Origin of the sequence: Hyunsoonleella sp. 2307UL5-6 (assembly GCF_047345485.1) — a bacterium.
Lineage (GTDB): Bacteria > Bacteroidota > Bacteroidia > Flavobacteriales > Flavobacteriaceae > Jejuia.
In genome coordinates this window covers 1-173,887 of record NZ_JBLFEN010000007.1, presented here as the reverse complement: position 1 = coordinate 173,887, position 173,887 = coordinate 1, and the positions used below count along the sequence as shown (strand labels likewise).

The window sequence follows — 173,887 nt, the reverse complement described above, 5'->3', positions numbered from 1 at the left end:
GCCGTGTATTACACTTGGAATTTTCATCTACACTATTACCAAACGGATTAGAATACAAAGAAAAAGAGCAAATATTCAATCAAAACTCATAATTAAACCCACAAAAAAAGCGCCCAAATAGACGCTTTATTTATATGTATTAGAATGAAGTTATTATCTATTCATATTCTTTATTTGATCCACAAAATCATCCAAGTCAGCACCATTTTTTACAAGTGTTAATGCTTTGTCGATAATGTATTTTACGTTTACGGCATGAAAACCAAGCCCCACAGCTAGTTTTTTCAAAAGTTCAATTTCAGAATCTCCAGTGATGGTGTCCACATGAATCATACGTACTAAATCGTACAAACGCTCTAAACGCTTGTCATAAGATACTGGCGGATTAATCGGATGCGAATTATAATCTTTTAAAATCTGTTTATAATCGTTTTCGCCAATTTCCAATCTACGTGCCAATCGGTCTAAAAAGGCCTTTTCGTCATCTGTAATCACTTCGTCAGCCATTGCCACACGCACTATTGCTGCAAAATGACTTTCATTACGCTTTTTAAAACCACTATCAAATAAATCTGAAAACGACATATTATATTTCTTTATTTAGTGCTGCAAACCTACATATTTTTTTTAAGAATTTAAACCCATTTTTATAAAATAAACGTAGATAATACTTCTAGTGATTTTGATTTTTTTATCGAAATTGTATCTAGAAGTTGGGCGCTTGCCTAACTGCGGTATAGCAAACTGGTTGCCGCAAGGGTCGGACTTTTATTTTTACGCCATTAATTTAAAAATGGTCTCGTTATAATCCTTAACTAATGTGTTACATCTGATTAATTATACTTGTTAATCAACCCAAAATCAAAAGGTGTCCATAAACAAGCCTTTAAATCAGAAGCTTTAAAGCCCGTATTTACCCAAGAATTACAAGTGTCTAAGCAAGAATAACTGCCATTAGCTTTATAAAAATTATCAAATGCAGTGTAGAATGTGTTTGGAAGTATATCGAATTTATTATCGTTATTTAATTTAAAAGTTTGGAATATGTAGGTGTTTAGTGCATTTAATTCACGCTCACTAAGTTTTACAAGAGTCCAATTATCATCTTTAGTTGTGTAACGCGTTACATGCATCAATGACGTACTTTTTAGAAACATGGCCGAAAACCCATTTTTTAAAGTTAAATCTCCCCAAGTTGGTGTGTTTATGTAAAAATTCTCATCACCCCAGCCAAAAGAAATGTAATTTTCATCTTCTAGAATATAGATGTTTTCTAAAGTTTTAGAACTAATATTATTTTTATGAATAACTATATCTAAATGTACACCATTAGTATGTAAATAAACCGATTTGATGTTTTTTGTTATTTCATCATTTTTATTTACAGTTATAGAAGAAAATATAAGTGAGATAATAATGTAGGCGATTAATGTTGATAATAGATATCCTAACCACTTTAAAATTCGTTTTATATTTTTCAAAACTTATAAACTTTGTGAGACTAATGTAAACAAAGATTTAATATCATTATACTTAAAATAAACCTAAACTGTATATTTGCACCTCAAAACAAAATTAGGTGAGTCAATCTATAATCTCTCAAACCTATTTACAGACTTTGCAAATGCAAAATCTGCAAAATACTATTGCTCAAACTGAAACTAAAACACATTTAAAGGGACTTGTAGGATCATCACTTTCCTTTGTGATTTCAAGTGTATTTAAAACAGCCGAAAAACCTTTTTTATTAGTTTTTAATGATAAAGAGGAAGCAGCACATTACCTTAATGATTTAGAACAATTATTAAGTGAAAAAGATGTGCTATTCTATCCTGGAAGTTATAGACGCCCTTATGATATTGAGGAGACCGATAATGCTAATGTATTATTGCGTGCCGAGGTTTTAAATCGTATAAATTCTCAAAAAAAACCAGCAATAATTGTTACATATCCTGATGCTTTGTTTGAGCAAGTAGTAACACGAAAAGAGCTAGAACGCAATACACTAAAAGTAGGTGTAAATGATAATTTGTCTATAGATTTTGTAAATGAAATATTGTTTGAATATAAATTTAAACGTGTAGATTTTGTAACCGAACCAGGAGAATTCTCCGTACGTGGTGGTATTGTAGATGTCTTTTCGTTTTCACATGATGAACCGTATCGGATTGAATTTTTTGGCGATGAGGTAGATTCAATCAGAACTTTTGATGTTGAAACTCAACTATCCGTAGCACAAATTAAAAAAATCAATATTATTCCTAATGTGGCGAATAAGTTGATGGAAGAAAAGCGACAAAGTTTCCTGAAATACATCGCTCAAAAAACTGTTGTTGGACTAAAAAACGCAGACTTACTTTTCTCTAGGATAGATGATTTTTATTCAAAAGCTGAAGATGCTTTTAAAGAACTTTCTGAAGATATAAAACATGCTAAACCGCATGAGTTATTTTGTAATTCGGAGGTATTGAAAAAACAGCTTCTAGAGTTTTCTATTATCGAATTTGGAACTTCTACTGTTTTTAAAAACAACGTCATTGCGAGTGGAACGAAGCAATCTGCTTCTTTAGGAGAGACGAACTCGTCGCACGCTTCTCTTAATGACGAGATAGTGTTTAACACCACGCCCCAACCCGCATTCAATAAACAATTTAACCTTTTAATTGAAGATTTAAACGCAAACCACGAAAAAGGATACACCAATTATATAGCTTGTGTAAGCGAACAGCAAGCCAAACGATTCCATGATATTTTTGACGATGCTAAGTTGGATGTTAAAGATTATCAAACGGTAATATTATCCTTGCATCAAGGATTTGTAGATCATGATAGTAAAATTGTGTGTTATACCGATCATCAAATTTTTGAGCGTTATCATAAATTTCAAATTAAAAGTGGTTATGCCAAAAAGCAAGCCATTACGTTAAAAGAATTGACCAACTTAGATATTGGTGATTATGTCACCCACATCGATCATGGTATAGGCCGTTTTGGCGGACTCCAAAAAATAGATGTAGAAGGCAAAAAACAAGAAGCCATAAAGCTGATTTACGGCGAGCGTGATGTGTTGTATTTAAGCATCCATTCGCTTCACAAAATCACCAAGTTTAATGGTAAAGATGGTAAACCGCCTAAGATTTATAAATTAGGCAGTAGTGCTTGGAAAACGCTAAAACAAAAAACAAAAGCGCGTGTAAAACATGTGGCTTTTAATTTGATAAAACTCTACGCTAAACGTAAAACTCAAAAAGGTTTTCAGTACAATCCAGATAGCTACATGCAGCACGAGTTGGAGGCTTCGTTTATTTATGAAGACACGCCCGACCAAAGTACCGCAACAGCTGATATTAAAGCCGATATGGAAAGTGAGCGCCCTATGGATAGACTTATTTGCGGCGATGTTGGTTTTGGTAAAACCGAAGTGGCAATACGAGCAGCTTTTAAAGCTGTAGATAATGGGAAACAAGTGGCTGTTTTAGTGCCGACAACTATTTTAGCATACCAGCATTCTAGAACGTTTAAACAACGTTTAAAAGATTTTCCTGTAGTGGTGGATTATGTGAACCGGTTTAGAACTGCCAAACAAAAACGTGAAACTTTAGAGGCTTTAGCCGAAGGAAAAGTAGATATTATTATTGGTACACACCAACTCGTAAATAAAAATGTGAAGTTTAAAGATTTAGGCCTACTTATTGTTGATGAGGAGCAGAAATTTGGTGTTGCTGTAAAAGAAAAATTGAAAACTTTAAAGGAAAATGTAGATGTATTAACCTTAACCGCTACGCCAATTCCAAGAACATTACAGTTTAGTTTAATGGCGGCTAGAGATTTGTCGGTTATTACAACACCACCACCAAATCGCTATCCCATAGAAAGTCATGTGATTCGTTTTAATGAAGAAACTATTCGCGATGCGGTGAGTTATGAAATTCAACGTGGCGGACAAATATTCTTCATTCATAACCGTATAGAAAATATTAAAGAAGTGGCGGGCATGTTGCAACGTTTGGTACCAGATGCTAAAATTGGTATTGGGCATGGGCAAATGGAAGGTAAAAAGTTAGAATCATTGATGCTTCAGTTTATGGATGGTGGTTTTGATGTTTTAGTAAGCACAACTATTGTGGAAAGTGGATTGGATGTCCCAAATGCCAATACTATTTTCATAAACAACGCCAATAATTTTGGATTGAGTGATTTGCATCAAATGCGAGGTCGTGTGGGACGAAGTAATAAAAAAGCGTTCTGTTATTTCATTACTCCAGAGTATTCTGCGATGACGGATGATGCAAGAAAGCGTATCACAGCCTTAGAGCAATTTACTGAATTAGGAAGCGGATTTAATATTGCGATGAAAGACTTAGAAATTCGTGGGGCAGGCGACTTATTAGGTGGAGAACAGAGTGGTTTTATAAATGAAATAGGGTTTGATACCTATCAGAAAATTCTAAATGAAGCCATAGATGAACTTAAAGAAAAAGAATTTAAAGATTTGTATGAAGACGAAGGTGAAGAGAAGGTTTACGTAAAAGATGTAACGATTGATACAGATTTTGAATTGTTATTTCCTGATAGTTACGTTAATAACATTGCAGAACGGTTAAATTTATATACGCAGCTTAATAATTTAAAAACTGAAGCAGAACTAGAAAAATTTAAACTAGAATTAATAGACCGTTTTGGCGAGTTACCAGCACAAGTGACCGATTTATTAAACAGTGTCCAAATAAAGTGGTTAGCCACCAAAATTGGTTTTGAAAAGGTCATTATGAAACAAAACAAACTTATTGGTTATTTTATTACAGATCAGCAAAGTAGTTTTTATCAAAGTCCTAACTTTACCAAAGTATTACAATTTGTACAAACGCATCCAAAGGTTTGCAAAATGAAAGAGAAACAAACCAGAAATGGCTTACGATTATTGCTTATTTTTGAAAATATAACATCAGTAAAACAAGCTTTAGAGGCTTTACAGCCTATTGTGGCGTAATTATTGTTTTATATTAAAATAGAATAAATACATTATCATCTTGAACGTGTTTCAGAACTTAAAACTTTAAAATGGATTTAAAATATTTACTTTTTTTACTTTTTTTAACCCCTGTTATCCTTTTTGGGCAACACAGCATAAAAGGTACATTTGCACCAGCCGGAGAATTTGAAATTGCATTGCTATACAAAGTAGATCCTACACATTCCAATTACGTAACAAACTCACCTATTGCTGCCGATGGTAGTTTCGAAATTAAATTAGATTCAACAGTAACTAAAGGCATGTATCGTATAACTTATGCGGTGCCTCAAGAGGAATATAATTTTGATATTATATACAACGGTGAAGAAGATATTGAGCTTAAATTTAATTCTGAAACAGGGGTTGAGTTTATAGCTTCTATGGAAAATAAGTTACTAGAATCTTATACAAATAGCATGTTGATGATAACTAATAGCATAGGTAATTATTTTCGAGATGGTAGTAAAACTAAAGATAGTTTAGCTTTAGCATCTATTTTTAAAACGCAAAAAGAAACTCAAAATGGATATGAAGAGGCTTCAAACGGTATGATAGCTTCACATTTTGTAAAAGCAAATAGACCTTATATTCCAGAAGATATTATTGACGTAAATACATATGTTGAAGGACTTAAAGCAAATTATTTTAATCACGTAGATTTTAATAATCCGATTTTACAACGTTCTAATTTTTTAACAGAGCGCATGTTGAATTACGTGTTTGGTATGTCGTCACAAAATGGTAATGAAGCCGAAGATTACAAAAGAAATATTGACGTTTTTAGTACAGCAATGCAAAATGCTCCAGATGAGATTAAAAAATCATTATTTACAGATTTATGGGAGCAAATGGTAGATTTAAAACTAGAATCTGTTGCTAACTTTATAGCAGAAAAATATTTGATGGATTTATCGGTTAAATTAAACGACCAGCAATTGCTACAGGCGCTAATATTACATCAAAATATTACTATTGGAAATAATGCACCTGATTTTTCTATCGAAATTACTAAAGATAAAGAAACCGTAAAGACCTTACTAAGTAAATTAGATATTGCAGAACACTATGTTGTAGCCTTTTGGAGTAGTAGTTGTTCGCATTGTTTAAAAGAAATTCCAGAGTTGCATGAATTTACCAAGACCTTTGAAGAAGGTAAGTTAAAAGTAATAGCTATAGGTTTGGAAGATGAGCCTTACGGATGGAAAACTTTAACGTATGATTTTCCTAACTTTTTTCACGTGTACGGTGAAGGTAAATGGGATAACGAAATAGGCAATAGCTACGGTGTAACCGCAACACCAACTTATTTTATTCTAGATAAGGATAAAAAGATTGCTCTAAAACCAGAAGATTTTGAGGAATTAAAACAGTTTTTTGAAACTTCAGATTCACAGCCTTCTATTGAAGATAAGCAATAGTATCTCTTGTTATTTCGAATTTATTTTGGGAGTAGTGGGATGCGAAACGCGCTAAACTTGCAGATAGCAACACGACATTTAAGGACTTTTTGAAAAGTAGGTTATTATGCTGTAGGAAGAATAACTGAATACTCTTTTAGCTAATAAATAGGATGCTTCGCTTCGCTTTTAATGGCATTAAAAATGATAAAACGCATTCTCTAAATGCTCGATATTATAACTGCCTTTTTCTTTAACTATGGCAATAATATCAAAACGAACTTCAACATCTAAATCATTTACGGTAACATATTCATCAACGGCTTTTACTAAACGTTGAATTTGTTTTGGTTTCACAAAATCTTGAGGGTCTCCAAAATCTGCTGTAGAGCGTGTTTTTACTTCAACTATGGCTAAAACATCACCTTTTTTAGCCATAATATCTACTTCAGCTTTATCAAAACGGTAATTACGCTCAATGATCTCGTAGCTGTTTTTCAGAAGAAAATCTACAGCTAGTTGTTCGCCTTTTTTACCGAGTTCGTTGTGTTGTGCCATAAATTAGAAGCTCAATGTTTATAGTGGTTCAAAAACTAAAACCACTTTATTAAAATCTGCTGCACTATTTATTACTGTTCTATATGCTTCGTAATTTTCAACGTCTATAATGTTTTCACGATAATGTTCATCAGCAGTTATTTTTAATAGATTACCATTTAACTCATAATAAGAATCGAATATTAAAATTTCTTCACCGTCTTTGGTAAACAGGTTTTTAATATTAATGTCATCAAGATTTGCAATTTTATAACCATCAGGAATTGTAACTGTTATGGTGCGGTAATAACTTCGTGTAAACTCATTTTCTACAGGTAAAACGCGCTCTTTTTCTTGGTACATTTCCATTTGTCGTCCTATAATTTCGCCTACTTTAAAAAGGTATTTTTTACCTGCTTTTTCAGTAAAGGCTTCAGATTCGAAATCTAGAGCAAATACAATTGGTTTTATTCCAAATAATTCAGAGTTTCCATTCAGAATTTCTTTACTATTAATGGTTACACTTTCATCCAAGCGTTTTGCAAAACTCTCAACTAACTCGTCTTGATTTTCTTGTTTTATAAGGTGCATTACAGGGTGGAAATACATCCCGTAATACCCAGACATGGCGCGTTCTAATTTTATCTTACAATTCTCAATATCATCAGCTTCAAAAGAAATATCTAGCACCATTTTATCAACAGTTTTTTCGGCGGCAATAGGTTTTATATATTTTATTTTACCTAATGCAGAAGTAAAATCGCCCACTTTAACCTCCTTAATAAAAAGACCATAATTATCAGTTAAATAGGCTGGTGGAAATCCGTAACGAGATTCTAATTCACCAGGCGACATGTAGGTTTTGTGCTTATTAAAATATATTAAAAAATCAGTTAGAAAGTTATTGGCTTCAAACTGTTTATCAAATTTTAACTCTTGCCTATCACTCGTTAACACTATTTCGTGTTTTATATCAAGGTATTTAAATAATGCTACATATAGTTTTAAAACTCCAGACTCGCTAGCAACTTTGTTTTTAATAACCTCTTCAAGATCTTTTAAATTCTCATTATTCCCTTCTGTAATAAAGATGTTACTTTTTATATAAAACTCTAGTTTTCTAATAAGAGCTTCTCCTTCAAGATTTTTCTTTCCTGTAGCTTCGGCTATAAACTTTTTAAGTTGCTTATTTGTTCTATCGCTTATTTCAGCATAATAAAAATTATGGATGTTTTGTGCCACTTTACTATATGAAGTAATGTCTTTAGTATTACTAGCAATATTACGATCTAACTTATAAATTACAGCGCTTTTTAGGGCATTGTAAGCAGAGACTTCTTCGTTTATAAGTCCTTTTACATTTTTCATACTTAATTGCCAATGTAATTTGTCTTCCATTATAGTGTCTAATATAACTTCGGGTGTGTTGTTGTATGTTTTAAACTCGAACACTAAATTTTTTGGAGCATATAAATCGAAATCCATTTGCTGTTTGTCGTAACTAGATTGCAAGATTAAACGATTACCACTATATCTGGGATAGCGTTTTACTACATAATAATATTCTATAAAGCTACCTTTGGTAACACCTTCAAACGCAAAATATTTGTAGTTTCTACCAGTTTCTTCATCTTTAGCAGTAAGTATTTTATCGTTTCCTAATTCGATAATTTCACCTGATTTTGTGATTACTCTAGCTTTGTTAACTTTTAATTCTGAAGTGTTATTGTAAGGTAAATACACTTTATTAAAACTTTCTATTTTATCGTCAGAGTTTAGCCAAAGTATTTTGTGTTCCATAAAGTATTCTACAAGGCCGTCATCTTCAAAATAAAATTCTGTAGCCATCTTGTCTTTTATGGCAATTATTGGGTCTTCTGTACCTTCTTCTATAGTATAATTAGGGGTTTTTTCCCAATCGTAATTTTTAAAGAATAAGTCTGTTTGAGCACTAGTTATTTGGCCAACACATAATAGTATTAAAAGTAGTTTTATCTTAAGCATATTAAATTATATTTTTTTGAGTACAATAACTTCCTTGTAAGCTTTATTAATTTTTTTGATGATAGTATTCAATTCTTTTTGCTCGTCTAAATTTAGGTTAATAAAATTTAGTGTCGCAGTATGCGAATAGGTAATAGTTTTTACGTTTTTTTTATAACTAATATCACTAGATACTAAAGTGTTAGAAATAGATATATTTTCAGGAATGTAGTCTACACTATATCCTTCGGGAATATTAAAAGTTGTGGTGTAACTAAAATGGTTTTTATACTCATATTCAATCTCATTTTCCCGGTCTTCATTCATTTTATAAGGCGCTAACTCTTTATTTAAATTAAGGTTTATATAAATTTCATCACCCAGTTTTTTAGCATATCCATTAATATTAAATGTATAATCTATAATAAGGTTTTTATCATAATCAAACTTATTTGTTTCTGTATAATCATCTACTATAAATTTATTATTTCCCTTTTGAAATTGCTTAATATAAAACGTTTTTGTTTTTTGTTTGGTAGTAGCATATTCCAAGATATTAAAGCAATCTAATTTTCTATATCCAGATATTTCTATTTTTGAAGTGCCTACAAGATTTTCACCGTTCAAGTTGATAAATGTTGTATCAATTACAGCATTTTTTTTAGCAGGAACAACAGGTACTTTTTTAATTACAAAACCAGTTTCTCCTTTAGAAATTAGAGCCTCTTTGCCTTGTATAAAAGGTGTAGGATATTCAATGGGGATAAAACGGCCAGTGGCGTCCAAAAAATAAGTATTGTCTTGTTTATCAGTGTAAGATAAAATCATATGATTATCTACAATAGGCGTAGGTACTTCAGCATAACTATAAGGTATTTTTCTGGTGCCAATCCAAGTAAGATCACCTTGTATTCCTGCAATATCAAGCATTTGATAAAGTATACTAGAATTATCTTTACAGTCCCCGTATTTTTTTTTAAAAACATCGTTAGCTTGTCTAGGTACAAAACCTCCCAAAGCATACTCAAATGCAATGTATTTTATGTTTTTTTGAGCCCAATAATATATAGCCTTTACCTTTTCAAAATCGTTAGAAGTATTTGCAGTAATCTCATTTACTACCGCAACAAGTGCTTCGTCAGGTGCATCTTTATTAATGTTTTTTACTAATGAATAATACCACTTGTACAAATCATCAACTTTGTTTGCCAAGGCAATCGTGTTGTTTTTTGTTTTGTATGATGTGATGATTGGTACAATATGAGGGAATATTTTTTTATAAGTTGGTGTATTAGATTCGTACTTAAATTTATCAATATTTTTTAATTCCCACGTGTATATTATATTATTTCGTTTCTCTTGTGTAGTAAACTTAATATCTAAATTATCTGTATTAAATTTTTTGAATTTTAAATTCACATTTTTATCAGTGATAATGGTGACTTTATTACTAACAATTGGAGAGAAATCTGCAAAATAAAAGGGACTTAGAAAGCGTGGATTTTTAACGTTTTCAGAATATTTTAAACGAGATTTGGCACCTTTTTGAAGGTTAGGAAAAATGAAATTTAAGGATTTGGAATCGTCATAGAATGACTGGTCTAACTCATCTTTTTCTGTAAATTCTTTAACTTCTATTTCTTTATATTTTCCGTCTGAAAAAATCAATGACGACGCCTCAACATTTTCTAATTCAAAAAAAGAAGAGAAATGTAACGATCGTTTAGAATTTCTACTTGCGCCTTCATCCAAATACAAATCTTCTTCAATAAACTCTTGAGTAACATTGATGTTTTCGTCGTTTAATTTAATGGTAATTTTTGTTTCTTTGTTTATAGTTACAGAATTTGCATTAGGGTATAAATTTTTAAAGCGTTTAAACTCCTCAGATTGCTGCCCAAAACATGTCATACTTAAACATATGATAATAAAAGATAATATTCGCATCTTTAAAAAGTTTTAGATTTATAAATATCACCATTAAAGTATAATTCTTCTTTGGTTAATTTTCCGTTAGTATCATAATATGTATTTGGGCCATTTAAATAATCGTTTAGATAATTTATTTCTTCTTTTAATGTGCCATTTTCATAATAATACTTAGTTATTCCTTGAAGTTCCCCATGCTCATAATTAAATTCATTTTTCTTATTTCCGTTAGCATAATATTTAATTAATGTGCCATTATATTTTCCATCTATAAATGTCATTTCTGTATCTATTTGTCCAGAATAAAAATACTCTTTATAGTCGTTTACAAGTGCTCCATTTTTATACTCCATTTCTCGGGATACGTTTCCATTATCAAAATAAGCTTTTATTTTGGCTGTTTCATTTTCTATAGCAATCATGGGTAATTCTTTAGAATTCGTATCTAAATAACTGTAACCAATTAGCCTATCATGGTTATAAAAACGAATGAGTTGTAATTTGCCAGATTGGTCATAAAATACTTTTCTTCCATGTACATCACCATAATCATATTCGGTAGTTTGTGATACTTCCCCATTGTCATGATACTCTGTTGAACTTCCTACAATTTTTCCGAATTCGTAGATTTCTTTTTCTTTTAGTTTACCATTTTTATGGTAATTTAAAATTTCGCCATGTAAATTCCCATCACGATAATTTTTAACATAACTTAATGTGCCATCAGGATAATACCATGTCCATTTTCCATTCATTTCACCATTATTGTAAGAGCCTTCTAGTAGGGTATTACCATAATAATCATAGCTTATATAATTTCCATGTTTTGTACCATTAACATATGTGGTTTCTAAATCGGTTTTGCCGTTATTAAACGTATAAACTACTTTAAAGTCATTAGTTTCAGGGCGATAATTTATAGTATCTTGTATATTACCATTATTATCAAAATAGACTTCAGAGTATAGTTTACCTTGTTTGTACATATATGTACGCTCAGGTTTTCCATTTACAGCAAATAATTCTTGAGTGCCATATAATTGGCCGTTATGGTAAAAATTATTTTCTTTCAATGTGCCATTAATATAGTAGTTTTTCCATGTGCCATGGGCTGCATTTTTTTTATACCAGCCTTGTTGTTTCATTTTACCATTTTTATGATACTGCACGTAATACCCATGTAACGAATCGTTTTTGTATTGAGATACAGATGCTACTTCACCGTTGTTATAGTAAGTTGTATAAGCCCCATTAATGTTATTATCACTGTAAATACCTTTACTAGTAAGTACACCATTACTTGAATAATATTCCCAAGGTCCTTCTTTTCCTCCTTTAATATCATAAAGACCATCTGAAAATTTTACACCTTGAGGCGAATATCCATTAAATTTAAATTTCCCACCCTTTTTTCTGGCCTCTTTTATAATCTTACCAGCTTTATCAAAGTATTTATATGCAATTATTTCGCCTTTTCTATATAAAAACTCAGTATGTAATTTACCATCGGTATCATAGTATTTATTTAAACCATCAAGAGATCCTTCATCATAATTTTCATCACTCTCTAATGTGCCATCTCTATAGTAAGTTTTAAAAGGGCCATTGTAAAAATTGTTAATACTGATACCTTCTTTCTTGATGTTGCCATTGGTGTGATACGTTTTGTAAGGGCCATTTAATTCACCATTTGCATAACTAATTTCAGAACCTACATTTTTATTAAATTGATATTTTTTTTCAATACCATGCCTTTTTCCATCTACAAAAGGTATTTCTGCATAAACATCACCATTTGCGTAATATTCTTTAGCCATATTTTCAACATCACCATTTTTATATGGAACATGCCATTCTAATAACGATTCTCCTACTTTAAAATAAGATTGGTATAAGCCATCTAATTGTCCTGCTTTAAAGTATTTTTTCTCGTACAAGCCACCTTTGTCGTTATATAATAGGTATTCGCCATCTAATTTTCCATTCTCATAATTCGTTATATATTTTGGTTTACCATTCTCAAAAAAGTATGTATTTTTTCCATTTAGTGTAGCGTTTTTATAAGTGGCTACTTCTTTTATTTTGCCATTAGTGTGATACGAGGTCCATGTACCATCACGTTCTCCATTATTGTTATATACACCTTCTGAAGCCAATTGACCAGTTTCATGGTATATAAGCCATTTCCCAACTGAGGTTTCACCATTCATTTTACCTATAGCTTGTGTGTAATTATCATAATAAAAACTATTTACCTCTTGGGTTTCTCCCTCAAAATCTAAAGTATTAGGGCTTAAAATATTACGCCATTTATCATAGAATTTTTTTAGAAATTCAATAATATTTTTCTCATTACTTTTTATAATTTTAGCATACTTTTCGTTTTCTATGGGGTAACAAAGTGTGTAGATGAAATTTTCAAAATGATTGTTTTCTGCAATCCATTTGTATAGTGTAACATATTTTTTATCCCAAAAGCCACCATTACCTTCAAAATTTGCTATCTGGTCCAGCATTGCATGATTTTGATTTGTTAAAGCTACTTCTATTTTATGCCCTGTTTTGTATTTTTTATTGAGTGCAATTTTGTTGTTTAAAATTAAATCTAACTCATCAAAAGCGTCATCGTCTAAAGAAATCTCTAAATCGGGATTTGCTTCATTTTCATTTTTACTAGATACTGTATTATTTAAAGATTGTAACGTATTAAATGCATTGTCTTCATCAATAATTAAAATTAAATAGATGTTAAAACACATTAATGCTTGTGTAATCCGCTCTTGTTTATAACAAATATTACCTAATTGTAAATGTGGTCTTGCATATGTAGGCTTAAGTATAATTGCAGTTTCATAGGCTTTAATAGCTTCTTTTGTCTTTAAAGCTTTTTCGTAAGCTATTCCTTTACTACACCATAACTCAGCATTTTTAGGATAGGTTTTTAATGCGGTATCGTATACGTTTAAAGCCTTATCATATTCTTCCATAAGTGTATATGTAAGTCCTTTATTAATATAGAATGAAACATCTAAATCGTTACAATCTCCTTTTAGTCCTTTATTTACTGTTTTTAGAGCTTCATCATATTTTTTTGAGTTTAATTGGTAATATGATTTGGATACTAAAACACGACAGTAGGAGGAGTCGTTTTTGCTGATTTTATTAAGTAATTCAATGTTTTTGGCATAGCCTTCAATGGAGGCTTCACGAGATAGTTGTTCGTAAGTTTCATCAAGGTCTATAAAAGGAATTTTTTCTTGAGCTGAGAATTTAAGGGCGCAAAAAATGAGCACCATAAGGGTAGTTAAATTTTTCATTAGGTTTGTTTAGACAAAACAAAGTACGAAAAATTGGCTATTTAACATAAGTCTTTATGCCGAAAAAGTTACCTTTTAGACGAACTACATGGTTGTAATGAGGAATGGAATAACTCCATATGTGATACACGTGTTAGTATTTACAATTTTATAGATATTTTTATTAGGATACTTGTTAGATCAATAAATAATATTACCCTCTAAACAAAAAGAAATCATCCTTCATGTCTTCAATTTGAGCATCTTCGTTAGTGATGATGTAATTGATAGCTTGCGAGGTAAAGTCTTCTCCTTTTTCAGTTAAAGAAACAATATTTTTATCCAATTGAATCATGTTGTTTTTTAATGCTAAATCTAAAACCGTTTTAGAGCGTAGGTTTTGCCAATTGATATGCTCGTTCAGGTGATTGACATGGCGTTCGCGCTCGTCTGTATGGTTTTTTAAATGTAGTAGAAAGGTTAATAATGACACTTCAGTTCGTTGTTGCTTTTCGCGATACATCACCGCTATTACGCCTTTATGCGGAGCAAATAGGTACACCATTAAAAACAATATACCCAACATGGTGGTTATGGATCCAGATATAGAAGCATCTAGCCCATGCGCTAGCCAATAGCCTGAAATGGCACTAAATATGCCAAACCCTATCGCGTAAGTCAGCATGCGTTTTAATTCGTTGGTTAACAAGTATGCCGTGGCAGCGGGTGCAATCATTAAAGCAACTACTAAAATGGCGCCAACAGCATCAAAAGCACCAACTGTGGTTATTGATGATACCGTCATTAAACCGTAATGGAGTATAACAGGAGAAAACCCTAAAGACGCTGCTAAACCTGCATCAAAAGTGCTTACTTTTAATTCTTTAAAAAAGGCAAATAAAAGTCCGATAGTAATAATTAAAATACTACCAATAATCCACAAGGATTTTGGACCTACATCAACTCCAGAAATAAGTAATCTATCAAAAGGAGCAAACGCCAATTCGCCAAGTAAAACAGCATCTACATCCAAATGCACGTCGTTGGCATTTTTGGCAATCATGATCACACCTATACTAAATAAAGCAGGAAACACTAAGCCGATGGCTGTGTCTTCTTTTACTAATCCTGTTTTTTGAATATATTCTACTAAAACTACGGTTAGAATTCCGGTTAAAGCAGCCAACAAAATAAGGAGTGGTGAGTTTAAATCTTGTGTGATAAAAAATCCAATCACAATGCCTGGTAAAATAGAATGACTTATGGCATCACTAATCATTGCCATTTTTCTGAGCACTAAAAATGTACCTGGAATGGCACAGGCTATGGCAACCAAACTCGCAATTAGTTGTATTTCAATTTGAGCGTTACTCATTGTTATCGGTTTGTTGGTTGTATAAGTTTGACGCGGTTTGAAACCCTTCTTCTGTTAAACTCCACATGCTACCCTCTAATTTTACATAGTTTTTTTGTACTAATTTTTGCAAGGTTATTTTGGTGTAGCCTTGAAAATTATTTAATATTTTAATAGCGTGTGGATGCGATATATTCTCGTGACTTTCAACAATGTTGTACATAAACGCCAAGGTTTTATGTAATTGTAAGTCGCGACGGTTTTTGATGAATCTAATTTGTTTGAATAATAAACCACGGCTAGGAGAGAAGATGAATGAGAATAACACGAAAATACTGGCTACAATAACGATAACAGGCCCTGTAGATAAATTGTTTTGGCTAGCACTGATTGCTGTTCCAAAAACCCCTGAGAAAGCACCGAAAATGGCTGCCAGAAATACCATAACACTTAGTCTGTTGGTCCATTGTCTTGCGGCGGCAGCGGGCGCCAATAACATGGCGCTCATTAAAACAACACCAACTGTTTGTAGTCCTAAAACAATGGCTAATACGATGAATGAGGTAATTAGAATATCAATAAATTTTGTATTGAAGCCCAATGTTTTGGTGTAATCAGCATCAAATAATAAGATTTTGAATTCTTTCCAAAATAATAGTAATACGAATAAACAAATGCCCGTAACTATAGTCATCAGCCAAACATCGCTTTCTAAGAGTGTTGCTGCTTGTCCGAATAGATACTTATCTAATCCCGCTTGATTTGCATTGGGTTGTTTTTGGATAAACGTGAGTAGCAGCATACCGAAACCAAAGAAAAGAGATAGAATTAGTCCTAAAGCCGTATCTGATTTTAAATGTGTTTTTTTTATGATACCTCTAATCCAAAATGTTCCTAAAAGACCACTTGCTAAAGCGCCTAAAAGTAGCGTATTACTATCTTTTGCACCAGTAAGTAAAAAGGCTATGGCTATACCTGGTAAGGCAGCATGCGAAATGGCATCGCCTAATAAACTTTGTTTACGGAGTACAGCGAAACTACCTAGCATACCAGTAACTGCGCCTAGAATAGCTGTGCCTAGTGTTATGGTTCTTAGCGTGTAGTCTGTGAAGACGAGTTTTATGTATTCTGTTATGTCCATAATTTTTGCTAAAGCAGGAATCTTGTTCTGTTTCGCAATTTTATTTTTTATTATGTTCATTTTGCCTTGATGCAAAACAAACCAAAAGATCAAGTTCAAGCCGAGGAATTTTTCATTCCGCTATAGCGGAATAAAAACCGATTTGAAAACTCCGCGTCGAACTATTGTTCTCCTGTTCTCGGAGCTTTTCTTCATCTATTCTGCGCCTTGACGATCAATTCTTTGAATTGATTCGGGACTTGATTTTCTGTTTGTATCATGTTTTTATCTCAATTTCCCTCTCTCTTTCATAGTTTTTAGATAATATACTGTAATTTCGAAATATTTTCTTCTTATTTTAAATCTTCAGGAGAAACGTTTTAAGTTTCCCCCTTTAGGGGCTAGGGGGCCTCTACTCTTGGATACTTACTTTATAATTTATACCATAGGTTTTTGTTAAGTTATCATCATTAAAAATATCCTTAACTGGTCCTGTGGCAATCTTTTTTACATTTAAAAAGGTGACCCAATCGAAATACTCCGGAACCGTTTGTAAATCGTGATGCACTACAATGACTGTTTTTCCTGCTTTTCGTAATTCTTTTAAAATGTTGATGATGGCTATTTCTGTTGTCGCATCTACACCTTGAAATGGTTCGTCCATAAAATAGATTGATGCGTTTTGTACCAATGCTCTGGCTAAAAAAATACGTTGTTGTTGGCCACCAGAAAGCTGACTTATTTGTCGGTTTTTAAATGGTAACATGCCTACTTTTTCTAAGGCTTCTAAAGCTGCTTTTTTTTCTTTTTGTCCTGGACGTTTTATCCAGCCTAAACTGCCGTAAGTCCCCATTTTTACAACGTCTAAGGCTGTGGTTGGAAAATCCCAGTCTACGCTTCCTTTTTGTGGCACGTAGGCTACAATTTGACGTTGTTTTTCATAGGGCTTGCCAAAAATTTCTACACTTCCGGCAATGGGTTTTAGAATGTCTAAAATAGATTTTATAAGGGTGGATTTTCCTGCGCCGTTTGGACCTACAATAGCCATGAGAACACCTTCTGGGATTTCTAAATCGATGTCCCAAAGCACGGGTTTGTAGTTGTATGCTACGGTTAGGTCGTCTACTTTTACGGCTATAGCACCTGCGGAAGCAGGTGTCTCTTTAGAATTTTTATTTGTTTTTTGTTCCATTACTATTTTATTTTTAAGTTCATTTTGCCTTGATGCAAAACGAACCAAAAAATCAAGTTCAAGTCGAGGAATTTTTTATCCCGATTTTTATCGGGATAAAAACCGATACGAAAACTCCGCGTCGAACTATCGTTCTCCTGTTCTCGGAGCTTTTCTTTATCTATTCTGCGCCTTGACGTTCAATTCTTCGAATTGATTTGGGTGTCGACTTTCTGCTAATTTTATTTTTTGCTATACATATTTTTTAACTTTCTAAACTCTAAACTCTAAACTCTAAACTCTAAACTCTAAACTCTAAACTTAAGCAAATTTTCTATGATTTGGAACTATAACCTGACCTTGGCTGATGATTTAGCCCTGATAGAAGCGGCATCCTTTTTTGATATTTCTTCAAAAAAGATATAGCGGATAGCAGGATTAGCTCCTAAAAAATTACTTTAATGCATTTACAATGGTATTTACATTATACTCAAACATGCCGATATAGGTACCTTCAACAGTGCCGGCATTACCAAGGGCATCCGAATATAGGGTTCCGCCAATAGTAACGTTATGCCCTTTTGATTTCACGGCTGCTTGCAACGCCTGAATAGTGCGTTTGGGTACCGAACTCTCTACAAAAATTGCTTTGACTTGATGCTCAATGATGAAGGCGGACAACTTTTGAACATCTTGAACACCAGCTTCGGTAGCTGTAGAAAGGCCTTGTAAACCTACAACCTGAAAATTAAAAGCTTTTCCAAAATAGTTGAACGCGTCATGCGCGGTAACCAAAATACGGTCTTCTTTTGGAAGTGTATTTATGGTGGTTTCTATCTGGCTTTTTAGGGTGTTGAGTTTGGCTATATAGGCTTTTCCGTTAGCTTCAAAATTGATTTTTTGTTTTGGAATTGCTTCTGAAAGTGTGTTTACAACGAAATTTGTGGCTTGCTTCCAGTATTCTATATCAAACCATATATGTGGATCGTAATTAGATGCGAAATATTCTGAGCCGATAAGCGTATTTTTGTCTATAGCATCTGAAATGGCAACGGTTTTTTTGTTTTTCATTTTTTCGAAAACTTCAACCAGTTTGCCTTCTAAGTGTAAACCGTTGTAAAATATAATATCGGCATTTGCTAGTTTGGTAACATCGCCTTCGCTGGCTTTGTAAAGGTGCGGATCTACACCACTACCCATTAAACCTTGCATATTGATATGCTCGCCACCAATATTTTTTACTAAATCTGTTATCATCGTGGTTGTGGTGACGATGTTTAATTTGCCGTTTTCTTTTTTCTCGTTTTTGCAGCTCAAAAAAAGTGTTATTGCTAAAAGTACTATAAACTGTTTTTTCATGCTTTCTAATTATTTTTTCTTACTCTATAACTAAATCCTAACCCTAATAATAAATCTTGTCCTTCGGTAATACTTGTGCCTACGTATGCATCTAACTGTAAATCGTTATTTACCAAATAGGTTATTCCTGCATCCCAAAAGTGATTGGCAGAATTATCTTCGGGTAAATCACCATAAACTTCGGCATACATTCCGAATTTTTCTGTAAAACTATAACCGTAAGCTACCGTATAAATAGCAGCAGCTTCTGGAGAGTCATCACCCCATTGCGCTCCAACATTATACCCCAAACTTGATTTTTCATTTAATGTGTGAGACAGTGATAGCCTAAAATCTACACCGGTATACTCTGGACGATAATCTGCTGAGGCACTAAATACGGGAAATACGTGACCAATAAGAGCTATTTCTGGCATGCAGCCATTTTCTTCTGCTATATCTAATTTCATACCAACCAGTAAAGGCGATAAGCCACTTGTCACGTTATTTAACTTATTGTTGTTTATTGTGGTAACACCCTCAACAAAATCCCAACCTAAGCGTAGTTCTAAATTATCTAATATGCCGTAACGAACAAGCATAGTATTGAATGTATAATCTTCGGATTTTACATTATTTGCTTCAAAAGATTCATATAATCCTCCAGTTTCAAATTGTAAAACACCTTTGCCTACGGTTGACGATGCTTCTGTAGCATCAGGTCTATCAGTAACTAAAGGGTCTAAGGTATCATTTTGAGCTACAGCTGAAAATGATATTAATAAAGTTGCAAAAATGAGTGTGTAATTAATTTTGTTCATTAACATAAATTATTGAGGTGAAATCTTCGTTTAAAAGAATGGTATTATTATTTACTAAAATTTGAGTCATTTTATTTTTACTGAATTGCTTTGATACCAAAACGGTGTTTCCGTATTTTAATCCGTGTTGCGCGCAGAAATCAAAAAACTCTTTATCATCACTCATTAATCTAGAGATGATATAAGTTTTACCCTCAATAGTATTTGAAAGTGGAATAGAATTATCTACAGTAGTGATTTCACCATTTGCATTAGGAATAGGGTCTCCGTGAGGATCAAATTTTGGATTGCCTAAAAATTCACTGATTTTGTCGGCTAGCAAATCCGATGTTTGGTGCTCTAATAATTCTGCTTCACGATGAATATCATGCAAAGATAAATCGAACAGTTTAAAAAGAAGCGCTTCCCAAAGACGGTGCTTGCGTATCACATTTAATGCCATTTTAGTGCCTTTATCCGTAAGTTTTAACTCCTGATATTTTTCATAATGTAGAAGGTCTTTTATAGCTAGTTTTTTGGCCATATCAGTTGCTGCAGCATTGGATATACCCAATTCTTTAGCGATATTACCCGGTTTGGTGTCGTTATGGTCTCGTTTTCCGTTTTTGTAAATCGCTTTTACAAAATTTTCAATAGCTACAGACATTTGTTTGCTTTAATTAATTTTTAAGTGAGCTTAAAATTTTTTCAAATGTAACTAAAAAAAATAAAAGTTGGCTTTTTATTATAAAAAAAGCCAACTTTTAATGTAGTTGTTTTGAACTAATAATACTTATTACTTGAGTTTAATAGCTTTTAAAATAAACTCTGGGAATTCAGTAATAGACGTTACGGACATATTTTTATAATAACACTCCGCAGCTTCAGATTGTATTTGTATCTGCCCTTCAATTAAAGGTGTATTGGTTTCAGGATTCATAGCATTTTCAACCACCATAACAATTTTACCGTTTACCACATGTACCGCATCATTACCAATTACGTACAATTCTAAATGATTCCAACTCCCATGAGGATTTTGCGGCTCTAACGCTGCGTGTATATACCCTTTTCCTTCAAAATAAGTGTTTAAATTAGGGTCGTATTTTTTAGGATCAGCATTGGCATCGCCTCTTATTTCAACCTTTGGCCCTTTAACTTTTGGTGTAGCCGTATTGCCATTTAAGGAAATAAAATCACCTAAATCTGTTTCCTGTACCTGGAATTCCAAACAGGTTTTCCAAGTATTCCAAAAACGACCATAATTACCATAACTATGGTATAAAATACCTGAATCCTTTCTTCTTTCTAGTCTTGGTTCCCATTTTTTATGTCCCCATCTAAAAAGGGTGCTAAAATGATAATTACCGTAGGTTTCTTTTGTGGTAATGCTTCCATAAACTTCACCAGAAATATTCAATATGGTTTCACCATTTATATTGGTTGTTGTAAAAATATTTTTAGGGTCATTATTTAGACCTAGCGGTGTACCTTTTCTAACGTTATCAGATTGATATGTGCCTTCTGGTAAGCCAACTACTGTGCTGTGGGGTACGCCGATATAGGTATTGAAGTTGGTTAAATTTGCATCTAATAATTTGGTGGTATTGCTTTGTGAGTATGTCGCAGTAATACTAGTTATAGCTATGACACTTAAAAATAGTCTTTTTTTCATTTTAATAAATATTAATAGTATTTTTCAAGTCTAGAGCAAATTAGCTATAAATTTTGGAATGCTACCATATTGGAGCAAAGGTTTTTAAATATGTAGTTTAATCACAACCACAACCATCATTACCACAAGCTTTTTTTGCTTCAGGTTTTTTCCAGAAGAATTTTTTAATTAAAAATAAAACCGCCAAGGCAACCGCAGTAAAGGCAAATATATTTTGGATGATGTGGTTCATAATACTTTAGTCGAATTTAAAGTGGTTTTATTTCAAAAACTGGAAGGCAATTAAAGCTACAATATAGGCAAAAAGCGTCATTATCACCAGTTGTAAGGTTGGCCATTTCCAGCTGTTTGTCTCCTTTTTAACAATGGCTAGTGTACTCATACATTGCATAGCGAAGGCATAAAATAATAATAGTGAAATACCCGATGCAAAATTAAATAACGGACCACCGAGAATTGGATTTACTTCTGCAGCCATTCGGTTTTTAATGGTAGCTTCATCGTCATTTCCAACACTGTAAATAGTAGCTAGTGTACCCACAAAAACTTCACGAGCAGCAAATGAGCTTACAATGGCTATGCCAATTTTCCAATCGTATCCTAAAGGTCTAATTACAGGCTCAATAGCATGACCAGCAATACCAATAAAAGAATGTTCTAGTTTATGCGATGCTATTTTTTGTTGTAACTCGTCTTCATTTAAATTTTGAGATGCATATTCAATAGAAATAATAGTTTCAGCATTATTAAACTGTTCTCCAGGGCCATAAGATGCTAAAAACCAAAGAATAATAGAAATGGCCAAAATAATTTTACCAGCACCAAATACAAAGGATTTTGTTTTTTCAATAACCGTTAAAGCCACATTTTTAAACATGGGGAGTTTGTAGTTAGGCATTTCAACAACAAAAAACGTTTTACTTTTAATTTTTAGAATTTTATTTAAAATAAAAGCGGAAACAATAGCCGTTCCAAAACCAATTAAATACAGTAGCATTAAGGTTAACGCTTGATAGCTTAACCCAAAAAATCGCCCTTCAGGAATGACTAAAGCAATAATAATAAGGTACACAGGTAAGCGTGCAGAACAGGTTGTAAAAGGTGTTACTAAAATAGTAATTAAACGTTCTTTCCAACTTTCAATATTACGTGTTGCCATAATAGCAGGAATAGCGCAAGCCGTACCAGAAATAAGTGGCACAACACTTTTGCCGCTCAAACCAAAACGCCTCATAATTCTGTCCATTAAAAATACTACGCGACTCATGTAACCACTTTCTTCAAGTACGGCTATAAATAAAAATAGAAATGCAATTTGCGGAATAAAAATAACAATACCACCCAAACCAGGAATAATACCTTCAGCAATTAAATTGGTAAAAGCACCTTGGGGTAAACTATTTTTTATCCATTCGCTTAAACTAGCAAATGCCCCATCAATAAAGTCCATGGGTACACTAGACCAATCATAAATAGCTTGAAAAATTGTTAATAGAATAAAACCAAAAATAAGATATCCCCAAACTTTATGCGTTAAAATTCTATCTAATTTAATGCGTAAATCTTTGGCCTGACTTAAATCTATAGTTTGCCCTTTAGCTAAGGCATTATTTATAAATTGATACCGTTTTATAGTTTCTTTTTGCTGTAAACGTTTTAGATCGCCTTTACTTTTGGTCTTAAAATCGGCAACCGCATCAAAATCATTTCTGTCTGTTTTTCCAAAATTAACATCTTGGGTAATTACTAACCAAAGTTTATATAATAATTGGTTAGGAAATGCCTTTTTTAAATTTCCAAAATACGTTGGGTCAATACTATTAGTATCTAAACAAGGCTTTACCGATACCTCTTTATAGTTTGCAATTAAGGTTTTTAGTGTATCGATACCCTTATTTTTTCGTGTACTTATAAGTGCAATTTTAGTATTAAGTTGCTCTTCTAAATAATCAATATTTAAAGAAATACCTTTGTAACGCATACGGTCTGCCATATTTATCACTAGTAGCGTCGGTATTTCTAAATCTTTAATTTGGGTGAATAATAAAAGGTTCCGTTTTAGGTTTTCAACATCGGTTACCACCACAGCAATATCAGGAAAATCCTTATCGTTTTTATTCAATAAAAGTTCAATAACGACATTTTCATCAAGCGAAGACGCATTTAAACTGTACGTTCCTGGTAAATCAATAATATGCGCCTTAACACCACGGGGTAATTTACAAATACCCTGTTTTTTTTCAACCGTAATACCGGGGTAATTGCCAACCTTTTGGTTTAAACCCGTTAAAGCATTAAAAACCGAAGTTTTTCCAGTATTAGGATTGCCAATTAAAGCAACGTTTATCTGTTTACTCATGTGCTACTTTTTCAATTAAAATAAGGGCAGCCGTTTCTTTTCTAATCGCTAGATGCGAGCCATTTATATTTAAATACATCGGGTCCTGGAAGGGTGCCACTTGCAAAAGTTCTACCGAGTTACCAGGTAAACACCCCATTTCAAGTAATTTTAAAGGAATTTCAACAGAGGAAACATCAGTAATAATGCCACGTTCTCCACGTTTTAAATGTGCTAAAGTGTCTTGCAAGCTTATTTAGATTGATTTTAAAGAAGCAAAAATACAGCAAACTTTATAAGTACAAAAGTTAAAGTGTAATTATTTGGGCGTTACCCACAAGGGGTCGGGCTTTACGTTACTAGTCCTCGCACCTCCTGCGTCGGGCTGTGGGCTATACACTGCAATCCCTAACGCGGGGCTTGCCAAGGTAGATTTTACTAAGTTAACTAGTTACTTAACTGCCTTAGCCTTTGTTTTAGCAACTTCGTTACGTTCAATTTTGTGTTCTGGTCTCGTCCATTTAGGCTTTTCACCCAAAGCTTCAAATTGAGAATCCTTAGCCTCAACCGATTGTGGTTGTGTTTTTTTAATAAATGGCTTTTGCGGATTTAAGCCTAAGAGTTTAAACATTTCCATATCCTCATTTACATCAGGATTTGGAGTAGTTAATAATTTATCGCCCGCAAAAATAGAGTTAGCACCCGCAAAAAAGCACATGGCTTGTCCTTCTCTACTCATTTGTGTTCTTCCAGCACTTAAACGAACTTGGGTTTCCGGCAACACAATACGCGTGGTAGCTACCATACGTACCATTTCCCATATAGACACTGGTGTTTGGTCTTCAAGAGGTGTGCCATCAACAGCGACTAATGCATTAATAGGTGTAGATTCTGGTTGCGGATTTAAAGTAGAAAGCGCTACCAGCATACCAGCTCTATCTTCTATTTTTTCTCCCATTCCAATAATACCACCACTACAAACAGTAACATTAGTTTTTCTCACATTATCAATAGTTTCTAGGCGATCTTCGAAACCACGAGTAGAAATCACTTCTTTATAATACTCTTCAGAAGAATCTAAATTATGATTGTAAGCATATAAGCCGGCTTCTGCTAAACGTTGTGCTTGGTTTTCGGTAAGCATGCCTAAAGTACAGCACACTTCCATATCTAGTTTATTAATGGTACGTACCATTTCTAAAACCTGATCAAACTCTTCGCCATCTTTTACATTTCGCCATGCAGCTCCCATACATACGCGAGAACTTCCAGTAGATTTTGCACGTAACGCTTGCGCTTTTACATGCTGAACGCTCATTAAATCATTACCTTCAATATCTGTGTGATAACGTGCTGCTTGCGGGCAATACCCACAATCTTCAGGACATCCTCCTGTTTTTATAGATAATAATGTAGAAACTTGAACTGTATTTGGATCGTGATTTACCCTATGTATTGTTGCCGCCTCGTAAAGCAACTCCATTAAAGGCTTATTATAAATATCAAGAATTTCCGCTTTTGTCCAGTTGTGTTTAGTCACGCTCATAAATCTATCAGTTAGTTGAAATCAAAAATAGTAATTAAAAGATAAAACTTTTAGTTTTTACTTAATAATATAGAAACTGCATTACCACCAAAACCAACAGCATTAATCATCACGTTTTTAATAGACTTTGGAGATTTTTGAGGTTTTAAATAAGGGATATCTATAAATTTCTGATATTGAATCATTAAAATTGCTAGTTCTAAACTTAAAACACCAGATGCACCAAATGTATGTCCAATTTTCCATTTATTGGATGTTACTGCTGGTAGCTTATCTTTAAATACGTTTTGGATGGCCTTATATTCTGATGTGTCACCTTTAATTGTGCCTGGTGCATGCATGACAATAACATCAATCTCATTAGGATTTAAGTTTTTTAAAGCCATAGCCATAGATTTTTGAAAGCACTGGGCGTCACTAGATATCGAGATGTTGTGTTTTAATATTTCGGTAGCATACCCATAACCCGTAATTGTTGCTATGGCATTAGTTTTTTTACCTTCTTCTAAACACACCATTGCAGCGCCTTCTCCTAAAAGCATGGTGTTTTTAGTCTTTTCAAAATCTAAAGCACGACAAGGATAGTCACCGTTTTCTTTAGAATAGATTTTTAAGGCTTGCATTTGTGCAATAGTAAACGGCGTTAATGGTGCTTCGCTACCACCAACTAAAAACTTACTGCACATACCAGAATTTATCCAAGCAATACCATTTAGTATGCTATGTAAAGCAGTAGAGCATGTTATGGAATGGCTAATTTCGGGACCTTGTGTTTGCAAATCGTGTGCTACCCACGAGGAAATATTTCCTAAAGTAGTAGTTGGCGAACTTAAGGTTTCGGCTTTATTGTGTTTTAAAAATGACTCATGATAGGTTTCAAACAAACGAGTAGCACCGCGAGATGAACCAATATTAATTCCGAAATTATCAGAGGCATTCCAACCTGCTTTTTTTATAGCTTGCCTAGAAGCGTATATAGCAAAAAGAACAGTGTCATCTAGCGTTTTGTATTTGTTGTCTGATTGTTTTAATAGCGCAATCTCATATTTGGCGTCTTCTGAAATTTGCGATACCAAAACTGATTTTCCAGAATATGTTTCCTCAGAAATACAAGGCGAGTTACTTTGATAGCTTTTCCATGTGGCGTCTAATGATGTTCCTAAAGGAGAAATGGACGCTATGGCTGTTATGGATATTGGTGTATTCATGTCGGTTTGTTGCATATAATCAACATGCACTATTTTAAAAGGCAAATTTAGGGCATTGTTGTACAATTTATGCCAATTGTTTCATGTTTTTACGGGTTTTGATTTGCGTTAGGGATTGAGGGATTTGTTGAAGCTCCCCGACGCAGGAGGGAGCGACTCCCGAAAGCCCGACCCCTTTTTTGGGGTAACGCCCTAAATAAAATGTAACGCATCTTGAATAGTTTGATACACTTTTTGCAATTCGGCTTTTGAAATCACATAAGGCACTTGTATATAAATGGTGTTTCCGAGCGGGCGTAAAAATACACCTCTGTCCATAAAAAACTTTAGGAGTTTATCGCGTAAATCGCCGTAACGTGCCATTTTAACGTTGAGGTCTATGGCAAAAATAACGCCTAAATGCCTTGTTGTTTCAACTTTGGGATGGTTCTTTATTTCTGTGTTAAACTTTGAATGCGATTGTTCTATCCACTTTATACTATCTTGAATTTTAGTAGAGGTGAGTAACTCAATACCAGCAATTGCGGTAGCACAGGCCACAGGATTTGCAGAGTAGGTGTGGCAATGGAAGAAGCCTTTTGCAACATCGTTACTTAAAAATGCATCATAAATTTCTTGTGTACAAGATGTAATAGCCATTGGCAGTAAACCTGCTGTGAGTGCCTTACTTAAGCACATAATATCGGGTTTAGTTTCCAAATAATCTGATGCAAAATTTTTGCCTGTTTTACCAAAACCTGTCATTACTTCATCAGCTATGGTGAGGATGTTATGCTGTTTGAAGAAATTCAGAATTGTATTTAAGCCTTTGGCATCATGGGTTTTCATGCCTGCCGCACCTTGAATTAGCGGTTCGTATATAAAACCAGCAATATTATGGTGTGACACTAAAAGTTTAAGTTGCTCTAATAGGGTTTTGGTATTGCTTCCGTTAGGCGTAGGAATGCGTTTTACATCGATTAAAAAATCTTCAAAAGGGTCGTTATACACAGAAAGCCCCGAAACACTCATGGCGCCAAAGGTATCGCCATGAAATCCGTTTTCAAAAGCAATAAATAACGACCGTTTTTCGCCATTATTAAAATAATATTGCAATGCCATTTTTATCCCAGCTTCTACGGCGGTAGAGCCATTATCATTAAAATAAATTTTGTTTTGGTTTTGGGGTAAAATTTTAATGAGTTCTTCAGAAAGTTTTATAACAGGTTCGTGTGTAAAATCGCTAAACATCACCTGGTCTAATTGCTGCATTTGTTTGTACGTGGCTTCAACAATATACTCGTTACAATGCCCGTACATACAGGTGTACCATGAGGCAATAGCATCAATATACTCGTTACCATCTTCATCAGTTAGTATACAGCCTTTTGCTTTTACAATAGCTAAACTGTCTGGGTTTAGTTGGTGCTGCTTTAGCGGATGCCACAAGTGTTTTTTATCTCTTTTTTGAAGACTCATAATTTGTCTTTAAACAGTTCTGCATATGCTTTTACCACATTTTTATCAAAATAGGGCTCTTCATCAATTCTTCCGAGTATGGGCACTTGCGTCATTTTTTTTATAATATCTTCAGTAGTGTTATGTTCGTCTCCGCTAAAGATAATGGACACATCAAATCCTTTATTTTTTAGTGCTTGCACCGTTAAAAGTGTGTGATTTATGCTTCCTAAATAATGTCTGGATACTACAATAACTTTATAATCTGGTTGTATGATATCAAAAATAGTTTCTGTATTATTTAAAGGCACTAATAAACCACCTGCACCTTCTATAACTAAATTATTCTTAGTTTTTGGTGGCTTTATCGTTTTAATATCTATTGTAATTCCATCAATTTCTGCTGCACCATGCGGACTCATAGGTGTTTTTAATGCATAGGCGTTGGGGTGAAATTTAGATTTAGAATTAGAGACTAAGCGCTCTACTTTTTTTGTGTCACAATTATCTAATTCTCCCGCTTGTACTGGTTTCCAATAATCGGCTTCTAAAGCTTCAGTGATAATTGCAGAAGCTACTGTTTTGCCAACATCGGTTGAAATGCCTGTGATGAAGTATGTTTTCATTTTAAATCAAATTCGGTTTTACAAGCTTCACATCTATATTTATGTCTTGTATAAAATGGAAGCGAAGAAAATAATACACCAAAAATAAACCAGAATAATGATTTAGCATCTTTTATTGTTGAAAATAACTCAATATGGTTTCCATGGCAATTGGGGCAACTTATTGTATTGCCATCATCGTCAATGGAGTATTTGTTTATTGATGCTAAAATATGTTGTGCTTTTAAAGCATCGGTTGATAGCACTTTTAGCTTTACGCCACCAATAGCGTTACTTACCAAAGGATCGGTATCTATAGTTAAATGATCACTTAAGAATACTTGAATCCCTTCGGCTTCTAAACGACCTTTTATAATTTGAGCTTCGGTTGAATATTGGTATCTAGCAATGGTTTTAAAAGTATCGCTCATAAATAGTGTTTAGTTTTTTTAAGCTATTGAAGCAAGTTCAACGTTAAGATGTTACAAAAGTAGCGAGTAACTTTAAGACTTCTGAGATTTCTTTTTTAGAATTATAGCTGTGTAAACAAAAGCGTAAACGTTCCTGACCACTTGGTACGGTTGGTGAAAGAATAGGCTTAACGTTAAACCCATGATGTTGAAGATTTTTAGAAATTGATTTTACATTAGCATTCCCAGAAATAATACAACACTGAATAGCAGAATGTGATTCAATAAATAAGTGCTCCAGTTTATGTGTTACTATTTCAGCTTTAAAATATCTGATATTTTCATGTAGCTTGCCAATGGCTGTACTGTGTTTTAATTCTTGATAAGCCGTATATATAGTTGCTAAACTATGTGGCGGTAACGCAGTAGTGTAAATAAAACTACGCGAAAAGTTTATTAAATACTGTTTTAAAATATCGCTACCTAAAATAGTAGCACCATGGCAACCTAAAGCTTTACCGAACGTGATAATACGTGCAAAAATAGCGTCTTCTAAATTTAAGTGTTGAATTAGGCCAACGCCTTTTTTTCCAAAAACACCAGTAGCATGGGCTTCATCTACAACTAAAAACGCATTGTGCTGTTTACTTACCTGTGCTATTTTTTCCAGATGAGGTGTATCGCCATCCATAGAGAATACAGATTCTGTAACAATATAAATGTTTGTTTCTTTTGAATTTCTATGGCGTTCATGTTCACATTTTTTTTCTAATGCGGCTACATCATTATGTTTAAACTTATATCCTTTTGCATGACTCATAGAAATGCCATCTCTTATGGATGCGTGTATATATTCATCATATAAAATAATATCACCACGTTGCGGAACCGATGAAAAGAAGCCAATATTAGCATCGTAACCCGAATTAAAAATTACAGCAGATGGACTATGATGAAACTCACATAGTTGTTGTTCTACCTCGTAATACAATTTATGGTTTCCAGAAAGTAATCTGGAGCCTGTTGCACCGTTTTGAGTAATATTATGGTCTTTTAAAAACTGATGTGCATTTTTGAAAATGATGTTTTTTTTAGAAAATCCTAAATAATCGTTTGATGAAAAATCGATTAAATTATTGGGAGACTTAAGCAAACGTAGCGCATTATTTGTTCTACGCTCATCAAGTTTGTCTTGTAATTTTTTTGGAAAATCTTTCATCTAAAACAAATATAAATAATGCTTCCGTTATTCTGGAGTTTAAAATAGTTTTAATTAATATTATTGTTTTTCGATAATTTTATTTATTTTTGTTATTGTTAAACAATAATTTTAGGCGTAATGACTAAAAACACACTTCTCAATATTGCAATACTGTTGTGTAAAATTTTTAAGATAGGGCTAGTTGTAATAGTAATAGCGCTAACAATATTTTTTGTTCATCTTCAAATAGATAAGAATTATTATAAGGGTAAAGAATTACAATTTAATACCAAACAATATAATTATTCTATATCATATAAATTGAAAAAAGATGACTTGATGGAAGATAAAGATGTTTACACAATAGATCATATAACGACAGGATCTCTTTATATTAATTATTTAAAATATATTGCTGTATTTGCGTTGGTTTTTATGGCTCTTAAAGAATTTCAGAGCGTAATGATGTCGGTAAAACGTGTTGAAACATTTGGGATGCAAAACGTAAAATCGTTTAGACGCATTGGGATGTATCTTTTGATTTATATCATACTAATTAGTTATTCCTCAATTAGCTTTGAGTTAGGAGGATTTAAAGGTTTCAGACTTTCTATTGGTCCATTTATTCTAGTTTTAGTAGCGTTTATAATGGCTGAAGTTTTTAAAGAAGGAGGTTTATTAAAACAAGAAAACGATTTAACGATATAACGAAATGAAAAAACTCGCTTACGTAACATCCAAAATACTGTTTTATACTATTGCCATTGTATTGCTATTTCTATTCGTATTTTCAATATTCGCTTTTTTAGAATATAAATTTGAACTAGATATACTTTTTGTAGATGTTATAGACAACAGAGGGAAAGTTCACGTACCTGTATTAGGGCTAAATATTAACGTACCTTTTAATTATGCTATTTTTATTATGTGGATTGTTATGGCATATTACATTATTTACTTTTATGCTTTTAAAGAATTTTTGAAAGTTTTTGTGAAAAAGGAGCTATTCGATAAAAGGAGTTTAAAACGATTACGTTTATTTCTAATACTAAATATGCTTCCGTTAGGTTATATTATAATATTTACTAGCTCTTTTTTGATAAAAGGAGTTTCAATTCGTTTTGGAGATGATTATTTTATTGTGTTTGCCCATTTGGTTATTGCTTTTTTAATTTATCTGTATTTAGATGTTTTGAAAAAAGGGAGATATATTAAAGAAGAAAACGATTTAACCATATAGTTATGCCAATAGTTGTAAATCTGGATGTTATGCTAACCAAACGCAACATGAAAAGTAAAGAACTTGCTGAAATTATTGGTATTACTACTGCTAATCTCTCTATTTTAAAATCTGGAAAAGCCAAAGCAGTTCGGTTTTCAACCTTAGAGGCTATTTGTAAAGCACTAAAGTGCCAACCCGCTGATATTTTAGAGTATGTTGAAGATTAAGTTGTATTTTTGAGTAACCGTTTGAATTTTATAATTTTTGCTATGAAATCATTTATCTTGTTTTTTGTTTTATTCACTTCCTTTATCAGTTTTGCTCAAGATAATCACATTGTAAAAACTGATGATGGTAGGCGAGTATTATTAAAAGCAGATTTTACTTGGGAGTATATTGATATTAAAGCAGCAAATGCAAAATCTAATATTAAAACGGTATCAACATCAAAAGAAAACACGAAATGTAGTTTGCCAAAAGATTATGTAGAACCTAAACTTAACGGTAAAATACAAGCACAATTAAAGAAGGGCAGAGCTACGATGAATCATGTAAAAAACAAAGTAGCTAAAGAATATAATTGTAATGTAGAAGATGTTGTGCTTTTATCAGTTTCAGAACAAAAAGCAAAAGGCGTATATACCTTTTGTGCAAATGGGCAAGAAGTTATTTATAAACGTATTGGTACAACAATTATAAAAAAGAAGACATTATTTTAGGCTAGATGTTTTTATATACCATTTCGCCTTTTTTCATAGAAGCTTCTTTATTTATCCATTTATAATTATTAGGAATAGTTGCATCTAGTATATCTATTTGTAATAATTCTGAAATTTCGTAACCAATTACAAAAGCTTCCTTAAAATCATATTTTTTATACAATTCCCAGTGTTGATTTCTGTTGTACCATAAATTTATCTCATATACTTTTTCACCATCTATGAGAGGTTGATGAAATATAGAAACATACTCATAATTATTAATAGCTTTCCATTGTCCAAACTTAATAGGTCCCACTTCAAACGTAGCACGAAATCTTGACTTTTTTACATCTATATAAACACTTTTGTTAAAGGAAAATCCAATACCTGCAACAACAAGATATACTACAGTATTAAAATTATATCCTATGTTTTTTAAGTTTTTATCTGTCCAGTTTGCATTATAAATTATATATACAAATAATGCTAGAGCTGTTGTAAAAAAAATAGAAGCAACAAAACGTTGCCAAAAAGGACGTTGATTTTCTGAAACAATTATATCTTTTTTCATGCACTAAATGTAAATAAATCTGTAATTTTATACTATGTATGCCTTAGTAGATTGTAACAACTTTTATGCGTCTTGCGAGCGGGTATTTAACCCCGTTTTGCAAACCAAGCCTATTGCTGTTTTAAGTAATAACGATGGTTGCGTTATTGCTAGAAGTGATGAAGCTAAAGCGTTAAACTTACCAATGGGAGCTCCTATTTTTAAATGGGATGGGTTTTGTAAAGCAAATGGTATTACCGTATTATCTTCCAACTATCCATTATATGGCGATATGAGTCATCGAGTTATGACAATTTTAGAGCAGTTTACACCAAATGTTGAGGTGTACAGTATAGACGAGGCTTTTTTAGAATTTAAAGGTTTTGAAAACTATAATTTTGAAGATTACGGCAATCAAATACGGCAGCGTATTTTAAAATGGACGGGCATACCCACCTGTGTAGGTATAGCACCAACAAAAGCATTAAGTAAAGTTGCTAATAAAATAGCGCGTAAATTTCCTAAGGAAACAAAAGGGGTTTACGTTATAGATTCTGAAGAAAAACGAGTTAAAGCCTTAAAATGGATTGCCATTGAGAATGTTTGGGGAATAGGGCGTGGGTTTCAAAAGAAATTAAATGCTAAAGGCTGTACAAAGGCGATAGATTTTGTAAACCTCCCTGACGCTTGGGTGCGTAAAAATTTTGGTTCTACAGGCTTTAAACTAAAAAAGGAGTTAGAGGGTATTGCGCAATTACAACTTGATGAGCCTACAACAAAAAAAGCTATAGCCACCACACGTAGTTTTGATTATAGTTATGATGATATACACTATATAAAGGAGCGTGTATCTACCTTTGCCACGCGTTGTGCCGAAAAATTACGCAAGCAAGGGTCTAGCTGTTATATGGTGTATGTAACCTTAGAAAGCGATAGGTATAAAAAGGATATGGCGCAGCATAAAGCGAGTAGAGTAGTAAATTTTCCGTATCCAACAGATTCTAATTTAATTATTAGTGGTGCTGCTGTTAATGCGGTAACGCAACTTTTTAAAACAGGTATTAAATACAAGCGTGCAGGTGTTATTGTAATGGGATTAGTACCTACAAATAATCAGCAATTGCAAATGTTTGATGCTGAAAACCCTAAACACAAACCCTTAATGAGCGCTATTGATAAATTAAATAAAAAGTATGCAACTCATAAAGTAAAATTAGGTAATCAAGATTTAAAGCGTACTTGGAAAATGCGCCAAGAACGATTATCACCAAAATACACTACTGATATTAATGATATTATTGTAGTAAAATAATATGGTCGTTTTAAGTTTTTGATGCGATAATAAATACGTAAAATTTGTATCGAGAAGCTTTTTTTAACGAAAATTTTGTAAGTTTTTTAATATATTATTATCAAGAAAACAGTTGAATATACATTCTGTAAAACGTTGTAAGTTAAAATACAAAATGACTTATAACTGTATTCTATTATCTTTGTGAATCAATAGCAACCCTTTACATGAAGCAATCTTTAGTAGTTTTAGTTCTCACGCTTTTTACAACATTTATATTTTCTCAAGAAATTACAAGTAAAGTTGTAGATTCTCTATACAAAGAAGATCAGATTTATATAGGAACAACATACAATGTATTGATAAATAGACCAGATGGTTTAAAGCAGAATAGTTTTTCGCTTGGGTTTCATTTGGGGTATATTAAAGATATGCCAATTAATAAGAGACGAAATAAAGCTATCGGTATAGGTTTAGGATATTCTACCAATTCATACATTCAAAATATGCTAATACAACAAGATAATTCAGGAACTTTTAATTATAGCATTATTGATGATACAACTATCAACTTCACTAAAAATAAATTTTCAGAACACGTAATAGAGTTACCTATAGAATACCGATGGAGAACCTCTACAGCAACAGATTATAAGTTTTGGCGCATATATGTAGGTGTAAAACTAGGCTATGTGTTTTCAAATAGAAGTAAATTTGAGGGCGATTTAGGCGAATTAAAGTATAGTAACAATCCTGGTTTTAATAATTTTCAATACGGTCTCACCCTAAGCACAGGTTATAACACGTGGAATGTATTTGTGCATTATGGTTTAAATTCAATTTTTGATGATACTGCTCAAATTAATGGAGAACCAATAGATATGAATGCTCTTAAAGTTGGCTTAATATTCTACATTCTTTAAAGCCATTTTGTAATCAAAATAAGTTGAGGAAAGAACCCAACAACAATACCCATAATTAATTCAGGATACGTATGTGCTTTTAAATGCAATCTTGATGTTGCTACAGCTCCAGTAATAATACACATTAGTGCCAACGTACCATTAATATTAATACTAAAATGAATACTAAGTGCAATAAAAAACATAAAAACACCAGAAATAGCAATCATATGTATGCTTGCTTTAAACTTAAAAAACGCTAATATTAAGCACGTTAAAGTAGAAATTAGAATACCCACAAAAAAGTAGTAGAGTTCTATATAAGGATCGGGCCTTAAAATTCTTTGAATGACTAAAATAACTACTACCGCATTTAAAATTAAAGGCATAATACGCTCTTTAGTGCTTTTTAAATCAATAGAGTTTACTTTACCTAATGTTTTTAATAAAAAATACAAAAGTATAGGTAGAATAATAGTAAGAATAGAAAGTGAAATAAGTTTTGCCCAAATAACTGTTTTATCAATAAACCGTGGTGTTTTAGCAAAATAAAAAACAACACCTGCAATGGGCATTATTAAGGGATGAAAAACACCCGAAATACTCTTTAAAATATGGTGCATTAAATTTTCTTTCTTAAACGAGCCACAGGAATATCCAATTGTTCTCTGTATTTAGCCACAGTTCGTCTAGCAATAGGGTATCCTTTTTCTTTTAAAATTTTAGCTAAACCTTCATCGGTAAGTGGTTTCTTTTTATTTTCTTCCTCAATAACAGTTTCTAATATTTTTTTAATTTCTCTAGTAGAAACATCTTCACCTTGATCATTTTTCATAGATTCAGAAAAGAATTCCTTTATCAATTTAGTGCCGTAAGGTGTATCAACATATTTGCTATTAGCAACCCGAGATACTGTAGAAACATCCATATCAATTTCATCGGCAATATCTTTAAGAATCATAGGTTTTAATTGGCGTTCATCACCAGTTAAAAAATAATCTTTTTGATAGTGCATAATAGAACTCATAGTTACAAAAAGCGTTTGCTGTCGCTGTTTTATAGCTTCAATAAACCATTTTGCAGCATCTAGTTTTTGCTTAATAAATAACACTGCATCTTTTTGAGATTTACTTTTATCTTTTGCATCCTTGTAACCCTTTAGCATATTATTATACTCTCTAGATACATGAAGCTCAGGTGCATTTCTACCATTAAGTGTTAATTCTAATTCACCATCAACAATTTTTATGGCAAAATCGGGTACTACATGCTCCACAATGCGGTTATTACCAGCGTAAGAACCACCAGGTTTAGGGTTTAAATGTTCAATTTCAGTAATAGCATCTTTTAGCTGCATTTCTGTAATATCAAACTTTTGCAACAGTTTCTTATAATGCTTTTTTGTAAATGCATCAAAAGCATTATCAATAATAGTAATGGCTAAATCAGTATCACTAGTTTTTTCTTTTCTATGTAATTGTATGCTTAAACATTCTTGTAAATTACGCGCACCAACACCAGCAGGATCTAACTGATGTACAATTTTTAAAACACTTTCAATTTTATCTTCAGTGGTATATACATTCTGTGTAAACGCCAAATCATCCATAATATCAGAAAGTAAACGCCTTATATAGCCACTTTCGTCAACACTTCCTACTAAAAACTCAGCAATATCACGTTCTTCATCATTAAGTCTATAGGTATTTAACTGATTTTTTAAGTGTTGTGTAAACGAGGTGCCAGCAGCATACGGAATAGATTTTTCATCATCATCACTACTGTAATTATTGGCATGCGTACGGTAATCAGGTATTTCATCATCACTTAAATACTCATCAACATTAATATCATCGGCATTTATAGAGTCACTATCATCAAACTCATCAGTACTATTTTCAAACTCCGCATCAAAATCAGCCTCTTTTTCCTCTTTACCACTGTCAAGCGCAGGGTTTTCCTCTAATTCCTGTTTAATTCGTTGCTCAAAAGCTTGCGTAGGCAACTGTATCAATTTCATTAATTGAATTTGCTGTGGCGATAGCTTTTGCGATAATTTAAACTGTAAATATTGCTTTAACATGGTTATTTGGTGTTAATCAAAGATAGAAAAAGCAATACGTAAACCAAAGGTCATGCCAAACAATTCTCATCAAAAAAAATCAAAACTATTGTTTTTTGGGCGCTTCCCTGTCGGGTCGGGCTTTTCGCTGCAAGTCCTCGCTTCGTACCTCGCTGTGGGCTTTTCACTGCAATCCCTAGCGCGGGTATACTTGCAAGTGTAAGTACACATTCAAAAAATTGTAATGTGTTTGCGTGGTTGTATTTTTAAAACTGTTTAGAGACGCTTAAAACTCTGCATTCTGTGGTGTTCTTGGGTAAGGAATCACATCTTTAATATTACCCATACCTGTAACAAACATAACCAAGCGTTCAAAACCAAGACCAAAGCCAGAGTGTACCGCTGTGCCATATTTACGTAAATCTAAATACCACCACAATTCATCTTCAGGAATATCTAATGCATCCATTTTTTCTTTTAGCACTTCTAAACGTTCCTCACGTTGAGAGCCGCCAACCATTTCGCCAATACCAGGAAACAAAATATCCATAGCACGAACTGTTTTGCCATCATCATTCAATCGCATATAAAATGCTTTGATATTGGCAGGGTAATCAAATAAAATCACAGGGCATTTAAAGTGTTTTTCAACTAAAAAACGTTCATGTTCACTTTGTAAATCACATCCCCATTCGGTAATTGGATATTTAAACTTTTTTTTCTTATTGGGCTTGCTATTTCTCAGTATATCAATAGCTTCTGTGTAGCTTACACGCTTAAAATTATTGTCTATTATAAACTTTAATTTTTCAATTAAAGCCATATCACTGCGTTCTGCTTGTGGTTTAGTTTTTTCTTCGTTAAGTAAACGCTGTTCTAAAAAATCCAGATCATCTTTATTATGCTCTAGTATATAGGATAGAACGTACTTTAAAAAATCTTCAGCTAAATCCATATTCCCTGGTAAGTCCATAAAGGCAACTTCGGGTTCAATCATCCAAAACTCAGATAAGTGCCTAGAGGTGTTAGAGTTTTCGGCTCTAAATGTAGGGCCAAAGGTATATACTTTTCCAAGCGACATAGCGTAGGTTTCTGCCTCTAGTTGGCCAGAAACGGTAAGATTAGTTTCCTTTCCGAAGAAATCTTTAGAATAATCAACATTGCCATTATCTTTTAAAGGTGGATTTTTTTCATCGAGTTTGGTTACCTTAAACATTTCTCCAGCACCTTCAGCATCGCTTCCTGTAATTATTGGCGTATGCATATAGTAAAAGCCATTATCATTAAAATATTTATGTATAGCAAATGACAATGTAGAGCGTAAACGCATTACCGCACTAAACGTATTGGTACGTGTGCGTAAATGCGCATTTTCACGTAAAAATTCAAAGGAGTGTTTTTTAGGTTGGATAGGAAATTCTTCAGCATCAGAATCGCCTAAAACCTCTAAATCGCTTACTAAAATTTCAACACTTTGTCCTTTTCCTTGGCTTTCAACCAACTCTCCTTTAATATGTAATGCAGCACCAGTAGTAATTCGCTTTAAAAGATCTTCATCAGTATTCTCAAAATCTACAACGCACTGAATATTCTTTATTGTCGATCCGTCATTTAAAGCAATAAATCGGTTAGCTCTAAAAGTTCTTACCCAACCTTTAATTTCTACTTCTGGTAACCTATTTTCTTGTTTTAATAATTGCGAGACAGAATACAGCTGCATATATAAGTGTTTTGGACAGTAAATATAATAGTTTACATGTTTAAAATTCAAATAATAAAATGTAAAAATTCAATAAATTTAGGATATTTCAGCTATTAAGGTTTTGAATTGTAATTAATGTTGTTTTTTGATACATTAGTTAAACATCATTATCATCTTCTTCTGGAATAATATTAATTGGTGGTTTTTTAAGCACTTGTTTATTAGCAATACTTCTTTCTAAGGATAATAATAAAGAAGGTAATAGCAATAAATTTGATAACATAGCAAATAATAATGTAGCCGATACTAAAGCACCTAAAGCAACTGTGCCTCCAAAATTTGAAATGGTAAATACAGAAAACCCAAAAAATAGTACAATAGAAGTATAAAACATACTTACACCTGTTTCTCTTAAAGCACCGTAAACTGATGGTTTTATTTTCCACTTATTGGCTTGTAATTCTTGACGGTATTTTGCTAGAAAATGTATAGTATCATCTACCGAAATACCAAATGCTATACTAAACACCAAAATGGTAGATGGTTTTATAGGTACACCAATATAGCCCATAACACCCGCTGTGACTAGAAGCGGTAATAAATTAGGGATGAGTGATACAATAATCATTCTAGCAGACCTAAACATATATGCCATAAATAACGAGATTAATAATATGGCTAAGGATAACGAAATAGCTAAGTTTTTTACTAAATATTTTGTGCCTTTTTGAAACACTAATGCTTTACCAGTCATGGTGACATCGTACCGTTCTTTAGGAAATACTTTATCAATTTTATCACCTAAATTTTCTTGAATACGCTCCATTTTATCTGTACCAATATCCTTCATAAATGTAGTGATACGGGCAAACTGACCTGTACTATCCACAAAGTTTTTAAGTAAATCTACATCTGATGTAGAGTTTTTAGCATACGATAAAATAAAACTGTTTTCTTGAGTTGTTGGTAATTGGTAATATTTTGGGTTACCGTTATAATAGGCTTGCTTAGAGTATTTAACTAAACCAACCACCGATATAGGTTTAGATAATTCTGGAGTTTCTTCAATATAGGCTTCAATATTATCCATACGTTTTAAGGTAGATAATTTCATAACACCTTTTTTACGTTTAGTATCCACCATTATTTCTACGGGAAGAATACCGTCGAATTCTTCTTCAAAAAAGCGAATATCGTTTACAAACTGAGAGTCTTGTGGCATATCTTCAATTAAGCTACCAGACACCTTAATTTGGTAAATTCCAATAATACTTACGGTTAATAATACAACAGAAATAGCATAAATAGCAATACGTTTTTTACGTACCATACGCTCCATCCAATTTACAAAACCACCTATCCATCGTTTATTTAAGTGCTCTAAATGGCGGTCTTTTGGAAATGGAAGAAATGTGTATATGATAGGAATAATAAGTAAACATAATATAAAAATAGCTAAAATACTTAGCGACGCCACAATACCAAATTCCTTTAAAAGTGTACTTTCAGTTAAAATAAATGTAGCAAAACCAGATGCTGTAGTAACATTTGTCATTAACGTAGCGTTACCAATTTTAGTAATAACACGCTGTAACGATTTTACTTTGTTACCATGTAATTTTACTTCGTGTTGGTATTTATTAATTAAAAAAATACAATTAGGAATTCCTATAACTATAATTAATGGAGGTATTAAAGCAGTAAGTACTGTGATTTCATAACGCAATAAACCAATAATTCCTAAAGTCCACATAACACCAATACACACTACTATTAGGGAGATAAACGTAGCTCTAAACGATCTAAAAAAGAAAAAGAAAATTAGTGAGGTTACAAGTAATGCGGCAATTACAAACTTCCCAATTTCGCCAATAATGTTTTCTGCATTTTTGGTTCGTATATAAGGCATTCCAGAGATGCGAATATCTAAACCGTAATTTTTTTCAAACTCGGTTATTTTTGGCTCTAAAATATTGAGTACAAACTCTTTTCTAGCAGAGGTGTTAACTAACGATTTTTTAAAATATAAAGCAGTACGTATGGTTTTCGTTTCACTATTAAATAAAAAATTATCGTAAAATGGATATTTATTAAAAAGTTCTTCTTGTAGTGTTTTAATTTCTAAAATACTCGCAATAGAATCTTTTAAAAAAGGCTCTAGTGCAAATTTTTCTTCTGCGGTATTTTTTACTAGTTTTTGTAAATCCTTTATAGAAATTACATCCTCAATAGCCTCATGATTCTTAAATACGGAACAAAATGAATTCCATGCATTTAATTTTTCAACGGTAAAAAGAGAGCTATCTTTTACACCGATAACTATTAAATTTCCTTCTTCACCAAATTTTTTTAAAAAGTTGTTATACGTAATATTTGCTTCATGGTCATCTGGTAATAAATTGGCTTCTGTATTACTAAAACGCATATAATCCCATTGGGTGCTAAAAAGGTAAGTAGCAATGATAATTCCTATTAAAATAAAAATTTTATTCCTAAGAATTAATCGTGCACTAACATCCCAAAAGTTCTTATTAAATAATTTAAACATGAGGTTTTGTAAAAGATGCGCAAAGGTAGAAAAAACAATGTATTAAGTGCTGTTAATCAACTATAATGTTAGGTTAAAAGTAAATTTAAAAGCAATGTTATCTTCAAAATTTGGCAGATGGTAACCACCGTAACGATAAGTAAAACTTAGGCCAAAACCAAAAAGTAGTTTGTTGATTTCAAAACCAGACTCTGTATAGCCTTTTCGTAAAGAACCAAATGAAATATTTTCATGACGTTCTGGGTTGTTAATATCACCTATGGCAAAACGAGAAATAAGTACCAACTGTGGTTTATAGCGCTGCGAAATATTAAACGGTTTTAAAAAGTGTTTTAGTTGAACTGTAGTGAATTTATCAGAGAAAAACTCATTAAAAAACATAGTTTCAAAACTTGTTATGCCAGCAACCGAAAAACGTTGTAAAATAGTTTCTTTATTAATGTTGTTTGGGTAGGCATGATACAAATGTGTTAAAGGCACATCACCTCTTGCTATACCTGAGACTAAAGTAAACTCTGATACATTTTTATTTTTGTGTAAATGCCGATGGATGGTTTTAAAATCCAATTTTGAAAAATTAAAATCACCTTTTAAAACGTCTTTTATACTTCTAGAATATTGTAATGTGAATTTTGGGTACCCCTCTTTTATGTTTTTATATACATTATCAGCTATTCTGAATTGGCTAAAGGGACTCCATTGCATTGATAAAGTTGCCGTAGTAAATTGAAACTTATTAAATTGTTCTCCATCTAAATTAAACACATAGTTATAGGTAGGTTCTACATTGCTTGAAGAAAATTGAGTTTCAGTAGATAATTTGGGGTGAAATTTATGCGCTATAGAAATGGCTTGCGTGATATGGCGATGAAACAAATCTATATTTAGTAGGCGAGGTTCGAAAAACTGAAAAAAACGTGTGTCAGTTAAGAATTTAGAACTTCCTGTTTCTTGTAAATCATCAGTATATGATAGGTTTAGCCACGTATTAGTGCTTTCGGATAATCGAACACTACCACCAATACTAAATTTATAAGCATCATCTCTAAATCCATAAACCGTGTAGCCGTTTATCTTATATTTTTCAGAAAAATTTTTATTTGTAACACCTCCAAGCCCCGTTCTTAAGCCTTCAAACTGATTGTATTTTACTAAGTATCTTAAATCAAAATCAAAATATTTAGTAGGGAAGTAACCGTTGCCTATTTGTTTTAAAAAAAAACTCTTTTTTACAGAATCTTGTTCAATTTTTAAAAAATTAATCGCTGAATTTTGAGCTTGCACCAAACTAATAGTTAAACAAAAAATGAGGGTGCAAAATTTAAACATTGGTTATAATAGAAAGCTATAGATTAAAGAAAAAAAGCGACTTTAGTGTCGCTCTTTATTTTATACAGTCATGATTTCTTTTTCTTTATTATCAAAAAGGTCATCGACATTTTTAACGAACTTATCCGTCATTTGTTGTATGTCAATCTCAGCATTCTTTTTTAAATCCTCTGATACATCATCATTCTTTTTTACATCGTTCATGGCGTCTTTACGAGCAGTTCTTATACTTACCTTAGCATCTTCAGATTCAGATTTAGCTTGTTTTGCTAAGTCTTTACGACGTTCTTCAGTTAATGGTGGTACATTAATAATAATAGTATCTCCATTGTTCATAGGGTTAAATCCTAAATTTGCGTAGGCAATACCACGTTCTATTTCCTGTAGCATATTTTTCTCCCAAGGCTGTACAGTTATTGTTCTACCATCGGGTGTGTTTACATTGGCAACTTGACTTAGAGGTGTTTGAGATCCATAATAATCTACCATAACACTTCCTAACATAGCAGGACTTGCTTTACCAGCTCTTATATTTGTAAATTGTTTTTTAAGATGTGCAATGGCATTATCCATAGCTTCTTTTGTTGTGTCTAATATAAATTGTATGTCTTCGTTCATTTTTTAAAAATTTTAATTAACCATAAAGATTCAAAAATTAAGCCATATTTAAATATTAACTTCTGTACCTATAGATTCCCCAGAAACTACTTTAAGTAAATTTCCAAGCGTATTCATATCAAATACAATAATAGGTAATTTGTTTTCCTGACTTAAGGTAAAAGCAGTTGTATCCATTACTTTTAATCCTTTTTTTAGCACATCATCAAAAGAAATAGAATCAAATTTAACAGCATTACTATCCTTTTCGGGATCTGCGTTATAAATACCATCTACACGAGTACCTTTTAAGATCACATCTGCTTCAATTTCGATAGCGCGTAATACCGCAGCAGAATCTGTAGTAAAATAGGGGTTTCCTGTACCACCACCAAAAATAACAACACGTCCTTTTTCCAAATGACGCATTGCTTTTCTTCTAATAAAAGGTTCTGCAACTTCATTTATTTTTATAGCAGTTTGAAGGCGCGTAGGGATATCTGCATCCTCAAGGGCACTTTGTAATGCTAAGCCATTAATAACGGTAGCTAGCATCCCCATGTGGTCTCCTTGTACACGATCCATACCGTTACTAGCACCAGCAACACCTCTAAAAATATTACCACCACCGATAACTATGGCTACTTGTACACCTTTACTGGTAATCGTTTTTATATCTTGAGCGTATTCAGCTAGTCGTTCTGGGTCTATACCATATTGGCGTGTACCCATTAAGGCTTCACCTGATAGTTTTAGGAGTATTCTTTTGTATTTCATTAGATAGTTTCTATTACTATTTTATTGTCTCATATTATTCGCCAAAACACATATAATCTTAAATCAAAACAATTGCTAAGGCTCATGTCTTTATGAATTTTGTGCTTTAACAAAACTAAACATTTTTTTTATACCTTAAATGCTATATTATTTAGATTTTAGGTATAACAATAAGCGATCAAAACAACAGTCATCTTATTTATTATATTTGTTATTAGTCAAATATTAACAATATTCTTATGAAAAAATCAATCTTAACTAAATTTTTAATTTTAACAGTAATACTATTTACATCGATTTCATGTGTAGAAACATGTGAAGGAGAATGTGATGTAAGATCAGACGGAACTTTAGATTGCCCATGTTAATTAGGTAAACTAAAAAACCCACCAGTTTAAAATGGTGGGTTTTAATATGCGATGCTAAACGGGTTATTATCCTAAAGTAACACGTTTAAAGCCAGTAATTTCAGTAGCACCGTAAGATGCCACATAGGCTTCAACAGTTTTCTTTTCGTCTTTAATAAAATTCTGATTTAATAAACACTGCTCTTGATCTAAAGTGGTATTATCAGAAATAAAACGTTGCATTTTACCTGGTAAAATTCTATCCCAGATTTGCTCAGGTTTACCTTCTGCTTTTAATTCAGCTTTGGCAGCTTCTTCAGCTTTTGCGATAACCTCTGGTGTTAATTGCGCTTGAGAAATGTATTGAGGTACATTTTTAAGTGTTTTACCTAAACGTTCTAACTCAATATTTTCTTTTTCGATTACAGCAATCCTCGCTTCGGTTTCAGATGCTACATAAGCAGGATCAAAATCTTTATAAGATAGTGTGGTTGCTCCCATAGATGCAATTTGCATTGCTACATCTTTACCTAAAGTTTCAATATTATCTACAACGCTAGAAAATCCTACTATAGCAGCAATTTTATTAATATGTACGTAAGATCCAACATAAGCAGCTTCTACTTTTTCAAAAGCTTTTATGTCTAACTTCTCACCAATAACACCTGTTTGCTCAACTAATTTATCAGCAACAGACATACCATCAAAATCGGCAGCTAAAAACTCATCTTTAGATGATGTTGTTATAGCAATATCTCCTAATTGACTTGCTAAAGCTAAAAAGTTTTCGTTTTTACCAACAAAGTCAGTTTCACACCCTAAAACTATAGCTACACCAACTGTATTGTCAGCATTTACTTTTGCTACAGCAGCACCTTCGCTAGATTCTCTATCTGCTCTTTTAGCTGCAACTTTTTGTCCTTTTTTGCGTAAAACTTCAATAGCTTTATCAAAATCGCCTTCAGCTTCAACTAAGGCTTTTTTGCAGTCCATCATACCTGCGCCTGTAGCTTGTCTTAATTTATTTACCTCTTGGGCTGTTACTTTTACCATAACTTAAAAATGTTTTTAAATTGAAAAAAGTCGTTTAATTTATTTCAACAAAGAAAGAACTAAACGACTTAATTATGTTTTAATACTATAATTTATTCTTCCTCTTCTTTTTTAGCAGGTGCTGCTTTTTTAGCTTCTGCTTTTGGGGCTTCTTTTGCAGCTGCTGCAGCTTCTTTTTCAGCCTTTCTTTCAGATAAACCTCCTGCTACCGCATCAGTAACATGGGTTAAAATCTTACTTATAGATTTAGAAGCATCATCATTTGCTGGTATTACATAATCCACTTGGCGCGGATCTGAATTTGTATCTACCATTGCAAAAATTGGAATATTTAATTTCTGAGCTTCTTTAATGGCGATATGTTCACGCTTAATATCTACAACAAAAAGTGCTCCTGGTAAACGTGTCATGTCGCTAATAGAACCTAAATTCTTTTCTAATTTAGCTCTTAAACGGTCTACTTGTAAACGCTCTTTTTTAGATAGTGTCATGAAAGTACCATCTTTCTTCATTCTATCAATCATAGCCATTTTTTTAACCGCTTTTCTAATAGTAACAAAGTTAGTTAGCATACCACCTGGCCATCTTTCTGTGATGTAAGGCATATTTACGCCGCCAGCTTTTTCAGCCACAATATCTTTTGCTTGTTTTTTTGTAGCAACAAATAAAATTTTACGTCCTGAAGCTGCAATTTTAGCAAGTGCTGCTCCAGCTTCGTCAATTTTAGCTGCTGTTTTGTAAAGGTTGATAATATGGATGCCGTTACGCTCCATATAAACATAAGGTGCCATGTTTGGATCCCACTTACGTGTAAGGTGACCAAAGTGTACACCTGCTTCTAGTAGTTCTTTTACTTCTACTGCCATTTTTGTAATAGTTTACGTTCTGTTGAATTAGCAATGTTCCGTTTGGCTTTTAGCAGATTACTATTAGCTTTTGGCTTCATTTAGATGCTAAACTACATCTTTTCGCAAATGCGAAATAGACAACAATAACTGGTTTTAATTTGCTGAACTTTTCAGCGATTTTAATAACATAAAATAATTCAGAATCTGGATTAAGAGATTCTGAATTAGATGTTTTTGAAGATTAACGTTTAGAGAACTGGAATTTCTTACGCGCTTTCTTCTGTCCGAATTTTTTACGCTCCACCATTCTTGGATCTCTAGTTAATAAACCTTCTGGCTTAAGGATACCTCTGTTTTCAGCATCAATTTCGCACATAGCGCGCGATAATGCTAAACGTACAGCTTCTGCTTGACCAGTGATACCACCGCCATATACATTTACTGTAATATCAAAGTTGCCGTCATTGTTAGTCAAAACCAAAGGTTGCTTTACTTTGTACTGTAAGGTACCTGTAGTAAAGTAATCGGTTAAGGCTTTTTTATTAATCGTAATGTTTCCTTTTCCTTCAGAAACATAGGCGCGAGCAACAGCCGTCTTTCTACGGCCAATTTTGTGAATTACATCCATTTATTTGAATTCATTTAAATTAATTGTTTTTGGTTTTTGAGCTTCGTGTTTGTGCTCTGAACCAACAACAACTGTTAGGTTACGGAATAAAACAGCACCTAATTTGTTTTTAGGTAGCATTCCTTTTACTGATTTTTCTACTATACGAGCAGGATTTTTTCCAAACAACTCGGTAGCAGTTAAACTTCTTTGACCTCCTGGATAACCAGTGTGACGAATGTAAGATTTGTCATTCCACTTGTTTCCAGATAAGTTGATTTTTTCTGAATTGATAACAATAACGTTATCGCCGCAATCAACGTGTGGTGTGAAGTTTGGCTTGTGCTTACCTCTTAAAAGTTTTGCAACTTTAGAAGACAAACGACCAAGCGTTTGATTTTCAGCATCAACAACAACCCACTGTTTATTTACAGTCGCTTTGTTGGCAGAAATCGTTTTGTAGCTTAATGTGTCCACACTTTTTTATTTTTCTGATTAAACATTTTGCTCTTAAAAAAGAGTTTGCAAATTTACGATTATATATTTGATTACCAAATAGTGTGGGGTATTATTTTAGACAATATATTTGATGTTTTTTTAATTTGAAATTGATGAATAAACACCCAATTAGTAATTGCTATAGAGCGCAAAAACTGATTGAGTATTTTTTTTAGTTTAAATCTATTGACATTCTAAACATCTGATAACAAGTCCTGAAATATTTCCAAGCATCCAAGTTGAATTATTAGCTGTATTAAATATACCTGATAGTTTTGAAGTTCCAGAATTAGTGTTTTCTTCATAATTGAAAATATCAAACGTGCCAGCACCACCTGTGAAAGTTGAGGAATTATCTACATATCTAATGGTAGCATAAAATGATTTTGATGTATCACCAAAAGGAAATTCATTTTCATTAACCACAGCTTTAAAGTCATCATCCTTATCAACTAGTGTAAGTGTTAATTCTCCGCTACCTCCTGCAGTTCCAGTAATGGTAATGGTTTTAGTATCACTAAAGCTATAAAGGTTTGTAACAGTGGCATTAACGTTTTCAACAATAAAACTTCTGCCGTCGGCAAATGTAAAGCTAACAGCGCCTTCAGTTTGTTGTTGTTCTTCTTCTGTGTCTTCTTTTTCAGTGCATGAGAAGGATACTAGTAATAGCAAAACGAATAGAGTTTTAAGTAATTTCATTTTTATTTTGTTTTAAGATTATATCTATACATAAAGAATTTCTTAAAACATCATCACAGTTCATTTAAATACTTAAAATTATCTTAGTTTTGAATAGTGTTTTACAGGCAATACATTATTAATGCTTAATTGGTATTGTAGATTGCTTTTAAAACTAGGAATTTAATAGTATACTTTAAATATTGATAATGGGTAAGTATAGTTGAGTTGCTACCAGTAACAGCTAATAGGAATTAAAATCGTTTTTTTATGAATTATTTTTTTCGTTGAAATTATCTTTAACAATTTTCAATAATTGTTCGCTTAATAATGGTTTATTTCTATAGTCAGATACTATATTCCAATCATCTGCTTTTGCTTTATCTTTCGGGTTTAACGATGTAGTAAGCATAACTAATAATAAATCGCTATGTTTAGATATATTGATTTTTTCGTACTCTTCTAAAAACTCCCAACCATTCATTATAGGCATGTTAATGTCTAAGAAAATAATATTGGGCTTTATATAATCTTCACTATCTGTATTTTTTAAATAGCCTAAGGCATCTAAAGCAGACGAAAATATTTTTACATGCTTTGTGCAATCTGCAAGTTTAGCATTTCTTTCATGTAAATAATTAGTAGCAAAATCGTCATCTATAAAAATAATTAAATCTAGTTTAGTTGTCATTATTAAGTCTTTTTTTTAAGGTTGTTTTAAATGTACTTCCACCATTTATGTTGGTGTTTATAATAATTTCTCCTTTATGTAATTGGGCTACACGCAAACAATGTGCTAATCCTATGCCTGTTCCCTCGAATTCTGATTTGTTATGAAGTCTTTGAAATATATCAAAAATACGTTTTTGGTGCTCTTTAGGAATTCCAATTCCATTATCTGAAACTGTTATTTCCCAAAACTTTTCCGTTTCTTTAGCGTCTACGTAAATATTGGGTGTTACATTTGGTTTAACAAATTTCATTGCATTAGATAATAAATTTTGAAATAATAACTTTAATGGTAAACTGTAGCCATTTATTTCTGGTAAGCTTCCAATAGTTATCTTAGCATTGCAGCTATCAATTTTATTTTTTAAATCTGATATACAGTCTGTTAATACGTTTTGTAAACTTACTTGTTCCAGTTCATAGTCTTTACCTAATCTAGAATAATCTAAAAGATCTCTTATTAATATATGCATTCTATCTGTAGAATCTTTTATAAAACGTAAACTATCTTGTCCAGTACTATCAAGTTTGTCGTAGTATTCCTGATATAGCAGGTTTGAAAAACTCGTTATCGTTCTTAAGGGTTCTTGTAAATCATGAGAAGCGACATACGCGAATTGCTCCAATTCATGATTGTTTTTCTCTAGTTGTTTTACATATTTTGATTGTAATATATTTTGAGCCTTTTTGCGTTCTGTAACATCAATTTTTATACTTAAATACTCATAAGGTTTTCCAGATTTTAGCATAAAAGGAATAACGGCTGTATTTACCCAAAATGATTTCCCATTTTTTTTGATGTTTTTAATATCTTTAACCCATATTTTACCAGAATTTATGGTATCCCACATGTCTTGAAAAAAAGTATCTGGATGATACCCAGAGTTTAAAATACTGATGTTTTTTCCTAGTATTTCCTCTTTAGTGAAGCCAGAAATTTCACAAAACTTTTCATTAACAAATTTAATATTGCCTTTTAGGTCTGTTGTAGATATAATTGCAATTTTATCTAAGCCTGTTTTAAATTGTTTTAATTCTTTATTATTTGATTGTAATTTATCTTCAAGTATTTTTCTACGCCTGTCAGATTTATTTATTTTTATTGAAATTGCTGTAAAGTATATTAAACTAAAAATGATGAACGATACGCAATATAGTACTACTCCAAAGCTAATTTTTACAATATCGTTGTTTACCAGATATAAAATTATAAAGCCTAAAATTATAGGTAGTAATACTACAACTGGTAGGCTAACCCATAAAAGGCGATTGCCTTCATAATTACTTGTAATGTATTTTACATAACCAATATCTGGTTGTTTTAACAAAACAGCTGTAGTTAATAAAAAGAATAAAATTGAAGTATGGATTGCCATTGACTCAAAAAAAGTTGTTTTATCAAAAGAATTTAAATTTAGTATATAAGAGATAATAGATACTGTAGATAAGAGTAATACTATAAAAAGTAGTATTTGACAAAAACTTATTATATTTTTTTTATTGGTTTGAAAGCCAAATATTGCTAAACCAAGACATAAAAAAGAACAACAAGTACCAACACCCATTCTTCCAGGAAATGTTATTGAATACGTATCGGATATAAAAAACGTATCAAGGTCAAAACGAAGCTCAGTAATATAGGATATTAATGTGTATACTGTTATAAATAAAAGCACCCCATTGGTTACTATGTTTAGTACAAATAAAAAATCATTCGATTTATGTATGCAGAATACAGCAATTGCAGATAAAAAAAATAGTAATGCAGAGTTAAACTTCATTGTTGCACTACTTGGAATAATTTCTAGAACAGGTTTAAGCTGTAAAAACCAACCTAGCATTACTGTTAAACTAGTAATTATTACCAAAATAATAATATTATTAATTATAGTATTTAGAATACTTTTTTTCATTGAAAGCCAATTATTTTAGTAAATATAATAGAGTTAATTAGCTGTATCTAAAGTAAGAATTATTTGTAAATAATGAAGGAAAAAGTAAAAATAATAAGGAGTTATTTTGTTTTTGCTCGACTTAACCTGTCGTTAATCGATTTACCTAATCCAGTATCTGGGAAAATTTCAACGATAATAATATCTAAATCACTATTATCTAATCGATGAAGAGCACCATATAGTTTTGATGTGGCTTCTGCTAAATCGCCCCTATTGGATAAAGTAATTTGGTGTTTTACAACATTACTTTGAGAATGTGAAGTAAATTCAATAATACCAATACGCATATTGGGGTATTTTTTTATGTCTTCTGAAATATTTGTAGATAAAACTGTACGTGTTATAGGCGCATAGTGTTTATCTAACATTCCTGGAGCTTCAGGATTATGCTCTTTTTTGTTTTTCACAGAAATTTCACCAATTACAGCCTTAATATCTTCAATGGCGATTGAGCCTAAGCGGTAAATAATGGGTTCGTCATGCTCAAAACCTACAATAGTAGATTCTATACCATTTTTACAAGCACCACCATCTAAAATCATTTCTATTTTGTCCTTAAAATACCCTTCCACATGTGCTGCTGTAGTTGGACTAATTCTGTTAAACGGATTTGCACTTGGGGCAGCCAAAGGAAACTCAAGTTGTTTTAAAAGTTTTAAAGTTAACGGGTGATTTGGCACACGAACAGCTACAGTAGGTTTACCCGCTGTAATTATATCTGGAATTGTATCGCTTTTTGGCAGGACTAAAGTTAAAGAACCAGGCCAGAAAACACTTGCCAATTGCTTTGCTTTTTCTGGAACATAACTAACAATAGTATCAATATTTTTTATTGAAGCAATATGCACAATTAAAGGATTAAATAAGGGGCGCTGCTTAGTTTCAAAAATTGCTTTGATAGCTTTTTCACTATAAATATTACCAGCAAGACCATATACCGTTTCAGTTGGTATAGCTACTAGTTTATCTGCACTTAAAAGAGCTTTCGCTTTCTGTATGTCTGTTGAAATGATACTCAATAACTTTATATAAAACTGTAAAACTAAATAAAATAAAGCAGAAACAATAGACTAAATATTAGGTAGTAAAATAGAGTAGCGTATTTAATAATAAATACAGGCAAATTTAATTGTTGTTTAAAAGTAGGAGAAATATTGTGTCATTTATAAATATACTATAGTTACAGATAATCTTGTATAACATCTATAAGCGTGTTGGCATCTTGCGCACCACTTTGTCTCCATTTCATCTCTCCGTCTTTATAAATAATTAATGTTGGAAGATCTTTTACGCGAAGAGCATCGGCAAGTTCTTCATTTTTTTCTACATCAATCTTAATAACTTTAGCTTTATCACCAAGTGATGCTGCAACATCTCGTAGAACTGGATGCATAGCCGTAGATTGCTCGTTCCATTCTGCATAAAAATCGAATAGCACTGGAACTGTAACATCAATTAGCTCTCCAAATTTTGACATACTTATAATGTTTTAGTCTAAGTAGTATTTTAAAATTCTGATTAAAATTTGAAAACACTATTATAAATTTACTTTTTCTAGCGGGTTACTTCTAAGATGTTTATAAAAATAACGAATTTTAAAGTAAATATAACATTTCCATGAAATTAGGCGTTATGTGTACCTTTTTTAAGTTCAATAACTGTTATTTCTGGCCAAATACCTACACGACCTGGGAAGCCCAAATAGCCAAACCCTCTATTTACGTTTATATATTGCCCCATTTCTTTGTAAATACCTGCCCAATGTTTGTAACGCCATTTTACAGGGCTCCACTTAAACCAACCTGGTATTTCTATACCAAATTGCATACCATGCGTATGCCCACTTAACGTTAAATGATAATGATAATCATCTTTAATTACTTGTTTTTCCCAATGTGAGGGATCATGACTCATCAATATCTTAAAATCATTAGCATTAACGTTTTTTGAAGCTTTTTTTAAATCACCAGCTTTTTTAAAACCACCAGCGCCCCAATTTTCAACACCTATCAATGCTATTTTTGCTCCATTTTTCTCTATATATCTGCTCTCATTAAGCAATAAATCAAAACCAATATCTTTTTGAATGGTTTTTAAAAGTTCCAAATTAGTTGCTTTAGCTTCAGGTGTTTCCCATCTTAAATAATCACCATAATCATGATTTCCTAAAACGGAATATAAACCGTCTTTAGCACTTAGTTTGCTAAAAATATCTATATATGGTAACATTTCTTTAGATTCATTATTTACCATATCACCGGTAAACAGAATTACATCACTTTGTTGTTTATTTATTAAATCTATAGCATAGGCTACTTTCTCTTTATTATCAAAGCTTCCAGAATGCACATCGCTAATTTGTGTTAGTTTATACCCATCAAAGGCTTCTGGTAAATCTTCAAAACTTAGTGTGTATTTTAAAACTTTAAAATTGTATTTCCCTTTATAAAGTCCATAAAGTATAGCTCCAAAAGGAATTGCTGCTATACCTAATGCTATTTTAGAAATAAAAGCTCTACGCGATGGTAAGTAGTTTATACTTTTGTTAGGGCCTTCGGTAAAATATCTAAAAATAGCCTGCGGTACTCTAAATACATCTTCGGCAAACATTACAGCTATAATTATTAGTTTTGGTACTAAAAGTGCAATTAAAAATCCAAATGCGAAGGCTTGAGGGTTTCCATAATCGGCTCTTGTGATACCGTATAATCTGAAGAAACAATTACCCATTACTAATAATGTAATAGTCCAATATAGTAAGCTAATCCATATATTTTTAGATATAGCGCGAAATGCTTGAAATGCATAAACTTCAATAACGATAAAAATGAGTAATATAATAATCCAACGCACGGTTTTTTTGGGTAAAGATAAGTATATACAAAATCTTAAAATCTTATAGTTGTGTTAATGCTTTGTTTAAATGAATACTTCTAAGGTGTTTTTTTAATAAGTATTATTTAAGTTCATTATTAGTATATTGGTGCTTCAAAATTATAATAGTGTTTCTTTATGACAACCAAAAACAACAAATCAGCCCTTGCCACATTAGTAACCGTATTTTTCTTTTGGGGTTTTATTGCTGCCTCTAATGGGGTATTTATTCCGTTTTGTAAAACGTATTTTAATATAGATCAGTTTCAATCTCAACTTGTAGACTTTGCATTTTATGGCGCGTATTACATTGGTGCCTTATTACTTTTTATTATGTCTAGTGCTGTAAAACGAGATATTCTAAATAATTGGGGATATAAAAATGGTATTGTGTATGGCTTGTTACTATCTGCCATTGGAGCATTTATAATGTTTCCTGCCACTTCTGGCGCAGAACAGGGGCAAACTGCAGTTTTCTATTTTGTACTTATCGTATTATTTACGGTTGGTTTAGGTTTTTCGTTACAACAAACGGCTGCCAACCCATTTGCTATTGCTTTGGGCGATCCCAAAACAGGGTCTCATCGTTTAAATTTGGCAGGCGGGATTAACTCTTTTGGAACTACTATTGGCCCTGTAGTTGTTAGTCTTGTAATATTTGGATCTGCATCTTGGTCTACTAGTGAATTAGCTGGTATGATAAAGAATAATGAAATTACACTAATAACGGTGCAATGGCTTTACGTTGGTGTAGGATTACTTTTTTTACTCGCGGCTGCTTTATTTTATTTTTCAAAAAAATTGCCAGACCTTAAATCAGATACGGTTTTTGAGCCCGCTAATAAAGCGAGAAACTTATTAATAGTTTTAACACTAGTTATCATTGGCTGCTTTGGTTATATTTTTAGCACCTATTCAGGAGATGCTATAGCAACAGAGGATTTAGAACAACAACGTTTACTTGTGCTTTTTGTAGCTCTTTTAGCAGTAGTGGTAGCCATTTTTGTAGCCAACGCTAGTGCTTCTAACAAACCAGAAGGTTGGGGCGCCATGAAATACCCACAATTGGTTTTAGGGATGCTAGCTATATTTACTTATGTTGGTGCTGAGGTTACTATAGGTAGTAATTTAGGAGAATTATTAAAAAAGAGTATAGGCGATTCTGGTTTAAACGGTATAGGATTACCTGTTTTAAACGATTCGGAATTAGGTAAATATATCTCATTGTATTGGGGCGGTTTAATGATTGGCCGTTGGGTAGGCGCAATTACTGTGTTTAACCCTAGTAAAGGATTAAAAAAAGCACTTCTTATTATAGTGCCCTATATCGCACTTGGAGTTATAGTTTTAGTGAATTCTATAAAATATGTGTTCACTACAGATGAAATTTTATTTTTTTCGGTATGTATTGCTGTTCAAATTTCAGGCTTTTTCTATGCGAAAGATAATCCTGTAACTACATTAAAAACATTTAGTTTACTTGGAGGTATCGCTATGTTAATCGGTTTATTTTCTTCTGGAAATATTGCTTTATTTGCATTTTTATCAGGAGGGTTATTTTGCTCTATCATGTGGCCTTGCATTTTTACTTTAAGTATTGCTGGTTTAGGGAAATACACTTCGCAAGGTTCAGCTTTTTTAGTGATGATGATTCTTGGAGGTGCCATTATTCCGCCGGTTCAAGGAAAATTAGCCGATGTTTTTAGTATTCAGTCATCCTACTGGATTGCTGTAGCTTGTTTTGCCTATTTAGTGTTTTATGCCTTTAGGACTAAAACTGTTTTAGATAAGCAAAATGTAACGTATTAAACAATTACATCAGCGTAATTAAGTTAACTTTTCGTAGCTTTGGTTTTCTATCAAAACACTCAAAATGTCAGACCAAAAACGCCTTTTTCTAGTAGACGCTTATGCTTTAATTTTTCGCGGATATTACGCTTTTATTAAAAACCCTAGAATTAATTCTAAAGGAGAAGACACCTCAGCTATTATGGGGTTTATGAATTCGCTTTTAGATGTGATAAAACGTGAGCGACCAGACCATTTAGCAGTTTGTTTTGATAAAGGCGGAAGCGCTGATAGGGTAGAAATGTATGAGGCTTATAAAGCCAATAGAGATGAAACGCCTGAAGGCATTCGTACCGCCATACCGCATATTTACAATATTTTAAAAGCCATGCATATTCCTATTATGGTAAAGGAAGGGTATGAGGCTGATGATGTAATTGGAACGCTTTCGCGACAAGCCGAAAAAGAAGGTTTTAAAACCTTTATGGTAACACCTGATAAAGATTTTGCACAGTTAGTAACTGATAATATTTTTATGTACCGCCCTGTATTTGGTGGCGGTTACGAAACTTGGGGCATTCCCGAAGTACAAAAAAAGTTTGAAGTTACGGAGCCTATGCAAGTAATTGACTTTTTAGGGATGATGGGAGACTCTAGTGATAACATTCCTGGTTTACCTGGTGTAGGCGAAAAAACTGCCAAAAAGTTTTTGGCACAATTTGGCAGTATGGAAGGACTTTTGGCAAATACCGATCAGCTAAAAGGAAAGATGAAAGAGAAAGTGGAAGCTAATGGTGAATTGGGGTTGCTTTCTAAAAAACTAGCCACCATTATGCTTGATGTACCTGTTGAATTTAATGCAAAGGATTTTGAATTAGACCATCCAGATGTAGACAAAGTAAAAGCCATATTTGAAGAGTTAGAGTTTAGACGTTTAACGGATAATTTTGTTAAAACGTTTTCAACGGAGACACCAACTACAAACCAAACCACTAAAACTTCTACAACAAATACTAAAGAGACACCTACAGAAGGGAAATCTGCTGGTGCAGGACAATTTTCTTTATTTGGTGGTGATATTGCTTCCGCGGAAGCGAAAACAGAAAATACCCGAAAAACTGCTGAAACTACATCACATTTTTACCAAAGTGTAGCGTCTGGTATGGCAACTAAATTATTTATTAAAAACTTAACGAGCCAAACCTCAGTCTGTTTTGATACAGAAACCACAGGTTTAAACCCATTAACTGCAGAGTTGGTTGGTATTGCGTTTTCTTGGGAAATTGGTAAAGGGTTTTACATGCCTTTTCCAGAAGATAAAGATGAAGCGCAAGAGCTCATTGAACAACTCCGTCCGTTTTTTGAAAATGAAACAATTGAGAAAGTAGGTCAGAATTTAAAATATGATATTAAAGTTTTAGCAAAATACAATGTTGAAGTTAAAGGCAAGTTATTTGATACCATGTTGGCCCATTACTTGATTAATCCAGATATGCGGCATAATATGGATGTATTGGCAGAAACCTATTTAAATTACACGCCTATATCTATAACAAGTTTAATTGGTAAAAAAGGGAAAAACCAATTATCGATGCGCGAAGTACCTTTAGAACAACAAACTGAATATGCGGTTGAAGATGCTGACATTACCTTACAACTTAAAGCGCATTTTCAAAATGAATTAGGCGAAGCCAATACTCAAAAACTATTTGATGACATAGAAATTCCGTTGCTTAGTGTTTTAGCCGCAATGGAGTTAGAGGGTATTAATTTAGATGAGACGTTCTTAAATTCTTTATCAGAAGCTCTTAATACTGATATTTTAAATCTTGAAAAAAGCATCTATGAAACTGCTGGTGAAGCATTTAATATAGCATCACCAAAACAATTAGGTATTATTCTTTTTGAAAAAATGAAATTGGTTGATAAACCTAAGAAAACCAAAACAGGACAATATTCTACTGCTGAAGATGTATTGAGTTATTTGGCTAAAGACCATGAAATTATTCAGAATATATTAGATTATAGAGGTCTTGCAAAACTAAAAAGCACCTATGTAGATGCGTTGCCAACACAAGTTGAAGAAGCCACAGGGCGCGTACATACCGATTATATGCAAACCGTTGCAGCTACAGGACGATTAAGTAGTAATAACCCAAACTTGCAAAATATCCCGATTAGAACAGAACGTGGTAGGCAAGTGCGTAAAGCCTTCGTTCCACGAAGCGAAGATTACACCTTACTAGCTGCCGATTATTCTCAAATAGAACTTAGAATCATTGCAGCATTAAGCAACGAAGAAACGATGATTTCTGCGTTTCAAAACGGCGAAGATATTCATGCCTCAACCGCTTCAAAAGTATTTAATGTGCCCATTAATGAGGTTACAAGAGAACAGCGTAGTAATGCAAAAACCGTAAACTTTGGTATTATTTATGGGGTTTCTGCCTTTGGATTAAGTAACCAAACTGATTTGACTAGAAGCGAATCTAAAGAATTGATTGATACGTATTATGAAACCTATCCAAAACTACGTGCTTACATGAGCGAGCAGGTTGATTTTGCAAGAGATAATGGCTATGTACAAACCGTTTTAGGGCGTCGCCGATATTTAAAAGACATTAATTCCAGAAATGCTGTAGTGCGTGGTGCTGCGGAACGAAATGCCGTAAACGCACCCATACAAGGTAGTGCTGCCGATATTATTAAAATTGCCATGATTAACATTCACAACAAACTAAAAGAAGGTAATTTTAAAACTAAAATGTTATTACAAGTACATGATGAATTGGTGTTTGATGTATACAAAACTGAACTAGAAACTATCAAAACTTTGGTGAAAACCGAAATGGAAAATGCATTTAAAATGGATGTGCCTTTAGATGTTGAGTTGGATATTGGCGATAATTGGTTGGAGGCGCATTAGGTTATAGTAATTTGTAAATCATCATCTTGTACGAGTTAAAATAATAATCTGAAAGCTTAGAGATCATAAGAGAATCCATGTTTTCAAGCAAATACAAGGAAAAATAATAATCAATGTCTTTTTTATCCACTAAAAAACTTTTTATGTAATTATATGGTTCAAAAAAAGTATTTGACCCACCAATATATTTAGGTTGCATTGGGCTAAAAGCCCTAATCAGATTTAATCTTGTTTTAGCTTTCAAATTATTTGCTCTTACGTTCAGATTATTAACTATTGAATCTAAAGGGGCATCTAAAAAGTCCCTATCTAAATCAAATACTAGCCCATTGTTTTGAGGGTTATTTACTAAATCCTTGTAGATTACCTTCTTCAATTCTATGTTAAAAAAATCTTCGAATATTTCCTTTCTAAAATCATAAGCAATTAAAAAGTAAAGTGTAAAAATAGTCTCAAAAAAATTACCGTTTTTCTTATCTATTATATCTGGAATTAAGCTCAAATGATTACTATCTAATTTCTTACTTGATTTCAAATTTCTAAGAACTTGATATTTATTCAGGATTTTTTTTACCCTTCTAGGATTTGTAAACCTTATTGTATAAAAGAAATTGGAAATACTCCAGTTTAATTTATCTCCTAATATTTCAATTTCCCTATTATCAAAATACTGACTAACTAATTTTAATAGGTCATCATACTCTGGCATATTAAATGAAATATCAAATATCTTTTCTAAATATTCATTGGCTTTGACTATCTCTCCATATTTGGTTTTAACCGCTTCGTTTACCGCTTTTTTATCCACACCACAAAAGAAAATGGTTTTTTCACCATAAGTGAAAAACAATTTTAAAGCAGATAATAAATTCAATACATTTTCTGGTTCGCATCGATCTAAATCGTCTACAAAAACAATATTATATTTTGGATTCTTTCCTTTAGTTATTAAATCTTCCCACCTTATGAATTCAGTTTTAAATTTCTTTTTTAACTGTAAAAATGTTTCCTCTGGTTCTTCTTCTATAGTCTCTATTATTTTACTTCCATCAATACTTAATCCAGGAAAAGTGATTCTCATAGATTTTGAAAATCCTTTGAATAATTTACTCGCTATTTCAACAATTTCTCCTAAAGCTTCTTCAGTTGAATCTTGACTTTCAGTGGTAAGAAATTCTAATAAAGACAATGATAAATTTGAATCGCTTTCAAACTCCCAAGCCTCAAAAAAGAACGTATTAAAATCACCTTTTAATTCTTTTTGAAGATATTTCATCAAGGTACTTTTTCCGCTTCCCCATTCTCCATAAAGCGAAAACATTTTAATTTGAGAAAACTCTTCTGTATTGGTTTCTAAAAAGGCTTTAATGATTTCACCTTTATCAATAACTCCTAAATAATCATTCTCCTCAGTAAGGTCTTCAATTGGAAGGTTTGGTAAAAGTTTAGACATAAAATTGAATTTTCTTAAAAGTAAGAAAAATCAAAATATTATCTTAATTTTATAAAATAAAAACACCCCTAAAGTCCCCTCAATGGGACATACCTAAACATTAAACTTATCGCAAACTATAAATATTATAAAGCGTTATTAATTTAGAAATAAACTAAATGCAAATGGATTTAAACGTTATAAGCGCACAGATATGCCGTAGTAATTGTCCCCTCGAGGGGACTTTAGGGGTGTTCGGGAATAAAATTAAGACCTACAATAAAAGTACGCTAATAATTCGTTCATATTATTATATTTCAATAAGTTTCTCAAAAACAAGTTCTGAGGCTACATCACCTAATTCACCAAAAGGCTCACTTGATACAATGGCTACGCGAGAACCCTCAAACCTAACTGTTGACGAATCCGATAGACTACTTGACGACATTAGCGTAAGTGTACCTTCTTCAAAACTCCAAGTACCTTCTTGGGTTTGGCGGTCTACACATAAAAAAGTTGATATTTTAGAGTTTGCCGAATTAGAAATTTGTTCAACTTGAAACACCTCTAAAGTTACAGTATTATCTGTTCTTAAATCTAAGGATATCAAATTACAGTCTAAATCTCCTAAAGCCTCTTTTAACTCTTGTGCATCTAATTGTTCTTCTACAGGATTACTTTCATCAACAATAATATCGGTTAACACCCAGAACCCAACAATATTAGTGTTCTCAATTTCAACTTCGTCGTCTGATGATTTTGAGCATGATAATGTAATTAGAAATAGAGATAAAACAGCAATTTTAATAGTTTTCATATTGGTTTAATTTATGTTCATATATAAATACATCAACATAAATCAAAAATGTCATCATTAAAATTTAAAAAAAGCAGTTGTAGAACATCAATTAGCGCCTCTTCTTCTTACTCCTAAACTTAGTTTTATTTTTTCTTTGATTAAAAGGCACTGCATCGTTAAAGGTGTTTTTAGCCTCACCTTTAGGTTTATTTTTACGCCATTTCTCAGTTTTTGCAGGCAATAATACATCCAATAAATCTTGACGTCCCAATTTATTCAACGTCTTTTTTATCCAAGCTTTATTTTCATCCTTATACCAAAAGAAAAAACGATGTTGCTCGTCTTTTTCTTTTCTAGTTTTTGGCGTTCTTACCTTTTTTAGCGTGTAGGGATGATAACCACTGTAATAAATTACGGTTGCTACCGTCATTGGTGTGGGTGTAAACCCTTGTACTTGCTCTAACTGAAAGCCCATATCTTTAGTTTCGGCAGCTAAATTTGCCATATCCTCTTGCTCGCATGCTGGGTGATTTGATATAAAATAAGGAATCAGTTGTAGCTTTAATCCCTTCTTAATATTAATCTTATCAAAACGCTCTTTAAATTTATGAAAGTAGCTAAAAGACGGTTTACGCATCAGTTTCAAAACAGGATCGCTAGTATGCTCTGGTGCTACTTTTAAGCGTCCAGAAACATGTTTTGTCATTACTTCTTCGGTATAGTCGTCCAATTCTTTAGGGTCGGCATTTTTATTAAATTCTGGTACTAGCATATCATGACGAATACCACTTCCAATAAACGATTTCTTAACTTTAGGATGACTATCAACCGCTTGGTATAATTCCGTTAATGGTTTATGAGACGTATCTAAGTTACTACAAATTACTGGCGAAATACATGAAGGCGCTACACACTTATCACAAATCTCTTGTACCTTACCTTTCATTTGATACATATTAGCACTTGGACCACCAATATCACTTAAATAGCCTTTAAAATCCGGCATATTTGCCACAATATCTACTTCTTTTAAAATAGATTCCTTACTACGGGAAGCAATAAATTTTCCTTGGTGCGCAGAAATGGTGCAAAAACTACAACCCCCAAAACAACCACGATGAATATTGATAGACGTTTTAATCATTTCAAACGCAGGTATAGGCCCACGCTTATTATATTTTGGGTGCGGTAAACGTGTGTAAGGCAAATCAAAAGAAGCATCAATCTCTTGCTCTGTCATTGTTGGATATGGCGGATTAATCATCAACATATTAGTCCCCACTTTTTGAAAAATTCTACGTGCCGCCAATTTATTACTCTCTTGCTCAATCACTTTAAAGTTAGAAGCGTACTTTTTTTTATCTTTCAAGCAAATGTCGTGCGATGCTATCTCCACATCCTCCCAATTACTGTTTTTAGGAATTTTAGCAGTGGCATCCAATAAAACCGCTGTTTGTTTTACAGTAGTAATACTGCTAAACGGCACTCCTTTTTGCACTAAGCGTACCACTTCGCGCAACGGCTGCTCGCCCATACCATACACCAATAAATCTGCTTTAGAACTTTCTAAAATAGTAGGCATTAAGGTATCACTCCAGTAATCATAATGTGTTACTCTGCGCAACGAAGCTTCTATACCACCAAGTAAAATAGGCACATCGGGCCATTTTTCTTTTAAAATTTTAGAGTATACGGTAGATGCATAATCAGGTCTAAAACCAATATCACCATTTGGCGTATACGCATCTTTGTCGCGGCGTTTTTTATTAGCGTTGTAGTTGCTAATCATAGGATCCATACAACCACCTGTAACACCAAAAAATAATTTTGGAGCACCCAATTTTACAAAATCCTGAAGGTTATCATTCACATTAGGTTGCGGTACAATAGCTACCCGTAATCCTAAACTTTCTAATAACCTACCAATAACGGCAGGTCCAAACGTTGGATGATCTACGTAAGCATCACCACTAAATAGAATAACGTCTAGCGCATCCCATCCACGTATTTTCACCTCTTTGTTTGTGGTAGGCAACCAATCTGAAAGTTTTAATTCTTGCATAGCACTGCAAAAATAAGCAAAAATAGCCGCTTGTACTATATGCTTAAATTTTGGGTTTATTTACCTGTTAGCAAAATGAATTATGGTAAAAGAGGTTTTCTTAAAAAGCAAAGCACTTAATTTATTAGAATAATGTACAAAAATCTATTTTAAACTCTTAAACGCATACCCTTTTTTACTGTAATACTCTAAAACTTTAGGAAGCGCATATTGCATGTTTTTTGAAGCTTTAACGCTATCATGAAACACAATGATACTACCTTGTTTTGCTTTTGAAATCACGTATTTTAAGCAATTTTCCTTTGAAATAGTTTCATGCCAATCAAAAGACAAAATATCCCACATTACAATAGTATAGCCTAACGTTCTTAGTTTTTTACTTTGATTGGGTGTGATTTTTCCGTAGGGCGGACGAAACAAATTAGACCCTAACATTTGGTGATACTCCAATAGAGAGTTTATAATGTCTTGTGCTTTTTTTGTGTCTGCTAGGTAGTTTTTGGTGCTTGTTTTCCAGCCTTTAACATGGTGTTGCGTGTGGTTACCAATACGATGTCCTTTTTGTAGAATATTCTGAAAAATTTCAGGATATTTTTCAACATTGGCGCCAATACAAAAAAATGTAGCTTTTGCTTTATATTGTTCTAAGATATCTAAAGTCCAGTCTGTAATCTCAGGCGTAGGACCATCATCAAAAGTTAAATAGATATCTTTTTTATCAGTATCAATATCCCAAACATAATTTGAGAATATAGTTTTTACAAACTTAGGCGTTTTTACAGGGGTTATTGGCATGTGTAACCCGTATATTAATCGTTGGCTTTAATGGTTGTATCACTATCCAAAGGTATATCTACATCTGTTCTTTCTGTGTCTACTTCATTTTCGTTACCATAAAAATATTTAAACAATCTTAAATAGTTATTGAATGTATCACCTTCTTTTTTTGCTAGTTCAATATCATACTGCTCTAATACATCAATTAAACCTTTATAACGTTGTATGTCTACATAAATATCCTCAAATAAACGCTCTTGATTATCTTGAGATAAACCGCTGTAATAGGTTAAACTCTCTTGGTATTTTTTACTCACATCAAAATATAAATCGCGAGCTTTATCTTTAGCATCTACTTCATAGTAGGCACTTATATATGGTTCTAATAAGGTATAATATCCAAAAAATTCAACAGGCATATTGGTCATAGCAATATCTGCTATTTCTTCAGCTTTTTCTAATTTGTCTTCATTAATTAGTGTTTCTACTAATCGAGCAAGATTACCTCTGTATGTAATAGAGTTTTTACGTGTTTCCACATCATGATAAATATCAGGACTACCACTATTTCCCCAATTCCATTTTTTAACCTTTTCATACATTAGGTCTGAATCTATACGCCCCATATCAAAAGGATTAGCTCTATCAACTTCGGTTCTAATTGGTACTAGTTTATAACACATGCCATCTAGTTGAAGGTAATCTTTCATCCAAATATAATCGTCATCACCAAAACTACCGCCAGTAAAATAAATAGGACGTTTCCATTCATTATTTGCAACAATATCTAACATTAGTAAACGGTTTTTATAAATGGCATTACCGCTAATTTCAATATCTATATATGGTACAATTTTATCTGCATCTTTAGGTTTAACAATGCCACTGTTTAAAGCATTTTCTTTATTAACTGGGATGCGTACAGACCTTGTATATAGATAGCTGGCTTCTAAATCTTGATTTCGAAGATTAGAGATATCATATCCCTGTTTCTGCATAAAATATTTGTATTTAGATTTTTCATCATCTCTTTGAATAAAACCAAGCGCTTGTTTTAATGAAATAGTATCTTTTGTAAGTGCTTCTATTCTAACATAATCGTTAGTACCATATTGGTAGTCTTTGTGTTGTAATTGTGATGGAATAGGGTCGCTTTCATATGCTTTTCGTTTCATTTGGTCTATATACCAATCGGTTTGAAATAAGCTGGTGTTTACAACACGAACATCTGTTCTGTAACCTTCAATTTCTTGTGCATACCATAATGCGAATGTATCATTATCGCCAATAGTGAATAGTATAGCGTTTTCTGCGCAAGAATCTAGATATTTTCGTGCCATGGCTTGTGCAGTGTACTTGCCAGAACGGTCATGATCGTCCCAGTTGTTAGCAATTAAAATACCAGGTACTAATATTAAACACAAAATACTTATAGCTGGTGCCGCTATAGCTTTAGGTAGTTTGTTTTTTAATGTATTATAAATAGCATATACACCAATACCAATCCATAATGCAAATACGTAAAAAGAACCTACTACAGAGTAGTCTCGCTCTCGAGGCTCAAACGGACGAACGTTAGTATATACTTGTATAGCTATCCCTGTGAAAAGAAAAAATACCAACATTACCCAAAACCTTTTCTTATCGGTATTTAATACAAAAAAGAGGCCAATTAATCCTAATAATAGTGGGAGGAAAAAGTAAGTATTTCTAGCTTTATTATGCTTTACATCACTAGGTAAATTATCTTGAGAAAAGCCCAAATGCCACTCATCAATGGGTGTAATACCGCTTATCCAATTACCATTATTATCTAGTCTACCTTGTATATCATCTTGCCTACCCGTAAAATTCCACATAAAATAACGCCAATACATATAGCCTAATTGGTACTCAAATAAATACCTGATGTTACTAGCTAAATCTGGTTTTTCTATATCTAGATATCCTTGGTAACGTTTTAAAAAAGCATTGTAATCTTCATAATCAACATTACCTTGTGCTACTTGGTTTCTAAAATCAGTAACTAGCTTACGCAGTTCGTTCTGCATCTTGTATTCTGGCTTTAAATTAAAATTTAAAAAGCCTGTATACATCATATAGTTTTCTGCATGTTCGCCACTCCACATGCGTGGTAAAATAGAGGCATGCTCAGAGTTATAGTTTTGTTTAGCATTTTTCCAATCGTTTACAATAATATATTCACCCTTAGTTTCATCTTTCTCATATTTTGGCTTATCATCAATGTAAGGGCTATTTTCGTCTAAATAGGCATACATATCTGTAAACTGTGGTCCAAAAAATAAATGAGTTTCAGGATACTGCTCTAAATTATAGTAGGCTAAAAGTTCTCTAGCACTAGAAGGATTGTTTTCGTTAATGACCACATTGGCATTAGCACGAATAGGTAACATTAACCAAGTTGAAAATCCAATTATTACAAATGTTAAACATAAAACGCCAGTATTTAAATGCACATAATTTTTTTGCCTTGTGTAGCGCAATGCATAAAAAATGACACCTACCAAAAGTAAACCTGCAATAATAGAGCCTGAATTAAAAGGTAACCCAACACTATTCACAAAGAAAATTTCAAAAACACTAAAAACCTTTAAAATGTTAGGTGCTAGTAACTTAAATACAAAAAGTAAAATAGCAACTGAAACGATATTAGCAATAATAAAATTTTGTATGGTAATCGTTTTATAATTTTTAAAATAATAAATAAGGCCTATAACAGGGATTGTTAATAGCCCCATAAAGTGAACCCCAAAGGAGAGTCCGATTATAAAAGCGATAAGTATCAACCAACGATTTCCTCTAGGTTCATCCATATCCTGTTCCCAACGAAGTGCTAACCAAAATAACGCAGACATGATTAAAGTAGCCATAGCATATACTTCAGTTTCAACAGCGTTAAACCAAAAAGAATCTGTAAAAGCAAAAGCTAAACTACCTACCAAACCACTTCCTAAAATTGCGGTATATTGAGATTTAGATACAAGTGATGACTTGTTGATCTCGGTTTCCTTATCTTTTTCAGAATTTAAATGCGTTACCAGTTTTGTTAGTAACAATGTGATGGTCCAAAACATAAATAGTATAGTAAAAGCACTCGCAACGGCACTCATCATATTCATCATCCATCCAATTAGTTCGTTGTTACCAAAGGTAAATGTAGAGAAAAAAGCACCTAGCATTTGAAATAAAGGAGCTCCTGGTGGATGGCCTACTTGCAGTTTAGACGATGTTAAAATATATTCTCCAGCATCCCAAAAACTTACCGTTGGTTCTACGGTTAAGCTATAGGTAATTAAAGCTATTAAAAAAGAGAACCAGCCTAATACAGTGTTCCATTTTTTAAAATTAAAATCCATCATTTAAATCTGTGTTTGTTAGCTGTGGCGAATTTAATAATAAATATCAAACAAGAATAAATATTATAGTACCGTTAACATTAACGCTATAAGGACACATAGATTATAATTAAAACGTATCTTTTTTTTTGTCTAACTATTAATTTTCTAAAAAAATACTTGCGCAAATAAAACTTTGTGCTAAATTTGCATCCTCAATTAAAATTGGCCCATGGTGTAACTGGCAACACGTTGGTTTTTGGTACCAAAGAGTCTAGGTTCGAGCCCTAGTGGGCCAACAGTTTTTTAAGAAGTCTTCAAATCTAATTTGAGGACTTTTTTGTTTTAATATGTTAAGGAACGTTTGTGTTGAAAAAAGTAAAGCAACAAACGATTAGTTGAGCAAAAACTAATAAGGTGTTTTTGAAAGTATTATTTAAATTTAGGTTTTGTAATGCTACAAATATTGAATTTATGCTTAATCAATTAATTACTCATACTCATTGTGTATTTAGACAAAATTCTGTCAATTCGAGTGAATTTCACGATTGAAATGAGTGAAATTTGTATCGAGAATAAGAATTTTTAATATGAATTGGTTCTCGATACGATTTTTTTATCAAAAAAATCACTCGAACTGACATTACACTGTTTACTTCAACTCAAAATGTACAACGGATTACTCATAATTAACATTTTGAATCAAAGTGATCTGATTAATAGTTGTGTAATTATTGTTTCTGTTAATAATCGTTGTAAATAAGTGCTGTTTTTTAAATTAATCAGAAAAAATAAGCTAATGGTTAAGATTTTTATAAAAATCCAAACGGTAGATGGATAAAAACAGATATAAGTTCTTTAAAAATCAATTAAATATATTATATTTGCCGCGTTGAAAAGGCGAAATTAAATATGAGGGGACGGAAAGTCCCCTCTTTTTATACTAATATGTTTAAGAAAACTGTACAAGATTTACTAGATAAAGCACTTGAAGAACGTCAAGATTTATTTTTAATAGATTTTGATATTAATTCTGCAAACCACATCAAAGTAATTGTTGATGGTGATAAAGGGGTGCTTGTAGAAGATTGTATGTTTTTAAGCAGAGCTATAGAACACAATTTAGATAGGGAAGAGCAAGACTTTTCTTTAGAAGTAATGTCTGCAGGTGCAAGTTCGCCTTTAGTTAATAAAAGACAATACAAAAGACATTTAAATAGAACCTTAAAAGTTAAAACAACTTCAGATAACATAGAAGGTGTTTTGGCAGAAGCTAGCGATAATAACATTCTTTTAGAGTGGAAAACTAGAGAACCCAAACCAATAGGTAAAGGTAAGGTTACTGTTAAAAAGCAAGCCAATGTGGCTTACAGCGATATTGTAGAAGCAAAAGTTATGATTAAATTTTAATTCAAGTAGAGTTATGGAGAATGTTGCGTTAATTGAATCTTTTTCAGAATTCAAAGACGATAAGTTAATTGATCGTGTTACGCTAATGGCGATTTTAGAAGATGTTTTTAGAAGCGCTTTAAAGAAGAAATTTGGAGATGATGATAATTTTGATATTATTGTAAATCCAGATAAAGGCGATTTAGAAATTTGGAGAAACCGTATTGTGGTTGCTGATGGTGAAGTAGAAGAGCCTAATCAAGAAATTTCATTAGCCGAAGCTAGAAAGATTGAGCCAGATTTTGAGGTAGGTGAAGACGTGTCTGAAGAAGTAAAATTAGTAGACCTTGGAAGACGTGCTATCTTAGCACTTCGCCAAAATCTAATTTCTAAAATTCATGAGCATGACAATACCATAATCTATAAGCAATTTAAAGATTTAGTAGGCGAAATTTATACTGCTGAAGTACATCATATTCGTCATAGAGCTGTAATTTTATTAGATGATGAAGGTAATGAAATTGTATTACCGAAAGATAGACAAATACCTTCAGATTTTTTTAGAAAAGGTGATAATGTAAGAGGTGTAATTGATAGTGTAGAGCTTAAAGGCGCAAAACCTACAATCATTATGTCGAGAAGCTCTCCTGTATTTCTTGAAAAATTATTTGAACAAGAAATACCTGAAGTTTTTGATGGTTTAATTACTATAAAAAAAGTAGTAAGAATACCTGGTGAAAAAGCAAAAGTAGCAGTAGATTCTTATGATGATAGAATAGACCCTGTAGGTGCTTGTGTTGGTATGAAAGGTTCTAGAATTCACGGTATTGTGCGTGAGTTAGGAAACGAAAATATTGATGTAATTAATTACACCAATAATCTACAACTATTTGTAACTAGAGCATTAAGTCCTGCACGTGTAACTTCAATCAAATTAGATGAAGAAACAAAACGTGCTGAGGTAATTTTAAAACCAGAAGAAGTTAGTAAAGCTATTGGTAGAGGCGGTCATAACATACGTTTGGCGGGCCAATTAACAGGTTATGAAATTGATGTATTTAGAGAAGGCGCAGAAGAAGATGTAGAATTAAGTGAATTCTCTGATGAAATAGAACAGTGGATTATATCAGAATTCAGTAAAGCAGGATTAGATACCGCTAAAAGTGTCCTAGAACAAGATGTTAACGATTTAGTGAAAAGAACAGACTTGGAGGAAGAAACAATAAACGACGTTATTAGAATTCTTAAAGAAGAATTCGAAGATTAATACCAATTCTATTTTCTAATAAATTAGAACAGAATAGGTAATCATATTATATTTGAGATTATAAAGGCAATTTATGGCTGACACAATTAGATTAAATAAAGTTTTACGCGAGCTTAATATTTCTTTAGATCGTGCTGTGGAATTTTTAGATTCCAAAGGCATTGATATAGAGAAGCGTCCTACTACAAAAATTTCGGAAGAAACATATAATGTGCTTTCAGATGAATTTGAAACAGATGCGAATAAAAAAATGAAGTCGCAAGAAGTTAGTGAAGCTAAGCTGAAAGAAAAAGAAGATTTACGTATAAAGCGTGAAAAAGAGCTAGAAGAAAAGCAAAAAGCACAGGAAGCTAGAGAAAAAGCAAAACAAGAGGAAGTAGTTAAAGCTTCTAAGTCGCTTTCAGGGCCTAAAACTGTTGGTAAAATAGATTTAGAACCTAAAAAAGCTAAAGAAAAGCCTGTTGTAAAAGAACAGCCAGTTGCTAAGGAAGAAGTAAAAGAAGCACCAGCTAAAGCCGCTAAAGTTAAGGCGCCAGAGAAAAAAGAAGAAACACCTGTTGTAGAACAGAAAAAGGAAGTTAAAGAAACGCCTAAGCCAGTTGTTGTAGACGGAGAATTAGTTACTCCTGACGAAAAAGTAAAAACACAATACAAAAAACTTACAGGACCTAAAATTGCAGGTGATAAAATTGACTTAACAAAATTCAATAAACCTAAAAAGAAAAAGGAAGACAAGAAAACTTCTGATAAGTCTAACGATCCCAAGAAAAAACGTCGTCGTATAAGTAAAGCTGGTCCAGGTGGACAAGGAGGAAATAACCAAAGAGGTGGTAACCGAAACGATAGATTTAAAGGAAAAGGACAGGGGCGTCGTAATGTAGTTAAGGAAGAACCTAGCGAAGAGGATGTAAAAAAACAAGTAAGAGAAACACTTGAGAAATTACAAGGAAAATCTTCTAAAGGAAAAGGTGCTAAGTATCGTAGAGAGAAAAGAGACCAACATAGAGATCAAACCGAAAAAGAATTACAAGCAGAAGCAGCAGAAAGCAAAATACTTAAAGTAACAGAATTTGTTACTGCAAGTGAGGTAGCAACTATGATGGATGTTGGTGTAACCGAAATTATTTCGGCATGTATGTCTTTAGGTATGATGGTAACAATGAACCAGCGTTTAGATGCTGAGACCCTATCAATAGTAGCTGAAGAATTTGGTTATGAAGTAGAGTTTGTTACTGCCGATATAGAAGAATCTATTGAAGAAGTAGAAGACAAACCAGAAGATTTAAAATCTCGCGCACCTATTGTAACGGTAATGGGACATGTAGATCATGGTAAAACATCACTTTTAGATTACATACGTGAAGAAAACGTTATAGCAGGAGAATCTGGTGGTATTACCCAGCATATTGGTGCATACGGTGTTACATTAGATAACGGACAAAAAATAGCATTCTTAGATACACCAGGTCACGAAGCGTTTACCGCAATGCGTGCGCGTGGTGCTCAAGTTACCGATATTGCTATTATTGTAGCAGCTGCAGATGACGATATTATGCCGCAAACTAAAGAGGCAATTTCTCACGCACAAGCAGCAGGAGTACCAATTGTATTTGCAATTAATAAAATTGATTTACCAGCAGCTAATCCTGAAAAAATTAAAGAAGGTCTTGCTAATATGAATTTATTAGTTGAAGATTGGGGCGGTAAAGTACAATCTCATGATATATCTGCTAAAGTAGGTACTGGAGTAAAAGAGTTATTAGAAAAAGTGCTACTTGAGGCAGAATTACTTGAATTAAAAGCTAATCCTGAGAAACCAGCTTTAGGAACCGTAGTTGAAGCCTTTCTAGATAAAGGTCGTGGCTACGTTTCAACAATATTAGTGCAAGCTGGTACGCTTCGTGTTGGCGATTATGTATTGGCTGGACAGCATAGTGGTAAAGTTAAAGCTATGCATGATGAGCGTGGTAATGATATAGAAGAAGCGGGGCCATCAACACCAGTATCTATTCTTGGTTTAGATGGTGCACCACAAGCAGGCGATAAATTTAATGTTTTTGAAGATGAGCGAGAAGCAAAACAAATTGCAGCAAAACGTTCGCAATTACAACGTGAGCAATCTGTTAGAACACAACGTCATATCACACTAGATGAAATAGGCCGTCGTATTGCATTAGGCGATTTCCAAGAGTTGAATATTATACTAAAAGGTGATGTGGATGGTTCTGTTGAAGCATTAACAGATTCCTTCCAAAAATTATCTACTGAAGAAATACAAGTAAACATACTCCACAAGGGTGTTGGTGCTATTACTGAAAGTGATGTATTATTAGCTTCAGCTTCTGATGCTATTATTGTAGGATTTAATGTGCGACCAGTTGGAAATGCAAGAGATATAGCTGATAAGGAAGAAATCGATATCAGAACATACTCAATTATTTACGATGCAATTAACGATCTTAAAGATGCGATGGAAGGCATGTTATCTCCAGAGCTAAAAGAAGAAGTTACTGGTACAGCAGAAATTAGGCAAGTATTTAAAGTATCTAAAATTGGAAGTATCGCTGGTTGTATGGTAACAAACGGTAAGATATTTAGAAACTCTAGTATACGACTTATAAGGGATGGTGTAGTAGTGCTTACAGGAGAATTAGCATCGTTAAAACGATTTAAAGATGATGCTAAAGAAGTTTCTAAAGGTTACGATTGTGGTATGCAAGTGAAGAATTATAACGATATCAAAGAAGGTGATATTATAGAAGCCTTCCATGAAGTAGAAGTAAAGAAAAAATTAAAGTAAATTTTTCAATCCATAAAAAAAAGCGGGCTAATTTTAATTAGCTCGCTTTTTTATTTTTGTATAGTTTTAAATTTTACAATCTAGTTTTTCTTAGGCTTAAAAATAAAAGCAGCAGGAAACTTTCGTTTTATTTTCTTTAAAGCTCTATCTGCCTCCAAGCGTGTTGTAAAATTACCAGCCCAAACCTTAAAATTGGGTGTTTCATAATGCATCACAGGCTGCCACTGTCCAAAAGTACCAGAAAAATTGTTTTGAGCGTTTTGTGCACCACTTCTATTTCCAGAATACACCTGAATTTTATAGCGTTTAGGATCGGTTTCGTTTCTATTCATTTTCTTTTTCAGCTCTAAAAGATCAGAGATTCTATCATCTTGATTTATAATAACTTTGCCTTCTTGTGTATGTCCAAACTGCACTAAAATTGTTGTAAATACTACAGTAAAAAATATGTTTTTTAAATTCATTTTTCTATTTTTATTAACTTATACAAATATATACGAGATAAACTAAAACATGAGATATATTCTTATTTAGAATATATCTAAATTATCAATTAACAGTTCGCTAACATTTTACAAATCGACTTTAAGTATTACTTTTGCATGAGTTTTACAACTGTGTTTTTTCACTATATTTATGAAAAAATCGTACCAAAGTTTAGAAGTTAATATAACTAACAATATGAAACAGGTGATACACCGAAGATTAAGCAACTCCATCCTTCGTTTGGGCTTAATTGTATTATTAGCGTTTACCACATCAATTTCTGCGCAGGAAGGAGACCCTGCAAAGGGAAAATCTCTTTTTAATGCAAACTGTGCTGCTTGTCACCAATTAGATAAGAAGATGACTGGTCCTGCATTACGAAATGTTGAGACGCGTTTATCAGAAGAAGAAGGGTTAACGAGAGAGTGGCTTTATGCTTGGATAAAAAATAGTGCTGGCGTTATCAAATCAGGTGATGCTTATGCCAACAAAATTTACAATGAGTATGGTGGTGCTGCAATGACTGCTTTTCCTCAGTTTTCTAATGAGGATATTGATAATATTTTAGCATACACTGCTCAAGAAAAAAAGGCACCTGCTGCTACTGCTGTAGCTGCTGCTCCACAGGGTGGTGCTGGTGATAACTCAGGTGGGCTTTCAAATACTATTATTTTAGGAGCTCTAGCAATTTTGTTTGCACTTTTAGCAATAGGGTTGTATCTAGTAAATAAAACATTGCGCCGATTTGCATCTGCTCAAAGTATCGAGTTAGAAGAAGCTTCTAAGAGAACACCACTCTGGAAAGCTTTTGTGCAAAATCAATTTTTAATGATTGTTGTTGCTATTTTCTTTTTACTATCAAGTGCATATTTTGTATATGGGTATTTATCGCAAATAGGGGTAGATCAAGGATACGAACCAGTACAGCCAATACATTATTCTCACAGAATACATGCTGGTGATAATGGTATAGATTGTAAGTATTGTCACTCTTCAGCAAGAGTTAGTAAGCATTCAGGTATTCCTTCTTTAAATGTTTGTATGAATTGTCACAAGTCAATTTATCAAGTAGCAGAAGAAACACAGCAAGAAGGTTTGCTAGAATATGGTGTTGACTACAATGCTGAAATTAAAAAGCTTTATGCTGCTGCAGGATGGGATGATGAAAATCAAAAATATACTGGAGAATCTAAACCTGTAAAATGGATTAGAATACACAACTTACCAGACTTTGCATATTTTAATCACTCTCAACATGTTACGGTTGCTGGTGTAGAGTGTCAAACATGTCATGGTCCAGTTGAAGAGATGGAAGTTATGTATCAACATGCGCCATTAACCATGGGTTGGTGTATCAACTGTCACAGAGAAACAAATGTTGCTGTAAAAGATAATGCCTATTATGAGAAAATTCATGAAGAATTATCAAAAAAATATGGTGTAGAGAATTTGACTGCTGCTCAAATGGGTGGTTTAGAATGTGGTAAGTGTCACTATTAAAAAATAGATTTATCTTTTCCATGGAGATGGAAAATTTTAAGTAATTAATAAGAAGTAATTCAATTATATAATATGTCATCAAACAAGAAATACTGGAAAAGTGTTGAAGAGCTAAACGAAAATAGCTCTATTGTTGAGACGCTAAAACAAAACGAGTTTGTTGAAGAAATACCTACTGATGAATTTTTAGGTGATAAAGATACATTAGAGGCTACTTCTACTTCACGTCGTGATTTCTTAAAATATGTTGGTTTTACCACAGCTGCAGCTTCTTTAGCAGCGTGTGAAGGACCAGTAAAGAAATCAATCCCTTACGTAGTGCAACCTACAGAGATTATACCTGGAGTTGCTAACTACTATGCAACTACAATTGCTAATGGTTTTGATTTTGCTAGTATTTTAGTAAAAACTCGAGAAGGTCGTCCAATTAAAATAGAAAATAATAAAATGGCAGCCACTAATGGTGGTGCTAATGCTAGAGTTAATGCTTCTGTTTTAGGCTTGTATGACAGTTTGAGAGTAAAAGGCCCAAAAAAGGAGGGTAATGATATTTCTTGGGAGACTTTTGACGCTGAAACATCAAAAATATTAACCGATATAGCTGCTGCTAACAAACCTATTGTGTTATTGACACAAACGTATGCAAGTCCGTCTACAAATAAGTTGGTAACTGAGTTTTCTGAAAAATACGGTAATGTAAGTCATATTCAATATGATGCAGTTTCAGAATCTACTGCTTTAGATGCTTTTCAGGCTAAATATGGCGAAAGAGGTTTAGCAAACTATGATTTTGCTAAAGCAATGACTATTGTATCTGTTGGAGCAGATTTTATTGGAGATTGGCAAGGTGGTGGTTTCGATGCTGGATATTCTAAAAATAGAATTCCAGATCATGGTAAAATGTCACGTCATGTTCAGTTTGAATCTAATATGACATTAACAGGTGCAAATGCAGACAAGCGTGTACCTTTAACACCATCACAACAAAAACAAGTTTTAGCAAAATTATACAGTTTAATAGTTGGAGGTTCAGTATCTACAGATCTACCAGAAGATATTAATACAATAGTTGCTAAAACAGCTTCTGAATTAAAGAAAGCAGGAAGTAAAGGTGTTGTAGTAACTGGTTTGCAGGATGTGAATGCACAAACTGTAGCTTTAGAAATTAATGAAACCTTACGTAGTAAAGCATTTGATCCTAAAACACCAGTTAAAACGAGACAGGGTAATGATGTATCTGTTATGCAATTAGTTGCAGATATGAAAGCCGGTAAAGTTGGTGCCCTAATTATAAGCGGTGTTAATCCAGCTTATACGTTGCCAAATGCAGATGGTTTTTTAGAAGGATTAAAAAACACAACATTATCAGTTGCCTTTTCTCAAAAAGAGGATGAAACGGCTTCAGAATGTCAATATATTGCTGCAGCACCTCATTATTTAGAATCTTGGGGAGATGTAGAATTAAAGAAAGGTCATTACGCGTTAACACAGCCTACTATTAGAACTTTGTTTGATACAAGACAGTTTCAGGAAAGTTTATTAAAGTGGTTAGGAAATGACAGTTCTTACCATGATTATATTAAATCAACTTGGGGTACTAATATTTTAGGCGAGAGTTCTTTTAACAAAGCATTGCATGATGGTGTTTATGTTGGAGCGATAGCAGAAAGTGTTGAGTTAGCTGATGTTGAGGATAAAAATATTGAATCACCTTCTGGTAACGCTGCAAGAGCATTGGCTTCTTCTGCAACATCCAACGGGTTAGAATTAACACTATATACTAAAGTAGGTATGGGTGATGGTCAACAAGCCAACAACCCATGGTTACAAGAATTCCCAGATCCAATTACTAGAACATCTTGGGATAACTATCTAACAGTTTCTAAAGCAGATGCTGAAACTTTAGGGTTAATAAACGAGAATGTTGCCAATGGTGGTTTGAATAGTAATTATGCTAAAATTACTGTTAACGGTGTTTCGGCAATTACTCCTGTAATAATCCAACCTGGTCAAGCTAAAGGTTCAGTAGGTTTAGCATTAGGTTATGGAAAAAAACTTGGATTAAAAGAAGAAATGCAAACGGGAGTTAATGCGTATCCGTTATATCAAAACTTTAATACTGTTCAAAATGTTTCTGTAGAAGCGGTATCAGGCACACATGAGTTTGCTTGTATTCAATTACACAATACTTTAATGGGGCGTGGTGACATTCTAAGAGAAACTACTTTAGAGGTTTTTAACACTAAGCACAGGGATGTGTGGAATAAAGTTCCAACAGTGTCTTTAAATCATGAAGAGACTCCAGTAACATCTCCAGAAGTTGATTTATGGGATGAGTTTGACCGTTCAATAGGACATCATTTCAACCTATCAATAGATCTAAATGCTTGTACAGGATGTGGTGCTTGTGTTATTGCGTGTCATGCTGAAAATAATGTACCAGTAGTTGGTAAAACAGAAGTACGACGTAGTCGCGATATGCATTGGCTGCGTATAGATAGATATTACTCATCAGATGAAACATTTGAAGGAGATAATACCAAGAAAGAAGATATGTCTGGTTTATGGGGCGATAATGGTTCTTTAGGTGGATTTGGTGAAATGGAAGATCCATCCGCTAATCCTCAGGTAGCATTTCAACCTGTAATGTGTCAGCATTGTAATCATGCACCTTGTGAAACTGTCTGTCCTGTTGCAGCAACTGCACACGGGCGTCAAGGTCAAAATCACATGGCATACAATAGATGTGTTGGTACACGTTATTGTGCTAATAACTGTCCATATAAGGTGCGTCGTTTTAACTGGTTTTTATATACTGGCAATGACGAATTTGATTATCATATGAATGATGATTTAGGACGTATGGTATTAAATCCTGATGTAGTAGTTCGTTCTAGAGGTGTTATGGAAAAATGCTCTATGTGTATACAGAAAACACAAAAAACAATTCTTGATGCTAAACGTGATAGACGTGTTATAAAGGATGGTGAATTCCAAACAGCGTGTTCTGCAGCATGTAATAATGGTGCTATGATATTTGGAGATATCAATGATAAAGATAGTAAAGTTGCAAAACTTAAAGAAGATAACCGTATGTATCACTTATTAGAAAGTGTGGGCACAAAACCAAATGTGATGTACCAAACTAAAGTGAGAAATACAACTGAAGTATAAATCAAATTAAAGAATCAATTATATAATTATGGCGTCTCATTACGAAGCACCTATTAGAAGACCTTTAGTTACAGGCGAAAAATCATATCACGATGTTACCGTGGATGTAGCAAAGCCTGTTGAAGGAAAAGCCAATAAGCAATGGTGGATAGTTTTCGGTATTGCACTTGCAGCTTTCCTTTGGGGAATTGGCTGTATTATCTACACTGTTTCTACCGGTATTGGAACTTGGGGTTTAAACAAAACAGTAAACTGGGCTTGGGATATTACTAACTTTGTTTGGTGGGTAGGTATCGGTCATGCGGGGACATTAATTTCCGCAGTACTTTTATTATTCCGCCAAAAATGGAGAATGGCAATTAACCGTTCTGCGGAGGCTATGACAATTTTCTCTGTAGTACAAGCAGGTTTATTTCCAATTATACACATGGGTCGTCCATGGTTAGCATATTGGGTATTACCAATTCCTAATCAATTTGGGTCTTTATGGGTTAACTTTAATTCACCATTACTTTGGGATGTATTTGCAATTTCAACATATTTATCTGTATCATTAGTATTCTGGTGGACAGGATTATTACCTGATTTTGCAATGCTAAGAGATAGAGCTATCAAACCTTTTCAAAAGAAAATATATGCATTATTAAGTTTTGGATGGTCGGGTAGAGCAAAAGATTGGCAACGTTTTGAGGAAGTATCACTAGTATTAGCTGGTTTAGCTACACCATTAGTACTTTCTGTACACACTATAGTATCTTTTGATTTCGCAACCTCTGTGATACCAGGTTGGCATACCACAATATTTCCACCTTATTTTGTTGCAGGTGCTGTATTCTCTGGTTTTGCTATGGTAAATACACTTTTAATTATAATGAGAAAAGTGTGTAATTTAGAAGACTATATAACAGTTCAACATATAGAATTAATGAACATCGTAATTATGATTACTGGTTCTATAGTTGGTGTTGCATATATTACAGAGCTATTTATCGCATGGTATTCTGGAGTAGAATATGAGCAATATGCATTCTTAAATAGAGCAACGGGACCTTACGCTTGGGCATACTGGATGATGATGTCTTGTAATGTATTCTCACCACAATTTATGTGGTTTAAGAAATTAAGAACTAGTATCATGTTTTCATTTATTATTTCTATAGTAGTAAACGTTGGTATGTGGTTTGAGCGTTTTGTAATTATTGTAACGTCATTACATAGAGATTATTTACCATCATCTTGGACTATGTTCTCGCCAACATTTGTAGACATAGGAATATTTATTGGTACTATTGGGTTTTTCTTCGTGTTGTTCTTACTATATTCTAGAACTTTCCCTGTAATTGCTCAGGCTGAGGTGAAGACTATTTTAAAATCTTCTGGAGAGCGTTATAAAAATATTAGAGAGTCTGGTAAAAGTTTAGTTGGAACTGGTGCTGATGAGAGAACTTCTAATAAAGTAACGCATGTTATCGCAACAGAACCTACAAAAACAGTAATTGAAGGTGATAAATCAGAAATGACAAACTCATTACTTGAATCTATAGGAACTTTTGATCCTGCTACTCAAACTTCTGATGATTTGAAGAAAATTAGTGGCGTAGGTCCTAAAATGGAACAAGTATTGAACAGTATTGGTATTTTTACATTCCTACAGGTAAGTAAAATGACCAAAAATGAATATGATTTGTTAGATAGCATCACAGGATCTTTCCCAGGAAGAGCAGAACGTGATGATTGGTCTGGACAAGCTAAAAAATTAATAAACTAAACATAGTCAATGGAAGCTTCAAGAGTTATTCACGCTATTTATACTGATGATGACGTTTTAATGTCAGCCGTTAAAAAGGTTAAAGCAGCAAGACATCACATCGAAGAAATATATACACCATTTCCAGTTCACGGGCTAGACAAAGCCATGGGGTTAGCACCAACACGTATAGCTATTACAGCTTTTATGTATGGTTTGGTAGGTTTAACAGTAGCAATCGTTATGATGAATTTTATTATGATTGAAGACTGGCCTCAAGATATTGGTGGAAAACCAAGTTTTAGCTATATAGAAAATATGCCTGCTTTTGTGCCTATTATGTTTGAACTTACAGTATTTTTTGCAGCACATTTAATGGTTATCACATTTTATTTAAGAAGTAGAATGTGGCCATTTAAAAATGCTGAAAATCCAGATCCTAGAACAACAGATGATCATTTTTTAATTGAAATTGCGGTTCACGGTAATGAGAATGAATTACAAAGTTTACTTGCAGAAACTGGAGCAGTCGAAGTTAATTTAGTAGATAAAGAAGCGCATTAATATAATTATGAAAAGCTTAATTAAAATTTTAGCAATAGCAGTTATTTTTGTTGCAGTATCGTGTAAAAAAGATACAGCACCTAATTACCAATATATGCCTAACATGTATGAGTCTGTAGGTTATAAAACTTACGGTGAAAATCCATTATATGAGAATGGTATGGCAGCAAGAACACCTGCAGAGGGAAGTATCCCTAGAGGATTTGTACCATTTGATATTGAAAATTCTACGGAAGGCTATGATATAGCTAAAGCTACACTTAAAAGCCCTTTAGCCCCACCAATACCTTTAGATCAATTTGATGCTGAAGATAAGATAGACGCAACTAAAGACAGAGTTGATTATGAAAGAGGAGGTCCTCTCTACACAATATATTGCGCCATATGTCATGGAGTAAAAGGAAATGGTAAAGGAAAACTAGTGATGCGAGAAAAAATACTAGGTATTCCTAGTTATGATGACGTAGGTAGAGCCATAAACGAAGGTAGTATATACCACACCATATATTATGGTAAAAACTCAATGGGTTCTTATGCAAATCAGTTAAGTGAAGAAGAACGCTGGCAAGTGGTTGCTTATGTGTTAAAGTTAAAAGCAGATTTAGAAAAGTAAGATTGATAAGATTATTATAGATATGTATACATTTTCAAATAAATTAAAGACATTTTCTATCATTCTAATGGTTCTTGGAGCTGTAGGTGTTGGAATTGGTTTTTCAACATCTCATAAATCTTTTGAAGAAGTAGAGCAATTACTTGCAGAAGAATCACATCATGGTGGAGGACACGGTGAAGAGGTTGCTCATGATGAGGCTAGTCATGGTGCGCATGCAGCAGTTGATACACATGGTGATGCCCATGCAGAAGGATCTCATGGTGAGGTTGATGAACATGCAAAACATATTGAGCATGTACAACATCAAATAGCTAACAGACCTTGGTCAGCTTTATACGTGGCTGCATTTTTCTTTATGATGATAGCATTAGGAGTTTTAGCTTTCTATGCAATTCAAATAGCATCTCAAGCAGGATGGTCTCCAGTATTATTTAGAGTAATGGAAGGTATGACTGCTTACCTATTACCCGGCGCATTAATTGTGTTGGCTATAGCAGCTGCTTCACACTTTATAGGTCATAACAATATATTTATTTGGATGGATCCTGAAGTTGTAGCTCATGATAAACTTATTCAAGGCAAAACAGGGTGGTTAAATATTTGGGGTTTTATTATTAGAGGTTTAATATTTATTGGCGGATGGAGTTTATATCGTCATTTTTCACGTAAATTCTCAATAGCTCAAGATACTGCTGAAGATAAAAGTAATTTTAAAAAGTCTTTCCGCATCTCTGCTGCATTCCTAGTATTCTTTATATACACAGAATCTATGATGTCTTGGGATTGGATAATGAGTGTAGATCCACACTGGTTCTCAACATTGTTTGGATGGTATGTTTTTGCTAGTATGTTTGTTAGTGGTATAACAGTTATAGCTTTAATTACTATTTACTTAAAATCTAGAAACTACTTAGAATTTGTAAACGAAAATCACCTACATGATGTTGCTAAATTCATGTTTGCTTTCAGTATTTTCTGGACGTATTTATGGTTTTCTCAATTCATGTTAATTTGGTATTCAAACATTCCTGAAGAAGTTACTTATTTTGTGACACGTTTTCAAGATTATAAATTACCATTCTTAGGTATGGTAGTAATGAACTTTGTATTCCCTATATTAATGTTAATGAATGCTGATTATAAGCGTATACCATGGTTTGTTGTTATGGCTGGTTTAGTCATATTATTTGGGCATTACATTGATATTTTCAATATGATTATGCCTGCTACTGTTGGCGATAGATGGTTTATAGGCATACCTGAAATAAGTTCGGTACTATTATTTGCTGGTTTATTTATTTTTATAGTATTCACGGCCTTAACAAAAGCACCTTTGTTGGTGAAAGGCTATCCTTTTAGAAAGGAAAGCGAAGATTTTCATTATTAATTAAGAATTTAAGTAAAGACGACTGATAACAATGACTGCTTTATTAACAATTATAGTTTTAGTATTTATCCTGATAGCTATTTGGCAGATGGTTAAGATTTTTGATTTAGCTCAGGCTAAAAACGAAAATGATATTTCGGGAGTTGCAACTGATAAGGATAATACCATTAATGGTTATCTAATGATGGGCTTCCTGATATTCATTTACGTTATAACCATAATTTCAATGGTTAAATGGGGAGACTTACCATTAATATCTAATGCTGCTTCAGCCCACGGTCCAGACGTAGATAACTTAATGATTACAACTTTAATTGTTATTTTCTTTGTACAAACTCTAACTCAATTTCTATTGCACTACTATGCATTTAAATATAAAGGAGAAAAGGGTAAAAAAGCATTATTCTTTGCTGACAACAATAAATTAGAATTCATTTGGACTATCATTCCCGTTATTGTTCTAGCAGGATTAGTAATATGGGGGTTAAACACTTGGATTAACATAATGGGTGTTGATGAAAGCGACGACCCTTTAGTAGTAGAATTATATGCGCAACAATTTAACTGGAAAGCACGTTACGGTGGTGCTGATAATACTTTAGGAAAAGCTAATGTGCGTTTAATTGATATAGACCGCGCTAACATTTTAGGATTAGACGAATCTGATCCTGATGCGCAAGACGATATTATCACTACAGAATTACATTTGCCTGTTGGAAGACCAGTTTTGTTTAAAATGCGATCGCAAGATGTATTGCACTCAGCTTATATGCCTCACTTTAGAGCACAAATGAACTGTGTTCCTGGTATGATTACCCAGTTTGGTTTTACACCTACTGTTACTACTGTTGAGATGAGACAGACTCCAGAAATGCAAGAAAAGGTGATGAATATCAATAATATTAGAATAGAAAAAAGTAAAAAATTAATAGAAAAAGGAGAAGAAGCTTTAGACCTTTACGAGTTTGATTATCTATTACTTTGTAACAAAATTTGTGGTAAATCTCACTACAACATGCAAATGAAAATAGTAGTAGAAACAGAAGAAGAATATAATGCTTGGATAAAGGAGCAAAAAGATTTTAAAAATTCTCTAATTAACTAATTCAAAAAAGAAAACGAATATAGATTATGTCAGCACACGCAGATACTCACGCTCACGACGACCACGGACATCATCATAAAGAAACGTTTATAACTAAATACATATTTAGTCAAGACCATAAAATGATTGCCAAACAGTATCTTATTACAGGTACTATTATGGGAGTTATAGGTATACTAATGTCATTAGTTTTTCGTATTCAATTGGCATGGCCAGAAGAACCTAATGTTATATTTGAAGCTTTATTAGGTAAATGGGCTCCAGATGGTGTTATGGATGCTGATATATACTTAGCTTTGGTTACCATTCACGGGACTATCATGGTCTTTTTTGTATTAACAGCAGGATTAAGTGGAACATTTAGTAATTTATTGATACCGTTACAAATTGGTGCCCGTGATATGGCATCTGGTTTTCTTAACATGGTCTCATATTGGTTATTCTTCTTGTCAAGTGTAATCATGGTAATTTCATTATTTGTGGAAGCAGGTCCAGCTGCAGCAGGATGGACAATATATCCTCCATTAAGTGCATTACCTATGGCTCAAGGCGGATCTGGTATGGGTATGACGCTTTGGTTAGTCTCAATGGCTATTTTCATTGCATCCTCATTGTTAGGATCTCTTAATTACATAGTAACTGTAATTAACCTTAGAACCAAAGGTATGTCTATGACAAGGTTACCGTTAACGATATGGGCATTTTTTATCACTGCCGTTATAGGTGTTATTTCTTTTCCCGTATTATTATCAGCAGCATTGTTATTAATAATGGATAGAAGTTTTGGTACATCTTTTTTCTTGTCAGATATATTCATACAAGGGGAAGTACTACACTACCAAGGTGGCTCACCAGTATTATTCGAACACTTATTTTGGTTTTTAGGTCACCCAGAAGTATATATTATCATATTACCAGCAATGGGTATTGTATCCGAAATATTGGCTGCTAACTCTAGAAAACCAGTATTTGGTTATAGAGCAATGATTGCTTCAATTTTGGCAATTGCTTTCCTTTCAACAATTGTTTGGGGGCATCACATGTTCATATCTGGTATGAATCCGTTTTTAGGTTCAGTATTTACATTTACTACTTTACTTATTGCAATACCATCGGCTGTAAAGGCTTTCAATTGGATTACAACTATATGGAAAGGTAATCTCCAAATGAATCCTGCCATGTTATTTTCAATTGGTTTTGTATCAACTTTTATAACGGGTGGATTAACAGGTATTATACTTGGAGACTCTGCTTTAGATATTAACGTCCACGATACTTACTTTGTAGTGGCTCACTTTCACTTAGTAATGGGTATATCTGCTCTTTACGGTATGTTTGCGGGTATATATCATTGGTATCCAAAAATGTTTGGTCGTATGATTAATAAAAATTTAGGTTATCTACACTTTTGGGTAACTGCGGTTTGTGCATACGGTGTGTTTTTCCCAATGCATTTTATTGGTATGGCTGGCTTACCTAGACGATATTATACGAATAGTAATTTTCCACTATTTGACGATGTAGCAAACGTAAATGTTATCATTACTATTTTTGCCTTAATTGGTGGGGCTTTTCAACTAGTATATCTATATAACTTCTTTGGAAGTATTTTCTTTGGAAAAAAATCAGTACAAAACCCTTGGAGGTCTACTACTTTAGAGTGGACTACTCCAGTAAAACATATTCATGGTAATTGGCCAGGTGAAATACCTCATGTACACCGTTGGGCATACGACTACAGTAAACCAGGACATGATGTAGACTTTGTTCCACAAAATATTCCGCTTAAAGACGGTGAAGAAGAACTACATCATTAAAAAATAATAGCCTTTATAGCACAGTAAAACCCCGTCCGTTTGGACGGGGTTTTTCCGTTTAAAATATATTTTTTATCGATGAAATGTAAATTTTTTAAAAAAAACACGATGAAATACAAATAAATCAGTTAAATTGCGAACTGAAATTACTTAACAGTATTTCTTTTTGCTTTTAATTATGATTTTAACTATTCAACGATGAAAAATAACCCCTCCTTAAAAGTCATGTGCTTAAGTACGTGCTTTACTTTATTGTTTTTGTTATTGTCGCTGTCAACAACAGCGCAATGTCCTACAATAACTAACCCAAATCCTCCACCTATTTGTGATGCCTCAGGATTTATGTTCACAGATTTAAATGCATTTGCAGACGACTCTGTTAGCGGTAACGGCATTGTATGGTATGATATGCCTACAGGAGGAACAGCATTTAACACCAATCAATTAGTAAGTGAAGGTACTTACTATGCAGACGGCATGTCAGGAGCCTGTGGCGTTAGAGAATCTATAACAATAGATTTTCAAGTAGACGATTCAGGTCTTAATTTAGATCGTGTGTATTGTAGCAATGAAAACGCTACGTATCAAACCTATATAGACGACGTTTTGCAAGCTAGTATTCCACTAGGAGGTTCTGTTGAAATTTATACGGATATAGTATTGACAACTCAAGCAATTCCCATGAATACTATTCCTAACAATATTGTAAATCATTTTATAGTATTCGTAGATAGTTCAGGTTGTAAAAGTCAAATTGAAAATGCTAGGATAGTAGTTAGTAATTCTCCTAACGATCCTACGCCTAATAGTATTCAGGAGTTTTGTTCTGATAATACACCAACTGTAGCAGACCTAGATCCAGGAACAACTGAAATCTTTTTCTGGTACGAGGATTTAGATGGTTCTGGCAATCCAGTAATGCCAGCATTATCGCCAACAGATCTTTTGGTTAATGAAACTTACTATGTGCAAGTTGATAATTTTATTTGTGTAAGTAATCCTGTAGCTGTAACTGTTGCTATAGATGATCCTGCAGATGCTGGAAACTCAGAAAACTTAGAGTATTGTAATGATAATCTGCCTATAGCAGATTTTGATTTATTTGATGAATTGGGAGGTACTCCTGATAGTACTGGTACATGGACTGGGCCATTAACAACATCAAATGGATTTAGAGGAACAGTAAATATTTCATCATTAACAACAGCAGGTATCTATACATTTACTTATACGATAACTAGCACAGGAGCTTGCCCTGATGCGGTTTCAAGTATAACCATAGAAGTTTTTGAAACCTTTACATCTGGAGTCCCATCGGCAGCAAGTCCTGCTTCTTTTTGCGAGTCGGGTTTACTAACAGATTTAGACTTGTTTTCTTTATTAGATAACGAAGACCCTGATGGACAATGGACTCAAGGTACATCAAGTACAGATCCAATAGTTACATCTCCTTTTGATTTAACAGGATTTACAGCTGGAACATATAATTTCACATATTCACAAAACCTATCACCAAACCCTTGCCCTGAGGAATCTTCAACAGTACAAGTTATAGTGCTTGCCGATCCTGATGCAGGAATAGCAGTCAATCAAACGTTTTGTGAGAATGATTTAGCAGCTAATTCACCATTTAATTTATTTGATGCATTAGATGGTTCTCAAGATAATAATTCTGGAATATGGACAGATGCATCAAGTACTTCAATTTCAAACTCAGTAGATATTACGGGGTTTACAGTAGCTGAAAGCCCATATTTATTTATATATACTATTGATAATGGTACATGTACTGACTCTGAACAGATTTCAATTACTATAGAAGATGCTCCAGAATCAGGAACACCAGTAGCAACCTTTCCACAATTTTGTGAAGATTCAGCACCATCAAGTTTTAATTTATTCGATTTATTAGAAGGTGAAGACCAAACAGGAATATGGTATATAGGCACAGACACTTCTGGAACTACAACAACAAATTTAGTAGATATATCAAGTGAAACATCAGGTACTTTAAATTATACCTTTGATGTGGATGCGATAGGTAGTTGTGATGATCCATTGGTAACGGTAAGCATAATAATAAATCCGCTACCAGATACAGGAATACCTTCATCAGCTACTTTTTGTGAAAATGATGTAGTGGCAAATTCACCATTAGATTTATTCGGACAATTAACAGGAGAAGATTCAGGTGGTACTTGGACAGATGATGATACATCAGGAGCTTTAACAGGAAGTGAAGTAGATTTAACTGAATTAACTATCGGTGCGTTTAATTTTACATACACGATAACAGATGCTAATAATTGTACAAATAGTTCAACCGTAACTATTACTATTGAAGATGCTCCAGAATCAGGAACACCAGTAGCAACCTTTCCACAATTTTGTGAAGGCTCAGCACCATCAAGTTTTAATTTATTCGATTTATTAGAAGGTGAAGACCAAACAGGAATATGGTATATAGGCACAGACACTTCTGGAACTACAACAACAAATTTAGTAGATATATCAAGTGAAACATCAGGTACTTTAAATTATACCTTTGATGTGGATGCGATAGGTAGTTGTGATGATCCATTGGTAACGGTAAGCATAATAATAAATCCGCTACCAGATACAGGAATACCTTCATCAGCTACTTTTTGTGAAAATGATGTAGTGGCAAATTCACCATTAGATTTATTCGGACAATTAACAGGAGAAGATTCAGGTGGTACTTGGACAGATGATGATACATCAGGAGCTTTAACAGGAAGTGAAGTAGATTTAACTGAATTAACTATCGGTGCGTTTAATTTTACATACACGATAACAGATGCTAATAATTGTACAAATAGTTCAACCGTAACTATTACTATTGAAGATGCTCCAGAATCCGGAGTTGCAAATCCACCAGTAGACTTTTGTATTGCCGATATTACACCAACACAAACATATAATCTATTTGATATTTTAGAAGGAGAAGATCAAGCAGGAACATGGAATGATGATGACGCTTCTGGCGCTTTATCAGGAAGTTTAGTTACTATTGATGGACTTACTGCTGGAACTTATAATTTTACATACAATGTAGATGCGATAGGTAGTTGTGATGATGTTGATGTTACTGTAAGCATTGTAATTAATGATACGCCAGCACCTACAGCTGATGCTTTACAAGAATATTGTGATAGCGCAACAGTAGCTGATCTGGTAGCAACAGGTACAACAATTCAATGGTATGATACTGCAACAGGAGGAGCGCCTCTTGATGCTACTACTGCTTTAATTGATGGCGAAGATTATTACGCTACCCAAACTGATGCTAATACTAATTGTGAGTCTTCCGTAAGAACTCAAGTTGATGTAACTATTTATCAATCTCCCAATGCTGGTGTGATAAATACAACACCTATTGTAGCATGTAATGATAATACTAGTGTTGATTTATTCAGTGGACTAGACGGGACTGAAGATTCTGGAGGTACATGGAACGATGATGATACAACAGGAGCATTATCAGGTAATATACTTGATGCTACTGGACTTACAGCAGGAACATATAATTTTACATATACTGTAACAGCATCTGCTCCCTGTGTAGATGATAGCACAACAATTGTAATTACAATTGAAGCGCCACAAAGTACAGGTTCTGATACTACTTTAGATATTTGTAGTAACGGTATAACTACAGATTTATTTACATTATTAGGAACAGCCGATACAGGTGGGTCATGGTCGCCAGCTTTAACTAGCGGTACGGGAGATTTCGATCCATCTACTGATGCTTCAGGAACATATACATATACAATTACAAATGCATGTGGTACGGTAAGTAGCGATGTAGTTGTTACAGTTGTTGAAGCTCCAAATGCAGGAACAAATACAACACTAGCAGCATGTACAATAGATGCAACAACAGATTTGTTTACACTTTTAGGTGTTAATGCGCAAACGGGAGGAACATGGTCACCAACTTTAAATAGTGGTACAGGAGTATTTGATCCTTCAGTCGATACAGCAGGAACTTATACATACACTGTTACTGCTAATGCGCCATGTACTCCAGATGCTAGTGCAGAAGTAACCATAACTATTGATGATAGTCTACCTGTTATTGTGTTAGAACCTAGCCCTACGTTTTGTATGGTAGATAATCCAACAGTTGCAGATTTAAACAATAGTATAAGAGCCACAGGAACTGTTAATTGGTATCAGGATGCTGCATTAACCTTACCATTAGTAATCACAGATGCATTGGTAGATGGAGAAGATTATTATGCTACACAAACGAATAATACAGGTTGTGAATCTTCAGTTGCAGAACAAGTGGATGTTACGATAAATGATGCAGCTACACCAACTTTAGATGATGTAAGTGAAGAGTATTGTATTAACGATGGTCCAACTCTTAATACATTATCTCAAAATATTGTAGAGTATGATACGGATTTAAATAATATTATATGGTATGATGTTGCTATTGGAGGTATACCACTTTCAGAAGATACAGTATTAAATACTACAACATACTATGCCGCATTAATCCATCAAACTACAAATTGTGAAAGTTCTGTAAGATTAGAAGTAACGCCAGATATTACAGCTTGTGGTAAAATAAATTTACCTGACGGATTTTCGCCAAATGGTGATGGTGCAAATGACACCTATGATATTGATAATCTAGGCGTTTTATATCCAAACTTCGAGATAGAAATTTTTAATAGAAATGGAAACATTGTATATAAAGGTAATGCAAGTACACCACGATTTGATGGTACATCAAACCAAGGACGTGTTGTTGTAAAAGGCGATTTACCAGTAGGTGTGTATTTCTATATTTTTAGATTTAACGATGGTGAAAATAAACCAGAACAAGGACGCTTATACTTAAGCAGATAATTTATAGATAAAGCAAAATTTAAGACAATGAAAACATTAAATATATATCATAAAATAGCTGCTTTGTTAAGTCTGACGTTCTTGTCATTACAAAGTTTTGCACAACAAGACCCACAATTTACACAGTACATGTATAACATGAGTGTAATAAACCCAGCGTATGCAACCGCAGAAGAAGGTATTTTAAACCTTGGTGGATTATACAGAACACAATGGGTAGGATTAGAAGGTGCACCAGCAACAGGTACATTTTTTGCCCATACGCCTATTAACGATAAAATAGAGGCGGGACTATCTTTCACCAATGATAATATTGGAGATATTGTAAACGAGAATAACATATTTGCAGATTTTGCTTATGTATTACCCGTTGGTATTGAAACTAAAATATCTTTCGGAGTAAAAGCGGGTATTAGAATGTTTGATACCAACTTTAACGGTTTACAATTACAAAACGGACCAGCAAGTGGCGATAATGCTTTTAATGAAAACCTAAATAGAGCCTTTCCAAACTTGGGTATTGGTGCTTTCTTTTTTACAGATAATTATTATTTAGGAGTTTCGGCACCTAACATGTTATCAACAAAACATCTTGAAAATGAGAATGGTATCAAAGCTACAGGTGTAGAAAATGTACATTACTTTTTTACAGGAGGCTATGTGTTTGATCTTAATTCAAACTTAAAATTGAAACCCGCATTTATGGCAAGATCAGTTAAAGGTGCACCTTTAGCGCTAGATATTACAACAAATGTGTTAATTAATGAAAAAATAGAAGCTGGTTTAGGCTATCGTTTAGGAGATGCTATTAGTGCTTTGGTAAATTTTAGAATAACTGAAGGTTTAAGAATAGGCTATTCGTATGATTATACAACTACTAATTTAGGTGATTTTAATTCTGGCTCTCATGAAATATTTATTTTGTTTGATGTGGATTTATTCGGATTTAAAAACGGATATGATCGCTCACCAAGATTCTTCTAATATTTAATACAAGGAAACATGAAAAAATATACATACATACTTGCAGGCCTTTTATTAGTTAGCGGATTTGGCTTTGCACAAAAGAAAAACTTAAAACGCGTTAATAAGCTTTTTGAAATGAGAGCTTATAAAGATGCGGCAGAAATTTACGAAACTAAAGCGCGTAACCAAGAGGTGCTTCAAAATTTAGCTGATAGTTATTACTACAATGCTAGCTTACAAAAGGCTATTAAAACCTACAGAGAGCTATTCGTACAATATGGCGATTCAATAGATATTGAATACCACTTTAGGTTTGCTCAAGCTTTAAAAGGAGTAAAAGAATATAAAGAAGCCGATAAACATTTAAGGAGTTATTATAATAAACCTATAAATACCTTAGCTTTTATTGAAAAAACGGATAAAACTACACCACATACATTCAAATTAAAACAAATAGAAAACCGAAATTCTAGTAGCGATTTTGGATTGTCTTTTTATGGTGACGATAAAGTAGCTTTTGCTTCGGCAAGAAACTCAGAAAATCCAGCATATTCATGGAATAACTTACCTTATTTAGATTTATACAGCGGTACGATAAATAGTCAAAATATCTTAGAAAATGTAACACCGTTTTCCGAGTCTGTAAACACAGCATCTCATGAAAGTAGTGCGGTATTTACTAAAGATGGTAAAACCATGTATTTTAACCGAACAAATACAACACGTAAAAAAACTGATGAAGAACGTATTGCACACATCAAACTATATAAAGCAGAACTAGTAGATGGAGAATGGACTAATGTTACGGCTTTACCATTTACGTCAAATGCATATAGTACAGAACATCCTGCTTTAAGTAAAGATGAAAAAACATTGTATTTTGCTAGTGATATGCCCGGAACTTTAGGAAGTTTTGATATTTATAAAGTAGCTATTAATGATGATGGCTCTTATGGAGAACCCGTTAATTTAGGAAACACCATAAATACTAAACATCGCGAACAATTTCCATTTATAAGTAAATACAATACGCTATATTTTTCATCAATTGGTCATTTAGGATATGGTGGATTAGATGTATTTAGAAGTAATATGGTAAATGATGAATTTGATACACCAGTAAACCTTGGGAGTACTATAAATAGTCCTTTAGACGACTTTGCCTATGTGGTTAGAGAAAAAGACAATAAAGGGTTTGTATCTTCAAATAGAAGTGGATATGATCGATTGTTCGGTTTTGCACGAGAAAAAAATCCTTTAACATTTTATCAAGTTGAAGGTGTGGTAGAAGATTTAAATAGTAAAGCATTATTATCAGGTGCTTTAGTGACCTTATTTGATGAGTCAGATACTGTAATTCAAGATACTATTGTTGGAGACAATGCCCATTATATTTTTAAAATTGAACCAAATAAAAAGTATAAAGTAAGAGGTACACGTAAAGCATATATACCTCAAGATGTAGAGTTTTCTACAGATAGTAAAGGGAAAGTACAACATAATATTTACTTAAGTTTAGAGTCTTTTGCAGATGCTGAGGAGCGCGTAAAAGAAACTAAAAAAGATGTGGTACAAGTAAAATTAGATAAAATATATTTTGATTTTGATAAAGCCGTAATTCGCGAAGATGCTGCAACAACTTTAAATGTTTTGGTAGATTTAATGAAAAAATATCCGTCTATGGAAGTAGAAGTATCTGCACACACGGATGCCCGCGGACCAGACCAGTATAATTTAGAGTTATCAAAACAAAGAGCAGCTTCCACTTTAGAATACGTGGTAAGTCAAGGTATTGCCCGTAACCGATTAAAAAGTATTGGTTATGGCGAAATGCAACCACTTAATAAATGTATAAAAGAAGGAATTTGTGATGATGATGAATACGATATTAACAGACGTTGTGAATTTACAATTTTAAAGTAGCCAACCTAAATTACCTAACCAAAGCTCGAAAGCCTTTCTTTCTAACACTGTTAGAATTGAAAGGCTTTTTGTTTATATTTGAATCACCTTAAATAAGTTCGTATATTTAAGATAAATATTTTGGATGATGATTAAATTTTGGATTTTTACTACATGCGTTTTTTTGATTGTAACCTACTTTTTGCACAAAGCAATTTATAAGCGAATTAAAGGTGACATACCAATGAAGAAAAAATTAAAACTATTCAATATATATTATTGGGAAAGTTTAATTGCTTTAAGTTCAGGATCAACGTTTGTGATATTACTTATTTTAAAATCAACTAACTTATTATCTTTTTAAATAGCGCTTACGCTGCAGTTTCATTTATAATAGTAAAGTGTTGTATAGAAATAATTTAGTAAAATCATACAACTAAATAAAAGAGCTTCCCTCTTTTTCGGGAAATAATATGAACGAAAACTTAGACCCAACAGACGATAATTTTTCACCAGAGGAATTAGATGTAGAAAAAAAGTTGAGACCTCTAGAATTTGACGATTTTACAGGTCAAGATCAGGTGTTAGAGAATCTTCAAATTTTTGTAAAAGCTGCAAATTTACGCGATGAAGCTTTAGATCATACATTATTTCATGGGCCTCCAGGATTAGGAAAAACAACTTTAGCTCACATTTTAGCCAATGAGTTAGAGGTTGGTATTAAAGTAACCTCTGGTCCTGTACTAGATAAACCAGGAGATTTAGCAGGTTTGTTAACCAATCTTGATGAACGCGATGTTTTGTTTATTGACGAAATTCATCGCTTAAGTCCTATTGTTGAAGAGTATTTGTATTCGGCAATGGAAGATTATAAAATTGATATTATGATTGAAACAGGGCCAAACGCGCGAACTGTTCAAATCAATTTAAGTCCGTTTACTTTAGTAGGTGCTACAACGCGCTCAGGGTTATTAACTGCACCAATGCGTGCCCGTTTTGGTATTCAAAGTAGATTACAGTACTATAAAACCGATTTATTAACTACAATTGTGCAACGAAGCGCGATGATTTTAGATGTACCAATTTCTATGGAAGCAGCAGTAGAAATTGCAGGTAGAAGTAGAGGTACACCAAGAATAGCAAATGCGCTACTACGTCGTGTTCGAGATTTTGCACAAATAAAAGGTAATGGTAGTATTGATATTAAAATAGCAAAATTTGCGCTTGAAGCTCTAAATGTTGATGCTTTTGGACTAGATGAAATGGATAACAAAATTTTATCCACTATCATCGATAAATTTAAAGGTGGTCCTGTAGGTATTTCAACTATAGCTACAGCAGTAAGTGAAAGCACAGAAACTATAGAAGAAGTTTACGAACCCTTTTTAATACAGCAAGGTTTTATCATGCGAACGCCTCGTGGTAGAGAAGTTACCGACCAAGCCTATAAACATCTGGGTAAGATTAAAGGTAATATTCAAGGTGGTTTGTTTTAATGGATTTTAAATAAATTCAAAACCGAAATTATTTATGCCAAAACAAAAAAAAATAGCTACAGTGCCATTAAAAGCATTTCTAAAACATTCTTTAGAAATTCTTCAAAACCCGCTACCATTTCATCTTCAGAATTTTAAAACGTTAGGCGATACATTTCGATTAAAAATAGGATTAAATAACAGTGTGCTTTTCTCAAGAGATGCGGCTTTAGCGGAATATGTTTTACAAAAAAATCAAAAAAACTATCGAAAATCTAAAATTCAAACTAAAGATTTAGCCAAATATGTAGGCAAGGGTTTGTTAACTGCAGAAGGCGAACATTGGCGTACGCAACGACGTCTCATTCAACCCGCATTTCATAAAAAACAATTAGAAAACCTTTTAGAGTCTATCAAAAGTGCAGTAGTATTAGAATACAACAAAATACAACCAGAAATAGTTACAGATGTGTTCCCTATGTTTAATGATTTAGCATTTCAAACTGTTGTAAAATCATTGTTTAGTAGTGCTGTAAATCAAGAAGATATTAATCGCTTACAATATATTACCGAAGCTGCACAACGTATGATGGTTAGAGAATTACGACAACCTTATCTCGGTTGGTGGTTTGTAGCTAGTGGGAAAATTAAAAAACATACAGACTTAACTCTAGAAGCCAGAGTTATTTTAAAAGGTATTGTAAATAAAAGGCGGGCATCGGGTAAACGGGCCGACGATTTATTGGATATGTTGTTGGATGCCAAATATGACGATGGTACTGCCATGGAAGAAAAACAGCTTATTGATGAAATTTTAATATTATTTACTGCTGGTCACGAAACTACCGCCAATGCCTTGACGTTTATGTGTCAATTATTAGCAAAACATCCCGAATGGCAGGATAAGATTTTTGAAGAAATTACAACTATTGAAAATGAAACAGATGATGTAATGACAATGCTTACCACTTCAAAAATAACGCAGTCTGTAATAGAAGAAGCTATGCGATTATATCCGCCAGCATACTTTATAGATCGTGAAAGCATTAACGAAGATACCTGCAATGGTATGCATTTTAAACCAGATGAAAATATTTTATTCTCTGTTTACGAAATGCATAGGCATCCAGATTTGTGGAACGAACCAGAAGCATTTTTACCAGAACGCTTTAAAGACGGTAGTAGAAAGTTCTCTTCTCATTACTTTCCATTTGGTGCAGGTCCAAGAAAATGTATTGGTAATAACTTTGCTATGTTCGAGATGATTATTGCGCTTCACGAACTTATAAAATACTATAAAATTTATCCGCATTTTGATACTATAGAAATTACGCCACTAATAACACTAAGGCCTAAAAATGCCATATTAAGTTTTAAAAAACGGTGATTGATAACAAATCAAAATACGCAGAACACATAAAAACCGAAGCAAAACGGCTTGGGTTTTTATCTTGTGGTATAAGTAAAGCCGAATTTTTAGAGCAAGAAGCCCCACGCCTTGAAAAATGGCTAAACCAAAATATGCATGGAGAAATGCGCTATATGGAAAATCATTTTGATAAACGTTTAGACCCAACTTTACTGGTGGAAGGTTCAAAAAGTGTAGTATCATTAATATTAAATTATTTTCCCTCGGAAGTTCAAAACACAGAAAGTTATAAGCTCTCTAAATATGCGTATGGTACAGATTATCATTTTGTTATAAAAGATAAATTAAAATCACTTTTACATTTTATTCAAGATGAAATAGGCGACGTTAACGGACGTGCTTTTGTAGATTCTGCACCAGTTTTAGATAAAGCTTGGGCTGCAAAGTCTGGTTTAGGTTGGATGGGTAAACACAGCAATTTATTAACCCAACAAGTAGGTTCGTTTTATTTTATAGCAGAATTAATTATCGATTTAGAGTTAGACTATGATACCCCAGTAACCGATCATTGTGGTACATGTACAGCATGTATAGATGCTTGCCCCACAGAAGCCATTACGGAACCTTATGTAGTAGATGGCAGTAAGTGTATCTCCTATTTTACAATCGAATTAAAAGAAAATATCCCTTCAGAATTTAAAGGAAAATTTGATGATTGGATGTTTGGTTGCGATGTGTGTCAAGATGTATGCCCTTGGAATCGCTTTTCCAAAGCGCATAATGAGCCATTGTTTAATCCGCAACCAGAATTACTATCAATAACAAAAAAGGATTGGGAAGAGATTACAGAAGATACATTTAAGAAGGTGTTTAAAAAATCTGCTGTAAAACGCACTAAGTTTTCGGGATTAAAAAGAAATATCAAATTTTTAGAAAAGTAAAAAAGTTATTTTTTTGTAGACGCCCTAACAACCAAATCTGTATCTAATAGTATAGTTTTATGCGTAAAAGGTTTGCTTTTTTTTCCTGCTTTAATCTCCTTAAAAAGTTGTTTAAATGCAGCTTTACCCATTTCAAATCCTGGTTGATTTATGGTTGTAAGACTTGGGGAAATTACCGAAGACATAAACCAGTTACTAAATCCAACTATGCTAATTTCTTCTGGAATTTTTACACCCATTTGTTGTAATTCAGTCATAGCGCCTATCGCTACCAAGTCCGTATTAATAAAAATACCATCTATGTCGTCATGATCTTTTAGTAATTGTCTTGCGTTTTTTTTACCTTCTTCAAAACTCATGTCTCCACATTCACAAATATATACTAGAGATGGATCGTAAGGTAAATTATTATCCAATAAAGCCTTTTTATAACCTAGAAATCTATCTATAGAATTTTGTGGCAATAGGGCGCCTCTAAAATGAGCAATACGTTTACAGCCTACATCAATTAAGTGTTGTGTAGCTATGTAAGCCGCCTTTCGGTCATCAATAATAATTTTAGAACATTTAACAACCTTAGCAATTTTATCAAACATTACTAAAGGTTTTTCTTGAGCAATAATTTCGTTTAAATGATCAAATTTTGCGGTTCCATTAGCAAGTGATATGATAATACCATCAACTCGCTGACTTAAAAGTAATTCTACTTGTTTTTTTTCTAATTTATAAGACTCGTCAGACTGAAGAATAATAACCAAATACCCTTTTTTTTCAGCTTGTGAAATAATACCTTTAATGACATTTGAAAAGAAATGGTGAACAATTACAGGGATAATTAAACCAATAGTTTTTGATTCTTTTGTTCTTAAGTTAACTGCAAAAGCATTTGGTTTATAATTAAGTGTTTTTGCAAGTTCTTTAACTTGTAGTTTCGTTTTTTTACTTACATCAGGGTAGTCCTTTAATGCTTTTGAAACAGTTGTTATAGAAATATTTAGTTGTTCCGCAATATCTTTTAGTGTAACAATTTTCATTAGTAAAGGCAGTTTTAGGATAGCTAAAGTAAGAAAAAAATAAAATCGAAAACGTTTTCGTTGCTTTCGAAAACGTTTTCGATTAATAAAAACATAAAATGAGTTGCTAATAAATATAGATTTGATAAAAATTAACTGATTAATTTATCGAATAACTAAAAAAGACAAAAAATGAATGCAATTAAAAAAAGTGCGTTTTTATTAGTATTGATGTTGTTGTCAACAAGTGCAATTATGGCACAATCAATATCAGGAAACGTTAAAGATGAAACAGGTATACCCTTACCAGGTGTAAATGTTATCTTAGAAGGAACAACTCAAGGTGCTGTTACAGATTTTGATGGTAATTACACTATTGACAATGTAGAAAAAGGCGATTATAAACTTGCAGCTACCTTTCTTGGCTATGCTAAGTTTGTACAAAATATTACTATTCAAGATGCAGATATTACCATTAATATAACGATGAAAGAAGATGCGCAATCTTTAGATCAGGTAATTGTTACAGGGGTTGTTAATCCAAAATCTAAAATTGAATCTAGTGTATCCGTTTCTACTATGGATATTAAGCTAATAGAGCAAGCATCACCAAGAAGTACCGGAGAGCTATTTAGAAACATACCAGGTATAAGAGCAGAATCTTCAGGTGGTGAAGGTAATGCTAACTTTAACGTACGTGGTGTTCCAATTTCATCGGGAGGTTCAAGATACTTTCAAATTCAAGAAGATGGTTTACCATTAAACTTGTTTGGAGATACATCTTTTGGAAATGCCGATAACTTTTTAAGAATAGATTCTAATGTAGGTAGAGTTGAAGCTATTAGAGGAGGTTCAGCATCAACTCAAACCTCAAATGGTCCAGCTGGTATCATTAATATGATTAGCAAAACTGGTGCTACTGAGGGTGGTTCTTTAGGAACTACTTTTGGTTTGGATTATCAAACTAGCCGATTGGATTTTGAATATGGAGCACCATTAGAAAATGGATTATCTTATCACTTTGGTGGTTTTATTAGAACAGGTGAAGGCCCGAGAGAAATAGGATATCAAGGCAATAAAGGTGGACAATTTAAAGCTAACCTTACTAAAAGGTTTGATACTGGTTATGTACGTGTTTATGCAAAACTATTAAACGATAGATCTGTAATGTATTTGCCAATGCCTATGTTATTAGAAGGAAATAATGATGACCCAACATACTCTAACTTACCAGGTTTTGATATTACAAGTGATTCCCAACATTCTGCATTTTTACAACAAAGCGCTGGAACTAATCCTTTTGATGGTGGAAGACACGTAAACGACGTAAGAAACGGTAATAATCCTGTATCTCAATCTTTAGGTGCTGAATTTTCTTTTGATTTAGGTAACGATTGGAAAATAGCTGGAAAAGCACGTTACTCCAACAATAGTGGCGAATGGGTATCTCCATTTACAGCTGCTGTTGGCACAGTTGAAGAAATTGAAACAATTGCAAGAGATGCGTCAAACGCTACAGGACCATTAGTGTATTCTGATGGAGATAGAGAGGCTTTTAACCCTTCTAACGGACTAGCCCAAATTATTCATATGTTTGATGTAACCATAGACGATTTAAGTAACTTTTTCAGCGACGTAAAGATTTCTAAAAAATTAAGCGATAATTTTGGAGTAACCGCTGGTTTATTTACTGCAACTCAAAACACAAAAATAGGATGGCAGTGGAGCTCATTTATTTCAGAAGTTAAAGGTGGTGGTGAAGCAAGATTAGTTGATTTTGATGGTTTTTCAAGAAACGGTCAATATTCTTACGGCACGCCAGTATGGGGTAACTGCTGTCAACGAAGATACAACACGGTACATAATGTAAACTCTCCTTATTTAGGTGTAGATGCTGCGATTACCGAAAAATTAAACTTTGATGGAAGTGTTCGTTTTGAAAATGTTAATGTAAACGGTACAATTGCAAGTGGGCCTTCAAGCCAAGATACATTCGATTACAATGGTAATGGCACTATTGAAGGGATTGAGCAAGTGGTACCTATTATCTCCGGAGCAGCAGGTCAAATAATTAATGATAATTATAATTTTATATCTTATTCTGCTGGTTTAAACTACAAATTAAATCAAGGCTCTGCTGTATTTGCAAGATATAGTTCTGGTGCGTCAGGGAGAGCTGCAGATAGAAATAATTATGGTACAGATGGTAGAGCAGATGTTCAGTTCGATGAGGTATCGCAATTAGAGGTTGGTTTCAAAAAAAGATTAAATAATGGTGTTCTTAACCTTACTGGATTTATGAGTAATACAGATGAAGGTTTAAGTAATGAGCTTAACAGATCTGTTGGAAATCCATTTAAAGCCATAGGTTTAGAAGCAGAAACGGCACTTGCTTTTGGTGATAATTTTAATTTTAATGGGTCTTTTACTTGGACAAAAGCAGAAATAGATGGTGGCGTTAATCAAGGAAATAAACCTAGAAGACAAGCTGATTTAGTTTACAACTTATCACCATCATATAATTTTGGAGATAATACCCAGCATGGTGTTGCATTAAGTATACTTGGTACAACAAAATCTTTTGCTCAGGATGATAACGATTTAGTAATGCCAGCCTATGCTTACTTTAATTTAATTGGGAGAGCAGGTTTAACAGATGGACTTTCTCTAGTATTAAGTGTTAATAATCTTTTTGATACAGTTGGTATTACAGAGGTTGAAGGAAATGGTGATGGTGCTTTTGGTACAAACCGTTTAGTAAGAGCAAGATCTATCAGTGGTCGTTCTACAACGCTAGCACTACAATATAAGTTTTAAAAATTAAGTTTAGTTTGAGTTTATTGCTGAAAGAGTTGGACTTATTACATATAAGCGCCAACTCTTTTAAATTGGAAAATAAATTATGAATCATGCGTACTCATATCATATTAATTGTATTTATGTTAGCTTTATGTCAAGTAGCATTTAGTCAGGATAAACAAATTGATACTAAAACTGTTAACACGTTTAATAGAAACCACCTAATTGTGTATGGTAGTGATAGCTGCCATTATTGTGTAGACACCAAATTATTTTTGAAAGAAAACAACATAGCGTTTAAATATTTTGATGTTGATGTAAATCTAGAAAAGCAAAACGAAATGGTAGTAAAGTTGAAAAAGTCTGGAATATCTCTTGATGCTATATCACTTCCAATTATAGATTTGTACGGAAAATTAATTATGAATAATGCTGCGGATTTTGATGGCTTTTTGAAAGCAATAACCAAAAAAAAATAAGATGAACATGGCTAAACCAAAATTGTCCTTTTGGCAAATATTAAATATGAATGTTGGTTTTTTTGGTATTCAATACAGTTTTGGTTTGCAGCAAAGTGCAGTTACACCAATTTATGATTTTTTGGGTGCCAGTCCAGATCAAATTCCAATTTTACACCTAGCTGGCCCAGTAACGGGGTTGTTGGTGCAGCCTGTTATTGGTGCATTAAGTGATAAAACGTGGAGCCCCCGTTTTGGTAGACGAAAACCTTTCTTTTTAATCGGAGCCATTTTGTGTAGTCTTACTCTTTTAGCATTTCCCTTTAGTAGTTCATTATGGATGGCAGCTGGGTTACTCTGGATTTTAGATGCTGGTAATAATACAGCTATGGAACCTTACAGGGCTTTAATTGCTGATAAATTAGATGATGAGCAGCAACCAACAGGTTTTCAAATGCAAAGCTTTTTTACGGGTTTAGGACAAGTGTTAGCTAACGTGTCGCTTTTCGTTTTCCCATTAATTTTTGTAGGGATGACAGGTGCATTACCCACTTGGGTTTACGCTTCTTTTTTCCTAGGCGCATTTTGCTCAATAGCGTCTATTTTATGGAGTGTTAGTAAAACTAAAGAGATTCCACCAACACCAGAAGAATTAGCAAAATTAAAAAGTGTAAAGCAAAGTGTTATAGGGCCTTTGTTAGAAATAATAGTTGCCATAAAAGACATGCCTAAAGTAATGTGGCAGTTAGCTCTAGTATATTTATTTCAGTGGTATGCTTTATTTTGTTATTGGCAAAACTCTTCAAAAAGTGTTGCCCTTTCTGTTTGGAATGCCACACCAGATGATAAAGTGGCTTACAGTGAGGCTGTAAGTTGGACAGGTTTGGTAAATGGCTGGTATAATGTTGTTACATTTTTAGTAGCTTTTGCATTAGTAGGTTTTGCAAAAAAATACAGCCCAAAACGCGTACATGCATTTTGCTTAATAATTGCAGCTGTTGGGTTTTTGGTTTTTCCAAATATCGAAAATAAAAACCTGCTATTTTTTGCTATTACAGGCTTTGGTATAGGGTGGGCAAGTATGATGGGAATTCCTTATCTAATGGTCGTGTCAGAAATTCCAAAAGAGCGTTATGGTGTTTATATGGGTATTATTAATATGATGATTGTAGTACCTATGATTTTACAGACCTTATCTTTTGGTTTTATCTTAAAGCATTTTTTAAATAACGATCCGCGTTTGGCAATAACATTTGCAGGTGTTCTTTTAATTATTAGTGCAATTTTAACACTGTTTATAAAGTCTAAGAAAGTTTCTGGAGACATAATAAAAGTAACAACATCTGCACACTAAATTTTAATATATAGTATTATGAAAAACATAGATATTCTATGTGTTGGAGAAATAGTAGTAGATTTTATAGGCCATCAAACTGGGGAGCTTATAAATAATACAAGAGATTATCATAGGTATTTAGGCGGATCGCCTGCAAATGTGGCTATGAATTCTGCTCGATTGGGCATAAAATCAGCAATGGTAGCTACAGTAGGTAAAGATGGTTTTGGAGAGTATATTTTTGACAAACTTAAAGTTGTAGGTGTAAATACAAATTATATAAAAACCATAAAAAACAAGCCTACAAGCGTCATATTTGTATCAAAAACAGATAGCACCCCAGATTTTATTCCTTTTAGAAAAGCAGATTCGCATATATCAGAAGATCAAATTTCAACAGCATTATTATCAGAAACAAATATATTCCATACGACATGTTTTGCATTAAGTAAAAACCCAGCACAAACATCTATATTAAAAAAAGCAGAAGAAGCCTTTAACTTGGGTTGTAAATTAAGTATTGATGTTAATTATGCTGAAAAATTATGGGACAGTCAAGACGAAGCACTCAAAGTCATAAAATCGTATTGTAAATTTAATCCTTTAGTAAAAATCAGTGAGGATGATATGCTAAGATTATTCGGGCAAAAATTACCGCACAAGGACATTTTTAACTTCTTTCATTCAGAAGGCGTAGATACTGTGTGCTTAACATTAGGTAGTAGCGGTGTAAAACTATCTCAAAAGAATAAAGACCTTATTCAACTACCTGCAATACACATTGATGTTGTACAAGACGCAACAGGTGCGGGTGATGCATTTTGGTCTGGCTTTTTGTTTGCTTACATAAAAGAAAAACCTATAGAAAAATGCTTGGAAGTAGCACTACAACTAGCAGCGTTAAAGCTTCAAAATGTAGGTAGATTGCCAGACAACATAAATATATTATCAGAGCTTTTATAAACTTAAATAATGTTAAAAAAAACTAATATATTAAATGGCGTTATGCTTAATGCATACCCAGATAGTATTGGCGGCACATTGAAAGATACTATCAATGTGCTTAAAAAACCAGAGTTTAAAGATGTATTTTCATCGTTTTATATACTTCCTACTTTTTTTAATAGTGATTTAGATAGGGGGTTTTCAATAATAGATTATAATCTTAACGAAGATTTAGTATCCAAATCTGATTTAGAAGATTTAGAGCAGCTTAACATTCAATTAAAGTTTGATATTGTTTTAAATCATTTATCAGTAGCATCGTCTCAGTTTAAAGATGTGTTAGAAAAAGGAGAACAGTCTAAATACAAAGATTTTTTTATCAATTGGAATAAGTTTTGGGAAGGTAACGGGACCATGGGAGCTGATGGGGTAATTATCCCGAAAAAAGAATTTCTCGATAAATTATTTATGCGAAAAGCTGGTTTGCCAATATTGAAAGTGCCTTTTCCTGACGGCACAGAGAGACCCTATTGGAATACATTTTACCAAAAAATAAATACGGATAAGAGTATTTTGGGTCAAATGGATGTGAATGCAAAATCAGAATTAGTTTGGGAGTTTTATGAAGAAACACTACAAAAGGTTAGTGGCTTTGGGTGCAAAATATTAAGATTAGATGCATTTGCTTATTTGCATAAAGAAATAGGACAATCAAACTTTTTTAACAAACCTGGTACTTGGCAGTATTTAAAACGTATAAGAGATATTGCAGATAAAAATGATTTAACGCTTTTGCCTGAAATTCATGCAGAATACGGTTTGCATTTACACGACGAGGTTGCAAATGAAGGGTATCCAATCTATGACTTTTTTTTACCCGGATTGATGATTCATACTATAGAAAATAAGGATAATAAGGCATTATTAACTTGGGCAAATGAGATTATTAATAAAGGATATAAAACTGTAAATATGCTAGGGTGTCACGATGGGATTCCTGTTTTAGATTTAAAAGGAAAAGAAGTTGGTGGTATATACAATAAAGGTTTATTAGAAGATAGTGAGATTGAAACTATAATGAATACTATATTAGATCGTGGCGGACGTGTAAAAAATCTTTATGATGCATCTGGCAAAAAAGTATCATATTATCAAGTAAATGCTACATTTTTTAGTGCCTTGGGAGAAAATGAACAAAAATTACTTTTAGCTAGAGCGATACAACTGTTTATGCCTGGGACTCCTCAGGTTTGGTACTTAGATATTTTTGCTGGAAAAAATGACTATCGGGCTGCTGATAAAGCAGGAAACGGCGGGCATAAAGAAATAAATAGAACAACACTATCTTTAGAAGATATAGAGAAAGGTTTAAAAAATGATAGTATTTTAAATCAATTAAAACTTTTAAAGTTGAGAAATACGTCTGGTGTATTTTCTGGAAATATAAAAATTAAAGAATCTTCTCCAAATATTATAGATATAAAATGGAAAAAAAATAATGATTTTGCTCACCTTAAAGCAAACTTAAATTCTCTAAAGTTCGAGATAGTTTTTTCAGAAGAGGGCAATATAAAATCTATGTTTTTTTAAATTCTATACATCTAAAAATAAATACGGTTGATATGATTTTTGATATACCATTAAAAGAAATATCAATTTTTTAAAAGATTAGGGGTTTCCTTCTTAGGATTCTTATATTTGTTCGTTTAGTTAATCATCTATTATTATGAGCGAAGAAAGTAAACGAAGAGAAGCATTAATATACCACGCAAAACCTACCCCAGGAAAAATAGAAGTTGTACCAACAAAAAAATACGCAAGCCAGAGAGACTTGTCTTTGGCTTATTCTCCAGGTGTAGCAGCACCTTGTTTAGAGATTGAAAAAGATAAAAACAACATCTATCGTTATACAGCTAAAGGAAATTTAGTGGCTGTTATTTCAAACGGTACAGCAGTTTTAGGTTTGGGTAATATTGGTCCAGAGGCCTCAAAACCTGTAATGGAAGGAAAAGGTTTGCTTTTTAAAATTTTTGCTGATATTGATGTATTTGATATAGAAGTCGATACTGAAAATGTTGATGAATTTATTAAAACTGTAAAAAATATAGCACCAACATTTGGCGGTATTAATCTTGAAGATATTAAAGCGCCTGAAGCATTTGAGATAGAAAGACGCTTAAAAGAAGAGCTTGATATACCTGTAATGCATGATGACCAGCATGGTACTGCTATTATTTCGGCAGCAGCCTTAATAAACGCATTAGAGCTTGCTGAGAAAAATATAGAAGATGTACAGATTGTAATTAGTGGTGCAGGTGCTGCCGCAATTTCATGCTCACGATTGTACCAATCCTGTGGTGCTAAGCGCGAAAACATGGTGATGTTAGATAGTAAAGGGGTAATTCGTGATGATAGAGGGAATCTAACCTCTCAAAAAGCAGAATTCGCCACACATAGAAAAATAGATACGCTAGACGAAGCCATGGTAGATGCCGATGTGTTTATTGGGCTATCTATGGCAGATATTGTAACACCAGCAATGCTTAAGGTTATGGCAAAAGACCCTATAGTTTTTGCTATGGCAAACCCAAATCCTGAGATAAAGTACCAATTAGCTGTAGATACAAGAGATGATATTATAATGGCTACAGGTAGAAGCGATCATCCTAATCAGGTAAATAATGTATTAGGATTTCCTTTTATTTTTAGAGGAGCACTAGATGTACGTGCAACAGCAATTAACGAAGCAATGAAAATTGCTGCAGTTAAAGCTTTAGCTGAATTAGCAAAAGAGCCTGTACCAGAGCAGGTTAACGTAGCTTACGAACAAACACGTTTAGCCTTTGGTAGAAAATATATTATTCCAAAACCTTTTGATCCGCGTTTAATTGCCGAAATACCTCCAGCTGTTGCAAAAGCAGCCATAGAAAGTGGTGTTGCTAAAGAACCAATTACAGATTGGGATAAGTATAAAGATACATTACGCGAACGTTTAGGTTCTGACAATAAATTAGTGCGATTACTTTTAAGTCGTGCAAAATTAAATCCTAAACGTGTAGTATATGCCGAGGCAGATCAATTAGCAGTGTTAAAAGCTGCTCAAATAGCTTATGAAGAAGGTATTGCTGTCCCAATATTACTAGGTAGAAGAGAAACTATAGAAGATTTGATGAAGCAAATAGATTTTGAAGCTGATATCACTATTCTTGATCCAAAGACAGAGGAAGAAAACGAGCGTAAAAATAGATATGCCAAGGTATATTGGGAACAAAGAAAACGTAGAGGTGTAACACTTTATGCAGCACAACGCTTAATGCGAGAACGTAATTATTTTGCTGCTATGATGGTGAATGAAGGTGATGCAGACGCGTTGATTTCGGGGTATTCTCGTAATTATCCTTCTGTAGTAAAACCAATGTTAGAGCTAATAGGTTTAGCAAAAGGCGCTACTAGAATTGCGACAACCAATGTAATGATGACCAAAAGAGGGCCTATGTTTTTGAGTGATACCTCTATAAATATAGATCCTTCAGCTAAAGACTTAGCTAAGATTGCTGTTATGACATCTAAAGTGATAAAAACATTTGGTTTCGAACCAGTAATCGCAATGATATCATATTCTAACTTTGGGTCTTCAGAAAACGAAAGAGCTTCAAAAGTAAGAGAAGCTGTGGCGATGTTACATCGTAACTACCCAGATTTGGTAGTTGATGGCGAATTGCAAACCGATTTTGCATTAAACGACGAAATGTTAAAAGACCAATTTCCGTTTTCTAAACTAGTAGGGCGTAAAGTAAATGGGTTGGTGTTTCCAAATTTAGATTCAGCTAATATCACCTATAAATTATTAAAGGAGCTTAACGAAGCAGATTCAATTGGTCCAATAATGATGGGTATGCGAAAGCCAGTTCATATATTACAATTAGATGCAAGCGTGGATGAAATTGTAAATATGACAGCTGTAGCCGTGATAGATGCACAGAATAAGGAAATGTGGGAATTGGAAAAAGAGATGTAGTACCATTAAAACGTAAATAATTTTATTACATTTGGCTGATTAAGAGGGAAACAAACATGATTACACATATCCAAGGTAAGCTTATAGAAAAGAATCCTACAGACGTTGTAATAGATTGCAATGGCGTAGGGTACTTGTTAAACATTTCCTTACATACATTTTCTCAAATACCTGATAAAGAGCATTTAAAGCTATATACACATCTTCAAGTAAAGGAAGATTCGCATACGCTTTTTGGCTTTTCGTCTTTAGCCGAACGAGAAATTTTTAGGTTATTACTTTCGGTAAGTGGTATTGGTGCTAGTACAGCAAGAACTATGTTATCCTCATTAACACCAAAACAAGTACGAGAAGGTATTGCCTCTGGTGATGTAGCTCTAATACAATCTATTAAAGGTATTGGTGCAAAAACAGCACAACGCGTTATATTAGATTTAAAAGATAAAATTCTTAAAATTTATGATATTGATGAAGTTTCGGTTTCTAAAGACAATACCAATAAAAATGAAGCGTTATCTGCTTTAGAAGTTCTTGGTTTTGTTAAAAAACAGGCTGAACGTGTTGTAGACAAAATTATGATATCGCAACCAGATGCTACCGTTGAAACCATCATTAAACAAGCCTTAAAAAATTTATAATAGATTTTGAACATAACTACCCAAAGCTATACTAAACAAGTCAATACGTTTTTTGTCTTTTGTGTTTTTTTACTTGTATCAACATCCATATGGGCACAACAACCTGCACAAGATTCTACCAAAACAGGATTTAGTTTAGGTAATATTAAAATTCCAAAACTTAATGGTATTGAGTCTAAATACACGTACGACTCTATTACCGATAGATACATTTATACTGAAAAAATAGGAGAATTTAATATTAACTATCCAATAATATTAACGCCTAAAGAGTATAAAGATTTAATTGCCAAAGAAAATTTAAAGAGTTATTACAAAGAAAAAATAGATGCTTTTGATGGTAAAAAGAAAGGTGCTGAAGATGAGCAGAAAAACTTATTACCAGAATTTTATGTAAACTCAGGGTTTTTTGAAACTATTTTTGGAGGAAATACTATAGAAGTAGTGCCACAAGGTTCTGTAGAAATGGATTTAGGGGTGTTGTTTTCTAGACAAGACAATCCTTCTTTTTCTCCTAGAAACAGAAGTAATTTTACCTTTGATTTCGACCAACGTATCAGTTTGAGTTTATTGGGTAAAGTAGGCACACGTCTTCAAGTAAATGCGAATTACGATACACAAGCCACGTTTGATTTTCAACAAATAATAAAATTAGAATACACACCTACTGAAGACGATATAATCCAAAAAATTGAAGTTGGTAATGTAAATATGCCACTAAATAGTTCTTTGATTACGGGTGCACAGAGTTTATTTGGTGTTAAAGCACAACTACAATTTGGTAAAACTACAATTACAGGTGTTTTTTCTGAGCAGCAGTCGCAAGGCAATACAGTGGTAGCACAAGGTGGCGGTACCTTAGAAGAATTTGATTTTTTTATTAGAGACTATGACGAAAATAGACACTTTTTCTTAGCCCAATATTTTAGAGACACCTATGATGAAGCTTTAAGAAATTATCCGTTTGTGAATAATAGAGGGCTTCAAATTACTCGATTAGAGGTGTATATTACCAACAGAAGTAATAGAACAGATAATGTTAGGAATATTGTGGCATTACAAGATCTTGGTGAAAGTGATAAATTATTTTCTTCAGCTGTTACCTCTACCAGTGCTCCTGGAGCTTTTCCTGATAACGAAAACAACAATTTAGATCCTACGGCTATAGGAAGCGGGTCTATTCTAACAGAAGCTATAAGAGATATTGCTACAGCGCAACAAGGTTTTGGAGCTATTCAAAATAACGTAGATGAAGGATCAGATTTTGGTAAAATAGAAAATGCTAGAAAATTACAAAACGGACAAGAATATACTTTTAATGCAGAGTTAGGGTATATCTCTTTAAATCAGAGATTAAATGCCGATGAGGTGTTAGCAGTTGCATATCAATTTACTGTTGGCGGACAAGTGTTTCAAGTTGGTGAGTTTGCTAATGATGGTATCAATCCTAGTGAGGTAAGTACTAATGGCCAAGGCGAAGTTACACAAGTTAACAATAAAGCACTAGTACTTAAAATGTTAAAAAGTAGTGTTACCAACGTGCAACAACCTATTTGGGATTTAATGATGAAAAATATTTATGATACAGGTGCTTTTAACCTAAGTCAAGATGATTTTACTTTAAATATTTTTTATAATGAGGCGTCGCCTTTAAACTTTATAACACCGGTTGAAGGCACAACATTTCCAGCCTTCGACAACCATACGCCTGCTAATACTCAAGACGATAAAGAAATTGAAGAAACTACTTTAATTCGACTTTTTAATCTAGATAAATTAAACTTTAATAACGATCCGCAAGGTAATGGAGACGGTTTTTTCGATTTTGTTCCAGGCATTACAGTACAACCCCAAAACGGAAAAATTATTTTCACAAAAGTGGAACCCTTTGGGCGTTACTTATTTGATGTTTTAGATGATGATGGAAACCCCAACAATAATGATTTTGAGTACAGTCAAGAAACCTTTACAAATCCAAATCAAGAAAAATACGTCTACGATATTCTTTATAAAAGCACAAAAATCGCTGCTTTAGAAGAAGCCGAAAAAAACAAATTTAGATTAAAAGGGCGTTACAGTTCTAGCGGTGGTGGCGACGGTATTCCAATAGGTGCGTTTAATGTGCCTAGGGGTTCTGTAAGAGTAACTGCTGGTGGGCGTCTTTTGGTAGAAGGTGTAGATTATACCGTAAATTATCAATTGGGTCGCGTACAGATTTTAGATGAAGCCCTAAAGGCTTCTAATACGCCAATAAATGTTTCTACAGAAAATAATGCAGTGTTTGGGCAACAAACAAGGCGCTTTACTGGTATTAATGTAGAGCATAAGTTTAATGATAATTTTGTACTTGGTGGTACACTTTTAAATCTTAACGAACGCCCAATTACACAAAAAGCAAACTTTGGGTCAGAGCCTACCAATAATACTATTTTTGGTTTTAATACTAATTTTTCATCCGAAGTGCCTTTTCTAACAAGAATGGTAAACAAATTACCAAATATAGATACCGATGTACCATCAAACCTATCATTACGTGGTGAATTTGCATATTTAGCTCCAGGCGCACCAAATGGTACAGATTTAAATGGTGAAGCAACATCATATATTGATGATTTTGAAGGCACACAAAACGCTATAGATTTAAAAGCGCAACAATCTTGGTTTTTATCTAGTAGACCAAAAGACTTAAATGGCGATGGAATGGATGATCCTGAAGATATGCCCGGGATAAGCAATGGTTATGGTAGAGCAAACTTAAACTGGTATACTATTGATCCTATTTTTTACAGTGCAAGACGTCCAGATGGGGTTACAGATGAGGATTTATCAAGTTTATACACTAGCCGTGTGTTTATAAACGAATTATTTCCAGAGCAAGATTTAGTACAAGGACAAAACTCTATATTATTTACTTTAGATTTAGCGTATTACCCAAATGAAAGAGGGCCTTATAATTTTCAACCAGGAAGTGAAAATGGAGAACTAGTTGATTCACAAAATAGTTGGGCAGGTATTACACGCCAGTTAGCAACAACCGATTTAGAACAAGCAAACGTTGAATATATTGAGTTTTGGTTACAAGATCCATTTCAGGAAAACCCATCAAATCCAGGAGGTAAATTAGTGTTTAATCTTGGTAATATCTCTGAAGATATTATAAAAGATGGTAGAAAGTTGTATGAAAATGGATTGCCAGTTGATGGAGATGTTACAATTCTAAAAGAAAATCCAACGGCTTGGGGTACAGTTGTTCCATTAAATCAATCTTTAGTATATGCTTTTGATACTACAGGAGAAGAACGCACTAATCAAGATGTAGGTTATGATGGATATAGTGATCAAAATGAGATAGATTTTGTAAGACAAAATAATGATATTGATGATGATTTCGCAAACTTACAAGATCCCTCCAACGATAACTATACATTTTTCTTAGATACCGAAGGTGGTATTTTTGAGCGTTATAAAAAATTCAACGGTGTAGAAGGTAATACGCCAGATGTTTTTACAGATACCCAACGCGCTAATAATCCACAACCAGACGTAGAAGATATTAATAGAGATAACACAATGAATACCATTGATAGTTATTTTGAATACGAATTAGATATTACCCCTGCTACATTAAATCTTAATAATGAATTTATTGTGGATACTAAAAATGTAGAAGCAGAAAGTGAAGATAATAGGAGATTACTAGAAAACGGCGACGTTGTATTCCCAAAATGGTATTTGTTTAGAATTCCAGTAACACAAAGTACTAGAGCGGTAGGGGGTATTACAGATTTTAGATCCGTACGTTTTGTGAGAACATATTTAAAAGACTTTAACCAAAATACAGTATTCCGTTTTGGAACTTTAGATTTAGTAAGAAGTGATTGGAGACGATATAACCAAACGTTAGCTTTTGATGATGATGATCCGTCTGATGATGGTACCGATTTTTCGGTAGGTATTGTTGGTACGATTGAAAATGAAGGCTCTTATGTAAGACCTCCAGGTATTGAACCAGAGCAGCTATTCAATAATAACACAGTAGTTAGACAAAACGAACAATCATTAGTTGTTAATGTATGTGAATTAGAAAGTGATGATTCTAGAGCTGTATTTAAAAACATTAATATTGATATGCGCCAATATAAGCGCTTAAGAATGTTTTTACATGCTCAAGATGATGGCAATGGATTTACTGATGATGAAGATGAACGCTTGGTTGGATTTATTAGAATTGGTAACGATTTAAATGACAACTATTACCAAATAGAAGTACCGTTAGTAAAATCTCAAATTGGATCTCTAAGGCGTGATGAGGTATGGCCACTAGCAAATGAAATAAATTTATCACTTGATGTTTTAGGTAAAATAAAATCGGAAAGTATTGCTAATGGTACAATAAATAGTGGCGAGCCTACTTTTTATGATGTAATTAATGATGAGATTGGAGACCCTTTAATCAATCCACTAGCTGGTTATGTTATTGGGCAACAACGTGTAGCTATAAAAGGAAATCCAAATTTTGGTGATGTAAGAACCTTGATGGTGGGTGTAAAAAACGCCACTGCAAGTAATGCTTGTGCCAATGTATGGTTTAACGAATTACGACTATCAGATTTAGACAATGAAGGTGGTTGGGCAGCAGTAGTAAGCATGGATACAAATATTGCAGATTTTGCTAATATTAGTGCAACAGGTAGGCAAAGTACTTCTGGTTTTGGTGGTTTAGAACAAGGTCCGAGCGAACGCGCCTTAGAAGATGTACAACAATATGATGTTGTAACCAATGTAAACGTAGGGCAATTATTGCCTAAAAAATGGGGTGTACAAGTGCCTTTTAACTATGCCATAAGCGAAGAGCTAATTACGCCTAAGTTTGATCAGTTTTATAAAGATTTAAAACTACAGGATCGTGTTGATGCAGAAGATACGCAACAAAATAAAGATCGTGTAAAAGAACAATCTGAAGATTATACAAGACGACAAAGTATCAACTTTATTGGTGTTAGAAAAAATAGAACTACTGATAAAACACCTCGTTTTTATGATATTGAAAATTTCACATTCAACCATTCATTTAATAAAGTAGAACATCGTGATTTTGAAATTGAAAACTCAGTAAATAAAACAGTGAGAACAGGTGCTAATTATGCCTTTAACTTTAATCCAATCACAGTTGAGCCTTTTAAGAAAAACGATTCTTTGTTCACAGGTAAATATTGGAAATTCTTAAAAGAATTTAACGTTAACCTATTACCTACAAGTTTTGCAGTGAATACAGATATTAATAGACAATTTAACCGTCAAAAATTTAGAGAAATCGATTTAGCGGGTAATAATATTGGAATAGAGGAGTTATTCCGAAGAAATTATACATTTGATTTTCAGTATACTATAAATTATAATATTACAAAAGCGCTACAATTAAACTTTACCGCAGCAAATAATAATATAGTTAGAAACTACTTTTTAAATGACGATTTTATTGCAGGCGAGCAAGACCAACGTTTAGACGTATGGGATGGGTTTTTAGATATTGGCGATCCTAACAGGCAAACCCAAAGTTTAGGGGTAACCTACCAACTGCCTTTAAATAAAATACCAACCTTCAGCTTTATTGATGCCACTTATCAATATAATGGTGATTTTCAATGGCAAAAAGGATCAGACTTATTTGGGCAAACTTTTGGGCAAGATGTGCATACTGTGCAAAATTCAAATGTTCACAATCTAAATACAAGTTTAGATATGAGACGCTTATACAAATACATTGGTTTAGAAAAGAAACCTACCAGAACAGTACGAACAAGAACAAGAACTGCTGGTGGCCCTCCAGGAGCAAAAACTAAAGATGTTAAAAAACTAAAAAGTAAAAATAAGTCAGGTACTAAAATTTTAAATGCAGGTATAGACATTATTACGAGTGTAAAACGTATTCAAATTAATTATTCTGAAAATAATGGCACGTTTTTACCAGGCTATACGAGAACACCTGGTTTTGTTGGGACTTTAAAACCATCGTTTGGATTTACATTTGGTTCGCAAGCCGATGTAAGACAAGAAGCTGCCAGAAGAGGATGGTTAACCACATTTCAAGAATTTAACCAACAATTCGCCCAAACACACAGTGAGCAGTTAGATATTTCGGCGAGTTTAGAACCTGTACGAGATTTCAAAATTGATCTTACAGGAAATAAAACGTATTTTGAGAATTTTGCAGAAAACTTTAGAGTAAATCCTGCAACTTTAGCTTATGAATCTTTAACCCCAAACACCTTCGGAAACTTTAATATTTCTACTGTAATTATAAAAACAGCCTTTGGAAGAAGTGACGAAACAACCTCTGATGCGTTTAATGATTTTAGTGCAAACCGCCTTACTATTGCAAGACGTATAGCAGCATCTAGAGGTGCCGATGTTAATGATGTAGATGCCGATGGCTTCCCTAGAGGTTTCGGAAAAAATAATCAAGCCGTATTATTACCAGCATTTTTAGCAGCTTACAGCGGTCAAGATGCAAATAGTGTAAAACTCGGCGCTTTTAGAAGCGTACCTATACCTAACTGGGATATAAAGTATACAGGATTCATGAAATTTAAATGGTTTAAAAAGACGTTTAGACGTTTTTCTATAACCCATGGCTATCGTTCTAATTACAATATCAATCAGTTTCAAACTAATCTAGATTTTACAGCACCAGATTTTAATTTAGATTTTGATAGTCAAGATCCAGAAACTAAAGATCAATCTGATAATTTTAAAAACGAACGCTTGTTCAGTAATATCAATTTAACCGAAATGTTTAGTCCGTTAGTAAGAATAGATATGGAAATGAAAAACTCCATGAAAATACTAGCAGAGGTTAGAAAAGACAGATTACTTTCCTTAAGTTTTGATAATAATTTACTAACTGAAGTACTTGGTAACGAATACGCTTTAGGCTTAGGGTATCGTATTAAAGATGTGCGTATTAAATCTAAATTAGCAGGCCCAAAAAAGCGTATTGTAAGCGATTTAAATATGAAGGCAGATATCTCTGTAAGGGATAATAAAACCATAGTTAGATACCTAGATTTAGAGAATAACCAAGTCACGTCTGGTCAAACTATTTGGGGGCTTAAATACTCCGCAGATTATGCATTTAGTAGAAATTTAACAGCAATTTTCTATTTTGATTATGCTTTTGCAGATTATGCTATCTCTACAGCATTTCCTCAAACAACAATTCGTTCTGGTTTTACGCTACGATATAATTTCGGTAACTAAAATTTCTCGCTTTCTAAAGGTGAGTTTTTATAAAATATTTATATTGGTAACTATTCTTATTTAGGCTCTATTTAACAAATATCTATTTGATATGTAACTTCTAATAGATACATTTGTAATAACAACCATTAAATGTTATAGAATGAATATTCCATCAGAATTAAAATATACTAAAGACCACGAGTGGATAAGAATTGAAGGTGATTTAGCCGTTGTAGGAATTACAGATTTTGCTCAAAGTGAATTGGGGGATATTGTTTATGTTGAAGTAGAAACAGTAGACGAAACTTTAGACGCCGATGAAATTTTTGGAACCGTAGAAGCTGTTAAAACCGTATCAGATTTATTTTTACCATTATCAGGAGAAATAGTTGAATTTAATGAAGGTTTAGAGGATGATCCTGAAAGCGTGAACTCTGATCCTTATGGCGCAGGTTGGATGATAAAAATAAAATATACTGATGCTTCACAAATAGAAAGATTGTTATCAGATGAAGCCTATAAAGTGCTTATTGGTGCTTAAAAACATAGCAGTTTTTTTTGCTACTTTATATAGTATAGCTTTAGCAACAGTTAGTTTAATTAATTTAAGTGGTAAATTGCCTGATGTAGAAATTAAACACAGCGATAAAATTTTCCATTTTATAGCGTATAGTCTACTCTGTTTACTATGGTATATTGTATTTAGTTTTAAAAAAGAATATTCTAAAAAAAAATCAATATTTAATGCTGCATTGCTATCTATACTATTTGGTATAATTATTGAAGTGTTACAAGGAACAGTTACCACACACAGATCATCAGATGTTTTCGATGCTGTAGCAAATAGTTTAGGCGCATTACTTATGGGGAGTCTATTGTGGATTACATCAAAAATACAAGTTAAAAATAAGTAAACACTTGTTTTTTTACCAAATAAGTAGTTATTTTAGCAATCTTGAAAAAACAATAAATTATGGAATCTAAAAAAAATCCTCAAGCAAATGTTGGCAGAAACAGTTCTCTGTATTTTGCTATTGGTTTAGCGCTTATGTTATTTTTAGCATATTCAGCTATTAATTATAAAACTTATGATAAGTCTGATATTGATATAGGACAATTAAATTTAGAAGAGGAAATAGAAGAGGAAATTCCATTAACACAACAAATAGTAACGCCGCCACCGCCACCACCGCCACCAGCAGCACCAGAAGTTATTGAGATTGTTGAGGATGAAGAAGAAGTTGAAGAAACTGTAATAGAATCTACAGAAGTAGATCAAGAAACAGAAATTGTAGAGGTAGAAGAAATCGTAGTTGATGCTGTAGAAGAAGATATAGAAGTACCTTTCGCCGTAATTGAAAACGTACCTGTGTTTCCAGGATGTGAAAAAGGAAGCAATGCTAAGAAAAAAGCATGTATGTCTGCTAAAATTCAAAAATTTGTACAGCGTAAGTTTAATACAGAGTTAGCATCAGATTTAGGATTATCAGGAAGACAACGTATAAACGTTATTTTTAAAATTGATAAAACAGGTAATATTACAGGTGTGCGTTCTAGAGCACCACACCCAGGACTAGAAAAAGAAGCAGCAAGAGTTATTAACTTATTGCCTAAAATGAAACCAGGTAGACAGCGTGGTAAGCCAGTAACAGTTCCGTATTCTTTACCAATAGTTTTTCAAGTACAAGATTAAGATTAAATATAAATTATTTAAATATTAAAACCCCAAGGCTAGCCTTGGGGTTTTGTTTTTAATAACAAGTTAACTGCTTTTATAAATTTATTTTAGATGTAATTTTTGATACAATAGTAAAAAGACAAAATCCCGTTACATATTCATGTTGCGGGATTTCTTTTTTGGTATACTTATTGTGATTTTATCATAATATTAACATTACAACTATGATAATGAAATAATCAAGAATCAATCACTGTTTTTTTGCATGTGAAACAGCAAGTAATCTTGTGAACTTTATTGGATTGTAGTTTTAAAAATCACAACACATGAAAAATTCAAAACAATCTCACGACAGCGTTCAGCAAAACGCTAGTAACGTGAAACAATCACACAAGCATGATGCAAATTTACAAAAAAACTCTACCCTTTATTTTCAGGTAGGTTTAATAGTTTGTCTTTTAGCGGCATTAGGCCTTTTAGAAATGCAATTTGAGACTACCATTCCGCAATTATCTCAAAATACATTTGATCCGGACGATACCTTTGTAATGGAAGCTCCCAATTTTAAGGTTTATGAAGAACCAAAAGCCGAGGTAGTGCCAAAAGCAAAACAAAAAAAAGTACTTTTTATAAATAACGTAGATATAAAGAAAGATACAGATCCTGTAATTGAGACGTTAGTTGATACTCCTGATAGCTTTATACCTGATGAGCCTTTTAATTCAGACTCAGTTGACGTTCCAGCTATTGAGGATGATTTAAAACCAGTGCCCTTCGCTTTAATCGAAAACGTTCCTGTTTATCCAGGTTGTGAAAAGAAAGTGGGTAATAAAGCACGTAAAAAATGCATGTCTGATAAAATTACGCGGTTAGTTCAAAAAAAATTTAACGGTAGTTATATTGCATCTCAATATGGACTATCAGGAAAGCAAAGTATATATGTTGAGTTTTTAATTGATAATACAGGAAAAGTCACAGATATTAAATCGCAAGCAACACATGTAAAGTTAGGAGAAGAAGCAAAACGTGTTGTAAATAAAATACCTAAAATGCAACCCGGAATGCAACGCGATAAAGCAGTAGGAGTTCGGTATACATTGCCAATTATATTTAAAGCACAATAATACATACAATTTAGCATGCAGCAAGCCGTTATCCTGATTGGATAACGGCTTTTTTATTGATAAGCCTCTAAAAAATCTATCTTAATAAAATATAGTATCTTTCAAACCAAAATGTAATCATACTCATATATGAAACAATTTGCCGCCCTTTTTCTGTTGTTAATTCAATATTCAGTCTTCTCTCAAGACAGTAATACTTTCGAAAAACCTCCCGTTTTCCCCAATTGCGAGAATACAAATATTACTGCACTTCAAACGTGTTTTGATAAAAACGTATTTAATACTGTAAACAGAAATTTTAAAGTACCTAAAGCGCTTAGTGATACTAATTATAGAGGAGAAGTGGTGGTGCTTTTTGAAGTAGATACCACAGGAGCCTTTCGCGTTATGTACGTTGATGCTATAAATCAAGAGCTTAAAACCGAAACTAAACGTGTTTTTAAATTGTTTCCTAAGATAAAACCAGCCACGTATAGCGGCAGAAAAACATTTAAGCAATATTCTATTCCAATTAAAATCCCTTTAACAGATAATACTTTTAATGCTTCAAAAGATTTAGCTAAAAACAATGCGATTACACAACAAGAAGTTACTGCTAAGAGAGAGTTTGATAGTGTAACTAAATCTTTAACGGCATACACAAGCAAAGCGTTGTCAAGCCAGTTAAATATTCAATTTACGCATAGTGATTATGCTAGATTCGATAGAGCTATGAATGTTATTGGTACAAACAGTCATACAGCTTCTAAACCTTTTTTATATCAAGATGTTTCTAAATATCATGATTTTGAGGCTGAAAGAGACGCTTTAACTAAACCCACAAAAAATTGGACAGGAGAAAAATTATGGAACTCACATTTAGTAGAAATACAGAGTGATGATTATTGGTTTACTATAGATCCTATTTTCGATTTACAATTAGGTTCAGATGCCGAAGGTGGTAGTACTTACAATAATACCAGAGGTGTTTTAGTACAAGGTGGCTTAGGAAAAAAGTTTAACTTTTACACAAGCGTATTTGAAAGTCAAGGACGGTTTGCAGATTACGTAAACAGATATATTGAAAGTATTAGAGCATCAGGCTCAGAACCTATAGTTCCTAGTAGAGGCGTTTCAAAACGTTTTAAAACCGACGGTTATGATTACCCAGTAGCAGAAGCTTATTTGTCATATTCACCAGCTAAATTTTTAAATGTACAATTTGGTCATGGTAAAAACTTTATTGGAGACGGGTATCGTTCCTTGTTGTTAAGTGATGTTACAAGTCCGCATCCCTTTTTAAAACTAAATACTAATTTTTGGAAAATTAAATATACCAATACCTTTATGTGGATGCGCGATGTGCGCGGAGAAGTACAAGAAGATGGTGCGTTTTTAACCAAATACATAGCTAATCATTATTTGAGTTGGAATGTGTCTAAACGTCTTAATATTGGTCTGTTCGAATCTGTACTTTGGCAAAACAGTAACAATAGGGGTTTTGATGTAAACTATCTTAACCCAATAGTGTTTTACCGCGCTATAGAATTTCAAACAGGACAGGATGCTGGAAATGCGTTATTAGGGGCATCTGCTAAATATAAATTTACAGATAACATAAACGCTTACGGTCAATTTATTTTAGATGAATTTTCTTTAGGAGATATTAGAGGAGGCCAAAAGAGTTGGAAAAATAAGTATGGCTACCAATTAGGTGTTAAATACTTTAATGCTTTTAAAGTAGATAATTTAATGTTGCAGCTAGAATATAATCGGGTGAGACCATATACCTACTCGCATAACAGTATTGTGTTAAACTATGCGCATAACAACCAACCTGTAGCACATTTATGGGGAGCTAATTTTAGTGAGTTAATTTTAATTGGACGTTACCGTTATAACCGATGGTTTGGTGATGCACGATTTATTTTTGGAACTAGAGGTTTTGATGTTAATGATGGTACAGATAACTTTAGTTATGGTGGCGATATTTACAGAAATGAGCAGGATAGACCTTTTGATACTGGTGTTACAGTAGGGCAAGGCATAACAACAAAAACCTTTTACGGTAATTTACAAGCAGGATATCTAATTAATCCAGCATCTAATCTTAAACTATTTACAGATATAACCGTTAGAAATTTTAACCCAGATATTACTACAACCGAGGTTTTTAAAAACAATACGGTTTGGTTGAACTTTGGTGTAAGAACTGACTTGTTTAATTGGTATTTTGATAATTAATGCATTCCTGTGAAAACAGGAATCTTTCTATTAAGGCATACATCATTGTCATACTGAATTAATTATAGCGTCTTTTTTAAAAATAAGCATTACGGTTTTCTTGTATTAACTAAACGTTAAATTCACCTTATTGCACAAATGTAGGTAGAAGTACGTATACAATGTTCTGTTTTTTTTTCTTACATTTAAATTAAATTCGTAATGCCCAATAACTATGACAAACATAAAACGAATTACAACAGTAGTATTAGTTGTATGTATGCTAAGTGCTACAAGTTGCAAAAATGATGATGATACTACTGCTAACCCCATCGACCAACTCCCTCCACCGACACAAACAGGTAAAAATACCTTTGGCTGCCTTTTGAATGGAGAGGCGTTTATACCTAGTGGCGGTAATAATCCTTTAGATTGTGTTTATCAATTTGTTAATGGAGGGTATTATTTTTCAGTTCAAGGAAATAGAAGGGATAATCAGAATATTTTGAGAAGAATATCTATTGGAGTATTAAATAGAGAGTTAATAGAAGATTTTCTATATGAATTAAAAGAAAATGAGGATGGAAATGCAACTGGTAGGTTCTTCTTTGGTGCTTTATCTAATTTTACTTCTGCAAATAATTCTGGAGAACTAATAATCACTAAGCTTGACACGGAAAACCAGATAGTATCAGGTATATTTTGGTTTGATGTTGAACACCCTGTTACTGGAGAAATAGTTGAAATACGAGAAGGGCGTTTCGATATGCAATACACGCAATAAATAGACCTGCTATGCGCCAACATAGCAGGTCATTAAATTAAACACTAAAAATAATGTCTAACCTTTATATTACAAATTTATGAAATTTATTTCGCTTAAATTAAAATGTATTATCTTATGGGTACTCTGCATAAGCTTTAATACAAATGCACAAACTATCAACACAGAGTGGGCAACAAAAATCAATCAAGCCTTTGCTGGCGTTGATAAAAATCGCGTGCCACATAGCTTGCTAAAAGACTATGCTATGGAGTTTACAGATGTAACTATGTATAATGGTACACTAAACGACACTAATTATGTAAGCCGTGGCAAATTAAAATCTATTTACAATACCTTAGTTATGGCTAGGGTAAAACCCACAGTAACCAGTTTAATTAACCCTAAGGTATTTGATCAAAATTGGAATAATTTAAGAACGGAAAACACCATTGTACTTTCTGGTTTGTACTACAAATACAGTCAGTTTAAATCCAACGCGTATCCTAATTATATTACCGTAAGTAACAATAAGTTGTATGACAAATATACTAATGGCGTTTGGCAAAACCCATACGAAGTAAAACAGGTATTTGCAGTAGCTTCACCAATTACAAGGTTTAAAGGATTGGCTGTAACTGTAAAATTACCACAAAGCTTGTGGTTCACTAACCAAAGTAGTGCGGTGCAAAGCGTTGCTATAGATTTTGGTAATGGTAATGGCTACGTTACCATGCCGTTTGGTACAAATTATCAATTACAATATGTGGATGAGGGTATTTATGATTGGACCTATAAATTAACCCTTAACAATGGGCAAGTATTGTATAGCCGTAGTAGAATAATAATTGAAAAAACGGCACCAACAGCTACTTGGAGCAGTTACAAAAACCAACATTAAAAAATCATGAAAACATACATAACTTATCTAATGATTGCATTCGCACTTATAGCCTGCAAAAGCGATGACGATAACAACACACAAAATCCATTAAGCCAATTACCACCAATGACCACCACAGGTGAAAACACCATAGGTTGCCTAGTAAATGGCGAACCTTTTACCGATAGCGGTTTAATGAATAATTTTTATCAGTTTGTAAATGGTGAATCTGTTTTAGCGATTAATTGGGAACAAGGGACAACAAATAATTCAAAACGAGGTCAGATAGCAATAAGTAACATAGAAATAGTTGAGGGAGAAACTTATATTATAAACATAAGTGATTTTTTAGAGGATGATTACAATGGTAGCAGTGGCACTTTCACTACAAATACACCTCAATTATTTGGACAATTTGAGACAGACCAAGATAATACTGGATTTATTACGTTTATACGATTTGATGACACCAATAATATTATGTCAGGTACTTTTCAATTTGAAGCGAAAGAGATAACTACTGGTCAGATTATATCAATCACAAATGGTCGTTTTGACCTTACTTTTACAAATTAAAAACACATGAAAAACTATATAATACTTGCAACTATTATTCTATGCTCAGTAAAATTTTATGGGCAAGGAATGATATTCACAGAAAATATTACAGCTACAAAATCTCACTTAGGTGAGTTCGGTTCAGTAGTCTTGCAAATAGATGACGCTGGTAATGATGGTATAATCACTCGCCCTCTCATAGTTGCAGAGGGATTTGAGTCGGGTCTTTTAGGTCAAGAAAACGAATTTGGAGAAAATAATATCGAAGAATTTATAGAAGATTTAGAGCAATCAAGAAGTGCAGATTTACGAAATTTATTAACCAATCAAACAGAATTTGTTTACGGCGACCAAAACTACGACATCATCTATGTGAACTGGGACAACCCAAGAGCGCATTTACAGCTTAATGCTTTTGTTTTGGAAGAAGTCATCAATTGGGTGAACCAAGAAAAAGCACCTAATGCGGACCAAAACGTAGTGCTTGGGCAAAGTATGGGCGGTGTGATAGCAAGGTATGCCCTCGCAGATATGGAAGATGACCCCAACCTAGACCATGACACCAAGCTCTACATTAGCCACGATGCACCCCACCAAGGGGCGAATATACCAATTGGTATACAATATTTCGCACGCCATCTTGCCGACCAGTTTGTTAAAACACCTTTAGGTGATTTTTCCTTTGAGGTGGGTAACGACAGTGAGGCATCCATTGAAGAAATCAACTCGCTTTTTAACGAACCTGGTACACAACAATTATTGGCAGAATATATTACACCAAGTTTTGGCCTAGACAATTCAGCTTTCGAGGCTTTTCAAACAGATTTACAATCTATAGGTTATCCTACCCAAACTAGAAACATTGCTATTAGTAATGGTAGCCACTGTGCCAATACACAAGATTATGATTATAATGCGTCTTTGTTTAGAATGAATGGTAAGGCAAGAACAGGTGTTTTGGCAGATTTGTTAGGTTCGTTTTTAGGTATAGCAGATGATATTGCATTAGCCATTATTTTTGACGAACCTGGATTAGTTCTAGGAGTTTTACCAGGAAGTAGTCAATTTGATTTGGATTTTAACGCCAAAGCCTTACCTATAGCAAATACTAATGCTAACGTATATAAAGGTAAAGTATCTTATACAAAAAAGCTGTTTTGGTTTTTAAATATAACTGTGAATATAACTGATCGCTCGTATGATAACCCTGTAAATTTATCTTATGATAAATACGCAGGTGGTAGATATGAATTATTTGATCAGGTTAATAATATTGATTTTTTTAATGATGATGATGGTACTTTTACGCAGTTTCAGGCAGATCTGTTAAATGTACTAGTAGGGTCTGCAAATATGGATTTTAATGTAGAGCAAACCTTTGGTTTTATACCTGTACCAAGTGCTTTAGATGTTGGAGGAGGTACAACCACCTTGAGCGATAGTGATTACTTTAAAACTTATGGTGCTGCCAATCCACCAACAGGTAATCTTTCAATTCCTTTTCATAATTTTATTACTGCTTATCTTAACAATAACAGTGATAACGAAGAGCATATCTCTTTTAATTTTAGAAATGGTGATTGGTTAGCCACAGAATTGGATACTATTGTTAATAATGAAGAGGTTTTTGATTGTTCTGTATTTTGTTCTACGAATACGTCGATAATTCAAGGTCCTGATTCAATTTGTACATCAGGAACTTATACTTTAAATAGTGGAAATTATAGTCTGTTTTGGACTGTAACGTCAGGGCAGCATCTAGTTAGTTTATCGTCAAACGATAATTCTGTTATTGTTACTAAATTAAATCCAGAAACTACCGGAATGATAACGTTGGAAGTTTTTATAAATAGTGGTACTGCATGCTCAAATCAAACAACAACAGTTGTAAAAAACATTTTTTTAAGCGCAAAACCAATAATTAGTTTCGATAATACTGGACTAAGAGATGCTATTTTATCAGGTACTACATTGCCAGATGAATCTCCTTTTTTAATTGAAAGTGGAGATATTATTAATATAACAACTATTGATACTCCCACACAATTACAATGGAAATATACAGGATTTGATCCTTATAGTAGTTGTTTAATATTTCCTAATATAACTGCTCCAAACTCTGTTGATGGCATTGTTCCTTTAATTGGTTATAGTTTTATGTCTTCTGAACCTAATTCTATTCCATTAAGTAGTAGTCCTGCAATTTCTATTCCATCAAATAATGAAGGTTATTTACAGGTTGAAGTAACAGCTGTTAATGAATGTGGTTGTGATACAAATACAAATGTTTATGTTAAAGAAGGTACAGGTAGTAATACACCTCCAAATGGTAGCGAACCTCCATTAGATTTTAGCATATCTCCAAACCCATACACTGCTTTTGATTTTGGGCTTATTGTAAATATATTTAGAAATGAATCAACACCAACAGGTCAACCATTACCAGTTTATAGCTGTACTTTTGAAATACTGAATACAGTTACAGGTGCGAGTTATTACAGCACCTCATTTTTACTTACTGATAGTACTCACGATATGTTAATTTTACCTTCTTGTCCATCGGGTACACATGTGGCAAAACTTGATTATAGTGGACAAACAGTTACTAAATTATTAGTTGTTGAATAATTTTATTGTATTGATAAATTTAGGGTGTTACATAAGCTATGGAACACTCTAAATTTTTTTATCTATTCCTCTTCTCTCAAACTCTGATAAAACGTTCGCTTTATTTTTTCAGAAGAAATAAAACAGCAGCCATAATCCAAATCGTCATAGGTTTTTGTAATTGCTGTGTTTGCAACTATATCATCTTCAGTTTTCCCCGCATTAATTTCAGTTAAAACATTAGTTTTAATAGATTCTAACATGTTTAAAAATGTTTCGTATTCTGCTTTATTTGATAAAGCACCGTGGCCAGGAATAATTTTAGTGTTATCATCAATTAACATTAATCCTGTTTTTACAGCATTTATGTAACCTTCCACACTTCCACCAGATTTTAAATCCATGTAAGGATAGCGTCCGTTAAAATAAGTATCACCAGTATGCAATACATTGCTTTTAGTAAAATATAACATAGCATCGCCATCAGTATGCGCATTATCAACGTGTATTACAAGTACGTCTTCACCATTAATTTGTACAGTTAGTTTATCGCTAAACGTAATAACAGGTAAAGCTACTTCAGGACTTTTTGCTTTTAATCGTTTTTTTACATTATCGTGTGCCATAATGGTGGCACCTAAATTTCCAAAATTTTCGTTACCTCCTGTATGATCTCCGTGGTGGTGTGTATTCATTACTATTTTTATAGGTTTATCGCTTAGTTGTTTTATGGCATCTATAATTTTTTGAGTTAATGGCGCAAATTGATTATCAATAATTAATACACCGTCCTCTCCAATGGAAACCCCAATATTACCACCAGCTCCTACAAGCATATATGTGTTTTCTGTAAGTTTTGTGGTTTTAATAGTGACTTTATCAAAACGCCCTTGCGCATAATTTGAAAGACTGATTACAAAGAAAAATAGAAGAATAAATGATTTAAAGAATTTCATAGCTTTTTAATTTAGTTACTAGCTGTGTTAAAGATATTAAAAGTTAAAGTAGCATTGCTCAAATTAGTTTTAAGGCGTATCTTTGCACTCGCAAATAAGCACTATAGTATTGAGCAACTCAAAAACTTCATTAGCAGCGCCTTCGGTAATTTCGGATTTTAAAGAAATTACAAAAATGCGCTTGTCTATTAGTGTTGTTTTCTCTTCACTAGCCGGTTATTTACTTGGCGTAGATGTAGTCGATTTTAAAATACTAATCTTACTCGCTTTGGGTGGTTATTTTATGGTAGGCGCTTCAAACGGGTTTAATCAAATTATTGAGAAGGACCTAGATGCTTTAATGCATAGAACGAAAAATAGACCTATTCCTGCAGGACGCATGAGTGTATCTACAGCGTTTATTATTTCATCGGTATTCACACTTTTAGGTATTATCATTTTATATAGTATTAACAAGCAAACGGCTATGTTTGGTGCTATTTCTATTTTTTTATATACCTGTGCATACACCCCTTTAAAAACTAAAACACCTTTAGCTGTTTTTGTTGGCGCTATACCAGGCGCTATACCATTTATGCTAGGATGGGTGGCTGCTACAGACGATTTTGGTATAGAACCAGGTACTTTATTTGCTTTACAATTTTTTTGGCAATTCCCTCATTTTTGGGCTATAGGTTGGTTTTTGTATGACGATTATAAAAGAGGAGGCTTTTTTATGTTACCAACAGGAAAACAAGATAAAGGTACAGCTGTACAGACGATAATGTATAGTATTTGGACGGTGCTAATTTCCATAGTTCCCGTATTTGGTTTTACTGGTAAGTTACAACTGTCTGTTATTTCGGCAATATTGGTTTTTGGACTAGGACTTTGGATGATTTTTTATGCAGTACGGTTATTTAAATTAATGACAGAGAAGGCTGCAAAACAGTTGATGTTGGTAAGCGTATCGTACATTACTTTGGTACAAATTGTTTATGTAATTGATAAATTTTTAAGGTAAAATGGATTTAACTCAAGGAACACCGCAAGAGAAAAATAGTAGAGCAAAGAAAATGATGCTTTGGTTTGGTATCGTATCTTTAATTATGAGTTTTGGTGGGTGGACTAGTGCTTTTTTAGTAAGCAGGTCTAGACCAGATTGGGTTAAAGATTTTGAGCTACCAACGGCTTTTATAATAAGTACTATTGTTATTGTAATAAGTAGTGTTACATTTATTTTAGCAAAACAAGCTTTAAAAAAAGGTAAGCGTAAAGCTACCTCTATTTTATTACTGGTTACTTTGGCACTTGGAGTTATTTTTATATTCAATCAGTTTGCAGGATTTCAAGAGATAATAAATTTAGGCTATAATTTTACGGGGCCAACTAGTAATGTTACCATGTCTTACATTTATTTAATAGCAGCAGTGCATATTTTACATGTTATTGCAGGATTGATTTGTGTATTAGTTGTAATTTATAATCATTTTAAACAAAAGTATAATGCTGATAGTTTATTAGGTTTTGAATTGGCAGCTACCTTTTGGCATTTTATTGATATTCTTTGGGTCTATTTATTCTTGTTCTTGTATTTTGTTGGGTAAGGCATTTACTAAATTTAATGAAACTGCTTTAAAAACAAGGTGTTGGCGGGTATGCCCGCGTTAGGGATTGAACGGCATGTTTGAAATCCCCGACGCAGGAGGGATTGAGTAGAGAAAGCCCGACCGAAGTGATTTTTCTAAGGTTTCTTGCACTAAACGAAGTGAAAGTGTTTCTCTTAATATTCTAGAACGAAGGTAACGCCCAAATGTAAATGGATAGGTAGGTAATTTTTAGAGCGAGAGATTTCGTTAGATAAATAAATTGATTATTTTTGTGCAACTTTTAAATAACAACCTTTATATATGAGTACAGTAGTAGCAGAAGGCAAAACTTGGGGTGGAGGTAACAAACCTTTACAGGCGAGTTATGGTAAAATGATGATGTGGTTTTTCATTGTTTCCGATGCATTAACTTTCTCTGGGTTTTTAGCAGCCTACGGATTTTCTAGATTTAAATTTATTGATGCATGGCCTATTGCCGATGAGGTGTTTACACACTTTCCGTTTTTACACGGTGTAGATGCACCTATGTATTACGTGGCATTTATGACGTTTGTATTAATCATGTCGTCTGTAACTATGGTTTTAGCTGTAGATGCGGGTCACCATATGAACAAATCTAAAGTTACTATTTACATGTTTTTAACCATTATAGGTGGTTTTATATTTGTAGGCTCTCAAGCTTGGGAATGGAATACGTTTATTAAAGGTGATTACGGTGCTGTACAAACAAAAGGTGGTAATATTTTGCAGTTTGGGCACTATGTAGATAAAGATGGAGAACAGGTGTTTAAACGTGTAGCAGTTAGAGATTTTGCTATTGCTGCTCCGCACCAAGAGAGAGTGCAACACGAACGTAAAAATGGATTGTGGTTTGTAGGTGAAGGTAGTTTGCCTAATTATACCATGGATGAAGTAATACATGGTTTACAAGCTAATAAAGATGTATTAGTGCGTACTCAAATAATAAACGAGGAGGGTGAAAAGACCGTTTTGTCTAGAGCAGAATCTATAGATCAAATAATGAAAAATGGTAAGACTTATGTTGAGGGTGCTAATCTTAAAGTAAATGAATATGGATCGCCGTTATTTGCAGATTTCTTTTTCTTTATTACAGGATTTCACGGATTTCACGTATTTTCTGGTGTAGTAATTAACATCATTATTTTCTTTAATGTTGTTTTAGGGACTTATGAAAAACGTAAGAGCTATGAAATGGTAGAGAAAGTTGGTTTGTATTGGCACTTTGTAGATTTAGTTTGGGTATTTGTATTTACTTTTTTCTACTTGGTTTAATAAATAAATTGCTTTAGAAATAAAGAGTTATAATAATAAAATTTTAAAATGGCACACGAACATAAATTAGAAATTTTTAGAGGCTTATTAAAGTTTAAATCTAATACTCAAAAAATTTGGGGTGTTTTAATCATATTATCTATAGTTACTGCTGTAGAAGTTGCTTTAGGTATTATAAAACCTGAATGGTCTATGGGTAAAGTTTTGGGGATGAAAATTTTAAACTGGATTTTTATTATCCTTACCATATTCAAAGCTTATTATATTACTTGGGATTTTATGCACATGCGAGATGAAACCAAAGCGCTTAGACGTATGGTGGTTTGGACTACCATATTTTTAATTATATATCTTATGTTTATATTATTACAAGAAGGTGGGTATGTGTTTGATGTGTATGATGATGGGTATATAAAAAGAGACTTTTAAACATAATTTAGTGTTAAAAATATATAATGAAGGTGGTTTTTAATAACCACCTTTTTTATTTTTGCAAAACTATTTATAGATAGTAAATCACGATACTATGAATTATAAGAAAGTAGGCATATATTCAATTTTAGGAGTTTTATTTTTTCTTCCTGTTACTTTTTTATTGTTTTTATACCCAGCAACTCACAATTATACGCCACTTGATATTGTAAATGAAAATGTTTTTGATTTAGAAGGGTTTACTTCTAGAGGAGAAGATAAAATACTATTACAAGACCATATTACGGTTTTAAGTTTTTTGGGGAGTACACCAATGGAACGCTTAACTGTAGCATCAAACCTAAAGGAATTAGTGTATGATAAATTTAAAGGGTTTAAAAAATTTCAAGTAGTATTATTGGTGCCTAAAGGAAGTGAAGCAGATGCTGAAACGCTTAGAAAAGAAATTAGCCTTTATCAAGATTTACGATTTTTACACGTAGTTTATGGTACACCAGAATTAATTAAAGTAGTTTTTAATAGTTTAAAACATAATGAAACTCTTGATACTACTTTAGCTTCTGATAATGTTTTTATTATAGATAAAGATTTAAACCAGCGTGGGAGAATAGACGATAGAACAGATAATGAAATTGAGAAAAATGCTGAGGTTTATGGACTTAACGCTTACAATTGTATAGAAGTAGCCACTATAAAAAATAAAATGAGTGAAGATTTACGCATTGTTTTTACCGAATATAGACAAAAGCGTAAAGGAGAATTTAATACTGATACACGAAGAGCAAGCGATATAAAAAGTAGTGATGAAAAAAACTAATTATTCTTACATAGGTATTGCGTTTATTATTTTGGTTTTTGGAATATTGTTTGTGCCTAAAATTGTAGATAGAATTTCTAATAATGATATAACTCGAAAAGAAAGTAGGAGCGATCAAAAACTAAAAAATAAGGCGTTAAAGCAATCTGATTTAGTGTTTATTGAAAATACAAACAATGGTGAGAACCGAAGAGTACCAGCGTTTAGCTTTGTGAATCAATACGGTAAACAGGTTACTAATAAAGACTATGAAGGTAAGGTATACGTTATAGAATTCTTTTTTACAACCTGCCCTACCATTTGCCCTAGAATGAATAATAATTTGGTGCAAATTCAAAATACATTTGAAGATTTTGAGGATTTTGGAGTAGCATCATTTACTATAAATCCTGAATACGATACACAAGAAGTTTTAAAAAATTATGCATCAACTTATGATATAACCAACCCTAATTGGCACTTGCTTACTGGTGATAAAGCTGCCATATATAAATTAGCAAACGAAGGTTTTTATATTTATGCAGCTGAAAATAGTGCTATAGAAGGTGGTTTTGAGCATTCAGGAAATTTTGCACTTATAGATAAAAATGGATTTATTCGCTCTAGAAAAGATGCCTTTGGTAATCCTATTATTTATTATAGAGGTATCACATCAGAAGAGGAAGGTACAGATGATAATGGTGAAGTTGAACAAATAAGTATTTTAAAAGAAGATATTAAAAAGTTGCTAAATGAATAAGTCAAACGCATTACTAAACGAGAAAAAATACAATACGCTAATTGTTGTACTATCAGTTGCAATTCCTGTAGTTGTTGCTATTTTATTTGGTGTTAAGATTGATGCTGAATTACCCATTTTTTTACCACCTATTTACGCCACTACCAATGCTATTACTGCTTTGGTTTTAGTGTTTGCATTTATAGCTATTAAGAATAAAAATATAAAGCTGCATGAACGCTTAATGAAGTTTGCTATAATACTATCTGTTTTATTTTTGGTAATGTATGTAGCGTATCATATGACGAGCGATTCTACAAAATTTGGTGGAGAGGGCGCTATTGCTTACGTGTATTATTTTATACTACTCACACATATTTTATTGTCTATTGTTGTTATTCCATTTGTACTAATTACCTACGTTAGAGCCATTACTAATAATATTGAGAAGCATAAAAAAATTGCTAAAATTACATTTCCTTTGTGGCTTTATGTAGCTATTACTGGCGTTATAGTTTATGTTATGATCTCACCATATTATGCGTAAATTTGGTACATTATGAAACAAAAATTTGTACTCCTTCTCTTCACTCTTTTATTTACTGTCGCAATAAATGCGCAATGTGCTATGTGTCGTGCCGTTTTAGAAAGTGAAGCTGGACAAAGTACAGCAGAAGGAATCAATAACGGTATTGTATATTTAATGGCTATCCCTTATATTCTTGTGGGAGGTTTGGGGTATTTTATTTATTACAGATTTTTTAAGTTAAAAAAATAATAAAAGTTTTTTTTCATTTTTATTGTAACATTTCTTTGCACTGTTAGTCTAATGATAAAGTAATTTCATCAATAGTAGCTAATTTAACGTTCTAATCAATCAAAAAATGCTTAAAATCAGCGAATTACATAAGTCTTATGCTATAGGAGATTCTAGCCTTCACGTTTTAAAAGGAATCGATTTATCTGTAGATGAGGGGGAAATGGTAGCTATTATGGGGTCTTCAGGCTCTGGTAAGTCTACTTTGCTTAATATTATTGGGATGCTAGATATAGCAGATTCAGGTGAATATGTACTTGATGGATTACCAATTGATAATCTTACAGAAAAAAAGGCAGCTGTTTACAGAAATAAATTTTTAGGCTTTATTTTTCAATCTTTCAATCTAATAAATTACAAAAATGCGTTAGAAAATGTAGCGCTACCATTATATTATCAAGGTTTAAAACGAAAGAAACGTCAAGAACTAGGGATGTTTCATCTGGGAAAAGTTGGTTTAGCAGACTGGGCAGATCATCTACCAAAAGAATTATCAGGTGGACAAAAACAACGTGTAGCCATTGCTAGAGCCTTAGCAGCAAATCCTAAATTACTTTTAGCCGACGAACCAACAGGAGCCTTAGATACAAAAACATCTCATGAAATTATGGAATTCATTCAGCAATTAAATGATGAAGGTAAAACCATTTTAATGGTAACACATGAAGAAGATATCGCTAATATGTGCAAACGTATAGTAAGGCTTCGTGATGGTGTAATAATGGAAGATAAAAAGGTAACCCAAGTTAGAGCAAGTCAGTATGTTTGATATAGACCTTTGGCGGGAAATATTTCAAAGTATTAATAAAAATAGAACGCGGAGCTTACTCTCTGGTTTTACTATTGCTTTTGCTATATTATTATTTACTATCCTTTTTGGTATCGCCAATGGGCTTCAAAACACATTTAAAGAAGCATTTGTAGACGACGCTACAAATTCCATTTCTATTTTCACAGGAAAAACTACTAAAGCGCATAATGGACTTCAGGCAGGTAGACGTATTCAAATGAAAAATGAGGATTTGGATTATATCGAAGAAGAGTTCGATAATAAAATTCAATACCTAACAGCTAGAATTTATAGAAACACTTTAGCGTCTTATAAAAACGAAAGTAATACTTACGATTTAAGAGCAGTACATCCAGACCATCAATTTCTAGAAAAAACATTAATCATTGATGGTCGTTATATTAACCAGAATGACTTAAAAAATAAAACTAAAGTAGCCGTAATTGGTCGACTAGTAGAAGAAGATTTATTTATTAAAACAGATGCTTTAGGTAAGTACATCAATTTAGGCGGTGTGCAATATAAAGTGGTTGGCGTATTTAGAGATGATGGAGGCGATAATGAAGAGCGTAAAATATATATGCCAGTAACTACGGCACAAATGATTTACGGTAATAACGATTATATAGATCAGATAAATATTGGATATAATCCAGCATTAAACTACGATCAAGCTATATCTTTTAGTAACCTATTAACTAGGAAATTGAAGACAAGGTTTGAAGTAGCTAGAGACGACCAACGCGCCATTAGGGTTAGAAATATGGCAGAAGCAACAAAATCAGTTAATGCTATGACTGTAGGGTTAAGTGTTATAATTATTGTAATAGGTTTTGGAACTTTAATAGCCGGTGTTGTTGGTATAAGTAATATTATGATTTTTATAGTAAAAGAGCGTACTAAAGAAATAGGTATTAGAAAAGCACTTGGAGCATCTCCAAAATCTATTGTATCTATAATTTTAATAGAGTCTATTTTAATTACTGCCTTATCAGGTTATATAGGTTTATTAATTGGCTTTGGCGTTTTAGAATTAGCTGGTCCAAGTTTAGAAACATACTTTATAAAAGACCCTGGCGTTAGTAACGGCTTGGTAATTGGGGCAACCATGACTTTAATAATTGCAGGAGCAATTGCAGGATACATACCAGCCCAAAAAGCATCAAAAATTAAACCAATAATCGCCTTAAGAAACGACTAGTTATGTTGAGATTTTTATTTGATAGAGATACATGGCAAGAAGTTTTTGATAGCTTTAGCAAAAATAAACTAAGGTCTATTTTAACTATGGTAGGCGTTTGGTGGGGTGTTTTATTATTAATAGGTCTTTTAGGATCTGCCAGAGGATTAGAAAACTCATTTAACCGATTATTTGGAGATTTTGCTACTAATAGTGTTTTTGTATGGGGGCAAAGCACAAGTAAACCTTTTAAAGGATTTCAAAAAGGTAAAATGGTTAATTTAACGCTTAGTGATGCTCAAAAAGTTGAGGATAATGTTGAAGGCATTGAGTTTGTAGTACCCAGAAATCAAAGACCTGCTAAAATGGATAGAAAGTTTTTATCAGGAAATTTTAGTGTTGCTGGAGACTTGCCATTATTAGATAAAGTTCAAAAGAAAAAACTAAAGAACGGTCGTTTTATCAATGAAGCTGATATGGCGAGTAAACGAAAAGTTGCAGTCATTTCAGACGAGATTTATAAACAATTATTTGAGAAAGATGAAGAAGCTATTGGAGCCTATATACTAATAAACGGTATTAATTTTAAGGTTGTTGGTGTTTTTAAAACATCCAATGTGTCCATGGGGCCATCATCCGACGTTCATATTCCTTTTAGCACTTATCAACAAATTTTTAATCAAGGTGATAAGATAGGATGGATAATGATTACTGGGAAACCAGAATTTAATATCAAACAAATTGAAGCTGACTCAAAATTACTACTAAAAAACTTAAATAAAATTCATCCTGACGATAAGCGTGCTTTTGGCAGTTTTAATCTCGGTGATGAGTTTGCAAAAGTTACAGGATTTTTAACAGGAATGCAGTTTTTAACTTGGTTTGTGGGTATAGCAACACTTATTGCAGGAGTATTTGCAATTGGTAACATATTGCTAATAACTGTAAAAGAGCGTACAAAGGAAATAGGTGTACGTAGAGCATTGGGAGCAACACCTTACGAGATTAAACGACAAATTGTTGTAGAAGCAGTTTTTTTAACTATAGTAGCAGGACTGTTTGGAATTATTACTGGTGGGTGGATTTTAATAGGTTTAGATGCTCTATTTGGAAAAGGAGATGATGCCACTATAGTAAACGCATCAGTATCTATCGCTGTAGTTTTTATAGCACTTTTAATATTAGTAATATTAGGAACTTTAATTGGTTTAATACCAGCTTTTAAAGCTACAAGTATAAAACCTATAGAAGCATTACGAGAAGAATAAACAATCAAAAAAATGAATAAAACAGTAAAAATTATTTTAGTTCTATTAGCGATTATTGCTTTAGTTTTCGTGTTAAAATATTTTATGGATGCCAACTCTAAAGATGTTGAAGAGTTTGGGGTAGAATCGCCATTTTATACAACTATAAGTTCGCAAGCAGTCGCAACTGGAAAATTAAATCCTGAGGAGGAAATTGAGTTAAAACCACAAATTTCGGGTATAGTTGATCAAATTCTTGTTGAAGAAGGTGATATTGTTAAAAAAGGTGATTTAATTGCTAAAATTAGAGTAGTTCCAAACGAGCAAAGTTTAGCAAATGCTAAAAGTAGAATAGCTACAGCAAAATTATCTGCAGATAACGCTGCAGTGCAGTTTAAACGCGATAAAGATATATTTGAAAAAGGTGTTATTTCAGTTCAAGCTTTTGAAAATAGTCAATTAAGTTTTAATCAGGCCAGAGAAGCATTGCGTCAAGCACAAAACGATTATCAAATAATAAAGCGTGGTTCCATTTCTGGTGGAAGTGCTGCCAACACAAATATTATTGCCCAAATACCTGGAACAATTTTAGAGATACCAATAAGAGAAGGCGACCAAGTGATACAAAGTAATAACTTTAATGCAGGTACTACAATAGCTACTATTGCAGATATGAGTAATATGATTTTTGAAGGTAAGGTTGACGAAGCTGAAGTAGGAAAGCTTAAAGAAGGTAAAGATATAACTGTTATTTTAGGTGCCATAAATGATGAAGAATTTCCAGCAAAATTAACTTTTGTAGCACCAAAAGGTATAGAAGAAAACGGCGCTGTACAATTTACAATTAAAGCAAATGTAACTTTAGATAAAACAACAAATATTCGTGCAGGATATAGTGCGAATGCCGAAATAGATTTGGAAGGTAAAGACAGTGTGTTAGCCATAAAGGAAGCGCTTTTGCAATACAAAAGATCTAGCGATAAACCATTTGTTGAAATAAAAAATGAGGATGGTAAATTCAAAAAGAAAAATGTAAAGATTGGTATTTCTGATGGTATTAATGTAGAAATTATTGATGGCGTTGAAGAAGGTGATAAAATAAAAGTTTGGAATAAAGCTTCTGATGATAAGGAAGATGAAGAAAACGACGATTAAGCATGAAGAAGTTAATTAATAATACAATACTATTGGGGCTGTTTTTTGTTGGATGCTTAGGGTTTTCTCAACAAAAACAATGGACACTTAAAGAGTGTGTTACGTATGCTTTAGAGCAAAATATTTCAGTACAGCAATCTCTTTTAGACCAAGATTTAGCTATAATTGATGAAAACCAAGCAAAGGCTAATTTTTTACCAAATTTTAATGCAAATGGATCTTTTGGTATTAATACAGGTGCAAATATTAACCCTGCTACAAACCAGTTTGAGAATTCTACATTCCAGTCTGCATCTGGAGGTTTAAGTTCTGGAATTAATATTTTTTCAGGTTTACAAAATTGGAAAACACTACAGCGCGCCCAATTAAACAAAATAGCAAATACGTACCAGTTGGAAAAAATGAAGGACGATATTTCAATATTTGTGGCAAACTCATTTTTATCTATTTTAGCTAATAAAGAGCGGCTTAAAGTTTTAGTAGCACAAAATAAAGTTACAAAAGAGAATATTGAAAATACATCAAAACTTTTAGAATCTGGGGTATTACCAAAGGGTGATTTGCTAGAAATAAAAGCTACTGATGCTACCCAACTTCAACAAATTATTTTAGCAGAAAACACACTTTTTATTTCTAAGCTTGGTTTAGCTCAAGCATTACAAATAGAAGATTATGAGAATTTTGATATTGTAGATGTAGACTATAATTTAATTCCTGAAACTATATTAGAAAACAGTCCTAAAACAATTGCTGAACGTGCTAGGGAAGAGGTAAACGATGTTAAAATTGCGTCTCAAAATTTAAAAATAGCCCAAAAGGATTTAGAGTTAGCTAAAACAGGCTATTTTCCTACGCTTTCAGGGTTTATAAGTTATAACACGCGATGGTCTAGTGCACAAATAAATCCGTTTACAGGCGAAGAAATAAATTTTATAGACCAATTATATTTATTTGACGGTACTTCTGTTGGTTTGCGGTTAAATGTGCCTATATTTAATCAATTTACAACGCGTAATCAAGTAAAACGGAGTAAACTTAACGTAGAGCGCTTAAAACTTCAAGAAAAACAAGTTGTTCTAGATTTAGAGTCTACAGTATATCAAGCTTATAATGATGCGAAAAATTCAAAAAAAGCTTACGATGCAGCCATTCAGGTAGAAGAGGCAAGAAAACTCGCCTTTAACTATGCTCAAGAACGTTATAATGTAGGCGTATCTAATGCTTTTGATTTGAGTCAATCTAGAGCGCAATACGATACTGCCTTGTCTGATGTAATTCGAACCAAGTACGATTTTATATTCAGTTTAAAAGTTTTAGAGTTTTATTTTGGTATCCCTATAACAAATTAGAGATTTGAGTTATATATTAAGTTTAGAAACAGCAACAACCAATTGCTCTGTATCACTCTCTAAAAACGGTAATACTATAGCATTAAAAGAAGATGCTAGAAATGGCTATTCTCATGCCGAAAAGTTACATGTTTTTATAGATGATGTTTTAAATGAGGCTAAGGTGGCGCGTTCTCAAATTGATGCTATTGCAGTAAGTAAAGGGCCAGGGTCTTATACAGGATTACGTATTGGTGTATCTGCAGCTAAAGGACTGTGTTTTGCTTTAGAAAAGCCTTTAATTTCTTTACCTACCTTAGAGGTTTTAGCGCATCAGTATTCTATAGATAGTGGTGTTATAGTTGCTATGTTAGATGCACGAAGACTAGAAGTATATTCTGCTATTTTTGATAAGAATTATTCGCAAATAAGAGCAACTCAAGCCCAAATACTCGATGAAACTTCATTTTCAGAATACTTAAGTAAAGGAAACGTATATTTTATTGGGAATGGTGTTACTAAAACTAAAGAGATTATCAATCATTCAAATGCTATTTTTATTGAAAATAAACTTCCGTCTTCAAATGAAATGAGTGCAATAGCATATGACAAGTACAAAAAAAGCGACACCGAAGATGTCGCTTATTTTGAACCTTATTATTTAAAAGATTTTGTGGCTTTAAAGCCTAAAAAATCTTAAGAGTCCTTATGTATTTCAACACTGTGTGGGTAAGGTATTTCAATACCAGCAGCATCTAGAGCTATTTTACATTTTTCAATAGTACCAAAATATACATCCCAATAATCGGCTACTGTTGCGTATGGTCTTACTGCAAAATTTACTGAGCTATCTGCTAATTCAGAAACATTTACCGAAGGTGCAGGATCTTGTAATACTTGCGGATTATCAGTAAGTACTTTTAATAATACATCTTTAGTTTGTTTTATATCTGCATCATAACTTACCCCTATTGTTAAATCTACACGTAACTTTCCTTCAGTGGAGTAATTTGTAATATTTCCATTAGATAAAGCTGCATTGGGTATAATAACTTCCTTGTTTGTTGGTGTTATTATTTTTGTAGTGAAAATTTCAATTTCTTTAACCACACCAAGTTCACCTTGAGCTTCAATTAAATCTCCAATTTTAATAGGTCTAAAAATCATTAATAAAACACCACCAGCAAAATTTCCTAAAGAACCTTGTAGTGCTAATCCGATTGCTAAACCTGCTGCCGCTAATATAGCTGCAAACGAAGTTGTTTCAATCCCTAATGTGCCTAAAATAGATACAATTAATATGATTTTTAAAATCCAACCTATAAGATTTAATAAAAACTTTTGAAGGCTTTCATCATAATCCTTTTTTGTCATTATTTTTTTAACGGTTTTAAGTAATTTTTTAATTACCCAAGACCCAATTATCCAAATGACTATTGCTCCTAGAATTTTTAAACCATAGTCTATACCTAATTGAAGCCATTTTTCTGTGTCGATGTTTTCTAAATCCATATTTTTTTAAGTTTTAATAAAAGTGATTTTTTTTAAATGTGTTAAAGATTAATTAGTAAAAAGCAATATAATTAAAGTAGTGATTGCAGGGACTGCTTGCACATAAAATAATTTTATTTGCTTTGTTGAGTAAGACCCATAAATACCTGCAATAGTCACACATATCAAAAAAAATATTGCAATATTAGTGGTCTTCGTATAAATAGAGAAAACTAACCCTGCAGCTAAAAATCCATTATACAATCCTTGGTTTGCAGCTAAAACCTTAGTGTCTTCTGCAAATTCTTTTGATTTTAATCCAAATGCTTTTATGCCTTTTGGTGTTGTCCAAAAAAACATTTCTAAAATTAAGAAATAAAAATGCTCTACTGCAACAATACCTATAAAAACTATGGTTATAGTACTCATTTATTTAGTAAATTAATTGCTTTTTCTACTTTAGAAACAGGTAATTTACAAGCTTTATTTACACAAACATAAATTAGTGTTTGGTCTGGGTTATATCTATTTTTAAGTAAAGGCATATCATTTTCAGATATACTTGCTGCTATAAGTTTGTTAGGGATGTAGTTTTTATTTAAGTCTACAATTTTCTTTTTAGCCTCAGTACCAACAATGGCAACTTCGTAAAACGGATTAGTATAGTTCAACATTAAATCAAACCAATTAGAATATACTGTAGGATATGCATTCATCTCAGGTTTTACATTATTTAGCATTGTAATAGCAGTTCCTTCAAACTGCTTATCATCAAAGTAATGAAATAATTTGAATAAATTTTTTGCCATCATAGAGTTACTACTAGGTATTACATTATCATAGTATACAGTATTTCTAGTAACTAAAGATGGGTCTTCATCAGAAGTGTAAAAAAATAATTTACTTTTTTCATCATAAAAATGAAGAAAGGTATATTTGGTCAAATTATTAGCAGTAATAAGCCAATTTTCATTTAAAGTAACTTCATATAGAGCAATATACGCATCTATTACAGTGGCATAATCCTCTAAATATCCATTTATTTTACTTTTGCCTGCTTTATAGGTGCGGTTAAGTCCTCCATCTTTTCGTAATAGTTTAGAGGTTATAAAATTTGCGTTATTTTGAGCAGCTTCTAGATATTTTTCCTCTTGAAATACGCGATATGCATCCACATAACCTTTTAACATTAATCCATTCCAAGAGGTTAAGGTTTTGTCGTCCATTCTTGGTTTGGGTCTTGTATTACGGGCTTTTTTAAGGATTGTTTTCCACTGAGTTTTCTTTTCTTTAAGCTGTGCTTCAGAAAGGTTATGTTTTTTAGCGATATCAGTATCATCATCTGTTCTGATTAATACATAATTATCTTTTTCCCAAAGGCCAAAATTATTAATGTTGTAATATTCTGAAAATAAAATAAAGTCCTCTTTTAAAAGTAGTTGTAATTCCTCCTTTTGCCATACATAAAATGCGCCTTCTTCTAATTCACCTGAAGGAGTGGTGCTGTCGGCATCAAAAGAAGAATAGAATGCACCTTCAGAAGTAGTCATCTCTCGATTAATAAAATTCAATGTTTCTTCAACTACATCTTTATATAATTCGTTTTTAGTAAGTAGATAAGCATCTGAATATAAGCTTACCAATTGCGCATTATCATAAAGCATTTTTTCAAAATGAGGTATATGCCATTTTTCATCGGTAGAATATCTGGAAAATCCACCTCCAACGTGGTCATAAATACCTCCATAAGCTATCTTAGTTAACGTAAGGTTTATAAAATCTAAAAGTTTATCATCATTATTATGATACGCATATCGCATTAAAAAGTGATAGTTATTAGGCATCATAAATTTTGGAGCTTTATTTAGACCTCCATAGGTATCATCAAAACTTTTAGACCAATTAGAAACTCCAGTTGCAATAAATGGTTTTTTAAAAACAGGTGTATCTTTATTAACCTTTATCAGCGCTAATGAATTTATTCCATTTTGTATATTATTTGCCTGTTGTATAAGTTTGTTTGGTGTGTCTTTATAAATTTTAGAGAGTTGTTTTAAAACATTTATCCAGTTCTCTTTTTCTAAATAGGTATCTCCCCAAATAGGTCTTCCGTCGGGTAATGTTACAACATTTAGTGGCCAACCACCACTACCAGTAATAAGTTGTACAGCATTCATGTAAACTTGGTCTACATCTGGTCGCTCTTCTCTATCTACTTTTATATTTATAAAATTAGTGTTCATTACTTGAGCTACTAAGCTATCTTCAAAACTTTCATGCTCCATAACATGACACCAGTGGCAAGCAGAATAGCCAACGCTTATTACTATAAGTTTGTTTTCTAATTTAGCTTTCTCTAATGTTTTGTCATTCCAAGCATACCAATTTACAGGATTGTGTGCATGTTGTAATAAGTAAGGACTAGTCTCATGTATTAGTGCATTAGTATATTTGTATTCAGATTTTTTGTCTGACAACTCATTTTTGCAACTTATCAGTAAAACTAAAATTAGTAATATGGTATACTTCATATTCCAAATTTAGGTAAAAACAAGATTTTAAAAAAGCTTTAAAAACCTAATTAGGCTAAAAGTTTTAAGGAGTAAAAAATAGTAACATACCACAACCGTCTTGACAAGCGTTAAAAAAAAAATGGAGTATTTAACAATAATTAACTTAGTGATGTTACAACAAAAGTACCGGTTACATCATATATTCTAATATTTGCTCGATTAGTTCTATTTTTAAAATATACCACGACGTATTTTTACAATCAGTTAAAAACAATAATAAAATATAAATAATACATGAATATTACTATTAAGCATCGTTACATTTTAGCACTTGTATTTTCTATAATTTCATATAGTTCTATAGTTGCTCAAAATAAATTATCTAATAATTCTAGCGCTAATATTGTAGAGCGTAAAATTGACAGTATACTTCCGTTGCTAACTTTAGAAGAAAAAGTAGCCATGTGTCATGCACAATCAAAGTTTAGCACAAAAGGTGTTGAAAGGCTTGGTATACCAGAAATATGGATGTCTGATGGTCCTCATGGCGTAAGAGCAGAAATAAGTTGGGACTCTTGGGATTACGCGGGTTGGACTAACGATTCTATTACTGCATTTCCAGCACTTACGTGTTTGGCATCTAGTTTTAACCCAAACTTAGCTGCCCAATTTGGTGAAAGTATAGGTGAAGAAGCACTTTACAGAGAAAAAGATGTGTTGTTAGGTCCTGGTGTAAATATTTATAGAACACCACTTAACGGTAGAAACTTTGAGTATTTGGGTGAAGATCCTTTTTTAGCATCAACCATGGTTGTACCCTATATTAAAGGTGTTCAAAAAAATAATGTGGCTGCTTGTGTAAAACATTTTGCATTAAATAATCAAGAGCACTGGAGAAGTACTATTAATGTTGAAGTTAGTGATAGAGCACTACATGAAATTTATTTGCCTGCATTTAAGGCTGCTGTACAAGACGCCGGCGTTTGGGCTATCATGGGTGCTTACAATAAGTTTAGAGGACAATATACTACACATCATGAATTACTTACCAAAACTATTTTAAAAGGAGATTGGGAATTTGATGGTGTTGTGATAAGTGATTGGAGTTCTGCTCACGATACTAAAGAAGCAGCAATTAATGGTTTAGATTTAGAAATGGGAACAGGTACTGATGGTTTGGGTACTACAACATCAAACCATTATGATCATTATTATTTAGCATTACCATTTTTAAAAGCTATTAAAGATGGTGATATTGAAGAATCTGTTGTTGATGATAAAGTAAGACGTATTTTAAGATTGATGTACCGCACTACTTTAAAACAGAACAGAGGGTTTGGTAGTGTTAATACAAAAGCTCATCATGATGTTGCTAGAAGCGTAGCACAAGAGGGTATAGTTTTATTAAAAAATGAAAATAACTTTTTCCCGATTGAAGATAAACAAGGCATTACCATTGCTGTAATTGGTGAAAATGCAACACGCTCAATGACTGCAGGAGGTGGTTCATCTGAATTGAAACCACAGTTTGAAATTTCTCCGCTTGAAGGACTTAAACAACGTTACAAAAATGCTAAGATTATACACGCTATGGGCTACCATACTGGGCCATCTGTATATGACAATGTAATACCTTCAAAATTAAACCAAGACTCACTTAGGTTAGAAGCGCTTCAGGTAGCTAAAAAGGCAGATATTATTTTGTATGTGGGCGGTTTAAATAAAAGTCATTTACAAGATTGTGAAGGTGACGACAGACAATCTTTTGAATTACCTTATAATCAAAAAGAACTTATAAGAGATTTAAAAGCTATAAACCCTAAATTAGGAATGTTACTTGTTACTGGTAATGCAGTAGATATGCCATGGTTATCAAATGTTGAGGGCTTATTACAAACATGGTATTTAGGCAGTATGGCTGGTCATGCAATAGCCGATGTGGTTAGTGGAGATATAAATCCGTCAGGTAAATTACCGTTTTCGTTTCCTAAAAGGTTAGAGGATAATGGTGCACACTCGTTTGGCGAATTGTCTTACCCAGGAGATGGCACAAACCAATACTATAAAGAAGATATATTAGTGGGTTACCGTTGGCATGATGCCAAAAAAATTGAACCAGAATATGCCTTTGGTTTTGGTTTGTCGTACACCAATTTTAGTTTATCTAATATTAAAACAAATGCTACTAAATACGGTAAAGACGATACAATAAATGTGTCATGTAAAGTAACTAATACGGGAAATATCAGTGGCGCTGAGGTTGTACAAGTATATGTAGGAAAGAAAAAATCTAAGGTTAAAAGAGCTTTAAAAGAACTTAAAGGCTTTGAAAAACTAAATTTAGAAGCTGGTAAATCCAATACTGTTAGTATAAATATCCCAGTAAGTGCTTTAGCGTATTATGATGAAAGTAAATCTGAATGGAATATTGAAAAAGGAGATTATATCATATACGTTGGTAATGCATCAAATAATATTATTAAACAAATAAAAGTAAGTGTTAAATAAATTACTTTTTTAATAAGAAATTAATTCACTAAAAAGCTCGTTATTTATTTAATGAGCTTTTTTATTGACTAAAATTTATGTAATTGTAGTATATTTTAAGTGCAGATATTAAGCGTTTAGTTTATTAACTTTAGGTAAATTCTTTTAACAACTTTAAAAGGGATAGAGCAATCTTTCTATAATCTAAATTAGACGCATTTTGAGAGGTATTATTAAATCTCTATTACATATTTAAAACTACAATGCCCTGTAAATTTGATTTCCAGGGCATTGTAGTTTTTAAGGAAAATATACGTTAAAAAATGCTATTCCATTCCTTCTAATAAGCCTTCGTGAGATCTTTTAGGTGAGAAATCTTCATTATAAAATAGTCCCCAATCTGGTTGTCCCCAAAATTCTGGTAACCAAGATTCACTATCTCTCATACCCCAAAGCGTCAAAGCAAATTTGTTTTCATCAGGTATTGCATTATATATTTCAGCAACTTCTTTAGCTTTGTTTTGTTGTGCTATAGCCCTTTGTTGTGTTAAAGATGTAATATCATTATTTGGGTTTACTCTTATGTCTAATTCTGCAAAATGCATTTTTAAACCTCTAGATACTGTTCCGTCAACTACACTTTGTATTTGGGTTCTGGTAGGAAAATTAAAAGAAATATGCATTTGCGCACCAACGCCATCAATTAAGTTTTTTGATTGTAAATTATCTACAATAGCAAACATCGCATTTTGTTTGCCTGTATCGAAAGTAACATTATAGTCGTTGTAAAATAGTATTGCATTAGGATCTGCAGCTCTAGCATATTGATAACATTTTTCGATATAATTATCTCCCATTTTTTGTCTAAAAATTGAGTTTCTTAGTGCATTAGAGCCATCTTCAATAGCTTCGTTAACAACATCCCAAGATCTAACCTTACCAGCGTACCTTTGCATTACTGTAGTGATATAGTCTTCAACTAGGGTCTCAAACTCTTCATCTGTTCCAGAAAAATTATTCATCCAACTAGGGATAGAGTTATGCCAAACCAATGTATGACCGTGAACATCCATATTGTTGGCAACGCCATAATCTACTATGATATCAGATGCTGTAAAATCTAAGCTCCCTTCAGTCTTGTAGATTTGATCCATCTTCATTTCAAATTCTGCAGTAAGGCTATTAAACTCGCGAACCAAAACAGCATTATGGCTTCCTGATAAACGATTAGAGCGTACTGCCATACCCATAGAAAATCCATTTGCTGCATTCTTTAAAGCAGTATTATCAGTACTGGTTTCAGCAATAGTTACTGTTTTACTAACTGTAATGTCTGCATCAGGAGCTTCTACAGTTAACGTTACTAAATAATCTCCAGCCACCGCGTAAACATGTGTTTCTGGTCCGTCATTATCGGCAACACGTTCTCCATTTTCTGTAAATTGCCAATAACTAATTAAACCATTAGTTCCTGTAGAGGTGTTGTTAACAGTAATTTCAAATGTATTTGTTTCAGATATAGTTACTTCAAAATCAACAGAAATAGGTATTTCTCTTTCTTCATCAATAACTGTTACATTTAGATCATCATCACTTCCACAAGAAACAATTAGACTAAATATTATTAAAAGAAATATTTTTAAGTAATTAATTAAATTTTTCATTTATGCAATTTTATAAGGGGTTTTTTGATAACTCATCTAAGTCACATTATTATGCGTTTAAATGACTAGTTGTCGCTATTTGGAGACTAACTCAAACTTTTCTTTTAGGCTAGTTATAGAGCTACCTCCGATAAAAACTTCAAATTCACCAGGTTCTACAATAAATTCACCTTGGTTATTATAAAAACCAAGTTCTTTCTTAGTTAGTGTGAAGTTTATCGATTTACTTTCACCAATATTTAATTCTACAAGTTTAAATCCTTTAAGTTCTTTAACTGGTCTTGTAATACTAGCGTGTAAATCTCTTATGTACAGCTGTGTAACTTCTTTACCTATAAAATCACCAGTATTAGTAATTTTAAAAGATATATTTATATTTTCATTAATATCATAAACTGTTTTAGACAAATTAATGTTTTTGTATTCAAAAGAGGTATAACTTAAACCATGACCAAAAGGATATAAAGGCGTGTTTTCTACATCACTATAGTGAGACCAGAATACAAAATCAGGATTATCAGCCTGCTCATTTACTGGTCTGCCCGTATTTTTATAATTATAATAAATTGGAATTTGCCCAACGTTTCTAGGAAACGTCATAGGCAGTTTTCCACTAGGGTTGTAATCTCCATAAAGAACTTGAGCTACTGCATTACCAGTTTGCGATCCTAATTGCCATGCTTCTACTATTGCTGGAATATGCTTTGACGCCCAATTAATAATGAGTGGTCTACCATTATTAAGAACAAGAACTACGTTTTTGTTTACAGCATAAACAGCTTCTAAAAGCTCTTGTTGTATGCCTGGTAAACCTATATCTGTCCTGCTTCTAGCTTCTCCACTTTGAAAACCATGCTCTCCAAGCACAATAACTACTTTATCTGCTTTTTTAGCTGCATTAATAGCAGATTTAAATTCACTTTTATCTGTTGTGTTAATCTTTACTTCTTCGGTAAAAATAGTTTTGCCAATAGAAACATCTGCTCCTTTTTTAAAAACTAACGTATTGCCTTTATAGTTTTGCATCCCTTCTAATACAGAAACAGCTGTGTTATCATCAGAGGCTATTCTCCAACTTCCTAAGGGACTATTTTTTTCAGAAGCCAAAGCTCCAATTAAGGCTATAGTTTGTCCATTTTTTTCGAGAGGTAGTAATTGATTATCATTTTTTAAAAGCACTATCGACTTTTTAGCCATATCTAATACTGCATCATGATTTGCTTTACTATTTATTACAGCTTTTTCTCTAGCTTCGTCGCAGTATCTATAAGGATCATCAAAAAGACCAAGTTCGAACTTAACAGTAAGAATGCGCCTAACGGCATCATCCACAATACTTTCATCTACAGCACCTTCTTCAACCAGTGTTTTTAATTCAGTTACATATGCACTAGATTCCATATCTAAATCAGATCCTGCAATTACAGCAAACTTAGCAGCGTCTTTTTTATTTTTAGCATAACCCCAAGTCTCCATTTCTTTTATTGATGCCCAGTCTGACACCACAAAACCATTAAAATTCCATTTACCCTTAAGTATATCTCTAAGTAGAAATTTATTTCCTGTTGCGGGTACGCCATTAAGATCGTTAAATGCATTCATCATAGATTTTACGCCAGCATCTGAAGCTGCTTTAAATGGTGGTAAAACAATATTGTAGAGTGTGGAAGTCCCAATGTCTACAGTGTTATATTCTTTACCAGCCTCAGAAAATCCATAACCTGCAAAATGTTTTGCACATGCAGCTATAGTACTAGGACTCGACAAATCATCACCTTGAAAACCAGTAACTCTAGCCTTAGCAATTGCACTACCTAAATAAGGATCTTCTCCGCCACCTTCCATAACACGTCCCCATCGTGGATCTCTGGAAATATCAACCATTGGACCGAAAGTCCAATTAATACCGGAAGCAGCAGCTTCAGAAGCTGCTACCTCGGCAGATTTTTTTATAGCCTCTAAATCCCAACTAGCTGCTTCTGCTAGTGGTATTGGGCTAAGTGTTTTATAACCGTGTATGACATCAAAACCTATAATTAGTGGGATACCAAGTCTCGTTTCTTCAACTGCAATCTTTTGAACAGCTCTAACTTCTTTGGCGCCTCTTACAGATAGCATAGATCCTACTAATCCATTTTTTAAGTGATCATATTTTAATTTAGCGTTACCATCAGTTGGCCCAGGACCTGTTACATCCCAAAACCCATTGTATTGGTTCATTTGTCCAACCTTTTCCTCAAGAGTCATTAATTCGAGTAAAGAATCAACTTTTTTATTGATTGAATCTTTTTTAGAATAGGATGCACTCGATTGCTTTTGCTCACTACAAGAAAAAATCATTGACAGACTTACTAAATAAAATAATACACTTTTAATATTCATTTTATGTACTTAAATTCTATAAACACGATTACATTAATTACTTTACTACTAAAATGTTTTATGGTTTGATAATATCATCCATATAAAAAGTACCTGTATCACTAGAAGGACCATTTATGATAAAAACTATTTGCGTATAAGCTCCAATTTCGTCAGGAGTTAAAGGCTGAAAGTTGGTATCGTCATTTGGTTCAAATGCTCTAATAGCATTAGCATAGTTAAATGTTAATTCTTCCCAACCTGAGCCTGTGTGATTTGCTGTAACTTGAGCTGATCTTGCACCAGCTGGCGAAACTTTTAAGTCTACAGAGAATGGTACTGGTACTGTTGAATATAGCTTAATGGTAATAATTTTGTCTGGAGTTGTTAAATCCAGCAAAGGAATGTTAAATCCAGATCCTTGAAACATACCAGCTCCTCTTTGTATTTCTAATACTCTAGCAGATGTGTTACCTGCTCCAGGAAAAGGATTATCTACAATTTGAATTGGTGCTCCAAAGTCGAAATCACCTTCTAATGGATCATTTTCAAAATCAAAAAGATATTGCGGACCAACAGGAATTTCTCCAAGAACCTGTCTAAAATCATCTACAAAGAACGTACCTTGAGTAGTTCCAGGGCCATCAACGAACATTACCATTTGCGCATATTGGCCAACAGCTAATATTGATTGAAAGTTTTCTGGATCATTAGGTAAAAATACTTTTGTTGCATTAACAAAATCAAATTCTAATGTTTCCCAACCAGATCCTGAATGTTCTGCAACAACTTCTACGCCTCGTTCTCCGTTAACTCCGTTTGTAAACTGTAATGTAATAGGGAGTGTGTTACCTGTATCATTATAAACTTTAACTTCTACTAGTTTCTTGTCACCACTAAAATCTATTGGGGTTGGAAGATCGTAAGTGAAACCTTCAAATGCATTCCCCATATTTGTTATAGCAGCAACATTACTTTCTACATCATTTGTTCCAGATAAATCAGGATTAGTTACTACTTCAGTTGAAACTCCACCAAAAGGATTAAAAGTGTAATCTGTAATAGGATCATCAAATGATAACAAAAGGTCTAGTGCACCTTCTAATATAAAAATACTTTGTGTTGATTGGTTTGATTTACCGTTTTGAGCATTACTAGCATCAATTATTATATCATAACTTCCACCCATAGCATAGGTGTGTCTTACAGTATCTCCAGCATTCAAGGTTTCAGTTGTACCATCACCAAAATTAATAACAAATGTATCTGCATTATCTGCAGTTGGAGTGATACTTACTTCTTTTGCAGTTTCAGAAACTATCAAACCACTTTCTATGTTAAGTATTGCAGTACGTTCAACAAAAATATCTTGTGTAATTTCTGTTGTTTTATCATTTGGCGAAATAGCTATAATCCTTACCGTGTAATTACCTTCTGGATATATATTTGTTGCCATTAAATTTCTACCTATTAATGCTTCAGTATTATCTGGATCACCAAAAAGTATTCTAAAAGATGATACTCCAGTTGCTAAAGGAGTTACTGTAACAAGACCTGAATTATCGGTTGATACATCTACGGTGGCTTGTACTTCTTCTGGTGCTTCATCAGCAAATAATACGTAGTTAAAATCGTTTTCTTCCTCACATGACGCAACTGTCAAAATAAGGGTAAAAGCAGTTAAAAGTTTTAAGAGTTTTTTCATTATTAAATAGTTTAGTTTAAATTTTATATTAATTATTGGTTTTTATAAACTGTAAAAAATCGTTATTTTTTACTGAGATAATATATGTGTTGTTTTTTATAGTAATAAGTGACATGTCTTTAACATCTCCACTGGTGTATAAACCACTTATATTTGATGCTATAGGTTTAAAAACACCTTTACCATTTCCTTTTAAAAACATACCATATCCCGCATCTGCTCTTGGTGTTTCAACCTCAGATGCAAATAAGTTTCCTGCTGTAACAGCATCTAAGTTTCCATCTTTATCAAAGTCTTTTACCAGTATTTGATTTATAGGACTTATTTGCGCTTCATTGGGTAGTATATGTTGTTTAAAAGTACCATTGGTATTTTCTAAATAGATACTAGAAAAGGATTTAACTTGATAATGTATACCTTTTTCTAGTTTATCTTTATCATAAACATCTGTTAATGTTGCTGTAGAATATTCATCATACGTTTCATATTTCTTTTTAATATTTGGCATTTGTTCAGATGAGCATTGTCTTCCTCTAACAGGATATTTTTTACCGTCATTGTAGTAACTTAAAACAATATCGTTAATATTATTACCATCAAAATCATTTAAGTAAATATCAAAAGTTTCATCTTTGTTGGCTTTGTATTTGTAATTTAAACCAAGGTTGCCACAAATTATATCTGGATCTCCATCTTTATCAAAATCTCCAGACGATAAACTAAACCACCAACCAACAGTATCACTTAAACCTAATGCGTTAGTTACATCTTTTAAATTACCATTTTCATTTTTAAAAACGGTTATTGGCATCCATTCTCCTGACACAAATAGATCTTTCCAACCATCATTATCATAATCTAACCAAAGCGAAGTTGTAACTAAACCTAATTTTGAGAATTTCGAAGCATTTTTCTCATTAATTTTAAATTGCGGTCTTCCAGGTTTACTAATATTTTCTAATAGGTAACTATTAACAGGGAAGGGATAATTAGCAGGTAATAATCTACCACCAACAAATAAATCTAAGTCACCATCTTTATCAAAATCTTCTGCTGTAACTCTACTACCACTTGTTGGTATTAGTGGTAAAGCAAATTTACTTTTAACAAAGTTTCCTTTGCCATTATTTATGTACAAACGATCTTGTAGCATTTTAGAATTTGGCTTAAATTCATTACCACCGCTAACAATATAAAGATCGTTATCTCCATCTCTATCTGCATCAAAAATTAAAGCACCAATATCTTCATGATGTCTATCTTCTAAAAGAATTTTAACTTTTTGTTGTGAAAAGCTACCATCTGTTTTTTGAAAAAATAATCCTCCTGGATATTTTGATGCTGCTCCTACATAAAAATCATCTAAACCATCACCATTTAAATCACCTACTGCAATACCTGGTCCAAATTGAGATGTTTTATGAGGTAACAAAAGCTCATATTTAAAATCATCGTAGATGTTCTCTTTATGTTTGTAAATAGCTAAAGTATCTGTAAAACTGTTAAAGATTAAATCACTATCAGTTGAAACTGACTTTTCTTTTTTTGCGTCTATATAATTTATTGTAATAAGTTGGTTAACTTCTAGGTCTTTAATTAGCTGCGTTTTACCATCTGGCCATGTTATTTTAGCTTGTTTGATAGTAGTTTTATCACCTAAACCAAAATGCAATTTAGGAGCTACTGAAGATTGAAAACCTCTACTTAAGGTTAGTTCTTGAGTTTGATTATAATCTTCTAAATCTAAATCTACGCGACTGCCTAACCCAAATGTATTGTTTGGTTTACCTGAGAAGTTAAAAGCTATATAATTGTTTGTTTCTGAGCTTTTATTTTCGAAAATGGTAGCATAATCATCAATGTTATTAGTGATGATTTCTAAATCACCATCATTATCTAAATCGGCATAAACTGCTCCATTAGAAAATCCTTTATATTCAATACCCCAAGTAGTATTTGCCTTTTCAAACGTTAAGTCTTTATTGTTTTTAAAAACGTAATTATCAATTTTTTCAGAAGGAATTCTTAAACTTTTTGATAATAAACTATCCTTATTTTTTTTCTGTCCTTTTAAACCAGCAAAGTAATCCTTATTGTTAATTTCTCTACGAGTTCCATTAGATATAAAAATATCTTTCCAACCATCATTATCTAAATCAACAAATAAGGGTGCCCAACTCCAGTCTGTAGACGATAATCCTGCTAATCTAGAAACATCACTAAATTTTGGTAAACCATCACCTTTGTTTCCCAAACCAAGCTGTAATGTATTTTGCATGTATTGATATTGAAACCCAACTTTTTCAATATTTTTAAACATTTGCGGATTCATACTAGCCATATTAGCTTTAGAACGCCTGTTAGATTCAGCATCCATATCCATTTGCAAAATATCTAAAAAGCCATCATTATTAAAGTCTGCAATGTCTACACCCATACCGTAAAAGGATGTGTGGTTTGTTGTTTCCTTTATTTCATCAGAAAACGTACCATCCTGATTGTTGATATACATACAATCTGGACTTCCAAAGTCATTAGATATATATATGTCTTTATAACCATCTTGATTTAAATCTGAAACAGTTACACTTAAAGACAAACTGTAAGTTTTTACATTTGCTATTGCAGTTACTTTAGTAAATGTGTTACCATCATTGCGATATAGATTATCAGTTTCCTCATTGGTAACTCTATCCATTCGCATTTTATAGTTAAAACTATTGTAATTAAATGGTGTAATTGGATAATTTGCTACAAATACATCAAGATCTCCGTCATTATCATAATCAAAAAAAGAGGCATCTACACTGTTTCCAACATCATCAAGACCGTATTTTTTTGAGGATTCAGAAAACGTGTTATCACCATTATTAATAAATAATTGATTTTCTCTAGGTGTCGATTGTCCACCAACTAAGCAGTAAATGTCTAAAAAACCATCATTATTTACATCGGCCATTGTTGTGCCAGTATACCAACGATTATCCCCTTTTATCCCCGCAGTATCAGTTATATCTTTAAATTTTAAATTTCCTTGGTTTAGGTATAACTTATTCTCAACCATATTTCCAGAGAAAAATAAATCTACAAGTCCATCATTATTAATATCTCCAGCAGATATGCCTCCACCCATATACAAGTATGGGTATGTAAAATAATTTAATGTATCGTTTTCTGTTAGTATGTTTGAAAACAAAATACCTGTAGAATCTTTATCCAGTTTGTTAAAAATTATATTTTCATTGTTTTTTAATACATCATTATTAGCCACATCTTTTTTACAGGCTTGAATAAAACCTGCTAAAGTGATGATAAAGGCAATAAATGATGTTTTTTTCATAGCAATAAATATGACTACGCGGATTAAGTAAAATAGTCATTTAAAGGAAAAGAGAGTAAAGTTATAGCCTTACTCCCAATTCACTGACTACTAAAACTAATTAACTATAAGTTTTGATTAGTATCCTGGATTCTGGTCTTCAGGACCTATTCCATCGTTTGTATCAATTTCTACCTGTGGTATCGGCATAAGTCTATGTACGTCAGGGTTATAACCTCTAGATTGACCAGAATTATCAGTTGTAATTTCTTGTGCATCAAGATTCCATCTGACTAAATCATCAAATCTTACTTGTTCACCACATAATTCTATCATACGTTCATGTACTATAGCATTAAAAACACCAGAAGGCGTATCTACGGGAAAGCCAGCAGCGTCCATTTCAGGTGTGCCATAAAGAGGCATTTCCACCCTTGCACGGATCTCATTTAAAAAATCTATTGCACCCGGATCATTATTTAGCTTGTGTTCTACTTCTGCTTGCATTAATACAACATCTGCATAACGCAATACTCTTGCGTTAGTTTCCCCGTTTTGTATTACTTGAGCATTATCGTATAGTTGAGAAAATTTAAACCATCTTATATTACCAGCATTCCAAATTAACTCATTATTAGGGCCATAAGGCACTCCGTTTTGAAGAATGTGTAAATTTAGTCTTGGGTCGTCATCTTCATATTCAGCTAATAATTTATTAGATGGGTTTAAGTTACCCCATCCTGTATATTCTTGTGCATGAAACGTAACTTCAGAAACACCTATACCCGTTTGAGACCATAAATCCTGTTCTGTATTGTCTCCATTAAATGATACTTCAAACATAGATTCATCATTATATTCTCCTGTATCATTAAAGTTATCAGTATACTGATCTAACGGTAATAAAGAATAGTCAGAAATTTGAGCAAAAGTAGTTTGAGCTTCTCTATACATTTCTCTATGTAAATACACTTTACCTAACATTCCTAAAGCAGCGCCACTAGTAGCTCTACCTCTTTCGGTTGCACCTTTTGAGTATAAAAGTTCAGAAGCTAATTGAAACTCATTAATTATTACTTCATAAACTTCATCAACAGTACTTCTTGGTTGAGGTGTAATAGTAGCCTCAGACTGTAATAACAATGGTACTCCTCCATATCGTTTTACTAAGAAATAATAATATAATCCTCTAAGAAAGTGCGCTTGTCCTAAAGCATCATCAATATCATCTTCCGTAAAATTAGAAGTTGCTTGTCTAGCTCTCATTGTTTCTTCTCCCTCAAGTACAAAATTACATGCGCCTATACCATTATAACAGTTATTCCAATACTGAGTTGTTTGCAGTAAAGAAGGCGTTAAAGAGAAATTAAACGAAGTTACAAAGTTTGGATCTCCACCTGATTGAGACTCATCAGAGAATGTGTCTGGTAAGATATACCCATATCTTTGGTATAAACCTGCATTTTGTAATTGAGCGTAAGCTGCATTAGCAGATGCTTCAATTTGTGCAAGTGATTCAAAAAAAGTATCAGAAGAAAGTTCGTTAGTATTTTTTACTTCAACATCATCGTTACATGATACTACCAATAGGGAGGTAAGCATCAAAACAATAGCTTTAAATTTAAATGTTTTTTTCATATTATTTTTTTTAAAATTCTAATTGTAATCCTACTATAAAAGTTTGCGGTCTTGGAGCTTCTCCACGATCTATACTTGTTCCTTGTAAAAGACCATTAGCGCCATAAAAGGGTGCTATTTCAGGATCTAAACCTTCGTATCGAGTTAAAGTTACTAAATTTTGTCCTTGTAAATAAACTCTAGCCTTTGTTAATATCCCCTTAAATGTATTATTTAATAAATCTTTTGGTAAAGTGTAACCAAGTGTTACGTTTCTTAATCTTGCATAAGAAGCATCCTGTATATAGCGTGTAGATATAAAGTTATTTGGGTTATTACCTTCAAATCTAAATCTAGGTATATCAGTAATATCTCCTGGGTTTTGCCAGCGTCTTAGTACATCTACACTATGGTTTGTTACGTTTTCTTGCCCCTGAAGGAACCAGATATTAGCATTTAAAGCATCAACACCATAAACTCCAGTAATCAATAAACTCAAATCAAAGTCTTTATAGCTAGCTTTAATATTAGAAGCAAATGTAAAATCTGGATTAGGATCACCAATTACTAATCTGTCTTGCTCATCGATGTCACCATCACCATTTTGATCTTTATATCTTACGTCTCCTGGTCTTGGTAAAAATACTTGACCAGAAGTAGCATCTAAATTATCAGCACCTAAGTGATCTATAATAGCTTGCTCATCTGAATACACACCTTCAAACTCTAAACCAAAAAAGTGAAATATTGGCTCTCCAGGAGCTAATCTACTTAATTGCTCTGAAAACGGTGGGTTAAAGTTTGCTTGTCTTAGTTGATTAGTTACAGATCCTAAAGAAATCACATTACTTTCAGATCTGGATACATTTCCCCAAAAACTCCACTTAAAATCACCTTCATAGTCGTTATATCCTAAAGTAAGTTCAAGTCCTTCAACCTCAACATCACCAACATTTTTAGGTAAAACTACACCAGTTTGCGAATCTCCTGGGATACCAGCTGATGGTCTTTGAGCTTCACCAACTATTAAACCATCACTTCTATTTTTAAAATAGTCCGCAGCAAATGTTACTTTATTGTTCCATAAGCCTAATTCAAAACCATAATTTTGATTTATACCTTGCTCCCAAACTAAATCACGATTGTTTGCTCCAATTACAGTAAAGCCATTTTCTCTAGATCCATCTATAGGAAAACTAAAACCTGGAGCTACAGAGGGTTGAAATTGGTTTACTCTAGAACCTGAATTAGGCAACCTATTATTACCAGTAACACCATAACTTGCTTTAAGTTTTAAATTATTAATGATACTATTTTCAAGAAATTTTTCTTTTGAAGCAATCCAGCCTACCGATGCTCCTGGAAACCAACCGACACTATTTTCTGGTGCGAAAAATGATGATTTATCTCTACGTATAGAACCTTGTAACAAGTATTTGCCTTGGTAGTTGTAGCTAAAACGCCCTAGATAAGATACTAAATTAACAGGTATGGTAAAACTGTTTGATATACCATTCTGTACCTCTGGTATTAAAGAAGTAATATCTGTTGATAAATCTCCAGCTAAAACTTCAGTTTTGTCTTTTTGTTGTTCTGCTACAAGAGTAGCATCTATATTATGATCTCCAAATGATTTACTATAGTTTAAAGTGTTTGTAAATATAGTAGTTATTGAATTTGTTCTTCTTTTAGAGATAATGGTATTTGGCTGTCCAAATTGTCCTGTTGTTGTAAAGGCTCTAGAAATATTATCTTGAAAATTGTATTGAGCATTCAATCCAAATTGAGATCTATATGTTAACCCTTCTGCTAATTTGAATTCGGCATACAAACTTCCAATTAAAGAAGTTACTCTATTTAAATTATCTTCTGTTTCTTGAACTCTTACTTGGTTTCTAGAGTTATTCACATCACCTGCATTAGGCCCTGCAAAACTACCATCAGGATTTCTAACAGGAATATATGGCGCTGCAGCAATGATATTGTATAACGGTACACGACCACCACTAGTTTGTGGTGCTATAGTTTCTGTGTATCCGTAGGCAAAGGTCTCTCCAATTTTGAAGTTATCATTTATTTTAGCTTCACTATTAGCATTAAATGTGTAACGCTTAAAATTAGTGTCAATATAAATACCATCTTGGTCAAATGCTGAGAATGAGAAATTATATTTAGCATTTTCTGTACCACCATTAGCTCCAAAGTTATAGTTTGTTAATAAGGCAGTTCTAAATAATGCTTCCTGCCAATCGGTTTCAATACCGTTACCATCAAATTCAGGATTATTATTTATTACACTTACTAAGGTACCATCTTCATCTTGTGCATTTATTTCTTTTATATATTGCACGTATTGTTCTGTATTTAACAAATCGTATCTCTGATTAGATTGTTGAAATCCAGAATAGGTGCTAAAGGTAAAAGAAGTTCTACCTACTACACCCTGTTTTGTTGTTACAATAATTACACCGTTAGATCCTCTAGAACCATATATAGCAGCTGCAGCAGCATCTTTTAAAACATCTATTTTATCAATACTGGCTGGATCTATATTGTTAATACTGTTTGTGAATACACCATCAACTACATAAAGTGGCTCGCCATCGCCAAAAGTATTAAGACCTCTAATACTAACTAAAGTTCTAGAACCTGGAGCACCACCAGCAGAAATATTTACACCAGCTGCTCTACCCTGTAATGATTGCGAAATATCTGCAACAGGAATTTCACTTAATTCTTCTGATTGTACTGAGGAAATAGAAGTGGTTAATGTTGAGCGTTGTTGAGAACCATAACCAATAACAACTACTTCGTCTAAAGATTGAACATCTTCATCTAAAGTGATGTTTATAACAGTTTTACCGTTAACATTAATTTCTTTGGTAATATAACCAAGGAATCCTACTGAAATCACTGCATCGCTAGATGACAATTTTAGTGAGTAATTACCATCAAAATCTGTGGTAGCTCCATTGGTTGTTCCTTTTTCTATTACACTAGCGCCTGGTAAAGGGACAGAACCATCTGTAACAACACCAGTAATTGTTTGCGCAATTAGAAAGTTTGTAAACATTAAAGTAACTACAAAGAGTAGTTTTTTTGATTTATACATCATCATATATTTAGTTTAATTTAGTTTAAAGATTAAGTTTATGTTAAGTTAAGTATATTCTATTACAAATTTAATTTTTTATACTAGGTTCTATTTAGAACAATTTGAGCATTGTTTAGTATTTTTAATGCAATCATCACATTTTAATGGTGTTACCAAGTGATATTTGTTTTAAGTGAACCTAAGGATTAAATTATTCCAAGGTTATTTCTTTTTCTAAAACAGTTGTGGTTTTTGCATTTGCAACACCGCTAAACCCTGGTTGTTTACCTCCAATTGAAATGTTTAGCTTGCCAAATTTCATTGATGGTTTACCATTAGGGTCGATAATAGCATATTGTTTTGGTGTAATTGTAAAATTAACTGTTTTACTTTCATTCACTTCTAAGTAAATTCTTTCAAAGCCAACTAAAGATCTTGTAGGTCCAGCTGTATCGCCTTTATGTGTTAGGTATAATTGTATAACTTCATCACCAGCCATTTTACCTATATTAGATACTTTAACACTTAATTTTATGGGTTCGTTAATTACAATACTTTTTTGACTGTCTAGATCTGAATATTCAAAGTTAGTATAACTTAAGCCATGTCCGAAAGGAAATAATGGTTCACCTTTAAAATACTTATAGGTTCTGTTTTCCATATTGTAGTTTTTAAAATCGGGTAAGTCTTTCACCGATTTGTAGAATGTAACAGGAAGTCTTCCAGCTGGATTATAATCGCCAAAAAGTACATCTGCTATAGCTTTTCCTCCAAATTCGCCAGGATACCAAGCTTCTAAAATAGCAGGTACATTATCTGCAGCCCAATTAACAGCTAAGGCACTTCCGTTCATTAGTACTAAAACTGTAGGCTTTCCTAAAGCTTGAACTTTTTTCATCAGTTCTATTTGAGTTTTTGGTAATGTAATTTCAGAACGATCTCCTTTGTCAAAACCATCCAATAAAACCGGCATTTCTTCACCTTCAATTGATGGTGATAATCCTAAGCATAGTACAACAACTTCAGATTTTTTGGCAGCTTCTAAAGCTGGAGTAATAAGATCTTGATCTGTTTTGGCCCATACTAGTTGTGCTTGCGGATCTGCATGGTAGTTAAAGTATTCTATTTTAATAGTATTCGATTTACCTTTTGATAATTTAGTGTCAAAATATTTAGTTTTTGGCTCATGATCATCACTAAACTCAAATTGTAATTTATCATTAAAATACAATTTACCGCCACTACTAGCTCTTAAGCCTATACGGTAAGACCCAGTGTTTTTTGGTGTTAATGTTCCGCTCCATTTTACAGAAAACACATCTTTTTTAAGACTATCCAAAGGGAGGTTTGATACCCAATTAAAATCTACTGTTTTATCGGTTCTTGTAAAAATGGGTTCGTTTTTCCAATCTATATTATTGTAGTATTCTCCTTTTAAACCAGGTTGGTCTCCATTACTTAGTACATCGGCTGGAATAGGATTTAATGTAGGCCAACCTACAGCAATATCACTTCCCAAGGCATAATTTATTGTAGCATTTGGTAGTTTGTTTTTTATTGCACGTAGAGGTGTGTAATGGTTTTTAGGTGTGCCGTGGTAATTGCCTAATAATACTTGTTTAGAGTCTGCATTTGGACCAATTACTGCTATAGATTTGATGTTCTTGTTTAGTGGTAATATGTTGTTTTCATTTTTTAGCAGCACCATAGATTCTCTAGATACCTTCTCAGATAAATCATAATGTGCTTTACTTGTTACAACATCATATGGAATTTTAGACCATTTTACGTTTTCATCATCATCAAACATGCCTAATTTAAAGCGTGCTATAAATAATCTAGATAAGGCTAAATCTACCTTACTTTCATCTATTAGTTCTTTTAAAACAGCTTCTGTTAAATTTGGATCGTAAACACTACCACAGTTTAAATCTGTACCTCTATCTACGGCTAAAGCTGCAGCTTCCTCAGGTGTTTCAACTAAATTATGTTTATTGGGTTCCCAAAAATCGTTGATTGCCCAACAGTCTGATACTACATAGCCTCCAAAGCCCCAATCGTCTCTTAAAATTCTATTTAATAACAGATTACTACCACAACATGCCTCGTCTCTATATCTATTATAAGCACACATTACAGAGTGTACTTTTGCTTCTTTTACAGCAGCTTCAAAAGCTGGTAAATAAGTTTCATATAAATCTCTATTAGAAGTTTGGTAGTTGTCCTCATGTCTCGATTTTTCAGGACCGCTATGTACAGCAAAATGTTTTGCAGTGGCAACTACTTTCAAGTGTTTCTCATCATCACCTTGTAAACCTTTAATATAATTTACACCTATTCTACTTGTTAGGTAAGGATCTTCTCCATATGTTTCTTGACCTCTTCCCCAACGTGGGTCTCTGAAAATATTAATGTTCGGAGTCCAAAATGTTAAGCCTTGATAAATGCCTCTTTTGCCTTCAGATATGGCTTTGTGATGTTTAGCTCTTGCTTCATCCGATACTGCAGTACCCATTTTAAAAATTAATGACGTATCCCAAGTTGCTCCCATCCCAATACCTTGAGGGAATACAGTAGCTTCACCAGCTCTTGCAACACCATGCAAACACTCATTCCACCAGTTATACTCAGGTATACCAAGTCTTTCTACAGCAGGCGCATCATAACGCATTTGAGACACCTTTTCTTTTAACGTCATCTCGCCAATTAAATTGGTAACTCTGTCTTGAACGCTTAAATCTGGATTTTGAAATTTAAATGTATAGTGTTTTTCTTCAGTTTTACATGAGTATATAAATAATGATGCAAATAAGAAATACACAAAAAGTCTACAATTTTTTAATTTATTCATTTTTAGTTTTTAATTATAAATTGATGTCAAGGTTAAAGTTTATATTATATGAAAAAGGAAGAATAATAAAAAACCTACAATAGCGATTATTAATAGAATTTCTATAAAAAACTTTCTTTTTAACGGCCTCAACTCCATAGAAACAAAGCTATACAAGAGCCTTGTTACTAATTATTAATAGTTAAGCATTTGTTAGAACATTTAAAGCAAAACAAATGAAAAATGTTGTGTATAGGCACAATTATTATGGGTACTGTAAAAAACACATCAATATCTTTGATTTACTTTGCTACTATAAATTGTATTATCTTAAAATTGTATTATCTTATATTGTTTTTTCGATATTAGAAATCTTAATTATTTATCTCGATACTTGTAGGCAATACACCGTAATAATTTTTAAAGCATTTTGTAAAATACGAATGCGAAGAAAAACCAACTTTATGAGAAACCTCGCCCACTGTTGCACTACCAAGCTCAAGTATTTGTTTTGCTTTTTGAAGTCTTATGTTTCTTAAAAATTCGTTAGCCGTTTGATTTGTTAACGCTTTAATTTTTCTATAAAATTGACTTTTACTTAAATTTAGTTTAGAGGCTAGAGTTTCAACATTTAATGTTGGGTCGCTAATATTTTCGTTAATGTAATTAAGTACTTTTTCAATAAACTCTTTGTCTATTGAGGTTGTGTTAGTGTTTTCCGGAAGCTCACTAATAACACTAAAATATTTATTAAATATTAATTTTCTACTCGTTATTAATTGGGCTAATCGTAAACGTAAAAGTCTTAAATTAAACGGTTTAACCATGTATGCGTCAGCTCCGAGTTCTATACCTTCCATTCTGTTATCAATTCTAGCTTTAGCGGTTAGCATGAGCAAAGGGATATGACTGGTTTTAATATCGCTTTTTATCTTTTTACAAAATTCAAATCCATCCATTTCTGGCATAATTACATCAGTTATAATTACATCAGGCAAAACTTTTTCTGCAATTTTTAGTCCTTCAATACCGTTAATAGCTGTATGAATTGTATAGTCGCTTTTTAGTTCTTCTTTTAAATAGTTTTGAAGCTCTAAATTATCTTCTACTATTAGTAAAGTATTAGGTTCTGTTTTAAGCTCTGTGGTTATAGAACTTTGATTTGTTTGTTTCAAGTTGAGTTGCTCTCTAACAAAAACCTCTTCTTTTTCTTGAGCGTTCGGGATTTCTTTAACAAGTTCGTCTTCATTAAAATGAGATTTACCAAGTGGTAAATTAATTTTAAAGCTTGTGCCTACATCTAGTTTGCTTTCTACTTTAATATTTCCTTTATGTAGTTGTACAAAGTTTTTAACAACTTCTAAACCAATTCCAGTACCGCCGTAGTAGGTGTTATTTAGGTTTCCTACTTGATAAAATCTGTCAAATATTTTATCTACTTGTTCTTCATCAATACCAGGGCCAGAGTCTGAAATAATAATTTCAGCAACACGTATAGCATTAAACTCATCAGCTAAGGGCATCATAGTTTTTTTGTCTTTAATGTTTACTACCACATGTATAGCTCCTCCATTTGGTGTAATTTTAATAGCATTTGAAAGGAGATTAAATACGATTTTTTCTAGCATACTTTTGTCTGCCCAAATAGGAATATCAAGACTTTCTGTATCAACAGATAACGCTATATTTTTAAATAAGGCTTCCTCTTTAAAATGAGATACAACATCTTTTATAAAGGCAACCAAGTTTAATTTGTTTGCTTTTATCCTAACTTTATTTAGCTCAAGTTTTCTAAAGTCTAAAAGCTCTGTAATTAATCGATGTAATCTATCTGTGTTTTTATGAACTGTATTTAATTTTGTTTTTACAATTTCTGGTATGTTTAAGCTTTTATTACTTAAAATATCTTCTAGCGGGTTTATTATTAAAGTTAGTGGTGTTCTAAATTCGTGTGAAATATTAGTAAAGAATTGAAACTTTTTTTCATTTAAGTCTTCTTTTTGCTTTCTTGTTTCTCTTTCATAACTAATTAACTGTTTTTCTTTTATACGTTCTTGTATTATTTTGTTTAAAAAATAGAGTGCTAATAGAAATAAAATGATGTAGGCAAATAGTGCCCAATTTGTTTTCCACCAGGGTGGTAATATTGTAATAGTTAAATTATTTGGAATTTCGTTCCAAACGCCATCATTATTTGCAGCTTTTAGTTTAAAGGTATAAGTACCATAATCTAAATTTGTGTAAGTAGCGTTTCTTGTATTGCCAACAAAATTCCATGAGTCTTCTAATCCTTCAAGATAATAGGCAAACTGTGTTTTTTCTGGTCTGGTATAATTTATTGCAGTATATTCTATAGTGAAAACAGATTGTTTGTGTGACAATGTAATTTCTTTGGTCTCAGAAATCACCTTTTCAAGTGGGCTGTTTTTTTTACTAGGTATAACTTTTTTATTAAATAATTTAAAATCTGTTAAATAAACTAGAGGTAGTGTGGTGTTTTTACTAATGTTGTCTGGATTAAAAAAATCTACACCTTGATAGTTGCCAAAATACAAATTACCATTGTTATCTTTAAATGCCGAATTCATATTAAAATCATTAGAGAGTAGGCCATCGTTATAGGTGTAATTAACAAAACTATTGTCTTGAAAATTATAGTTGTATAAACCAGAATTACTACTAATCCATAGGTCTCCAGAATTACTTTCTATTATTCCGGTTATATTTTCTCCTAAAAAATCACTTTGTTTGTTATACCAAGTAAATGTTTCTTCCTTGATATTTAGTTTGCATAATCCAGCGCCTCTTGTGCCTATCCAAATTGTTGTTTTGTCTAAAGATTTATAAAGTGTTAATATATGACTTGATGATATTTCATTACTAAGCTCTTTAGACATTTTTTCTTTATAAGAGGTTACATAAAATAAACTGTCTGATTCTTTTGTAACTTTAAATAGGCCTTGTGTAGTACCAACCCATATATTTTGCCTATAATCAACTAAAACCTTCCTTACGTCAATTTCTGTTAAGTTGTTTTCTTCAAATGGTTTAGAATTATGTCGCCTAATAGTTTTGGTTTTTGGGTTAAAAGAATGAAGCCCTTTAAAAAAGGTGCCAATCCAAATAGTCCCTTCATCATCCTCGGCAATACTTAAAATAGAGTTTGATGCTAAATTACCGTTGGTGTTTTGTGTATTAAAATTAATAAATTTTTTAGAGCCGTAGGGTAATAAAAACAATCCATCATTCCAGCTACCAAACCAAATGTTCTTTTTACTATCTGTAAACACACATTCTAAGTAATCATTAGTTAAACCTTTATAAGCACTTATTTCAGAGGTATTTATATGTGTTATTTTTTGATTTTTCGGATTGTATAAATTAATACCACCACCATCAGTAGATATCCAAATTTTTCCTTTTTCATCTTCTACTAATCCAGTTACAGAAGGGTTTGAGAGCGAGTTTTTATTGTTTCTTAAACTTTTTATGTGGTTAAACTTATCATATAACTCATCGTATATTCCAACACCACTATTATAATATCCTAACCATATTCTATTGTCTTTGTCCTTAAATAAAGACCATATTGAATTTGATAATAAACTTTTTTCGTCCGTTTTGTTATATAAATACTTGTTAATTATTTTTCCATTTACACTTACGTGTATTAGTCCATCATTTTCGGTACCACACAAAATACTTCCATTAGATAACCTAACGATTGCAAAAACTCTTTTATCAGTCACTTTAGATATATTTACTTTATATCCTGCAGCTTTTTTGTCTATACTTTTTAAACTTATTAAGCCATTTGATTTCGTCCCAATCCAAATGTCATTATGATCTATCAAGAGAGAATAAATGGTGTTTTTAATTGTAGGGATATTATGATTTACCTTGGTAAACTCCATTTTTTTTGAATTAGAATTATATTCTAATAGGCCTAAATTTGTGCCAGCAAAAATTTTACCTTTAGCATTACGCTTAATATCAAATACATTAAAAAAGGAACTATTAATCGTGTTGTCTCCTTCTACTTTTTCAGTATCTAAAGTTTTAAGGTTTAATTTAAATAGTCCTGATCCAAATGTGCCTATAAAAATACTTTCGTTATCATCATGACATAAGCTTCTTATTGATACTTTTTGTTCTTGCTTTGTTTTTGAATCGTAAATGGGAACTCTAATAAATTGATCTAAGTCTCTATTGTATAGGTTTAGTCCTTCTTCTGTTCCAAACCATAATCTGTTTTGGTTATCAATTATGGAACAATAAATATTACTACTGCTAATTGATGTTGAATCGGTTAAAGAATGTTTGTAGTTAATATAATCAATTCCATCAAAACGATTTAAACCAACACCCGCAGTTCCTAGCCATATAAATCCATAATTATCTTGTATTATGGTGGTTACAGCTACATTTGATTCTCCTTTTTTAATGTTAACAAAATCAAGTTTTTTACTTTGCGCCTTTATAAATAAACTAAAACTTAATAAAATTAGAATTGCAGATTTTAATGAACTTTTCATGGCATTAGTTTTCATAAATCTAAGTGAGTGAAATAAATATTTATTCTTTTATTGAAATTTTCAAAATAATACGAGAAGTTTCTAGATTGAATTATTTACAATATATATTTTCATAAAAACTCAAATAATACAATATAAGTATAAGCTTAGGATAAAGCATACTATAATTTTACCTATAACTGATTATATAATGATTATTCAGGAAGAATAGTAGTCGTAATCAAAATACAGAAATTAATATTTTATTCAAAAAAAGCGTTCAAAAAAGTTAGAACGCTTTAATTTAATTGGCTTTAAGAGTTTATTTTACTTCAAAAGTAATTTTTACATTTACTCTAAAATCTGAAATTTCACCATCATTAACACTAGCGCTTTGTTCTTGAACATAAACAGAGCGTATATTTTTAACACTTTTAGATGCTTGTGCTACTGCTTTTTTAGTGGCGTCTTCCCAACTTTTTTCTGAATTAGCTAAAACTTCAATAACTTTTAATATTGCCATAATTTTATATGTATTTATGATTAAATTTTGTCTAATATACTAATTATGGTGCAGAATTTTAAAACATGTTACCCGTTAATTGCTTCAACAACTTCAACTTTACCAGGAAGCATCTGTTTTAGCATGTTTTCAATCCCATTTTTTAATGTGAATGTAGACGACGGACAACCACTACAAGCTCCTTGAAGCATTACGCTTACACTTTTTTCGTTAGGATTATATCCCATAAATTGAATATTTCCACCATCACTAGCTACAGCTGGTTTTACATACTCTTCTAAAATGTTTACAATTTCTTTAGAAATATCATCTAGCCCTTCAAACTTTTTGTCTAATTGAGGAGTAGAGGCTTTTAATTTCTCAGCAGCTTCAGGCAGTACAATATCCTTACCATCTGCTATAAAAGTTCTAATAAAATCTCTAAGTTCAACAGTGATATCTTGCCATTCTGCCATATCATATTTAGTGACTGACACATAGTTTTCTTCAATAAATATACTTTTTACAAACGGAAAATGAAATAATTCTGAAGCTAATGGCGATAGTTTTGCATCATCTATAGATGTAAATTCAAATAAAGCAGTTACTATTTTTTTATTAGCAACAAACTTCATAACCGCTGGGTTTGGTGTAGCTTCTGCATATACTGTTACAGGTGTTTGTTTTTTAGGTGTTGCATCATCCAAAATTACAGTGCCACCATCGTTTAAGTATACCTCAATTTGTTGGGCTACTTCATCTTGTACATCATTCCATGCTACAATATCATACCGTTCAACAGCTACAAAATTTCCAGAGATGTATACCTTTTTTACAAACGGTAAATAAAATAATTGTTGTGCTAAAGGCGATGAGTTTGCTTCATCTATATTATTAAACTCAAAACTTTGGTGTTTAGTAATAAACTGATTGAGCTCGAATTTTACTATGGAATTATTGGCTGTTTCTTGCACAGAAACCTTGAAAGTCTTCATTTTACCTATTTTTATGGCAAAAATACTAAAAGAAAACCTAGTTATCCATATATTTGAGTCTAGTTGAATGTTTTTCTTTAAGTAATTTTTTATAATAAGATGCGTTTACTAAATACCAGTTTACTCTGATACTATAACCTATGACATTAAAATATATATTTTTATTATTGGTTGGAATGTTATGCATTCCAAATATCAATGCTCAAGAAGGTCTTCCCATTTATACCGATTATTTAACAGATAATTATTATCTAATTCATCCCTCAATGGCTGGAGCTGCTAATTGTGCTAAGGTAAGATTAACAGGAAGACAACAATGGTTTGGTAATGATGATGCCCCACGATTAACAACATTAAGTATTAATGGCAGAATAGGCGAGTCTAACTCCGGTATTGGAGGGATTTTATATACTGATAAAAATGGATTTCATTCACAAAATGGTGCATATTTAACGTATGCACATCATTTACTATTTTCTAGAAGCGAGGTAGATTTAAATATGCTATCCTTTGGGTTAAGTGCAGGCTTTATTCAATATCAACTAGATGAAACAACGTTTCCTTTTGATGGACAAGACCCAATAGTGCAAGGTGTAGTACAAAGTGCTACAAATTTTAATATAGATTTTGGGTTTTCATACCAATATTTAGATTTTTACGCGCACGGTACAATAAAAAATGTACTAAAGAATGCAGGTATTAATAATGACGTATTAATTACAAGTAATTTAAGACGTTATTTACTATCTGTTGGAGGTGTTTTTGGTAAGTTTGGAAGTGAATGGAGTTTTGAGCCTTCAGTTATGTTTCAATATAGAGATGGTACTGATGAGTCTATGGTAGACTTTAATGCGAAAGCTTACAAGCAAATGGATTTTGGATCGCTTTGGGGTGGTTTATCTTACCGCCAAAGTTTAGATGGAGCAGAGTTTATAAGTAACGGTAATACCGTGAGAAGCCAAAAGTTACAACAATTCACGCCTATTTTAGGTTTAAATTATAATCAGTTTATGTTTGCTTACACATACACGTATCAAACAAATGCAGTTGTTTTTACAAGCGGTGGGTTTCATCAAATTACTTTAGGTTATAATTTTAGTTGTAGAAGAGAGCGTTATAGCTGTAACTGTCCTGCTGTAAATTAAAAAAATAATTGATGTGTCATTGCGAGGAAGTACGACATGGCAATTTCATTAATTTTAATAAGAAGATTACTTCAGTCATACTTCTTTCGTAATGGCTTGTATTTTTTACCAACTATACTGTTTCTTTTTAGCCTGAGTTTTTATAGCTTTCGTCATGGCATTTTCTAAACCATTAGATTGGTCTTTTTTCTGTTCTAAAATATAAGCTTTACGTTTTTTATTCAATGCTTGTATTTTTTGTTGTATATCATTACGCTCTTTTTGCATTTCTGCAACATAGGCTTTAATTTCTGTACTAGATTTATTTTTAAGAGCATCTGGTAAAGCTTCATTTTCAAGATCATCTACTACCACTTTTTCTTCTGCAACGGCATCTACTAAATCCCAAGTAGCATTCTTGTATAAGTGAGAACTTTTACTAACTGTTCTGCTTACAGCATTTGCTTTACTGTAACCACTTGCATTTGTATCTTGTTTGGCTTGGGTTGCTCTTTTATTTGTACCATGTTTTCCATAAGCAATATAGGTGCTATTCAATTTTATATTTAGCTGAAGAATTAAATCGTCATAAGGTGATGCTACATGAACAGTAGCTTTGTTATGATTTATAGCCATGTAATCGCCATGTGTTAAAGCTGCGCCATCTTTCCAATAGGTAGAAATACCTTGATTATAATCGCCACAAAAAATAGTATTAACAGTTATATCTTTTTCTTTGGCGTTTGTTGATGCATCTTTATAACTTACGTTTCCTTGAGAGAAAGGTTCGTTTCCCGCAATAAAAATTAGTTTTAAATCATCTGGGTTTTTACCCCAATTTAATTGCTGCAATGAGGTTTGAATAACTTGTCCGCAATACTCATTTCCGCCATTAGTAGTTAAAGAAAATAAAGCCTTAGATATATCGTCCAAATCATTGCTAAAGGCTAAAACTTGTCTAATAAAACCTTCTTCACCATTTAAATTGTCGTTACCATATTCATAAAGTGCTATTTGTAAATTAGGTGAAGCATTACCGCATTTAGCATACGATAATTCATTAACAATTTCCCAAAGTTGTGCTTTGGCTTGGTCTATCAAACCATCCATACTGTTGCTAGTGTCTAGTAATAACGCAACTTTTATAAATTGTTTGTTAGCTTTTGGTTGTTCAACTTTAGTGGTGTTTAGCACTAAGTTTTGTTTTTTATTATTGGCGTTGCAAGCTGTAAAACTTAAAATTGCAATACTTAATACTAATGTTTTTAATACTGTTTTCATGATATTATGTTTTTTAATTTAAGATGAATTTTGCTGTAATGGATTCTTTAAGGATAATTGTATCAATACATACTAGGTTTTGTGTATTTCTAAATTATTCAGTAAAACTATTTCTAAAGTATATTTTAAAAAACTTATAATGAGTGTATGCAACCCTTCAATGCGTAAAGCATTTATTTAAATATGTAAAGCCGTATTTTTAAGTGAAAAAATGATGATTTTTAGAGTTTAGGCATTTTATTATACCAGAGAAAGTGCGTAAGTTTAGCTACTGTAATATATATTATGCGACTTCATTTTAAATACATATTATTTATAAGCGTTTTGTGCATTGGGTGTAACACCATGGCGCAAACAAATCTTTTAAATAATTCGCCAAGATTTACCGTACGTGGCTCTGTAGTAGAGCAAAATACTAGAGATGGTATTCCAGATGTAAAAATTCAAGTAAATGGCGTTTATAAGAGTAGTACTGATGTATTTGGAGATTTTAGAATTGAAGTTAAAAAAGGTGATGAGCTTACTATTAGCCATCAAGATTTTAAAACTATATACTACACAATACTAAACAACGAACGTATTATTGTTGAAGTAGCACCAAACGCTAAAGAAGGGTTTACAAGTAAGTTTTCTAAAAGAAGTAAATTACCGCAATTTAATTGGTTTATAGATTCTGCCGAAACCTATCTAAAAAAAGATGCCCAAAAAAGTATTCAATTTGTAGGTGATGCTTTAGAGGTAAGTAATTCTGCAAAAGAAAATGGCGATGCCTATGAGGTTTTAGGAGATATTTATATGTATTGGAAACAGTTTGATTTAGCAGTTTCTAATTATAAGATAAGTCTTCAAAGTAAATCTAGTAACTTAACTCGGTTAAAACTAGCTAAAGCGTTCTATTTAAACGAAAATTACGATGAAAGTATACAAGAGTATAATAGTATACAAAAAAAAACAGTTTCAAACTATCATTTAGTGTCGCTTTACGAAGGCTTAGGTGATGCTTATAACAGCAGTAATAAATTTGATGCATCTATAAATGCTTATAACGAAGGCTTAAAAATTGCTAAAAAACATTTAATAGCACCAAAAGTTACAGACTTAAACTCTAAAATTGCCGAAGCTTATAGTAATAAAGGCGAAGTTATTGAAGCCGAAGTATACTTTGATAAATCTTTAAACCTCGCAAACACGCAAGACAAAAAGAGAGCTGTAGAGGAGAAAGTAAAGGTAGCCGATTTTCAAAATACTGTAAAAAACTTTTCTGGTGAAATTGAATTAAGAAAACAAGCGTTAAACGATATAAGTGCTATTGAGGCTGAAACAGATACTATAATAGATAACGAAAGTACCCTAACATCACAAAAGCAAAAATACAGAATAGGTAGAGCCTATGCACAACAAAATGATTTTGATAATGCTATTGGTTTTTTAGAAGAAAGCATCGTAGAGGCAGAATCTAAAGAAGATTTAGTAGTTCAAAAAGATGCCACTAGAAAATTATCTGAAGTTTACAGAACAACAGGCGATTATACCAAAGCACTCGCAGCGTATCAAGAATATGTTGATGTAGTAGATAAATTATATATTAAAAAGGAACAAGAGATATCACAAATAACTCGTTTTAGAAAAGATATAAGTACAAAACAAAACAGAATAACAAGTTTAGAAAGCGATAGAGAACTATCTAAAAGTCAGTACCAACTCACTGTAGAGCAATCTAAACGGCAAACCGTAATTATTTATTCATTAGTAGGTGGTGTATTTTTATTATTGCTCGTAGCTTTTTTAATGTATAAATACATTCGCCAACAACGTTTAGCTAATAATCTACTGGCTTTAAAATCGTTACGCAGTCAAATGAATCCTCATTTTATATTTAACGCTTTAAATTCAGTAAACAGCTTTATAGCATCAAATGACGAGCGTACTGCAAATAAATATTTAACAGATTTTTCAAAATTAATGCGTGCCGTTTTAGAAAACAGTGAGGAAGATTTTATTCCGTTAGAAAAAGAAATAGAATTACTGCAGTTGTACACGCAATTAGAGCATTTTAGATTTCAAGATAAGTTTGATTATACAATTCATGTAGATGAAACCATACATGTAGAAGATTTTGTAATTCCTCCAATGCTATTACAACCTTATATTGAAAATGCAGTGTGGCACGGGTTACGTTACAAAAAAGAAAAAGGGCATCTTAACATTACTATTTCTCAAGAGTTAAAAGATAGTATTAAAATCACTATAACAGATGATGGTATTGGCCGTAAAAAATCTAAAGCGCTAAAAACCAAAAATCAAAAGAAACAAAACTCAAAAGGTATGGGAAATATCAAAAAACGTGTGGCAATTTTAAATGATATGTATAAAGATAAAGTAGATGTTTTTGTAGATGATTTTCAAGAAAAAGAAGATGCAGGAACAAAAGTGGTAGTCACCTTAAAAAAGGATTAAATGAAGTTAACATCAATCATAGTAGAAGACGAAGAAACTAGCAGGCAAATACTAAAAAATTACCTGCAAAAATATTGCCCCAATATTACTATTGTTGGAGAAGCAGCAAATATTGACGACGCTTTAGTACTTATTAGAAATAACGATTTAGATGTGGTGTTTCTTGATGTAGAAATGCCTTATGGTAATGCTTTTGATTTGCTAGAAAAAATAGGCGATATTAATTTTGAAACTATTTTTGTTACCGCCTATAATCATTATGCCATAGATGCCTTAAATGCACATGCCTCATATTATTTAATGAAACCCATTTCTATAGACGAATTGATAAAAGCGGTAGATTATGTAACCGATATAAAAACAAAGGAAAATGCGCTTCAAGATGAAGTATTAGTGCCAAAAACATCTTTTATAAGCGGTAAAATTACCATTCCACAACAAAGCGGATTTGAAGTATTAAACACATCTGAAATTATGTACTGTAAGGCAGATGATAATTATACCGAAATTTATCTTAGCACTAATAAAAGAAAAATAGTTAGCAAAACCTTAAAGTATTTTGAAGAAGCATTAAGCAACTCTAGTTTTGCTCGCGTTCATAAATCATACTTAGTAAATGTAAACGAGGTGGTTAAATATCAAAAAGGCAAGGGTGGAAGTGTGGTGTTAAGTAATGGTAAAGAAATCATGGTTTCAGCATCTAAAAAAGCAGGATTATTATCTTATTTTAAATAAATGTTTGAGACGTCAGTAATCTTAACTAATGTAAACGATAAATAGTCATGTATTTATAAATTAAACTATTTCAAGCAACACAAGAAGTACTAACCCAAAGGAATTTCTATGAATATGAAATGATGTTTCTTTTTTTAAATGAATTAATTATGCCAATAATACAAACCGTAAGAGGAAAAACACCCATTATACCCAAAGATTGTTTTATAGCGGAAAACGCAACTATAGTTGGCGAGGTTACTATGGGAAACCAATGCAGTGTTTGGTTTAGTGCTGTAGTGCGTGGCGATGTAAACTTTATCAAAATAGGGAATAAGGTGAATATACAAGATGGTGCGGTCATTCATGGTACTTTCGAAAAGGCAGGCACTACCATAGGGAATAACGTATCGGTGGGTCATAATGCTTTGGTTCATGGATGCACCATTCATGATAATGTTTTAGTAGGTATGGGTAGTATCATTATGGATGGTTGTGTAGTGCATAGTAACAGTATTGTAGCTGCTGGAGCGGTTGTTACACAAAACACTATTATAGAGTCGGGGAGTATTTATGCTGGTGTACCTGCTAAAAAAGTAAAAGACATCAGTAAAGCGTTGATTTCAGGTGAAATTAACCGTATTTCTGATGCTTATATTAAATATGCGAGTTGGTTTACGGAATAAACTAGTTTTTATTAAATGGATTTTAATGGTTACATTTATGAAATGTCGGTTGTTTTTTACGAGGATTTTCCGAAGGAAAATCGGAGTGACCAAATACGCACTAACCTTTGTTTAAGTATTATTTTTATATAATGTTAAAGCACGTTATTTTTTGTTTTTATATAGTTCAAGTGCTTTTAAAAATCTCTTCCCGCCAGCCTCAGTTTGGTCATGGATAAAACCGTTCATTTCAGGGTGATTTTTCAAAATCCAGTTCAAAAGTTCACTTCTGTTTTTTTCCCAAGTATTTTCGTCAAAATTCAGGTACTCCGTTTCTATTGCGATAATTTTGTCATTTTCAAACTTTAGAACCTCATTGGTCAAAAAAGGCTTTTGCATAAAGAAAAGAATTCTATTATCAACTTTTGAAACCTTTGCTTTGACAATTCCGTTTTCCAAATTCATTTCAAGAACTTTATAATTTGGTTTAAAAACGGCATCCCATTTTAACCAATTTTCCACATAATCATTTTTAGAATATCTTACTTCATATTTATATTTCGGTATCGTAGTTATCAGACTGTCATTTAACAAATTTTTCATTTTAGAACTATTAGATTCGTCAAGTGCCACGAAAAATTTTTTAGCAATTTCAATCTTATCAATTGTCTTTTCAGAGTTTTTACAAGAAATCAATCCGATTGCTAAAAAGTATAAAAAAAACTATGATTTTGTTCATTCGTATATTGTTTGGTGCTAACGGTCTTGTATAGGGCTCGTAATGTACAAATTATAAAAATATTTTCGGATTGAGCACAAGCCAGATTTTTAAATTTTACTATTTATCTTTTTTATTGGAAATCGTCAAATTTAAAAATTTGACGACTTTCAAAATATGCCTTAACTTCGTTTAAGCAACTGACTAGCTATGAGCTATATATGTTGTTACAACACGTTTTTATGACATTAGATTTTTTCCAAATTCTACTATTTGAGCAACACTCTCTTTTACAATTTGTTTATTTCCTTCGTTAACAAAGTCTTTCATTAATTTCGGTCCGAGTTTTGTCATTTTCGCCCAAATCCAACTGACTTTATTTGCAATCCAAACTTTAGTTTTACTTGATAGATTTTCTCTTAATTCAGAGATATCATTTTTGATTTCCTTTATTTGTTCCGCATTCGATTCGGTTATATGCTCTTCAATTTTATTTTCAATTTTCTCGAAATATGCATCTAATAATAAAATCTGTTTTGGTTTTAGAGGTTTGTCTTTTTCCTCGTCAACTATTCCAAATTCGGTATAATAATCATCTCTAAAAGATTCAATTATTGGGTCATCAAATGGTGACCTGATCTTGTCGTAAGATTTTAAAAGAGTTACCCATTTAGTAAAATAAGTGTTTATTTCAGAGCCTTTAATCCAAGTTCTATGTTTTTCCACATTCTGTTCAGTATGCGGTCGATATTCCACTAAAACTTTGAAACCGTTTTTTATGTCATAGTTTTCTATATTGAAATAAAATTCAGAATCTGGGTCAACATCTGTGAACCTAATCAGATTATTTTCAGATTCTACGTTTATGAAATTCTCTCCGATTTTGTCAATAAAAGGCTCTAATGCTTTTAATACTACTAAAGGTGTTTGTTTTTTCTTATTCACGATTTTCTCAAAATGTATGCTAACGGTCTCGTATAACCGTCAGTTACGGGTTAATATGCGTTAATTTTCGGTTTTGCACAGACTTTAGCAATTCCGAGTGGATTCGGACGTAGTCGAATCCGCCGTAATTGCGGTTATACATTG

At 32.8% G+C, this 173,887-nt stretch carries 128 protein-coding genes and 1 tRNA gene; 65 read left to right on the top strand and 64 right to left on the bottom strand.

Translation table 11 applies throughout. The features are described from left to right. Positions 1-153: 153 nt before the first annotated feature. Both ACKGJY_RS13460 and ACKGJY_RS13455 read right to left on the bottom strand, forming a co-directional pair. Positions 154-585, bottom strand: coding sequence for a TerB family tellurite resistance protein (locus ACKGJY_RS13460; protein WP_413974423.1), 432 nt, complete (start codon positions 583-585; stop codon positions 154-156). Positions 586-833: 248 nt separating this feature from the next. Beyond that, positions 834-1,481 (bottom strand): DUF2459 domain-containing protein, encoded by a 648-nt coding sequence (locus ACKGJY_RS13455; RefSeq protein ID WP_413974422.1) that lies wholly within the window; start codon positions 1,479-1,481, stop codon positions 834-836. 98 nt (positions 1,482-1,579) lie between these two features. Between ACKGJY_RS13455 and mfd the strand changes: the two genes are divergently transcribed. Next, positions 1,580-4,990, top strand: a complete 3,411-nt coding sequence (gene mfd / locus ACKGJY_RS13450; protein WP_413974421.1) for a transcription-repair coupling factor — start codon at positions 1,580-1,582, stop codon at positions 4,988-4,990. A 71-nt stretch (positions 4,991-5,061) separates the two neighbouring features. Further along, a complete protein-coding gene (locus tag ACKGJY_RS13445) occupies positions 5,062-6,432 on the top strand; it encodes a TlpA family protein disulfide reductase (protein ID WP_413974420.1) in 1,371 nt (456 codons plus the stop codon). 177 nt (positions 6,433-6,609) lie between these two features. Here the strand turns inward: ACKGJY_RS13445 and ACKGJY_RS13440 are convergent, their stop codons facing one another. The 20 genes from ACKGJY_RS13440 to ACKGJY_RS13345 form a co-directional block, all read right to left on the bottom strand. Then, on the bottom strand, positions 6,610-6,969 hold the full coding sequence (locus ACKGJY_RS13440; RefSeq protein ID WP_413974419.1) for a YraN family protein: 360 nt from the start codon (positions 6,967-6,969) through the stop codon (positions 6,610-6,612). Positions 6,970-6,987: 18 nt separating this feature from the next. Further along, positions 6,988-8,952, bottom strand: coding sequence for a DUF3857 domain-containing protein (locus ACKGJY_RS13435; RefSeq protein ID WP_413974418.1), 1,965 nt, complete (start codon positions 8,950-8,952; stop codon positions 6,988-6,990). A 6-nt stretch (positions 8,953-8,958) separates the two neighbouring features. Beyond that, entirely contained in the window at positions 8,959-10,878 is a 1,920-nt protein-coding gene (locus ACKGJY_RS13430; protein WP_413974417.1) for a DUF3857 domain-containing protein, read from the bottom strand. A 2-nt stretch (positions 10,879-10,880) separates the two neighbouring features. Further along, entirely contained in the window at positions 10,881-14,177 is a 3,297-nt protein-coding gene (locus ACKGJY_RS13425) for a tetratricopeptide repeat protein (RefSeq protein ID WP_413974416.1), read from the bottom strand. Between the two features lie 193 nt (positions 14,178-14,370). Beyond that, the gene (locus tag ACKGJY_RS13420; protein ID WP_413974415.1) at positions 14,371-15,531 is read right to left on the bottom strand and encodes a metal ABC transporter permease; all 1,161 of its coding nucleotides are present in this window, start codon (positions 15,529-15,531) and stop codon (positions 14,371-14,373) included. Beyond that, a complete protein-coding gene (locus tag ACKGJY_RS13415; protein ID WP_413974425.1) occupies positions 15,524-16,651 on the bottom strand; it encodes a metal ABC transporter permease in 1,128 nt (375 codons plus the stop codon). The genes ACKGJY_RS13420 and ACKGJY_RS13415 overlap by 8 nt, the downstream gene beginning before the upstream one ends. A 391-nt stretch (positions 16,652-17,042) precedes the next feature. Further along, positions 17,043-17,822 carry a metal ABC transporter ATP-binding protein gene (locus ACKGJY_RS13410; RefSeq protein WP_413974414.1) on the bottom strand — a complete coding sequence of 260 codons (780 nt, stop codon included), beginning with the start codon at positions 17,820-17,822 and terminating at the stop codon, positions 17,043-17,045. 432 nt (positions 17,823-18,254) lie between these two features. After that, positions 18,255-19,160, bottom strand: a complete 906-nt coding sequence (locus ACKGJY_RS13405) for a metal ABC transporter solute-binding protein, Zn/Mn family (RefSeq protein ID WP_413974413.1) — start codon at positions 19,158-19,160, stop codon at positions 18,255-18,257. A gap of 5 nt (positions 19,161-19,165) precedes the next feature. Beyond that, positions 19,166-19,960 (bottom strand): transporter, encoded by a 795-nt coding sequence (locus tag ACKGJY_RS13400; RefSeq protein ID WP_413974412.1) that lies wholly within the window; start codon positions 19,958-19,960, stop codon positions 19,166-19,168. After that, a complete protein-coding gene (locus ACKGJY_RS13395; protein WP_413974411.1) occupies positions 19,947-20,606 on the bottom strand; it encodes a metal-dependent transcriptional regulator in 660 nt (219 codons plus the stop codon). Before ACKGJY_RS13395 ends, ACKGJY_RS13400 begins: the two co-directional genes overlap by 14 nt. A gap of 129 nt (positions 20,607-20,735) precedes the next feature. After that, positions 20,736-21,614 (bottom strand): DUF1080 domain-containing protein, encoded by an 879-nt coding sequence (locus ACKGJY_RS13390; protein ID WP_413974410.1) that lies wholly within the window; start codon positions 21,612-21,614, stop codon positions 20,736-20,738. Positions 21,615-21,711: 97 nt separating this feature from the next. Continuing rightward, a complete protein-coding gene (locus ACKGJY_RS13385; protein WP_413974409.1) occupies positions 21,712-21,846 on the bottom strand; it encodes a FeoB-associated Cys-rich membrane protein in 135 nt (44 codons plus the stop codon). Between the two features lie 27 nt (positions 21,847-21,873). Next, positions 21,874-23,973, bottom strand: coding sequence for a ferrous iron transport protein B (feoB, locus tag ACKGJY_RS13380; RefSeq protein WP_413974408.1), 2,100 nt, complete (start codon positions 23,971-23,973; stop codon positions 21,874-21,876). After that, on the bottom strand, positions 23,966-24,202 hold the full coding sequence (locus ACKGJY_RS13375; protein ID WP_413974407.1) for a FeoA family protein: 237 nt from the start codon (positions 24,200-24,202) through the stop codon (positions 23,966-23,968). The genes feoB and ACKGJY_RS13375 overlap by 8 nt, the downstream gene beginning before the upstream one ends. 201 nt (positions 24,203-24,403) lie before the next feature. Further along, positions 24,404-25,498, bottom strand: a complete 1,095-nt coding sequence (bioB, locus tag ACKGJY_RS13370) for a biotin synthase BioB (protein ID WP_413974406.1) — start codon at positions 25,496-25,498, stop codon at positions 24,404-24,406. A 50-nt stretch (positions 25,499-25,548) separates the two neighbouring features. Continuing rightward, a complete protein-coding gene (locus ACKGJY_RS13365; protein WP_413974405.1) occupies positions 25,549-26,706 on the bottom strand; it encodes a beta-ketoacyl synthase N-terminal-like domain-containing protein in 1,158 nt (385 codons plus the stop codon). Between the two features lie 192 nt (positions 26,707-26,898). Then, positions 26,899-28,164 carry an adenosylmethionine--8-amino-7-oxononanoate transaminase gene (gene bioA / locus ACKGJY_RS13360; protein ID WP_413974404.1) on the bottom strand — a complete coding sequence of 422 codons (1,266 nt, stop codon included), beginning with the start codon at positions 28,162-28,164 and terminating at the stop codon, positions 26,899-26,901. Continuing rightward, entirely contained in the window at positions 28,161-28,769 is a 609-nt protein-coding gene (gene bioD / locus ACKGJY_RS13355) for a dethiobiotin synthase (RefSeq protein ID WP_413974403.1), read from the bottom strand. Before bioD ends, bioA begins: the two co-directional genes overlap by 4 nt. Then, entirely contained in the window at positions 28,766-29,179 is a 414-nt protein-coding gene (locus tag ACKGJY_RS13350) for a putative signal transducing protein (protein WP_413974402.1), read from the bottom strand. The genes bioD and ACKGJY_RS13350 overlap by 4 nt, the downstream gene beginning before the upstream one ends. Before the next feature lie 43 nt (positions 29,180-29,222). After that, positions 29,223-30,377, bottom strand: a complete 1,155-nt coding sequence (locus ACKGJY_RS13345; protein ID WP_413974401.1) for an aminotransferase class I/II-fold pyridoxal phosphate-dependent enzyme — start codon at positions 30,375-30,377, stop codon at positions 29,223-29,225. Between the two features lie 120 nt (positions 30,378-30,497). Between ACKGJY_RS13345 and ACKGJY_RS13340 the strand changes: the two genes are divergently transcribed. The 4 genes from ACKGJY_RS13340 to ACKGJY_RS13325 are packed head-to-tail and all read left to right on the top strand — an operon-like array spanning position 30,498 to position 32,300. Further along, a complete protein-coding gene (locus ACKGJY_RS13340) occupies positions 30,498-31,067 on the top strand; it encodes a DUF2975 domain-containing protein (RefSeq protein ID WP_413974400.1) in 570 nt (189 codons plus the stop codon). A gap of 4 nt (positions 31,068-31,071) precedes the next feature. Further along, on the top strand, positions 31,072-31,599 hold the full coding sequence (locus tag ACKGJY_RS13335) for a DUF2975 domain-containing protein (protein ID WP_413974399.1): 528 nt from the start codon (positions 31,072-31,074) through the stop codon (positions 31,597-31,599). A gap of 2 nt (positions 31,600-31,601) precedes the next feature. Beyond that, positions 31,602-31,808 (top strand): helix-turn-helix domain-containing protein, encoded by a 207-nt coding sequence (locus tag ACKGJY_RS13330; protein WP_413974398.1) that lies wholly within the window; start codon positions 31,602-31,604, stop codon positions 31,806-31,808. Positions 31,809-31,850: 42 nt separating this feature from the next. Continuing rightward, positions 31,851-32,300 (top strand): DUF3157 family protein, encoded by a 450-nt coding sequence (locus tag ACKGJY_RS13325; protein ID WP_413974397.1) that lies wholly within the window; start codon positions 31,851-31,853, stop codon positions 32,298-32,300. Between the two features lies 1 nt (position 32,301). On the opposite strand, the gene ACKGJY_RS13320 is transcribed toward ACKGJY_RS13325, so the two are convergent. Continuing rightward, on the bottom strand, positions 32,302-32,853 hold the full coding sequence (locus tag ACKGJY_RS13320) for a hypothetical protein (protein WP_413974396.1): 552 nt from the start codon (positions 32,851-32,853) through the stop codon (positions 32,302-32,304). A 34-nt stretch (positions 32,854-32,887) separates the two neighbouring features. On the opposite strand from ACKGJY_RS13320, the gene ACKGJY_RS13315 reads away from it, so the two are divergent. Beyond that, positions 32,888-34,144: a Y-family DNA polymerase gene (locus ACKGJY_RS13315; protein ID WP_413974395.1), complete on the top strand. Its 1,257-nt coding sequence runs from the start codon at positions 32,888-32,890 to the stop codon at positions 34,142-34,144. A 206-nt stretch (positions 34,145-34,350) separates the two neighbouring features. Further along, on the top strand, positions 34,351-35,046 hold the full coding sequence (locus ACKGJY_RS13310) for a porin family protein (protein WP_413974394.1): 696 nt from the start codon (positions 34,351-34,353) through the stop codon (positions 35,044-35,046). Here the strand turns inward: ACKGJY_RS13310 and ACKGJY_RS13305 are convergent. From ACKGJY_RS13305 to pyrH, 7 genes are all read right to left on the bottom strand, one after another. Next, on the bottom strand, positions 35,043-35,648 hold the full coding sequence (locus ACKGJY_RS13305) for a hypothetical protein (RefSeq protein WP_413974393.1): 606 nt from the start codon (positions 35,646-35,648) through the stop codon (positions 35,043-35,045). The two genes, ACKGJY_RS13310 and ACKGJY_RS13305, sit on opposite strands and share 4 nt — an antisense overlap. After that, complete coding sequence (rpoN, locus tag ACKGJY_RS13300) at positions 35,648-37,108, bottom strand: RNA polymerase factor sigma-54 (RefSeq protein WP_413974392.1); 1,461 nt, start codon at positions 37,106-37,108, stop codon at positions 35,648-35,650. The genes ACKGJY_RS13305 and rpoN overlap by 1 nt, the downstream gene beginning before the upstream one ends. A 265-nt stretch (positions 37,109-37,373) precedes the next feature. Further along, positions 37,374-38,807, bottom strand: a complete 1,434-nt coding sequence (asnS, locus tag ACKGJY_RS13295) for an asparagine--tRNA ligase (protein WP_413974391.1) — start codon at positions 38,805-38,807, stop codon at positions 37,374-37,376. Positions 38,808-38,946: 139 nt separating this feature from the next. Further along, entirely contained in the window at positions 38,947-41,337 is a 2,391-nt protein-coding gene (locus ACKGJY_RS13290) for an efflux RND transporter permease subunit (RefSeq protein ID WP_413974390.1), read from the bottom strand. A gap of 60 nt (positions 41,338-41,397) precedes the next feature. Then, positions 41,398-42,621: a DUF5686 family protein gene (locus tag ACKGJY_RS13285; protein WP_413974389.1), complete on the bottom strand. Its 1,224-nt coding sequence runs from the start codon at positions 42,619-42,621 to the stop codon at positions 41,398-41,400. A gap of 105 nt (positions 42,622-42,726) precedes the next feature. Continuing rightward, complete coding sequence (gene frr, locus ACKGJY_RS13280; protein ID WP_413974388.1) at positions 42,727-43,284, bottom strand: ribosome recycling factor; 558 nt, start codon at positions 43,282-43,284, stop codon at positions 42,727-42,729. A gap of 48 nt (positions 43,285-43,332) precedes the next feature. Next, on the bottom strand, positions 43,333-44,040 hold the full coding sequence (gene pyrH, locus ACKGJY_RS13275) for a UMP kinase (RefSeq protein ID WP_413974387.1): 708 nt from the start codon (positions 44,038-44,040) through the stop codon (positions 43,333-43,335). Positions 44,041-44,279: 239 nt separating this feature from the next. Between pyrH and ACKGJY_RS13270 the strand changes: the two genes are divergently transcribed. Continuing rightward, positions 44,280-44,408 (top strand): hypothetical protein, encoded by a 129-nt coding sequence (locus ACKGJY_RS13270; protein WP_413974386.1) that lies wholly within the window; start codon positions 44,280-44,282, stop codon positions 44,406-44,408. A 66-nt stretch (positions 44,409-44,474) separates the two neighbouring features. Here ACKGJY_RS13270 and tsf read toward each other — a convergent pair whose 3' ends face one another. The 10 genes from tsf to ACKGJY_RS13220 all read right to left on the bottom strand — a co-directional run bounded on the left by tsf (position 44,475) and on the right by ACKGJY_RS13220 (position 53,608). After that, the gene (gene tsf / locus ACKGJY_RS13265; protein WP_413974385.1) at positions 44,475-45,440 is read right to left on the bottom strand and encodes a translation elongation factor Ts; all 966 of its coding nucleotides are present in this window, start codon (positions 45,438-45,440) and stop codon (positions 44,475-44,477) included. Between the two features lie 92 nt (positions 45,441-45,532). After that, positions 45,533-46,306, bottom strand: a complete 774-nt coding sequence (gene rpsB / locus ACKGJY_RS13260) for a 30S ribosomal protein S2 (RefSeq protein ID WP_413974384.1) — start codon at positions 46,304-46,306, stop codon at positions 45,533-45,535. A 223-nt stretch (positions 46,307-46,529) separates the two neighbouring features. Continuing rightward, positions 46,530-46,916, bottom strand: coding sequence for a 30S ribosomal protein S9 (gene rpsI / locus ACKGJY_RS13255; RefSeq protein ID WP_413974383.1), 387 nt, complete (start codon positions 46,914-46,916; stop codon positions 46,530-46,532). Continuing rightward, positions 46,917-47,372: a 50S ribosomal protein L13 gene (rplM, locus tag ACKGJY_RS13250; RefSeq protein ID WP_413974382.1), complete on the bottom strand. Its 456-nt coding sequence runs from the start codon at positions 47,370-47,372 to the stop codon at positions 46,917-46,919. Positions 47,373-47,576: 204 nt separating this feature from the next. Then, a complete protein-coding gene (locus ACKGJY_RS13245) occupies positions 47,577-48,092 on the bottom strand; it encodes a hypothetical protein (protein WP_413974381.1) in 516 nt (171 codons plus the stop codon). A 247-nt stretch (positions 48,093-48,339) separates the two neighbouring features. After that, positions 48,340-48,762, bottom strand: coding sequence for a response regulator (locus tag ACKGJY_RS13240; RefSeq protein WP_413974380.1), 423 nt, complete (start codon positions 48,760-48,762; stop codon positions 48,340-48,342). After that, entirely contained in the window at positions 48,752-50,713 is a 1,962-nt protein-coding gene (locus tag ACKGJY_RS13235; RefSeq protein WP_413974379.1) for an ATP-binding protein, read from the bottom strand. The genes ACKGJY_RS13240 and ACKGJY_RS13235 overlap by 11 nt, the downstream gene beginning before the upstream one ends. Before the next feature lie 101 nt (positions 50,714-50,814). Continuing rightward, a complete protein-coding gene (locus ACKGJY_RS13230) occupies positions 50,815-51,774 on the bottom strand; it encodes an L-threonylcarbamoyladenylate synthase (protein ID WP_413974378.1) in 960 nt (319 codons plus the stop codon). A 161-nt stretch (positions 51,775-51,935) separates the two neighbouring features. Continuing rightward, positions 51,936-52,232, bottom strand: coding sequence for a thioredoxin family protein (locus ACKGJY_RS13225; RefSeq protein ID WP_413974377.1), 297 nt, complete (start codon positions 52,230-52,232; stop codon positions 51,936-51,938). Between the two features lie 146 nt (positions 52,233-52,378). Then, a complete protein-coding gene (locus ACKGJY_RS13220; protein ID WP_413974376.1) occupies positions 52,379-53,608 on the bottom strand; it encodes a metallophosphoesterase in 1,230 nt (409 codons plus the stop codon). Positions 53,609-53,767: 159 nt separating this feature from the next. Here ACKGJY_RS13220 and ACKGJY_RS13215 point away from each other — a divergent pair, with 159 nt between their 5' ends. Continuing rightward, positions 53,768-55,438 carry an MFS transporter gene (locus tag ACKGJY_RS13215; RefSeq protein ID WP_413974375.1) on the top strand — a complete coding sequence of 557 codons (1,671 nt, stop codon included), beginning with the start codon at positions 53,768-53,770 and terminating at the stop codon, positions 55,436-55,438. Positions 55,439-55,502: 64 nt separating this feature from the next. Next, positions 55,503-58,343 (top strand): DNA polymerase I, encoded by a 2,841-nt coding sequence (polA, locus tag ACKGJY_RS13210; RefSeq protein ID WP_413974374.1) that lies wholly within the window; start codon positions 55,503-55,505, stop codon positions 58,341-58,343. A gap of 1 nt (position 58,344) precedes the next feature. On the opposite strand, the gene ACKGJY_RS13205 is transcribed toward polA, so the two are convergent. The 5 genes from ACKGJY_RS13205 to ACKGJY_RS13185 form a co-directional block, all read right to left on the bottom strand. Beyond that, positions 58,345-59,796, bottom strand: coding sequence for a P-loop NTPase fold protein (locus tag ACKGJY_RS13205; protein ID WP_413974373.1), 1,452 nt, complete (start codon positions 59,794-59,796; stop codon positions 58,345-58,347). Between the two features lie 289 nt (positions 59,797-60,085). Further along, positions 60,086-60,592 (bottom strand): hypothetical protein, encoded by a 507-nt coding sequence (locus tag ACKGJY_RS13200; protein WP_413974372.1) that lies wholly within the window; start codon positions 60,590-60,592, stop codon positions 60,086-60,088. Between the two features lie 91 nt (positions 60,593-60,683). Next, complete coding sequence (locus tag ACKGJY_RS13195; RefSeq protein WP_413974371.1) at positions 60,684-62,636, bottom strand: YgiQ family radical SAM protein; 1,953 nt, start codon at positions 62,634-62,636, stop codon at positions 60,684-60,686. 144 nt (positions 62,637-62,780) lie between these two features. Then, a complete protein-coding gene (locus tag ACKGJY_RS13190) occupies positions 62,781-63,431 on the bottom strand; it encodes a polysaccharide deacetylase family protein (RefSeq protein ID WP_413974370.1) in 651 nt (216 codons plus the stop codon). Between the two features lie 14 nt (positions 63,432-63,445). Further along, complete coding sequence (locus tag ACKGJY_RS13185; protein WP_413974369.1) at positions 63,446-66,793, bottom strand: protein O-mannosyl-transferase family; 3,348 nt, start codon at positions 66,791-66,793, stop codon at positions 63,446-63,448. A gap of 202 nt (positions 66,794-66,995) precedes the next feature. On the opposite strand from ACKGJY_RS13185, the gene ACKGJY_RS13180 reads away from it, so the two are divergent. The 4 genes from ACKGJY_RS13180 to infB all read left to right on the top strand — a co-directional run bounded on the left by ACKGJY_RS13180 (position 66,996) and on the right by infB (position 72,225). Then, a tRNA-Gln gene (locus ACKGJY_RS13180) sits at positions 66,996-67,068 on the top strand. A 649-nt stretch (positions 67,069-67,717) separates the two neighbouring features. After that, the gene (gene rimP / locus ACKGJY_RS13175; RefSeq protein WP_413974368.1) at positions 67,718-68,179 is read left to right on the top strand and encodes a ribosome assembly cofactor RimP; all 462 of its coding nucleotides are present in this window, start codon (positions 67,718-67,720) and stop codon (positions 68,177-68,179) included. 13 nt (positions 68,180-68,192) lie between these two features. Next, positions 68,193-69,425, top strand: a complete 1,233-nt coding sequence (gene nusA, locus ACKGJY_RS13170) for a transcription termination factor NusA (protein ID WP_413974367.1) — start codon at positions 68,193-68,195, stop codon at positions 69,423-69,425. A 73-nt stretch (positions 69,426-69,498) separates the two neighbouring features. Beyond that, positions 69,499-72,225 (top strand): translation initiation factor IF-2, encoded by a 2,727-nt coding sequence (gene infB / locus ACKGJY_RS13165; protein WP_413974366.1) that lies wholly within the window; start codon positions 69,499-69,501, stop codon positions 72,223-72,225. A gap of 80 nt (positions 72,226-72,305) precedes the next feature. Here the strand turns inward: infB and ACKGJY_RS13160 are convergent, their stop codons facing one another. Then, on the bottom strand, positions 72,306-72,689 hold the full coding sequence (locus ACKGJY_RS13160; RefSeq protein ID WP_413974365.1) for an SPOR domain-containing protein: 384 nt from the start codon (positions 72,687-72,689) through the stop codon (positions 72,306-72,308). Positions 72,690-72,906: 217 nt separating this feature from the next. Here ACKGJY_RS13160 and ACKGJY_RS13155 point away from each other — a divergent pair, with 217 nt between their 5' ends. The 14 genes from ACKGJY_RS13155 (at position 72,907) to queG (ending at position 96,161) form a co-directional block, all read left to right on the top strand. Then, positions 72,907-74,211, top strand: coding sequence for a c-type cytochrome (locus ACKGJY_RS13155; protein WP_413974424.1), 1,305 nt, complete (start codon positions 72,907-72,909; stop codon positions 74,209-74,211). Positions 74,212-74,283: 72 nt separating this feature from the next. Then, the gene (locus ACKGJY_RS13150) at positions 74,284-77,385 is read left to right on the top strand and encodes a TAT-variant-translocated molybdopterin oxidoreductase (protein ID WP_413974364.1); all 3,102 of its coding nucleotides are present in this window, start codon (positions 74,284-74,286) and stop codon (positions 77,383-77,385) included. Positions 77,386-77,413: 28 nt separating this feature from the next. Next, on the top strand, positions 77,414-79,153 hold the full coding sequence (nrfD, locus tag ACKGJY_RS13145; protein WP_413974363.1) for an NrfD/PsrC family molybdoenzyme membrane anchor subunit: 1,740 nt from the start codon (positions 77,414-77,416) through the stop codon (positions 79,151-79,153). Positions 79,154-79,162: 9 nt separating this feature from the next. After that, on the top strand, positions 79,163-79,696 hold the full coding sequence (locus tag ACKGJY_RS13140; protein WP_413974362.1) for a DUF3341 domain-containing protein: 534 nt from the start codon (positions 79,163-79,165) through the stop codon (positions 79,694-79,696). Between the two features lie 7 nt (positions 79,697-79,703). Beyond that, on the top strand, positions 79,704-80,309 hold the full coding sequence (locus ACKGJY_RS13135) for a c-type cytochrome (protein WP_413974361.1): 606 nt from the start codon (positions 79,704-79,706) through the stop codon (positions 80,307-80,309). Positions 80,310-80,331: 22 nt separating this feature from the next. Further along, entirely contained in the window at positions 80,332-81,699 is a 1,368-nt protein-coding gene (locus ACKGJY_RS13130) for a quinol:cytochrome C oxidoreductase (protein WP_413974360.1), read from the top strand. 31 nt (positions 81,700-81,730) lie between these two features. Beyond that, entirely contained in the window at positions 81,731-82,804 is a 1,074-nt protein-coding gene (locus ACKGJY_RS13125) for a cytochrome c oxidase subunit II (protein WP_413974359.1), read from the top strand. Between the two features lie 26 nt (positions 82,805-82,830). After that, on the top strand, positions 82,831-84,621 hold the full coding sequence (locus ACKGJY_RS13120; protein ID WP_413974358.1) for a cytochrome c oxidase subunit I: 1,791 nt from the start codon (positions 82,831-82,833) through the stop codon (positions 84,619-84,621). Between the two features lie 198 nt (positions 84,622-84,819). Next, positions 84,820-89,508, top strand: coding sequence for a gliding motility-associated C-terminal domain-containing protein (locus ACKGJY_RS13115; protein WP_413974357.1), 4,689 nt, complete (start codon positions 84,820-84,822; stop codon positions 89,506-89,508). Positions 89,509-89,535: 27 nt separating this feature from the next. Continuing rightward, positions 89,536-90,492 carry a type IX secretion system membrane protein PorP/SprF gene (locus ACKGJY_RS13110; RefSeq protein ID WP_413974356.1) on the top strand — a complete coding sequence of 319 codons (957 nt, stop codon included), beginning with the start codon at positions 89,536-89,538 and terminating at the stop codon, positions 90,490-90,492. 18 nt (positions 90,493-90,510) lie between these two features. Continuing rightward, the gene (locus ACKGJY_RS13105) at positions 90,511-92,397 is read left to right on the top strand and encodes an OmpA family protein (protein WP_413974355.1); all 1,887 of its coding nucleotides are present in this window, start codon (positions 90,511-90,513) and stop codon (positions 92,395-92,397) included. Between the two features lie 452 nt (positions 92,398-92,849). Further along, the gene (gene ruvB / locus ACKGJY_RS13100) at positions 92,850-93,872 is read left to right on the top strand and encodes a Holliday junction branch migration DNA helicase RuvB (RefSeq protein ID WP_413974354.1); all 1,023 of its coding nucleotides are present in this window, start codon (positions 92,850-92,852) and stop codon (positions 93,870-93,872) included. A gap of 34 nt (positions 93,873-93,906) precedes the next feature. Then, a complete protein-coding gene (locus tag ACKGJY_RS13095; protein ID WP_413974353.1) occupies positions 93,907-95,238 on the top strand; it encodes a cytochrome P450 in 1,332 nt (443 codons plus the stop codon). Further along, complete coding sequence (gene queG / locus ACKGJY_RS13090) at positions 95,235-96,161, top strand: tRNA epoxyqueuosine(34) reductase QueG (RefSeq protein ID WP_413974352.1); 927 nt, start codon at positions 95,235-95,237, stop codon at positions 96,159-96,161. The genes ACKGJY_RS13095 and queG overlap by 4 nt, the downstream gene beginning before the upstream one ends. 5 nt (positions 96,162-96,166) lie before the next feature. On the opposite strand, the gene ACKGJY_RS13085 is transcribed toward queG, so the two are convergent. Beyond that, on the bottom strand, positions 96,167-97,195 hold the full coding sequence (locus ACKGJY_RS13085) for a LacI family DNA-binding transcriptional regulator (protein ID WP_413974351.1): 1,029 nt from the start codon (positions 97,193-97,195) through the stop codon (positions 96,167-96,169). Between the two features lie 171 nt (positions 97,196-97,366). On the opposite strand from ACKGJY_RS13085, the gene ACKGJY_RS13080 reads away from it, so the two are divergent. The 17 genes from ACKGJY_RS13080 (at position 97,367) to ACKGJY_RS13000 (ending at position 124,446) form a co-directional block, all read left to right on the top strand. After that, complete coding sequence (locus ACKGJY_RS13080; RefSeq protein WP_413974350.1) at positions 97,367-99,991, top strand: TonB-dependent receptor domain-containing protein; 2,625 nt, start codon at positions 97,367-97,369, stop codon at positions 99,989-99,991. Between the two features lie 92 nt (positions 99,992-100,083). Beyond that, on the top strand, positions 100,084-100,452 hold the full coding sequence (locus ACKGJY_RS13075) for a glutaredoxin family protein (RefSeq protein WP_413974349.1): 369 nt from the start codon (positions 100,084-100,086) through the stop codon (positions 100,450-100,452). Between the two features lies 1 nt (position 100,453). After that, entirely contained in the window at positions 100,454-101,785 is a 1,332-nt protein-coding gene (locus ACKGJY_RS13070; protein WP_413974348.1) for an MFS transporter, read from the top strand. An 18-nt stretch (positions 101,786-101,803) separates the two neighbouring features. After that, positions 101,804-102,730 carry a carbohydrate kinase family protein gene (locus ACKGJY_RS13065; protein ID WP_413974347.1) on the top strand — a complete coding sequence of 309 codons (927 nt, stop codon included), beginning with the start codon at positions 101,804-101,806 and terminating at the stop codon, positions 102,728-102,730. Between the two features lie 9 nt (positions 102,731-102,739). After that, positions 102,740-104,302, top strand: a complete 1,563-nt coding sequence (gene gtfA / locus ACKGJY_RS13060; RefSeq protein WP_413974346.1) for a sucrose phosphorylase — start codon at positions 102,740-102,742, stop codon at positions 104,300-104,302. A 136-nt stretch (positions 104,303-104,438) separates the two neighbouring features. Then, positions 104,439-106,730 (top strand): NADP-dependent malic enzyme, encoded by a 2,292-nt coding sequence (locus ACKGJY_RS13055; RefSeq protein ID WP_413974345.1) that lies wholly within the window; start codon positions 104,439-104,441, stop codon positions 106,728-106,730. Between the two features lie 56 nt (positions 106,731-106,786). Further along, a complete protein-coding gene (gene ruvA, locus ACKGJY_RS13050) occupies positions 106,787-107,368 on the top strand; it encodes a Holliday junction branch migration protein RuvA (RefSeq protein ID WP_413974344.1) in 582 nt (193 codons plus the stop codon). Positions 107,369-107,374: 6 nt separating this feature from the next. Then, positions 107,375-114,628: a cell surface protein SprA gene (gene sprA / locus ACKGJY_RS13045; protein WP_413974343.1), complete on the top strand. Its 7,254-nt coding sequence runs from the start codon at positions 107,375-107,377 to the stop codon at positions 114,626-114,628. Positions 114,629-114,770: 142 nt separating this feature from the next. Next, entirely contained in the window at positions 114,771-115,151 is a 381-nt protein-coding gene (gene gcvH / locus ACKGJY_RS13040) for a glycine cleavage system protein GcvH (RefSeq protein ID WP_413974342.1), read from the top strand. Next, positions 115,120-115,524 carry a VanZ family protein gene (locus ACKGJY_RS13035; protein WP_413974341.1) on the top strand — a complete coding sequence of 135 codons (405 nt, stop codon included), beginning with the start codon at positions 115,120-115,122 and terminating at the stop codon, positions 115,522-115,524. Before gcvH ends, ACKGJY_RS13035 begins: the two co-directional genes overlap by 32 nt. Before the next feature lie 59 nt (positions 115,525-115,583). Further along, positions 115,584-116,303, top strand: coding sequence for an energy transducer TonB (locus ACKGJY_RS13030; protein WP_413974340.1), 720 nt, complete (start codon positions 115,584-115,586; stop codon positions 116,301-116,303). Between the two features lie 311 nt (positions 116,304-116,614). Then, complete coding sequence (locus ACKGJY_RS13025) at positions 116,615-117,412, top strand: energy transducer TonB (protein WP_413974339.1); 798 nt, start codon at positions 116,615-116,617, stop codon at positions 117,410-117,412. 129 nt (positions 117,413-117,541) lie between these two features. Next, entirely contained in the window at positions 117,542-119,635 is a 2,094-nt protein-coding gene (locus tag ACKGJY_RS13020; protein WP_413974338.1) for a gliding motility protein RemB, read from the top strand. 214 nt (positions 119,636-119,849) lie between these two features. Further along, positions 119,850-120,398: a hypothetical protein gene (locus ACKGJY_RS13015; RefSeq protein ID WP_413974337.1), complete on the top strand. Its 549-nt coding sequence runs from the start codon at positions 119,850-119,852 to the stop codon at positions 120,396-120,398. 79 nt (positions 120,399-120,477) lie between these two features. Continuing rightward, on the top strand, positions 120,478-121,278 hold the full coding sequence (locus ACKGJY_RS13010; protein ID WP_413974336.1) for a hypothetical protein: 801 nt from the start codon (positions 120,478-120,480) through the stop codon (positions 121,276-121,278). Between the two features lie 6 nt (positions 121,279-121,284). Beyond that, positions 121,285-121,836, top strand: coding sequence for a hypothetical protein (locus tag ACKGJY_RS13005; protein ID WP_413974335.1), 552 nt, complete (start codon positions 121,285-121,287; stop codon positions 121,834-121,836). 6 nt (positions 121,837-121,842) lie between these two features. Then, positions 121,843-124,446, top strand: a complete 2,604-nt coding sequence (locus tag ACKGJY_RS13000) for a T9SS C-terminal target domain-containing protein (protein WP_413974334.1) — start codon at positions 121,843-121,845, stop codon at positions 124,444-124,446. Positions 124,447-124,508: 62 nt separating this feature from the next. Here ACKGJY_RS13000 and ACKGJY_RS12995 read toward each other — a convergent pair whose 3' ends face one another. Next, positions 124,509-125,381, bottom strand: a complete 873-nt coding sequence (locus ACKGJY_RS12995; protein ID WP_413974333.1) for an MBL fold metallo-hydrolase — start codon at positions 125,379-125,381, stop codon at positions 124,509-124,511. A gap of 109 nt (positions 125,382-125,490) precedes the next feature. Between ACKGJY_RS12995 and cyoE the strand changes: the two genes are divergently transcribed. The 14 genes from cyoE to tsaB all read left to right on the top strand — a co-directional run bounded on the left by cyoE (position 125,491) and on the right by tsaB (position 137,447). Further along, the gene (gene cyoE, locus ACKGJY_RS12990; RefSeq protein WP_413974332.1) at positions 125,491-126,384 is read left to right on the top strand and encodes a heme o synthase; all 894 of its coding nucleotides are present in this window, start codon (positions 125,491-125,493) and stop codon (positions 126,382-126,384) included. A gap of 1 nt (position 126,385) precedes the next feature. Then, complete coding sequence (locus ACKGJY_RS12985) at positions 126,386-126,967, top strand: cytochrome c oxidase subunit 3 (RefSeq protein ID WP_413974331.1); 582 nt, start codon at positions 126,386-126,388, stop codon at positions 126,965-126,967. A 303-nt stretch (positions 126,968-127,270) separates the two neighbouring features. Then, on the top strand, positions 127,271-128,263 hold the full coding sequence (locus ACKGJY_RS12980; protein WP_413974330.1) for a cytochrome c oxidase subunit 3: 993 nt from the start codon (positions 127,271-127,273) through the stop codon (positions 128,261-128,263). 48 nt (positions 128,264-128,311) lie between these two features. Then, on the top strand, positions 128,312-128,692 hold the full coding sequence (locus ACKGJY_RS12975; RefSeq protein WP_413974329.1) for a cytochrome C oxidase subunit IV family protein: 381 nt from the start codon (positions 128,312-128,314) through the stop codon (positions 128,690-128,692). 97 nt (positions 128,693-128,789) lie between these two features. Next, positions 128,790-129,512, top strand: a complete 723-nt coding sequence (locus ACKGJY_RS12970; RefSeq protein ID WP_413974328.1) for a hypothetical protein — start codon at positions 128,790-128,792, stop codon at positions 129,510-129,512. Then, entirely contained in the window at positions 129,496-130,251 is a 756-nt protein-coding gene (locus tag ACKGJY_RS12965) for an SCO family protein (protein ID WP_413974327.1), read from the top strand. The genes ACKGJY_RS12970 and ACKGJY_RS12965 overlap by 17 nt, the downstream gene beginning before the upstream one ends. Then, on the top strand, positions 130,244-130,777 hold the full coding sequence (locus ACKGJY_RS12960) for a DUF420 domain-containing protein (protein WP_413974326.1): 534 nt from the start codon (positions 130,244-130,246) through the stop codon (positions 130,775-130,777). The genes ACKGJY_RS12965 and ACKGJY_RS12960 overlap by 8 nt, the downstream gene beginning before the upstream one ends. A gap of 12 nt (positions 130,778-130,789) precedes the next feature. Further along, positions 130,790-131,008 carry a hypothetical protein gene (locus tag ACKGJY_RS12955; protein WP_413974325.1) on the top strand — a complete coding sequence of 73 codons (219 nt, stop codon included), beginning with the start codon at positions 130,790-130,792 and terminating at the stop codon, positions 131,006-131,008. 106 nt (positions 131,009-131,114) lie between these two features. Next, positions 131,115-131,816 carry an ABC transporter ATP-binding protein gene (locus ACKGJY_RS12950; protein ID WP_413974324.1) on the top strand — a complete coding sequence of 234 codons (702 nt, stop codon included), beginning with the start codon at positions 131,115-131,117 and terminating at the stop codon, positions 131,814-131,816. Further along, positions 131,809-133,038, top strand: a complete 1,230-nt coding sequence (locus tag ACKGJY_RS12945; protein WP_413974323.1) for an ABC transporter permease — start codon at positions 131,809-131,811, stop codon at positions 133,036-133,038. Before ACKGJY_RS12950 ends, ACKGJY_RS12945 begins: the two co-directional genes overlap by 8 nt. 2 nt (positions 133,039-133,040) lie before the next feature. Further along, the gene (locus ACKGJY_RS12940; protein ID WP_413974322.1) at positions 133,041-134,285 is read left to right on the top strand and encodes an ABC transporter permease; all 1,245 of its coding nucleotides are present in this window, start codon (positions 133,041-133,043) and stop codon (positions 134,283-134,285) included. Between the two features lie 12 nt (positions 134,286-134,297). After that, on the top strand, positions 134,298-135,419 hold the full coding sequence (locus ACKGJY_RS12935; RefSeq protein WP_413974321.1) for an efflux RND transporter periplasmic adaptor subunit: 1,122 nt from the start codon (positions 134,298-134,300) through the stop codon (positions 135,417-135,419). 2 nt (positions 135,420-135,421) lie between these two features. Next, positions 135,422-136,768: a TolC family protein gene (locus ACKGJY_RS12930; protein ID WP_413974320.1), complete on the top strand. Its 1,347-nt coding sequence runs from the start codon at positions 135,422-135,424 to the stop codon at positions 136,766-136,768. 4 nt (positions 136,769-136,772) lie between these two features. Continuing rightward, positions 136,773-137,447, top strand: a complete 675-nt coding sequence (tsaB, locus tag ACKGJY_RS12925; protein ID WP_413974319.1) for a tRNA (adenosine(37)-N6)-threonylcarbamoyltransferase complex dimerization subunit type 1 TsaB — start codon at positions 136,773-136,775, stop codon at positions 137,445-137,447. Here tsaB and ACKGJY_RS12920 read toward each other — a convergent pair. Genes ACKGJY_RS12920 through ACKGJY_RS12910 form a run of 3 tightly spaced genes read right to left on the bottom strand, consistent with a single transcriptional unit; the run spans position 137,444 to position 140,769 of the window. Further along, positions 137,444-138,259 carry a mechanosensitive ion channel family protein gene (locus tag ACKGJY_RS12920; RefSeq protein ID WP_413974318.1) on the bottom strand — a complete coding sequence of 272 codons (816 nt, stop codon included), beginning with the start codon at positions 138,257-138,259 and terminating at the stop codon, positions 137,444-137,446. The genes tsaB and ACKGJY_RS12920 overlap by 4 nt on opposite strands. A gap of 48 nt (positions 138,260-138,307) precedes the next feature. Further along, entirely contained in the window at positions 138,308-138,667 is a 360-nt protein-coding gene (locus ACKGJY_RS12915; RefSeq protein ID WP_413974317.1) for a DUF1304 domain-containing protein, read from the bottom strand. Then, on the bottom strand, positions 138,664-140,769 hold the full coding sequence (locus ACKGJY_RS12910; protein ID WP_413974316.1) for a thioredoxin domain-containing protein: 2,106 nt from the start codon (positions 140,767-140,769) through the stop codon (positions 138,664-138,666). The genes ACKGJY_RS12915 and ACKGJY_RS12910 overlap by 4 nt, the downstream gene beginning before the upstream one ends. 276 nt (positions 140,770-141,045) lie before the next feature. On the opposite strand from ACKGJY_RS12910, the gene ACKGJY_RS12905 reads away from it, so the two are divergent. Next, positions 141,046-143,259 (top strand): beta-glucosidase family protein, encoded by a 2,214-nt coding sequence (locus ACKGJY_RS12905; RefSeq protein WP_413974315.1) that lies wholly within the window; start codon positions 141,046-141,048, stop codon positions 143,257-143,259. 305 nt (positions 143,260-143,564) lie between these two features. Here ACKGJY_RS12905 and ACKGJY_RS12900 read toward each other — a convergent pair whose 3' ends face one another. From ACKGJY_RS12900 to ACKGJY_RS12855, 10 genes are all read right to left on the bottom strand, one after another. Then, a complete protein-coding gene (locus ACKGJY_RS12900) occupies positions 143,565-144,902 on the bottom strand; it encodes an endo-1,4-beta-xylanase (protein ID WP_413974314.1) in 1,338 nt (445 codons plus the stop codon). Positions 144,903-144,977: 75 nt separating this feature from the next. After that, positions 144,978-147,284: a beta-glucosidase BglX gene (bglX, locus tag ACKGJY_RS12895; RefSeq protein WP_413974313.1), complete on the bottom strand. Its 2,307-nt coding sequence runs from the start codon at positions 147,282-147,284 to the stop codon at positions 144,978-144,980. Between the two features lie 58 nt (positions 147,285-147,342). Next, on the bottom strand, positions 147,343-148,968 hold the full coding sequence (locus ACKGJY_RS12890) for a PKD domain-containing protein (protein ID WP_413974312.1): 1,626 nt from the start codon (positions 148,966-148,968) through the stop codon (positions 147,343-147,345). A gap of 28 nt (positions 148,969-148,996) precedes the next feature. Further along, positions 148,997-152,308: an FG-GAP-like repeat-containing protein gene (locus tag ACKGJY_RS12885; protein WP_413974311.1), complete on the bottom strand. Its 3,312-nt coding sequence runs from the start codon at positions 152,306-152,308 to the stop codon at positions 148,997-148,999. A 117-nt stretch (positions 152,309-152,425) separates the two neighbouring features. Beyond that, complete coding sequence (locus ACKGJY_RS12880) at positions 152,426-153,925, bottom strand: RagB/SusD family nutrient uptake outer membrane protein (protein ID WP_413974310.1); 1,500 nt, start codon at positions 153,923-153,925, stop codon at positions 152,426-152,428. A gap of 10 nt (positions 153,926-153,935) precedes the next feature. Next, positions 153,936-157,022, bottom strand: a complete 3,087-nt coding sequence (locus ACKGJY_RS12875) for a SusC/RagA family TonB-linked outer membrane protein (RefSeq protein ID WP_413974309.1) — start codon at positions 157,020-157,022, stop codon at positions 153,936-153,938. A 187-nt stretch (positions 157,023-157,209) separates the two neighbouring features. Beyond that, positions 157,210-159,849 carry a glycoside hydrolase family 3 C-terminal domain-containing protein gene (locus ACKGJY_RS12870; protein WP_413974308.1) on the bottom strand — a complete coding sequence of 880 codons (2,640 nt, stop codon included), beginning with the start codon at positions 159,847-159,849 and terminating at the stop codon, positions 157,210-157,212. A 353-nt stretch (positions 159,850-160,202) separates the two neighbouring features. After that, positions 160,203-164,363, bottom strand: a complete 4,161-nt coding sequence (locus ACKGJY_RS12865; RefSeq protein ID WP_413974307.1) for a two-component regulator propeller domain-containing protein — start codon at positions 164,361-164,363, stop codon at positions 160,203-160,205. A 301-nt stretch (positions 164,364-164,664) separates the two neighbouring features. Further along, positions 164,665-164,865 carry a dodecin family protein gene (locus ACKGJY_RS12860; RefSeq protein ID WP_413974306.1) on the bottom strand — a complete coding sequence of 67 codons (201 nt, stop codon included), beginning with the start codon at positions 164,863-164,865 and terminating at the stop codon, positions 164,665-164,667. Between the two features lie 68 nt (positions 164,866-164,933). Continuing rightward, positions 164,934-165,839, bottom strand: a complete 906-nt coding sequence (locus ACKGJY_RS12855) for a NifU family protein (protein ID WP_413974305.1) — start codon at positions 165,837-165,839, stop codon at positions 164,934-164,936. Positions 165,840-165,979: 140 nt separating this feature from the next. Here ACKGJY_RS12855 and ACKGJY_RS12850 point away from each other — a divergent pair, with 140 nt between their 5' ends. After that, on the top strand, positions 165,980-166,984 hold the full coding sequence (locus ACKGJY_RS12850) for a type IX secretion system membrane protein PorP/SprF (protein ID WP_413974304.1): 1,005 nt from the start codon (positions 165,980-165,982) through the stop codon (positions 166,982-166,984). Positions 166,985-167,089: 105 nt separating this feature from the next. Here the strand turns inward: ACKGJY_RS12850 and ACKGJY_RS12845 are convergent, their stop codons facing one another. Then, positions 167,090-168,244: a vWA domain-containing protein gene (locus tag ACKGJY_RS12845; protein WP_413974303.1), complete on the bottom strand. Its 1,155-nt coding sequence runs from the start codon at positions 168,242-168,244 to the stop codon at positions 167,090-167,092. Between the two features lie 345 nt (positions 168,245-168,589). On the opposite strand from ACKGJY_RS12845, the gene ACKGJY_RS12840 reads away from it, so the two are divergent. The 3 genes from ACKGJY_RS12840 (at position 168,590) to ACKGJY_RS12830 (ending at position 172,101) form a co-directional block, all read left to right on the top strand. Continuing rightward, positions 168,590-170,701 (top strand): histidine kinase, encoded by a 2,112-nt coding sequence (locus ACKGJY_RS12840; protein ID WP_413974302.1) that lies wholly within the window; start codon positions 168,590-168,592, stop codon positions 170,699-170,701. Beyond that, on the top strand, positions 170,702-171,436 hold the full coding sequence (locus ACKGJY_RS12835) for a LytR/AlgR family response regulator transcription factor (RefSeq protein WP_413974301.1): 735 nt from the start codon (positions 170,702-170,704) through the stop codon (positions 171,434-171,436). A 149-nt stretch (positions 171,437-171,585) separates the two neighbouring features. Next, entirely contained in the window at positions 171,586-172,101 is a 516-nt protein-coding gene (locus tag ACKGJY_RS12830; RefSeq protein WP_413974300.1) for a gamma carbonic anhydrase family protein, read from the top strand. A 144-nt stretch (positions 172,102-172,245) separates the two neighbouring features. Here the strand turns inward: ACKGJY_RS12830 and ACKGJY_RS12825 are convergent, their stop codons facing one another. After that, complete coding sequence (locus tag ACKGJY_RS12825) at positions 172,246-172,713, bottom strand: hypothetical protein (protein ID WP_413974299.1); 468 nt, start codon at positions 172,711-172,713, stop codon at positions 172,246-172,248. Positions 172,714-173,038: 325 nt separating this feature from the next. After that, positions 173,039-173,743 (bottom strand): hypothetical protein, encoded by a 705-nt coding sequence (locus ACKGJY_RS12820; RefSeq protein ID WP_413974298.1) that lies wholly within the window; start codon positions 173,741-173,743, stop codon positions 173,039-173,041. Positions 173,744-173,887 lie beyond the last annotated feature (144 nt).

What these genes read in the sequence shown, in the direction of transcription:
- ACKGJY_RS13130 (WP_413974360.1), top strand. Translation starts at nt 80,332, where the DNA reads ATGTATACATTTTCAAATAAATTAAAGACATTTTCTATCATTCTAATG.
- ACKGJY_RS12985 (WP_413974331.1), top strand. Translation starts at nt 126,386, where the DNA reads ATGGATTTAACTCAAGGAACACCGCAAGAGAAAAATAGTAGAGCAAAG.
- polA (WP_413974374.1), top strand. Translation starts at nt 55,503, where the DNA reads ATGTCAGACCAAAAACGCCTTTTTCTAGTAGACGCTTATGCTTTAATT.
- ACKGJY_RS13430 (WP_413974417.1), bottom strand. Translation starts at nt 10,878, where the DNA reads ATGCGAATATTATCTTTTATTATCATATGTTTAAGTATGACATGTTTT.
- ACKGJY_RS13225 (WP_413974377.1), bottom strand. Translation starts at nt 52,232, where the DNA reads ATGTCAAAATTTGGAGAGCTAATTGATGTTACAGTTCCAGTGCTATTC.
- ACKGJY_RS13075 (WP_413974349.1), top strand. Translation starts at nt 100,084, where the DNA reads ATGCGTACTCATATCATATTAATTGTATTTATGTTAGCTTTATGTCAA.
- ACKGJY_RS13395 (WP_413974411.1), bottom strand. Translation starts at nt 20,606, where the DNA reads ATGTCTGTAGCTATTGAAAATTTTGTAAAAGCGATTTACAAAAACGGA.
- ACKGJY_RS12900 (WP_413974314.1), bottom strand. Translation starts at nt 144,902, where the DNA reads ATGAAAAATTTAATTAATTACTTAAAAATATTTCTTTTAATAATATTT.
- bioB (WP_413974406.1), bottom strand. Translation starts at nt 25,498, where the DNA reads ATGAGCGTGACTAAACACAACTGGACAAAAGCGGAAATTCTTGATATT.
- ACKGJY_RS13415 (WP_413974425.1), bottom strand. Translation starts at nt 16,651, where the DNA reads ATGGACATAACAGAATACATAAAACTCGTCTTCACAGACTACACGCTA.
- ACKGJY_RS13310 (WP_413974394.1), top strand. Translation starts at nt 34,351, where the DNA reads ATGAAGCAATCTTTAGTAGTTTTAGTTCTCACGCTTTTTACAACATTT.
- ACKGJY_RS13420 (WP_413974415.1), bottom strand. Translation starts at nt 15,531, where the DNA reads ATGAGTAACGCTCAAATTGAAATACAACTAATTGCGAGTTTGGTTGCC.
- ACKGJY_RS12865 (WP_413974307.1), bottom strand. Translation starts at nt 164,363, where the DNA reads ATGAAAAGTTCATTAAAATCTGCAATTCTAATTTTATTAAGTTTTAGT.
- rimP (WP_413974368.1), top strand. Translation starts at nt 67,718, where the DNA reads ATGTTTAAGAAAACTGTACAAGATTTACTAGATAAAGCACTTGAAGAA.
- bioD (WP_413974403.1), bottom strand. Translation starts at nt 28,769, where the DNA reads ATGAAAACATACTTCATCACAGGCATTTCAACCGATGTTGGCAAAACA.
- bioA (WP_413974404.1), bottom strand. Translation starts at nt 28,164, where the DNA reads ATGAGTCTTCAAAAAAGAGATAAAAAACACTTGTGGCATCCGCTAAAG.
- nusA (WP_413974367.1), top strand. Translation starts at nt 68,193, where the DNA reads ATGGAGAATGTTGCGTTAATTGAATCTTTTTCAGAATTCAAAGACGAT.
- ACKGJY_RS12975 (WP_413974329.1), top strand. Translation starts at nt 128,312, where the DNA reads ATGGCACACGAACATAAATTAGAAATTTTTAGAGGCTTATTAAAGTTT.
- ACKGJY_RS13065 (WP_413974347.1), top strand. Translation starts at nt 101,804, where the DNA reads ATGAAAAACATAGATATTCTATGTGTTGGAGAAATAGTAGTAGATTTT.
- ACKGJY_RS13120 (WP_413974358.1), top strand. Translation starts at nt 82,831, where the DNA reads ATGTCAGCACACGCAGATACTCACGCTCACGACGACCACGGACATCAT.
- ACKGJY_RS12995 (WP_413974333.1), bottom strand. Translation starts at nt 125,381, where the DNA reads ATGAAATTCTTTAAATCATTTATTCTTCTATTTTTCTTTGTAATCAGT.
- pyrH (WP_413974387.1), bottom strand. Translation starts at nt 44,040, where the DNA reads ATGAAATACAAAAGAATACTCCTAAAACTATCAGGTGAAGCCTTAATG.
- ACKGJY_RS13200 (WP_413974372.1), bottom strand. Translation starts at nt 60,592, where the DNA reads ATGAAAACTATTAAAATTGCTGTTTTATCTCTATTTCTAATTACATTA.
- ACKGJY_RS13135 (WP_413974361.1), top strand. Translation starts at nt 79,704, where the DNA reads ATGAAAAGCTTAATTAAAATTTTAGCAATAGCAGTTATTTTTGTTGCA.
- ACKGJY_RS12860 (WP_413974306.1), bottom strand. Translation starts at nt 164,865, where the DNA reads ATGGCAATATTAAAAGTTATTGAAGTTTTAGCTAATTCAGAAAAAAGT.
- ACKGJY_RS13055 (WP_413974345.1), top strand. Translation starts at nt 104,439, where the DNA reads ATGAGCGAAGAAAGTAAACGAAGAGAAGCATTAATATACCACGCAAAA.
- ACKGJY_RS13460 (WP_413974423.1), bottom strand. Translation starts at nt 585, where the DNA reads ATGTCGTTTTCAGATTTATTTGATAGTGGTTTTAAAAAGCGTAATGAA.
- ACKGJY_RS13035 (WP_413974341.1), top strand. Translation starts at nt 115,120, where the DNA reads ATGAAGCCTATAAAGTGCTTATTGGTGCTTAAAAACATAGCAGTTTTT.
- ACKGJY_RS13215 (WP_413974375.1), top strand. Translation starts at nt 53,768, where the DNA reads ATGACAACCAAAAACAACAAATCAGCCCTTGCCACATTAGTAACCGTA.
- ACKGJY_RS13080 (WP_413974350.1), top strand. Translation starts at nt 97,367, where the DNA reads ATGAATGCAATTAAAAAAAGTGCGTTTTTATTAGTATTGATGTTGTTG.
- ACKGJY_RS13160 (WP_413974365.1), bottom strand. Translation starts at nt 72,689, where the DNA reads ATGAATTTAAAAAACATATTTTTTACTGTAGTATTTACAACAATTTTA.
- asnS (WP_413974391.1), bottom strand. Translation starts at nt 38,807, where the DNA reads ATGCAGCTGTATTCTGTCTCGCAATTATTAAAACAAGAAAATAGGTTA.
- gcvH (WP_413974342.1), top strand. Translation starts at nt 114,771, where the DNA reads ATGAATATTCCATCAGAATTAAAATATACTAAAGACCACGAGTGGATA.
- ACKGJY_RS13185 (WP_413974369.1), bottom strand. Translation starts at nt 66,793, where the DNA reads ATGATGGATTTTAATTTTAAAAAATGGAACACTGTATTAGGCTGGTTC.
- ACKGJY_RS12840 (WP_413974302.1), top strand. Translation starts at nt 168,590, where the DNA reads ATGGCGCAAACAAATCTTTTAAATAATTCGCCAAGATTTACCGTACGT.
- ACKGJY_RS13445 (WP_413974420.1), top strand. Translation starts at nt 5,062, where the DNA reads ATGGATTTAAAATATTTACTTTTTTTACTTTTTTTAACCCCTGTTATC.
- ACKGJY_RS13025 (WP_413974339.1), top strand. Translation starts at nt 116,615, where the DNA reads ATGAAAAATTCAAAACAATCTCACGACAGCGTTCAGCAAAACGCTAGT.
- ACKGJY_RS13365 (WP_413974405.1), bottom strand. Translation starts at nt 26,706, where the DNA reads ATGAATACACCAATATCCATAACAGCCATAGCGTCCATTTCTCCTTTA.
- ACKGJY_RS13350 (WP_413974402.1), bottom strand. Translation starts at nt 29,179, where the DNA reads ATGAGCGATACTTTTAAAACCATTGCTAGATACCAATATTCAACCGAA.
- ACKGJY_RS12880 (WP_413974310.1), bottom strand. Translation starts at nt 153,925, where the DNA reads ATGAAAAAAACATTTAAATTTAAAGCTATTGTTTTGATGCTTACCTCC.
- ACKGJY_RS12935 (WP_413974321.1), top strand. Translation starts at nt 134,298, where the DNA reads ATGAATAAAACAGTAAAAATTATTTTAGTTCTATTAGCGATTATTGCT.
- ACKGJY_RS12980 (WP_413974330.1), top strand. Translation starts at nt 127,271, where the DNA reads ATGAGTACAGTAGTAGCAGAAGGCAAAACTTGGGGTGGAGGTAACAAA.
- ACKGJY_RS13125 (WP_413974359.1), top strand. Translation starts at nt 81,731, where the DNA reads ATGACTGCTTTATTAACAATTATAGTTTTAGTATTTATCCTGATAGCT.
- ACKGJY_RS13390 (WP_413974410.1), bottom strand. Translation starts at nt 21,614, where the DNA reads ATGAAAAAAAGACTATTTTTAAGTGTCATAGCTATAACTAGTATTACT.
- ACKGJY_RS12930 (WP_413974320.1), top strand. Translation starts at nt 135,422, where the DNA reads ATGAAGAAGTTAATTAATAATACAATACTATTGGGGCTGTTTTTTGTT.
- ACKGJY_RS13205 (WP_413974373.1), bottom strand. Translation starts at nt 59,796, where the DNA reads ATGTCTAAACTTTTACCAAACCTTCCAATTGAAGACCTTACTGAGGAG.
- ACKGJY_RS13140 (WP_413974362.1), top strand. Translation starts at nt 79,163, where the DNA reads ATGGAAGCTTCAAGAGTTATTCACGCTATTTATACTGATGATGACGTT.
- ACKGJY_RS13270 (WP_413974386.1), top strand. Translation starts at nt 44,280, where the DNA reads ATGAAAAAATCAATCTTAACTAAATTTTTAATTTTAACAGTAATACTA.
- ACKGJY_RS12910 (WP_413974316.1), bottom strand. Translation starts at nt 140,769, where the DNA reads ATGAAGTATACCATATTACTAATTTTAGTTTTACTGATAAGTTGCAAA.
- ACKGJY_RS13405 (WP_413974413.1), bottom strand. Translation starts at nt 19,160, where the DNA reads ATGAAAAAACAGTTTATAGTACTTTTAGCAATAACACTTTTTTTGAGC.
- ACKGJY_RS13070 (WP_413974348.1), top strand. Translation starts at nt 100,454, where the DNA reads ATGAACATGGCTAAACCAAAATTGTCCTTTTGGCAAATATTAAATATG.
- ACKGJY_RS12875 (WP_413974309.1), bottom strand. Translation starts at nt 157,022, where the DNA reads ATGATGATGTATAAATCAAAAAAACTACTCTTTGTAGTTACTTTAATG.
- nrfD (WP_413974363.1), top strand. Translation starts at nt 77,414, where the DNA reads ATGGCGTCTCATTACGAAGCACCTATTAGAAGACCTTTAGTTACAGGC.
- ACKGJY_RS13335 (WP_413974399.1), top strand. Translation starts at nt 31,072, where the DNA reads ATGAAAAAACTCGCTTACGTAACATCCAAAATACTGTTTTATACTATT.
- tsf (WP_413974385.1), bottom strand. Translation starts at nt 45,440, where the DNA reads ATGGTAAAAGTAACAGCCCAAGAGGTAAATAAATTAAGACAAGCTACA.
- ACKGJY_RS12955 (WP_413974325.1), top strand. Translation starts at nt 130,790, where the DNA reads ATGAAACAAAAATTTGTACTCCTTCTCTTCACTCTTTTATTTACTGTC.
- ACKGJY_RS13155 (WP_413974424.1), top strand. Translation starts at nt 72,907, where the DNA reads ATGAAACAGGTGATACACCGAAGATTAAGCAACTCCATCCTTCGTTTG.
- ACKGJY_RS13305 (WP_413974393.1), bottom strand. Translation starts at nt 35,648, where the DNA reads ATGCACCATATTTTAAAGAGTATTTCGGGTGTTTTTCATCCCTTAATA.
- ACKGJY_RS12870 (WP_413974308.1), bottom strand. Translation starts at nt 159,849, where the DNA reads ATGAATAAATTAAAAAATTGTAGACTTTTTGTGTATTTCTTATTTGCA.
- ACKGJY_RS12845 (WP_413974303.1), bottom strand. Translation starts at nt 168,244, where the DNA reads ATGAAAACAGTATTAAAAACATTAGTATTAAGTATTGCAATTTTAAGT.
- ruvB (WP_413974354.1), top strand. Translation starts at nt 92,850, where the DNA reads ATGAACGAAAACTTAGACCCAACAGACGATAATTTTTCACCAGAGGAA.
- ACKGJY_RS13330 (WP_413974398.1), top strand. Translation starts at nt 31,602, where the DNA reads ATGCCAATAGTTGTAAATCTGGATGTTATGCTAACCAAACGCAACATG.
- ACKGJY_RS13340 (WP_413974400.1), top strand. Translation starts at nt 30,498, where the DNA reads ATGACTAAAAACACACTTCTCAATATTGCAATACTGTTGTGTAAAATT.
- ACKGJY_RS12960 (WP_413974326.1), top strand. Translation starts at nt 130,244, where the DNA reads ATGAATAAGTCAAACGCATTACTAAACGAGAAAAAATACAATACGCTA.
- ACKGJY_RS13095 (WP_413974353.1), top strand. Translation starts at nt 93,907, where the DNA reads ATGCCAAAACAAAAAAAAATAGCTACAGTGCCATTAAAAGCATTTCTA.
- ACKGJY_RS13020 (WP_413974338.1), top strand. Translation starts at nt 117,542, where the DNA reads ATGAAACAATTTGCCGCCCTTTTTCTGTTGTTAATTCAATATTCAGTC.
- ACKGJY_RS13105 (WP_413974355.1), top strand. Translation starts at nt 90,511, where the DNA reads ATGAAAAAATATACATACATACTTGCAGGCCTTTTATTAGTTAGCGGA.
- ACKGJY_RS13320 (WP_413974396.1), bottom strand. Translation starts at nt 32,853, where the DNA reads ATGAAAAAAGATATAATTGTTTCAGAAAATCAACGTCCTTTTTGGCAA.
- ACKGJY_RS13400 (WP_413974412.1), bottom strand. Translation starts at nt 19,960, where the DNA reads ATGAACAAAATTAATTACACACTCATTTTTGCAACTTTATTAATATCA.
- infB (WP_413974366.1), top strand. Translation starts at nt 69,499, where the DNA reads ATGGCTGACACAATTAGATTAAATAAAGTTTTACGCGAGCTTAATATT.
- ACKGJY_RS13240 (WP_413974380.1), bottom strand. Translation starts at nt 48,762, where the DNA reads ATGACAACTAAACTAGATTTAATTATTTTTATAGATGACGATTTTGCT.
- ACKGJY_RS12890 (WP_413974312.1), bottom strand. Translation starts at nt 148,968, where the DNA reads ATGAAAAAACTCTTAAAACTTTTAACTGCTTTTACCCTTATTTTGACA.
- ACKGJY_RS13410 (WP_413974414.1), bottom strand. Translation starts at nt 17,822, where the DNA reads ATGGAACAAAAAACAAATAAAAATTCTAAAGAGACACCTGCTTCCGCA.
- ACKGJY_RS12950 (WP_413974324.1), top strand. Translation starts at nt 131,115, where the DNA reads ATGCTTAAAATCAGCGAATTACATAAGTCTTATGCTATAGGAGATTCT.
- ACKGJY_RS13385 (WP_413974409.1), bottom strand. Translation starts at nt 21,846, where the DNA reads ATGAACCACATCATCCAAAATATATTTGCCTTTACTGCGGTTGCCTTG.
- ACKGJY_RS13195 (WP_413974371.1), bottom strand. Translation starts at nt 62,636, where the DNA reads ATGCAAGAATTAAAACTTTCAGATTGGTTGCCTACCACAAACAAAGAG.
- ACKGJY_RS13030 (WP_413974340.1), top strand. Translation starts at nt 115,584, where the DNA reads ATGGAATCTAAAAAAAATCCTCAAGCAAATGTTGGCAGAAACAGTTCT.
- feoB (WP_413974408.1), bottom strand. Translation starts at nt 23,973, where the DNA reads ATGAGTAAACAGATAAACGTTGCTTTAATTGGCAATCCTAATACTGGA.
- rpoN (WP_413974392.1), bottom strand. Translation starts at nt 37,108, where the DNA reads ATGTTAAAGCAATATTTACAGTTTAAATTATCGCAAAAGCTATCGCCA.
- ACKGJY_RS13005 (WP_413974335.1), top strand. Translation starts at nt 121,285, where the DNA reads ATGAAAACATACATAACTTATCTAATGATTGCATTCGCACTTATAGCC.
- ACKGJY_RS13345 (WP_413974401.1), bottom strand. Translation starts at nt 30,377, where the DNA reads ATGAAAGATTTTCCAAAAAAATTACAAGACAAACTTGATGAGCGTAGA.
- ACKGJY_RS12835 (WP_413974301.1), top strand. Translation starts at nt 170,702, where the DNA reads ATGAAGTTAACATCAATCATAGTAGAAGACGAAGAAACTAGCAGGCAA.
- ACKGJY_RS12945 (WP_413974323.1), top strand. Translation starts at nt 131,809, where the DNA reads ATGTTTGATATAGACCTTTGGCGGGAAATATTTCAAAGTATTAATAAA.
- ACKGJY_RS12915 (WP_413974317.1), bottom strand. Translation starts at nt 138,667, where the DNA reads ATGAGTACTATAACCATAGTTTTTATAGGTATTGTTGCAGTAGAGCAT.
- ACKGJY_RS13235 (WP_413974379.1), bottom strand. Translation starts at nt 50,713, where the DNA reads ATGAAAAAAAGTATTCTAAATACTATAATTAATAATATTATTATTTTG.
- ACKGJY_RS12905 (WP_413974315.1), top strand. Translation starts at nt 141,046, where the DNA reads ATGAATATTACTATTAAGCATCGTTACATTTTAGCACTTGTATTTTCT.
- ACKGJY_RS13315 (WP_413974395.1), top strand. Translation starts at nt 32,888, where the DNA reads ATGTATGCCTTAGTAGATTGTAACAACTTTTATGCGTCTTGCGAGCGG.
- ACKGJY_RS13110 (WP_413974356.1), top strand. Translation starts at nt 89,536, where the DNA reads ATGAAAACATTAAATATATATCATAAAATAGCTGCTTTGTTAAGTCTG.
- ACKGJY_RS12830 (WP_413974300.1), top strand. Translation starts at nt 171,586, where the DNA reads ATGCCAATAATACAAACCGTAAGAGGAAAAACACCCATTATACCCAAA.
- ACKGJY_RS13085 (WP_413974351.1), bottom strand. Translation starts at nt 97,195, where the DNA reads ATGAAAATTGTTACACTAAAAGATATTGCGGAACAACTAAATATTTCT.
- ACKGJY_RS12970 (WP_413974328.1), top strand. Translation starts at nt 128,790, where the DNA reads ATGAATTATAAGAAAGTAGGCATATATTCAATTTTAGGAGTTTTATTT.
- ACKGJY_RS13000 (WP_413974334.1), top strand. Translation starts at nt 121,843, where the DNA reads ATGAAAAACTATATAATACTTGCAACTATTATTCTATGCTCAGTAAAA.
- ruvA (WP_413974344.1), top strand. Translation starts at nt 106,787, where the DNA reads ATGATTACACATATCCAAGGTAAGCTTATAGAAAAGAATCCTACAGAC.
- ACKGJY_RS12940 (WP_413974322.1), top strand. Translation starts at nt 133,041, where the DNA reads ATGTTGAGATTTTTATTTGATAGAGATACATGGCAAGAAGTTTTTGAT.
- ACKGJY_RS13440 (WP_413974419.1), bottom strand. Translation starts at nt 6,969, where the DNA reads ATGGCACAACACAACGAACTCGGTAAAAAAGGCGAACAACTAGCTGTA.
- bglX (WP_413974313.1), bottom strand. Translation starts at nt 147,284, where the DNA reads ATGAATATTAAAAGTGTATTATTTTATTTAGTAAGTCTGTCAATGATT.
- ACKGJY_RS13245 (WP_413974381.1), bottom strand. Translation starts at nt 48,092, where the DNA reads ATGAAATTACTTAAAACTCTATTCGTTTTGCTATTACTAGTATCCTTC.
- frr (WP_413974388.1), bottom strand. Translation starts at nt 43,284, where the DNA reads ATGAACGAAGACATACAATTTATATTAGACACAACAAAAGAAGCTATG.
- ACKGJY_RS13010 (WP_413974336.1), top strand. Translation starts at nt 120,478, where the DNA reads ATGAAATTTATTTCGCTTAAATTAAAATGTATTATCTTATGGGTACTC.
- ACKGJY_RS13425 (WP_413974416.1), bottom strand. Translation starts at nt 14,177, where the DNA reads ATGAAAAATTTAACTACCCTTATGGTGCTCATTTTTTGCGCCCTTAAA.
- ACKGJY_RS12920 (WP_413974318.1), bottom strand. Translation starts at nt 138,259, where the DNA reads ATGGATTTAGAAAACATCGACACAGAAAAATGGCTTCAATTAGGTATA.
- ACKGJY_RS12850 (WP_413974304.1), top strand. Translation starts at nt 165,980, where the DNA reads ATGACATTAAAATATATATTTTTATTATTGGTTGGAATGTTATGCATT.
- rpsB (WP_413974384.1), bottom strand. Translation starts at nt 46,306, where the DNA reads ATGGCAGTAGAAGTAAAAGAACTACTAGAAGCAGGTGTACACTTTGGT.
- ACKGJY_RS13325 (WP_413974397.1), top strand. Translation starts at nt 31,851, where the DNA reads ATGAAATCATTTATCTTGTTTTTTGTTTTATTCACTTCCTTTATCAGT.
- ACKGJY_RS12855 (WP_413974305.1), bottom strand. Translation starts at nt 165,839, where the DNA reads ATGAAGACTTTCAAGGTTTCTGTGCAAGAAACAGCCAATAATTCCATA.
- ACKGJY_RS13435 (WP_413974418.1), bottom strand. Translation starts at nt 8,952, where the DNA reads ATGCTTAAGATAAAACTACTTTTAATACTATTATGTGTTGGCCAAATA.
- ACKGJY_RS13150 (WP_413974364.1), top strand. Translation starts at nt 74,284, where the DNA reads ATGTCATCAAACAAGAAATACTGGAAAAGTGTTGAAGAGCTAAACGAA.
- ACKGJY_RS13115 (WP_413974357.1), top strand. Translation starts at nt 84,820, where the DNA reads ATGAAAAATAACCCCTCCTTAAAAGTCATGTGCTTAAGTACGTGCTTT.
- gtfA (WP_413974346.1), top strand. Translation starts at nt 102,740, where the DNA reads ATGTTAAAAAAAACTAATATATTAAATGGCGTTATGCTTAATGCATAC.
- rpsI (WP_413974383.1), bottom strand. Translation starts at nt 46,916, where the DNA reads ATGGATGTAATTCACAAAATTGGCCGTAGAAAGACGGCTGTTGCTCGC.
- ACKGJY_RS12885 (WP_413974311.1), bottom strand. Translation starts at nt 152,308, where the DNA reads ATGAAAAAAACATCATTTATTGCCTTTATCATCACTTTAGCAGGTTTT.
- ACKGJY_RS13015 (WP_413974337.1), top strand. Translation starts at nt 119,850, where the DNA reads ATGACAAACATAAAACGAATTACAACAGTAGTATTAGTTGTATGTATG.
- ACKGJY_RS13290 (WP_413974390.1), bottom strand. Translation starts at nt 41,337, where the DNA reads ATGTTTAAATTATTTAATAAGAACTTTTGGGATGTTAGTGCACGATTA.
- ACKGJY_RS13190 (WP_413974370.1), bottom strand. Translation starts at nt 63,431, where the DNA reads ATGCCAATAACCCCTGTAAAAACGCCTAAGTTTGTAAAAACTATATTC.